The 230,686-nt window shown below is 56.8% G+C and carries 205 protein-coding genes, 1 tRNA gene, 2 other RNA genes, 1 pseudogene and 3 other annotated features (2 of these 212 running past the window's edge); of the genes and pseudogenes, 71 read left to right on the forward strand and 138 right to left on the reverse strand.

Annotated elements, in window-relative coordinates; all coding sequences use genetic code 11:
* The 14 genes from P0G09_RS04395 to P0G09_RS04460 form a co-directional block, all read left to right on the forward strand.
* Positions 1-883: the 3' portion of a glycoside hydrolase family 2 TIM barrel-domain containing protein gene (locus P0G09_RS04395; RefSeq protein ID WP_275252037.1), read on the forward strand. It extends 2,201 nt beyond the left edge of the window; only the last 883 of its 3,084 coding nucleotides appear in the window; its start codon lies beyond the left edge, outside the window; the stop codon is at positions 881-883.
* A gap of 27 nt (positions 884-910) precedes the next feature.
* Positions 911-1,039, forward strand: a complete 129-nt coding sequence (locus P0G09_RS04400) for a hypothetical protein (RefSeq protein ID WP_275252038.1) — start codon at positions 911-913, stop codon at positions 1,037-1,039.
* A 117-nt stretch (positions 1,040-1,156) separates the two neighbouring features.
* A complete protein-coding gene (locus P0G09_RS04405) occupies positions 1,157-2,059 on the forward strand; it encodes a LysR family transcriptional regulator (RefSeq protein ID WP_097801426.1) in 903 nt (300 codons plus the stop codon).
* A gap of 229 nt (positions 2,060-2,288) precedes the next feature.
* On the forward strand, positions 2,289-2,825 hold the full coding sequence (locus tag P0G09_RS04410) for a flavodoxin family protein (RefSeq protein WP_015538303.1): 537 nt from the start codon (positions 2,289-2,291) through the stop codon (positions 2,823-2,825).
* A 33-nt stretch (positions 2,826-2,858) separates the two neighbouring features.
* Complete coding sequence (locus P0G09_RS04415) at positions 2,859-4,019, forward strand: iron-containing alcohol dehydrogenase (protein ID WP_275252039.1); 1,161 nt, start codon at positions 2,859-2,861, stop codon at positions 4,017-4,019.
* A 2-nt stretch (positions 4,020-4,021) separates the two neighbouring features.
* Positions 4,022-4,762 (forward strand): carboxymuconolactone decarboxylase family protein, encoded by a 741-nt coding sequence (locus tag P0G09_RS04420; protein WP_275252040.1) that lies wholly within the window; start codon positions 4,022-4,024, stop codon positions 4,760-4,762.
* Between the two features lie 86 nt (positions 4,763-4,848).
* On the forward strand, positions 4,849-5,694 hold the full coding sequence (locus P0G09_RS04425; protein ID WP_207686352.1) for an aldo/keto reductase: 846 nt from the start codon (positions 4,849-4,851) through the stop codon (positions 5,692-5,694).
* An 81-nt stretch (positions 5,695-5,775) separates the two neighbouring features.
* Positions 5,776-6,468 (forward strand): flavodoxin, encoded by a 693-nt coding sequence (locus P0G09_RS04430; protein ID WP_275252041.1) that lies wholly within the window; start codon positions 5,776-5,778, stop codon positions 6,466-6,468.
* Positions 6,469-6,535: 67 nt separating this feature from the next.
* Positions 6,536-7,162 carry a flavodoxin family protein gene (locus P0G09_RS04435; RefSeq protein WP_097801422.1) on the forward strand — a complete coding sequence of 209 codons (627 nt, stop codon included), beginning with the start codon at positions 6,536-6,538 and terminating at the stop codon, positions 7,160-7,162.
* A 152-nt stretch (positions 7,163-7,314) separates the two neighbouring features.
* Complete coding sequence (locus P0G09_RS04440) at positions 7,315-7,443, forward strand: hypothetical protein (protein ID WP_275252042.1); 129 nt, start codon at positions 7,315-7,317, stop codon at positions 7,441-7,443.
* A 13-nt stretch (positions 7,444-7,456) separates the two neighbouring features.
* The gene (locus P0G09_RS04445; protein WP_342760517.1) at positions 7,457-8,446 is read left to right on the forward strand and encodes an alpha/beta hydrolase; all 990 of its coding nucleotides are present in this window, start codon (positions 7,457-7,459) and stop codon (positions 8,444-8,446) included.
* Positions 8,447-8,475: 29 nt separating this feature from the next.
* Positions 8,476-8,829 carry a hypothetical protein gene (locus P0G09_RS04450; RefSeq protein ID WP_275252043.1) on the forward strand — a complete coding sequence of 118 codons (354 nt, stop codon included), beginning with the start codon at positions 8,476-8,478 and terminating at the stop codon, positions 8,827-8,829.
* Between the two features lies 1 nt (position 8,830).
* The gene (locus P0G09_RS04455) at positions 8,831-9,832 is read left to right on the forward strand and encodes an aldo/keto reductase (protein WP_275252044.1); all 1,002 of its coding nucleotides are present in this window, start codon (positions 8,831-8,833) and stop codon (positions 9,830-9,832) included.
* Between the two features lie 57 nt (positions 9,833-9,889).
* Positions 9,890-10,366 (forward strand): site-specific integrase, encoded by a 477-nt coding sequence (locus P0G09_RS04460; RefSeq protein ID WP_275252174.1) that lies wholly within the window; start codon positions 9,890-9,892, stop codon positions 10,364-10,366.
* Between the two features lie 134 nt (positions 10,367-10,500).
* Here P0G09_RS04460 and P0G09_RS04465 read toward each other — a convergent pair.
* From P0G09_RS04465 to P0G09_RS04480, 4 genes are all read right to left on the reverse strand, one after another.
* Positions 10,501-10,578: transfer RNA gene (locus P0G09_RS04465), tRNA-Pro, on the reverse strand.
* Positions 10,579-10,716: 138 nt separating this feature from the next.
* Positions 10,717-13,599 carry an excinuclease ABC subunit UvrA gene (gene uvrA / locus P0G09_RS04470; RefSeq protein ID WP_275252045.1) on the reverse strand — a complete coding sequence of 961 codons (2,883 nt, stop codon included), beginning with the start codon at positions 13,597-13,599 and terminating at the stop codon, positions 10,717-10,719.
* On the reverse strand, positions 13,586-15,643 hold the full coding sequence (gene uvrB / locus P0G09_RS04475) for an excinuclease ABC subunit UvrB (protein ID WP_275252046.1): 2,058 nt from the start codon (positions 15,641-15,643) through the stop codon (positions 13,586-13,588). Before uvrB ends, uvrA begins: the two co-directional genes overlap by 14 nt.
* 84 nt (positions 15,644-15,727) lie before the next feature.
* Entirely contained in the window at positions 15,728-16,453 is a 726-nt protein-coding gene (locus P0G09_RS04480; RefSeq protein ID WP_275252047.1) for a JAB domain-containing protein, read from the reverse strand.
* Positions 16,454-16,767: 314 nt separating this feature from the next.
* On the opposite strand from P0G09_RS04480, the gene P0G09_RS04485 reads away from it, so the two are divergent.
* Both P0G09_RS04485 and P0G09_RS04490 read left to right on the forward strand, forming a co-directional pair.
* Positions 16,768-17,766, forward strand: a complete 999-nt coding sequence (locus P0G09_RS04485) for an RluA family pseudouridine synthase (protein ID WP_275252048.1) — start codon at positions 16,768-16,770, stop codon at positions 17,764-17,766.
* Positions 17,759-18,685, forward strand: coding sequence for a GNAT family N-acetyltransferase (locus P0G09_RS04490; protein ID WP_275252049.1), 927 nt, complete (start codon positions 17,759-17,761; stop codon positions 18,683-18,685). Before P0G09_RS04485 ends, P0G09_RS04490 begins: the two co-directional genes overlap by 8 nt.
* Positions 18,686-18,835: 150 nt before the next feature.
* Here the strand turns inward: P0G09_RS04490 and P0G09_RS04495 are convergent, their stop codons facing one another.
* From P0G09_RS04495 to P0G09_RS04510, 4 genes are all read right to left on the reverse strand, one after another.
* Entirely contained in the window at positions 18,836-20,017 is a 1,182-nt protein-coding gene (locus P0G09_RS04495) for an MBL fold metallo-hydrolase (RefSeq protein ID WP_275252050.1), read from the reverse strand.
* 89 nt (positions 20,018-20,106) lie between these two features.
* Positions 20,107-21,438: a DNA recombination protein RmuC gene (gene rmuC / locus P0G09_RS04500; RefSeq protein ID WP_275252051.1), complete on the reverse strand. Its 1,332-nt coding sequence runs from the start codon at positions 21,436-21,438 to the stop codon at positions 20,107-20,109.
* Between the two features lie 3 nt (positions 21,439-21,441).
* A complete protein-coding gene (locus P0G09_RS04505) occupies positions 21,442-22,923 on the reverse strand; it encodes a transglutaminase-like domain-containing protein (RefSeq protein WP_275252052.1) in 1,482 nt (493 codons plus the stop codon).
* An 18-nt stretch (positions 22,924-22,941) separates the two neighbouring features.
* Complete coding sequence (locus P0G09_RS04510) at positions 22,942-24,015, reverse strand: alpha/beta hydrolase (protein WP_275252053.1); 1,074 nt, start codon at positions 24,013-24,015, stop codon at positions 22,942-22,944.
* A gap of 326 nt (positions 24,016-24,341) precedes the next feature.
* On the opposite strand from P0G09_RS04510, the gene P0G09_RS04515 reads away from it, so the two are divergent.
* The 3 genes from P0G09_RS04515 to ssrA all read left to right on the forward strand — a co-directional run bounded on the left by P0G09_RS04515 (position 24,342) and on the right by ssrA (position 25,867).
* Positions 24,342-24,860: a GNAT family N-acetyltransferase gene (locus tag P0G09_RS04515; protein WP_275252054.1), complete on the forward strand. Its 519-nt coding sequence runs from the start codon at positions 24,342-24,344 to the stop codon at positions 24,858-24,860.
* A 113-nt stretch (positions 24,861-24,973) separates the two neighbouring features.
* Complete coding sequence (smpB, locus tag P0G09_RS04520) at positions 24,974-25,456, forward strand: SsrA-binding protein SmpB (protein WP_005930963.1); 483 nt, start codon at positions 24,974-24,976, stop codon at positions 25,454-25,456.
* 62 nt (positions 25,457-25,518) lie between these two features.
* Positions 25,519-25,867, forward strand: a transfer-messenger RNA (tmRNA) gene (gene ssrA, locus P0G09_RS04525).
* 65 nt (positions 25,868-25,932) lie between these two features.
* Here the strand turns inward: ssrA and P0G09_RS04530 are convergent.
* From P0G09_RS04530 to pheS, 3 genes are read right to left on the reverse strand one after another with little or no spacing between them, the layout of a single operon-like run.
* Positions 25,933-26,433, reverse strand: coding sequence for a methylated-DNA--[protein]-cysteine S-methyltransferase (locus tag P0G09_RS04530; protein WP_249259312.1), 501 nt, complete (start codon positions 26,431-26,433; stop codon positions 25,933-25,935).
* 3 nt (positions 26,434-26,436) lie between these two features.
* Complete coding sequence (gene pheT / locus P0G09_RS04535; protein WP_117533330.1) at positions 26,437-28,848, reverse strand: phenylalanine--tRNA ligase subunit beta; 2,412 nt, start codon at positions 28,846-28,848, stop codon at positions 26,437-26,439.
* Between the two features lie 18 nt (positions 28,849-28,866).
* The gene (gene pheS / locus P0G09_RS04540) at positions 28,867-29,889 is read right to left on the reverse strand and encodes a phenylalanine--tRNA ligase subunit alpha (protein ID WP_005930972.1); all 1,023 of its coding nucleotides are present in this window, start codon (positions 29,887-29,889) and stop codon (positions 28,867-28,869) included.
* A gap of 85 nt (positions 29,890-29,974) precedes the next feature.
* Positions 29,975-30,216, reverse strand: a binding site (T-box leader).
* 521 nt (positions 30,217-30,737) lie between these two features.
* On the opposite strand from pheS, the gene P0G09_RS04545 reads away from it, so the two are divergent.
* The gene (locus tag P0G09_RS04545; protein WP_275252055.1) at positions 30,738-31,949 is read left to right on the forward strand and encodes an MFS transporter; all 1,212 of its coding nucleotides are present in this window, start codon (positions 30,738-30,740) and stop codon (positions 31,947-31,949) included.
* Positions 31,950-32,003: 54 nt separating this feature from the next.
* On the opposite strand, the gene P0G09_RS04550 is transcribed toward P0G09_RS04545, so the two are convergent.
* The 9 genes from P0G09_RS04550 to P0G09_RS04590 form a co-directional block, all read right to left on the reverse strand.
* Positions 32,004-33,446, reverse strand: coding sequence for a TrkH family potassium uptake protein (locus tag P0G09_RS04550; RefSeq protein ID WP_156060715.1), 1,443 nt, complete (start codon positions 33,444-33,446; stop codon positions 32,004-32,006).
* A gap of 12 nt (positions 33,447-33,458) precedes the next feature.
* Positions 33,459-34,817 (reverse strand): Trk system potassium transporter TrkA, encoded by a 1,359-nt coding sequence (gene trkA / locus P0G09_RS04555; RefSeq protein ID WP_207684790.1) that lies wholly within the window; start codon positions 34,815-34,817, stop codon positions 33,459-33,461.
* Positions 34,818-34,864: 47 nt separating this feature from the next.
* The gene (locus P0G09_RS04560) at positions 34,865-36,184 is read right to left on the reverse strand and encodes a thymidine phosphorylase (protein ID WP_154276649.1); all 1,320 of its coding nucleotides are present in this window, start codon (positions 36,182-36,184) and stop codon (positions 34,865-34,867) included.
* A gap of 155 nt (positions 36,185-36,339) precedes the next feature.
* Positions 36,340-37,257: an ABC transporter permease gene (locus P0G09_RS04565; RefSeq protein ID WP_005930997.1), complete on the reverse strand. Its 918-nt coding sequence runs from the start codon at positions 37,255-37,257 to the stop codon at positions 36,340-36,342.
* A 1-nt stretch (position 37,258) separates the two neighbouring features.
* Positions 37,259-38,428, reverse strand: a complete 1,170-nt coding sequence (locus tag P0G09_RS04570; protein ID WP_154276651.1) for an ABC transporter permease — start codon at positions 38,426-38,428, stop codon at positions 37,259-37,261.
* A gap of 6 nt (positions 38,429-38,434) precedes the next feature.
* A complete protein-coding gene (locus P0G09_RS04575) occupies positions 38,435-39,943 on the reverse strand; it encodes an ABC transporter ATP-binding protein (RefSeq protein WP_035393842.1) in 1,509 nt (502 codons plus the stop codon).
* Between the two features lie 261 nt (positions 39,944-40,204).
* Complete coding sequence (locus P0G09_RS04580; RefSeq protein ID WP_275252056.1) at positions 40,205-41,380, reverse strand: BMP family ABC transporter substrate-binding protein; 1,176 nt, start codon at positions 41,378-41,380, stop codon at positions 40,205-40,207.
* A gap of 202 nt (positions 41,381-41,582) precedes the next feature.
* Entirely contained in the window at positions 41,583-42,032 is a 450-nt protein-coding gene (locus P0G09_RS04585) for a cytidine deaminase (RefSeq protein ID WP_005931014.1), read from the reverse strand.
* A gap of 13 nt (positions 42,033-42,045) precedes the next feature.
* Positions 42,046-42,489 (reverse strand): GNAT family N-acetyltransferase, encoded by a 444-nt coding sequence (locus P0G09_RS04590; protein WP_275252057.1) that lies wholly within the window; start codon positions 42,487-42,489, stop codon positions 42,046-42,048.
* A 147-nt stretch (positions 42,490-42,636) separates the two neighbouring features.
* On the opposite strand from P0G09_RS04590, the gene P0G09_RS04595 reads away from it, so the two are divergent.
* Positions 42,637-42,903 (forward strand): type II toxin-antitoxin system RelB/DinJ family antitoxin, encoded by a 267-nt coding sequence (locus P0G09_RS04595; protein WP_098924751.1) that lies wholly within the window; start codon positions 42,637-42,639, stop codon positions 42,901-42,903.
* A gap of 106 nt (positions 42,904-43,009) precedes the next feature.
* Here the strand turns inward: P0G09_RS04595 and deoD are convergent, their stop codons facing one another.
* The 3 genes from deoD to P0G09_RS04610 all read right to left on the reverse strand — a co-directional run bounded on the left by deoD (position 43,010) and on the right by P0G09_RS04610 (position 46,888).
* Complete coding sequence (gene deoD / locus P0G09_RS04600; protein ID WP_035393670.1) at positions 43,010-43,729, reverse strand: purine-nucleoside phosphorylase; 720 nt, start codon at positions 43,727-43,729, stop codon at positions 43,010-43,012.
* Positions 43,730-43,953: 224 nt separating this feature from the next.
* Positions 43,954-45,840, reverse strand: a complete 1,887-nt coding sequence (locus P0G09_RS04605) for a M23 family metallopeptidase (RefSeq protein ID WP_275252058.1) — start codon at positions 45,838-45,840, stop codon at positions 43,954-43,956.
* A 130-nt stretch (positions 45,841-45,970) separates the two neighbouring features.
* Positions 45,971-46,888: an RluA family pseudouridine synthase gene (locus P0G09_RS04610; RefSeq protein ID WP_275252059.1), complete on the reverse strand. Its 918-nt coding sequence runs from the start codon at positions 46,886-46,888 to the stop codon at positions 45,971-45,973.
* Positions 46,889-46,994: 106 nt separating this feature from the next.
* Between P0G09_RS04610 and rnpB the strand changes: the two genes are divergently transcribed.
* From rnpB to P0G09_RS04630, 4 genes are all read left to right on the forward strand, one after another.
* Positions 46,995-47,332, forward strand: an RNA gene (rnpB, locus tag P0G09_RS04615) — RNase P RNA component class A.
* A 183-nt stretch (positions 47,333-47,515) separates the two neighbouring features.
* Complete coding sequence (locus tag P0G09_RS04620) at positions 47,516-49,450, forward strand: NAD(+) synthase (protein ID WP_275252060.1); 1,935 nt, start codon at positions 47,516-47,518, stop codon at positions 49,448-49,450.
* A gap of 3 nt (positions 49,451-49,453) precedes the next feature.
* The gene (locus P0G09_RS04625; protein WP_207696999.1) at positions 49,454-49,810 is read left to right on the forward strand and encodes a NusG domain II-containing protein; all 357 of its coding nucleotides are present in this window, start codon (positions 49,454-49,456) and stop codon (positions 49,808-49,810) included.
* A gap of 25 nt (positions 49,811-49,835) precedes the next feature.
* Entirely contained in the window at positions 49,836-51,542 is a 1,707-nt protein-coding gene (locus P0G09_RS04630) for an LCP family protein (protein ID WP_275252061.1), read from the forward strand.
* Positions 51,543-51,622: 80 nt separating this feature from the next.
* On the opposite strand, the gene P0G09_RS04635 is transcribed toward P0G09_RS04630, so the two are convergent.
* On the reverse strand, positions 51,623-52,132 hold the full coding sequence (locus P0G09_RS04635) for a hypothetical protein (RefSeq protein WP_275252062.1): 510 nt from the start codon (positions 52,130-52,132) through the stop codon (positions 51,623-51,625).
* Positions 52,133-52,301: 169 nt separating this feature from the next.
* Entirely contained in the window at positions 52,302-53,477 is a 1,176-nt protein-coding gene (locus tag P0G09_RS04640; RefSeq protein ID WP_275252063.1) for a phosphopentomutase, read from the reverse strand.
* A gap of 335 nt (positions 53,478-53,812) precedes the next feature.
* Between P0G09_RS04640 and pyk the strand changes: the two genes are divergently transcribed.
* Together pyk and P0G09_RS04650 are read left to right on the forward strand one after the other, a co-directional pair.
* The gene (pyk, locus tag P0G09_RS04645) at positions 53,813-55,561 is read left to right on the forward strand and encodes a pyruvate kinase (RefSeq protein WP_097773593.1); all 1,749 of its coding nucleotides are present in this window, start codon (positions 53,813-53,815) and stop codon (positions 55,559-55,561) included.
* 17 nt (positions 55,562-55,578) lie between these two features.
* Positions 55,579-56,031 carry an S-ribosylhomocysteine lyase gene (locus P0G09_RS04650; protein ID WP_097770351.1) on the forward strand — a complete coding sequence of 151 codons (453 nt, stop codon included), beginning with the start codon at positions 55,579-55,581 and terminating at the stop codon, positions 56,029-56,031.
* An 86-nt stretch (positions 56,032-56,117) separates the two neighbouring features.
* Here the strand turns inward: P0G09_RS04650 and gpmI are convergent, their stop codons facing one another.
* From gpmI to P0G09_RS04715, 13 genes are all read right to left on the reverse strand, one after another.
* Complete coding sequence (gene gpmI, locus P0G09_RS04655; protein WP_275252064.1) at positions 56,118-57,644, reverse strand: 2,3-bisphosphoglycerate-independent phosphoglycerate mutase; 1,527 nt, start codon at positions 57,642-57,644, stop codon at positions 56,118-56,120.
* A gap of 97 nt (positions 57,645-57,741) precedes the next feature.
* Entirely contained in the window at positions 57,742-58,512 is a 771-nt protein-coding gene (tpiA, locus tag P0G09_RS04660; protein ID WP_005931061.1) for a triose-phosphate isomerase, read from the reverse strand.
* Positions 58,513-58,714: 202 nt separating this feature from the next.
* Positions 58,715-59,923 (reverse strand): phosphoglycerate kinase, encoded by a 1,209-nt coding sequence (locus P0G09_RS04665; RefSeq protein WP_097773591.1) that lies wholly within the window; start codon positions 59,921-59,923, stop codon positions 58,715-58,717.
* A 267-nt stretch (positions 59,924-60,190) separates the two neighbouring features.
* Positions 60,191-61,639, reverse strand: coding sequence for a flippase (locus P0G09_RS04670; protein ID WP_275252065.1), 1,449 nt, complete (start codon positions 61,637-61,639; stop codon positions 60,191-60,193).
* Positions 61,640-62,623, reverse strand: a complete 984-nt coding sequence (locus P0G09_RS04675; protein ID WP_275252066.1) for a glycosyltransferase — start codon at positions 62,621-62,623, stop codon at positions 61,640-61,642.
* Between the two features lie 13 nt (positions 62,624-62,636).
* Complete coding sequence (locus tag P0G09_RS04680) at positions 62,637-63,593, reverse strand: glycosyltransferase (RefSeq protein ID WP_275252067.1); 957 nt, start codon at positions 63,591-63,593, stop codon at positions 62,637-62,639.
* 11 nt (positions 63,594-63,604) lie between these two features.
* Positions 63,605-64,753 carry an EpsG family protein gene (locus tag P0G09_RS04685; protein WP_275252068.1) on the reverse strand — a complete coding sequence of 383 codons (1,149 nt, stop codon included), beginning with the start codon at positions 64,751-64,753 and terminating at the stop codon, positions 63,605-63,607.
* 12 nt (positions 64,754-64,765) lie between these two features.
* Positions 64,766-65,764 carry a glycosyltransferase family 2 protein gene (locus P0G09_RS04690; protein WP_275252069.1) on the reverse strand — a complete coding sequence of 333 codons (999 nt, stop codon included), beginning with the start codon at positions 65,762-65,764 and terminating at the stop codon, positions 64,766-64,768.
* 15 nt (positions 65,765-65,779) lie between these two features.
* The gene (locus tag P0G09_RS04695) at positions 65,780-66,754 is read right to left on the reverse strand and encodes a glycosyltransferase (RefSeq protein ID WP_275252070.1); all 975 of its coding nucleotides are present in this window, start codon (positions 66,752-66,754) and stop codon (positions 65,780-65,782) included.
* Between the two features lie 9 nt (positions 66,755-66,763).
* Positions 66,764-67,867 (reverse strand): glycosyltransferase family 1 protein, encoded by a 1,104-nt coding sequence (locus P0G09_RS04700; RefSeq protein WP_275252071.1) that lies wholly within the window; start codon positions 67,865-67,867, stop codon positions 66,764-66,766.
* A 2-nt stretch (positions 67,868-67,869) separates the two neighbouring features.
* Positions 67,870-68,874, reverse strand: coding sequence for an NAD-dependent epimerase/dehydratase family protein (locus P0G09_RS04705; protein ID WP_275252072.1), 1,005 nt, complete (start codon positions 68,872-68,874; stop codon positions 67,870-67,872).
* Positions 68,871-70,322 carry a sugar transferase gene (locus P0G09_RS04710; RefSeq protein WP_275252073.1) on the reverse strand — a complete coding sequence of 484 codons (1,452 nt, stop codon included), beginning with the start codon at positions 70,320-70,322 and terminating at the stop codon, positions 68,871-68,873. The genes P0G09_RS04705 and P0G09_RS04710 overlap by 4 nt, the downstream gene beginning before the upstream one ends.
* 828 nt (positions 70,323-71,150) lie before the next feature.
* Positions 71,151-71,486 carry a hypothetical protein gene (locus tag P0G09_RS04715; protein WP_275252074.1) on the reverse strand — a complete coding sequence of 112 codons (336 nt, stop codon included), beginning with the start codon at positions 71,484-71,486 and terminating at the stop codon, positions 71,151-71,153.
* A 291-nt stretch (positions 71,487-71,777) separates the two neighbouring features.
* Here P0G09_RS04715 and istA point away from each other — a divergent pair, with 291 nt between their 5' ends.
* A complete protein-coding gene (gene istA / locus P0G09_RS04720) occupies positions 71,778-73,154 on the forward strand; it encodes an IS21 family transposase (protein WP_275252075.1) in 1,377 nt (458 codons plus the stop codon).
* Positions 73,155-73,213: 59 nt separating this feature from the next.
* Here the strand turns inward: istA and P0G09_RS04725 are convergent, their stop codons facing one another.
* The 14 genes from P0G09_RS04725 to P0G09_RS04790 all read right to left on the reverse strand — a co-directional run bounded on the left by P0G09_RS04725 (position 73,214) and on the right by P0G09_RS04790 (position 89,021).
* Positions 73,214-75,043, reverse strand: a complete 1,830-nt coding sequence (locus P0G09_RS04725) for an aminotransferase class I/II-fold pyridoxal phosphate-dependent enzyme (RefSeq protein ID WP_275252076.1) — start codon at positions 75,041-75,043, stop codon at positions 73,214-73,216.
* Positions 75,044-75,213: 170 nt separating this feature from the next.
* Positions 75,214-75,513, reverse strand: a complete 300-nt coding sequence (locus P0G09_RS04730) for a hypothetical protein (protein ID WP_275252077.1) — start codon at positions 75,511-75,513, stop codon at positions 75,214-75,216.
* Positions 75,514-75,818: 305 nt separating this feature from the next.
* Complete coding sequence (locus P0G09_RS04735) at positions 75,819-77,117, reverse strand: CDP-glycerol glycerophosphotransferase family protein (protein ID WP_275252078.1); 1,299 nt, start codon at positions 77,115-77,117, stop codon at positions 75,819-75,821.
* Positions 77,118-77,119: 2 nt separating this feature from the next.
* Positions 77,120-78,562 carry an oligosaccharide flippase family protein gene (locus tag P0G09_RS04740; RefSeq protein WP_275252079.1) on the reverse strand — a complete coding sequence of 481 codons (1,443 nt, stop codon included), beginning with the start codon at positions 78,560-78,562 and terminating at the stop codon, positions 77,120-77,122.
* A 45-nt stretch (positions 78,563-78,607) separates the two neighbouring features.
* Positions 78,608-79,111 carry a GNAT family N-acetyltransferase gene (locus P0G09_RS04745; RefSeq protein WP_275252080.1) on the reverse strand — a complete coding sequence of 168 codons (504 nt, stop codon included), beginning with the start codon at positions 79,109-79,111 and terminating at the stop codon, positions 78,608-78,610.
* 7 nt (positions 79,112-79,118) lie between these two features.
* Positions 79,119-80,216, reverse strand: coding sequence for a DegT/DnrJ/EryC1/StrS family aminotransferase (locus P0G09_RS04750; protein ID WP_275252081.1), 1,098 nt, complete (start codon positions 80,214-80,216; stop codon positions 79,119-79,121).
* Positions 80,213-80,650 (reverse strand): FdtA/QdtA family cupin domain-containing protein, encoded by a 438-nt coding sequence (locus P0G09_RS04755; RefSeq protein WP_275252175.1) that lies wholly within the window; start codon positions 80,648-80,650, stop codon positions 80,213-80,215. The genes P0G09_RS04750 and P0G09_RS04755 overlap by 4 nt, the downstream gene beginning before the upstream one ends.
* A gap of 6 nt (positions 80,651-80,656) precedes the next feature.
* Positions 80,657-81,559: a glycosyltransferase family 2 protein gene (locus tag P0G09_RS04760; protein WP_275252082.1), complete on the reverse strand. Its 903-nt coding sequence runs from the start codon at positions 81,557-81,559 to the stop codon at positions 80,657-80,659.
* Between the two features lie 128 nt (positions 81,560-81,687).
* Positions 81,688-82,737, reverse strand: a complete 1,050-nt coding sequence (locus P0G09_RS04765) for an EpsG family protein (RefSeq protein ID WP_275252083.1) — start codon at positions 82,735-82,737, stop codon at positions 81,688-81,690.
* A gap of 26 nt (positions 82,738-82,763) precedes the next feature.
* Positions 82,764-83,690 (reverse strand): glycosyltransferase family 2 protein, encoded by a 927-nt coding sequence (locus P0G09_RS04770; protein WP_275252084.1) that lies wholly within the window; start codon positions 83,688-83,690, stop codon positions 82,764-82,766.
* Positions 83,687-84,460 carry a glycosyltransferase gene (locus P0G09_RS04775; protein WP_275252085.1) on the reverse strand — a complete coding sequence of 258 codons (774 nt, stop codon included), beginning with the start codon at positions 84,458-84,460 and terminating at the stop codon, positions 83,687-83,689. The genes P0G09_RS04770 and P0G09_RS04775 overlap by 4 nt, the downstream gene beginning before the upstream one ends.
* Before the next feature lie 7 nt (positions 84,461-84,467).
* The gene (locus tag P0G09_RS04780; RefSeq protein ID WP_275252086.1) at positions 84,468-85,289 is read right to left on the reverse strand and encodes a glycosyltransferase; all 822 of its coding nucleotides are present in this window, start codon (positions 85,287-85,289) and stop codon (positions 84,468-84,470) included.
* Positions 85,286-86,647, reverse strand: coding sequence for a sugar transferase (locus tag P0G09_RS04785; protein ID WP_275252087.1), 1,362 nt, complete (start codon positions 86,645-86,647; stop codon positions 85,286-85,288). The genes P0G09_RS04780 and P0G09_RS04785 overlap by 4 nt, the downstream gene beginning before the upstream one ends.
* Positions 86,628-89,021: a Helicase associated domain protein gene (locus P0G09_RS04790; protein ID WP_275252088.1), complete on the reverse strand. Its 2,394-nt coding sequence runs from the start codon at positions 89,019-89,021 to the stop codon at positions 86,628-86,630. Before P0G09_RS04790 ends, P0G09_RS04785 begins: the two co-directional genes overlap by 20 nt.
* Before the next feature lie 201 nt (positions 89,022-89,222).
* Between P0G09_RS04790 and P0G09_RS04795 the strand changes: the two genes are divergently transcribed.
* Positions 89,223-90,377, forward strand: a complete 1,155-nt coding sequence (locus P0G09_RS04795; protein ID WP_275252089.1) for a site-specific integrase — start codon at positions 89,223-89,225, stop codon at positions 90,375-90,377.
* A gap of 71 nt (positions 90,378-90,448) precedes the next feature.
* On the opposite strand, the gene P0G09_RS04800 is transcribed toward P0G09_RS04795, so the two are convergent.
* The 4 genes from P0G09_RS04800 to P0G09_RS04815 form a co-directional block, all read right to left on the reverse strand.
* Positions 90,449-90,832 carry a hypothetical protein gene (locus P0G09_RS04800; protein WP_275252090.1) on the reverse strand — a complete coding sequence of 128 codons (384 nt, stop codon included), beginning with the start codon at positions 90,830-90,832 and terminating at the stop codon, positions 90,449-90,451.
* A gap of 1,067 nt (positions 90,833-91,899) precedes the next feature.
* Positions 91,900-92,931 carry a type I glyceraldehyde-3-phosphate dehydrogenase gene (gene gap / locus P0G09_RS04805; protein WP_156060671.1) on the reverse strand — a complete coding sequence of 344 codons (1,032 nt, stop codon included), beginning with the start codon at positions 92,929-92,931 and terminating at the stop codon, positions 91,900-91,902.
* Between the two features lie 175 nt (positions 92,932-93,106).
* Positions 93,107-93,913: a hypothetical protein gene (locus tag P0G09_RS04810; RefSeq protein ID WP_275252091.1), complete on the reverse strand. Its 807-nt coding sequence runs from the start codon at positions 93,911-93,913 to the stop codon at positions 93,107-93,109.
* Positions 93,913-95,283, reverse strand: a complete 1,371-nt coding sequence (locus tag P0G09_RS04815; protein ID WP_005931146.1) for a citrate synthase — start codon at positions 95,281-95,283, stop codon at positions 93,913-93,915. Before P0G09_RS04815 ends, P0G09_RS04810 begins: the two co-directional genes overlap by 1 nt.
* A 185-nt stretch (positions 95,284-95,468) precedes the next feature.
* Between P0G09_RS04815 and P0G09_RS04820 the strand changes: the two genes are divergently transcribed.
* A complete protein-coding gene (locus tag P0G09_RS04820; RefSeq protein WP_275252092.1) occupies positions 95,469-96,488 on the forward strand; it encodes a SpoIID/LytB domain-containing protein in 1,020 nt (339 codons plus the stop codon).
* 197 nt (positions 96,489-96,685) lie between these two features.
* Here P0G09_RS04820 and P0G09_RS04825 read toward each other — a convergent pair whose 3' ends face one another.
* On the reverse strand, positions 96,686-97,384 hold the full coding sequence (locus P0G09_RS04825; protein ID WP_275252093.1) for a hypothetical protein: 699 nt from the start codon (positions 97,382-97,384) through the stop codon (positions 96,686-96,688).
* A 289-nt stretch (positions 97,385-97,673) separates the two neighbouring features.
* Between P0G09_RS04825 and P0G09_RS04830 the strand changes: the two genes are divergently transcribed.
* Entirely contained in the window at positions 97,674-98,672 is a 999-nt protein-coding gene (locus P0G09_RS04830) for a glycosyltransferase family 2 protein (protein ID WP_117476011.1), read from the forward strand.
* A gap of 73 nt (positions 98,673-98,745) precedes the next feature.
* Here P0G09_RS04830 and P0G09_RS04835 read toward each other — a convergent pair whose 3' ends face one another.
* On the reverse strand, positions 98,746-100,089 hold the full coding sequence (locus P0G09_RS04835; protein ID WP_275252094.1) for a leucine-rich repeat protein: 1,344 nt from the start codon (positions 100,087-100,089) through the stop codon (positions 98,746-98,748).
* Positions 100,090-100,271: 182 nt separating this feature from the next.
* On the opposite strand from P0G09_RS04835, the gene P0G09_RS04840 reads away from it, so the two are divergent.
* Positions 100,272-100,592: a helix-turn-helix transcriptional regulator gene (locus P0G09_RS04840; protein WP_156064101.1), complete on the forward strand. Its 321-nt coding sequence runs from the start codon at positions 100,272-100,274 to the stop codon at positions 100,590-100,592.
* 69 nt (positions 100,593-100,661) lie between these two features.
* On the opposite strand, the gene P0G09_RS04845 is transcribed toward P0G09_RS04840, so the two are convergent.
* Both P0G09_RS04845 and P0G09_RS04850 read right to left on the reverse strand, forming a co-directional pair.
* Positions 100,662-101,558: an Ice-structuring protein gene (locus P0G09_RS04845; protein WP_275252095.1), complete on the reverse strand. Its 897-nt coding sequence runs from the start codon at positions 101,556-101,558 to the stop codon at positions 100,662-100,664.
* A 114-nt stretch (positions 101,559-101,672) separates the two neighbouring features.
* Complete coding sequence (locus P0G09_RS04850; RefSeq protein WP_005931157.1) at positions 101,673-102,014, reverse strand: arsenate reductase family protein; 342 nt, start codon at positions 102,012-102,014, stop codon at positions 101,673-101,675.
* Positions 102,015-102,170: 156 nt separating this feature from the next.
* On the opposite strand from P0G09_RS04850, the gene P0G09_RS04855 reads away from it, so the two are divergent.
* The 3 genes from P0G09_RS04855 to tsaD all read left to right on the forward strand — a co-directional run bounded on the left by P0G09_RS04855 (position 102,171) and on the right by tsaD (position 106,050).
* Positions 102,171-102,359: a ferredoxin gene (locus P0G09_RS04855; RefSeq protein WP_005931159.1), complete on the forward strand. Its 189-nt coding sequence runs from the start codon at positions 102,171-102,173 to the stop codon at positions 102,357-102,359.
* Positions 102,360-102,480: 121 nt separating this feature from the next.
* The gene (gene polA, locus P0G09_RS04860; protein WP_275252096.1) at positions 102,481-105,039 is read left to right on the forward strand and encodes a DNA polymerase I; all 2,559 of its coding nucleotides are present in this window, start codon (positions 102,481-102,483) and stop codon (positions 105,037-105,039) included.
* A gap of 3 nt (positions 105,040-105,042) precedes the next feature.
* Complete coding sequence (tsaD, locus tag P0G09_RS04865) at positions 105,043-106,050, forward strand: tRNA (adenosine(37)-N6)-threonylcarbamoyltransferase complex transferase subunit TsaD (protein ID WP_005931163.1); 1,008 nt, start codon at positions 105,043-105,045, stop codon at positions 106,048-106,050.
* Between the two features lie 169 nt (positions 106,051-106,219).
* Here tsaD and rplL read toward each other — a convergent pair whose 3' ends face one another.
* The 7 genes from rplL to rpmG form a co-directional block, all read right to left on the reverse strand.
* Positions 106,220-106,594: a 50S ribosomal protein L7/L12 gene (gene rplL, locus P0G09_RS04870; protein WP_005931165.1), complete on the reverse strand. Its 375-nt coding sequence runs from the start codon at positions 106,592-106,594 to the stop codon at positions 106,220-106,222.
* A gap of 70 nt (positions 106,595-106,664) precedes the next feature.
* Positions 106,665-107,180 (reverse strand): 50S ribosomal protein L10, encoded by a 516-nt coding sequence (rplJ, locus tag P0G09_RS04875; protein ID WP_005931168.1) that lies wholly within the window; start codon positions 107,178-107,180, stop codon positions 106,665-106,667.
* A gap of 37 nt (positions 107,181-107,217) precedes the next feature.
* Positions 107,218-107,357 (reverse strand) — a sequence feature (ribosomal protein L10 leader region).
* Between the two features lie 95 nt (positions 107,358-107,452).
* The gene (rplA, locus tag P0G09_RS04880) at positions 107,453-108,145 is read right to left on the reverse strand and encodes a 50S ribosomal protein L1 (RefSeq protein WP_005931176.1); all 693 of its coding nucleotides are present in this window, start codon (positions 108,143-108,145) and stop codon (positions 107,453-107,455) included.
* 57 nt (positions 108,146-108,202) lie between these two features.
* On the reverse strand, positions 108,203-108,628 hold the full coding sequence (gene rplK / locus P0G09_RS04885) for a 50S ribosomal protein L11 (protein WP_005931181.1): 426 nt from the start codon (positions 108,626-108,628) through the stop codon (positions 108,203-108,205).
* Positions 108,629-108,761: 133 nt separating this feature from the next.
* Positions 108,762-109,292 carry a transcription termination/antitermination protein NusG gene (gene nusG, locus P0G09_RS04890; RefSeq protein WP_005931184.1) on the reverse strand — a complete coding sequence of 177 codons (531 nt, stop codon included), beginning with the start codon at positions 109,290-109,292 and terminating at the stop codon, positions 108,762-108,764.
* Positions 109,293-109,320: 28 nt separating this feature from the next.
* Positions 109,321-109,560, reverse strand: a complete 240-nt coding sequence (gene secE / locus P0G09_RS04895) for a preprotein translocase subunit SecE (RefSeq protein WP_005931188.1) — start codon at positions 109,558-109,560, stop codon at positions 109,321-109,323.
* 16 nt (positions 109,561-109,576) lie between these two features.
* On the reverse strand, positions 109,577-109,726 hold the full coding sequence (gene rpmG / locus P0G09_RS04900) for a 50S ribosomal protein L33 (protein WP_005920501.1): 150 nt from the start codon (positions 109,724-109,726) through the stop codon (positions 109,577-109,579).
* 307 nt (positions 109,727-110,033) lie between these two features.
* On the opposite strand from rpmG, the gene P0G09_RS04905 reads away from it, so the two are divergent.
* The 5 genes from P0G09_RS04905 to P0G09_RS04925 all read left to right on the forward strand — a co-directional run bounded on the left by P0G09_RS04905 (position 110,034) and on the right by P0G09_RS04925 (position 117,428).
* Positions 110,034-111,128, forward strand: coding sequence for a D-alanine--D-alanine ligase family protein (locus P0G09_RS04905; protein WP_097773558.1), 1,095 nt, complete (start codon positions 110,034-110,036; stop codon positions 111,126-111,128).
* Entirely contained in the window at positions 111,121-111,945 is an 825-nt protein-coding gene (gene murI / locus P0G09_RS04910; protein ID WP_005931199.1) for a glutamate racemase, read from the forward strand. The genes P0G09_RS04905 and murI overlap by 8 nt, the downstream gene beginning before the upstream one ends.
* 19 nt (positions 111,946-111,964) lie before the next feature.
* The gene (locus tag P0G09_RS04915) at positions 111,965-112,438 is read left to right on the forward strand and encodes a DUF1934 domain-containing protein (RefSeq protein WP_227611447.1); all 474 of its coding nucleotides are present in this window, start codon (positions 111,965-111,967) and stop codon (positions 112,436-112,438) included.
* Positions 112,439-112,600: 162 nt separating this feature from the next.
* Entirely contained in the window at positions 112,601-114,415 is a 1,815-nt protein-coding gene (argS, locus tag P0G09_RS04920) for an arginine--tRNA ligase (RefSeq protein ID WP_117476006.1), read from the forward strand.
* Positions 114,416-114,728: 313 nt separating this feature from the next.
* Positions 114,729-117,428, forward strand: coding sequence for a leucine-rich repeat domain-containing protein (locus tag P0G09_RS04925; protein WP_275252097.1), 2,700 nt, complete (start codon positions 114,729-114,731; stop codon positions 117,426-117,428).
* Between the two features lie 148 nt (positions 117,429-117,576).
* On the opposite strand, the gene P0G09_RS04930 is transcribed toward P0G09_RS04925, so the two are convergent.
* Positions 117,577-118,260 (reverse strand): metallophosphoesterase, encoded by a 684-nt coding sequence (locus P0G09_RS04930; protein WP_275252098.1) that lies wholly within the window; start codon positions 118,258-118,260, stop codon positions 117,577-117,579.
* A gap of 160 nt (positions 118,261-118,420) precedes the next feature.
* On the opposite strand from P0G09_RS04930, the gene P0G09_RS04935 reads away from it, so the two are divergent.
* Positions 118,421-119,761, forward strand: coding sequence for a D-alanyl-D-alanine carboxypeptidase (locus P0G09_RS04935; protein ID WP_275252099.1), 1,341 nt, complete (start codon positions 118,421-118,423; stop codon positions 119,759-119,761).
* A gap of 190 nt (positions 119,762-119,951) precedes the next feature.
* Here the strand turns inward: P0G09_RS04935 and P0G09_RS04940 are convergent, their stop codons facing one another.
* The 6 genes from P0G09_RS04940 to P0G09_RS04965 form a co-directional block, all read right to left on the reverse strand.
* A complete protein-coding gene (locus P0G09_RS04940) occupies positions 119,952-120,644 on the reverse strand; it encodes a peptidoglycan-binding domain-containing protein (RefSeq protein ID WP_097786518.1) in 693 nt (230 codons plus the stop codon).
* 3 nt (positions 120,645-120,647) lie between these two features.
* Positions 120,648-123,248, reverse strand: a complete 2,601-nt coding sequence (locus P0G09_RS04945; RefSeq protein WP_275252100.1) for a peptidoglycan-binding protein — start codon at positions 123,246-123,248, stop codon at positions 120,648-120,650.
* 72 nt (positions 123,249-123,320) lie between these two features.
* A complete protein-coding gene (locus tag P0G09_RS04950; protein ID WP_005931230.1) occupies positions 123,321-123,515 on the reverse strand; it encodes a DUF3873 family protein in 195 nt (64 codons plus the stop codon).
* 198 nt (positions 123,516-123,713) lie between these two features.
* On the reverse strand, positions 123,714-124,655 hold the full coding sequence (locus P0G09_RS04955; protein ID WP_275252101.1) for an AEC family transporter: 942 nt from the start codon (positions 124,653-124,655) through the stop codon (positions 123,714-123,716).
* Between the two features lie 89 nt (positions 124,656-124,744).
* Entirely contained in the window at positions 124,745-126,109 is a 1,365-nt protein-coding gene (locus P0G09_RS04960; protein WP_275252102.1) for a HAMP domain-containing sensor histidine kinase, read from the reverse strand.
* Positions 126,106-126,825, reverse strand: coding sequence for a response regulator transcription factor (locus P0G09_RS04965; protein ID WP_097773548.1), 720 nt, complete (start codon positions 126,823-126,825; stop codon positions 126,106-126,108). The genes P0G09_RS04960 and P0G09_RS04965 overlap by 4 nt, the downstream gene beginning before the upstream one ends.
* Positions 126,826-126,990: 165 nt before the next feature.
* On the opposite strand from P0G09_RS04965, the gene P0G09_RS04970 reads away from it, so the two are divergent.
* From P0G09_RS04970 to P0G09_RS04980, 3 genes are read left to right on the forward strand one after another with little or no spacing between them, the layout of a single operon-like run.
* Positions 126,991-127,917: an ABC transporter ATP-binding protein gene (locus tag P0G09_RS04970; RefSeq protein ID WP_275252103.1), complete on the forward strand. Its 927-nt coding sequence runs from the start codon at positions 126,991-126,993 to the stop codon at positions 127,915-127,917.
* A 1-nt stretch (position 127,918) separates the two neighbouring features.
* On the forward strand, positions 127,919-128,668 hold the full coding sequence (locus tag P0G09_RS04975) for an ABC transporter permease (protein ID WP_275252104.1): 750 nt from the start codon (positions 127,919-127,921) through the stop codon (positions 128,666-128,668).
* A gap of 4 nt (positions 128,669-128,672) precedes the next feature.
* Positions 128,673-129,407, forward strand: coding sequence for an ABC transporter permease (locus P0G09_RS04980; protein WP_275252105.1), 735 nt, complete (start codon positions 128,673-128,675; stop codon positions 129,405-129,407).
* Positions 129,408-129,448: 41 nt separating this feature from the next.
* Here the strand turns inward: P0G09_RS04980 and P0G09_RS04985 are convergent, their stop codons facing one another.
* The 14 genes from P0G09_RS04985 to murC form a co-directional block, all read right to left on the reverse strand.
* Complete coding sequence (locus P0G09_RS04985; RefSeq protein ID WP_275252106.1) at positions 129,449-130,714, reverse strand: cell envelope biogenesis protein TolA; 1,266 nt, start codon at positions 130,712-130,714, stop codon at positions 129,449-129,451.
* Positions 130,711-130,914 (reverse strand): hypothetical protein, encoded by a 204-nt coding sequence (locus tag P0G09_RS04990; protein WP_005931258.1) that lies wholly within the window; start codon positions 130,912-130,914, stop codon positions 130,711-130,713. Before P0G09_RS04990 ends, P0G09_RS04985 begins: the two co-directional genes overlap by 4 nt.
* Positions 130,915-130,917: 3 nt before the next feature.
* Complete coding sequence (locus P0G09_RS04995; RefSeq protein WP_275252107.1) at positions 130,918-132,789, reverse strand: hypothetical protein; 1,872 nt, start codon at positions 132,787-132,789, stop codon at positions 130,918-130,920.
* A 15-nt stretch (positions 132,790-132,804) separates the two neighbouring features.
* Entirely contained in the window at positions 132,805-133,188 is a 384-nt protein-coding gene (locus tag P0G09_RS05000; RefSeq protein WP_117535737.1) for a hypothetical protein, read from the reverse strand.
* Positions 133,189-133,192: 4 nt separating this feature from the next.
* Complete coding sequence (locus P0G09_RS05005; protein WP_097770405.1) at positions 133,193-133,405, reverse strand: hypothetical protein; 213 nt, start codon at positions 133,403-133,405, stop codon at positions 133,193-133,195.
* 133 nt (positions 133,406-133,538) lie between these two features.
* A complete protein-coding gene (locus P0G09_RS05010) occupies positions 133,539-134,537 on the reverse strand; it encodes a N4-gp56 family major capsid protein (protein WP_082210765.1) in 999 nt (332 codons plus the stop codon).
* A 98-nt stretch (positions 134,538-134,635) separates the two neighbouring features.
* The gene (locus P0G09_RS05015; RefSeq protein ID WP_275252108.1) at positions 134,636-135,589 is read right to left on the reverse strand and encodes a ribosomal-processing cysteine protease Prp; all 954 of its coding nucleotides are present in this window, start codon (positions 135,587-135,589) and stop codon (positions 134,636-134,638) included.
* 98 nt (positions 135,590-135,687) lie between these two features.
* Entirely contained in the window at positions 135,688-137,424 is a 1,737-nt protein-coding gene (locus P0G09_RS05020; RefSeq protein WP_275252109.1) for a hypothetical protein, read from the reverse strand.
* Between the two features lie 275 nt (positions 137,425-137,699).
* Positions 137,700-139,133 carry a phage terminase large subunit gene (locus P0G09_RS05025; protein WP_275252110.1) on the reverse strand — a complete coding sequence of 478 codons (1,434 nt, stop codon included), beginning with the start codon at positions 139,131-139,133 and terminating at the stop codon, positions 137,700-137,702.
* Positions 139,130-139,414 (reverse strand): chemotaxis protein, encoded by a 285-nt coding sequence (locus tag P0G09_RS05030; RefSeq protein ID WP_117475989.1) that lies wholly within the window; start codon positions 139,412-139,414, stop codon positions 139,130-139,132. The genes P0G09_RS05025 and P0G09_RS05030 overlap by 4 nt, the downstream gene beginning before the upstream one ends.
* Positions 139,415-139,727: 313 nt before the next feature.
* Entirely contained in the window at positions 139,728-142,481 is a 2,754-nt protein-coding gene (locus tag P0G09_RS05035) for an insulinase family protein (protein ID WP_275252111.1), read from the reverse strand.
* Positions 142,482-142,789: 308 nt separating this feature from the next.
* Complete coding sequence (locus tag P0G09_RS05040) at positions 142,790-144,040, reverse strand: MFS transporter (protein ID WP_275252112.1); 1,251 nt, start codon at positions 144,038-144,040, stop codon at positions 142,790-142,792.
* 5 nt (positions 144,041-144,045) lie between these two features.
* Positions 144,046-144,843: a zinc dependent phospholipase C family protein gene (locus P0G09_RS05045; RefSeq protein WP_005931300.1), complete on the reverse strand. Its 798-nt coding sequence runs from the start codon at positions 144,841-144,843 to the stop codon at positions 144,046-144,048.
* 225 nt (positions 144,844-145,068) lie between these two features.
* On the reverse strand, positions 145,069-146,448 hold the full coding sequence (murC, locus tag P0G09_RS05050; protein WP_035393696.1) for a UDP-N-acetylmuramate--L-alanine ligase: 1,380 nt from the start codon (positions 146,446-146,448) through the stop codon (positions 145,069-145,071).
* A 326-nt stretch (positions 146,449-146,774) separates the two neighbouring features.
* On the opposite strand from murC, the gene P0G09_RS05055 reads away from it, so the two are divergent.
* On the forward strand, positions 146,775-147,620 hold the full coding sequence (locus P0G09_RS05055) for a DegV family protein (RefSeq protein ID WP_275252113.1): 846 nt from the start codon (positions 146,775-146,777) through the stop codon (positions 147,618-147,620).
* A 70-nt stretch (positions 147,621-147,690) separates the two neighbouring features.
* Here P0G09_RS05055 and P0G09_RS05060 read toward each other — a convergent pair whose 3' ends face one another.
* The 8 genes from P0G09_RS05060 to P0G09_RS05095 all read right to left on the reverse strand — a co-directional run bounded on the left by P0G09_RS05060 (position 147,691) and on the right by P0G09_RS05095 (position 155,528).
* Entirely contained in the window at positions 147,691-149,361 is a 1,671-nt protein-coding gene (locus tag P0G09_RS05060; RefSeq protein ID WP_275252114.1) for an ABC transporter ATP-binding protein, read from the reverse strand.
* Positions 149,358-151,091 carry an ATP-binding cassette domain-containing protein gene (locus P0G09_RS05065; RefSeq protein ID WP_275252115.1) on the reverse strand — a complete coding sequence of 578 codons (1,734 nt, stop codon included), beginning with the start codon at positions 151,089-151,091 and terminating at the stop codon, positions 149,358-149,360. Before P0G09_RS05065 ends, P0G09_RS05060 begins: the two co-directional genes overlap by 4 nt.
* Entirely contained in the window at positions 151,088-151,486 is a 399-nt protein-coding gene (locus P0G09_RS05070; RefSeq protein ID WP_005931315.1) for a MarR family transcriptional regulator, read from the reverse strand. The genes P0G09_RS05065 and P0G09_RS05070 overlap by 4 nt, the downstream gene beginning before the upstream one ends.
* Positions 151,487-151,609: 123 nt before the next feature.
* Positions 151,610-151,780, reverse strand: a complete 171-nt coding sequence (locus P0G09_RS05075) for a FeoB-associated Cys-rich membrane protein (protein WP_005931317.1) — start codon at positions 151,778-151,780, stop codon at positions 151,610-151,612.
* Between the two features lie 34 nt (positions 151,781-151,814).
* Complete coding sequence (gene feoB, locus P0G09_RS05080) at positions 151,815-154,004, reverse strand: ferrous iron transport protein B (protein WP_275252116.1); 2,190 nt, start codon at positions 154,002-154,004, stop codon at positions 151,815-151,817.
* A gap of 25 nt (positions 154,005-154,029) precedes the next feature.
* Positions 154,030-154,251, reverse strand: a complete 222-nt coding sequence (locus tag P0G09_RS05085) for a FeoA family protein (RefSeq protein ID WP_005931321.1) — start codon at positions 154,249-154,251, stop codon at positions 154,030-154,032.
* A gap of 79 nt (positions 154,252-154,330) precedes the next feature.
* Complete coding sequence (locus P0G09_RS05090; protein ID WP_005931323.1) at positions 154,331-154,546, reverse strand: FeoA family protein; 216 nt, start codon at positions 154,544-154,546, stop codon at positions 154,331-154,333.
* A 403-nt stretch (positions 154,547-154,949) separates the two neighbouring features.
* A complete protein-coding gene (locus P0G09_RS05095; RefSeq protein WP_275252117.1) occupies positions 154,950-155,528 on the reverse strand; it encodes a DUF3793 family protein in 579 nt (192 codons plus the stop codon).
* A gap of 725 nt (positions 155,529-156,253) precedes the next feature.
* Here P0G09_RS05095 and P0G09_RS05100 point away from each other — a divergent pair.
* The 5 genes from P0G09_RS05100 (at position 156,254) to P0G09_RS05120 (ending at position 162,038) form a co-directional block, all read left to right on the forward strand.
* Entirely contained in the window at positions 156,254-156,823 is a 570-nt protein-coding gene (locus P0G09_RS05100) for a hypothetical protein (RefSeq protein WP_275252118.1), read from the forward strand.
* Entirely contained in the window at positions 156,820-157,341 is a 522-nt protein-coding gene (locus P0G09_RS05105; RefSeq protein WP_275252119.1) for a GNAT family N-acetyltransferase, read from the forward strand. The genes P0G09_RS05100 and P0G09_RS05105 overlap by 4 nt, the downstream gene beginning before the upstream one ends.
* A 35-nt stretch (positions 157,342-157,376) precedes the next feature.
* Positions 157,377-157,961: a uridine kinase gene (locus P0G09_RS05110; protein ID WP_275252120.1), complete on the forward strand. Its 585-nt coding sequence runs from the start codon at positions 157,377-157,379 to the stop codon at positions 157,959-157,961.
* A gap of 97 nt (positions 157,962-158,058) precedes the next feature.
* Complete coding sequence (locus P0G09_RS05115; protein ID WP_005931348.1) at positions 158,059-158,763, forward strand: ABC transporter ATP-binding protein; 705 nt, start codon at positions 158,059-158,061, stop codon at positions 158,761-158,763.
* Positions 158,764-158,768: 5 nt separating this feature from the next.
* Positions 158,769-162,038, forward strand: a complete 3,270-nt coding sequence (locus P0G09_RS05120; RefSeq protein WP_275252121.1) for an FtsX-like permease family protein — start codon at positions 158,769-158,771, stop codon at positions 162,036-162,038.
* Between the two features lie 92 nt (positions 162,039-162,130).
* Here P0G09_RS05120 and P0G09_RS05125 read toward each other — a convergent pair whose 3' ends face one another.
* The 6 genes from P0G09_RS05125 to P0G09_RS05150 form a co-directional block, all read right to left on the reverse strand.
* On the reverse strand, positions 162,131-162,832 hold the full coding sequence (locus tag P0G09_RS05125) for an ABC transporter ATP-binding protein (RefSeq protein ID WP_035393866.1): 702 nt from the start codon (positions 162,830-162,832) through the stop codon (positions 162,131-162,133).
* 16 nt (positions 162,833-162,848) lie between these two features.
* The gene (locus P0G09_RS05130) at positions 162,849-163,688 is read right to left on the reverse strand and encodes an ABC transporter ATP-binding protein (protein WP_097770421.1); all 840 of its coding nucleotides are present in this window, start codon (positions 163,686-163,688) and stop codon (positions 162,849-162,851) included.
* Positions 163,681-164,694: a branched-chain amino acid ABC transporter permease gene (locus P0G09_RS05135; protein ID WP_005931359.1), complete on the reverse strand. Its 1,014-nt coding sequence runs from the start codon at positions 164,692-164,694 to the stop codon at positions 163,681-163,683. The genes P0G09_RS05130 and P0G09_RS05135 overlap by 8 nt, the downstream gene beginning before the upstream one ends.
* 13 nt (positions 164,695-164,707) lie before the next feature.
* On the reverse strand, positions 164,708-165,586 hold the full coding sequence (locus P0G09_RS05140) for a branched-chain amino acid ABC transporter permease (RefSeq protein ID WP_005931363.1): 879 nt from the start codon (positions 165,584-165,586) through the stop codon (positions 164,708-164,710).
* 128 nt (positions 165,587-165,714) lie between these two features.
* Complete coding sequence (locus P0G09_RS05145; protein ID WP_275252122.1) at positions 165,715-166,938, reverse strand: ABC transporter substrate-binding protein; 1,224 nt, start codon at positions 166,936-166,938, stop codon at positions 165,715-165,717.
* Between the two features lie 266 nt (positions 166,939-167,204).
* Positions 167,205-168,548: an MATE family efflux transporter gene (locus P0G09_RS05150; RefSeq protein WP_275252123.1), complete on the reverse strand. Its 1,344-nt coding sequence runs from the start codon at positions 168,546-168,548 to the stop codon at positions 167,205-167,207.
* A gap of 277 nt (positions 168,549-168,825) precedes the next feature.
* Here P0G09_RS05150 and eno point away from each other — a divergent pair, with 277 nt between their 5' ends.
* Positions 168,826-170,124: a phosphopyruvate hydratase gene (gene eno, locus P0G09_RS05155; RefSeq protein WP_275252124.1), complete on the forward strand. Its 1,299-nt coding sequence runs from the start codon at positions 168,826-168,828 to the stop codon at positions 170,122-170,124.
* A 91-nt stretch (positions 170,125-170,215) separates the two neighbouring features.
* On the opposite strand, the gene P0G09_RS05160 is transcribed toward eno, so the two are convergent.
* From P0G09_RS05160 to P0G09_RS05200, 9 genes are all read right to left on the reverse strand, one after another.
* The gene (locus tag P0G09_RS05160; protein ID WP_275252125.1) at positions 170,216-170,749 is read right to left on the reverse strand and encodes a hypothetical protein; all 534 of its coding nucleotides are present in this window, start codon (positions 170,747-170,749) and stop codon (positions 170,216-170,218) included.
* The gene (locus tag P0G09_RS05165; protein ID WP_154276723.1) at positions 170,727-171,203 is read right to left on the reverse strand and encodes a DUF4430 domain-containing protein; all 477 of its coding nucleotides are present in this window, start codon (positions 171,201-171,203) and stop codon (positions 170,727-170,729) included. Before P0G09_RS05165 ends, P0G09_RS05160 begins: the two co-directional genes overlap by 23 nt.
* A gap of 130 nt (positions 171,204-171,333) precedes the next feature.
* On the reverse strand, positions 171,334-171,630 hold the full coding sequence (locus P0G09_RS05170) for a DUF2442 domain-containing protein (protein ID WP_275252126.1): 297 nt from the start codon (positions 171,628-171,630) through the stop codon (positions 171,334-171,336).
* A 14-nt stretch (positions 171,631-171,644) separates the two neighbouring features.
* Positions 171,645-171,905 carry a DUF4160 domain-containing protein gene (locus P0G09_RS05175; protein WP_005931391.1) on the reverse strand — a complete coding sequence of 87 codons (261 nt, stop codon included), beginning with the start codon at positions 171,903-171,905 and terminating at the stop codon, positions 171,645-171,647.
* 53 nt (positions 171,906-171,958) lie between these two features.
* Positions 171,959-172,888, reverse strand: a complete 930-nt coding sequence (locus tag P0G09_RS05180; RefSeq protein WP_154276724.1) for an ROK family protein — start codon at positions 172,886-172,888, stop codon at positions 171,959-171,961.
* 161 nt (positions 172,889-173,049) lie between these two features.
* The gene (locus P0G09_RS05185; protein WP_275252127.1) at positions 173,050-174,636 is read right to left on the reverse strand and encodes a mannitol dehydrogenase family protein; all 1,587 of its coding nucleotides are present in this window, start codon (positions 174,634-174,636) and stop codon (positions 173,050-173,052) included.
* Positions 174,637-174,644: 8 nt separating this feature from the next.
* A complete protein-coding gene (gene uxuA / locus P0G09_RS05190; protein ID WP_005931401.1) occupies positions 174,645-175,745 on the reverse strand; it encodes a mannonate dehydratase in 1,101 nt (366 codons plus the stop codon).
* Between the two features lie 226 nt (positions 175,746-175,971).
* Positions 175,972-176,658, reverse strand: coding sequence for a GntR family transcriptional regulator (locus tag P0G09_RS05195; protein WP_097770429.1), 687 nt, complete (start codon positions 176,656-176,658; stop codon positions 175,972-175,974).
* A gap of 137 nt (positions 176,659-176,795) precedes the next feature.
* Positions 176,796-177,440, reverse strand: a complete 645-nt coding sequence (locus P0G09_RS05200; protein WP_117504570.1) for a phosphatase PAP2 family protein — start codon at positions 177,438-177,440, stop codon at positions 176,796-176,798.
* Positions 177,441-177,629: 189 nt separating this feature from the next.
* On the opposite strand from P0G09_RS05200, the gene P0G09_RS05205 reads away from it, so the two are divergent.
* From P0G09_RS05205 to P0G09_RS05240, 8 genes and pseudogenes are all read left to right on the forward strand, one after another.
* The gene (locus P0G09_RS05205; protein WP_275252128.1) at positions 177,630-178,535 is read left to right on the forward strand and encodes a Cof-type HAD-IIB family hydrolase; all 906 of its coding nucleotides are present in this window, start codon (positions 177,630-177,632) and stop codon (positions 178,533-178,535) included.
* A gap of 174 nt (positions 178,536-178,709) precedes the next feature.
* The gene (gene eda / locus P0G09_RS05210; protein ID WP_098924631.1) at positions 178,710-179,672 is read left to right on the forward strand and encodes a bifunctional 4-hydroxy-2-oxoglutarate aldolase/2-dehydro-3-deoxy-phosphogluconate aldolase; all 963 of its coding nucleotides are present in this window, start codon (positions 178,710-178,712) and stop codon (positions 179,670-179,672) included.
* A gap of 93 nt (positions 179,673-179,765) precedes the next feature.
* Positions 179,766-180,791, forward strand: a complete 1,026-nt coding sequence (locus P0G09_RS05215; protein WP_098924630.1) for a sugar kinase — start codon at positions 179,766-179,768, stop codon at positions 180,789-180,791.
* A 26-nt stretch (positions 180,792-180,817) separates the two neighbouring features.
* Complete coding sequence (gene kduI, locus P0G09_RS05220) at positions 180,818-181,666, forward strand: 5-dehydro-4-deoxy-D-glucuronate isomerase (protein WP_005931438.1); 849 nt, start codon at positions 180,818-180,820, stop codon at positions 181,664-181,666.
* Between the two features lie 62 nt (positions 181,667-181,728).
* On the forward strand, positions 181,729-182,529 hold the full coding sequence (locus tag P0G09_RS05225) for a gluconate 5-dehydrogenase (protein WP_117504564.1): 801 nt from the start codon (positions 181,729-181,731) through the stop codon (positions 182,527-182,529).
* A 245-nt stretch (positions 182,530-182,774) separates the two neighbouring features.
* A complete protein-coding gene (locus P0G09_RS05230) occupies positions 182,775-183,035 on the forward strand; it encodes a hypothetical protein (protein ID WP_275252129.1) in 261 nt (86 codons plus the stop codon).
* A gap of 67 nt (positions 183,036-183,102) precedes the next feature.
* Positions 183,103-183,417: pseudogene (locus P0G09_RS05235) on the forward strand (SDR family oxidoreductase); the annotation flags it as partial.
* Between the two features lie 245 nt (positions 183,418-183,662).
* The gene (locus tag P0G09_RS05240) at positions 183,663-184,151 is read left to right on the forward strand and encodes a cytochrome C (protein ID WP_275252130.1); all 489 of its coding nucleotides are present in this window, start codon (positions 183,663-183,665) and stop codon (positions 184,149-184,151) included.
* A 100-nt stretch (positions 184,152-184,251) separates the two neighbouring features.
* Here P0G09_RS05240 and P0G09_RS05245 read toward each other — a convergent pair whose 3' ends face one another.
* The 3 genes from P0G09_RS05245 to P0G09_RS05255 all read right to left on the reverse strand — a co-directional run bounded on the left by P0G09_RS05245 (position 184,252) and on the right by P0G09_RS05255 (position 188,301).
* Positions 184,252-185,133 (reverse strand): aldose epimerase, encoded by an 882-nt coding sequence (locus P0G09_RS05245; RefSeq protein ID WP_117475961.1) that lies wholly within the window; start codon positions 185,131-185,133, stop codon positions 184,252-184,254.
* A gap of 76 nt (positions 185,134-185,209) precedes the next feature.
* Entirely contained in the window at positions 185,210-186,700 is a 1,491-nt protein-coding gene (locus P0G09_RS05250) for an altronate dehydratase family protein (protein WP_097773515.1), read from the reverse strand.
* Positions 186,701-186,786: 86 nt separating this feature from the next.
* Positions 186,787-188,301, reverse strand: a complete 1,515-nt coding sequence (locus tag P0G09_RS05255) for a tagaturonate reductase (RefSeq protein WP_097770441.1) — start codon at positions 188,299-188,301, stop codon at positions 186,787-186,789.
* Positions 188,302-188,618: 317 nt separating this feature from the next.
* Between P0G09_RS05255 and uxaC the strand changes: the two genes are divergently transcribed.
* From uxaC to P0G09_RS05270, 3 genes are all read left to right on the forward strand, one after another.
* Entirely contained in the window at positions 188,619-190,052 is a 1,434-nt protein-coding gene (gene uxaC / locus P0G09_RS05260) for a glucuronate isomerase (protein ID WP_275252131.1), read from the forward strand.
* A gap of 228 nt (positions 190,053-190,280) precedes the next feature.
* Complete coding sequence (locus P0G09_RS05265; protein WP_275252176.1) at positions 190,281-190,943, forward strand: biosynthetic peptidoglycan transglycosylase; 663 nt, start codon at positions 190,281-190,283, stop codon at positions 190,941-190,943.
* 108 nt (positions 190,944-191,051) lie between these two features.
* Positions 191,052-192,404, forward strand: a complete 1,353-nt coding sequence (locus tag P0G09_RS05270; protein ID WP_117504556.1) for an MATE family efflux transporter — start codon at positions 191,052-191,054, stop codon at positions 192,402-192,404.
* Between the two features lie 55 nt (positions 192,405-192,459).
* Here P0G09_RS05270 and P0G09_RS05275 read toward each other — a convergent pair whose 3' ends face one another.
* From P0G09_RS05275 to P0G09_RS05290, 4 genes are all read right to left on the reverse strand, one after another.
* On the reverse strand, positions 192,460-193,167 hold the full coding sequence (locus tag P0G09_RS05275; RefSeq protein ID WP_186850867.1) for an LrgB family protein: 708 nt from the start codon (positions 193,165-193,167) through the stop codon (positions 192,460-192,462).
* Positions 193,148-193,609 carry a CidA/LrgA family protein gene (locus P0G09_RS05280; protein ID WP_342760518.1) on the reverse strand — a complete coding sequence of 154 codons (462 nt, stop codon included), beginning with the start codon at positions 193,607-193,609 and terminating at the stop codon, positions 193,148-193,150. The genes P0G09_RS05275 and P0G09_RS05280 overlap by 20 nt, the downstream gene beginning before the upstream one ends.
* Before the next feature lie 131 nt (positions 193,610-193,740).
* On the reverse strand, positions 193,741-194,676 hold the full coding sequence (locus tag P0G09_RS05285) for a GTP-binding protein (RefSeq protein ID WP_275252132.1): 936 nt from the start codon (positions 194,674-194,676) through the stop codon (positions 193,741-193,743).
* 10 nt (positions 194,677-194,686) lie between these two features.
* A complete protein-coding gene (locus P0G09_RS05290) occupies positions 194,687-195,568 on the reverse strand; it encodes a YitT family protein (RefSeq protein ID WP_275252133.1) in 882 nt (293 codons plus the stop codon).
* Positions 195,569-195,893: 325 nt separating this feature from the next.
* On the opposite strand from P0G09_RS05290, the gene P0G09_RS05295 reads away from it, so the two are divergent.
* The gene (locus P0G09_RS05295) at positions 195,894-197,009 is read left to right on the forward strand and encodes a leucine-rich repeat domain-containing protein (protein WP_275252134.1); all 1,116 of its coding nucleotides are present in this window, start codon (positions 195,894-195,896) and stop codon (positions 197,007-197,009) included.
* Positions 197,010-197,067: 58 nt separating this feature from the next.
* On the opposite strand, the gene P0G09_RS05300 is transcribed toward P0G09_RS05295, so the two are convergent.
* Positions 197,068-198,285, reverse strand: coding sequence for an FtsW/RodA/SpoVE family cell cycle protein (locus tag P0G09_RS05300; RefSeq protein WP_275252135.1), 1,218 nt, complete (start codon positions 198,283-198,285; stop codon positions 197,068-197,070).
* Between the two features lie 275 nt (positions 198,286-198,560).
* On the opposite strand from P0G09_RS05300, the gene P0G09_RS05305 reads away from it, so the two are divergent.
* From P0G09_RS05305 to upp, 5 genes are all read left to right on the forward strand, one after another.
* The gene (locus tag P0G09_RS05305; RefSeq protein WP_275252136.1) at positions 198,561-199,763 is read left to right on the forward strand and encodes a hypothetical protein; all 1,203 of its coding nucleotides are present in this window, start codon (positions 198,561-198,563) and stop codon (positions 199,761-199,763) included.
* Between the two features lie 139 nt (positions 199,764-199,902).
* Positions 199,903-200,328, forward strand: a complete 426-nt coding sequence (gene tsaE / locus P0G09_RS05310; protein ID WP_275252137.1) for a tRNA (adenosine(37)-N6)-threonylcarbamoyltransferase complex ATPase subunit type 1 TsaE — start codon at positions 199,903-199,905, stop codon at positions 200,326-200,328.
* Positions 200,325-201,056, forward strand: a complete 732-nt coding sequence (tsaB, locus tag P0G09_RS05315) for a tRNA (adenosine(37)-N6)-threonylcarbamoyltransferase complex dimerization subunit type 1 TsaB (RefSeq protein ID WP_275252138.1) — start codon at positions 200,325-200,327, stop codon at positions 201,054-201,056. Before tsaE ends, tsaB begins: the two co-directional genes overlap by 4 nt.
* A gap of 8 nt (positions 201,057-201,064) precedes the next feature.
* Positions 201,065-201,511, forward strand: coding sequence for a ribose 5-phosphate isomerase B (gene rpiB, locus P0G09_RS05320; RefSeq protein ID WP_005931511.1), 447 nt, complete (start codon positions 201,065-201,067; stop codon positions 201,509-201,511).
* 22 nt (positions 201,512-201,533) lie between these two features.
* Entirely contained in the window at positions 201,534-202,160 is a 627-nt protein-coding gene (upp, locus tag P0G09_RS05325; RefSeq protein ID WP_035393712.1) for a uracil phosphoribosyltransferase, read from the forward strand.
* Between the two features lie 61 nt (positions 202,161-202,221).
* On the opposite strand, the gene P0G09_RS05330 is transcribed toward upp, so the two are convergent.
* From P0G09_RS05330 to P0G09_RS05380, 11 genes are all read right to left on the reverse strand, one after another.
* A complete protein-coding gene (locus P0G09_RS05330; protein ID WP_275252139.1) occupies positions 202,222-203,241 on the reverse strand; it encodes a TPM domain-containing protein in 1,020 nt (339 codons plus the stop codon).
* Positions 203,238-203,999, reverse strand: a complete 762-nt coding sequence (locus P0G09_RS05335) for a LemA (protein ID WP_275252140.1) — start codon at positions 203,997-203,999, stop codon at positions 203,238-203,240. The genes P0G09_RS05330 and P0G09_RS05335 overlap by 4 nt, the downstream gene beginning before the upstream one ends.
* Before the next feature lies 1 nt (position 204,000).
* Positions 204,001-205,155, reverse strand: a complete 1,155-nt coding sequence (locus P0G09_RS05340; RefSeq protein ID WP_005931526.1) for a toxic anion resistance protein — start codon at positions 205,153-205,155, stop codon at positions 204,001-204,003.
* A gap of 131 nt (positions 205,156-205,286) precedes the next feature.
* Positions 205,287-205,910 carry a 5-bromo-4-chloroindolyl phosphate hydrolysis family protein gene (locus tag P0G09_RS05345; RefSeq protein ID WP_275252141.1) on the reverse strand — a complete coding sequence of 208 codons (624 nt, stop codon included), beginning with the start codon at positions 205,908-205,910 and terminating at the stop codon, positions 205,287-205,289.
* Between the two features lie 185 nt (positions 205,911-206,095).
* Positions 206,096-206,584, reverse strand: coding sequence for a DNA-deoxyinosine glycosylase (locus P0G09_RS05350; RefSeq protein ID WP_098924614.1), 489 nt, complete (start codon positions 206,582-206,584; stop codon positions 206,096-206,098).
* Positions 206,581-207,471 carry a Cof-type HAD-IIB family hydrolase gene (locus tag P0G09_RS05355; RefSeq protein ID WP_275252142.1) on the reverse strand — a complete coding sequence of 297 codons (891 nt, stop codon included), beginning with the start codon at positions 207,469-207,471 and terminating at the stop codon, positions 206,581-206,583. Before P0G09_RS05355 ends, P0G09_RS05350 begins: the two co-directional genes overlap by 4 nt.
* Before the next feature lie 245 nt (positions 207,472-207,716).
* The gene (locus P0G09_RS05360) at positions 207,717-208,604 is read right to left on the reverse strand and encodes a putative manganese transporter (protein ID WP_097773501.1); all 888 of its coding nucleotides are present in this window, start codon (positions 208,602-208,604) and stop codon (positions 207,717-207,719) included.
* A gap of 245 nt (positions 208,605-208,849) precedes the next feature.
* A complete protein-coding gene (leuB, locus tag P0G09_RS05365; protein WP_097770460.1) occupies positions 208,850-209,923 on the reverse strand; it encodes a 3-isopropylmalate dehydrogenase in 1,074 nt (357 codons plus the stop codon).
* Positions 209,924-210,094: 171 nt separating this feature from the next.
* Entirely contained in the window at positions 210,095-210,580 is a 486-nt protein-coding gene (gene leuD / locus P0G09_RS05370; RefSeq protein ID WP_156058482.1) for a 3-isopropylmalate dehydratase small subunit, read from the reverse strand.
* A gap of 19 nt (positions 210,581-210,599) precedes the next feature.
* Entirely contained in the window at positions 210,600-211,859 is a 1,260-nt protein-coding gene (leuC, locus tag P0G09_RS05375) for a 3-isopropylmalate dehydratase large subunit (protein WP_156065633.1), read from the reverse strand.
* A 196-nt stretch (positions 211,860-212,055) separates the two neighbouring features.
* Entirely contained in the window at positions 212,056-213,708 is a 1,653-nt protein-coding gene (locus tag P0G09_RS05380) for a 2-isopropylmalate synthase (protein WP_275252143.1), read from the reverse strand.
* A gap of 129 nt (positions 213,709-213,837) precedes the next feature.
* Positions 213,838-214,094, reverse strand: a binding site (T-box leader).
* A 575-nt stretch (positions 214,095-214,669) separates the two neighbouring features.
* Between P0G09_RS05380 and ftsH the strand changes: the two genes are divergently transcribed.
* Both ftsH and P0G09_RS05390 read left to right on the forward strand, forming a co-directional pair.
* Positions 214,670-216,496 carry an ATP-dependent zinc metalloprotease FtsH gene (gene ftsH / locus P0G09_RS05385; RefSeq protein ID WP_275252144.1) on the forward strand — a complete coding sequence of 609 codons (1,827 nt, stop codon included), beginning with the start codon at positions 214,670-214,672 and terminating at the stop codon, positions 216,494-216,496.
* Between the two features lie 359 nt (positions 216,497-216,855).
* Positions 216,856-217,485, forward strand: coding sequence for a transcriptional regulator, IclR family protein (locus P0G09_RS05390; protein ID WP_275252145.1), 630 nt, complete (start codon positions 216,856-216,858; stop codon positions 217,483-217,485).
* Between the two features lie 114 nt (positions 217,486-217,599).
* On the opposite strand, the gene P0G09_RS05395 is transcribed toward P0G09_RS05390, so the two are convergent.
* The 6 genes from P0G09_RS05395 to P0G09_RS05420 form a co-directional block, all read right to left on the reverse strand.
* Complete coding sequence (locus tag P0G09_RS05395) at positions 217,600-218,529, reverse strand: TIM barrel protein (protein WP_275252146.1); 930 nt, start codon at positions 218,527-218,529, stop codon at positions 217,600-217,602.
* A gap of 378 nt (positions 218,530-218,907) precedes the next feature.
* Positions 218,908-219,906: a beta-methylgalactoside transporter gene (locus tag P0G09_RS05400; RefSeq protein ID WP_005931572.1), complete on the reverse strand. Its 999-nt coding sequence runs from the start codon at positions 219,904-219,906 to the stop codon at positions 218,908-218,910.
* Positions 219,907-219,924: 18 nt separating this feature from the next.
* Positions 219,925-221,466 carry a sugar ABC transporter ATP-binding protein gene (locus P0G09_RS05405; protein ID WP_005931574.1) on the reverse strand — a complete coding sequence of 514 codons (1,542 nt, stop codon included), beginning with the start codon at positions 221,464-221,466 and terminating at the stop codon, positions 219,925-219,927.
* A 165-nt stretch (positions 221,467-221,631) separates the two neighbouring features.
* A complete protein-coding gene (locus tag P0G09_RS05410) occupies positions 221,632-222,675 on the reverse strand; it encodes a substrate-binding domain-containing protein (RefSeq protein WP_243136771.1) in 1,044 nt (347 codons plus the stop codon).
* A 382-nt stretch (positions 222,676-223,057) separates the two neighbouring features.
* Positions 223,058-224,260, reverse strand: a complete 1,203-nt coding sequence (locus P0G09_RS05415; RefSeq protein WP_156058488.1) for an AraC family transcriptional regulator — start codon at positions 224,258-224,260, stop codon at positions 223,058-223,060.
* A gap of 131 nt (positions 224,261-224,391) precedes the next feature.
* Positions 224,392-225,780, reverse strand: a complete 1,389-nt coding sequence (locus P0G09_RS05420; protein WP_156070457.1) for a glycoside-pentoside-hexuronide (GPH):cation symporter — start codon at positions 225,778-225,780, stop codon at positions 224,392-224,394.
* A 415-nt stretch (positions 225,781-226,195) separates the two neighbouring features.
* Here P0G09_RS05420 and uidA point away from each other — a divergent pair, with 415 nt between their 5' ends.
* Positions 226,196-228,022, forward strand: a complete 1,827-nt coding sequence (gene uidA, locus P0G09_RS05425) for a beta-glucuronidase (RefSeq protein ID WP_275252147.1) — start codon at positions 226,196-226,198, stop codon at positions 228,020-228,022.
* 63 nt (positions 228,023-228,085) lie between these two features.
* Here uidA and P0G09_RS05430 read toward each other — a convergent pair whose 3' ends face one another.
* A complete protein-coding gene (locus P0G09_RS05430; RefSeq protein ID WP_275252148.1) occupies positions 228,086-229,207 on the reverse strand; it encodes an MBL fold metallo-hydrolase in 1,122 nt (373 codons plus the stop codon).
* Positions 229,180-230,686 carry the 3' portion of a YgiQ family radical SAM protein gene (locus P0G09_RS05435; RefSeq protein ID WP_275252149.1) on the reverse strand. Its footprint extends 557 nt past the window's final position, so only the last 1,507 of its 2,064 coding nucleotides appear in the window; its start codon lies beyond the right edge, outside the window — the gene reads right to left on this strand; it ends in the stop codon at positions 229,180-229,182. The genes P0G09_RS05430 and P0G09_RS05435 overlap by 28 nt, the downstream gene beginning before the upstream one ends.

The raw sequence follows: 230,686 nt of genomic DNA on the forward strand, positions 1-230,686 counted from the left end.
CAACATCGGTGTCCGGGGTGAGAATTTCGATGTTTTGTTCTCCGATCTGAACGGCGGCCTGACTTCCTACCGCTATGCCGGCAAGGAGATGATTCAGGAGATCCCCCGGCCCAACTTCTGGCGCGCTCCCACCGACAACGACTGCGGCAACAACATGGGCGGCGTTCGCGGTCAGTGGAAGCTGGCAAGCCTGTACGCTACCGCCAAGGGCATCGGCAAGGAGATTCCGTCTGTTCATGGCGGCACCATCCTCCAGAACCCCACCTGCGAGGTGGAAGCCGACAGCGTAGTCGTGACCTATCTCTATAACCTCCAGACCAGCCCCGCAGCAGAGTGCAGCCTGCAGTACCGTGTGTTCGGTGATGGCCGCATCCAGACCACCCTGCACTATGACCCGGTGGAAGGACTTGCAGCAATGCCGGAGTTCGGCGTACTGTTCAAGATCGACGCTGACTACGACACGGTGGAGTGGTACGGAAACGGCCCTGCGGAGACCTACTGGGATCGCCAGCATGGTGCCAAGCTGGGCATTTACCAGAACAAGGTCGCAGACAACATGGCGCAGTACCTTGTGCCGCAGGAGTGCGGTGCAAAGACCGCTGTGCGCTGGGCAAAGGTAGTGGACCGCAAGGGTCGCGGGCTGCTGTTTACCGCAGATGCCGCAAAGCCCATGTTCTTCTCTGCGCTGCCCTACACTCCCCATGAAATAGAGAGTGCCAAGCATCCCTACGAGCTGCCCCCGGTCCATTACACGGTGATTCGTGCTATGGGCGAGCAGATGGGCGTTGGCGGCGATGACAGCTGGGGTGCCAATGTCCACCCGGAGTATATTCCTGATGTAACCAAGCCTGTGGAGTTCACCTTTACGTTCCGTGGCATCTGATGATTGCCCGCAAATGAGGTGTTCTCTGTGAAAAAAGCGAAAGATCAGCCTGAATCTGAACCAGCCGAACTAGCATCCCTTGTTGGAGAACGGATCAGAAAGATCCGCAAAGAAGAGGGGGTCAAGCCTAAAGCTTTTTGCTTTATTGTCGCATAGACGAATGCCCTGCTTGCTACAATCGCATACCGCTTATCTCGCTGGAACACTTCTTGATTTTAACACAATCGGATGTTATCCTATTCTTATAGAAATCTCCGAAGGGCAGGTGTTTTCATGTACAATCATCAGCTGGAAACCTTCATCCGTGTGGCGGATGCAGGCAGCTTCAACAAGGCGGCAGAGGAAAGCTACATCACGCCAACGGCCATCATCAAGCAGATCAACCTATTGGAAGATTCCCTTGGTGTCAAGCTGTTCAAGCGTACTCGCCGGGGACTAACACTGACCAAAGCAGGCCGTTCCATGTATCAGGATGCCAAGTACATCATTCAATACTGCCATGATTCTGTCATTCGTGCCCGGAACGCAATGCAGGAGGATTCCAACGTCATCCGCATTGGTTCCTCTCCCATGACACCTGCCCAGCTGCTCATGGAACTGTGGTCGAAAGTGCAGACCATCTGCCCGGACATCAAATTCCAGATTGTGCCTTTTGAAAACACCCCGGAAAATGCACGGGAAATTCTGGCGAACCTCGGCACGAACATTGATGTAGTAGGCGGCATCTTTGATGAAACGATGCTGCATCTGCGCAAATGTGCCGGTCTGGAACTGGTTCGCAGGCCGTTTTACTGCGCGGTTTCCATCCATCATAAACTTGCGGCAAAAGACCGCTTGCAGATCACAGACCTGTACGGCGAAAATCTACTGCTGATGCACCGTGGATGGAGCCACTATGTAGATGAACTGCGGGATGATTTATGGCAGCACCATCCACAAGTAAACATCGTGGATTTTGAATTTTACAGCATGGACATCTTCAACCGCTGCGAAAACACCAACGATGTGCTGCTGGCAATTCCGGGCTGGGCCAATGTCCACCCATTGCTGAAAGTGATTCCAGTAGATTGGGATTACGGTATCCCCTATGGTATCCTGCACTCCCCGAATCCAACACCTGCCGTTCAGCGTTTTCTGGATGCGGCTAAAATAGCCAGCAAGGAATTGTATCGCTGATACGCCACTGCAACGAGAAGCTGCTGCATGAGAAATCATGCAGTGGCTTTTTCTTTTTACAAAAGATGCACTTGACCTAAAGCTGACTCTAAGTGTTACAATCAGGGGGTCAAGCGGGTTGTTTGAACCTTTGAGTTCAAACAAGTGAACAAAGTGGAGATTCCGGGAAATGCAGACTTGCGCTATACTGGAACCAGAAAAAGAGAGTACCTCAAAGGAGGAACGACCAATGAAGAAAGTCTTGATTTTGTCCGGCAGTCCCCGCAAGGACGGCAACTCCGACCTGCTGTGCAGTGAGTTTATGCGTGGTGCGCAGGAGAGCGGCAACGAAGTGCAAAAGATCTTCGTGCGCAGCAAGAAGATTGTGCCCTGCAATGCCTGCTATTACTGCCGCGACCACGGCGGCAAGTGTGCCCTGAACGATGACATGAGCGAAATTCTGGACGCAATGCAGGCGGCAGATGTTATCGTGATGGCAAGCCCAGTGTACTTCTACTCCATTGATGCACAGATGAAGATCATCATCGACCGCAGCCTTGCCCGGTGGACGAACATTCCGAACAAGGAGTTCTATTTCATCATGACCTGCGCGGACGATAACCGTGCTGCCATGGCCTGCACCTTGGAGTGTTTCCGGGGCTTTACCGCCTGCCTGAATGGTGCCAAGGAAAAGGGGGTCATCTACGGCACCGGCGTATATCGGCCTGGCGAGGTGATGTCCTCCCCGGCCATGAAGGAAGCCTACGAGATGGGCAAAAACGTCTGATTTCCCAATTTTATATAAAGGAGTGTAACGGCTATGAACAATTTTCTATTTGAAAACAAGACCAAGGTTTATTTCGGCAAGGGTGGCGTGAAGGAATATCTGGGCTGTCTGCTGGAGCACTACGGCGATACCGTGATGCTGGCCTACGGCGGCGGTTCTATCAAGCACAATGGTGTCTATGATGAAATCGTCGGTATTCTGAACGCCGAGGGTAAGCACATCGTGGAGTTTCCCGGCATCATGCCCAATCCCACCTACGCCAAGGTGCAGGAGGGTGCAAAGCTGGCCCGTGAGAACCATGTGGATTTGATCCTTGCCGTGGGCGGCGGTTCCGTGTCCGACTGCTGCAAGGTGGTGTCCGCACAGGCCAAGGTGGACGAAGATTTGTGGGAGCTGGAAAACACCAAGCATACTCGTCCCACTGCGTTCATCCCGCTGGGCACCATCGTCACGGTGTTCGGTACCGGCTCCGAGATGAACAACGGCGCGGTCATCACCCATGAGGAAAAGAAGATTAAGGGGGCTCTGTGGGGTGCACAGGCCGACTTTGCTTTCCTCGACCCCACCTACACGTTGTCCGTTCCCATGAAGCAGGTCATTTCCGGTGCGTTCGACACCCTGAGCCACGCGATGGAAACTTACTTCGGCAAGCCGGACGAGAACAACCTCTCCGATGACATCAACGAAGCCGTCATGCGCAGCGTCATCCGCAACATCCGCGTCCTGTTGACCGACAAGGACAGCTACGAGGCCCGCAGCGAGCTGGCATGGGCTTCGGCTATGGCCGAAAACGGCATCCTGAAAATCGGCAAGGTCACCGACTTCCAGTGTCACATGATCGAGCATCAGCTGGGTGCCTACACCAACTGCAACCACGGTGCTGGTCTGGCTGTCATTCACCCGGTGCTGTACCGTCACCTGCTCCCGGCCAACACCGCACGTTTCGCCCGCTTTGCACAGAACGTCTGGGGCATCGACCCGGCGGGCAAATCCGAGCTGAAACTGGCACAGGCTGGCGTGGAGGCTCTGGCGGCCTTCATCAAGGAGATCGGGATGCCCACCACCTTTGCAGAACTGGGCATCCCTGCCGACACCGACCTCAAGGCTGTGGCCGATTCCACCGTGCTGACCGGCGGCTGCTGCAAAAAGCTGAGCCATGACGAGATTTACGAAATTTTGAAGGAGTGCAAGTGACCATGAAGAAAATTACAGCAGGCAGAGATGTGCTTGGTGAATTTGCGCCGAAGTTCGCACAGCTCAATGATGATGTTCTTTTCGGTGAGGTTTGGAGCCGGGAAAGCGAGCTTTCTGCACGCGACCGTTCCCTCATCACCGTGACAGCACTGATGGCGCAGGGGCTGACGGATACCTCTTTCGGACATCATCTGCAAATGGCCAAGGAAAACGGAATAACCCGCAGTGAAATTGCGGAAATCCTGACGCACGCTGCGTTTTATGCGGGTTGGCCCAAGGCTTGGGCGGCATTCCGAATGGCAAAGGACATCTGGGCAGATGCGGAAAACACTGATGAAAAGCAGCTGCACCAGAACAGTATGGTCTTCCCCATCGGCGCGCCCAATGACGGCTTTGCACAGTATTTCAGCGGGCAGAGCTATCTTGCGCCAGTCTCCACGGAGCAGGTCAAAATCTTCAATGTGACCTTTGAACCCGGCTGCCGCAACAACTGGCATATCCACAAGGGCGGCGGGCAGATCCTCGTCTGCGTGGCAGGCCGGGGCTACTATCAGGAATGGGGCAAAGAGCCGCAGGAGCTGCACCCCGGCGATGTGATCAACATTATGCCCGGTGTAAAGCACTGGCACGGCGCTGCGCCGGACAGCTGGTTCTCCCATCTGGCTGTGGAAGTACCTGGAGAAAACTGTCGCAGTCAGTGGTGTGAACCAGTGAGTGAAGAAGAATATCAAAAACTGAAATAAGGAGCATGGCATGACCTACGGCGGCATGGCGACCAATAAAAACGAAGCCACGAAACTTGGAAAGAACATTTAAGGAGGAATCTTTTATGGAATACGCAACTCTCAATAACGGCGTGAAAATGCCCATGGCCGGTATTGGCACATTTCTTTTGACCCCGGACGAGGCAGAGGCCTCCTGCGTCAGCGCCTTGCAGAACGGATACCGCTTGATCGACACCGCCAACGCCTACTGCAACGAAAAAGCCGTGGGCCGCGCCATGAAGAAGTCCGGCTTGCAGCGGGAGGAAATTTTCCTCGAAACCAAGCTGTGGCCCAGCTTCTACACCGATGCCGATGCTGTGGACAAGACGCTGGCACGTCTGGACACCGACTACATCGACCTGCTGCTCATTCACCAGCCTGCCGGTGATTACGTTGCCGGTTATCGCCTGATGGAAAAGGCTTACAAGGAGGGCAAAGTCCGTGCCATCGGTCTGTCCAACTTCAACGAGGAGCAGATCAAAGAAATTCTGAGCATCTGCGAAGTCAAGCCCACCATCCTCCAGACCGAAGTTCACCCCTACGCCCAGCAGAAAGAACTGAAAGCCTTCCTCGCCGAGAATGGTATGGTGATTCAGGCATGGTATCCGCTGGGCCACGCTGACAAGGGCCTGCTGGAAGAGCCGTTGTTCACCCGCCTTGCAGCAAAGTACGGCAAGAGCAACGTGCAAATTATTCTGCGCTGGCACATTCAGGCAGGCAATGTGGTCATTCCCGGCTCCAAGAACCCGGCCCACATCCACGACAACTTCGATGTGTTCGATTTTGCGTTGACCGATGCAGAAATGCAGGAGATCACCACGCTGAACAAGGATAAACGGTATTATGAGGTCACGGAGGATAAGCTGGCGGCATTCGCCACCATGTTTCCTCCCGTGGACGATCAGAAGTAAATTTCAAGCAGTTTGTAGCTGGGTGCGGAGAGTTTTTTGCGGAAAATGAACCAGATGAAAGGGTAAATGCAGATGAATAAGATGAAGAATAAAATTTTCCGCCGCCAGTTTTTGCAGGTTGCCGGCGCATCTGCTGCCGCCCTGCTGCTGGCTTCCTGCTCCGGCAATTCCGCTAGCAGTGTGAGCAGTTCTTCTGTGGCTTCCTCGGCGGCATCGTCTGTTGCCGCTTCCAGTGAAGCCGCATCCAGCGCGGCTGCTTCTTCGGAAGCTACCAGCACGGTAACGACTATGGGCAAAACGCTGGTGGTGTATTTCTCCGCCACCGGCACGACGGAAGGTGTGGCGCAGGCCATCGCCGACACCGTGGGTGCTGACCTGTTTGAAGTCGTTCCGTCTGACCCTTACACCTCCGATGATTTGAACTGGACGAACAATGACAGCCGCGTTTCCCGTGAACACAACGACGAGGGCCTTCGTGCTGTGGCTTTGGAAAGCACCAATGTGGACGGCTGGGACGATTACGACACCGTGTTCATCGGCTACCCCATCTGGTGGGGCATTGCCGCATGGCCCATGAGCAGCTTTGTTGCCGTCAATGACTTCACCGGCAAAACGGTCATTCCGTTCTGCACTTCGACTTCCTCCGGCATCGGTCAGAGCGGTGAGCTGCTGGCAGAATTAGCGGACGCCGGCACTTGGCTGGACGGCCAGCGGTTCAGCCGCGGCAGCAGTGAAGCTGACATTACAAGCTGGGTAAATGGCCTGAACCTGTAAGTAGAGCTTTTGTGTGAGGAGAATTTTCTCTTGCGGTAATTTTTGAAATCAAAAGGAGAATGTTTGTATGAAAGCATTGCTCATCAACGGCAGTCCGCGGCCCAACGGCTGCACCTTTACGGCCCTGACCGAACTGGCAAATACGCTGGAAGCCGAGGGCATTGAAACCGAGATCGTCCATGTGGGCAACAAGGACATCCGGGGCTGCATCGCCTGCCGCCGCTGCCACAGCACCGGCTCCAACAAGTGCGTCTTTGATGATATTGTCAACGAAGTAGCCCCCAAGTTGGCTGAAGCCGATGCCTTTGTCATTGGCGCACCGGTGTACTTTGGTTCCCCGGCAGGCGGCGCGATCTCCTTTATGGACCGCCTGTTCTTCAGTACCCTGAACATCGACAAGACCATGAAAGTGGGTGCTTCGGTCGTGACCTGTCGGCGCGGCGGCAACACTGCTTCCTACGATGTGCTGAACAAATATTTTACCATGTGTGGGATGCCAGTGGCCAGCAGCCAGTATTGGAACATGGTCTACGGCGGCTCTGCCGAGGAGGTCAAGAAAGATGCCGAGGGCTTGCAGACCATGCGCACCCTTGGCCGCAACATGGCCTTTTTGATGAAGAGTATCCAGATAGGCAAGCAACAGATCGGCCTGCCCGAAAAAGAACCTGCTATCTTCACAAATTTCCATCATTGAGGAAGTGTTCCATATTTCTCCTTCTTTGTTGCAGGGAAAGCCGGGACGGAAACGTCCCGGCTTTCCCATTCATATAGAAAACCACAAGCTATGCTTGTGGAAGAATAGAGCCGTACGCCGCCGCAGGCTGGACGGATGAACAAATCGACACCGTGCTGCAAATGCAGACCCCGGATAACGCCTTTTTCGATGCGAAGGGGCTTCACGTCTACCATGCTGCCGCAAATGTTGTCTTTGATGATGCCGATATTCTGAACTGGATCGTTTCCAAACACAAGTGATAGGAGAGAAATTTTGAACCGACGGCAATTCACAAAACTTCTGGCGGGTGCAGGGCTGCTTCTGGCAGGCTGCCGGGCAGGTGCTGCACCCAGTTCCTCCACCCCGGAAAGAAAGGATTCTATGCAAACGACCACCCAAACTTATACCCGCACCACGCCCATCGAAACCGTACGGAATGACCCGGTTTTCGGTGATTATGGGCGGCTGATCTTCCCTGTGGAACGCTCTTATTACAGCGGCGACACGCTGGAGCAGCTGCATCTTACCTACTATAACAACATCGACCCGGACGAAACAGTGGACATCTGCAACACCCTGCGCCAGCGTGCAGCGGACGGGCAGACCATCTTTTACGATATTTACACCGAGGACGAAAAAGCCGCTGACCCGGACAAAGCTGACACCGGCTTATTCTACTTCAAGGGTAATCCCGGCGCAAAATTTGCCATCTGCAACGCAGGCGGTGCGTTTGCGTATGTGGGGGCCATGCAGGACAGCTTTCCTCATGCACTGGAACTTTCCCGCAAGGAGTACAACGCTTTTGCGCTCATCTACCGCCCCGGCGCACAGACCGCCTGCGAAGATCTGGCACGGGCCATTGCATTTGTCTTTACCCATGCGGAGGAACTGGAAGTAGACACCAGCGGCTACTCCCTCTGGGGCGGTTCTGCCGGGGCACGGATGGCGGCGTGGCTGGGCAGCTACGGCACGGCATCCTTCGGTGAACAGGCGTATCCGCAGCCGGGAGCCGTCATCATGCAGTACACCGGGCTTGGGGAAGTCTACGGCAACGAGCCGCCCACTTATGCCTGTGTGGGTGACCGGGACTACATCGCAGACGAACGCGTGATGCGCTGGCGCATTGAAACCATCCGCTCTCAGGGCACCCCTGCCAAGATCGAAGTCTTTCCGGGCCTTGCCCACGGTTTTGGCTTGGGCACCGGCACCTCTGCCGAAGGCTGGCTCGATCATGCCGTAGCGTTCTGGGAAGAAAACACCTGAAACCGTGAGGAAACTGTTATGACGAAAAAATGGACTGCACTGCTCTGGATGAAAGCTATGTACCCGATGCGCTGGATGCTGTTCCGGCTCACGCTTCGGCGGCGGGCATGATCTATTCGTTCTATGGGCGGCTCAGCGTGGGCAACATGGACCCGGACTGGCTGGCCGAGGGTGATCTGCCGCCAACATTCTACGTTTACGGCACGGAGGACCCCTTCTACCGCCAATTCCAGCAGCAGTATGATGTGATTCGGAATATGGGCATTTCCACCGGACGCATCGTGCTGAATGGCTGGCCCCACGGCTTTGGCTCGGATGGCGGCTGGGTGAACGATTACGCCGCATGGCTGGAAAGTGTTTTTGCAAATAAGGAGGAATCTTAACATGGAATATCGTACTTTGGGCAATGACCTAACCGTTTCTGCTGTTGGTCTGGGCTGTATGGGCATGAGCCATGCCTACGGCGCACCTGCCAACAAGAAGGAAATGACCGAACTGCTGGCGCAGGCCGTGGGTATGGGCTATACGTTCTTTGACACCGCCGAAGTCTACGGCACACCGGATAATCCCCACGACAACGAGGAACTGGTGGGTGCTGCCCTGAAACCCTACCGAGATAAAATCGTTCTGGCGACCAAGTTCGGCATCCATTTTGACATGACCAGTACGGCAGTCAACAAGCCGCTGGTGCCGGATTCCCGCCCGGAAGTTATCCGTGCATCGGTAGATGCCTCCCTCAAGCGGCTGGACACCGACCATATTGACCTGTATTATCAGCATCGGCTTGACCCCAAGGTGCCCATTGAGGAAGTGGCCGGTGTAATGGCTGACCTGATTCGGGAGGGCAAGATCACTCACTGGGGCCTTTCGGAAGCCACCGAGGAGACCATCCGCCGAGCACACGCAGTCTGCCCGGTAACGGCCATCCAGAACCGTTACTCCATGATGGCCCGCTGGTACGAAAGCCTGTTCCCGGTTCTGGAAGAACTGCACATTGGTTATGTGGCATTCTCGCCGCTTGCAAACGGTTTTCTCTCCGGCAAATACGATAAGACTTCCAAGTTTGAAGCAGGCACGGACTACCGCAGCGTCATGCCGCAGTTCCAGCCAGACAGCATTGACCAGAACCGCGCCCTGCTGGAACTGTTACACCGTCTTGCCGCCGAGAAAAATGCAACACCTGCCCAGATCTCACTGGCGTGGATGCTGTGCAAAAAGCCTTATATCGTACCAATCCCCGGCACCCGGAAACTTAACCGTTTACAGGAAAACGCCGGTGCAGCAGATATTGTGCTGTCTGCCGCAGAAGTGGCTCTCATTGACGAAGCACTGGCGCACATGGAAATGTCGCATGTGTTTGGCGGGAGCCGCATTGTGAAAGAGTAAGAGAGCAGCTTTGACGATGAGCTTCAATAGATCATGCGGAGGTAATTGTTTTTGATAATGCAGGAACTTCTGGCTTTGGAGCCGCAGTTTATTGAAGAAGATGGCTCTGTCATTCACATCCGGCAGGCAGTAAAGGTCGTAAAAGGTACAGTCAGCATCGGCAGTCCGAAATCCAAAGACAGTATCCGGGATATTCCGGTGCCGCTGAATGTCCGCCCGTGTGCCATCAAGCTGCGGGATACCACCGATCAGTTCATCTGGGAAAGCCCCAAGACCGGCTTGCCCTGCAATCCCACCCATTTCCGGGATGTGTTCCGCAAATCTCTGGAAGAAGCGGGCGATGTCCGCTTGCTCACGCCGCACAGCTGCCGCCACACCTATGTGTCGCAGATGCAGGCGTTGGGCGTGGATATCCAGACCATCCAGAGCATCGTAGGCCATGCCGATACCGAAATGACTGAGCATTATCTCCATGTTCAGGAATCCATTCGGCAGAGTGCGATCCAGTTGTTCAGCGAGGCATTTTCGGCCTAAAAATTGGACGGAACGGCACTAATTAGACCAGATAAAATCGTTGGCATTGTGGTCAAAATTGTGGTCAAAACCAAATGAGGTCAGCCCACAAACAAAAAAATCCAACGATTTCTAACGTGAAATCGTTGGATTTATGGTCCGAGTGGCGAGAATCGAACTCACGGCCTCTTGAACCCCATTCAAGCGCGCTACCAAAACTGCGCTACACCCGGATATCGTCCTCTGCCTCCCTACCGAAGCATTGGCGACAAAAGATATTATACGCATCTTTCCGGGTTTTGTCAACACTTTTCTGCATCTTTTTCTGATTTTTTCAAGAAAAGTATGATTTTCGTCGTATGAGCGCCGCTTTACTTTTTTGCTTTTGCAGCAGTTTCCGCTTCCGCGGCCCGCAGCTGCCTGTCCTTTTCCAGCAGGGGCTTGAGGTACTGGCCGGTAAAGCTGCCGGGCACCTCGGCCACCTGCTCGGGCGTACCCTCGGCAATCACCAGGCCGCCGGCGCTGCCGCCTTCAGGGCCAAGGTCAATGATGTGATCGGCACACTTGATGAGATCCAGGTTGTGCTCGATGACAATGACCGTGTTGCCCGCATCCACCAGCTTCTGCAGCACCTCGATCAGGCGATGCACGTCCGCAATGTGCAGGCCTGTGGTAGGCTCATCGAGGATATACACCGTCTTGCCGGTGCCGCGGCGGGCTAGCTCATTGGCCAGTTTGACACGCTGGGCTTCGCCGCCGGACAGGGTGGTGGCGCTCTGACCCAGGGTCACATAGCCAAGGCCCACATCCAGCAGGGTCTGCAGCTTACGGGCGATCTTGGGCTGGTTGGCAAAGAACACCACCGCCTCCTCCACGGTCATGTTCAGCACATCGGAGATGGTCTTTTCCTTATACTTTACCTCCAGCGTCTCGCGGTTATAGCGCGCGCCCTTGCACACCTCGCAGGGGACATAGACGTCCGGCAAAAAGTGCATCTCGATCTGCAGGATGCCGTTGCCCTCACAAGCCTCACAGCGGCCGCCCTTGACGTTGAAGCTGAACCGGCCCGGGCCATAGCCGCGCATCTTTGCATCCTGGGTCTCGGCAAAGACGGCGCGGATATCGTTGAACACGCCGGTATAGGTGGCCGGGTTTGAGCGGGGCGTGCGGCCGATGGGCTGCTGGTCGATGCCAATGACCTTATCCACGAACTCAAGGCCCTCCACCCCGTCGCACTTGCCCGCACGGCTGCGGGCACCGTTCAGCTCACAGGCCAGCGTCTTGTACAGGATCTCATTGATCAGGCTGGACTTGCCGGAACCGGAAATGCCGGTCACACAAACGAACTCACCCAGCGGGAACCGGACATCAATGTTGCGCAGGTTGTTTTCCCGGGCACCTTTCACGGTCAGGAAGTTTCCATTGCCGGTGCGGCGGGTCTGGGGCACAGCAATGCGCTTGCGGCCGGAAAGATAATCGCCGGTGATGCTCCGCTTGGCCTTACAGATATCCTTCACGGAGCCCGCCGCCACGATCTCGCCGCCATGAACGCCCGCGCCGGGGCCCACATCCACGATATAGTCCGCGCTGCGCATGGTATCCTCGTCGTGCTCGACCACGATGACGGTATTGCCGAGGTCCCGCAGGTTCTTCAGGGTCGCAATGAGCTTGTCGTTGTCACGCTGGTGCAGGCCGATGCTGGGCTCGTCCAGCACATAGAGCACGCCGGACAGCGCACTGCCGATCTGGGTGGTGAGGCGGATGCGCTGGCTTTCGCCGCCGGACAGGGTGCCAGCCGCACGGGCCAGGGTCAGGTAATCCAGACCCACGCTCTGCAAAAACTGCAGGCGGTTCCGGATTTCCTTCATGATCTGACCGCCGATCTGTCTCTGCTTCTCGGTCAGGTGCGGCTCATTTTCGGCAATAAATTTCAGCTCATCCCGGATGGACATTTCGCAGAACTCGCTGATGTTCCTATCCCCAACGGTCACTGCCAGCACCACCGGCTTCAGGCGCTTGCCGTGGCAGTCCGGGCACTCCACGCCGGACATGAAGCTGCCGATCTCTTCCTTCATCCACTCGCTGTTGGTCTCCCGGAAGCGGCGCTCCAGGTTCTCCACGATGCCCTCAAACGTATTATAGTAGACACCGCTGCCGAACTCGTTGGTTCGGTGCATCTCGATCTTTTCGCCGTTGGTGCCGTAGAGCAGGGCGTTCACTGCCTCGGTGCTCATATCCTTGATGGGCGTGTCCAGCGTAAAGCCGTATTTTTTACCCAGACCAAGGTAGTACATTTCACTGACAGAGCCCTCGGCGTAGTACCAGCCGCTGGCCTTGATGGCCCCCTGCCGGATGGACAGGTTCTTATTGGGCAGGATGCGCTCCTCGTCCACCCGCATGAACGTACCAAGGCCCGTGCACTTCTCACAGGCACCCTGGGGGTTGTTGAAGGAGAAGAGCCGGGGCGACAGATCCCCGATGGAGATGCCGTGCTCCGGGCAGGCAAAGTTCTGGCTGAAGGTCATGCACTCCCCACCGATGACATCGATCTCAGCGATGCCTCCGGTCAGGGCCAGCGCAGTTTCCAGCGAATCCGCCAGACGGCCCCGGATGCCCTTGCGCATGGCAAGGCGGTCCACCACGATCTCCACTGTGTGCTTGATGTTCTTTTCCAGCGTGATTTCTTCGTCCAGGTCGTACAGATTACCGTCGATTCTCACACGGGAGTAGCCGCCCCGCCGGGCGGCATCCAGCTCCTTCTGCTGCGTGCCCTTGCGCTGGCGCACCACAGGAGCCAGCACCTGGAATTTGGTGCCGTCCTCCAGCTTGAGCACGGCATCCACCATCTCATCCACGGTCTGCTGGCTGATGACACGGCCGCACACCGGGCAGTGGGGCACGCCCACCCGGGCATACAGCAGGCGCAGGTAATCATAGATCTCGGTCACGGTGCCCACGGTAGAGCGGGGGTTGTGGCTGGTGGTCTTCTGGTCAATGGAAATGGCCGGCGACAGGCCGGTGATCTCATCCACATCGGGCTTATCCATCCGGCCCAGGAACATCCGGGCGTAGCTGGAAAGGCTCTCCACATAGCGGCGCTGGCCATCGGCATAAATGGTATCGAAGGCAAGGCTCGACTTGCCGGAACCGGACAGGCCGGTCATAACAATGAATTTTTCGCGCGGGAGGGTCAGATCAATATTCTTCAGGTTGTGCTCCCGTGCGCCTTTGATGACGATCTTATCGTTTGCCAAGGTACTTTCTCCCTCTTCTCTGTGTCTGTGCATGGTTCCGCCTGCGCTCGGTCTCGGCATCCGAGTCCACGGTGGGGTTCTCGCCCCGGCGCAGGCGGTCGATCTGGTCACGCAGGAAGGCCGCATGCTCAAATTCCAGCAGCTTGGCAGCCTCCTTCATCTCCCGGGTCAGGCGCTCAATGGCAGCTTCCCGCTCCAGTTTGCCCATGCGGCGGGTATTCCGCTTTGCGTTCTCCGCCTTATCGCTGATCTCAATGCTGTCCGCAATGGCCTTGACAATGGTCTTAGGCACGATGCCGTGTTCTTCATTGTAGGCCATCTGGATGGCACGGCGGCGCTCGGTCTCGGTGATGGCGCGTTCCATGCTGTCCGTCACCTCATCGGCGTACATAATGACCAGACCCTCGGCGTTGCGGGCCGCGCGGCCAATGGTCTGGATGAGGCTGGTCTCACTGCGCAGGAAGCCTTCCTTGTCGGCATCCAGGATCGCCACAAGGCTGACCTCGGGCAGATCCAGGCCCTCGCGCAGAAGGTTGATGCCCACCACCACATCGATGGAGCCCAGGCGCAGATCTTTGATGATCTCCATCCGTTCAAAGGTATCCACCTCGTGGTGCATATATTTGACCTTGATGCCCTGCTCAGTCAAAAAGTCGGTCAGGTCCTCAGCCATCTTCTTGGTCAGGGTGGTCACAAGAACACGCTCGTTCTTCGCCGTGCGGGCGTTGATCTCGCCCAACAGGTCAGTCACCTGCCCCTCCACAGGCCGCACCGAGATCAGCGGGTCCAGCAGGCCGGTGGGCCGGATGACCTGCTGTGCGATCCGGGTGCTGTTCCGGCGCTCGTACTCGCCCGGCGTGGCCGAGACGAACACCATCTGGTTCAGTTTGCTTTCCACCTCCTCAAACTTGAGGGGGCGGTTGTCAAAGGCCGACGGCAGACGGAAGCCGTACTCCACCAGCGTCTTTTTGCGGGCGTAGTCGCCGCCGTACATAGCACGCACCTGCGGCAGGGTCACATGACTCTCATCCACAAAAAGCAGAAAATCCTCCGGGAAATAATCCAGCAGGGTGGTGGGCATGCTGCCCGGCGCACGGCCCGACAGCACCGCCGAATAGTTCTCGATGCCCTTGCAGATTCCCACCTCGGTCAGCATCTCGATGTCGTAGTTCGTTCGCTGCTGGATGCGCTGGGCTTCAATGAGCTTGCCCTCTGCGGTAAACTTCTTCACCTGCTCGTCGCACTCGGCGCGGATCTTTTCAATGGCCGCCGCCTTTTTATCGGCACTGACGATGTAGTGGCTGGCCGGGAAGATGGCCACATGCTTCACCACGTTCTGCCGGGTGCCGGTAACGGGGTTGAACTCCGTGATGCGGTCGATCTCATCCCCGAAGAACTCCACCCGGATGGCAAGGTCACTCATGTAGGCCAGATAGATATCCACCGTGTCGCCGTGAACGCGGAACTTATTGCGGATAAAATTGATGTCGTTCCGCTCATATTGCAGGGTGACCAGCTTTTTGCACAGGTCATCCCGCTCCATCTGCATCCCGGGCCGCAGGCTGATGACCATGCTGCGGTAATCGATGGGGTCGCCCAGAGAGTAGATACAGGACACCGATGCCACAATGATGACATCCCGCCGCTCCGAAAGCGCCGCCGTGGCCGAGTGGCGCAGACGGTCGATCTCATCGTTGATGGCGCTGTCCTTTTCAATGTAGGTATCGGTGCTGGGGATGTAGGCTTCGGGCTGGTAGTAATCGTAGTAGGAAACAAAATACTCCACCGCATTGTCCGGGAAGAACGAGCGGAACTCGGTGCAGAGCTGGGCCGCCAGCGTCTTATTATGGGCCAGCACCAGCGTGGGGCGGTTGCACCGGGCGATCACGTTGGCCATGGTAAAGGTCTTGCCGCTGCCGGTCACACCCAGCAGGGTCTGGCAGCGGTCGCCCCGCTCAACGCCCTCTACCAGCTGCTCAATGGCCTGGGGCTGGTCACCCGTGGGGGCATAGTTGGAGACGAGATGGAACTGTTCATCGGCCATGTCTCGGTTCTCCTTTCTGTTCTCAGATAGAACTACAAATAGTTGTGCTTTTCATGTTAATTATAACACAATTATTTTATAATATCAATACGGCCTGAGCATCTCCCCGGTCTGGAAATCGTAAAACGGCAGGCGGTTGGCCTCCCGCATGGAGAAATATTCGCTCTCGGTCAGGATGATGTGATCCCGCAGATGCACCTTGACCAGCCCCAGTGCCCGGACGATATTCTCGGTGGCCATCAGATCCTCCCGCGAGGGCAGGGCCACGCCGTTGGGGTGGTTATGGCAGAGCACCACACTGTCGGTACCGCCCTTGAGGGCTGCCGCCACCACATCCTTGATCTCCAGGCTCACCCGGTCGCTGGTGCCGTCCCGCAGCCAGAACAGCCCCTTGATGCGGCTGCGGCCATCCAGCGCAGCCAGCAGGGCGCGTTCCTGCACAGTCCCGGCAAACTGTGCCATCAGGTATTCGACCAGCTGGTCGGTGGTCTTCATGCACTTTTTGCCGTTGACCACACATTGGGTATAGTATCTGCCGATCTGCGGCAAAAGATGCAGCATCCGGGCGGTGGAGGGGCCTACGCCCTCCACTGTCAGCAGATCCTCCTCGGAAGCATCCAGCACCCCGGCAAAGTCTCCGAACCGATTTATGAGGACATGGGCAAGGCCGTTGGTGTCCTTGCGGGTGTTGGTGATGTAAAGGACATATTCCAGCGCTTCGTGGGGTTCCAGACTTTCCAGTCCGTACTGCTCTACCCGGGCGCGCATCCGCTGGCGGTGCCCCTTATGCTGGCTGCTTTCCTTCGCCATGGTCGTTCTCCTTTTGCGTTATTACTTTAATAGTACCGTTTTTTCAGCAAAACACAAGGGGGCACAGGAAATATTCTGCGTTGACTTCAAAGAAAGGGTGGTTTATTATAGAGAAAAGGCTTTTTTATGAATCAATATGCCCTCTCAGTCAAAGCCTGCGGCTTTGCCAGCTCTCCCAAAGGGAGAGCCCCTTGTGGCTCTCGGTCAGCATGTACTGAACCCGGGAGATGCATTGCCTCTCCCTTTGGGAGAGGTGGATTTGCGAAGCAAAGACGGAGAGGGCTTGTCTTTCATCCAACAAAAGGAACAATTTTATGAAACAATTTACTGCCACCGCAAACGACGAAGGCGTGCGGCTTTCCCGCTTTGTCCAGAGCGTGACGCGCGATTTCCCCACCAGCCTGCTGTACAAGAGCTTCCGCAACAAGCGGGTCAAGGTCAACGGCAAAAAGGGAGCCCCCGAGGATCGGCTCAAGGCGGGCGATCTCATTGAGCTGTACATCAACGATGAATTCTTCCCGCCCGAGGGCGCAAAGCCTGCAGCCCGCAAGTCTGCCCCCAAAAAGCAGCAGAACCAGCCCAAGGTGACCGTCATCTATGAGGACGAGAACATTGCCGTGCTGTACAAGCCCACCCACCTGCTCTGCCACAGCGACCGCACCGGCGATGCCAACCTCGTGGACGCATTCACCCAGTATCTGGCCCAGAAGGGCGAGTATGACGCAGGCGGTGAGAACCGCTTCAAGCCCGGCATCTGCAACCGGCTGGACCGTGGCACCGAGGGCCTTGTCATCGCTGCCAAGAGCTACGCCGCCCTGCGGGACATGAACGAGATCATCCGCACCGACCTGCTCAAAAAGGAATACTACACCATCACCGTGGGCATCCCGCAGTCGGGCCGCTTCACCGCCTGGTGGGAGCACGACGAGAAGAACAACAAGGTCAGCATCCACGCCCACCAATCTCAGGATGAGCGCCGTAAGCAGATCATCACCGATGTGGATGTTCTGCGCACCGCCGGGCCTTTTGCCCTGTGCAAGATCGGCCTGGTCACGGGCCGCACCCACCAGATCCGCGCGCATCTGGCCTACCTGGGCAAGCCGGTGCTGGGCGACATCAAATACGGCAACCGCAAGATGAACGAGCGCACCGGCACCCGGACGCAGGCTCTCTGCGCCGTCCGCATCAGCTTCCTGGATATCCCGGAGGAAAACAGCCTGCGCTATCTCTCCGGCAAGGTCATCAAGCTGAAAGACCCCCAGATCCTCAAACAGTTCGACGCGCTGGACAAGAGCAAAGAACCCCATGAATAATATTTTTCTGGAAACTGACCGGTTGATTTTGCGCAGGTTGGAAGAATCTGATTTTCCCGATTATGCCGCCTATGCTGTGGATAATGAAATGTCCCGGATGATGGGACGGCCCATCCTGAAAACAGAAGCGGATATCCGCACCAATTTCGGCTGGCTCAAGGACAAGGAACCTCGTTGTTACGGCATTGTAGAAAAAACCGGCGGTCATCTGATCGGCAACCTGAGCATCTGCGCTGTGCCTGCACTGCTCACCAGATTGGAGCAATTGCAGGGCAGGCAGGGCCGCACCCTCTCCTACTGCATCTGCCGCACTGCCCAGCGCAGGGGCTACGCAGCCGAAGCAGTCCGTGCTGTCATTGCGGAGCTGTTCAACACTGAGCAGATAGATTTCGTCCAGTGCGGCTGCTTTGCCTTCAACATACCATCCCAGCAGCTGCTGAGTAAGCTGGGCTTTACGGAGCTGGCGCACCTGCATATCCCCATGCCGGAAGGTGAAGTGGAAACGATCGAATCAATTTTATGGAATCCCGGGAGGACACCTAAAATGAACCTGAATCCTTATTTCAAGAGCATCATCGACCAGGACCGTGAATCGGTGGTCATCTGCGATCTGAACCACATCATCATTTACATGAACCCTGCCGCTGTGGTGGATTACGGCAAATACGGCGGAGCCGCCCTGCTGGGCAAAAGCCTTCTGGCCTGCCACAACCCCCATTCGGTGGAAGCCATCCGCAAGGTGGTGGACTGGTTTGCCGCTGATGCAGGCCATAACATCGTCTATACCTACTACAATCCAAAGCATGTCCGTGATGTCTACATGGTTGCCCTGCGGGACGAGGACGGTACCCTGATCGGCTACTACGAGAAGCATGATTCCCGAAAAGCTGAAACTATGAAGCAGTACGATTTGTTCTGACAAAGAAAGGCGAACTCCACACAAAAAAGACTTTGCCGCCGACCCCCGTGCGAAGATGCTACTCTGCTATACCTCCCGCATAGACAAAACGAACGCCTGCCGGGCTTTTCTCACTCGGCAGGCGTTCGTTTTGCTTATGGGGTCGATTCGTTACTTTGCCAGCAGCTCGTCAGCCAGCACATCCATCTGTGCCTCAGCGGCGGCATTGGCGGCAGAGCGGATGGTCACAACGGCATCACAGACGGTGATGTTCTTCATGCCGTCCAGCTCAGCACGCATCAGCTTTGCAGCCATGGGGGCCCAGGTGCCGTTCTCCATCAGGCCAACGGTGCGGCCCTGGAAGTTCTTGGTCTTGAGGTGGGTCAGCAGATTCTCCATCGGCGGGAAGAGGAAGCCATCGTAGGTGGCGCAGGCCAGCACGATCCGGCCGCAGCGGAAGGCCTCAGTGACGGCATAGGAGACATCGGTGCGGGTCAGATCCATCTCCACCACCTTGGCACCCTTGGCGCGCATCTTCTCAGCCATGGTGTGGGCGGCGGCTCTGGTGTGGCCGTGGATGGAAGCGCTGGCCACCAGGATCTTCTCCGGCTCCTCGGCCTTGTAGCTGGACCACAGGTCATAGTAGTTCAGGTACTTGCTCAGATCGCCGGTCAGCACAGGGCCGTGCAGGGGGCAGATGGTGGCAATATCCAGCGCGGCGGCCTTTTTCAGCAGAGCCTGCACCTGCGGGCCGTACTTGCCCACGATGTTCAGGTAGTAGCGGCGGGCCTCGCTGGCCCAGTCGGCGTTTTCGTCAAACCTGGCCACTGCACCAAACCGGCCAAAGCCGTCTGCAGAGAAGAGCACCTTTTCACTGCTCTCATAGCTCACCATGACCTCGGGCCAGTGCACCATGGGGGCAAGCACAAAGGTCAGGGTGTGGGTGCCCAGGCTCAGGCTCTCGCCGTCCTTCACCACCACGCGGCGCTCCTTGGCAACGGCATCCGCCCCAAAGAACTGATCCATATACAGGAAAGTCTTGGCGTTGCCCACCACCTGCATTTCCGGGTAAAGGGCGGCCAGTCTGGCGATATTAGCACCGTGGTCAGGCTCCATGTGGCTGACCACCAGGTAATCCGGCTTGCGTCCGGCCAGTGCCTCGGTCAGGTTGGCAAGCCAGGGCTCCGTGGCACGGTTGTCCACCGTATCCAGAATGGCGGTCTTTTCGTCCAGAATGACATAGGAATTGTAGCTCACACCGGTGGGCACCGGGTACTGGCTCTCGAACAGGTCAATGGTGGTATCGTCCACACCCACGCCCAGAATGGCTTCGCTGATCTTTTTCACGCTCATAGCAGACATCCTCTCTATCCATATTGCTGTGCCGAAAAAGCGGCAATATAATACTAATAACGGTTCCTAGTATAGCACATTGTTAAAGATTATTCAAGCTCCTCCGGCAGTCTTGCTGCCACCGGCCGGCCGGGCTCGGTGGCCAGCTCCAGCAGGGCTGCCGCGCTGGCATCATCCAGGCTCTGGACACTGCGGAGCTTGCGGCTGATGGCCCGGCTGCGGACACCAATGAGGTTGTCCAGCTCTTCATCGGTCTGGCGCAGGCGCTGCTGCATCTTGGAGAGCCCCTGCCCGAACTTGTCGAACTCCGTCTTAACGGCACCCAGCAGCTGCCAGACCTCGCCGGAGCGCTTCTGGATGGCAAGGGTCTTGAAGCCCATCTGCAGGCTGTTGAGCAGAGCCGCCATGGTGCTGGGACCTGCAATGTTCACCTGATAATCCCGCTGCAGCACCTCCAGCAGACCGGCGTTCACCACCTCGGCGTACAGCCCCTCAAAAGGCAGGAAGAGGATGCCAAAGGTCGTGGTGTAGGGCGGTTCCACATACTTTTCCCGGATATCCTTTGCCTCGCTCCGCAGCACCAGTTCCAGCGCATGGCGGGCATTCTCCACCGCCTGCGCATCGCCGGAGGCCTGGGCATCCTGCAAGTGCGCGTAGGTGTCGCCGGGGAATTTGGAGTCGATGGGCAGCCAGACCGTGCCGCCATCCGTGCCCGGCATCTTGATGGCATATTCCACCCGCTGAGTGCTGCCCGGGATGGTGGCCACATTGGTCTCGTACTGCTCCGGGGCCAGGATCTCTTCCAGAATGGCCCCCAGCTGGATCTCTCCCAGAATGCCGCGGGTCTTAACGCCCGAGAGCACCTGCTTCAGCCCGCCCACATCAGCGGCAAGGTTCTGCATCTCGCCCAGCCCCTTGTACACCTGTTCCAGCTGGTCGTTCACGGCCTTGAAGCTCTCGGTCACCCGCTTCTGCAGGGCATCCTGCAGTTGCTCATCCACGGTGTGGCGGATCTCATCCAGCTTTTTGGCGTTCTCGGCCTGCAGGGCGGTCATGTTTTCCGCAAGGGTCTTGCGCAGCTCTTCCAGCTTCTGGGTGTTGGCGGCCTCCAGACTCTGGAGCCGCTGGGTCAGGATCTGCTGCTGGCCGCTCTGGCCCTGTGCCAGCGTGGTGCTCATGCTCTGCACTGAGGTCTGCAATGTCTCACTGACGCTGCGGATGGCGGTATAGTTCTGCTCCGCCATTGCCGCCTGTCTGGCCGCAAAGTCTTTTGCCTGTGCATCGAGCTGCTGCTGCATCCAGCGCTTGAGCTCCTCGTAGTCTCCCCCGTTCCGGAGCTTGTTCAGTTTCCAGAGCACCACTGCCAGCAGCAGGCAGATGGTGACCAGCAGCAGGGTGTACAATCCAGCTAAAAATTCCATTGATTATAAGTCCTCGAAATCGACCAATTCTTTCCGGGTATCCAGCGCATCGCCATAAAGGCCCACGCCGTCCACCTCGCACTCGCCCGACTGGTTATCATAGGGGTCGGAGCGGAACCCGTACATCGGCGGGTCAAAGGGTGCCTCAAAGGCGCGGTTTGCCACCATGCGCCCGGTGTCCAGACTGCCGAAGTAGTGGCGGCGCAGCTCTTCCTCGCCCTGCCGTGCCATGGAGGCACCAAACGAGCAGTCGGCATACATCCAGCCCTTGGGGGCAATGTAGAACATGGCCCAGTCGTGGCAGCCCACGCCGGTGGGCGACACCGACAAGCCGCTCTGCCAGCGGGCCGGAATGCCCACCAGACGGCAGAGTGTGATGAAGGTCAGGGCCATAATGCCGCAGTCACCGCGCCGGTCCCGCGCGCAGCGGTCGGGCAGGCAGTCCTGCACAAAGTAGGCGGGCTGATAGTGATACCGCACGTTCAGGGTAACGTAATCATAGATGCGCTTTGCCTTTTCCGCCGGGTCGGTGATCCCTTCGGTCAGCTGTGCGGCCAGCGCCCGCAGGTAGGGCGTGAACACGATATGCGGGGCCTGCTCCTCGGTATCAAAGGTCGGCTGTTCCGGTGCAGGCACAAAGTCCAGCGGGTCAGCATAAACTGCCGTTGTCTTGTAACGGTACTGCACCCCGAAGCGGCGGTTTTCGGTCAGATCAGCCTCCCAGCAAACCGTGCGCTGGGGGGCGTTTGCATCAGCGATGCGGCCCGGCTGCTCGGTAAAGCTCTGCAGCTCGATCTCGCTCTGGGCCAAGCATTCCGCCGGGATGGGCAGCCAAGCGCGGACGTGTACGCTCTCCCGGCCCTCTGCCTTTGCCTTGGCCAGAGCAGCGGCAAAGGCCTCATCCGACATTCCCACGCTGGTCTTCAGCGTGATGCGGGCACTGGCCTGCCCTTCCCGCTCCATCTGGTCATGGATGCGGCGGCGGCGCTCCCGGGCCAGCGTAGCCGGGGCGGGCGGGTCGAGCTGACGGGCGGCAAGATCGGCGTGGGTGGCGATCAGCGTTTCGGCAAAGCGGTCAAGGTAGTGCTTTTCCCCTTCCACGAACCGCCAGTCCACCCGGCCCTCATGCACCAGCTGGCGGAACTCCTCCACCGTGAAATCCCGCACAAGGCCCTGCATCCGGGCCACGGCCTGTGCCTCGTTCCAGCAGTATTCCTGCGGCAGACGGCACATGATCTCCTTCTGCACCAACAGGGCATCCCGCAGCGCGTCCACACCGTGGGGCACAGGGTTGGCGGGTTGCTCGTACTCCGGCATTTCCAACCCCTGACTGCGGGGGCTGTTCTGGGTCTCCGTCCAGTCCTCGGCCAGATATTCATCGATCCGCGCCACGGCTTCTTTGTAATAGCCCGCGGCCTTCAGCCGCTCCACATCATCGGGCAGACCGACGTTCAGATGCACAAATGCTTCGTTCAGATCTTTCATCCTGTTTCATCCTTTCTCTCAGGCGCACTGCTCCTCCCAGAAAGCAGTGGCTTCCACCAGCCAGTTCTCGGCATCTGTTCCGGTGCCGATGCCGCAGACGTGAGGTGCATTGTTGAATACCCGGTAAACATGCTTGACGTGATTGGCCTGCAGGGCAGCTTCCAGCTGCGGTCCCTGCCGCCAGTAGACCAGCTCCTTCAGCAGCGTGTCGTTCACACCGTGCCAGTGATAGGTAGCGGGGTAGTCCGGCGTGATCTCATCCGAAAGATTCCGGGTATAGTATTTGGGGCCGTATGCACCGATATCCTGAATGACATGGTAGATGGGCTTGATGTAGGTCATATCGTTGATGGGGTAGCCCAGCAGCAGGGCGGCAGGCTTGGGCACATTGTAATGCTGATACCCCACCGATTCCGTGCCGAACAGACCCGTCAGGTGGCCGCCCATGGAATATCCCACGATGGCGTACTGCTCCGGCTGGATGCCAAACTCCGCAGCGTGTTCCTCAATGTACTGCATGGCCCGGCCGATGTCCTCCAGCGGAGCATCATCGGAAGCATCCGTCCAGACGCGATACCGCAGAATAAAGGCGGCATAGCCCAGCTCATGCAGCTGCCAGGCCGTGCAGGCCCCCTCCTCCAGCTCGGCGCTCTCATTGGCACCGCTGCCAGCCAGGATCAGCGCAAACTTGGCATTTTCGGCCTTGGCCGGGAAATAGAACAGGCCGGTGTTGTTTTTGGTGCGGTCCGCCGCCTTTTCCGCATCCGTGTAGAACGAGTGGGTGACCTGAACGCCATTGTTGTAGTTCTCAATGACCAGATTCAGCCCCTTGGCACAGCCTTCGGCCACATACTCGTTGGTGTAGCCCTCCACAGTGGTCATTTCCCACAGGGCCTGACCCGGCGGGCAGTCCTTATCCTGCGAGTAGGTGTAGAAGCCGGAGTTCTTGATGCCCGGGTTGTTGCGCACTTCCTTCATGGTGGTCTGGGCCGTGATGTTGGGCTCTCCCTTTTCCATTACGGCACCGGCGGGCAGGGCCAGCAGAGCCAGCAGACACAGCATCACCGCGACGATTCGTTTTGCCTGTTTCATGTTCCGTTCCTTTCCCCCGGCACCGCCCTGATTGCATTTTCCCGTACAGAGGACTATAATATGAGACTGCACAGGCGACACCGGTTGGTTTTTGTTCTATTGTATCACACCCGCCGGTATTGTCAAAACAAATCTGTCCGCAAAATCCATGCGTTGTGATCTCCACGCTTCCGAGGGGCCGGGTATTCAGATTTCGGACACTCTGCCCGGCCTGAGGTGAACAGGTTTCCATTGTGATTTGCGGCAGATTCTGCTATACTGAAAAGAGATATTGCACACGCAATGAGGGGAAACCGGAGCATTGCGGCTCCGGTCAGGATAGGAATATGAGTGAGATCACAGTCCGGCCCATGATGCCGGAGGATTGGATTGCTGTGTCCAAAATATATCTGGAGGGCATTGCCACCGAGCACGCCACTTTCCAGACCAACTGCCCGCCCTACACCGCCTGGGACGCATCCCATACCCGGGAATGCCGCCTGGTGGTGCTGGACGATGGGGTCGTGGCCGGCTGGGCAGCCCTGCATCGGGTAGATCCCCGCTGGTGCTACCGCGGCGTGGCCGAGGTGAGCATCTATGTCGGGGAGAAATTCCGGGGCAAGGGGCTGGGCTATCACCTGCTCACGGCGCTCTGCCGCGAGGCCGAACAGGCCGGGTACTGGACGCTGCAGTCCACGGTGCTGCAGGACAACGCCCCCTCCCGGGGCCTGCACCTGAAATGCGGCTTCCGCGTGGTGGGCCGCCGGGAGCGCATTGCCCGGGACTGCCACGGCCGCTGGCTGGACACTTACCTGATGGAGCGGCGGTGTGCAGCGGACGAACCGGCGGGCTATAAAAAGCTGTAAGGCGCTTTTTGCGGGAAAGATTTACAGTTTCTTCAAAAAGCGGCCTTGAAAATCCACAAAAATATGATATACTAACGTAACGATACCAAAGCGATAGAAAGGAGACGCGCGGAATGGCACCGACCAAAGAGCGTCCGGCAACCAAGACGATTGCCACAAACCGGGAAGCGCGCCACGAGTATTTCGTTCTGGAAGCGCTGGAGACCGGCGTTGAGCTGAAAGGCACCGAGGTCAAGAGCCTGCGTGCCGGCGGCGTGAACCTGAAAGACAGCTGGGTCGATATTGAGGACGGCGAGCTGCTGGTCAAGGGAATGCACATCACCCCCTACGACCACGGCAACATCTTCAATCAGGACCCCATGCGGGTGCGGCGGCTGCTGGCCCACAAGAACGAGATCCGGCGGCTGCACCAGCAGTGCAAGCTGCAGGGCTACACTCTTGTGCCGCTTTCGCTCTACTTCAAGCATGGCCGCGTCAAAATGGAGCTGGGCCTGTGCAAGGGCAAAAAGCTCTACGACAAGCGTGCAGATGCCGCCAAGCGTGATGCCAAGCGCTCCATCGACCGGGCCGTTAAATCCAACGGCGTTTACTATTGATTTCAGGCAGCATTCCTGCCCGGAAACTTCAAAGCTTACCCACACCGCAAGGTGTGTTTTATGGGGGCGTAAAGGTTTCGACGGGGGGAGCGAGGCCTGGGCAGCGGGTAGCAGTGGGGGACCTGCTCTAAACTCCTCCAAAAAATTAACTGACAACAATAATTATCAGTTGCTCGCAGCCTGAGTGCTGCGCGTTCCGCCCACTCTTGTGTCGTGTGGGGCCGGGGCGTCCTTTAGACACAGCACCTGAACGGACCTAAGCTTTGCGGACCGGCAGGAACTCATGAAGCTACCAATGCGTTAGCCTGGCGACCGGCGTGACGCGGAGGGAATGTTGTTGATCGCCTGCACCCGGAGACACCTACGCTGAACTCTTTTCGGACATGGGTTCGACTCCCATCGCCTCCACCACACAAGAAAAATCCGAACCTCTTCCCATCGGGAAAAGGTTCGGATTTTTTCATTTGCCGTATTTCTTACCGCGTCATTTTCATTTCCAGTCTCAGCAGCGCGGCTTTTTTATCGATGCCGCCTGCATATCCGGTCAGGCTGCCGTTTGTTCCGACAACGCGGTGGCAGGGAATGATGATGGAGATCACATTGTGTCCGACAGCCCCGCCCACAGCCTGCGCAGACATCCGGGAAAGGCCGCGCTCCGCGGCCAGCTGTCTTGCCAGTGCCCCATAGGTCGTGGTCTGGCCGCAGGGGATGCGGCGCAGCAGCGCCCACACCTCCTGCTGAAAGGCAGAGCCAGCGGGATGGAGCGGCGGGGTAAAGTCCGGCTCCTGCCCGCCGAAATAAACATCCAGCCAGCGTCTGGCCTCGGAGAGCACAGCGGTCTCCTGCTCCTGATGCACCGCATCCAGGGTGCGGGCAAAGTACTTCTGCCCCTCGAACCAGAGGCCGGTCAGGCCGATGTCATCAGCGGCCAGCAGGATGCCGCCCAGAGGGGACTCATAGTGCTGTGTAAAGATCACCGTTTACCGGATCTCAATGCCCAGCTTGAACTTCAGGTTGCCCAGCACCTTCTTGACGGTACGCTCGACCTGCTCAGCGGAGATCTCCGCGCTGGGGTCAGACAGGGTCAGGGAGAAGGCCATGCTCTTCTTGCCCTCGCCCAGGTTTGCGCCGCGGTAGATATCGAACAGCTTGACCTCGGTGATGAGGGAGCTTGCCTTCTTAATGGTGTCCTCGATCTCGCCGCAGGTGACCTTTTCCTCGCAGACAAGGGCCAGGTCACGCTTGACGGCAGCGTAGGGGCTCAGCGGCTTATAGCGCAGCTCACCGTCCACACAGGACATCAGAGCCTCATAGTCCAGCTCACCCAGATAGATGTTCTGGCTGTCCTTCTGGTCCTTGGCGATCTCCAGCTCGCCGTTGATCTCATTGGAGAGCTTACCGAACACGCCCAGACGCTTGCCGTTGCAGTAGACAGCGGCGCTGATGCCCGGGTGGAGCCACGGGGTGGTCTCGCGCTCATAGGTAAAGGTCAGGTCAAAGCCTGCGGCCAGTGCCTCCATTGCACCCTTGACGGTGAAGAAGTCCTCCTCGGGGCCAAAGGCACCAATGCAGAGGGTCTGACGCTCATGGGGATGCTCGCTGATGGGCAGCTCCTTGGCCAGATAGACGGGAGCCATCTCGAACAGGCGGCCCTCGGCATTGCCCTTCTTGAGGTTGTCCACGATGACATTCAGCATGGACGGGGTCAGCAGGGTGCGCATGATGGACAGGTTCTCGCTGATGGGATTCAGGATGCGGATAGCCTTGCGGGCGGCATCCTCAGCGGGGATGTGCAGCATATCCAGCTCCGCGTTGGAGTAGAAGGCCAGGGTGGAGGCCTCATAGAAGCCCTGTGCAGCCAGCAGGCGCTTGGTCTTGAGCTGCTGCTTCTGTGCATAGTTCAGGCCGCCGTTGGTGACAGAGGCGGTGTTCAGGAAGGTGGGGTTGATGTGGTCATAGCCGTACTCACGGATGACCTCCTCCGCCAGATCGGGGAAACTCTCCACATCCTCACGGTAGAGAGGAGCAGACACATCCCAGCTGCCATCGGCCTGCACATCCACAGTGAACTCCAGGCGCTGCAGGATATCGATCATGGTCTGCTCGGGCACAGTGATGCCCAGCACGCCGCAGATCTTGGCAGGGGTGGTCACGATGTGCTTGCGCTCCAGCGGGCGGCCATCGGTCAGGTCATACTCGAGGGTGGTGATATCGCCGCAGTCCAGCTCCTGGATCAGGTGCAGGGCACGAGCCAGGCCCAGCTCGGGAGAGTTGCGGTCCACACCCTTTTCATAGCGGGCAGAGGAATCACTGTTCTGGCCCAGGGCACGGCTGGTCTTGCGGACGCAGTCACGGGCAAAGGTAGCGCACTCGAACAGCAGGCTGGTGGTGTTCTCATCCATGCCGGAGTTGGCACCACCCATGATGCCGGCCAGAGCCACAGGCTTCTCGGCATCGCAGATGACCAGATTGTTGGGGTTCAGGGTGAACTCCTTTTCATCGAGGGTCACGATCTTCTCGCCCTCGTGGGCACGGCGCACATCAATGGTGCGGCCGGCGACCTTGTTCAGGTCAAAGGCGTGCATGGGCTGGCCCATTTCCAGCAGGGTGTGGTTGGTGATATCCACCACGTTGCTGATGGAGCGCAGGCCGCACAGGGCCAGATGGCGCTTCATCCAGCGGGGAGATTCGCCCATGCGGATGTTGCGGACGTAGTGCGCCATATAACGGGGGCACAGGTCAGGGGCCTCCACCTGGACGGTGATGGGAGCATCCGGCTCGCAGACAGCCTTGTAATCCATGGCGGGCATGTGCAGGGGCTTGCCCAGAATGGCAGCGACCTCGCGGGCAATGCCCAGCACGGACTGGCAGTCGGGGCGGTTTGCGGTGATGGAGATATCGAAGATATAGTCATCCAGACCGACAACGGGTGCGATGTCGGTGCCGGGAACAGAATCCTCGGGCAGGATGAGCAGACCATAGACCTCAGAGCCCGGGAACAGGTCATCGTTCAGGCCCAGCTCCTCGCCGGAGCAGAGCATACCGTTGGACTCCACGCCCTGCATCTTGCGGGCCTTGATCTTGATACCGCCGGGCAGGGTGGAGCCATCCAGAGCGGCGGGCACACAGTCGCCCAGCTTCATATTGGCAGCACCGGTGCTGATGCGGATGTCGTGGCCGTAGTCACCGCAGTCCACCACACACTTGGTCAGGTGGGTGCCCTCCTGCTTTTCCATCTCCACGATCTTGCCAACGACCACCTTGCTGATGCCTGCATCCAGCGGGATCAGCTCTTCCACCTCAAAGCCGCAGGAGAACAGCTTCTCCTCCAGCTCCTGAGCGGTAACGTCGATATCAACGAATTCTTTTAACCAACTGAAAGGTACTTTCATTGTCTGTTCTCTCCCCTCTTATTCATGGAACTGCTTGAGGAACTGCAGGTTGTTCTCGAACATCAGGCCGATGTTGTTGATGCCGTACTTCAGCATGGCGATGCGCTCGATGCCAATGCCGAAGGCGAAGCCGGAATACTCATCCGGGTCAATGTTGCAGTTCTCCAGCACCTTGCGGTTGACAACACCGCCGCCCAGAACTTCGATCCAGCCGGTGTGCTTGCACAGAGGGCAGCCCTTGCCGCCGCACTCAAAGCAGCTGACATCGACCTCCACACTGGGCTCGGTGAAGGGGAAGTAAGAGGGACGCAGGCGGGTGCGGGTGTCCTTGCCGAACAGCTTCTGCACAAAGGTGTTCAGCGCGCCCTGCAGGTCGCCCAGGGTGATGCCCTTATCCACGACCAGGCCTTCCATCTGGTGGAACATGGGGCTGTGGGTGGCATCGGAATCGGAACGGAACACACGGCCGGGGATCAGCACCTTGATGGGCGGCTTCTGGCTGTCCATGGTGCGGATCTGGCCGCCGGAGGTCTGGGTGCGGAGCAGGAACTCGTCGGACAGGTAGAAGGTATCCTGCATGTCGCGGGCGGGGTGATCCTTGGGCACGTTCAGGCGGGTGAAGTTGTGGTCGTCGTCCTCGATCTCAGGTGCGTCAGCCACGGCAAAGCCCATGCCGGAGAACACGTCGATGATCTGGTTGGTGACCAGCGTCAGGGGGTGCAGACCACCCACCGTGCGGGTCTTGGCGGGCAGGGTGATGTCCACGGTCTCAGCGGCGTTGCGGGCGGCCAGCTCGGCCTCCTTTACCTTGGCAGCGGCGGCATCGTAGTCTGCCTGCACCTTCTGCTTGAGCTCATTGATGATCTTGCCCATGGCGGGGCGCTCTTCGGGCGCGACAGAGCGCAGATTCTTCATCAGCGCGGGGATCTTGCCGTTTTTGCTCAGATATTCCTGCCAGAACGAGGCCAGCGTCTCCTTGGAAGAGACCTGACCGAGGCTCTCTGCGGCCTGTTTGGCCAGCTCGTCGATCATTGCTTGCATGGAAATTCTCTCCTTCTCAATTCGTGTTTTCAAAGCGGGGCAGCAAAAAAGGCCCCGTCCCCTGCCGGGCCATTTCTGGCCGGACAAAAGGGACGAAGCCTTTGCAAATCCAATGCTCCGCGGTACCACCCGGTTTCCGCCCTGCACAAAGAAGGGCGGCTCTCAAACGCCGTAACGGGGCGCGCCGTCCTGCCCTAATAGAAGCCGTTCGGGCAGGCCGCTCAGGAGCGAACTTCGGCACACACCCACGCGGAAGCCCTTTCAGCCGGTGAAGCTTCTCTCTTTGCTGTGGAACTGCATGCGTACTCTCTCCGTCGCTGCGTTTTCAAGATATTCAGGTTTCATAACCGGATATCATCTTACCACACTTTGGGCCTGTTTGCAAGCCGGGGCGGCACTTTTTCCCTGAATTTCACGGTTTTGCTTGTGTTTTGGCCGAAAGTATGGTATTGTAAGCGTAACGTTTTACTGAAAGGAGGGTACACCCAGATGGGTTGGAATGGCTGCATCTTTTTCAAAAAAGGTCAGATTTAATACGTTACGGCTCGAAGTGTACCCTTTTGTCTCTTTCAGCAAAGCGTGGAGCATGATTTTCAGCGCCGCGCAGCTTTGCTGTGGGGCGCTTTTGTTTTGCCTGAACCCCTCAGACTCGCTTCGCTCGTCAGCTCCCCTAGTAGGGGAGCCTCTGGCGAAACCGGAAATTCTGCACGGATTGCCAAGGCCTCCACTATTAGGGGAGGTGGCAATGCGTCAGCATTGACGGAGGGGTTTGGTCACAGCAAACTTCCGTTTGCAAGGGTACACTTTCTATTTTGAATTATTCACTATAAATAGAAAGGGTGTTCCCCATGAACCATAAACGTAAGCTCAATTTGAAAAAGCAGCTTGCCTGCATTTACACTGCCGATCTCTTCTCCGGCCTGCGCATCACGGATGCGGTATGGGTGGCGCTGCTGGCGGCCCGGGGCTTCTCCCTGTGGGAGATTGGTCTGGCCGAGAGCGTGTTCCATGTTGTCAGCCTGCTGTGTGAGGTGCCCAGCGGCATGGCGGCAGACCTGCTGGGCCGGAAAAAGACCCTCGTGTCCGGCGGCGTGTGCATGGTCCTGCAAAGCCTGCTGATGGCCTTTGCGTCAGACCTGTTCACCATCTGCTTTGCCATGGGGTTGAACGCGCTGGCCATGACCATGTTCTCCGGCACCTCCACGGCGCTGCTCTACGACAGCCTGAAGCAGGAGGGCTGCGAAGAGGAATACATTCAGGTCTCCGCCAACGGCTCTCAGATTTCCATGCTGGCCAACGCCGTGGGCTCCATGGCCAGCATTCTGAACCAGTTTCTCGGCTACGCAGGCTTTTATCTGCTGAACGCCGCTTTTGAGGGCATTTCCGCCCTTGCCAATATGCTGCTTGCGGAGCCCATCGTCACTGAGTCGCAGGCCAGCCGGGAAAAGCACGCGCTGCGCGCTCTGCCCGAACAGTTCCGCCAGCTGGTGCGGGACAGCCTGCATGTCCTGCACACCTGCCCAATGGCGGTGAAGCTGATCGCATCCAGCGCCCTCATCAGCGTGCCCAGCTACCTGACCAAAATGTTTTTGCAGCAGCGGCTCATTGAGCTGGGCTGGCCCACGGAGCTGCTCTTCCTTCCCCTGCTGCTGGGCGGTCTGGCCTGCGTGGCGGGTACCGAGATCGGCCGCCGGGTGAGATGCCGCTCCATGCGGCGGCTCTACACGGCCTGTGCCCTGCTCTGCGGTGTGGGCACTCTGCTGGTGGGTACTGCGCCCGCCTGGGGCGGCATCCTGGGCATGATGCTGGTGCAGGGTGTGCTGGAGGTCTATCTGCTCCACGAGAGCCAGAAGCTGAACGATGCCATCCCCAGTGACCAGCGGGCCACCCTCATCAGCGTGGACGGCATGGCCTACAGCCTGCTGATGATCCCCGCAAGTCCTCTGGTGGGTGCCGTCGGCGATGCCTTCGGGCAGGCCGGTGCGGGCCTTGCCCTGCTGGGCGGAGTCATCGTGCTGAGCGGCGCGGCGCTCTTGGGGAAAAAGCCGCAGGAATCCTGATACAGCAAAAAGCGGATGCGTTCCGGTGGGAGCGCATCCGCTTTGTTATTTTGCTCAGAACCGCCGCCAGGTGTCCGGCATAAAGAACACCAGCATGGGGAAGATCTCCAGACGGCCCGCCAGCATGTCAAAGATCATAACCAGCTTGGCGGGATTGGAGTAGCTGCCAAAGTTCATCATGGGGCCCACCTGGGCAAGGCCGGGGCCGATGTTGTTCAACGTGGCGGCAATGGCGGTGAAGTTGGTCACCATGTCAAAGCCATCCAGACTGATGAGGAAGAAGGATGCCGCAAAGATGAAGATGTAGGCTGCCACATAGACATTGGTGGCGCGGATGGTCTCATGGTTAACCACCTTGCCGTCCATCCGGACGGGGGCCACCACCTGCGGGTGAAGGGCCTGCTTGAGCTCCTTGCCCACAGTCTTGCCCATCAGCAGGAGGCGGCTGACCTTCATGCCGCCGCCGGTGCTGCCCGCACAGGCACCCACAAACATCAGCATGACAAGGATCTCCTTGGAAAGGGTGGGCCACAGGTCAAAATCACAGCTGGAAAATCCTGTGGTGGTAATGATGGAACCCACCTGGAAGGCGGCGTGGCGCAGAGCCTCGCCCAAGCCGTTGTACATGCTGTAAATGTTGGCCGTGATGATGACCACAGCCACACCGATGATCACAAAGTAGGCGCGCACCTCCTCGCTGGCGGCAGCGCGGCGGAAGCGGCGCATCAGCAGCAGGAAATAGGCGTTGAAGTTCACGCCAAACAGGATCATAAAAATGGTCACGACCCACTGGACATAGGGCGACATGCTGGCAAAGCTGTCATTGCGGAAGCCGAAGCCGCCGGTGCCCGCTGTACCAAAGGAGGTCAGCAGAGACTCAAACACCGGCATCCCGCCGAACAACAGGAACACAAACTCGATGACCGTCAGGCCAAAATAAATGCCATAGAGGATCTTTGCCGTGGACTGCACCTTCGGCACCAGCTTATCCACCTGGGGGCCGGGGCTTTCGGCTTTCATCAGGTTGACATGGGAGCCGCCGGTCAGGGGCAGCAGGGAGAGCAGGAACACCAGAACGCCCATGCCGCCGATCCAGTGGGTGAAGCTGCGCCAGAACAGGATGCCCCTGGGCAGGTCCTCCACGGCGGGCAGGATGCTGGCACCGGTGGTGGTGAAGCCGGAAACGGTCTCAAACATGGCATCCACCGGGTTGGGGATGCTGCCCGTGAGCACAAAGGGCACCGCGCCCACCACACTGATGAGCAGCCAGCAGAGCGCCGTGGTGGCAAAGCCCTCCCGCATATAGAAGATCTGGCTCTTGGGCTTGATGCGGTGGAGCAGAGCGCCCGCCACAGCAGAAAGCGCTGCCGTGAGCAGGAACACGCCCAGCACCATCCATTCACCATAGATCAGGCTGGCCATGGCAGGCAGCAGGAGCAGCGCGGCTTCGCAATAGAGGATGTAGCTCAGCAGCCGCAGAACGATCGCATAATTCATGCCGCGCCTCCGTTAATCTTCCACGATGTCCCGCAGGTCATGCAGGCCGTGCTCCAGCGTGACTACGATGACGTTGTCGCCCACCTGGATCTCATCGCCGCCGCGCGGGATCTTGATCTCGTTGCCGCGGGTGATGCAGCAGAGCAGCAGGTTCTTTTTCAGGTGGAGCTGGCTCAGGGGCACACCGGTGGCGCGGCTCTTCTCATGGACCGTGAATTCCAGCGCCTCCACACGGTCGTCCAGAATGCGGTACAGGGTCTTGATGTTGCTGCCTGCCTCGTTCTGCAAAGCGCGCACATACTGCACGATGTAATCGCAGGTCATGTACTTGGGGTAGACGATGCTGCCCAGATCAAGCCCGGCCAGGATATCGTCAAATTCCAGGCGGTTGATCTTGGTGACCAGCTTGCCATTGGAATGCTTCTTGGCAAACAGGGTCAGCAGAACATTTTCCTCGTCGATGTTGGTCAGGGCCACAAAGGCCTCGGTGGAGGTCAGGCCCTCGGAGAGCAGGAACTCGCGGTTGGAGCCGTCCTCACACAGGATCTGTGCCTCGGGCAGGGCCTGGGCCAGCACATCGCAGCGGGCGGGGTCCCGCTCCACGATCCGCACCCGGACATGGTTTTCCAGCAGCTCCTGGCTCAGGTAGAAGGCAATGGCACCGCCGCCCACGATGAGGGCATTGCGCACCGGGCGCACGGCCAGATGGATGCGCTGGAAGAACTCGTGGGCCTTTTCCTGCGTTGCAAGGAAGGTGACCTGATCGCCGGTCTGGAGCACAAAATTACCGTTGGGGATGATGACCCCGCCGTCGCGCTCCACGGCGCAGACCAGGATATCGCTCTTGAGCCGGGTGGGGATCTCCCGGATGGCCACGCCGTCCAGTGCCTGTGCCTCGGTCAGGGTGAACTTGATCAGCCGCACCCGGCCTTCCGCAAAGGTATCGATCTTGCTGGCACCGGGGAAGCGCAGCAGGTGGGAGATCTCCCGCGCCGCCGCCATCTCCGGGTTGATGATGGCCGAAATGCCGATCTGCTTTTTGATGAAGTCCAGCTCATGGCTGTAGGAGGGGTTGCGCACACGGGCAATGGCGTGGCAGTGGCCCGCCTTTTTGGCAAACATGCAGCAGAGCAGGTTCAGCTCGTCCGAGCCGGTGACTGCAATGAACACGTCCGCCTCCTCGATCCCTGCCTCGGACAGCGTTGTGATGGAGGAGCCGTTGCCGGTAATGCCCATCACGTCATAGGATTCGCTGATATGCTCCACACGGGCCTTGTTGGTATCGATGACCGTGACATTGTGGCCTTCCTCGCTGAGCTGACGTGCCAGCGCTGTGCCGACCTTGCCGCAGCCCACCAGAATGATCTTCATAGAAAATGTCCTTTCCGTTCCTCCCTCCTTGCGGGAAGGATGCTTTCTCAGTAGCGCTCCACGCCGTCCTTGGTGACAAGGGCGTAGACCAGCGGGGCCTCCTCGGGCTTTTCCGCACCATAGACCAGACCGCTGCGGTACTCCGCAGCAGCGGCTTCAAACTTATCTGCCGCACCGTAGAAGGTGGCCAGGCTTTCGCCCTTGTGCACATAGTCGCCGCGCTTTTTGTGCAGGGTGATGCCGGCCGCAAAGTCCAGCGGGTCTCCCTTCTTCTGGCGGCCAGCGCCCAGCAGCACACTGGCAGAGCCGATCTTCTCGGCATCGTTGGCCACGATGTAGCCATCCTGCTCGGCCAGCAGCTCAAAGCTGGCTGCAGGCTGTTCAAACAGGCTGTAATCGTCCAGCACACGGGTGTCGCCGCCCTGGGCCGCAAACATCTCCTTGCACTTGGCAAAGGCAGAGCCGTCCGCGATCACAGCCTGTGCCATGGCACGGCACTCCGCTGGGGTACCCTTGCCTGCCAGCACCAGCATATTGGCGGCCAGCTGCAGGCAGACCTCGGTCAGGTCGGCAGGGCCCTTGCCCTTGAGCACGTCCATGCTCTCCATGACCTCAAGGCTGTTGCCGATGTTGTGGCCCAGCGGGGTGTCCATATCCGTGATCATGGCGGCCACCCGGCGGCCATGGTGGGTGCCGATGGCGACCATCAGCTCAGCCAGCTCAATGCTCTGGTCCACGGTCTTCATAAAGGCACCGGTGCCGGTGGTCACATCCAGCAGGATGGCATCAGAGCCGGAAGCCAGCTTCTTGGACATGATGGAAGAGGCAATCAGCGGGATGCAGCTGACCGTGGCGGTCACATCCCGCAGGGCGTACATCTTCTTATCCGCCACGGCAATGCCCTCGCTCTGGCCAATGACCGACAGCCCGATCTTGTTCACCTGGGCAAAGAACTCCTCCTGCGAAAGGGCAGTTCTGGTGCCGGGCACGCTCTCCATCTTGTCAATGGTGCCGCCGGTATGGCCCAAGCCGCGGCCGCTCATCTTGGCGATCTTCACACCGCAGGCCGCCACCACAGGGGCGATCACAAGGGTGGTCTTATCGCCCACGCCGCCGGTGGAGTGCTTATCCACCTTGATGCCGGGGATGGGGGAAAGATCGACCATCACGCCGCTGTGAGCCATCACGTCCGTCAGCTCGGCTGTTTCCTCGTTGGTCATGCCGCGCAGGTAGACCGCCATCATCCAGGCAGCCATCTGGTAATCGGCCACTTCCCCACTGACAAAGCCGTTGACAATGGCCTCCAGCTCTTCCCGGGTGTGGGTACCGCCATCGCGCTTTTTCGCAATCAGATCATAAATACGCATCGCAATTCTCCTGTCTGACAGTATGACTTTCAGTAAATTCCATTATAACAGACTTTTTGACAAAGGCAATCCACATTCCGTCTCCTTTGTCGGGTTTTGAACACCAAGGGCGCAGCTGCCCGGAAAAGCAGCTGCGCCCTTGGAACAAACCTCGCTCAGCGGGAACCCTTGTCGTAAGGGATACCCTCAGCCTTGGGGGCCATGCTGTTTTTGGAGGTAAAGGCCAGAATGATCATGGATGCGATGAACGGCATCATGTTATAGATGTTGCTGGACCAGTGGAGCTGTGCCAGGAAGGTGGAGTCCGCAATGTTTGCCAGACTCTTGAACACGGCAAAGAACATGGCGGCGGCACAGATGTTGAAGGGCTTCCACTGACCAAAGATCATAACAGCCAGTGCAAGGAAGCCCGCGCCAGCCACGCCGACCTCAAAGTTCCAGGTCTGCACCGGGGGCACGATATATGCCAGACCGCCGATAGCGCCCAGCGCACCGGAAAGCAGCACACCCGCGTAGCGCATCTTGTAGACGTTGATGCCCACAGAATCGGCTGCCTGAGGATGTTCGCCGCAGGCGCGCAGGCGCAGGCCGAAGCGGGTCTTGTACAGCACCACATAGCTGATGACGAGCAGCACGATGCCCAGCGGCACAAAGATGCTCAGCTCCAGGCCGCCGATGCTGAACAGGAACGGCTTGTTGGAATAGTTCAGCTTGGCGCTGCCGCTGTCGCTGAAATACTTGGCAATGACCACGGCTATGGCGGTGGCCAGCAGGTTCAGGGCCGTACCGCCGATGGTCTGGTCCGCTTTCAGGTTGATGGAGGCAAAGGCCAGCAGCAGGCTGTACACCATGCCGGCAAGAGCGGCCACCAGAACCGAGATCAGCACCACCAGGAACGGCGACATGTCGGCCGGAAGCATGGTCAGGGTCAGAACACCCGCCACACCGCCGATGACCATGATGCCTTCCAGCGCGATGTTGATGATGCCGGAGTGCTCACTGAACATACCGCCCAGTGCCACCAGCATCAGGACGATGCCATACAGCAGGGTATATTTGATCAAAAGCAGCATCTTACTTGCCCTCCTTCTTCGCGTTGGCCTTTTCCGCCGGGGCAGGCTCTGCGTTCACATTGGTCTTGTCCGCATTCTTGAACAGCAGCTTCTGGATCTTGCCGCGGAACAGCATGGAGAATGCACACAGGTAGATGATGATGCCGCTGATCAGGTCGGCGATCTCCGTGGGGTAATACTTGGTGGAAAGGAAGGTGCCGCCCACCGAGATGTGGGAGATGAACAGGGCCGAGAAGATGGTGCCAATGGGGTTGGAGCTTGCCAGCAGGGCAACGGAAATGCCGTTGAAGCCCATGGCGGGCAGGCTGGTGGAGTTCAGGGGGTTCCACTGGCCCACGTTGGACAGGTAGAACAGGCCCGCGCCAAAGCCTGCCAGCGCACCGGCAATGGCCATGGAGAGGATGATGTTCTTCTTTTCGTTGATACCGGCGTAGCGGGCAGCGCTCTTGTTCAGGCCGACCGCCTTCAGCTCATAGCCAAAGGTGGTCTTGTTCAGCACCACCCAGATCAGGATGGCCACCGCAGCGGCCAGGAAGATGGCAATGGTGGTGCTGTTGGTCTGGAACAGCTTGTTCAGGCCGAAGTCCGGGATGACGGACTGGGCGAGATCCGCGTTCTTGCCCAGGTTCAGGGTGCGGGTGTTGCGCACATCGTACATGGGGCCGGTGCCGTTCTGGTAGACCAGCTCATTGACGAGGTACAGGCCGATCCAGTTGAACATGATGGAGGTAATGACCTCGTTGATGTTGAAGTAGGCCTTGAAGAAACCGGGGATGGCACCCCACAGACCGCCCAGAATGGCCGCAGCCAGCAGGCAGACGAACCAGGGCAGCTTGAGCATGATGGCACAGTAGAGGGCACCGTAAGCGCCCAGCGTGTACTGACCGGCGGCACCGATGTTGAACAGGCCGGTCTTGAAGGCAAAGCCCACGGAAAGGCCGGTCATGATCAGGGGCGCGGCGTTGGCCAGCTCCTTGCCGACACCATAGGGGGCATCATGGAAGCCTCCCTTGAGGATGCGGACAAAGCCGTCTGCCCATGCGTGGGCCGGGTTGATGGCCAGCAGCACAAGGAAGCCCACAAACAGACCGATCAGGATACACAGCAGGGCAGCCATCACGCTGGTGACAGAACCCTGCAGCCCGTTGTGGGAAAGTTTTTTGTTTTTCATTTCTGCTTACTCCTTTCCCTGCTTGCGGGCACCGGCCATGTACAGGCCCAGCTCCTGGACCGTGGTGGTCTTGGGGTCAAACTCGCCCACGATCTCACCCTCGTACATCACAAGGATCCGGTCAGAGAGGTTCATCACCTCGTCCAGCTCCAGACTGACCAGCAGCACGGCCTTGCCTCTGTCGCGCTCATCCACGATCTGCTTGTGGATATACTCAATGGCACCGACATCCAGGCCGCGGGTGGGCTGCACTGCCACCAGCAGCTTGGGGTCTTTGTCAATCTCACGGGCAATGATCGCCTTCTGCTGGTTGCCGCCGGACATGCTGCGCACGATGGTGGCGCTGCCCTGGCCGCTGCGCACGTCATACTGGGCGATCAGCTTATCGGAGTACTCCCGCACCTTTTCACTGCGGATAAAGCCGTTGTGCTGGAACTCGGGCTGCCAGTAGCGCTGGAGCACCATGTTGTTTTCCAGGCTGTAATCCAGCACCAGACCATGCTTGTGGCGGTCCTCAGGGATATGGCTCATGCCGTCCTTGGAACGCTGACGGATGCTCTCGTTGGTGATCTCCTTGCCGTCCAGCAGCACCTTGCCGCTGTTGAACTTTTCCAGACCAGTCAGGCCGTAGACAAACTCGGTCTGGCCGTTGCCCTCGATGCCTGCCAGACAGACGATCTCACCGCCACGCACCTGGAAAGAGACGTTCTTGACGGCATCCTTCTTGTGCTGGGCGTTGTGCATGGTAACGTTCTGCACGTCCAGCACCACCTCGCCGGGGGCGGCGGGCTTTTTGTCCACCTGCAGCTGAACATCGCGGCCGACCATCATGCGGGAAAGCTCTTCCTTGGTGGTGTCCTTGATGTCCACAGTGCCCATATACTTGCCCTTGCGCAGAACCGTGCAGCGGTCTGCCACTGCCATGATCTCGTTGAGCTTGTGGGTGATGAAGAGGATGGACTTGCCCTCCTTCTTGAACCCGCGCATGATCTCCATCAGCTCGTCGATCTCCTGCGGGGTCAGAACAGCGGTGGGCTCATCAAAGATCAGGATCTCGTTGTCGCGGTAGAGCATCTTCAGGATCTCAACACGCTGCTGCATACCAACAGAGATATCACTGATGAGTGCATCGGGGTCCACACGCAGGCCGTACTTCTCGCTCAGGGCCATGACCTTCTTGCGGGCTTCAGCCTTCTGCAAAAAGCCCAGCTTATTGGGCTCCACGCCCAGAATGATGTTATCCAGCACGCTGAAGCATTCCACCAGCTTGAAGTGCTGGTGCACCATGCCGATACCCAGCGCGTTTGCATCGTTGGGGTTGCGGACAGCGACCTCCTTGCCGTTCTTGAGGATCTTACCGGCTTCCGGCTGGTACAAGCCGAACAGCACGCTCATCAGCGTACTTTTGCCAGCGCCGTTTTCGCCCAGCAGGGCATGTACCTCGCCCTTACGCAGCTGCAGGGTGATATCATCGTTTGCCTTGATTCCAGGGAACTCCTTGGTAATGTGGAGCATCTCGATCACAAAATCCTCTGCCAATCTGCTCACTCTCCTTTCGTGTCAAATCGACACCTATACTATTCTGTGTACCATTATACCGTATTTTTGCGGTTTTGCACACTTCTTTTTGATTTTTTGGCGGGATGTACTCTTATAAGTATTACTTTTGTGCAAGCTGCACGATTTTTCGCGAGACAAAAACGACCCTCTCTGTCAAAGCCTGGCGGCAATGACGGAGAGGGTCGTTCCCTGCAGCCCTTGCGGACTGTTCAAATTTTACTGGATGTAGGTGACGTTGGTGAACTCGCTGACGGTAGGCTTGGTAGCGTCGTCAGAGCTGTTGTCAACAACGATCTCGCCGGAAGCGATCTTCTGCTTCAGCTCCTCGTACTCCTCAACCGTGAAGGTCTCGAAGTTCCAGCTGTCCTCATCGGTGGGCAGGCCGATGTAATCGCCGTCCTCCAGACCAAAGTTGCCGTTGGTTGCTGCGATGGTGCTCCACTCGCCTGCCTCGATGTCGGACAGAGAAGTAGAAACAGCCTCAGACAGGCCCTTCATAGCGGAGGTGATGAACGGGTTGTAAGCATAGGTGCCATCAGCAACGCCGTTTGCGCCGATGTAGTTCTGGTCAACATCAACGCCGATGACATAGCCGTTGTTCTTCAGGGCAGCCTCAACAGCGGAGGTGTAGATACCGCCGCCGCAGGCAAAGACGACCTGAGTGCCGTTGGAGTACCAGCCCTCCATACGGGAGGTGATGTTGGCATCGCCGTAGAACTGGCCACCGTAGAAGTAGTTGATGTCGATGTTCTGGCCCAGCTCCTGAGCAGCAGCATCAGCGCCCTGCACAAAGCCGTAGCCGTAACGGATGACAGCGGGAACAGCCATGCCGCCCAGGAAGCCCAGCTTGGTCTTGCCGTCCTTGGCAATGGCGTAACCTGCCAGATAGCCTGCCTGCTCCTCCTTGAAGGTGATGCAGTAGCAGTTGGAGGGGATCTCATCGGTGCCGATATCGCCCTGGGTGACATCGACAGCGACGAACTTGACATCGGGGTACTGCTCAGCAGCCCATGCCAGAGAAGCACCATACAGGTAGCCGACGCAGACAATGACCTCAGCGCCATCGTTGACAGCCTGACGGATCTTGGTCTCACGATCCTCATCGGAAGCGTCAGCCTCGGGGATGTAGTACTGGCAGTCATCGCCCATGTAGCTGGAAACAGCGCTCCAGCAAGCCTGGTTGAAGCTCTCGTCATCGATCGTGCCGGTATCGCAGGTCAGAGCGACCTTTGTGATCTTGCTGGCAGCCTCAGAGCCAGCCTCAGAAGCTGCAGAAGAAGCAGTGGAAGAAGCGGTGCTGGTGGAAGAGGAAGAACCACCGCAGGCGGTCAGAGCGGCAGCAGCAGCTGCAGCGCCAGCCACAGCCAGGAAGTTACGACGAGAAATCATCATAAGAAAACTCTCCTTTTTATACATTAAAAATTGCGCTTTACAAAGGGAATGCGCACACTTGCACATTTACTGACCCAAGTATAGCCGGGTCATGTGAGGAAAGCAAGGCATTTCCGATTACAAAATCTTTACAGATTTTTTGTAAAATTCGCGTAAAAGTCGTACTATTTCGCCAATTTTGGCAAAATATCCGCTTCCCGCCTCACTCTTCCACGGCTTTGTTGCCCGCCACGTTGGAGGGGCCAAAGCCGAAGGGCAGCAGCTCGTCCATGCTGCGCTCGATGAAATCATCGGGGGTCTTTGCCATGATGACATTCAGCTCCGGTCCGCCGAACTCAAACAGCGCCTGACGGCAGACCCCGCAGGGCGAGGTGATCTGCTTGTTCACCTCGCCGCGGCGGGAACCCACCACGGCAATGTCGGTGAAGCGGGTCACGCCCTCGCTCACCGCCTTGAACAGGGCCGTGCGCTCGGCACAGCTGGTGGGGGTGAAAGCGGCGTTTTCCACATTGCAGCCGGTGAAGATGCGGCCATCTTCGGCCCGCAGGGCAGCGCCCACCATAAAGTCGGAGTAAGGCACATAGGCCTGCTCCCGGGCTTCCAGTGCCATCCGGATCAGGGCTTTCTTTTCGTCTAAAGTCAGATTGGTCATAGGGGCCTCCTTTTCATTCTAAAGTATAAACAAACGTTTCTGCGTCTTTCTGAACAAATCCTATACTTTCAAACATTTTGCGGGACTGCTTGTTGAAGGAATAAATTTCTGCATAGCATTGCGGATATTTCTTCTCTTTTGCCAGTGCAAGAATCTTCCCAATCACTGTTCTCCCAATGTGCCGATTCTGATACTCTTTGCAGACCACAATCGAAATTTCTCCGCTTGTCTGCAAGCATACATCTCCGCACAAAATGCCCTTATATCCAATGTAGAACAAATCACCATGACTATCCAGATACTGGTACATATTTTTCAGGATAGACAGGTCATAAATGCGATTCTGATTATCTACATGATGGCACAGTTCTGCGTCCTGATACCACGGAAGGGCAATTTCATAGGCCGGGTAATAAGGTACAAGGCGGATATCCTGATTTGGTTGAAAGTCATTCATCTTTCATCCCCTCTTTTGCACTTCAATTATACGGCGTGTTCTCAAATTCTTCAAGAGATTTCTCGTTATTCATTTATTATGTAACGAAAGTTCTTGCATTTTTCATTACAGACGCATATAATAGAATCAAGAAGGAGGTGTATTAGAATGGCAAATGCAGTCAATGTGAACTTCCGGATGGACCCAGACCTGAAACGCAACATGGAAGAGGTTTGCGCCGAGATGGGACTTTCTATGACAACGGCATTCACGATTTTCGCCAAAAAAGTTTCCCGGGAGCACCGCATTCCCTTTGAGGTTTCCGCCGACCCGTTCTACTCGGAAAGCAACATCAATCATCTCCGCCAGATCGTCCATGACATCGATACCGGAAAAGCCAAGCTCACTGAGCACGATTTGATCGAGGTAGATTAAATGAGTTGGCAATATCATTATCGCATCCTGTTTCGGTCATTATAGTGACACTTAAAACATAAAAGGGTTGTTGTCGTGTGACAACAACCCTTTTTGTGAATGCAAATCAGTACTCCGCGCCCAGTGCGACCTTCATCATGTTGGTGAAGCTGGTCTGACGCTGCTCGGCGGTGGTGATCTCCGGGGAGACAAAGCTGTCGGAGATGGTCAGCAGGCAGGCGGCGTTCTTGCCCAGGACCTGAGCGTTGGCGAAGAGGGCAAAGCTCTCCATCTCCACACACAGGCAGCCGCGCTCATCCCGCAGCTTTTCCCAGTAGGTGGGCTTTTCATCGGAGGGCTGGCGATAGAACACATCGGAGGAATGGATGTTGCCCTCGATCAGGGGGATGCCCTGCTTTGCGGCGGAAGCGCGCAGCTTGTCGTTCAGGGTCTGGCTGGGCAGGGTGAGGTCCCCCTCAAAGCCGCTCTGGACCCGGGCATAATTGCTCTCGCTCACGGCACCGGCGGCCAGCACCACATCGAACAGCTTGGCCTTGTCGGTGTAGCTGCCGGCAGAGCCGATGCGGATGATGTTGTCCACATCGTAGAACTTGTACAGCTCGTAAGAGTAGATGCCGATGGAGGGCATTCCCATGCCGCTGCCCATCACACTGATGGGGCGGCCCTCATAGGTGCCGGTAAAGCCCAGCATTCCACGGACACCGGTGACCTGGCGGACATCCTTGAGGAAGGTATCCGCGATGAACTTTGCCCGCAGCGGATCGCCGGGCATCAGGACGGTCTTTGCGAAATCGCCTTTTTCAGCGCTGATGTGGGGTGTTGCCATAATCATTCTCCTTTTTGTTTGTAAAATAAACCTCTCAGGCGCTTCACGCCAGCATACGAGTTGCGGCTCCCAGCGTCCACTTCGTGCAAAGTATTGCACTCGTGTCCTGCTGGCCGCTGCCCCAACAACGCCTCCCTTCATCCGCCAATGGCGGCGGTCGTCGTTGTTGCCTGATAGGGGAGCCAAGTTTATGCTTCGCATTGCCGGAGAGGTTCTGTTCTGATTTATCGCTTTCCGGGGAACACGCTCTGCGGTGCGATGTACGAGCCATTGCGGCGGATCTCGAAGTGGCAGTGGTTGCCGGAAGAGCGGCCCGTGCTGCCCACATAGCCGATGAGCTGGCCCTGCCGCACGGTCTGGCCCGCACTGACCGCCAGAGACAGGCAGTGGGCATAGACCGTGGTATAGCCGCCGGAGTGACTGATGATCACAGAATAGCCATAGCCCGTACCGGCACCGGCCTTGTTATAACCCGCCTTAGTCACGGTGCCGCCCGCCGATGCATAGATGGGCGTACCGGCAGAGGCACAGATATCCACGCCCTTATGGCCGCTGCCATACCAACGCGAGCAGTAGCGGTAGCCCGGCACAGGCCAGATGAACTGACCGCTGCCGCCGATGTATGCCGCCGCACCGTTCTTCGTGACCTTCTTGGTGCCAACGACCACCTTTTTGTTCACCGGCTCACGGATGGTCTCGGTGGAAAGGATGGTCTGCTCCAGCAGCACGCCATTGGTATCGTAGACGTTCTGCATGGTGACGCGGCGCAGGCCGTTCTGGCCCTCCTGCAGGGTCTTGGTGGTACCCTTGGTGTACTCGTTGGACTGGGTGGTCTCGGTGCCGAAGGGGATCTCCTCCTCCCGCGTCTCCACCTTGGTGATGCGGACTTCCAGCAGAGCCTCCTGCTTGGTCACGATCAGCTGGTCGCCCTCCTGGATATTGGAGTTCTCGGTCAGGGGAGCACCCTTGAAATTCGTATTCAGGGCACACAGCTCCCGGAAGGTCAGGTCGTTCTTCTGGGCAATGTCCCACAGGGTATCGCCCGCCTTGACCGTATAGATCTTCTCCTGCTGCTGCACGCCGGTCAGCATATTCTCAATGGAATTGTCATCCTCAAAGCTGTCGTTGAAGTAGATTCCATCTTCCAGCGTCACATTTTTGTTAAAGCCCACGCTGATATTCTCGTCCGTCTGATCCTCGTAGGGGGCCAGCAGGCTTTCCAGATAGCTGCGCAGGGTGTCGCCATCGGAGCAGACTGCCGTCAGCTCCCCATCCAGATACAGGGCGGTGCCCTCACTGATCTGGTCACTGGCGCTCTGCAGAATGGCGTTTGCCGTCTCGCTCTCATCCATGGTCTTGTGGGTCACGGAGATGGTATAGGTCGGCTCGATGGTCAGCTCGGTCTTGTCCGAACCGGCGTAGTTGATGCGCTGCATCACATCCTCTTTTGCGAGGTTGAACACTTCCTCATTGGCCACATAGCCAACAGTCTGGCCGTTCACCTGCACAGCCAGCGCATAGGGCTGGGCCATCGTCCTGTTCCAGACCGTGACGAACACGGCCAGCATACACAGGGGCAGGATGTACATTGCTGTCCGGGGCAGCAGGCTCAGGTTGCGCTTGAGCCCGCCCACAAAATAGCGCCCAGCCGCTTTTACGGAAGCACCAAAGCCCCGCTCCCGGCGCACATCGTTGGCGTGGGCCGCCACAGCGCCGAGACCCTTGAAAAACAGGTAAAGCGGTGCCAGCAGATCCTTGAACATCTGCGCCGCACCGGGAAAGGCTGTTGCAATGATGGTATGCAGGGCATTCCTGCACCAGCGGGCCAGTCTGTGGGCCACGGCAGCAATGCCGCGCCCTGTGCGCACCACCATGTACTCTGCCGCAAAGCCCAGTGCATAAAATGCCTCGCCAACTGCCAGCACCACGGCACTGGCCCGCAGCTTTTTGGCCACATCATTCATGTGCCGCTGCGTTTTGCGGCGGAAACGGTGCCGCCGCAGCAGGCCGGAGATCTGGACCTTTGCCCAGAAGCTTCGCAGTTTTTCTCTGCCCTTCACCGGCGCTGCAGGAGCCTGGCTCTGCGGCTCCTTTGTTTTTTCTTCGATCAAAAGGGGTTGCTCCTTCCTGACGTTTTGGGTCGAAAGTTACAAATTCATATCAATTATACACTCTGCCCGGGCCGATACAAGGCTTGTCACAAAATTTGGGCAGAGCTTTCACAGAGGTTTCACCGTATTTTCATATTTCAGCATCCAGCAATGCCCGCATATCCTCAGGCAGGGGGCTCTCCACTGCAATGGTGCGGGCGTGTTCCTCCACCGGCGTTTCCAGCCGGATGCCGCCGGGCACCTCGGTGTAAGCCGGCACCCGGAAACTCTGCCGGGCACAATGGAGCGCCTGCCGGGCAATGCGGTCACGGTGCCCGCCGTAAAGGTCGTCCCCGGCCAGCGGGTGGCCGATGGATGCAAAGTGCACCCGGATCTGATGGGTACGGCCCGTCACGGGAACACAGGCGGCAAGGCTCAGGCCCTGCGCTGCCCTTAATATGGTATACTCGGTGCGGCTGGGCTTGCCCTCGGGGGTCACACACCGCCCGATGATGCTGTCCCCTCTTCGGCCAATGGGGGCATCGATGACTCCGGGGCCAAGGGGCAGTTCACCCTCCACGATGGCGTAATAGAGTTTCTCTACGCCCTCGGCCAGCAGGGGCGCGGCATAGCCGTTCTTTGCGGCCAGCACCAGCCCGCTGGTGTCTTTATCGATCCGGTTCACCGGGCGGAATACCGGGCTTTCGCCGTGGGCAGCCGCCCAAGCGGCATAGCCGTTGGCCAGGGTGTCCCGAGGGTAGTTCAGTGTGGGGTGGACCGCCAGATGGGGCGGTTTTTCCAGCACCACGGCAAAAGCATCCTCGTAAACGACCCTGACCGGGATCTCAGGCTGCGGCTCCACGCCGGGGCCGTCGGCGGGCAGCGCAAAGCGGATGGTCTGCCCCGCCTGCACGCGGCGGTTGGCCAGAATGGGCACATCGTCTGCAAAAAAGCCGCTGCCATGGAATTTGACCGCCCGGGCCAGCTCCGTGGAGACGGCACACCGGCGCAGAAAGCCGCGCAGCAGCACGCCATCGGCTTCGGGTGGGACATTGAAAAGCAGCTGCATCCTTTGTCCCTCCCCAAAAATTTCACGCCATATTTAAATTTATTATACCAAATTTTATCGTCACTTGCAAATCTTGTTTTTTTATGGTATTATGGGGAACAGAAAACGAGTGGAACATACGGCGGCGGGGCGGCTTTGACCGCTCTGAGGAAAGTCCGGGCCTCACAGAGCACGGTAACTGCTAACGGCAGCCGAGGGTGACCTCAGGGAAAGTGCAACAGAAAGGAAACCGCCGCAGCAATGCGGTAAGGATGAAAGGGCGAGGTAAGAGCTCACCAGCGCATGGGTGACTATGCGGCTTTGTAAACCCTACCGGAAGCAACGCCTATATGGGACGTACAGCGCTGCTCGCGTGTCCCGAAGGCGGCACGAGCCTGTCAGCAATGGCAGGCCTAGACAGATCGTCGTTTAATACAGAACCCGGCTTACGGTCCATCTCGTTTTCCATTTGGTGTATCTGCAGGGGGTTGTTAGAACCCTTCTTTGCCCCGCCGTCAGGCGCAGAGGCAGAGAGGGTTGATAACAGCCCTCTTTTCGTTTTGGCCAGAGTGTGGTATACTATCCTCACCACGGGAGCACAGTTGTTCGCCGTGGGGAAACAAGAGAGACAGGATGTGAAATCCTCCGATGAAAGATGGTTTTTTGAAAGCAGCAGCCCTCTCGCCCGCGCTTCGGGTGGCGGACTGCGCCTACAACACCCGGCAGATCCTCACGGAGCTGCGTGCCGCCGCCGCCCGCGGCGTAAAGCTGGCCGTGTTTCCTGAGTTCTGCCTGACCGGCTATACCTGCGGCGACCTGTTTTTGCAGCGCACCCTGCAGCAGGGAGCCCTGACCGGCCTGCAGGAGCTGCTGGATGCCAGCCGGGAGCTGGACACCGTGGCCCTTGTGGGCCTGCCCCTGATGGTGCGGGGCAAGCTGTACAACTGCGCTGCCGTGTTCTGCCGCGGGCAGCTGCTGGGTCTGGTTCCCAAAACGTATCTGCCCAACTACGGCGAGTTCTATGAAAAGAGGCAGTTCACCCCCGGTTCCACCGAGGTGGAGTGGGTGAATGTCTGCGGGCAGGATGTTCCCTTTGGCACCTCCCTGCTCTTCCGCTGCCGCCAGATGCCCAGCTTTGTGCTGGGCGTGGAGCTCTGCGAGGACCTGTGGAGCGCGCTGCCGCCTTCCACCTTCCACGCACTGGCAGGCGCTACCGTCATCGCCAACCTTTCGGCCAGCGATGAAACGGTAGGCAAGGCCGAGTACCGCCGGGCACTGGTAGAAAACCAGTCTGCCCGCCTGCTCTGCGGCTACCTGTACGCCTCGGCAGGCCACGGCGAAAGCACCCAGGACATGGTGTTCGCAGGCCACGACCTGATCGCCGAGAACGGCACCCTGCTGGCCGAGGTGAAGCCCTTTGCAGGCGGCCCTGCCGAGACGGAGCTGGACTGTCAGCGGATGGAATCGGAGCGGGCACGCAACACCAGCTTTGAGCCCAGCACCGAGGGCTACCAGACCGTGGAATTCGACCTGGCCCTGACCGACACCGTGCTGACCCGCTGGGTAGACCCCACCCCCTTTATCCCCCACAACGAGCAGCTGCGTGCCGAGCGCTGTGAGCTGATTTTGAAGATGCAGGCCGACGGCCTGGCCAAGCGTCTTGAGCACGCCCGCGCCAAAACAGCCGTCATCGGCATTTCGGGCGGTCTGGACAGCTGCCTTGCCCTGCTGGTGGCTGTCCGCGCCATGAAGCAGCTGGGCCGCCCCACCACCGATGTGCTGGCCGTGACCATGCCCTGCTTTGGCACCACCAAGCGCACCCGCAGCAATGCAGAGATCCTCTGTGACGAGCTGCATGTCAGCTTTACCGAGATCGACATTGCCGCCACGGTGCACAGCCACTTCCGGGACATCGGCCAGGACGAGAGCGTGCTGGATGTGACCTACGAGAACGGTCAGGCCCGCGTGCGCACCCTGGAGCTGATGGACACTGCCAACCGCACCGGCGGCCTAGTGGTGGGCACCGGCGACCTTTCCGAGCTGGCCCTGGGCTGGGCCACCTACAACGGCGACCACATGAGCATGTACGGCGTGAACGCAGGCGTACCCAAAACGCTGGTGCGCCACCTTGTCCGGTACGAAGCCGACATTGCCGCCACCCCGGCCCTGAAAGAGGTGCTGCTGGACATCCTCGACACCCCGGTGTCCCCCGAGCTGCTGCCCGCCAAGGACAACGGCGAGATCGCACAGCGCACCGAGGATCTGGTGGGCCCCTATGAACTGCACGACTTCTACCTTTATTATGTACTCCGCTTCGGCTTTGGCCCGGCAAAGATCTTCCGGCTGGCCAGGGCAGCCTTTGCAGGCCGGGAGGAATACCCGGACGCGGTGCTTTACAAGTGGCTGCGCAACTTCTACTGGCGGTTCTTTGCCCAACAGTTCAAGCGCAGCTGCCTGCCCGACGGCCCCAAGATCGGCAGCGTGACCCTCTCGCCGCGCGGGGACTGGCGGATGCCCAGCGATGCATGCGCCGCCCTGTGGCTGGCCGAGCTGGAACAGCTGTTCCCCCAGAAGGATGCCTGAGCCATGAAGCAGAAAAAAAATCTCTGGGTCAATTTACTGTTCGCCGCTGTTGTTCTGGTGATCGCGGGGGTGCTTTTTTACCTCCGCAGTGCCGGGCAGAGCGGCAGCACCCTGGGCGCGGAGCTGATCTACGGCGATGCGAACACGGTGCAGAAGATCTCTCTGGACAGGGATGCCGTCTATGACATCGACACCGGCTATCTGACGGTGCACATCGAGGTCAAAGACGGCGCGGCACGGTTCATTGATTCCCCCTGCCCTGACCACATCTGCGAAAGCTTTGGCTGGATCTCGCAGGAGGATCAGACGGCCACCTGCCTGCCGGCACGGGCCGTTCTGACCATCGTGCCCCTTGCCTGAGGACATGTCAAAAAGGAGAACTCCTATGTTTGATGAAACTTCCCGTTCCCACACGGACGATGACAGCACCCGGCACATCCACCGGGGCCACCGCCCACCGGAAGAAAAAACTGTGGAGGTGGACAGTGCGGCCTTTTTTGCGCCGGAAACTGCCGCTCCCACCCCGCCGCCTGCACCGCCCAAGCCGCCGAAGCATACCGGCGGGCCTGCCCCGGAGCCAAAGCCGCCCCGCCGCAGGCCGGATGCCAATACCGGCGCGGCCAACCCGAAACGAGGTACTGTTTTGCTGATCGTACAAGCCATCCTGAGCATTGCGGCCTTCTTCCAGCTCTGGCGCACCCAGATGCTGCCCGCACTGTATCTGGTCATCATTGCGGCGCTGCTGGTGCTGTTCTGGCTGCTGGTCAAGCGCTGCCAGGAGTACAGCGCCCCCCGCAAGGTATCCCGGGTGTTCTCGGTGTTCCTGTGTGCCTTTCTGGCGCTGGGCTGTGTCTGGGCGCAGCAGGGCCTGAGCGCACTGAACAACGTGACCTCCGGCCTTGTCACCGGCACCGAGGCCAACAAGATCACCAAGGAGCCCTTTGTGGTCTACCTGAGCGGCGTGGACAACCGCGGCGAACTGACTGAAAAGGCCCGCAGCGATGTGAACATCCTTGCCGTGGTCAACCCCTCCACCAAACGGGTGGCGCTCATCAACACTCCCCGCGATTACTACGTTGATCTGGCGGGTACCAACAGCAAGGACAAGCTGACCCATGCCGGTCTGTACGGCGTGGAGACCAGCATGGCAACCCTGGGCAACCTGTACGGGGTCAATGTGGACCAATACCTCCGCATCAACTTTGCGGGCTTCATCAGCATCATCGATGCCGTGGGCGGCGTGGATGTCTACTCCGATCAGGCGTTCACCTCGGTGGGCAGCCCCGGCTATTATGATCCCACCACCTTTGCCGAGGGCTGGAACCATCTGGACGGCAAGAGCGCTCTGGCCTTTGCCAGGGAGCGTCACGCCTTTGCCTCCGGCGATATCCAGCGCGGCATCAACCAGATGAAAGTCATCGATGCCATGATGAACAAGATCAAATCCCCCACCGTGCTGATGAGCTTTTCCAAGCTGATGGATGCTGTGTCCGACTGCTTTGTGACCAGCCTTTCTCAGGAGCAGATCTCCGCACTGGTGCGGATGCAGCTGGCAAGCCTGTCTGACTGGGACATCCAGAGCTATGCCGTGACCGGCACCAGCGGCAAGAGCTCCCAGTGCTACTCCGCAAAGGGTCAGAGCCTCTATGTGATGAAGCCGGATGAGAACTCGGTCAACCAGGCCAAGGAGCTGATTGCATCCGTTCTGGGCGGCGAGGGCACCGTGAGCGATACCCAGCAGACCCCCGAAAAGACCGAGGTATTCACCCCCACGGCTGACCCCAACGCGGGCACCTCTGTGGAGGAATCGCCCGACAGCATCATTGTGGAGGAACCTGCCGAGAGCGTGCCTGCGGAACAGCCTGCCGATGAGCAGCCCGCAGAACCCACCCCCGAAGCGCCTGCCGAGAGCGAGGCTTCCACCGAAGCACCTGCTGAGAGTGAATCCAGCAGTGAATCCACCGGCGGAGCAGAAACACCTTCTATCTCTCTGCCCACGCAGGAGCAGGTGGAATCTGCTGCCAACTCCCTGCATCAGGCCGCTTCCACCGTGCTGGATGCCCTGTTCGGTTCCAGCAGCAGCGGAGAATAAAACAGGATAAAACAGCACAAGCCCCGGGCCTTGCAAAAGGTCCGGGGCTTGTTGTCTTCTGATCTTACAGGGAAGCGCGATTACTCAGCGTCGCCCAGCTCAAAGGTCTTGACAGAAACAGTGCCGTTGCGGCCAGCCTTGTCGGTGCGCAGATACTGGCGGGTGGTCTCGCCGTTGCTGGTCACGTCAGCAACATAGATCTGCTCGGCCTCGGCCTCGATGGGGAACTCCTCGGCCATGCCCTTCATGGGCAGAGCGCTCAGGTCTGCGTAAGCGCCGTTCACCTTCCACAGCTTCATGGTGTCGCCGTTGGACAGGGTGAACTCGCCGTAGCAGTCAGCGGAGTAGGTGGTGCCGTTCACATCCAGATCCTCGGTGCTGACAACGCTGGCGGCAGCGGCCTCGCTCTCGGCAGCTTCGCTGGAAGCGGCCACAGAGGAAGCGGCCACAGAGGAAGCGGCCACAGAGGAAGCAGCCTCGCTGGAAGCAGCGGAGGATGCGGTGGAAGATGCACTATTGGAGCAGCCAGTCATGGCAACAGCCAGCACAGCAGCGGTCAGTGCCAGACCCAGAGTACGATTGATTCTCATGTGATAGTCTCCTTCTATTCTGAAACCATATCAATTCCTGCGCCCGGCGTAAACTTTGTACGCACCGGGCGTGCATGTGCTAGTCTACCACAACTGACTATATTGTTCAAGACTTTACACAAAAAATAGCCCTCTCAGTCGCGCTATCGCATGACTGAGAGGGCCGATATTACTTCAGGATCTCCTGCAGCACGCTGTGGCCGTCCAGGCTGGAAGCATCCACACCCAGATATTCACACACGGTCTGTGCAATGGTGCCAAAGCAGAGCCGGGTGCCCAGGTCCACACCGGGCTTCACGCCCTTGCCGCAGACCAGATACGGCACATACTCGCGGGTATGGTCGGTGGTCTTGGTGTAGGAGGGGTCGCAGCCGTGGTCGGCGGTGATCATCAGCAGGTCGCCCTCCCGCATCCCGGGGATGAAGTCGGCCAGGAAGCGGTCAAATTCGGTGGCGGCGGCATAGCCGGGCACGTCGCGGCGGTGGCCGTAGAGCATATCAAAATCCACCAGATTCACAAAGGCCAGACCCTCGAAATCCCGGGTCTGCAATGCCTTGGTGAAGGCGATGCCATTGGTGTTGCCGGTGGTCTTGATCTTTTCGGTCACGCCCTGCCCGTCAAAGATATCAAAGATCTTGCCCACGGCGATGACATCCCTGCCGGCCTCCTTCAGCAGGTCGAGCATGGTGGCACGGGGCGGCTTCAGGCTCAGGTCGTGGCGGTTGGTGGTGCGGTAGAAGCTCTCGGCGCTGCTGCCCAGGAAGGGCCGGGCAATGACACGGCCCACGCCGTACGCGCCCTTCAGCATCTCGCGGGCGATCTCGCAGTAGCGGTAAAGCTCGTGCACGGGCACCAGCTCCTCGTGGGCGGCCACCTGGAACACGCTGTCGGCGCTGGTGTAGACGATGAGGGCATTTTCCTTCATGGCCTGCTCGCCGTAGTCCTTCAGCACCTCGGTGCCGGAATAAGGCAGGTTGCAGAGGACTTTGTGGCCGGTTTTGGCCTCAAACTCCTGAATGAGCTCCTCCGGGAAGCCGTTGGGGAAGGTGGGCAGCGGGTTCGGGCTGACCACACCGGCGATTTCCCAGTGGCCGATGGTGGTATCCTTGCCCATGCTCTGCTCCTGCAGGCGGGCAAAGGCACCGGCGGGCGCGTCGGTCTTTTCGCCCGCGGTCACACCGTCAATGTTGAACAGGCCCAGCTTTTTCAGGTTGGGGCAGTTGAAATTGGGATGCCCTGCAATGGCCCCCAGCGTGTTGGTGCCCTCGTCGCCAAAGGCGGCTGCATCCGGCTCCGCACCGATGCCAAAGCTGTCTAGTACGATCAAAAATACACGCTTTTCCATATGTTTTCACTCCATTTTCCTCCGGGGCTGCCCCGGAACAGTCGCACTTTTGCTTACCTTCATTATAAGCAAATCCCGCCGGTTATGCAAGCGCTTTGTGGTGGAAAGTTTTTTGTTCAAACCTGATGAAATCTTAGCAGTTTCTTTGCAAAGATTTTTCTTGCGCTATTGTATCCAAGAGCTTATAATGTATAGTGGTATGGTTTGTTGAAACAGCCATATTGGCGTATACTGCCGCCGCGGGCGCAAAGCAATCACTGCCCGCCAGAGAGCAGCCAGCTTGGGCTGCTGCGTCAAGATAGAGAGCATTATAGCGTGAACGTTGGAGGTATTTTATGAGAAAAACGAAGATCATCTGCACCCTGGGCCCTTCTACCGATAAGGGCGATGTCCTGCGCGACCTGATCGCAAACGGCATGAACGTGGCCCGTTTCAACTTCTCCCACGGTTCCTACGAGGAGCACGGCGGCCGTCTGGCAAAGCTGAAAGCTCTGCGTGAGGAGCTGGGCAAGCCCGTTGCCGCCCTGCTGGACACCAAGGGCCCCGAGATCCGTCTGAAGGAGTTCAAGAACGGTGTGGAGATGCTGGAAGCCGGCCAGACCTTTACCCTGACCACCCGCGAGGTGGAGGGCACCAAGGAGATCTGCTCCGTCACTTACAAGGATCTGCCCCAGGACGTGCAGCCCGGCGGCACCATCATGCTGGACGACGGCCTGATCATGCTGCACATTGAGCAGGTCACCGACACGGACATCATCTGCACCGTGCTGAACAGCGGCAAGATCAAGACCAAAAAGGGTGTCAATGTGCCCGGCGTGCATCTGTCCATGCCCTACCTGAGCCAGAAGGACCGCGAGGACATCATCTTTGGCGTGCAGAACGGCTTTGACTTCATCGCTGCTTCCTTTGTGCGCACCGCGCAGGATGTGTACGACATCCGCAACCTGCTCAATGAGTACGATTCCAACATCCGTATCATTGCCAAAATCGAGAACCGCGAGGGCGTGAACAACATCGACAGCATCCTCTCCGCAGCCGATGCCGTCATGGTGGCCCGTGGTGACCTGGGCGTTGAGATCGACTTCACCGAGCTGCCCGGCATCCAGAAGGACATCATCGACCGCTCCTTCTCCTTCGGCAAGCCCATCGTCACTGCCACCCAGATGCTGGACAGCATGATGGTCAACCCCCGCCCCACCCGTGCCGAGATCTCCGACGTGGCAAATGCCATCTACGATGGCACCTCCGCCATCATGCTGTCTGGTGAGACCGCTGCCGGTGACTACCCCGTGGAGGCCCTCAAGACCATGTCCGCCATTGCAGAGCGCACCGAGAACGAGGAGCACTACCGCGCCCAGCGCCACGCCGAGATCCAGATCAGCGTCAGCGATGCAACCGCTCATGCGGCCTGCCTGACCGCCAAGGACGTGAACGCTGCCGCCATCGTCACCGTGTCCGAATCCGGCAACACTGCCCGCCTGCTGAGCAAGTACCGCCCCAAGCAGCCCATCATTGCCTGCGTTATGGACGAGCAGGTGCAGCGTCAGCTCTCCCTGAGCTGGGGCATCACTTCCCTGCTGATGGGCCCCGCCCACAGCACCGATGAGCTGATCGAGATGTCCACCGCTCTGGCCGAGAAGAACGGCTACCTGCACAACGGCGAGCTGGCTGTTGTGACCGCAGGCGTGCCCGTGGGCGTTTCCGGCACCACCAACATGATCAAGATCCACATGGTGGGCAACTGCCTGGCCACCGGTGTGGGCGTGGGCCGCGGCAAGACCGATCTGGTCTCCGCCAGCGGCAAGGCCTGCGTCTGCCGCACTCTGGAGGAGGTCAAGGCAAAGTTCCGCCCCGGCATGGTGCTGGTCGTTCCCTCCACCACCAACGAGATGCTGGGCTATGTCCGCGATGCCGCCGCTCTGGTGGTCGAGGAGCCCGGCCTGAACAGCCACGCTGCCATCGTGGGCAACTCCCTGCTCAAACCCACCATCGTGGGTGCTGCAGGTGCCTGCAGCCACATCCGCGACGGCCTGGATATCGCTGTGGATTGTGCCCACGGCAGTGTCCAGCGCCTGCAGGCCTGATCCTGAAGGAGAACATCATGGAACGCATTGCAAGCTTCTGTGTCGACCACACCAAACTGGACCGGGGCATGTACCTGAGCCGCCAGGATGGTGATGTGCTGACCTGGGACATCCGGATGAAGAAGCCCAATCAGGGCGATTACCTGACCACCGGTGCCGCCCACACGCTGGAGCACCTGTTTGCCACCTACGCCCGCAACAGCGCGGTGAAGGACGGCGTGATCTACGTTGGCCCCATGGGCTGCCGCACCGGCTTCTACCTGCTCACCCGCGGGCTGACCCCGGCGCAGGCACTGGAGTTGACCGTGGATTCCTTCCGCTTCATGGCCGCCTTTGAGGGGGATATCCCCGGTGCCAGCGAGGTGGAATGCGGCAACTACCGCGATATGGATCTGCCCGCCGCCAAGGCCGAGGCAGCCGCCATGCTGCCGGTGCTGGAAGCACTGACCGCTGACCAGCTGCACTACTAAGCGATACAGCAAAAGACCTCCCCATGCAGGCAGCACCTGCACGGGGAGGTCTTTTTACGTTTCAGGAAAGCTCTTTTGCAGAGTGCTTACTCCACGATGATGCTCTTGCCGGTCATCTCAGCGGGGACAGGCAGGCCGATATAGGGCAGCATGGTGGGGGCGATATCTGCCAGGCAGCCGCCCTCGCGCAGCTTCACATCGCCGCAGCCAACGGCCACAAAGGGCACCACATTGGTGGTGTGGGCGGTGAAGGGAGTGCCGTCCGGGTTCATCATCTTCTCGGCGTTGCCGTGGTCAGCCGTGATAAAGGCGCAGCCGCCTGCATTCAGCACAGCGGTGACCACCTGATCCACAGCGGTATCCACAGCCTCAACGGCCTTGACAGCGGCATCGAACACGCCGGTGTGGCCGACCATGTCGCAGTTGGCAAAGTTCAGGATGACCACATCATACTTGCCGCTCTCGATGCGCTTGACGCACTCAGCAGCCACCTCAGGGGCGCTCATCTCAGGCTGCAGGTCGTAGGTGGCAACCTTCGGGCTGGGGATGACGCAGCGGTCCTCACCCTCGTAGGGAGCCTCCACACCGCCGTTGAAGAAGAAGGTGACGTGTGCATACTTCTCGGTCTCGGCAATGCGCAGCTGGGTCTTGCCGTTCTCGGACAGGTACTGGCCCAGAACATTCTTCAGCTCCACGGGAGGATAGGCGACCTCGCAGTTGGGCATGGTGGCATCGTACTCGGCCATGCAGACATAGTTGACCTGCTTGCGGCCGCCGCGGCGCTCAAAGCCCTTGAAGTCGTCATCGCAGAAGATGCGGGTCATCTGGCGGGCACGGTCGGGACGGAAGTTCATAAAGATGACGGTATCGCCATCCTGCACGCGGCCGCCCTCACAGGTGACGCAGGGCAGAACGAACTCGTCGGTCTTATCGGCAGCATAGGATGCCTCAATGGCCTCGGCAGCGTTGGCAGCGTGGTTGCCCTCACCGTAAACGAATGCGGCGTAAGCCTTCTCCTCGCGGTCCCAGTTGTTGTCGCGGTCCATGGCGTAGTAACGGCCGGAAACGCTGGCGATCTTGCCAACGCCCAGCTCATCCAGCTTGGCCTGCAGGTCAGCCAGGAAGCCCTTGCCGGCGTGGGGGTCGGTATCACGACCATCGGTGATGCAGTGCAGGTAGACTTCCTTTGCGCCCATGTGCTTTGCCATTTCCAGCACGCCGAACCAGTGGTCAGCGTGGCTGTGGACACCGCCGGTGCCCACCAGGCCCATCAGGTGGATGGCCTTGCCTGCCTCAATGGCAGCCTTCATGTTCTTGACCAGCACGGGGTTCTTGAGCATCTCACCGTCCCGGATGGACTTGGTGATGAGGGTCAGCTGCTGGTAAACGATGCGGCCAGCGCCCATGTTGGTGTGGCCCACCTCAGAGTTGCCCATCTGGCCTTCGGGCAGGCCGACAGCCATGCCGGAGGCATCGATGGTGGTCATGGGATATTTTGCCATCAGGGCATCCAGATGGGGGGTCTTTGCGGCGACCACGGCATTGCCGTAGGTCTCGTTGGGCACCCAGCCAAAACCATCCATGATGCACAGAAGTACAGGTTTCTTGGACATAACGTTGAATCTCCTTTGATTTAGAACAAATAGCGCCCGGCACAGCGCTGGAAAAACGGCGCAGCCGGGCGCTGGGAAAACAGGTCAGAGGGCCTTCTCAGCCGTTGGAAGCGGCATTGACGATAACAGCAAAATCAGGAGCCTTCAGAGATGCGCCGCCGATCAGGCCGCCGTCCACATCCTTCTTGCTCAGCAGCTCCTCGCAGTTCTTGGCGTTCATGCTGCCGCCGTACTGGACCGTGACAGCCTCGGCCACAGCCTCGCCGTACACTTCGCCGATGACCTTGCGGATCTGAGCGCAGACCTCCTCGGCCTGGTCAGCGGTCGCGGTCTTGCCGGTGCCGATGGCCCAGATGGGCTCGTAGGCAATGACCACGTTTGCCATCTGCTCGGCGGTCACGTCGCGCAGGGCGATCTTGGTCTGCATTCGCACCAGCTCCTCGGTCACGCCCTCCTCGCGCTGCTGCAGGCTCTCGCCCACGCAGATGATGACCTTCAGGCCTGCATTCAGGGCAGCCAGAGCGCGCTTGTTCACGGTCTGGTCGGTCTCTGCAAAGTACTGGCGACGCTCGGAGTGGCCGACGATGACGTACTCCACGCCCAGATCCACCAGCATATCGGCGCTTATCTCGCCGGTGAACGCACCGGACTTCTCAAAGTGGACATTCTCAGCACCCACATGGATGTTGGTGCCCTTGGTCTTTTCCACAGCGGTGACCAGATCGGTGTAGGGGGTGCAGATAACGACCTCACAGGAAGCATCCTTGACGGCGGGGATCAGCTCGTCCACCAGCTTGGCTGCCTCAGTGGCGGTCTTGTTCATCTTCCAGTTGCCTGCAATGATTGCCTTACGCTTTGCCTTATCCATTCTAACGATCTCCTTATCACAAAATATCTCCCCGCCGCCTTCGGTGCCACCTCTCCCGGCAGGAGAGGCAGGATAAACGACATCTCCTGCCTCCCGGATGGAGAGCTGGCGAACGTCGGCAAGGCTGAGAGATCTTATTACCCAAAATAAAAAGTGCGGCGGCGTATATGCCGCCGCACCTCAGTGATGCTGGTTCAGATGCTTATGCGTTCTGGATCACAGCGATACCAGGCAGCTCCTTGCCCTCCAGATACTCCAGAGAAGCGCCGCCGCCGGTAGAGATGTGGGTCATCTTGTCGCCCAGGCCCATCTGCTGCACAGCTGCTGCGCTGTCGCCGCCGCCGATCACGGTGGTAGCATCGCTCTCAGCCATAGCCTTGGCAACAGCCAGAGTACCAGCTGCCAGGGTGGGGTTCTCGAACACGCCCATGGGGCCGTTCCACACCACGGTCTTGGATGCCTTGACAGCATCGGCAAACAGCTTCATGGTCTCGGGGCCGATGTCGCAGCCCTCCATGTCAGCAGGGATGGCGGTGACGGGCACCACAGTGACATCCACGGGAGCATCGATGGGATCGGGGAAGTCCTTGATGCAGGCTGCGTCCACAGGCAGCAGCAGCTTCACGCCCTTCTCCTTGGCCTTGGCCATCATTTCCTTGCAGTAATCCAGCTTGGTATCGTCGCACAGGCTCTTGCCGACTTCGTAGCCCTGAGCCTTGACGAAGGTGTAAGCCATGCCGCCGCCAATGATCAGGGTATCGACCTTCTCCAGCAGATTGGAGATGACGTTCAGCTTATCGGCGACCTTAGCGCCGCCCAGGATGGCGGTGAAGGGACGAACGGGATCGTTGACTGCGTTGCCCAGGTACTTGATCTCCTTCTCCATCAGGTAACCGACAGCGGTATCCTTGATGTAGTCGGTGACACCTGCGGTGGAGCAGTGTGCACGGTGGCAGCTGCCGAATGCATCGTCAACGTATGCATCTGCCAGAGAAGCCAGCTCCTGGCTGAACTCAGGCATGTTCTTGGTCTCTTCCTTGCGGAAACGGGTGTTCTGCAGCAGAACGACATCGCCGTTGTTCATTGCGGCAACAGCAGCCTTTGCGTTCTCGCCCACAACGTTGTCGTCATCAGCGAACACAACGGTCTTGCCCAGCTTTGCGCTCAGAGCCACAGCAACGGGTGCCAGGCTGAACTTTGCCTCGGGGCCGTTCTTGGGTTTGCCCAGGTGGCTGCACAGGATGACCTTAGCACCATCGTTGACCAGCTTCTGGATGGTGGGCAGAGCCGCATTGATGCGGTTCTCGTTGGTGATCACGCCGTCCTTCATCGGGACATTGAAATCGCAGCGGACAAGGACCTTCTTGCCGCAGTAATTCTGATCGTCGATCGTTTTCTTACCTAAACCCATGGTAACAAACTCCTCTCAAATTCTTTTCGTTCGGAATCGAATTTTGCTCTTCATCGGGGGCCGCGCACTGCGAACTTCCCCGTACATCCTTATTATAAACAAAAAGCGTGTGTATTGCAAGGACGGGGGATGGATAATTTATTAACAAACATTTGTTGCAGAAGCAAAGAAATGTGGTGATTTTGCCGGAACGCACCAAAAAACGCCGTTTTTTCTGAAAAAGACCCGCCGCAGGGAGTGTTCGCCCCCACAGCGGGTCCTGTCCATTCAGGATATTTTCCGGAACTTCTGCTTCGCTTTTTCCAGATATTCCAGCACCAGCGGATTTTTCATGCCCAGCAGGATGGCTGCGTATGCAGCCACTGAGCCCAGCACTGCCGCCAGAATGCAGATGAGATTGGGCAGAGCCAGTGCCTTGACCCCGGTACAGACAAGAACGATGCCCACACAACCGCAGAGCACCGAGCCAACGGTGCGCCGGTCAGCTGAGACCGCGACCAGACCCCTGGAGCAACGGATACAGAGCATCATGGAGCACAGCTCTGCCAGCAGGGTGGTAAAGGCTGCCGCATTCTCCCGGAACCGCGGGATGAGCAGGATGTTCAGCCCCACGTTCAGCAGACCGCTGACCAGCGTGATCCAGAACAGTTCCTTTTCTCTTCCGCAGGGCAGAAGCGCGCAGGAATTGTACAGCCAGCCAAACAGGCAGACGATCAGGGCAAGGCTCAGGATCTGCAGGGGCATCACCGCATCCAGATAGCTTTCCCCGGAAATAAAGAGGACGACCTCCCGGCTGAGGGCAAACAGTCCCACCACAGCCGGAGCCACCACCACGATGAGCGCGTTGAAGATATTGTTGAACAGCTTGTTGAAGTTTGCCTTGTCCCCCACGCCCGCATAATGGGACAGCCGCGGAATAGACACCACCAGCACCGCCGAAAGCAGATTCTTTACAATGCCGTAGATCTTACCCGCCACCGAGTAAATGCCCACATTGTAATCTGTTCCCAGAATGCCCAGAATCGTGGTATCCGAGCTGACGTAAAGGGTCGTTGCCAGCGTGGATGCAAAGATGATGAGGATGGGCTTGAGGTGCTTTTTCCAGTCGATCTTTCTTGTCAGCCGGATGGTGCAGTACCGCCGGGCCCGGAAAAAGTTGAGCACATTGGCACCTACCGCCGCAAACACCGTGATGCCTGCATAGATGCAGTAGTCATCCCGGGTCTTGACGAAGGCAAACAGCATGAAAATGGACAGGACCTGAAATAGCATACCTCGGATGGTGATATAGGTATACTCCTCAAAGATCGTGAACACCCATTCGGTGCCGATGGTCGTAAAGAAGATTTGTAAACTCAGCACCAGCATCAGGTCGGTATAGGCATGGAGCTTTGTCCAGAAAAGCATCGTCACCGCCAATGCCGCATAGGTCAGGGCCGTGGAGATCATATTAATGGAGAACATCTCCGATGCAAAAGCCGACAGCTTTTCCCGATCGTTTACATAGCGGGAACCCTCACGCACCGCATAGGAGGAGATGCCAAGGCCTGCAAACAGCAGGAAATACCCGCAGACGGAGCTTGCAAAGTTCACTTTGCCCAGGTTTTCCACCTGAAGAACATTGGAAGCGTAAGGGAATGTGATGAGCGGGAAGATAATATTCATCAGTGTCTTGAACGCGCTCATTGCTGCATTCAGACTGAGGGATTTTTTCATTCAGATCTCCACTTCGTAAGTTTTTCTGGCCTGTTTCTTTTTCAGCCAGCTATTCCAGAGCAGATACGAATACAACGTTTTTATAAAATACCGATACTGCCCTGCACGAAGCCTGCCTGCCAAAAGGGGGCCGGCATTTCTCTTAAACTCCCGTTCCGCTTCAGCACACGCCTGCTCCATAAAAGCATCATCCTTGCAGTATTTCACCACAATTTCTCTGCACCGGAGCGCATATCCGGCCCGTGCAGACCGATACACGAACGGTTCATCTGCAAACACTTCACAGATACGCCGCCATGCCTTCAGCTCTGTCAGTTTTCCTGCCGAATAATGCCCGCTCGTCACCGAGTCATCGTTGACATAGTAATAGTAAAGTGCCTTGTCGATGCAGGCAATTTTTTCTGCCTGTCGGATACATTTTGCAAGAAACAGCGTATCCTCACCAATTTTTAAATCAGTATCGAACACAACGTCTTGTGTAACCGCACGGCGGTAGAGCGCACCCCAGCACACTGTATGTGCCTTCCGGTTGTTCCAGTCATATCGTCTGACCGGCATAACACTGACTTTCTCCGTCTCATCGCTCTTCGTCTGCGTTCGTCCGGTCGTGCCCAGAAGATCCAGACCGTAGCAATAAGCAATCTCCGCACCGGTCTCATCCAGCACTCTTTTAAGCCGTTCTATGCACTCGGCGTGGAGTGAATCATCCGGATCAGCAAAAGAAATCAGCGTGCCTGTACTTTTTTCCAATCCCAAGTTTCGCGCAGAAGAAACACCACCGTTTGGCTTGTGGTATATCTTGATCCGCAGATCTTTTTCCGCGTAGCGCTGACAGATGGAAAGAGAGTTGTCTGTTGACCCATCATCCACCAGAATGATCTCCAGATCCCGATAGGTCTGACCAAGGATGCTGTCCAGACATTTTTCCAGATACTTTTCTTTGTTATAGATCGGCACAATGATACTGACGGTATCGTTCAGCACAAATTATCCTCCCTTATTTTGCCGCCGGGCCGTTTTTCAGCAGGAACAGTTTTGCATACAGCCTCCGGCTGCATCTGAGCAGCTGATACTTCCGCTGGCTGCTGGTGCAGAGCAGCTTTGCCGCCGCCGGGTCACACTCCTGCAGAAAGGCCTCCATCTTTGCGCGGCGCTCCGTGTCCTGCATCAGATACGGATAGCAGTGCTCCACCACGCTCAGCATGGCGGCATCATTTTCTGACATTCCCGGGTATGCTTCCCGGATGGCCTGATATTTCTGATAGCCCATATCCAGCTTATCCTCGTAGAACTTCATGTTCCTGCGGTGAAGGATGCTGTCCGGGCGCTGATAGTAATAATACAGCGGCACCGGGCGGTATACGACCTTGCTGCACTGCTGAAAAATGCGGTATGTCGTGCCCTGATCCTCCATCATCCGCCCCAGCGGATAGCGGATATCCCGGAACAGCTCCCGCTTGTAGAGCTTGTTCCAGGCAAAATCCCCCAGCTCATCCGAGACAAGGGTGCTACGGATGGCCTCCCGGCCTGTCATACACTGCACCGGTACAGTGAGTTCAGCCGGGGCAAGCGCTTCCTCCCGTTCAAACATCCGGAAGCCCACCACAGCCACGTCCGCATCCTGTTCCTGCAGGTCACGACAAAGCGTTTCCAGCATCCGGCTGTCCAGAAAATCATCACTGTCCACAAAGCAGAGATACGTTCCCTGTGCCCGTTCGAGTCCCGCGTTGCGCGCTGCAGAGAGTCCCCCGTTTTTCTGGTGGACTGCTGTTACACGTTCTTCCTGTGCGGCATATTTGTCGCAGATGGCTCCGCTGGCATCGGTGGAACCATCGTCCACCAGCAGGACCTCAAGATTCCGATAGGTTTGGTGCAGGATGCTGTCCACGCAGCGGCGAAGATATCGCTCCACATTGTAGACCGGGACAATGACACTGATCAACTCTGTCTCCATGTTCAGTTCCCTCAGAAGAATGTTTCTCTGCCGATGTGGAGGATCTCCGAGGTGTACGGACAAATGGCATTGTTGCCCTGAATATACGCCTGATAGATCCAGATGATGACCAGCATTCCCCACATGGCAGCCTTCAGCAGCTTGCGCAGACGCTCATCCTCCACGCACTTAACCACACGGCCAATGGCGAGATAACGGAAGAACGCAAAATACAGGCAAATGCGGTAGAGCGGCACATTGATGTTGCGCAGCTGGGCCGTTGCCATTTCGATCAGGATCATCACGATCCAGAAATCGGCATCCGAGCGGGTAAAGTGGCGATGGCCCGCCCCTTCCTCTTTTGCGTACCAGCGGTACAGCACAATGGGCAGGATCAGGAACGGCAGACGCACAATGATGGGATTCAGCGTGAAGCCGCCCGCATTGGCATCATAATAATATCCGTAAAGCCGATCAATGAAGTCCACATTCAGGGCCAGCCTGACCACAGCCTTGCTGAAGAAGGCAAGGTAGACCGAAAATGCCGCCAGGCCACCCTTGACCCACCAGTTGTCGAAATGCTGAAGCAGGATATAGATCAGCAGCGCACCAAACGAGATAAAGGTGGCATTGTGGAACAGGCAGGAGACCGCCAGCAGTAAGACCGCCCAGTGATACTTTTTCTTCCACGCAAAGCTGAACGCCAGAAATGCCACACCCAGCGCCACAGACTGCCGCTCGGCATTATAAGTATCGCCATAATACAGGCAGAGGTAAGCCAGCCAGCCATAGGGTACAGAGACATACTCCTTATACTGCACCAGCCCGATCATAAACAGGCCGCAGGCCAGCAGGTCCACCATAAAGTAGAGCCAGTGGACATCACCAAAAACATGGGCCGCCAGATAGACCAGCGTCATAAACAGCGGCTCTGTTTTGTGCCGCTGCCGGATGCAGGCCAGCAGACCATCCTGCAGCTTTGCATCCGCCACCCATCCCTCATACACCACGCTGTCCGTGCCAATGGACGGGTCCCGCAAGCCTGCCAATACCGCCATCACCAGCACCGCCAGCGCCAAGCAGAGATAAAAGCCCTTCTCGTTGTTTTTCTTCGTCCGCAGGTGCTCGCCATAGGCGGCAATGCCCACAGAAACCGCAAAAGCCCCCAGATAAATCAGCATAACTTCTCCATTTTATTTTTCGACTGTGTGTTTATTTTTCCATTCTCCCAGCCCATAAACGGCATAAAACAGCCGCTTGCTGATCAGAAGTGTTTCCACCTTGATCCGGTCTGCTCTTTTGGCCCAGGGCCGCCGGGCAAGCGCCCGGTGTTCCTGCACAAAGCGGCAGATCCGTGCCTGAGCCTCCGGATAGCTGCCAAAGCCGCCATCCAGAATGCCTTTCAGTGTCTTCAGGTATGTAACCAGCTGCAGGTATTCCGCTTCTGCTTTCAGCACAGGGACCGTTTCCGCAATAAAGCGGGTCACGTCTTCGCCCACATCCAGAATGACCAGATTCTTCTCGGCAATGCCGCTCTTCATGGTCGAACCGGTATGGATGCGGTAATCGTACATCGGTTCCGGAAACACTTCCACTTTTGCACAGCGGGCAATGGCCCGGTACATCACCGCATAGTCCTCGTACAGGATGCCAACGGGGAACTGCAGATCTCCCCAAACCTCCCTCCGGAAGAAAACGCCGCCTGCCCCATGCCCGATGCCCTGATGCAGCAGCATCCGGCGCATGGTCTCTTCCCGGTTCAGCAGCTCTGGGATCTGGTGCGGATTTTCCGTCCGTCCCTCCGGCTGCTCTGTCGAGAACATCTCCAGCGGGGTCAGGGCTGCATCAGCACCATCTGCCTCACAGCGCTCCACAAATTGGTCAAACGCTGTGGAGCGGATCAGGTCATCGCTGTCCAGCAGGTAAAAATATTTTCCCTGCGTCTGTTGCAACCCAACGTTCCGGGCATCAGACTGCCCCCCATTGGGCTTATGGAACACCCGGATGCGGCCATCCTCCACAGCCAGTTCATCACAAAGTTCCCCGCTGCCATCGGTGGAGCCGTCATCTACCAAAAGCAACTCCCAGTTCTGGTAACTCTGCGCCTGCACGCTCTGCACACAGTCCCGCAGATACGGGTAAACATTATAGACCGGCACAATGACCGATACAAGCGGTTTTCTTTCCTCCAACCGGATCCCTCCACTTTACTTTTTTCCACGCCACTGCGTTTTTTCATAGACCCGTCGGGTCATGGCATAGCCGCTGTAGGAAAGTGCCGCCGCCAGCCTGGCCTTTTTGCGGGCCTGCGGATCCAGCAGAACGTTCCGGCGGTATTTTTTCACTTCCTGCCAGAGGGCCTTTTCAATCTTTTCATGCTGCCTGTCCTGAATCTGGAACAGGATATTGCAGACATTGCTCAGATAGCGGCATTCTGCCGCACGGCTCAACTGGGGGAAATCACGCTTCACATTTTCCATCAGCGCGTGGCAGTGCCGCACACTATCCAGCTTTCTGGGGTTGAAGGCCATATTCTGGATGCTGCTGCCCCGCTGGAAATAATAGTAATCCCGGTTTGCGATATGTGCCGCCTTATGGGCACGCTTTGTCACCTCGTAGGCGACCGGGATATCCTCATAGAGCTTGCCCACCGGGTAGCGCACGCCCTCAAACAGTGCACGCTTATAGAGCTTGGTGGGGGTGGTCACCTCCATGCCCTCCTGATACAGGATGCGGCGCAGGCATTCCTCCCGGCTCAGGATCTCGAATGCTTCCAGACGCTCTGTGGGCACGGACTGCATCGGCTGGCCCTCGAACACCTCTTCAAAACAGCTGGTTGAAAAATCCGCTCCCGCCTGCTCCAGTGCCCGGTACAGGTTCTCGATGTAATAAGGTGACACCCAGTCATCGCCATCCACAAAAGAGAGGTATTCCCCCTTTGCTGCGTCCACACCAGCGTTGCGGGCATCGGACAGACCACCATTTTTCTTGTGGAGCACCCGCACCCGGGCATCCTGCGCAGCATATTCATCACAGAGGGCCTCGCTGCCATCGGTGGAGCCGTCGTCCACCAGCAGCAGCTCCATGTTCTGATAACTCTGCCCCAGTAGACTGTCCACACAGCGGCTCAGATATGGCTTTACATTATAAACAGGAACGATGATGCTTACCAAAGGGTCCATCTTATCTCCTCATTTCAGCAGGTCGAAGTAAAACTCTTCCAGCTTCTTCGCCTCGGTGACGATATCAAAGCCGCCTGTCCGCATCTCAGCAGAGGTATCCCGCCGCCGGGCATTTTCTGCAGCCCGGATCGCCGCATCCGCCCAGACTGCCGGGCTTTCCTGCAAGCTCAGGTACTGCATCTCGGGCAGGACCTGAGCCTCCTGCGGCACCTCTGTGGAACAGATGACCGGCAATGCCGCCGCTTGTGCCTCGATCAGCACGATTCCAAGCCCCTCATACCGCGAGGGCAAAACAAAGGCATCCATGGCCTGATAGAACTTTGCGGGATCGCTCTGTCGGCCCAGAAAGCGGACATTCCTTTGCAGCCCCAGCGCCTCCGCTTTCCGACGGGCAGCGGCCTCGTTTTCCCCTTCTCCGATCAGCAATAAAACGGCATCCGGCCGCTGCTTGCAGACCTCCGCCATTACATCCAGCAGAAATTCGTGATTTTTGGCATAGCAGAACCGTCCGACATGGCCCAGCACCAGTTCATCCCCCAGGCCAAGCTCCTGCCGGACGGCTTTCCGTTTGGCGGCATCATAAGTAAAGCGGTCGAGCTCAATGGCATTGTTGAACACCCGGAAAGGCTTTTCACCATAAAGCCAGCTGCCTGCCGTTCTGGAGCAGGCACAGAGCCGGGTGGGATACACTGCGGCAAAGGGACGGAGCAGGTACTTCATCACATTTTTTGCTCCTTCTCCCCTGCCCACCGTAGAATGGTTATGCGCGATCCGGTTGGGCACCCCTGCACGCTTTGCCCCCCAGAGGGAAAGCACGCTCAGGGTGTTCATGTGGGAGTGAACGATCTGGTATCCGTTCTGACGGAACAGCCGCCCGATCTCCCGTTCATACTGCGTCAGGTGGGTATATTTTGGCACCACATACACCCGGCCGCCCAGCCGTTCGATTTCTTCCCGCTGGGGCAGGGTCGAACCTTCCAGCGCGAAAAAATCAAACTGAACTCTGGAACGGTCCATGTGGCGGTAGTAGTTCATCACCACCATCTCCACACCGCCGTAGTTCATATCCGTCATCATCTGAGCCACACGGATGGGCTGTGCATTCTGCTCCATGGTCATACCAGCTCCTTGCGGTCACAATCCTCGAACCAGTCCCGGAAGCTCTCCTCCAGCGTATAGTGGAACTTGTAATCAGTGGCGGCCAGCTTTCTGCCGCAGACATTGGTGGATACCATCAGTTTCCGGACACGGGCGGGATGGATGCCCACCTTTTTGCCCCCGATGGGTCCCAGAATGCCCGCCGCAAACAGCAGCAGTCCGGCAGGCACCAACGGCACATGGCGGTGCAGGCCGGTCGCCTTCTGCATTGTATCGCAGATCTCTTCAATGGTATAGGCCGGCTCGTAGGTACAGTTATAGATCTCTGCTCCGGGGAAAGAATGATCCAGCATCCGGTACTTGAAGAAGCGCACCAGCTCCTTGACATAGATGCACGCCTTGATGGTGTCCTTCCGGCCGGCATAAAAGAAGTAGCCCTTCTTCTGCCCCCTGTACAGGCGGGTCATGTTGCCGTGCTCCCCTTTGCCATAAACGATGCCTGGCCGCACGATGGTCAACTCCCGGGCCAGATCACGGGCCTGCCAGATCTGGTGGATCTTTTCTGCCACCAGCTTGCTGATCCCATACGGCGTGTTGGGAGTTGGCAGAGTCTCCTCCGTCTTAAGGTCCTCAGACGCACCATAGGGTGCAATGGAGCTGGTGAATAGGATCTTCCGGATGCCGTATTTTTCCGCAAATGCGGTCACATTTTCCGCGCCCCGGATATTTGTTTCAAAATAGGCTTCTTCCGGGTGGCCGGGGGTGCGGTGGACCGCTGCCAGATCAAAGATCACATCCTCCGGAGTCGGAGCGAACTCAAAATCGATGGGCTTGCGCACATCCAGCCGGATATACTGCACCCCATCGTTCTTTTCCACAATGCCCGGCACCACGCCCTCTTCCCCGGGCATCACAAGATCCAGGTCGTAGATCACGTCGCCGGGTCTGACGCACTCCTTCAGCAGCAAATGAATGAGATGGGTGCCGATAAAACCAGATCCACCAAAAAGAATATAATTCATTTTGCCCCTTTCCGGTCAAACACAACGCCCACCGTCCTGAACAGCAGGTAGATATCCATCCAGATGGACCAGTTGTCGATGTACTGGACATCCAGCTTGACCACTTCTTCAAAATCATCAATATCGCTGCGGCCGCTTACCTGCCACAGGCCGGTAATTCCCGGCTTCATGGAAAGGCGGCGTTTGTGATGGCTCTCGTACTGCCGGTACTCATCCAGCGTGGGCGGGCGGGTACCCACCAGGCTCATGGAGCCCCGCACAACGTCAAAAAACTGCGGCAGCTCATCGATGCTGGTGCGCCGGATGAAGCGGCCCACCCGGGTGATCCGGGGGTCATCTTCCATCTTGAACATCAAGCCGTTCATTTCGTTCTGGGCCATCAGCTCCTTTTTGCGTGCCTCCGCGTCCGCATACATGCTGCGCAGCTTGTGGATGTAGAACACACGTCCATTCCGGCCCACCCGGCGCTGCTTGAAGATCAGCGGGCCGGGGCTTTCCAGCTTGAGCGGGATGGCCACCAACGCAATGATGGGGATGCTGATGATGCACCCCATGATGCCGCCTACGATATCCATGGTCCGTTTCAGCACCTGATCCCGCAGCTTGAGTTCCACCGTGCCCATCGTCACAACATTGCCGCCCGCACAGCGGCTCAGTTCCCGGCTGATGCGCACCGCACTGGTCTCATCGCAGCAGGCTTTTTCGATCCGGTCCAGCACCGGCAGGCGGAAATGGACCGTCAGACCCATGCTCTCCATCTCCTCGAGATAGGGCAGCATGTTCTCCTCACTCTCCTGCGCCACATCCAGATACACTTCATCCAGCGCTGCCTGCCGCAGCCAGTCCATGAAATTATCGAAGTTCGCCTCGATCTTCACCCCATCGATCTCAGTGTGAAGCTGCTCCGGGGCAGCTTCCAGAATGGCAAGGCCGGTCACACGCTTGGACCAGTCTTTTTTCAGCTCTTCCAGAATGGGGCTTGCGTTCTCCTGCGTAGTCACCACTCCCACAAGGCTCTGAATCCCCTTGGTATAGCGGGAGCGTACCAGCATCTTTTTGAGGACAGCATGAGCGCCCGTCATCACAAAGACATCGATGACGGGCACAAACACCAGAAAATAGCGGGAGTGCAGCATGGAAGCCTTGGTCAGCGCCAGACAGGCCGCATCAATGAGAGTCAGCAAAAAATTGAACCGCACCGCAATTTCAACTTCACGAATCGGAGTGCGGTTCACGATATTTTCGCTCTGATCAAATGTAAAAAAGGTCAGGATATAGGCCAGCAGCAATAAAAAACAGGCTTCTACCAGATCGTCCAGCTGGAAGTCCCCCATCTTGTGCAGAACACCTGCGGTCAGCCCCCACGCCAGCCCGATACTGAGAGCCAGAGAGAGCAGATCAATCAGAAACAGGTATCCATACTGCAGTTTTTCACGTTTCGTAATCATACTGTTTCATTGTCTCCATTTATTTTTACCATTTTATCATATCGGGAGAAGGGTTGCAATAGATGGAGATCGAATACGTGCTGCTTTTGTCGGCACACTGCAAATGTGTTGTGCCATTTTACGAAAGCACCTTATCGTGCTCAAAATGGTCAGCAAAAAGCGCCCTTTCTCTCGCATCACACAAGAGAAAGGGCGCAGTCAAACTTTATTCAGCTCAGGAGAAACTCCGATCAGCAGTTCTCAGCGAAGTACTTAATGGTACGAACCATCTGAGAGGTGTAGGAGTTCTCGTTGTCGTACCAGGACACGACCTGAACCTGATAGGTGTCGTCGCAGCTACGCTGAATTTTTGCACTTTTCCAAGTAGTTCTTCACAGTTTCGTAACAACAGTTACAGTACCAGAACATACCGTTGTCGTACCAAAACCGGTTTGTTCGTACCACGATTATATCACGTTTCAGCGTCATTTGCAAGGATTTGATCCGTTTCGCCTCTGACCTGCATTTTTCAGATTTCAGCGTATATTTTTACGACATTCCACGGTTCAAGCGCCTTGGGTCTAGGGCTTTCGCCGGGGCAGCAGCTCTCCCAGACACTCTCCTCAGAAGCTCTATGACAGCTAGATTGCCAACATGTTCCTGCTGATTAACTGAAATTTCTCCGGACGTGATTTTGAGCCATGGTGTGGGAAATGTAGCCATTTATGTTTGATATGGAACAATTCTATTCGTTCCGAATCATATCCATTACCATTTATATAAGAAAACCGTGTGAACTGCCAGAGCTATAACTCTACGCTCCGACTGATCCACACGGCTCTAAAATATTTATTTCAGCTTTGCGAGGATCTCATCTGCCGTCATACCGGATGCCAGCAGCTTCTTCAGCACATCCTCAGCTTCGGCTTTCTTTGCGGATTCCGCTGCTTTGGTTTCAGCGTCCTTTTTCTTACTCTCCAGCTTCACCAGTTCTTTGTCCAGTTTTTTGAGCGAGGCCTTCTTGGTTTTCAGGTCTGCTTTCAGAGCATCAATGTTCGCAGTGATAGATGCAATTTCAGCGGCAGCGGCTTCCTTTGCAGCCTGCTTTTCAGCAATCTGCGCAGCAAAGTCAACGGTTGCTTTTACGGTCTTGGGCCTGTTCTTGCTTCCTTTTGGACGGGGCATAAGGGACACCTCCAATGTTTTTTGATGGCTTCAGTATAACACTCGTCTTTTATGTTCGCAAGAGGTGCATTTGGTGGAATAAAAATATATCTTGGTCGAAACAATAAATTGATTTGAGAATATGAATATTTGAGCTGTGCTTATAGCCAGAAGGCTTCGCTTAGCTCCTTGTGAATGCTAATATATACTTGAGCCACCTACCTGCAAAATGACAGCGAATATTTGAGCCACCTAATAGCTTCCCGAGACGCAGACTACTATACGGGAGGCGATAGAAAGGTGGTCACATCGGTGGATGTCTACAAATCAATCCGTGCGCTACAACTCGAAGGCGTAACCAGTCAGCGAGCAGCAGCTAAAATTCTGGGTATTTCCAGAAACACTGTCAAGAAATATTGGATGGGCGATGCGGTTCCATGGGATCGGAAAACCTACCAGCGAGAAGCCTCTGTTGTAACGCCAGAAGTGAGGCAGTTCATTGAGCACTGCCTCGATACAGACACTGCGGAGGGTGTAAAGAAGCAGCGTCACACAGCGCGGCGGATTTACAATCGGCTCGTAGAAGAATTTGGTTACACGGGCAGCGAGTCTGCTATCCGAGCGGCAGTTCATGAAGCCAAGGCAAAGCGCAAAGAGAATGAAGTTTTTATTCCATTGAGGTTTGCTCCTGGTCAGGCACTACAGATTGACTGGGGAGAAGCTACAGTAAGATTGGCCGGCGAGAAAGTAATGGTAAACCTGTTTTGTGCGCGTATGAGTTATAGCTGCGCGCCCTATGTTATTGCTTACTGGCGGCAAAACTTGGAAAGCTTTCTCGATGCCATTATTCATACGCTCAACTATTTGGGCGGTATTCCGCGTTCTATTATCTTTGACAACGCCCGTGTAGCGGTAAAGAGTGGTTTCGGTACTCACGCAGCAGCACAGGATAATTATTCCCAACTGGCCGCACACTACGGATTCCAGCCTGTATTTTGCAATCCAGCTTCCGGGAATGAAAAAGGCCTTGTAGAGAATCTGGTAGGATATATCCGGCGCAATGTATGTGTGCCGCTGCCTCAAGTAGATTCTTTGGAAGATTTCAACACGAAATTGTTAGAACAGTGTGCCAAATACCTTAACCACAAAATCGACGGACGCTCTCAGGAAGTAGGAAAGATGCTGGCCGAAGAACAAGCTTATCTCCATCCGCTTCCCCAATATGTTCTCGATATTTCAAAGAAAGCCTACCCGAAAGTCAATCGCTATTCAACGGTGCTCTTTGATACCAATTACTATTCCATCCCTTGTAAATACAAGGGAAAGGACACCACTGTAAAGGCCTATCCCAATAGAGTTGAGATTTGGATTAACGGTCTTCTGGTGGCAACCCGCGACCGTTGCATGGGGCGAAAGCAGGAATCCTTGGATCTACGGCACTATTTGCCAATCCTAGAGAGGAAAGGACGTGCTATTCGTTACGCTCGTCCGGTTTTGAATGCAGTGCCTACTGAATTCCTGAAGTGGATGGAAAAGCAGCATTTGAACTCCGTGCAGATGGCAAACTCGCTCCGATTTATGCACCCATCAAAATTTCACCGGAGTGAATTTGGAGGTGGGTGTGGGGAGAGACCCTTATTGTTCGATATGGAACTTTCCGTAAATTCAAAAAGCTGCACCACTCGGTGAATAGTACAGCCTTTATACGACACTACCTCAATTTTGAAGATTTTCTGTTGACCGTCACGTCAGACACCTTCATATTCTTGTAGAGCACGAACCAATATATCATTATCATCCCGATTCCTTACTGCAATACGAATATATTGGTTTCCATTCTTGATTTTTTCCGTCAGATCCTTCACCAGAATATTTTTTTTAAGTAAAGCACAGCACAAATCATGGCTGTTTCCTTTTTTCAGTCGGCACATCAAATAATTCGCCTGTGACGGATAAACAGTAAGAAATAGATTTTTTTCAAGTTCTTCGGCAAAACGTTTCCGTTCTGTTTTAATTTTTTGTAAAGCTTTCACATAGTCCTTATCGTACTTTTCTTTGATCTGAAGGAAAAATTCTCCGAACGAGTTAATATTCCAAATGGAAACATCCTTCTTTAAATACGAAATCATCTCTTCATTACCACTTGCAAGGATTCCAAGCCTTGCTCCTGGAACTCCGTAAGACTTTGAAATGCTCTTGATAACATACAGTTCCTGATAACGCTTTAATACGTCCTCATTCAAGAGAGTAATATCATCCAATGATTTCTCATCTGCAAAGTCCACAAAGCTTTCATCAATAATCAAACGAATATTTCGTTCCTTGCACCAATCAATCAGCTTCAGCAAATGGTCGTAAGGAATATAGTTTCCACTTGGATTATCTGGATTAATTAAAACAAGTGTTCTAATCTCCTTATCAGCATAGAAATCCATTAGGTCACTTGCCGTATAACGGAAATCTTCTGTTTGAACAATATATGGGACAATTTGGGCTTTATCATATCGGTTAGGATATTCTTCAAATGTCGGGTAGATGCAGCCAATTTTTTCATCACCTTCCAACTGAATCTTATCCATTAACGATTTAATCAGTTCTGCAGCACCATTTCCAACAATAATGTGCTTTTGTTCAATTCCAAATGCTCCTGCTGCCAACAGCGAATTCACCTGCATTCCAGAAGGATATTCTGTCAGAAGGGTTTCGAAGTTCGACTTGATTTCTTCCTTCATTTTTTCAGGTGGATAATACGGATTCACAAGATAGCAGAAATCTAAAAGTTTCGGATAGCGCCAATAACCACCGTAGCGACTTGTAATTTTCCGGTAATGTTCACTTTCATTTTCTGCAAATAGCGACTCTGCAATATTCAAGTCCTGAATATTATCAATTTCATACCAAATCTGACCATTAAGTCGTTTCGCACGAATTTCCTTGGTCTCCAAAAGCGCAATCAACTTAATGACCGATTCATAGTATTCATTTTCACCCATCGCCTTTTCATAGGCAGACAAAAACGGAACATATGTATTCTTTGAAAACCCTGCACTGAACTTGTAAATATTTACTGTTTTGTAATAATTTTCTTTTTCAGAAAATTTCAAATATTTTCCCGGAATGAAGTCTGCAATACAATCATTTTCATCCAACTTCATACATGTTCCGTCCATCCAGCTTTCAAACTTGTCCACCAATGCCAATGTTTCTCTTTTGTCGTCCAAAAGCGCATCGATGACGGACTCTTCAAACACAAGATCTGATTCTAGCAGAAGTGTATCCTCATTGCAAAGATACTCTTTTGCCAGTGCTAAAGAGTAGATATTATTCGTTTTATTATAAATCGGATTATTTATATAACAGATTGGAGTTGCAATATTAAGGGTCTTGATATATTGAATCAAGTTATCTCCCTTATATCCAACAACGATAATAATCTTCGAAAGATGTTTCTTATCCAAAATACGAAGTGTACGCTCAATCATGGTAACTCCATTGACTTTTACCATGCACTTTGTATTATTGTTTGTCAGTTCTTTCAGGCGTTTTCCCATGCCTGCAGCCAAAATCAATCCTTGCATCTCTTATTAACCTTTCTTTTTGTAAAGTACAACTGTTTTTTATTTACCATCAATAAAATTTTGTGGAGTGCCTCTTAAGCATTTACATTTTCCATTAATTCAAAAAATCTTTTATTCCGTCTCCGTTGAGGAACATTAAAAATTTTTGTATATAAATACAGACTTACTTTTTAACATATCCTCTGTATTAAAATCATTTGGATTATATAACGAATTGCTTCTGCCGAACCATTTGTAATACAAATATCAGAGATATCTGTTCCAATATAATCTGCCAACACTTGCGTGAAGTGAAGCGTTTCTGGATATTGTGCCACCATCTGTGGGGTAACCTCCGCTAAAACCGATTCAACAAACTTCTGAGGCAAACCACCAGGATTTTCATTCAGATCTAGCCTAAGGAATTCTTTTCTTTCATTTTGATCAAAGACTCGAACCAGATTTTCTATATTATGGTCTAACCAGTACACTTTATAATCCTCCAATCCGGGAATACTCATCTTATTGTATATGTATTCAAAAACGCCTAACACTTATTTATCTAGTATTGATATATAAGATCCTCTTAAAAAATTACCTAAAAATATGCTCGTGCTCAGTATCCACCTGTGGTGTACTAAATACGAACGCCTTATGCCTCATTTAGTAATCCTCCAAGGAAAGCATTTCTAACTACAATATCAAATCAACCGTGAAATATAAGATTCTGTAAAGGAATTCATCTCAGGAAGCTTTGGAATTAGATAAATGCAAATACTATAGAGATGATATATGTTTATCTATTTTCTCCTTTTAAGACTTTTAAAATATTCCTGCTATTGCTTTGAACATCTCCATACCTTTCTCGTATCAGGGCTTTACGGTCATTTTGTTTTTCATCATATCCTGCGATTATTCTATAAAAATTATGTAAAAGGTCTTCTTTTGATCTAACTTGATAGCAAGTATTAATTATGTCTAGGGTGTATTCATTATATATGAAATTTGCAGAGGAATGACAATACAAAATAGGTCTGCCAGTAACAAAATACTCCGGAACAATTCCAGATGCATCCGTAATCAATAAGTCACTATTCCAGAACTGATTAAAGTATTCTTTTGACTCATCTAAAATAATGTTATTTTCGTTTTGGCAATAATCTTTAAATTGCTTTACATCCTGTTCAGTCATTTCACCTGTTTTAATAAAATTTCCAAACATAAGTGGATGCGGTCGCAAAACAAATAATATGTTAGGATTTTTTCTTGCTAATGAAAAAATCAGATTGTTATATTCAAAGAAATTACTACCTCCAATATATGGATCCGTTGACCACCGTGGAGTCCATAAAACAGTTTTTTCAAAGCAAGTGTCATCTGTTTTATCTATTTTACAACAGAGAATCTGCTCTAGGCCGACAGCACCGTATGGAAAGCAATTCTGGACACCTCGTTTGCACCCAAGCATAAATCTGTTTTCGTAGAATAACTGCTCATTCGCATCGAATGAAAAATAGATTGCAACATCTCTATAGTAATTTTTGTTTAGGGTGACATCTTCACCATTTTTTGTTAAACTTGCACCATATAGTACATTGCAAATCAAAGCATACTTTGCAATTTGTCCACTTGTATAACATTTAGGCATAAAATGATTATATGGCCGTGAATGAAACAAATAATCCGGTTGCAGTCTCTTTAAATCGAACCAGCTTCCATCCTCCTGCAACGCGTCGATTGCGTCATAGCCATGTTCAATAAAATATTGGTATGTGTCATTTCCCTTGCAATCCATTAGCTTGTGATTTTGGATATTTAGAGGCACACATACAATCACAGGATGAAAATGAGCATCTTGTTTCATTTTTGTGTAAACAGGTTCCAATTTATTCCATCCAGGAATATACTGCACAACAAAAACCACGTTCAACGCTTCACTGTTTTCAATCTTCTTCCTTACACGGTTCTTATTTTTTTCAATATAGTGGAGTGAAAAGCGATAATGTACCTCATTCAGTATATCCATTCCACCCTGCTTAAGTGTTTTATATGGATAATAAAGCACTTTTATTTTCTTGAGCTTCTCTTTATTCATTTTTATTTACCCCTAATTTGCTTCAATGCACCTAGAAATTTGTTTCGGTTCACAATTAGCAACCCCAGAACAGCTAAAGTTATTGCCATTCTGAAAACTAAATTTTCATATAGTGCCACGCCTAAAAAACCGCTTACTATAAAGCCTACAAAAATCAAAAACAACCCTTTATAATTGTAAAGATTATCAATCAACTGCCTCTTCTTCAAACACAGCTGCATAGTATAGTAATTCGAAAGAGCAAATACGATATAACTCATTAATGTCGTATATCCAGCAGCTACAAAACCATAGGCCGGAATAAAAATATAATTCATTATAATGTTTAAAATTGCTGCTCCGATTGATCCATATATAAGCATCTTTTTTTCTTCATAATAGAATTCCACATTGATGAAGAATTGGCAATAGAGCAGAAGAAATAAACTCATAGCCACCGGTGCAACAACATAAATAGCTGCCTTATATTGTTCCCCGGCCATGATCACGATAATTTCCGGTGCATACCAAATCACACACAAAATCATTAGGCCCATCAATATTGCTAGCATCAGAGAAATCGTTTGATTTTCACTGCTTTTATTATCTTTTATTTTTTCATATATCCAAGGAACATAAGAAGCGTTAATTGCATTTAAAACAAATGTCAAAAACATTGCCAGATTATACGCAACACCATACATTGCTGCATCACTTGTTCCTGCTATGTGACTAATCATAATACGGTCACTCTGGTTAAAAACAACCTGCGAAAGGTAGTATACCAGCAGCGGTATGTTGAATCCGGCCGCGTATTTCCAGAATTCTTTATTGTAGAAATGTTTTCCTTTCTGACTGTTGTATATAAAAAGAATAAAACCTATCAAAATGTTGACAATGGCATAACCAAAAATTCGTGCATATCCTTTTTCGCTTACAAGACTGACAAGGATGAATGCGATAACAGGGGATAAAATACTTGTCAATAATGTAACCACCACAACGCTTTTATATTTAAATTCAAAACGATTTTTTTCCATCCATAACTGTGTTGCCGTTGAAAAAATAATCTCAGCTACCATCAAAAGGACAAAAGGTGTTGGAAGTTCAAATAAACGGTTCCAAACATTTCGCAGTGGTAAATATACGGCCAAAAAAACACAGCAAAGAACAACGCTGATTCCCTGGATTGACGTAATATATTCGTCCCTTCGGCCTTCAAATTTTACCATTGCAGTTTGAAAAGAACCGTATGCAAGATTTAATGTAAGAAAAATAATTAAAATGCCCGACCAAGAAGAGTAAATAGTATACTGACCATACTGCTCTGTTGTAAGCAATCTTGTAAACAGCGGAAGTGTGATAAAAGATAAACATTTTTGAAGAATACTGCACACTGCGTATGCTGTAGAAACCTTTACAGTCAACGGTACCAGGCTGTATTTTTCTTTCCATCTTTTTATCATTCACATTTCCTCATTTATTTTAATATAATCCATACTGCAAATTTCTCATTTTGCCGGATTCTTTTGTACTTCATACCACAGCAAATCATCCATATCTTTGTATCGTGCCTGAACCTTCTCTGAAATATCAGATATTCTTTCAAAGCCATGCTTATTGTAAAATTTTACGGCACGTACATTTTGTGCGGAAACACACCAATATACGCGATTAAGGCCATATTCTTCGAATGCCTTCTGAATAATCTCACGCATTCCATACCACGAATACCCTTTGCCCATAGCACTTTTTCGGACTGTGATTGCAAATTCTGCACTTTGTTCTTTTCGATCAATATCTTTCAAGCTGACTGTTCCCATATACTCATCTGCATCTGTAGCAATTGCAAGATGAATATTTTCTTCTGTCATGTGAGCATTGTTTATAAACGCAATGCAATCGTCCAATGTTTTTTCTTTAAAACTTCCACGTAACCCACATACAACACTTTCATCATGCATCCATTCCAACATTAATGGAGCATCTTTTAGTTCAAGTTTTCTAATCCGCATAGCCTTTTCACCTAAAATTATTAATAGTATCAATTACATATTGCACCTGCTCGTCTGTTATGCCATAGAACATCGGCAGGCTCAACTCGGTAGCACTGATTTCCTCTGCAATTGGCAGTTCGCCCTGCTGGATACCAAGGTCTGCATAACACTTCTGCATGTGCATCGGGATAGGGTAATGTTTGTTCGTTCCAATGCCCTTCTCATTCAAATACTTTTCAAGTTCATCTCGGCGCTTGCAGCGAACAGCAAAAATGTGCCAGACCGGTTCAGCTTCCGGGATAACATATGGCAGAATCACTTCTTTATTGTGGATGCCATTCAGATACAATTGAGCAATACGGCGGCGCTCTGCATTCATTTTATCCAGGTGCGGCAGCTTTGCAGCAAGGAATGCTGCCTGCATCTCATCCAAACGAGAGTTATTACCCTGATAAATATGATGATACTTGTAATCCGAGCCATAATTGCCCAATGCACGAACTTTCTGTGCAAGTGCCTCGTTGTTTGTCACAGTTGCACCTGCATCGCCCAGTGCACCGAGATTCTTGCCGGGATAAAAGCTGAAGCCAGCTGCGTCACCAAAAGAGCCAATTCGCTGGCCTTTGTATGTGGATCCATGTGCCTGTGCACAATCCTCCACAATATACAAGCGATGCTTTTTTGCAATTTCCATAATAGGAGTCATATCGCAGGGCTGGCCGTACAGATGGACTGGCATAATGGCTTTTGTCTTTTCGGTAATCTTATCCTCAATTCTGGCTGGATCAATATTAAAGGTACGGATATCGGGCTCCACAAAAACAGGCGTTGCTCCGGTATAGGTAACCGCCAGTGCAGTTGCAATAAAGGTATTGGACGGCACGATCACCTCATCGCCTGCATGAATATCCAACGCCTTCAGTGCAAGCATCAACGCATCCAAGCCGTTTCCTGTGCCGACACAATAATTCACATGGCAGAAGTCTGCAAAAGCCTTTTCAAATGCTTCGTCTTCCTTTCCCTCGATATACCAGCTGCGCTCATAAACGCGCTCAAACGCTGCGCGCAGCTCAGTATCCAGCTCATGTTCCATAGGCAGAAAACTTACAAAAGGTACATTCATGATTCTTTTTCTCCTTCAATCCCAGTCGTGTCGCCACAATTTTTTACGAATTCCAAGAACTCATCGTAGTTTCTTATGTAGTCCGATTCGTCATACAATTCCGATGCTAGTACTAGCAATACTGCATCCGGCGAAAAGTCAAACATCTCTCGCCACATATTGTTAGAGACATAAAGGCCTTCATAAGGCTTTTCCAGCGGAACAACCTTCTTTTCGTGGCCGTTATCCAAACGAATCTTACAGCTGCCGTGAATACAAACCAGAATTTGCTGAAGGCTCTTATGCGCATGGTATCCACGCGTCACCCCATCAGCAGTATCATACATATAATAAACACGCTTGATACGGAAAGGGATGTCTTTGAACTCTTCTAATGCAACCAATTGTCCACGCTCATCGCCGTGGGGCTGGAATACATATTTTATTACTTGCATTTTCACTCACTTCCGTCTAATTTTATATATAACTTTTTCAATCATAACATCCGGATAAATCAAATATAGATAAAGTTTTGGAATCCATAAAGAAACCATCTCCCTTTTACATAGATATTCGATTTTCCTTTTTTGTAATTCTTTTAATTTTGCTATTTCTGCAACGCGGTCAACGTTATTATAAAGGTCTATATCCTTTTGTATAAGTGGGTTGGGCTTTCCATTAGATACTCCACCCAATCGATATTTTATGCTTATAATTTCGTATGCAGTTGACAGCACATTATCCCTTGTATACTGTGTAAGAAACGGACCATCCTCCCATAAAACATACTTTTCATCAAAATAGCCCCATATTTCCAAAAAACTTTTTTTAATATATAGTGCACTACCAGAAGCCATATCGTAAAATTCACCTGTTATAAATGCCAAATGTTGCTTTTCAGGTGTGTCGAGTTTTGCAATATATTTCTCGCTTTTTAAAGATGGCAACCTTTTTATTTCTTTTCCCGTTTCTGTGCAAACCATTCGGCTTGTAACCAAAACATCACACCTATTTTTGAGAAAAGCATCTACAATTTTGCTAATAACATCGTTTGAGTAAAACTCATCATCAGCAGACAACGGAATAAGTATTTCACCTGTAGCTGAACGATATGCATTGTTGATATTTTTTACGGTTCCTCTATTATATTTAGATGTTATGACATGAAATTCAATAATGTTTTCTTTTTTATTTTCTCTAACATATTCTTCGATTTCATCCATGGGAAAATTAGGTGAACCATCATCTGCAATTATATACTCAATATAGGGATATGTCTGGCTCAAAACAGAATCAATAGCATGAAATATATAATCAAATTTTTTGTAGCTCAACGTTACCACTGTAACTACTGGATTACCCATTTCAATCTCCCTTATTCATAAAATTACTGTTACGCATCTATCGAAAAGCATTGCACTGCTTTCTAGCTTGTTTAGTCAAAACAAGACTAAACAAAAGACACACATAAATCGAAATCATCCCGAACTCTCTACAGCAATATATTGTTCGTATAGACGTCTACATATATGGACGGATTTGTCATAAATAGCACTTTCCAAATCATTCCCATTAATAAAATCTTCCCGATTTCATAATAATATCTTTTCGTTAACTTTTTACTACGTCCTAGTGCGGCAGAAATAAAAATGAAGTTCATCAGGTTAAGATTTCGATATAAACGATAGACATTGGTGTTTACAATTAAAAATGGCAGAACAACTGCTGAATATAAGTTAATTTTTAAGACCACATCTCCAATAGCGTCATCTGTATTTTTCCAGAAATTCTCTTTCACCGAATTTATACAATAAAGATTTATTAGATATAGAAAAAAAAATGCAACCGATCCATACCGTGTTCCTGTAATATAATAGCTATAACGTTCTGGAACATTCAACGCACTTAGCAATACACTAAACACATTTATTTTAGCAATTGCATTTAACGGATATAATATGCAAAAGGTCAGAATTAAAACACTCGCTATATGATTAAATTGCACCTTTATTCTTCTGTTATTATATAATAGAACAAATGGAATATACAAAGCAAAAGATTTATGAAATCCGACTGCTCCAATCAGTATCAAAAAGGACATCCATCTTTTTCCGTTTTTCAGTAGAAATAAAGAACCCATCAAAAATACTGTAGCAATGTAATTCCGAAACTGAATCACATCGATAAATTGTTGCGCGAAGAAATACAACGCCCAAAAAACATTATAATTATTGGTTACGCTCCGTATGCATAGCCATAAAACAATCAACATCATACTTTGAAGTACCATAAGCATTGCTTGATAGTCGAGTCCTATCTTAATAAAAATTCGACATAAAAGCTGATACCCTTTATCTAGAGTATCAAAATCCTGATGTGTATAGCTCCAGTAGTATGTCATATAATCTAGATTGTATGTGTTTCCAGCAAGCACAACAAATGACAACACGAACGATAAAGCTGAAAGAAATTTTGATTTTCGTTTTAAAACTACTAATATAATATTGGCAACCCAGATAATATAGAAAATAAGCTTAAGCATCTCTGCTCCTTATTCGTTTTTGATTTTTATCCTTCCACATTTTTTAAAATATTATATGCCTCTTCTGTTTTCGACAGATGTATGCTACGGTCTTTTTTCCAATACGCAGCCGTAAGTAAAAGTTTTCTTAGTAAATACGCTTTCATCGCCTTTTGTTTTGTTCTTTTCGCTTCACTTTCTCCATAAAATTTTCTAACAAAAATCATATCATTCTGAAATAGCTTTTTTTGCTTGTTGTAGTTTACATTCTGCGCCTCACTTGCTCCGCCTAAATGAATCAGTGAAACACCAGAAATGAAATATATTTGTTTTTTCAAAATTACAGATATTTTTTTACATAAATCCATATCTTCTGTGTACATAAAATATTCTGTTGAAAAACCTCCAATAGCACGCGCATCTTTTGTTCGCATAACCATTTCGGCTCCAATAACCCAGTCAGGCTTAAAATCATCATTGGTTTTATAATAATTCAAAAAATATTTTTTTCTCAGCGATCTTGGCATAACTGCCCCGATGTGGAGAATTTCGCACGGAAGGCTCCAGCTATTTGCAAAATTAAAACAAGACGGTTGATTACTTCCATCTTTATTTTTCAAACGACATGCAACTAACCCAACTTCGCTTTGGTCTTCAAGTATTTCAATTGACGGAGTAAGAATATCTTCTGTTAAAATTACATCTGGATTCAAATAGCAAATGTATTCGCTTGAAACATTTTCCAGAGCAAGATTATTCGCTGCTGCAAATCCAAGGTTTTCCTTACTTTCTATTAATTCAGTCTCCGGAAATTTTTCTTTTATGATCTGTACTGTTCTATCATTTGAATTATTGTCAACTACAATCACTTTGCTATTCTTAGGAGAGTATCTAGAAACCGTAGACAAACAATCTTCAATTTCCTTCTCATTGTTCCACGTTACAATAATATATGTTCCGCTATTTTCATTCATATATTTTCTACTCCGCAAATCTCATTTTCGATTTTTCTCAGGTGTTTTTGGGCTACCTTTTCTGTTCGCCAACGCAAAAAAGCATTTGGAAGCAACTGCTTTATCTTTTTTCGAATACTATAATCCTTTCCAAGCCACGTTGCTGCATATTGATGGATGGAATAAGTGTGTTCATTTATATTCAATTTCTGCGTATCATTATCAAGTGGGTTGAAATATTCTTCCGGATAAACACACATGCCTTGTAAATGCTGAACTTGATTACACCATGGTTTTCCCACTTTCAATCCGCAACGGATCAGGCCGATTGTATTTGCCGCTGGGCAGGGAATATCATTATACGTTCCATCGGCATTTACAAAACTGCGGTTTTCGTAAATATCAAGCATTGCCTTTACAACCGGGTTGTGTGGTGCTGCTGCAAATCCGAGACCAGTGTTGGCTTCAATCGGATTCTGAAATCCGATGAAGCCAACACCGTCAGCGACCAGTGGTGTTACATCTTTTATCAGTTCAACATCTGTATCCAAATAGATACCGCCACTTTCATAAATTATTTTAAGACGTGCGTAGTCAGATACAAACGCCCATTTTGAAGCCTGGTAAGCTTCATAGCAGTATTGATTCTTAGTTACATCGAAATTATTTTCATTCCACTCTACAATTTCATAATCGGGACAGTATTCTTTCCATGATTCCATATATTTTTTGTATTGTTCCGGAAGTGGATTACCACCAAACCAACAATAATGAATTATTTTGGGAATCATATTATTCTCACTTTCTCAGTACTTTCTCAAACATAAACTTCCGCAGCCAGTTCGGAGCTAACGCTGACCCGCTACGAATCACACAGCTTTTTATGTACTGCCCTTTTCTTATAAAGCCTTGCTGCTTCATGAACTTGAACAGCTTTGCCTGCGACTTAGCATACTTCCAACCGGCACGCCGCAGGTACATATCCGAGCCGGCCCTCATATGGAGTAGCGGCTCTTGAATGTTGTAGCCTTGATACCCCGCCATCAGCATCCGGAGCCAAAGGTAATAGTCCTCCAACAAGTAGAAGTCCTGATAAGAACCAACAGCTTCAACTGCGGATTTCTTATACATCACGCAGGGATGATTAAACGGATTGCGCTTCTTTGCAAATTCTACAATTTCCGCATTCGTCTCCGGTGGCACACGCTTCGCATCGACGGTATTCGGATCAAGAGTAAACTCTTCCACAATGCCAGAGCAGATACTTACTTCTGGATGTGCGTTGAATACCGCCATCTGTTTTTCACAGCGATCCGGATACGCAATATCATCACTGTCCATTCTGGCAACTAGTTCATTTTTGCAATGTTTGATGCCCTCATTCAGTGCATTGCCAAGTCCACCGTTCTTAGCAAGGCGAACCACATTTAAAGTTATCCCCATCTCTCGCTGCTTTTTGGCAATCACCTTGTCCAGCGCATCATTCAGTGGTCCGTCACATACCAGTATGAAATCATCAGTTGGGAACGTCTGTGATTGAACACTTTCAATTGCTTGCTCGAGGTATTCTGGCTTTTCCTTATAATAAACGGACATCAAGACACTGTAATTCTGCATCATTCTTCTGTCTCCTGTCCCATCGCCGTAGTAGCACCCTCTGCCACACCTTCCGTGCTCTCCGGCATAAACAGGATCTTCACGGTCGCCAGCATGATTTTCAGATCCTCGATCAGGCTGGGATGTGCAATGTACATCAGATCCATCTGCAGCTTATCGTAGGGGGTGGTGTTGTACTTACCGTACACTTGTGCATAACCGGTCAAGCCAGCCTTTGCTTGAAGCCGCAACGCAAACTCTGGCATCTCTTCGCAATACTGGGCGGCAATCTCAGGGCGTTCCGGGCGTGGGCCTACAATGGACAAGTCTCCCTTCAAGATATTGAGAAGCTGGGGCAGCTCGTCCAGACGGCAGGCTCGGATGATATGGCCGACCTTCGTGATACGATCATCTTTGTCACCAGTGGAAAGACGCGCCACACCGTCTTTTTCTGCATCCACACGCATAGAACGGAACTTCAAAATCTCAAACTGCTTGCCGTCTTTGGTCAGGCGCACCTGCTTGTAAAAAGCAGGACCACCATCGGATTTGACTGCAATAGCCGTAATCAGAAACACCGGACTCAGGATAACCAGTGCCACCAGCGAGATCACAATATCCATGACACGCTTGACAAACAAGAACTCCGGGCTTGCCATGTAGCGGCCCACACGCAGCATGGGCAGATGGAACATGTGCATCGGCTGTGAACCGCTCATGATCACATCGCCCACACGAGGAATCACGAACACATTGATGCCCTGTCCCACACAGTATTTCAGGATGATGTTGCGCTCATGGCTGTGGACACCGCTGATGAACACGCTCTGCATTCCATCCAGCAGGCTCAGGTCGTTCAGACATTCCTCAACGTTCAAGGTCATCTTGACATCGTATTTTTTCGAGAGGCCATATTCATTGATGAGCTTTTCCAGTCCATGCCGGACATCGTAGACCACTGCGGTGGGCTGAGGCGGAAAAGTCCGGAAATACCAGGTATGGGCGCATCTTGCCCACAGGGTTGCCATCATGATCTGTCCGACAATCGCCGCAATACCCGGCAGAAGATTGCAGAGCCGCCGGGCCATCAGGCAGATGACAATGTACAGAATGCCATCGGTTGCCATGGCTGCCAGTACCTGTCCGTAGATCAACTCTGAAATGCGCTGCAAAGACATCCAGAACGCATCGTAGACTTTACCTAACAGAAAGAACAACACCGCAAACAGACCGATCATGGTCCAGTTGCCCCTCCAGCCAAACTTTGCATAGACCTGATACGAATAATACAGCTCCCAACAAAGTGCAAATGGAATTGTAATCATTATTAGATCAATGATTTTTACGACCTTCAACATCACATCATGCTGAAATTTTGACATAATACCCCAATAACTCCTTTAGCTTTTTCTTTTGTTCTTCGCTCAACTTGTCCGGCTCGCCTTGCAGCAACCGCTTCTGGTTGTATATCCACCGGCCAAGCCAGATGCCATCCGCAGTCTTGTATTTTGCCGGAATATCCAGATTTCCATGGCATCTTTTATATTCCTGCGCCAGCTCGTACCGGTGCTGCCACGGGTCAGGTTTCTCCCACTGTATTCCGATGGCATCCAGCAACTCAATGCGCTCTTGTGATAAAATTGCATTGCTTTTCTCCGGATTCCGATACGCATACTGCTGTCGCCGCACCCACTTTCCAAGAGCATAGCCCTCCGGTGAAACATAGGCCACCGGGACATCAAGGTTTCCATTTGCCTCAAAATAACGCTTGGCGGCACCATAGACCTCGTTCCACTGGCGATCATTACGGTTTCCCCAATAGATTCCTATTTCTTCCAGACGGCCGAGTTGGTCTTGGGAAAGCATTTCTTTTGCATATGCCGTCCTCTGATTCAAAATCCACGCACCCAGCTTTTCGCCCTCTTCAGTCGTGTAATTGACAGGAACATTCAAGTCGCCGTGCTTGGCGGCATAATTCATAGCAAGTGCATATCCCTGTTCCCATTTGGCATCAAATACGCTCCATATCATTCCCATCTGATCCAGTTGTCGAATGCGCTCTTCCGTCAGCTTTCCATCGTTTCGGCGTTTCCGCGCATTGTTGATCCACTTTCCCAGAGGATAGTCATCTTTCGTTTTGTATTTCACCGGGACCTGCAAATTCCCAAAATGTTCCCGAAATTTTCTCGCTTCTTCCAGACCACGTTCCCATGCGGCATCGTTGCGGTTGCCCCATTCCATCCCGATGCTGTCCAGCCGTGCGATTTGCTGTTCGGTCAAGTTCCCCGGAATCTGTCCCGCACGAACACGGCGCTGGGTCGTCAGCCATTCGCCAAGGCTCAATCCCGCCGGTGTGGTATAACGCTTTGGAATATTCAGGCTGTCATGCTCCGCATAGTAAATGCTTGCTTCCGAAAAATAATGGTCCCAACTAGAGGACAAGCTTGCCTGCAGCTGCTCGAACAGCACCCGGCAGTCATGCACCTGCTCGATGACCTCGAACCGCTCAGTGACGATTTTGTCACCCTCGCCGTTGGCATAGAGCCGATGAATAGCCTCCTGCATCTCGCCTTGCAGACCCGCAATGCTGCATAGTCCTTCGAAGTTGTTGACAACATCGAGGATAAGTGGAGCGGAATTATCCCCCGCAGTTAGTGCACGGCCAATCTGCTGTTTGTAGATAATAGGTGAGATAGTAGGCCGGAACAGGATGACACCTGAAATGCCTTCTACATGAACGCCCTCGTTCAGCATGTCGATGCAAAACAGCAGCTTCAGGCGGTCACTTTCATCGGCCTTGAAGTCGGCAAAAGCCTTGTCTGTACCGGGGTCATCCGAGTAGGCTTCGTACACCGCCACTTCCGCATTCACCTTTGCAAACCACTCCGGCACATGAGAGATCATTTCGTCCATGTGCTCCTTGTTGGCGCAGAACACGATGTACTTTCCGGACTTGTTCGTGATATGATGTTCAAAAACCTTGTCTAATCCATCTGCTTGTTCCAAGGCGCGACGCAGGGCATCCAGATATTTTTGATTCACATCCTGAATGCCGGGAGAACGCAAATTACCCACTCTTGTCTGATAGCGTGCCAAGTCTTTCTGGTACTGATAGACGGTGGTCACATAGTTCGGAGTAGGCAAAATACCCCTGACGATTGCTTCGCCAAGGGTCATGTCGCTCGCAACACGGCCATCAAAAAGCTCTTCGACCATATCGCGGTTATTATCCAGATAGCGGATGTTTGTTGCTGTCAACCCCAGCAGTTTCGCGTCCGGGCATAACTTCAGTAAAGCCACCGTGCTCTCGCCCCAACATTCCGCACCGGCACGGTGGAATTCGTCCAATATAATATAAGATGGCTGAAGTCCTGCGATTTCTGCAAGCTGGCCTTTGGTACAGCACATCAGCTTCGCATAGGTGTAAAAATGGACGTTCGCCAGCGGAAAGTCCGGGTCGTTCCTTTTCAGACTCTCCAGCTGTGTCTTAAAGATATATTCACTGGGAGAAAGCCAGATCACGACCTTCTCCGGGTTGTCCTCGATCAGCTTGAACGCAATGTAGCTCTTTCCGGTGCCGGTGGGGTGGACAATAGCAGCCTTGCCGTACTGCTCCATCATCCGGACTGCCGCATGATATGCTTTCTCGTTGTGCTCAAACAGACGTAATGCCACCTTGTTCACCCCTTTCCGCAGTAAAGGGGTATCCTTCACATGGAAAATGGAGGATACCGTTCCTTTGACATCGTTGTCCATAATCTCATCTTATTTTATCATGGTTATATCTGGGATTCAATAGAAAACATCATAAATGTATCACATTTGACCCTGAAAAAGCATCGCGAAGGCCGGATCATTTTTTTATTATGCCCAGTTCTGTATAATAATTCCAGCTGTAAACGAAGATGGAGAAAATAAGGGGTCAGATGGGGGTCTAAACAGCAGGAGGAAACAGCGATGGCGCGACGGGGAGAAAACATTCGCAAGCGTAAGGACGGTCGGTGGGAAGGCAGGTACATCAAGGCGCGCACACCGGAGGGGAAGATCCAGTGGGGTTACGTTTACGGAACGGCCTATGCGGAGGTCAAACGGGTACTAATCCAGAGAAAAGCGGAGGCGGGGTTCTACAACCTGAATCAAACCGACCTGACCTTTGAAGTACTGGCCGAGGTGTGGCTGTACTCCCTGAAAAACGCTATAAAAGAATCCACCTATGCGCATTATTCGTACACACTGCACAAATATCTTCTTCCGGTTTTGAGCAAGGTGCCCGTTGCATCCCTTGAGGAAAGCTTTCTGGAACAGGCCATGCAGCAAATCATCACGCCCACAGATGCGGCACACAAGCCACTGGGAAACTCCTCTGCCCGGGAATGCCTCTCGATGTTGCGTCGCATCTGCAAATATGCCGCTCATTTACGTCTGATTCGTCCAATGGAGCTGGAAGTTGCGTTGCCAAAAGCCGGCGACAAAATTTCTGCGCCTCTCTCCCCGGCGGAACAGCAGCGACTTCATCAATATGTACAGGCGAACCCTACGCCTCGCAAAATTGGCTTACTACTGGGGCTGGAATTGGGGCTTCGAATTGGTGAGATTTGCGGCCTGCAATGGGGCGATTTTGACCTGAAACTTGGCACGCTGAAGATCAACCGGACGGTCTGCCGAATTTCCTGCGGAAACGGTCATACAAAGGTGGTCATCCAAACGCCCAAAACCCGCACCTCCCGCCGGGAAATTCCAATCCCGAATCAGCTGCTTATTATGCTGAAAAAGCTGCGCGGAAAAGCCAGCAATGCTGCATGGTTCCTGTCCGGCAGCGAGTCCAAGCCAACCGAACCCCGCTGCTATCGGAAAAGCATCAAAGCGTATCTGAAGCAGGCGACTGTCCGTCAAGTGCGCCCGCACGCACTGCGCCACACCTTTGCAACGACCTGCCTGCAGGCTGGGTGCGATGTAAAGACCCTCAGCGAATTGTTGGGACACGCCAACGCCAACATCACCTTGCAGCGCTATGTGCACTCTGACCTGACCCGAAAGCGCAGGGAGATGAACCGGATATTCTCCTATCAGGTGTCTATGAGGGGTAGAAAAGCACTGAATCTGTTGGAATAACGCCAGATTTTTCCCACGGTCCTCCATTTTCCATGTGGAGGATACCTTTTTGTTAAATATATTCTTTGTCGTTACGCAGCCACGTATTCTCTATAGCATAAAATACTTTCATGATATACGCAGCTGCGTACGCAAAACTGCACGAACTTCTGTACCATCACATTGAGGTGAATTTCATCATGACAGTAAAAGATGCCGTTGCCAAACGCTTTGAACAGCTCTGCGACCAGCGGGAAATGCGTCCAAACGAGTTGGCGATCCGCGCGGGTGTGACACCATCTACGGTGTATAGCATGCTTAATCCATCCCGGTAACGTGTATCCATCGCTACCATTAAAAAGCTTCGTGATGGGCTTGATATCACGCTTGGTCAGTTCTTTTCCTGTGCGCTGTTCGATGAACTGGAGCAAGAGAACCAATAGCTCACCGAACGATCTGCTCGGCTTTCCCTGCAACGCGTACTCTCTTTTCTAAGTGAATTTTAGAATTTTATATCCATTATCAGCCTGATTTGTGCTCTTTTGCATGGGTCAGGCTTTTTTTTACGCTAAAAGACCCCTGCCCATCACATTTCTGTGAAAGGCAGAGGCCTTTTGCTGCTAGATTCTAATTCGGTCTGGGGAGATGGAACAACTATCTCATTCTACCGGGTCAGTGTCCCTTACCAGATTTTTAACTACCCCCCCCCCCCGGATGCTGGTGATCCGCACCACCGGGGTTTTGCTTCATGAATCATGTGGTTCATACGGTTGTGGTCGCAGGAATCTCACGTTGTCAGTAAAAAATCAACCAGAGGAACGACCAAGATTGCAACACCGTCTACCTCAATGTCAGAATCTTCCTCGTAGGTCACGATGATATGGTGGTGCGGTTCGGTCACGGTTGCAGCAATTTTCTTCAGCAGATCGTTGTTTGTAGTAGTTTCTCCCACTGCTCATTTTGTCTATCATATAAGACATTATAGCATATTCTATGTTCTATATATAAGACAAGCAAAATAATTTCTTGCATCATTTTTTGTCATGTATTATATTATTTATACTACAAATTCTGACGCAACTCAATCAATTTCCAATACATTTTCTGATAATTTTCGCCGTGCTTTCTATCTCTGTCACTTACAATCTTGACACCATACCCTTGAAGCCAGTCATTCAATTTCACTTGTCCCGTCATTCTATCGTAATAGCGTTCAATATATCCAAACTCCATGATTTCTGTTGTCATCTTCTCTGGATTCATCGGCTGATTCAGGTGCGCATAGAGTCACTCCTCCAAATCCTTAAACCGATACGCTTTGATTGGCTGGCGCAGGTCGAACAGTAACATAATACAGAAATTCATCGCGGAGATCCTTCAAACACATAAAAAACACCCTTCCTCTCACGGAAACCCGCAAAAGGAAGGGTGTTGAACTCATTATCCTGTTGTCGTACCAATCACAGCATGTTCGTACCAGCAAAGCCAATACTAGTTGTCATTCAGCACGACACCTCAAGCACTTTTGAGCGTAGAGCTGTGATTAGCAGTTCTCAGCAAAGTACTTAATGGTACGGACCATCTGAGAGGTGTAGGAGTTCTCGTTGTCGTACCAGGACACGACCTGAACCTGATAGGTGTCGTCGTCGATCTTAGCGACCATGGTCTGGGTAGCGTCGAACAGAGAGCCGTAACGCATGCCGATGACATCGGAAGAAACGATCAGATCCTCGTTGTAGCCGAAGGACTCAGAAGTAGCAGCCTTCATAGCAGCATTGATGGACTCCTTGGTGACATCCTTGCCCTTGACAACGGCAACCAGGATGGTGGTAGAACCGGTGGGAACGGGCACACGCTGAGCAGAGCCGATCAGCTTGCCGTTCAGCTCGGGGATGACCAGGCCGATAGCCTTAGCAGCGCCGGTGCTGTTGGGAACGATGTTCTGTGCGCCAGCACGAGCACGGCGCAGGTCGCCCTTGCGCTGAGGACCATCCAGGATCATCTGGTCGCCGGTGTAAGCATGAACAGTGGTCATGATGCCGGAAACGATGGGGTAGGTCTTGTTCAGGGTGTCAGCCATGGGTGCCAGGCAGTTGGTGGTGCAGGAAGCAGCAGAGATGACCTGATCCTCAGCGGTCAGGGTCTTCTCGTTGACGGAGAAGACGATGGTCTTCAGGTCGTTGCCTGCGGGAGCAGAGATAACGACCTTCTTTGCGCCAGCCTGGATGTGAGCCATGCTCTTCTCCTTGCTGGTGTAGAAGCCGGTGCACTCCAGAACGACATCAACGTTCAGCTCGCCCCAAGGAGCATCCTTTGCGTCCTTAACAGCGTAGATCTTGATCTCCTTGCCGTCGACGATGATGGAATCCTCGGTAGCCTCGACAGTGTGCTTGGCTTCGCCGATCTTGCCGCAGAAGGAACCCTGAGCGGTATCGTACTTCAGCAGGTGAGCCAGCATCTTGGGGCTGGTCAGATCGTTGATTGCAACGACCTCGTAACCCTCAGCATCAAACATCTGACGGAAAGCCAGACGGCCAATACGACCAAAACCATTGATAGCAACTCTAACAGCCATGTTAATAGTACCTCCTAAATGTTCTTACCCTTTTATCGGATAATAATCACGGTAGCTTTATTATAGACCAAATCGCGGAAACCTTCAAGTGCCCGCCAAAAAATTAACAAGGTAATTTCACACTTTTTTGTTTTTGAACGATTTTCACAGCTTTTATGGGAATCTTTTCAGCAATTCAACCAACGGCGTGTCGGGGTATTGCAGGCCTTCCGTCACTTCCTGCCACCCGCGCCACAGTGAAAAGCCCCAGCGCGCCGATGCAGCACATGCCAAGGCCAAACAGCACCTCGGGCAGGTCGGCTGCCGTGATGCCGTGGAACAGCAGCACCAGCACCCGGGGCAGTTCCCAGCAGAAGCAGAGCAGGAACGTGCAGATCCCGGCCTCGCACAGCTGGCAGCCGTTGGACGTTTCCGGCAGCCAAAGGGCGCGGATCATCGCCGAAAGGAACACCAGCGCGGCCAGCATCTGCCAGACCATGGCAGTCGGCTCCACCCGGTGCCAGCTGGAGCTGTTCTCCATAAAGCGGCTCAGCACCCCCCAGTAGAACACCGCCGTGCCAAGCACTGCCGGGGTCATGCTCCGGCCGGGCAGACGATATTCTCCCTTATGCGTCCAGCTGCGGCCCAGTCGGATCAGCCAGACAGCGCACACCAGCTCCAACACAGCACGCACCAGCGCGCCAACGCCGGTCATGCCCACTGCCAGACGCACCGCACCGGCCAGGCCGACACACACGCCGCCCAGCACCGATGTAACTCCCACCGGTTTGCACGCACTGCGCAGAACAAGGGGCTGGCGGGCCAGCTTCCGGGCGGCAATGATACCAACGACCAGCGCCGCCCACAGGCTGCCGTACCGCAGCCAGACAGAGCCCGCTGTGCACAGGCCGGTATTCCAGTCCGTCCACAGGGCAAGATCAAGCCCGCGCCCAATGGCAAGGGCACCACCACAGGTGAAAATCAGCACAAATAAAGCGTTCATCAGCGTTCCTCGATCGGTTTATATTTCTGGCGCACGCCCAGATACTTATAGGCGGGCCGGATGATCCGGTTGGCAAAAATGACTTCCTCCACCCGGTGTGCGCACCAACCCGGCACACGGGCAATGGCGAACAGCGGGGTGTAGATATCCTCAGAGATGCCCAGCATGTTGTAGATCAGGCCGCTGAACAGGTCCACATTGGCGCACACCGGCTTGCTGCTGCCCTTCTCCTCGGCAAAGATATCGGGAGCCAGCCGCTCGATGCTGCACAGCATGTTGTACTCTTCCTCAAAGCCCTTCTCGTAGGCCAGGTGCTTGGCGCGCTCCTTCAGGATGACCTCACGGGGGTCGCTCATGGTATAGACCGCATGGCCCATGCCGTAGATCAGGCCGGAGCCGTCGCCCGCCTGCTTGCGCAGGATGCGGCGCAGATACTCGCGCACCTCGTCGTCATCCTCCGGGTGCTCCACATGCTTGAGAATATCCTGCAGCTGACGGTTGACCATCAGGTTGGCACCGCCGTGCTTGGGGCCCTTCAGCGCGCCAATGGCGGCTGCAATGGCCGAGTAGGTGTCGGTGCCCGAGGAGGACAGCACACGGGCGGTAAAGGTGGAGCAGTTGCCGCCGCCGTGGTCTGCGTGAACCAGCAGGCACATATCCAGCAGCTTGGCTTCCTCGTGGGTAAACTTCTGGTCCGGGCGGTAGGTGCTCAGGATGTGCTCCGCGGTGCTCTGGCCGGGCTTGGGCATGTGGAAGAACATGCTCTGCTTGTCATAATAGCGGCGCTTCATCTGGTAAGCGTTCACCATCATGGTGGGCATACTGGCGATCAGATTGATGCTCTGGTTCAGGATATTCTCCAGCGTCAGGTCCTCGGCGTGCTCGTCGTAGGAATACAGGCCCAGCACGCACCGCTGCATCTTGTTCATAATATTGGGCGAAGGAGCATTCATGGTATCCATAAAGCCATCGGGCAGGGCGCGGTGCTCTGCCAGCAGCTCACAGAAATCGTCCAGCTGCTCCTGGGTGGGCAGGCTGCCGAACAGCAGCAGCCAGATGACCTCTTCAAACACAAAGCGGTCGTTGCGGTAGGCCTCGTTCACGATCTCGTTGATGTCCACACCGCGGTAGATCAGACGACCCGGAATGGGAATGACATGCCCCTCCTGATCCTTTTTGTAGCCCACAACGTCACAGACATTGGTCAGGCCTGCCAGCACACCGGTGCCATCCGGGTTGCGCAGGCCGCGCTTGACACCGAGACGCTCACTCGTCTCCGGATCGATGTAGTTGTTTGCCAGATACTCTTCACACAGCGTCCGCATGGTCTGCGGGTCCAGCGACGCTACTTCTGCATGGGTATAGTTCATGCGCGAATTTCCCCTTTCTCTTATTTCTCTCTTATATACTTTCCGGCCATCCACCATGATGGCACACCCTTATGATAGCGCTTTTGTGAAGTAAATTCAAGTCTTGGATGAAATGTGCGCTTTTTCACCCCGCCGTACTGGTACACTATGCCCAGAAAAATGCCTGTCCGGGAGGGAAAAATACGATGAAAAAGACATTCTTTCTCCTCTGCGCCCTGCTGCTGGTGCTGGGCACACTTCTGCCGATCGCCGGTTACCGGCTGACACTGGCGGTGTTCGGCCCGGCACAGGGGGCTTCTTCCGCTCCCCTGCCGGACACTGCGGCTTCGGAAGCCGCCCCGGACAGCGCCGTCGTGCCGCCCTCCGATCAGGACAGCGAGAGCTTTCTGCTGGCCGACCAGAGCGCCGGGGCCGTGGTCTCGGTACCCCGACGGGAATATCTGATCGGTGCCGTGGCGGCGGAAATGCCCATCAGCTGGCCGGACGAGGCGCTCAAGGCGCAGGCCATCGCGGCCCACAGCTATGCCCTCTACTGCCGCGACCATGCCGCCGAACCAGCTTCCGGCTGGCTGAGCGTGGACCCCGTCCGGCGGCAGGGATACTTAACAGATGCAGTCCTCCGCAGCTACTGGGGCACCGCCTATGAGGAAAACTATGCCCACCTCTCGGCGCTGGTGGACAGTGTGCTGACCGATGTGCTCTACTATGGCAGCGCCCCCGCCGGGACAAGCTACTTTTCCATCTCCAACGGCATGACTGAAGCCAGCGAAAACGTCTGGGGCACCGCCCTTCCCTATCTTGTGGCCGTGGACAGCTCCACCGACCTCAATGCGGACAACTACCTTTATACCGTCCAATTCACCGCCGAGCAGATGCAGCAGGCTCTCGCCGGGCTGGGCCTTCTCCCTGACCCTGCCGCACCTACCAGCTGGTTCGGAGAGGCCGTGCTCACCCCTTCGGGCTATGTAGCCTCCCTGCCCGTCTGTGGGCAGAGCGTCACCGGCCCGGCCCTGCGCAAAGCGCTGGGCCTGCGGAGCGCCTGCTTCACGGTGCAGTATCAGGAGGGCAGCTTTCTCCTCACCACCAAGGGCTATGGCCACGGTGTGGGGCTGAGCCAGTGGGGTGCCAAGGCGCTGGCCGAACAGGGACAGAGTGCGGAAGAAATTCTGGCGCACTATTTCCCGGGGACAGAGCTGCGGAGGTGAACGGGCTCACCCTCTCCGTCATCGCTTACGCGATGCCACCTCCCCCAAAGTGGGAGGCCTTGGCAGTAAATGCAAGGTTTGCGGTTTTGTCAAGAGCTCTCCCTTTGGGAGAGCTGGACGCGAAGCGGCCTGAGAGGGTGAGGATGCTAACAAAAAAGGCAGCTGACCCAACGGCCAGCCGCCCAGAAGATCAATATTCAGCCAAACAGGCTCGTCCACCAATCCTGACTGCTGCTTTCCTCGCCAGCAGCGACTTCAGTCTCTGCCGCAGTCTCAGTTTCCGCGGCGGCTTCCTCCGCCTGCACAGCCTCTTCCAGAAGCTCCAGACCATCGTCATTGCCATCCTCGGTGATGTACCAATAGCAGGACGCGCCGCCAATGGAGATGCTGGCGGCAGACAGCGGCACACGGCCGGAGGCAACCCCGTTGGAAGGATCGGAACAGTAGAACACGCCGTTGGTGTAGTCCGTCAGGAGCACGGCATGGGGTCTGGTGCGGTCGTACAGCACAATGCCCTCCGGATGCTCTGCCAGAATGGAGACCAGCGCTCCCGTCTTGGCCGCCTTGCCCGAGGGCAGGGTCGCATAACCCACATGCATATCGTTGTATGTAAAGCTGTGGGAGAGCCCGCCTGACCAGGCCGTGCTCTTGATGCCGTTTTCGGTCACATCCACCCAGCTGTCCATCCCGTCCAGATAGGCCCGGCGGCGAAGCATCATTGCGGCAGAGGCCAGGGTGCAGGTGCCGCCCCGGCTCTGTTTGAAGTAGAACCCAACATCAACGTTCAGGTCCACGGCCAGTGCCCCAGGGAGCAGCACGGCCATCAGGGCCATCGTTGCAAGCAGGGCAGCGAGAGTTTTCCGAAGTTTGCTTCCAAAGTGCTTGGCTGTTTCCACGTCAGTATCCTTTCTTCACAAAAGAGCGTTTCATTCACTGGTGTAAAGTATATCATCCTGTTACTCTTTTGTAAACAGTTTTGCAGCCATTTTCTCAATATTTACACGCTTTGGTCACAATTCAAGGGCAGATTGCACAACCGTGCAGTGAAGTGGTTGGTTATTTGCTACAAAAGTCCGGAAAAGTTTTTCATCGTGCTTCCCACGCCTTCTCTCAACTGCCGGTTTCTTTTTCAACGCAATTATGGTATAATCTGCCCTGAAGTTGAATTTTCAGGAGCATTTATATATGAAAGCAACCATCGTCATCCCCAACATCAACGGCAAAGGCTGGCTCAAGGACTCCATCGAGTCGGTCTATGCCCAGACAGAGCAGGATTTTGAGCTCATCATCGTGGACAACGGTTCCACCGATGAAAGTCTGGAGCAGGCCCGCAGCTACTGCGGCCGCCCCAACTTCACCCTGATCGAAAACGGCACCAACACCGGCTTCTCCCACGCCGTGAATCAGGGCATTGCCCGGGCCAGGGGCGAGTATGTGGTCATGTTCAACAACGATGCCTTTGCCGAACCCGACTGGCTGGCCGAGCTCATCCGCACCGCCGAGACCGATCCCAAAATTTTTGCCGTGCAGAGCCTGATGCTCCGCCACTTTGAACGGGAGCTGGCCGACGATGCCGGTGATTACGTCACCTGGATGGGCTTTGCCTGCAAGACCGGCGACGGCCGCCGGGCCAGCCGCTACACCAAACAGAAGCGCATCTTCTCGGCCTGCGGCGGCGCGGCGCTCTACCGCAAGAGCATTCTGGAGGAGATCGGCACCTTTGACGAAAACTTCTTCGCCTACTTTGAGGATGTGGACCTGAGCTGGCGTGCCAACAACGCAGGTTACAAGTGTGTCCTCTGCCCCACCGCAAAATGCTACCACATCTGCGGTGCCAGCACCGGCGCGGTGAAGTACAACGCCTTCAAGAGCCAGCAGAGCGGCCGGAACAGCATCCTGCTCCCCCTCAAGAACGAGCCGCTGCTCATGCTCATCCTGAACTTTCTCCCGCTGGCGCTGGGCTATCTGCTCAAGTGCTACAAGTTCCACAAGCAGGGCTTTGGCGAAGCCTGGGACAAGGGAATGCACGAAGCCTTTGCCCTACTCAAAGAGGGGCGGCTCGGCAAGCGCCCCTTCCGCCTGAAGGACCTGCCCAACTATATCCTCATGGAGCTGTGGATGATCTGGAACATGGTGCCCTACCTGTGGTATCGGCTGGTCGTGGTCAGGTTTGATCTGAAGTAACGTAAAAATCCCACCTTCTGTTCATCGGGCACATAAATGCCCGGAACAGAAGGTGGGATTTTTGTAATTCGATTCAGTAGCCTATTGATGCCGCAGTCTGGTTCCAGTAACGGTTCATAATAGAATTTGTTAGGTTATGATTTCCCGGCGATGCACTTGTTTCAGCAATAACAATTTGCTTCCAGAGTTCTTCGCTTCCTCCAAAATATACATTGCTCAGACTCTTGCAACGGTTAAAAGCATCAGATTTTACTTTTATTACCGATGCTGGGATGTAAATATCTGTTAACGATACGCAACCTTCAAACGCCTGTGTTTCAATTACAGTAATTCCCTCGGGTAATGCAATTTTCCTTAATGCACTACAATTCCAAAATGCTACGTTTTTGATTTGACTCATTCTTTTTGGAAGAGAAATTTTTACAAATGCACAATCGGAAAAGGCACCTTCTCCTATTATTTTAACAGTTTCTGGAATAGTTACATTGTTCAAATTTTTGCATTCACAGAATACCCAATTGCCAATTTCAGTCATGCCATTAGGGATTTTAACTGTTTGCAGTGCTGTGTATGCAAATCCATAATCGCCAATTTCTGTTACAGTTTCAGGAATTACAATTTCACTCAGAAGGTTACATCTGTAGAAGATATAGCCTCCCAGTTTCTTTACTTCAGTCGGAAATACGATATTTTGAAGCTTTACGCATTCACGGAACATCTCGTTCGGCAGTATGCGAATGCTATTCTTGAAGCCAACTGCAACAAGATTCTTGCATCCCTTAAAAGTACCCGAATCAAACTCCGTTTTGCCCAAGATTACGGCATCAGTCAAGGATATATTCTCCGCAAAAGCATTTGCTCCAACTTTCGTCAGGCTCGCCGGAAGTGTTAGACCATCCAGATTACAGCCAGAAAACGCACTTGTTTCAATCTTCTTCAATCCATCTGTCAATGATACACTTGTCAGATTCTTACATTGGCAAAAGGCCTGTTGTCCAATTGTCTGAATACAATTGGGAACAACCACACTTTCGATATCATTGTTTTTGTACAAACATTGATACCCCACCGCACTGACCGTGTACCCATCATACTTTTCCGGAATAATCAATTCTCCGGAGGGCACCTTTTCGGCATTCTTATCATAGCCCTTCAGTGTAATCGTACCATCAGAGTTTTTGCTGTATGTCCATTTGATTCCATTCGTTTTCTCCGGCTTACTGGAAGAAGTACTCTCCGATTCAGAAGAACTGGAAGAGTTGCTGTTCGATTCCGCGGGCTTTTCCGAGGTGCCGGGCTGCTCCGAATCGTCGGGAGCTGCCGGCCCCTCTCCACCGCTGCAGCCTGCCAACAAGCCAGATGCCGCAACGATCGCCGCTCCTTTCATAAAATCCCGGCGTGTAACTTTCCGTCTCATGGTTTTCTCCTCCTTTTTACGTCCCCAATTCATTCAGTGCCTAAAAATCCACAAAATATCCTGAGGATTCTGATTTCATTATAGTATTATTGCCCTAATAAGTCAAGTTAATCTATTAGATTATTATTCTTTCAGTTTAATCCTGTATTGTCAGTATAAGACATCTACAGGAGGCCCATGACATGATCGACTATACTCTCATCGGAAAACGCATCCAAACACAGCGGTTGGAAAAAGGCATCACACAGGAAAAGCTGGCGGAGCAGGTTGGCATCTCGGTGGTATATCTCTCCAAAATCGAGAATGGGCGGGTCTATCCAACCCTGGAAACCCTCTCTAACATCTGCACCGAGCTGGATACTGAGCTTGCAGCGATTCTGACCAACACGGAAGTGGCCCGCAAGGACTATGCGAACGATCGAGTAGTGGAATTATTCAACGCCTGTTCTCTGCGTGTCAAGCCCATCGCTCTGGCCCTGCTGGAAGATCTCTCGAAGCTGTAACAGATGAAAAAAACTCCCCGCCGTGAGATTCACTCACAGTGGGGAGTCTGTTTTGATAGTTTTTTCGCTTTATGCCGCCGGGCTCTCAGAGGAAGCCTCGGTACTCTCCGCCGGGGTGCTCTCCGCCGCCTCTTCCACCGGGGCAGCCTCGTCAGCAACGGCGCTGGCGGCGGCAGAATCGCCTGCGGTTGCAAGGATGGCATCGTTGACCTCGCTCTCAGCCAGCGGGGCAGGCTCCGCGGCAGAGGCTGCACTGTCGGCAGATTCAGGCTTGGTCTCGCTGTCGGTCAGGCCGGTCAGGTACCAGCTGCCGCTCTGGCGGCTGAACAGGTAATCCATATACTTGGTGGGCGTGTCGGACGAGGTGTTCAGGATGCTGTCATCACTGCTCTGGGTGGGGATATAGCCCACGGTAACGTGGAGCAGGCCGTCCTTCTTGAACAGTCTGGTGACGGTAGCGCGGAAGGTGCCCACGCTGCCGGTGACGGGGATCTTATAGCACTGGGTCGTCTCATCGAACTCGACAGTCATGTCGTCCATCTCAAAGCTCTTGTGGGTCAGCTTGAAGCTGGGGCCCACCAGCTTTGCCAGATAGGCATCCACATCCACCGAGGGCAGCAGCAGCTGTTCGGTGTCGGGGTCCGTGTTGTAGTTATCAAAGCTTCCCTGGGTCTCCTGGATGCTGTACACGCAGCCCCAGACGGCGGCTTCGCGCAGGGTCAGATCATCGATGTTCTCGATGCCGTCAAAGGGCAGCGGGTCGAACAGGACCAGACCTTCCAGCCGGTCCTCATATTCCGCTTTCTGTTGGGTGTCGTCAAACAGGGTGGCCACACCCTTCACACCGGCCCGCACAACCGTTACAATGCCCACCAGCGCCAGCACGGCGATCAGCAGGCCAAGGGTCTGCCGGGCGCGGCGGCGGTGGAGCCGGGCGTGTTCTTCCGGGGTCATATAGGTCTTCATATCGTTATCGTCTCCTAAATCAGGTCATCTTTTGGGGAAATACCAGCTTTCAGTATACCACAAACTGCCCGCCGGTGCAAAACCCGGGGCGTGGATTTTTTGTGAAAGCGCGATTTATTCCCACGTTTTCCAGATCTCGGGCTGGTAGCCCACAGTGGCCTTTTTGCCGTTACGCACGATGGGCGTTTTGAAGAGCTGCTGATTCTCGAACAGCTTGTCCTCCTTCTGCCAATCCACCAGTGCATCCAGCAGGGCCAGCGTCTGCTTATCCTTTGCCGCCGGGTTCACCAGCTGCTCCCAGCCGCCCAGCGCACGGGCCACGTTCTCAAACTCGCCCCGGCTCATCTCTTTTTCCTTCAGGTCGATCATCTGGAACTTGATGCCCCGCTCCTTGAAATAGCGCTGGGCCTTTTTGGTATCAAAGCACTTGCTGGTGCCAAAGATCTGAATGTTCATCGTTTTTCCTCCTGGATCCTGTGTGCTCTATTGTATCATATCTGCCGGAAAAAACCTAGGGATAATTCATCTTCTTTCCGTCCATACTTGCTTTATCACAAGCCGACCCTGAGATTGAACGAAGGGCGGGCCATTTCAGAAAGAGAGGAACTTCCCATGAAAGCATTCGTTGACCCCGATCTCTGCATCGGCTGCACCCAGTGCACCGGGATCTGCCCCGAGGTATTCCAGATGACAGGCATCCTGGCCGTCGCTGTGCCGGGCGAGCTGCCGCCCGACACCGTACCCACCGCCGTGGAAGCCGCACAGGCCTGCCCGGTGAGTGCCATCACCATCTCGGAGTAACACCTTCACCTGCCTTCCCAACACGGGAGGGCATTTTTGTTTTTTCTGCAAAAATCCCCCGCTGGCCCCCATTTTGTGTTATACTATAAATTGAGTTATAATGCAATGGAGGAGACTGACTATGCGTTTACTGGTCATTGACGGCAACAGCATTGCCAACCGTGCCTTTTACGGCATCAAGCTGCTGACCACCAAGGACGGCCGCTATACCAATGCCATCTTCGGCTTTTTGAATATTATGAATTCCCTGCTCCGGGAGTGTGAGCCAGACGAGGTGGCCGTGGCCTTCGATCTGAAGCACCCCACCTTCCGCCACGAAATGTATGACGGCTACAAGGGTACCCGCCACGCCATGCCGGACGAGCTGGCCCAGCAGATGCCCATCCTGAAAGAACTGCTCACCGACCTGGGCTACCGTCAGGTATCAGCAAAGGGCTGGGAGGCCGACGACATTCTGGGCACGCTGGCCGCTGCCTGCGAGGCCCGCAGGGACGACTGCTTTCTGGCCACGGGAGACCGCGACAGCCTGCAGTTGGTGAGCGAGACCACCACCGTGCTGCTGGCCACCAGCGCCATGGGACGCAGCAAAACGGAGACCATGGATCTGGATGCCATCCACGAAAAGTACGGCATCGAGCCCAAGCAGCTCATCGAGGTGAAGAGCCTGATGGGCGACACCTCTGACAACATTCCGGGCGTGAAGGGCATCGGCGAAAAGACCGCCATGACCCTGGTCAAGAACTTCGGCACCCTGGACAGCGTGTACGACCATCTGGACAGCCCGATCATCAAGCCCCGGCAGCGGGAAAACCTGCTGGCCTGCCGGGAGGATGCCTACCTCAGCCACACGCTGGGCACCATCCGCACCGATGCTCCCATCGACACAGCGGAAGGGGCCTACAAGGTGACCGAGGGCAACAAGCCCGCCGCTGTCCGTCTGATGCAGGAGCTGGAGATTCAGACCCTCATCACCCGGTTCGGGCTGGACGGCATCGTTCCGGAACAGGACCCCGACACCCTGCCGGAGGTGGACGCAGCCATTGCGTCCCTGCCCGCAGAGCCCTCCGGCCACTATCTGGTGGCCGCGCGCCCTGCTGTTCTGGGCAAAAAGAGCGCGGTCGTGCAGCCGGAGGCCTGGTACGCCGTGCAGGACACCACCGTGTATCCCCTCTCCGAGGAGGAGCTGGTCTCCCTGCTGGACGATCCCAAGGTAACGCTGGATGTGTTCGATTCTGCCCCCCTCTACGCCAGAGCCATGGCCGCAGGCAGCTGGGGCAGCAGCATCGTCTGGGACGGCAAGCTGGCCGCCTACCTGCTGGACGCTTCCGCTTCCCACTATCTGCTCACCACCCTTGCCACCAGCTACCATGCAAGATCAGCGTTCTCCTGTGAGGAGTACCCCGATGCCGGTTTCCTGGCAGACCTGTTCGCCAAAATGAAGGCGGAGATCACCGAAAACGGCGAGGACGACCTCTACAACAACATTGAATTCCCGCTGGCACAGGTGCTGGCCGATATGACCCGCACCGGCATCCTTGTAGACCGTGAGGGCATCGAGGCCTTCGGCGTGCAGCTGCGGCAGGAGCTGGACCAGGTGCTGACCCGCATCGAGATGGAGGCAGGTACCTCCGATTTCAACCCCAACAGCCCCAAACAGCTGGGCACCCTGCTCTTTGATACCATGGGCCTGCGCCACGGCAAAAAGACGAAGAACGGCTGGTCCACCGATGCCGAGACACTGGAAAAGCTGCGGGACATCCCGCTGGTGGAGGACATTCTCCAGTACCGTGCCTGTCAGAAGCTGAACTCCACCTATGTGGAGGGTCTGCTCAAGGTCATTGGCGAGGATGGCCGCATCCACACCCGTTTCAATCAGACCGAGGCCCGTACCGGGCGGCTCTCCTCTGACAATCCCAACCTGCAGAACATCCCCATCCGCACCGAGATGGGCAGCAAGCTCCGCGCCTACTTTGTGGCAAAGTCCGGCTGCGTGCTGGTGGATGCTGATTACAGCCAGATCGAACTGCGCATCCTGGCCCATGTCACCGGCGATGCACACATGCAGGAGGCGTTCCTCTCCGGTGCCGACATCCACCGCAGCACCGCAGCCAAGATCTACAACATCCGGCCTGAGGATGTCACGCCCCGTCTGCGCTCCAGCGCCAAGGCCATCAACTTTGGCATCATGTACGGCAAGGGTGCTTACAGCCTTTCCAAGGACATCGGCGTGAGCGTCAAGGAGGCAGAGGCCTTCCTGCAGACCTATCTGGCCACCTTCCCCAATATCGACGGTTATATGGAAAAGACCATTGCGGATGCCCGCCAGTGCGGCTACGTTTCCACCCTGTTCGGCCGCCGCCGCGCCCTGCCGGAGCTGAACAGCAATAACCACAACATCCGGGCCAGCGGCGAACGGATGGCCCGCAACACCCCCATTCAGGGCACGGCCGCTGATGTGATCAAGCTGGCCATGGTGCGTGTCTGGCGGCGGCTGCGGAACGAGAAGATGGAAAGCCGCCTGATCCTGACGGTCCACGATGAGCTGATCGTGGAAGCCCCGGAAGCTGAGGCCGAAAAGGCCGCGCAGATCCTGCGGGAGGAAATGGAAGGCTGCGTGCACTACGCGGTGCCCCTGAGCACCGATGTGCATACTGGCAAAAACTGGCTGGAGGCCCACTGAATTATGATCGTTTTAGGAATCGAATCCACCTGCGACGAGACCGCCGCATCCCTTGTGGAGGATGGCCGCCGCCTGTTGAGCAACGTCATCTCCACCAGCGTCAAGGAGCAGGCTCTTTATGGCGGCGTGGTCCCTGAGATCGCCAGCCGCCGCCACTGCGAGTTCATCAGCGCCACGGTCAAAAAGGCTCTGCTGGACGCAGGCAAGACCATGGACGATGTGGACGCGGTGGCCGTCACCTTTGCGCCGGGCCTGATCGGCGCGGTGCTGGTGGGTGTGAACTTTGCCAAAGGGCTGGCCTATTCTGCCAACAAGCCGCTGGTTCCGGTGCATCACCTGCGGGGCCACATTGCGGCCCTCTATCTGACCCACCCGGAGCTCAAACCGCCCTTCCTCTGTCTGGTGGCATCCGGCGGCCACAGCCATATCGTGGAGGTGCAGGACTATACCCACTACCACATTCTGGGCCACACCGTGGACGATGCCGCCGGTGAAGCCTTTGACAAGGTTGCCCGCACGCTAGGTCTGCCCTATCCCGGCGGCCCCAGCGTGGCAAATGCCGCCAAAACAGGCGACCCCAAGGCCTACCGCCTGCCAGTTCCCCATGTGGACGGCAAGTACAACGTCAGCTTCTCCGGCCTGAAAACCGCCGTGCTGAACGAGGTAAACAAGGCCCAGATGAAGAACGAGGAGATCAACGTGCCTGATCTGGCGGCAAGCTTTCAGGAACGCATTGCGGGTATTCTGGCCGAAAAGCTGCTGCTGGCCGCTGCCGACACCGGGGCCAAGCAGGTCTGTCTGGCGGGCGGCGTGGCCGCCAACGGCCGCCTGCGCCAGCTGGTGAACGATGGTGCCCAGAAGCTGGGGGCCAAGGTCTATCTGCCTGAGCTGAAATTCTGCGGCGACAACGGCGCAATGATCGCGGCGCAGGGCTACTACCAGTACATGGCGGGCCACACGGCAGGCCTTGATCTGAACGGTCTGCCCACCCTGCCCATCGACTACGAATAAACGAAGCAAAACCAAAGCTCCCGGAGCGGTGCGGCATTCAGTGCCACCGCTCCGGGAGCTTTTTGCCCTGCTGCGGGCGCACAACCAAAAAGGCACCCTCGCCTTTCAGCGAGAGTGCCTTTTGTTTCAAGAATAAGAATTCAAGAAAGAACGTTCAGAAGGGATCAAATTACTTGATCTCGACCTTAGCGCCAGCCTCTTCCAGCTTCTTCTTGATGTCCTCAGCCTCAGCCTTGGAAGCCTTCTCCTTGACAGCCTTGGGAGCGCCGTCAACGATAGCCTTTGCTTCCTTCAGGCCCAGACCAGTGATCTCCTTGACCAGCTTGATGACCTGCATCTTGGTAGCGCCAGCCTCAGCCAGGATAACGTCGAACTCGGTCTTCTCTTCCTCAGCGGCAGCAGCAGCGCCAGCAGCAGCGGGAGCAGCAGCAGCAACAGCAGAAACGCCGAACTCCTCGCAGTAAGCGTCGATCAGCTCTTTCAGCTCCAGAACGGTCAGGCCCTTAACGGACTCGATGATGGCGGTAATCTTCTCAGAAGCCATGGTAATAACCCTCCAATATCAATGGTTTTTGTTTGTTTCAGTTTTGTGTTAAGCAGCGGTCACGCAGCCATTAGGCAGCGGGCTCCTCCTGCTTGTCGGCGTAGGCCTGCATAGCAACAGCCAGACCGGACAGAGTGCTGGTAAGAGCACCTGCGAACATGGACAGCATACCCTCGCGGTTGGGCAGCTTTGCGATGGCGTTGGTCTCGGCAGCGTCCATGACCTTGCCTTCCATGAAGCCAGCCTTCACGACGAACTTCTTGGACTTATCGCCATCCTGATACTTGCACAGGATGCGGGCAGCGGACATGGGGTCTTCTTCGTGAGCAAAAGCAACAGCAGTGTCACCCTTGAAGTTCTCAGCCAGGCCCTCCAGGGAGGTACCCTTGACAGCCAGACGCAGCATGGTGTTCTTCACGACCATGTAATCAACGCCTGCCTCACGCAGCTCCTTACGGAGCTTGGTGTCGTTCTCGACGTTGATACCGCCGTAAGCGACGACGCAGCCGGAAACCGCACTCTCAAACTTTGCCTTCAGATCAGCGACATAAGCCTGCTTTTCAGAAAGAATCTTTGCACTGGGCATTCGGTTTCACCTCATTTCAAAAACTTGTATCGAAAGCCGGAGCAACGAAAAAGCCTCTTTCCCGCACTGTGTCGAGAAAGAGGCATAAAACAACTTTACGCACGTTTCTCGGCAGGCGGTTTGCACCTTACGCTGGACTCCAGCACCTGCTGTCTCAAAAACAGCATCATTATTTTACCGCAAACGCGCGGTGTTGTCAAGCGCTTTTTTGAATTTTTAAAGATTTTTTCTGTCATCCGTCAGGATGATAGAAAAAACTTCAAAGCTTCAAATTAGACACCGTACTTCAGGGTGTTCAGACGGATGCCAGGGCCCATGGTGGTGGCGATGGTAGCGCTCTTGAAGTAGGTACCCTTTGCAGCAGCGGGCTTTGCTTTTGCAATAGCGCTCATCACGGTATCCAGGTTGGTGTACAGCTTCTCAGCGCCAAAGGATGCCTTGCCCACGGGAACGTGGATGATGTTCTGCTTGTCCAGACGGTACTCGATCTTACCAGCCTTAGCCTCGGTAACAGCCTTGCCCAGGTCGGGAGCAACGGTACCGGCCTTGGGGTTGGGCATCAGGCCGCGGGGGCCCAGAACCTTACCAAGACGGCCAACGCGGCCCATCATGTCGGGGGTGGTGACAACAACGTCGAAGTCCATGAAACCGCCGGCGATGCGTGCGATCAGCTCGTCATCACCCACGATGTCAGCGCCGGCTGCCTCAGCAGCAGCGGCAGCAGCGCCCTTAGCAATGGCGCAGACGCGGACAGTCTTGCCGGTGCCGTTGGGCAGAACAACAGCGCCGCGGACCTGCTGGTCAGCGTGGCGGCCGTCAACGCCCAGGCGGACGTGCAGCTCAACGGTCTCGTCGAACTTGGCGGAAGCGGTCTTGCAAGCCAGCTCCAGAGCCTCGTTCATATCATACAGCTTAGAAAAATCGACCTGCTTAGCAGCATCGACATAGTGCTTGCCATGTTTCATTGTATATCCTCCTATGTGGTCATGCGGGCAGTGTTATGCCCTCCCACTGTTTGTGTCTCAGCCCTCGACGGTAACGCCCATGGAGCGGCAGGTGCCACGGACCATGCTGCATGCAGCTTCCAGAGAAGCGGCGTTCAGGTCGGGCATCTTGGTCTTGGCGATCTCTTCCACCTGAGCGGCGGTCAGAGTAGCAACCTTTTCCTTGTTGGGCTTGCCGGAAGCGGTGTTGATGCCAGCAGCCTTCTTGATCAGAACGGCAGCCGGAGGAGTCTTGGTAATGAAGCTGAAGGAGCGGTCAGCGTAAACGGTGATGACGACGGGGATAACATAACCCATCTGGTTCTTGGTACGCTCGTTGAACTCCTTGGTGAAGGCCATGATGTTAACGCCCTTCTGACCCAGAGCAGGGCCAACAGGGGGAGCCGGAGTCGCCTTGCCGGCCTCGATCTGCAGCTTAATGTAGCCAGTAACTTTCTGTGCCATAGTAAATGCACCTCCAAAAATCTGTGGTGAGTTGCGGCGTGGTCTCCCCACGCCTCCCACGAGCGCGCACACGATGCACACGCTCTATAAGAACCGCACTGCGGTCTTACCTTGGTAAACGGATGCCGGTTGGTTACGGCAGCTCGACCTGCGCGATATCCACTTCTGCGGGTGTCTCGCGGCCAAACATGTTGACCTTGAGCTTGACTTTGAAGCTCTCGGTATCGATGCCCTCCACAAGGCCCATAAAGCCTTCCAGCGGGCCGGCGGTGATCTGCACGGTATCGCCGACATTGAAATCGACGGTCAGCGGAGCCGCCTTTTCAACGCCCATCTTCTCCACTTCCTCAGCAGAGAGGGGAACGGGCTTGGATGCGGGACCGACGAAACCGGTGCAGCCGCGCGTGTTGCGCACCACATACCAGGTATCGTCGTTCATGACCATCTTGACCAGAACGTAGCCGGGGAACAGCTTATGCTCCACCATACGCTCCTTGCCGTCCTTGATCTCAGGCACCATCTCGGTAGGAACCTTGATGTCACAGATCAGGTCCTGCAGATGGCGGTTTTCCACCATGGTCTGTAGGTCGTTCGCAACCTTGTTCTCGTAACCGGAATAGGTGTGGACTACATACCAAAGGGCCTCATTGGTCTGTTCTTCCATTTTGGTTAAGCCTCCGTTTCAAGATGAATCATGCGCCGATGATCAGGCCCAGGATGCCGCCGAAAATGGCATCCAGCGCGATCATCACAACGGCTGCGATCGCCACGGTCACGAGCACGACGATGGTGTTGGTCTTAACGTCCGCCTTAGACGGCCACACGACCTTCTTCAGTTCGCTCTTCGTGTCGCGGAAGAACTTGGCGATGTTTGCGCCAAAGCCCTTCATTCTGGCTACAAAGCCCGGCTTTTTCTCGGTTTTGTCTGCCATGATGCGTCCGCCTTTCTTACTTCGTCTCGCGGTGAACCGTGTGCTTCTTGCAGAAACGGCAGTACTTCTTCATCTCAAGACGATCGGGGTTGTTCTTCTTGTTCTTCGTGGTGTTGTAGTTGCGCTGCTTGCACTCGGTGCAGGCCAGAGTGATTTTAACGGTCATTTGTTGACACCTCCATTATAACGGTTGTTTTGAACCTCCCTCGGCTTGCGGTGCACGCCCTAAAAACAGGGCGCACTTAATAACCCCGCAAAAGAGGTGATATCATTGTATCACGCGTTTTGCCATCCGTCAAGCGGATTTTTTGCGTTTTTTGAGACTTTTTTGAATTTTTTCTCTCCTGCCTGTTTTGGCCTACGCCTTGAATCCGCCGCATAGATATAGTATAATAAAGTGTCTATAACTGCTTATAGAAAATCCGGCCCCGGGCAAAGCGCCCTTTCCGGCCATAAGATCAGGAGAGATCATGATGCAATCTGAAGATAAACTCTGTGTCGTCGTGCTGTTTGGCGGCATGTCCAGTGAGCACGAGGTCAGCCGCGTGTCCGCCGGTACCTTTGTGGATAACCTGGACCGCGCCCGCTACGAGGTGCTGACCGTAGGCATCACCCGGGAGGGCCGCTGGCTGTGCACCGAGGCCACCAGCGCCCAGATGGCCGACGGCAGCTGGGAAGAGCTGCCCGGCAACATGCCCTGCGTCATCAGCCCCGACCGCGCCGACCACGGCATGATCCTGTTCACCCCGTCCGGTCAGGTGGAAAAGCTGCACGTGGATGTGGTCATCCCCGCGCTCCACGGCCTGTGGGGCGAGGACGGCACCGTGCAGGGCCTGCTGGAGCTGGCCGGCATCCCCTACGTGGGCTGCGGCGTGCTGGCAAGCGCTGTCTGCATGGACAAGGCCGTGGCCAACGCCCTGTTTGATGCAGCCGGTATTCCCCACACCAAGTGGCTGAGCGCCTGCCGCTGGGAGATCGAAAGCGACCTGGACGGTGTGTGTGACGGAGCCATTGCCAAGCTGGGCTGGCCCATCTTCGTCAAGCCTGCCAACGCCGGTTCCAGCGTGGGCATCACCAAGGCCCACGACCGGGATGAGCTCAAGCAGGCCATTGCACTGGCCCTTGAGAACGACCACAAGGTGGTGTTCGAGGCCTTTGTGGACGGCCACGAGGTCGAGTGCGCCGTCATCGGCTCTGACCCTGCCGTGGCCACCCGCCCGGGTGAGATCCTGGCCGGTGCCGAGTTTTACACCTACGACGACAAGTACAAGAACGGGGTCAGCCAGGTGGTCATCCCGGCCAGACTCAGCGAGGAAAAGCTGGACGAGGTCAAGACCTACGCCGCCATGGCCTACACCGCCCTGAACTGCGAGGGCCTGGCCCGCTGCGATTTCTTTGTGGAGCATGGTACCAACCGGGTGATGATCAACGAGATCAACACCTTCCCCGGCTTCACCCCCATCAGCATGTACCCCAAGCTCATGGAACATGAGGGCACTCCCGTGCCCGCCCTGATCGATCACCTGATCGAACTTGCGCTGGAAAGGACGGAAAAGCAGCATGGATAACCGCCCCATCGGCGTATTTGACAGCGGCCTGGGCGGCCTGACCGGCGTGCGGGAGCTGCGCAGGCGGCTGCCCCACGAAAACATCGTCTACTTTGGCGATACCGGCCGGGTGCCCTACGGCAGCCGCAGCCCGGAGACCATCCTGCAATATGCCCGGCAGGACATCGCGTTCCTGCTCTCCAAGGATGTCAAGTGCATCATGGCGGCCTGCGGCACGGTGTCCAGCACCTACCCCGCCGCTGAGGCCGAAAAGCTCCCGGTGCCCTATCTGGGCGTGGTGGATGCCGCCGCCCGGGAGGCCGCCTTTTCCACCCGGAACCGGCGCATCGGTGTCATCGGTACTGCAGCCACCATCCGCTCCCGCAGCTATGAGGCACTCCTGCGCAGGCTGGTACCCGGTGTGGAGATCACCGCCCGTCCCTGCCCGCTCTTTGTGCCGCTGGTGGAAGCGGGCTATGTGGATCACAGCGCCCCGGACAAGCAGGAGATCACCAAGCTGGTCATTGCCCAGTACCTGACGGAGATCCGGGATGCCGGGGTGGACACCCTGATCCTGGGCTGCACCCACTACCCCCTGATCAAGACCATGATCGGTGAGTTCATGGGCCGGAACGTGGTGCTGGTGGACCCGGCCAAGACTGCCGCCCACCATCTGGAGCGCATCCTGAGCGAGCGGGGGCTCAAGGCCGACCACCCCGCCGGGCAGGCCCATTTCTATGTCAGTGACGCGCCGGACGGGTTCGTGCAGACAGCCGACCTGTTCCTGGGCGAGTACAAGGGCGGCGAGGTGGAGCAGATCGCCATTGACAAATATTAAAGTGAAGGAACACAAAACTGTGAGCACTGCACACAACGAAGATTACCGCATCCTGATTCGAAGCGTCTCGGAGCAGTTCGAGCACACGGAGCCCCTCCCCGCCGAGGAGACAGACAAGATCGAGCTGATGACCTATGGCAGCTTCCTGAAAAAAGCCGGTTCCTATTATATTAGCTATAAGGAGACGGAGACCATTGGCTTTGCGGGCTGCACCACCACCATCAAGATCGCCGAGGACGGCAGCCGGGTGGCCCTGCTCCGCTTTGGCAAGGTCAACACCCAGCTGGTCATCCAGCGGGATTACCGGAACATCTGCTACTACGAGACCGAGGTCGGCCCCATTACGCTGGGCGTGACCGGCGACGGCATCGCGTGCGACCTCTCGGAGCCTGCGGGCGGCACGGCAAAGTTCAGCTATCTGCTGGATGCCGATGACCCCACAGCGCTCATCAATCGGACAACGCTTGAGATCCAGGTCGAGCACATCAACTGAACATCCTCACCCTCTCCGTCATCGCTTGCGCGATGCCACCTCCCCCAAAGTGGGAGGTCTTGACAGAAATTATAGAGTTTGTGGTTTTGTCAAAAGCTCGCCCTTTGGGAGAGCTGGACGCGAAGCGGCCTGAGAGGGTGAGCCCGTGAAAGGATAAAAATTATGACAGACTTTGAAAAGACCTATCAGAACTACAACCCCCGGGCAGCGGCACTGGCCGAGGCCCGCGCTCTGCTGACTGAGGCTGCCAAGGCCGCCATGGCCGACGGCACTCTGGCCGAGGCCGAGCTGCCCGCTTTTATCGTGGAGATCCCTGCCGACACCAAGAACGGTGACATCGCTTCCAATCTGGCCATGGCCGGTGCCCGCACCTGGCGCAAGGCCCCCAAGATGATCGCCGATGCCCTTCTGGCCCACCTGCCGTCCATCGAGCACAGCGTGTTTGCCAAGGTGGAAGTGGCCGGCCCCGGCTTCATCAACCTGTTCCTCGCCCCCTCCTTCTGGGCCAGCGTGGTGCTGGGTGCCTGCTCCAACAAGGAGTACGGCCGCACCGACCACGGCAAGGGTGCCAAGTACAACGTGGAGTTCGTTTCTGCCAACCCCACCGGCCCCATGCACATGGGCAACGCCCGCGGCGGCGCTCTGGGCGACTGCCTGGCCGCTGTGCTGGACTGGTCCGGCTATGATGTGACCCGTGAGTTCTACATCAACGATGCAGGCAACCAGATTCAGAAGTTTGGCAAGAGTCTGGCCGTCCGCTATCTGCAGCAGTTCTGCGGCGAGGAAGCCTATCCCCTGCCCGCTGAGTGCTATCAGGGCGGCGACATCAAGGTGCTGGCCGGTGAGTTTGCAGAGATCAACGGCGACAAGTACGTTGCAGCCTGCTCTGGGCTGGACGAAGAGGCCCTCTTTGCCAGCGAAGCCTTTGAGACCCTGAAGAACGCTCTGGTGGATTACGCCCTGCCCAAGAACATTGCTGCCCTCAAGCGCGACCTGGGCAAGTACCGCATCGATTACGATGTCTGGTTCCACGAGAGCACCCTGCACGAATCCGGCGCTGTCCTGGATGTTGTGAACAAGCTGCTGGAGCTGGGTGCCTGCTACAAGGCCGAGGATGGTGCCATCATGTACCGCAGCGCCCAGTATGCTGCCAAGTACGGCACCGTGAACAAGAAAAAGACCGAGGACGGCACCGAGGAGGAAGCCAAGGACGAAGTCCTCGTCCGCGCAAACGGCATCCCCACCTACTTCGCCGCCGACATTGCCTACCACTACAACAAGCTGGCCACCCGCGGCTTTGCCAAGGCCATTGATGTCTGGGGTGCCGACCACCACGGCCACGTTGCCCGCATGAAGGGTGCCATGGATGCCATCGGCCTGAACGGCAACGATCTGGATGTTGTGCTGATGCAGATGGTCAACCTGATGCGTGACGGCCAGCCTGTCCGGATGTCCAAGCGCACCGGCAATGCCATCACCCTGACCGACCTGCTGGAGGAAGTGCCCATCGACAGCGCACGCTTCCTGTTCAACATGCACGACGCAGGCAGCGGCATCGACTTTGACCTGGATCAGGCCGTCAAGACCGACAACGACAACCCCGTGTACTATGTCCAGTACGCACACGCCCGCATCTGCTCCATCCTCAAGAAGATGGAGAGCGAGGGTGTAGCCTTTGCTGGTGCCGAGCAGGTGGATGCCACCCTGCTGACCGACCCCAGCGAGATGGACCTGATCCGGATGCTGGCCGCCTTCCCGCAGGAGATCGTTATGGCTGCTGAGAAGTACGACCCCAGCCGCATCAACCGCTTTGTCATTGATTTGGCAAGCGCCTTCCACCGCTTCTACGGCAACTGCCGCATCCAGGGTGCAGATCCCGCCGTGCAGCAGGCCCGCCTGGCTCTGTGCATCGGTGTGAAGAACGTTATCTTCAATGTGCTGACTATGTTCAAGATCAACGTCCCTGAGAAGATGTAAAAGAGAATGAGAAGGGGCTGTTGCAAAACAGTGCCAATAAAAAGATGAGATAGACTTCCCCGAAAGGGGGTGCCTATCTCATTTTTTTATTGTATGCTGAGCCTTCCGCCCATATATATCACAGGACTCGGTTCTTTTTGTATCTTCCGTATAAAAAAATTCTCAGTTTTTGTGTTCTCTCACAAAGCATGTCCCATTATATTGACTTTATATTTTCATCTACTGAAAAATATTTTGTGTAAAGCGTCATATTCATTCGCATTATGACGCACATCGGACAAGTCTTTTACGAAATGCAAAGGAGGATTTTCTTATGAAAAAGCGTCTACTCAGCTTATTTCTGACATTCAGTATGCTGCTGACCTTTTTCCCTGTGGGCACTGTCACTGTTTTTGCAAGCGATTCCCCTATGGCATATACAGATGGTTCTTATCAGTTTATCCTCAATGCTGACAATACTGCAACAATAACAAAGTATACGGGCAATGAACATAGGATCACGATCCCTGCTCAGGTAACACATGGTGCTTACATATATCCTGTATCAAAAATCGGAGACCAGGTGTTCTGCAATTACAAGTACGTCCTGACAAGTGTCCAGATCCCCGACACTGTAACAGAAATTGGCAGCAATGCTTTTTATAATTGCACCTCACTGAAAAGCGTTACTATTCATGACAATAAACCATCCTGCGTGAAAAAGATTGGCCGCCAGGCCTTTATGTTTTGCAGCGAATTGACAGATATTCCCATTCTTGATTCTGTAACAGAGATCGGTTCAGAATCTTTTCATCACTGCGAAAAATTAGATACTGTCACCATTCCAGAGGGTGTAACATCCGTTGCAGACGGCATGTTCCGTTATTGTTACAGCTTGCACACCGTTACTCTTCCAGACAGCGTAACTGCCATTGAAGAGCGGGCTTTTACCGGAACTGCATTGACTCAAATTCATATTCCTGCCAATGTGGCACAGATCGGAACCGATGCATTTTCTGAATGTTTCGCTCTCTCAGCAATCACATCAGACAGCGAAAGCTATCCGGCAATAGACAATGTGTTGTACGAAAAATCAGCAAATGGCGATTACGCCTTAATCCGTTATCCTTCTCGAAGAGCGGATCCTGCTTTCAAAATACCCAATGGTGTGGCAAGAATTGAAACTCATGCTTTTGACTGTTGTTTGTATCTGGCCTCTGTGAAGATGCCAGACTCCATGGTCTCTATTGGAACCGGTGCCTTTATGAATTGTCAAAAGCTACAAGACATTGAATTTTCATGCAGGATAACGGAACTTCCGGAATCAGTTTTTGCAGGTTGTATCAGTTTAAAGAGCATCGATATCCCGGAGGGTATCACACAGATTCTCGATGATGCTTTTGCTGGCTGCGAGCAGCTCGAACGGATCGCGATTCCCAGCAGTGTAACCAAAATTCCCGAGTCGGCATTTTCCAATTGCACAGCATTGAATAACATAGAGTATTCAGGCTCTCGTTCTCAATGGAACGCTATTTTCACGGATTCTGGCCTACAAAATGTCCCTGTAGCACCTGGTTCTATTGATGTTACGGTAACCAGCGACATCCGTACCGTTACCGCCAAAGTTGATGGCAGCAGCGTTCCCATCAACGATGGCAAATTCATTGTCACGATTGGTAAAACAGTGGAATTGACCGTCAGCGATCCTCAATACAGAGATCGTTATACCTGGGCAGGGGGCAGCGGCACTGTGAGTGCAGACAATACCACCTATACTTTTGTTGCAGGTCAGGATGATACAGCCGTAACTCTGACCACTGTCGAACACACAAATTATGACACCGGTGATTTCACCATCAGCGGTCTAGCGGACTATTCCTATGGGGACAATATCGATATCAGGATCGAACCCAAGGATACACGCATCACAGATTACATTGTAAGATATGTCAGGAACGCAGGCACCTCAAACGAAGAAGAATTCAATGAGCTTCCAAAAGATGCCGGAACATACACCCTGCGAATCATTCAGGGGGATATCGTCCGAATCGACATTCCGGAAAAGATCACGATCCACCCCGTTACCATCACCAATGATACTTTCCAGAACGAACTCGCTGTCACCCTGCCAGAGGATGCTGTGGAAGAGGAAGGCAATGATCATACGGCCACAGTGACTGTCCGGGCGGACAGCAGGCTGAATGCTCTTTTGCAATCTGACGAGATCAAACTTGAGATTGTCTATCTCAACGATATGGGAGAAGAAGTCGTTGCCCCCACAAAAGCAGGCAGGTATACCGTAAAGGTAAAGATCCATTCCAATAATTCCAATCTACTCTCTGCCATCGTGGACGGAGGCACGTTTGAAATTCGCCAAAAAGCTGCTCCCATTGTTCCCACTGCAGATCTTTATCCCCTGACCATTAAGAATGCTACCGTTCTCATTGAGCATGATGGCGAAGAGATTCATGCTGGGAGAAACGAGATTGGTGATCTGGTTGCAAAGGTGCCTGAAAACGCCAGTGTAACTGTCACCTACATCAGCCAGAGCGATGCCATTGCGTTCGATCAGTGGTTGGTCAGCGGTTTGGACGATTCGACCGATGTCAAACAAAATCCATTGCGCTTTCAAATGCCCGCAGGTGAAAAGGGTGTAACAATGGAAGCCATGACAAAAGATGCTTCCATCGAAGATGGTGGTTCTGGCATTCTGGGCACCGTTATGGTCATTGGTGCTGCCGCCATGCTGACATGGCAGGGCTGCCGAATCGGCACGGAGCTTTATCTGAAACGTATTCTCCCTGATGGCGCAGCGATCCCCGCCAATGCCACCGAACTTGCCGAACTAGTGTGGGATGATGCCGGCAAACCTGCTCCCGCTGCTGCGTTGGACAACGATGCCACCAATGCACAGAAGGCTCTCACCTGGGCCTCTGAGAACCAGCTGCTTCCTTCCAATAAAACTGCAGCTGCTTCTGTAAGTTACTGGGAAGTGATCCAGATCTGGCGCAAGGCGCAGGCACTCAAGAACTAACCCCTGGCAGGCAGAAAGCCCCCTGACGATTACACTGTCAAGGGGCTTCCTGCTGTTTATTGGTGAACCCAATAGAGTGTTCACGATCTTCTTCGTCTTTTTATGATGTACACCACCGGCCTGAAAGTCATGGGCACCTTCTCTCTTTTTACCGCTTCGCGTGGCGTTCGCCCATGGGGATGATATCACAAAAGACGCAACGGCTCTTGGTGGAAAGGGCCACATCCTTGTGGTAGCAGCCAAAGAACCACTTTTCGTAGGTCAGCTTCAGCAGAACCTTATCAAGAAACAGGTGCAGGCGGTTGGATTCGCCCACCGCGAGGGAAGTAAAATCAAGGAATCTGCTTGGGGCATCGTGGGTCAGCACATAATCTACCTGCCAGCCGTTTGCTTCGAGATTGGTCTCACAGGCGGCGTATTCCTCATCGCTGGGCATCTCCTGCGGCCACCAGTTGTATCCGGCCTCCCGCTCTTCCTTGTCGGGGCTCTCGGTGCCGCCAAAACAGAGATATTTCTTTTCCTCCAGCTCCAGCACGCTACCACGGCAGACATGGTACACATTGCCGCCCAAAGCCTGGACCCTGCCGCCAAACCGCTCCTCGACGGGGTACTGGGCCAGCAGGTCGTAATTCTCGTGGGCACCATCAAGGAAAAGTAGGGTGTAGGAGCGCTTGCGCAGCCAGTCAAGCTTTTTCTGTTCCTCCTTGCTGCCATCCCACACAAAGCCGAAATCGCCCAGCACCACCACAATGTCCCGTTTGCCCAGCCAGCGGAGCCTGCCGTGCTTGAAACGGTCAAGCTCGCCGTGGGTGTCGCCTGTCAGATATACCATAGTCCCCTCCTGCCGCTTTGTGAAACCGTGGCAAAACCCTTGTCTCTGCGCGGCAAACCTGTTATTATTAAAGGAGCGAATCTTTGTTCGCCATTCTTTGTCATTTCCGGGCGCAGCGCCCGTATTTTATATATTATCGCTTTTTGAAGGAATTGTCCACATGAAACGTATTTTTGCACTGCTTTTGTCCCTTGCCGTCCTGTTCAGCTGCCTTGCCGTGACGGCCGGAGCCATGTTTGACCCCAGCACGGTCTACGATGTCAAGGCCCAGAGCGCCTATATCGTGAACACCGACACCAACATCATCGTCTATGAAAAAGACAGCGAGAAGCAGGTGTCCGCCGGGGGCCTGACGAAATATATGACCATTGCGCTGGTGCTGACCAACTATGCCGACCAGCTGGACAGCACGTTCACGATGCCCTTTGCCATCTCGGACTATGTCCACAGCACCGACAATGCCGACATGCGCTCGGGCGAGACCTTTACCTACCGGGAAGCCCTTTACGCCATGGTGACGCGCAACGCCAATGAGGCCGCCATGGGTCTGGCCTACGAGCTCTCGGGCGGCGACCTGGCGGGCTGGGTGAGCCAGATGAACACCCTCTCCCAGCGCATTGGTACCACCAACAGCACCTGGACAGATGCCTGCGGGCTGGACAGCGGCAACACCACCACCGCCGTGGACATGTACCTGATCCTGCGCTACCTGATGAGCTTTGATGCCTTCAAGGAGATCTCCGCCGCCCCCACCTTCACGATGCCGGCCAAGGAAAAGCATGCCAAGAGCTTTGTGCTGCTGAGCCAGAACGTGGCCCTGAACAAGACCAGCGGCGGCAGGTTCTACCGCAGCGCCATGCAGGGCGGCATGTGCGACGTGATGGCCTACAAGAACGACAGCGGCAATCAGAGCTATGTCTCGTGGGCCAACAAGGACGGGGCCACCTACATCTTCTGCATCATGCAAAGCCCCGACACCTGCGATGATTACGGCTATTCCAACCGCCGCCCGGCGCTGTACGAGACCACCAAGCTCATCGACTGGGTGTTCGAGAGCTTTTCCATCCAGGCCGCGCTGGACACCGACCAGGCGCTGGCGGAGATCCCGGTCAAATACTCCTCCGATACCGACACCCTGCAGCTCTACCCCGCCGACAGCATGATGACCCTGCTGCCCTCCACGGGGGATGGCTCGGTGACGCAGAAATATTTCCACCTGCCCGATTACGCCACAGCCCCCATCCAGCAGGGCGACGTGGTGGGCACTGTGGAGCTCAAGCTGGCAGGCGAGACCATTGGCGTGGTGAACCTCATTGCCGGGCAGGATGTCCACCAGAACGCATTGCTTTTCACGGTCTCCAAGGTACAGGCCTTCTTCCACAGCCTGTATCTCAAGGTGGTCATCGTCCTCTCCCTGCTCACTCTGGCGGTCTACGGCCTGTGGGTGTTCATCAACCTGTGGAACGGGCGCAGACCGAACCGAAAGATCCATAGAAGATAAACCCCACCGTCATCCCTACGGGATGCCACCGCCCCTGGTAGGGGCGGCCTTGGCAAAACTGGACAGCTTTACGCCATGCCAAGGGCCCCACTATTAGGGGGGGGGGGGCTGTCACGCGAAGCGTGACTGAGGGGTTTCGCCACCGATTGCAAAGAAGCTCCACCTTCACGGCGGAGCTTCTTTCTATTTCTTAGTCGATCGTCGTTTTTGTTCTGCCAATGCCGATCACTGCTGTTGTGATCTTTTTCCAGCTGTTGCAGCCGCACACGCCGTCCACCGTCAGGCTGGTGCGGCGCTGGTAGCCCCTCAGGGCTTCCTCGGTGCGGGTGCCGAACAGGCCGTCGATGCGGCTGCCGGTCTGGTAGCCCAGTGTGGAAAGCGCGTCCTGCAGGATCATCACATAGCAGCCCCGGCTCCCCCGCCGCAGGGTGGGGTAGCCCGCTGTGGTGCCGCTGCAGGCCGGGGTGCCGTAGCGGCGGTCAAAGTGCACCCATGTGGGGGTCTGGCTCAGGGGCTCCACATAGCCCCAGGCTCCGGTGGACCGGGCGGCCCTATAGATGGCTGTGCGCTGGCTCTGGGTCAGGCGCTGGCCCACATCAAAGGCCACGCCGGCGTAATGCTGGCTGCGGGTGCCGTGACCGCCCTCCCAGATGCGGCGGAAGGCATATCCCACCGGGATGCCCTTGCCGTACTTGCGGCGGGTCAGGTTCCAGGCCTCCATGGCGGCGATGGTCGTCCAGAGCACCGGGCTCCCCGATTTGCCCCGGAACTCCCGCAATGTCAGGGTGCGCTCGGTGCTGTAAGGCATCGGGTCGTTTTCGTTCAGGCTGTTGTAGGTGTACACCTTGTTCTCATAGGCATCATAGATCAGCAGCCGTGCCATCCGTCATCCCTCCTCGCATTCGCAGCTCTGGGCACGGAGCGCGGCCCAGGTCTCCTCGTTTACCGTGCCCGTTACCAGCAGGTCCGCCCGCTCCTGTGCAGCCCGGACCCCTTCTGTTTCCTTCGGGCCGAAGCGGAAGTTCTCGGCCACATAGCCCTCGCCGCAGTTCCGCATACAGCGTCCATTGAGCCACTGTTCGATCTGCCCCACATCCGGGCCAACGCTCCCCTCTTTCATGGCGCGGCCCGGGTAAACATCGGCCTGCCCGGCATCCCGGTCAGGGTTGGGGGAAACGGCGGCCAGCTGCAGGCTCAGGGCCTCCACCGCCGTCCAGGTCTCTGCATCTGCGACTCCGGTTTCGGGCAGATCCAGCAGGGCCTGTGCACTGCGAGTAGAGACCGCCGTCTCGTCGGTATACCGGTCAGACAGGGGCGGGCTTTCCACGCTGTCGAAATAGTAGGCAATGCGCTGCAAAAGGAGGTTGTAGTAGAGCACCGCGTCCCCTGTGGCCCCCACTGCCAGCGGTGTGCCCGGGTAAGGCAGGCGCTTCAGCGTGACCACCGGGCCGGACACCCGCAGGATGCTGGCTTTACCGTAGAGAGAATTCCAGGTCGTGCGCCCTACTACACCGTCCACCGTCAGCTTTGCAAAGCGCTGGTAGGCCCGCACGGCATTCTCGGTCGCCGCACCGAAACTGCCGTCGATGGAAACAGCGGGGATGCTGCTCTCGTAAGCGCTCATCAGGTAGAGGTAGAACTGCAGCTCCCGCACTGCCGTTCCGGTGCTGCCCCGGCGCAGAATGCCCGGATACTCGCCGGGGCGCAGGCTGGCTGTGAGCAGCCGGTTGGCGATATCGTTGTAGACCTCATACAGCTTGTTCCAGGTCGTGCGGCCCACCACGCCGTCGCTGGTCAGGCCGAAGTAGCTCTGGAATCTCCGCACTGCCGCCGCCGTGCCTGCGCCGAATTTCCCATCTACGGTCAGGGTGTTCAGGCTGGGATACACCGTGCGGGCGATCTTGAGCCAGAACTGCACCAGCCGGACGTTCTGCCCGCTGCTGCCCTGCCGCAGGGCTGTGCCCGGGTAAGCGTTGGGCCTGCCATTGTCGGACTGGATGCTGCGGAACTGATTGTAGAGTTCTGTCCAGGTGGCGCGGCCCACCACACCGTCCACAGACAGGCCGTATCTTCGCTGGAAGGCCCGGACCGCACCGGCGGTGCCGCTGCCATACACGCCATCCACTGTCACGGAGGGGATGCTGCTCTCGTACTGGGCCAGAGTGTTCAACCAGAACTGCAGCTGCTCCACAGCGCTGCCGGAAGAGCCGACGCGCAGGACGGTGTCGCCCCAGGTGCCGTCCGAGAGGGTGCCTGCGGCCGTTTCTCCCTCGCTGGTCAGCTCTGCAAGGTCTTTCACCGAGACATAGATATAGCTGATCTTATACCAGGTCTGCCGCCCCACCACGCCGTCAGCGGTCAGGTTGAACTGCTTCTGGAATCTCTTCACGGTCTCGGTCATCCTGCTGCCAAAGATCCCGTCCACGGTCAGCAGGCCAAGGAAGGGGTAATCCTTGGTGATGCGGTTCAGCTGCCGCTGCAGGGTGAACACCGCCGTGCCCCGGTCTCCCTGCCGGAGGGGGGAACCCGGATAGCTTCTGGGGATGGACTGGATGTTGCTGGTGCGGACGATCTCGATATCGCTGCCGTAATAGTACTTGAGGATGCTCAGGGCATTGCGGCCCTGATTTGCCAGCGTGACCGTGCCCCACTGCTTGAGCCCCGGGCAGGTGACGGACTTTCCGTCACAGTATTCGGAGTAGTAGGGATTCACGGTGCCGGTCTTGCGGATGTAGGTGTTGAAGATATCATCCGTCAGCTTTACCATCACATCGAACACCGTGCGGCCATGGACGTAATACTGATCGTAGCTGGTGGAGTTGGTGATATTGAAGGTGTAGCCCTTGCTGGGATACCACTCGGTGTAAATGCGGTTGAGCGCCAGCGAGATCTGGCAGTGGATGTTCGCTTTCAACGCTTCAATGGGCCAAGTGGGGTAGACCTCGCTGGAAGCCACATTGGCGATATAATCCCGGAAGGACACCGTCACGTTCCGGGCCGAGGCGGCGGGCCTGCCCAGATGGACCGTAATATTTTTGGGTACGATGACACGGTCCAGCACCCGGCTGCCGGTGCATGGATTGGTGGGAGCCGGGCCGCTGCCGCCGTTCCCCGCAAACAGAGCGTGGGTGGGGATGATCACAGGCGGGTCGACAATGTCTTTTCCCTCCTCGGTGTCCGGGATCATCTCAGGCCGGGCCAGCGTGACCTGCCCGGCAAAGATCTGGATGCCCTGGATGCGGACGGTGCGGTAGCCCGGCTTTCTGGCCGTCAGGCTGCACACGGCATAGGGCAGGGTCGTGGTGTTGTTCTCGTCCAGCGAGAGGGCGCAGGCCGGGGCACAGATGGCCACATCCTCGGCATTGCCCTCGGCATCGGTGATGCGGTGAGCCGTGAAGCCGCTGCCGGTGATCACAACAGTCACTCCCTCCACCGGAGCCGACTGCCGGGGCCGATAGGTCTGGATACGCAGGATGCCATTCATCATATAAAAAAACTCCTTTGCCGATCAGCTGATTCTCTTACAGCTTATTCCGCAAAGGAGCAGAGGGTGCATTTTTCAGTTGATGTAGCAGCGGTCCTGACCCACCAGCCAGTCCTCGCACAGGCGCTCGGCTTCTTCCACGCTGCGGCTCACACAGCGGAACAGCGCCCCGTTCAGCGAACAATAGGAGTAGCGGACTTTGGGCACACCATTCGCATCCTTAAACTGTTCACAGCGTTCCTGCCCGGGCATCAGATAAAATGGTTCCATTTTCCACGCGCTCTCCTTATTTTTGTCATGTTATGGCATTCTGCGGCACCGCCGCGCAACACCTTGCCTATTGTATCACCATCCGGCGGCAAAGGCTATTCGCCGATTGGACAAAAAGAACCGTGATTCTTCGGCCATGATTGCCATTGACAAGGTGTTTTTCACATTCCGCTGCGGGCGCAGCGGTCGGCCCCACCCTTACACGACCATGCACCACAGCGGTGTGGTGATGAGGGAGAGCACCGTGGAGACCGCCACGCACTTGCTGGCAAAGGCGGAATCCCCGCCGTACTTTTCCGCCAGAACGGCGGTCACGCCGCCCATGGGCATGGCGGCCAATACCACGGAAACACCGGTCACAAGGCTCTCCGCGCCGCAGAGCCTGCATCCCAGCAGCACCGCCGCCGGGATGAGCCCCAGCCGGATGAGGCAGTAGAGGAAGCAGTCTTTATCCCAGAGTTTGCCCATCCGGCTGCTGCCGATGATGGCACCGATCAGGATCATGGAAACACCCATGTTGCAATTGCTCAGGCTCTTGACGGTGCGGCCCAAAAAGCCGGGCAGCGGCAGCTGAGAGGCCATCAGCACCATGCCCACCACGACCGCCAGGATGCAGGGGTGGGTGAATGTTTTCCGCAGCACGGCCCTGCGGTCTGCCCGCATCTCCTCTTTGGAAGCGGGCTTTTCGTCCTGCAGAAAGTAGCTCACGCCTACCGACCACATTGCCACACGCTGGGGGATGAGGTAGATGGAGCTGAGCAGCAGGCCGCTGCTGCCCCAGATGCCGTCCACCAGTGCGCTGCCCAGAAACGCACCGTTGGAGCAGACCGTTCCATACTGGTAAACGCTCCGCTTTGCAAAGGGCAGCCAGTTGTAGCCCAGGGCACACAGCACCACACAGCCGATCTGCAGCGCCAGCGAGATCCCAAAGATCGACGCACTTCTCTTCAGCACATCCCAGCTGAACTCCACCAGAAACGACTGGATGATGTTCGCGGGCAGGATGACATTGATGAGCAGGTCGGTCAGGCACTTGCGTCCCTGCGCATTGATGATGCCCTTGCGGGCCAGAAAAAAGCCAATGAGGGTCAGCAGCGCAAGCTGGCCCTGCAATGTCAGCAGACTTGAAATTTCAGCCATGATTCCTCCTGTGTTTTGCACCAAAAAAAGACTTCTTTGTTCAAAGTATAAGAAATCCGGCCGGGAAAAGCAAGGATTCCGATCAATTTTCAGCCCAGCGGCAGGTACACCACCGCTTTGGCACCGTGGGGGGTGTTCTGCCCAAACACTGCCCTGCCGCCATGGGCGGCGGCGATCTGCTGCACTACATACAGGCCAAGGATATGGGGTGCGTTTTCGGCAGGCTCCGCAGCGTTCAGCGCCGCCAGAACGGCAGGGGGATATCCGATGCCGTCATCTGCCACGGTCAGGCAGAAGCGCTGCCCTGCCCGCCGGGTGTACACGGTAATGTTCACCGGCTTTGGGTTATGCCGGACGCTGTTGTTCAGCAGGTTTTCCAGCAGCCGCGCCATCAGCGCCTCATCCACCGAAAGCACTGTCTGCTCTGCCGGTTCTTCCTGTTCCAGCGTGATCCCGCAGTGCTCTGCCAGCGGGCTTTCGCAAAACTGCGCCACCAGCTGCCGGAACAGCGGCCCTGCCCGGAGTTCTTTCCGGCGCAGGGGTTGGGCACCGTATTCCAGCTTACTGGTCAGGTTCAGGTCATCAATGAGGGTGCGCAGCTTTTCGCACTGGGTGCGGATGCCGGTCGCTTTCTGCCGGGAGCTGTCCGGCAAAAGTGCATCCTGTTCCAGCTGCTCCGCCCAGCCTAAGATCAGCGCCAGCGGGGTGCGCACGTCATGGCTGACCCCTGCGATCCACTGGGTGCGGGCGTTGTCCCGCCGGGAAAGCATCTCGTTTTTGGCTTGCAGCTGTGCCCCGGTTTGGTTCAGCTTTTCTGCCAGTTCCCCGGCAAAACCATCCGTAGGCAGCCGGACAGTCTGCCCCTGCGCCAGTGCATCCAGACCGTTTGCCACGGTCTCCAGCCGCTTTGCCCCCCGCCAGCTCAACCAGAAGCAGAGCGCCAGACCCAGCATCAGCATTCCCAGCGCTGCCGCCGGGAGCACCCGCACCATGCTCAGAGCAAAGTCCGGTGAGCTGTAAACGCTGTACTTCCACAGGCTCCCCTTTGGCAGCCCGATGACGAACAGCCCGTAGGGTTCCGTCCAGCAGAACACCGGGTAATCCGCCAGATACCAGCGGGAAAATTTGGCGATATCGCCGGGAGTGTAGGCATGGTTCAGTTCCTGCGGCAGGCCGTAGCTCCAGCGGATGTTTCCCACATCGTCCAGCACCATCGCCCACTCGTAGCCATTCATCCACTCCTGCGGGGTGCGTTCTGCCCCAAAGGCAAGCCCTTCGGCGGTCTCCACCATAGAATCCGCGATCTCGCTGGATGAATACTCCCGCTGCGGCAGGCGGCAGCCCTCCTGCCAGCCCAGCCAGCCCAGCACCGCAACACCGGAAAACAACAGCAGCAGAACAATGCCCACTGCCGCCAGCACATACCGCCGGATCAGGCGCACAAAGGTTTTCATGCTTCTTCCCCCTTTGTCAGCTTATAGCCAATGCCCCGCACCGTCCGCAGAAACTGCGGCGCACCGGGTTCGGCTTCCAGCTTCTCCCGCAGATGCCGGATATGTACCCCCAGACTGTTCTCGTAGCCATAATAATCTGCGCCCCAGACCGCCGCACAAAGGGCATCGTAGGTAACGATGTGTCCCCGGTTCTCTGCCAATTTCCGCAGCAGCGCCAGCTCGGTAGCGGTCAGCGCCAGTGTTTTGCCCTCTGGCAGGGTAACAATGGCATCATTCAGGTCTACGCACCGCTCCCCCAGCTGCAAAGGTGCCGGTTTTGTACGGGACAGCTCTGCCCGGTACGCCCGCTGCAAAATATGCTGCACCCGCAGCAGCAGTTCCTGCATCAGAAAGGGCTTGGTCAGGTAGTCGTCTGCGCCAAGACCCAGCCCGAACAGACGGTCGGCATCCGCGTCCCGTGCAGAGAGGAACAGCGCCGGAACGTCCGCTTTTGCCCGCAGCGCCCGGAACAGCGAAAATCCGTCCCCATCCGGCAGGTTGATATCCAGGATCATCAGCTCCGGCTGCTCTGCCGCAAAACAGGCGCGGGCAGCGGCGCAGCTTTGGGCGGTTCTGATATGGCCATATCCTGCGCCCCGCAGCTGCTCACACAGCAGTGCCAGCAGTTCGGCGTTGTCATCCACAATGAGAATCTTTGCATCATAAATGGTATCCATAAGTGCAGTTCTCCTTTCCCGCCTTTACTATACCACACTTTTTGCGCCGCAGCGGAAAACGCCTGCAAATTTAAGGGGAATTTAAGCTGCGCTTCCGGTCAGTTTAAGGCAGCGGGTGTATTCTGGCATCGTTCCGAAATCCATGAATGCGAAAGGAGACCATTTATGAAACCTGTGATCGAGACCCATGCCCTTTGCAAAAGCTACCATGGCCGTCCGGTGGTGGATCATTTGAACCTGACTGTCCCGGAGGGCTGTGTTTACGGCTTTTTAGGCCCCAACGGTGCGGGCAAATCCACCACCATGAAGATGCTGCTGGGGCTTGTACGCCCCACCGGCGGCAGTGTGGAACTGCTGGGGCACACCCTGAACGAAGCAAACCGCATTGCCCTGCTGCGGCAGACCGGCAGCCTGATCGAATCCCCCTCCGGTTACCTGCACCTGACTGCCCGGGAAAACCTTTCCATCGTGGCTGACCTGAAAGACGTGGACCGGAAGGACATCAGCCGGGTGCTGGAGATCGTGCACCTGACCAAAGACGCTGACCGGAAGGTGGGGCAGTATTCCCTTGGCATGAAGCAGCGGCTGGGCATTGCCATGGCGCTGCTGGGCAGCCCCAAACTGCTGATTTTAGACGAACCCACCAACGGTCTGGACCCGGCAGGCATTCAGGAGATGCGCAGTCTGATTGCTTCCATGCCCCAGACCACCGGAGCCACCGTGCTGATCTCCAGCCACCTGCTGGGCGAGATCGAGCAGATGGTGGATCAGGTGGGCATTCTGAACCACGGCAAACTGCTGTTCGAGGGCTCCTTGCAGCAGCTGCAAAAGCACAGCCGGGGCGGCATTCTGCTGCGGGTGCTGGACGCACCCAAAGCCGCAGCCGTCCTGCAGCAGCAGGGAGTAAAAGCCGCTGCACCGGCAGACCAGCCGGACACTCTGCAGCTGCCCCCGCTGCCGGACGAAGCGCTGGCGGCACTGGTCTGCACCCTTGCCGAAAGCGGCGTGGGTGTGGTTGGCCTGACGGCCCAGACAAAGAGCCTTGAGGACATCTTCCTCAGCCTGACCCAGACCAGCGGGGAGGTGGCGTAAGATGGCAGCTTTCCGTGCAGAACTGCAAAAAGCCCACCGTAGGCACGACCTTGCTCTCTGCCTGCTCATCCCCGGCATTGTCGTGCTGTGGGTGGGCGGCCTTGCCCCGGCAGACCCGGAGGAGCTTGCCAACGGTTACAGCGCCCTGCTTTACAGCCTGCCCGTCATTGAAGCCATTCTGATGCCGGTGATGATGGCAGTGCTGGCCTCCCGGTTGTGGGATATGGAGATCAAAGGCAACACCGCAAAGCTGCTCTACACCCTGCAGAGCCGCCGCAGCCTGTTTGCAGGCAAAGCTGTCTTTGGGGTGCTGGAAGTTCTTCTGGTCACGGTGCTGGAGCTGGCCTGCGTTCCGGTGCTGGGGCGTGTCCATGGTTATACCGAAGCATTTCCCACTGGGCAGCTATGCTATCTGTTCATCTGCACGCTGGCTGTGAACACAATGCTCTTCTTTGGAGAATTTCTGCTGATGCTGTGGATGGGCAATCCTCTGCCGGCGCTCTGCGTGGGCATCGTAGGGGCACTGGTGGGGCTGTTTTCTGCTTTTATGCCGCCGCTTGCCAGTTACTTTGTGCCTTTTGGGTACTACATTCCTCTGAGCGCCTACGAAGTGGCGAACTGGGACAAGGCTACCCACACCGTCACCTACGGCACCCGCCCCTTCAACTGGGTGCTGCTGGCCTTCACTCTTGCGCTGGGCGCTGTGCTGTTTGCCCTTGCGTGGCGCAAGGTACAGGACGAGGAGGTATAAAACCATGCTGAAACGCTGTATTCTTGCGGAGAACCGCAAACTCCACGCATCTCCCATCTGGGCAATGTTCTTTGTGCTGCCCATTCTTTCAGCCACCTACGGCACCTTCAATTATTTACAAAATCTTGAGATCCTCACCGACGGCTGGTATAGCCTGTGGACCCAGCACACCCTGTTTTATTCCATGCTCTTCTTCCCTGCCATGGTAGCCACCTATGCTGCCTACTTGTGGCGGCTGGAACATCTGGGGCACAACTGGAACCTGATCATGGCAAGCCCCGTACCGCCGCTGGACCTGTTTGCAGCAAAGTTTGCGGTGGTGACAAAGCTGGCGCTGCTGACCCACGGTTTTGTGTTCGCGCTGTTCGTGTTCTGCGGCAAGGTATTTGCCCATCTGCCCGGGCTGCCGCCGGTCACCTTACCGCTGTTTTTACTGCGGGGACTGCTGGGTGCATTGGCTGTCATTGCCGCACAGCTGGTGCTGGCCATGGTCATCCGCAGCTTTGCCGTGCCCATTTTTCTGGGGCTGCTGGGCGGCATTACCGGCATCTTTATCAGCTCCAAAGGCTTTGGAATCCTGTGGCCCTATTCTCTGATGCAGCTGGGCATGAACTCCAACAAAAGTGCGGATGCTCTGGCGGGCAGCTACGGGCTGTTTGCCTTCAGCTGCATCTTCTGGCTGGGGACGATGTTCCTTCTGGCATGGCTGCTTTTACGCCGGGAGGATGTGCGGGCATAGCACAAAGGGGAGAGCACCTTCACGGTTGCCCTCCCCTTTTTTCAGCTGTTCAGCTGCTGCATAATCTTCCTGACCTCGCTGCTGGAGTATCCCTCCTTGAGCAGCTGGGTGCGGATGGCCGTATCACTGCGGCCCTGACTGCGCATCCTCGCCGCGCTGTACGGCACGGTGCCGCCGCTGGAAACGCCGCTTTTGCCCACCTTCAGGCCGGTGTCACCCGTCAGGCTGCCGCGCTTCGCCGCTGCATCGGCGCTGGCTTTTTCGGCAGTCCGGCTGGCCTTTTCCTGCTTGGCTGCCCACTGGCTCTTGCTCAGGTCCAGCCGCTCTGCCGCAAGGGCATTGCTGACCTGCTGCTGGCGGAGTTTGTCCTGATATTCCTGCTGGGCCTGCTCGTTTTTGTACTGCTGCTGTGCCAGCTCATCCTGCCGCAGCTGCTCCTGCATTTTCTGCTTCCATGCCGTGTCGGCCCGTTCGGCTTCATAGGCGCGGTTGCCTGCATAGATGTTGTACCCGGTGTTCAGCAGGCTGCCTGCCATGCTGCCCAGACCCGTGGTGCCGGTAATGGCCAGCTGGGCCGCGTCACCCAGAAGGCCCAGCACGGTCATCACATTGTTGAAGCCCTGCTGGCGGCGGGCCGCCTCCTGCTGTTCCTGTGCCGCGTAGTAACCGTACAGGCTGTCCAACTGGCCCAGATAATCCTGATAGCGCCCGTAATCCTGGGTGTAAGCCGTGTTGTAGGCATTGCCCTTTTGTTCCAGCTGGGTGTAGTAATCCGCCAGCTCCCGCTCATACTTCTGCTGGGCATTCTGCTCCTGCCCGTTCAGCTGGTCGATCTGCTCCACCAGGGCATCGCCGCCGCTCTGGTAGGTATCCAGCGCCAGCCGGTACAGCGTGGGGATGGCCTCGCTCAGTGCACCGATCTGCTGCTGGTATGCCTGCCGGGCCGCACTGGCCGCGTAGCTGGAACCATAGCCGCCGGTCAGGGCAGCGGCCTGCGCCGCCGCGTCGGCACTGGCGTTCTGGGCATTCTGGGTGTACAGCTGGGCGTACTGGTGGTACAGTGGGTCGGCACCATAGCTGTAACTGAATTCCTTCCGGTCCAGCAGATCCTCCATCAGGCCGTCAATGCGGCCCTGATAGGCGCTCTCGTAATCGCCGGGGCGGTTGGCCTGCCACTGCTTCAGGTCGCTGGCTGCGTCCGTCACCTCCTGCGAGGGCCGGTACTCTGCCGAAGCCAGCGCGTTTTCCACATCCTGCCGGTTTTTCAGCCCGCCTGTGGTGTACTCCTGCTTCTTTTTCTCGCTCATGTCTCCTCCTTTCCCAAACTGCCGGAAAGCCTGCCCCGCAGCTCCTCCGAGAAATTCTCGGTGTCCAGATTGCAGAGCACATACTGCAATTGCTCCTGCATCTGGTACAGATAATTCCGCAGGGCCCGGGCATCCTCCGGGTCCATATTCTCACTCAGCCTGGGCAGGCCGATCTTGCCCAGGCCTGCAATGCTTGCCATGGTTTATCCCTCCAGTTCCATCCAGTTTCCCTTTGCCCCGCTGAAGGTCTTGGCCAGGCTCCGCAGGGTGATCTGCCCATAGCCCCACAGCCGCAGCCGGAGCGAGGCGCACCGCCGGGGCACAAGGTGCAAATCACAATTGCGGCGCGGCCCCTCCACTGTCAGGGCAGCGGCGTTCTCCCAGGGGCCGCCGTCATAGCTCACTTCCACAGTCACCCGGCTCCTGCAGGCGGCATCCAGCCGCAGCGTCAGCCGGGAGAGGTACCGCTCCTCGGGGCTGTCCAGCCCCAGATCTCCGGTGGTCAGGGCAAACTCCACGCCCTGTTCCGTTCCCTCGCTTCTCTGCCCTGCTGCTTCCCGGCTGGGGTCAGCGGCCCAGAGCGCCCGGCCATCCCAGAGATAGAGCTGCCCGCCGGTGCTGGCCATCTCAAAGGAGCAGACATCCTCCTCGTGCCAGAGGCCCCGCTCGGTATCATAGACCAGCAGACGCACCTCGTTTTCCCGGCTGACATGCAGATAATACCGGCCATCCAGCGCACCGCCCACAGCCTGCTTCACATTGGCAAGCCGCCCGGCATCCAGCGCCGCCGACACCTTGGCCGGGATGCTGCCGTCCCACGCCATCACGCCGTCGGGCGAGAGATAGTACAGCGTCTCGTTCAGCACGCAGAGACTGTGGGCCGCGTTTCTGGCCACGCCCCGGCAGCGCAGGGAGCTGAGCTGGAAATCCGAGGGCTTGGAGCCGTAGAGCTTGTGCAGGGTGTTTTCCTTGAAGAACAGCGCATAGCCCATGCAGGTGGCCGCGCCGGTAAAGGGGCCGTCGCTGCCCACGGTCACGGCATAGCTGTCTGCCGCGATGCCCCGGTAGGAGAACCAGTTGGTGGGGTCGCCCAGCTTGCAGGCGTAGATGACATTCTCGCTGCTGGAACAGCCCCACACCCGGTTGTCGCACTCGGTCAGGTACTCAAGGTCGGGCACCCGGCGCTCCACCTTCACACCCTCCGCCGGGAAATACTCTTCCCGCTGTGTGCCGTCCATGCTCACCCAGACAGCACTGCTGCCATTGTGGACAAGCCTGCCGTAAAAGTGTTCGCCGCCCGGGTCAGCCCGCAGGCGCAGGGTAGTCTCGGTCACACCGTACACGATGCGGTCGCCGTCCAGCCCGGCCCACTGGCCTGCCTGTTCAGCCCCCGTACCGGTCAAGGTCACAGTGTCCCACACCCGGAATTCCGCCCCGATGCCCTCAGCGTTCACAAGGCAGTAGTCCAGCGGGATCACCGTCCAGTTGCCCGAAGCCTCGCTGTACACCTCCAGCGTATTCTCTGCGGAATAGGGCTTGTCCGGCTCGTTCAACTTCAGAAACAGCTGGCCGTCCTGCGGGTGTTCCGGCTCCTTCGTGCCCTTATCCTTCACCTCGTAGGTATTCCCCGAAGCATCACAGGGCGCAAAGCTCACGCTCAGGCTTCCCGCCTCCCAAGCAGCACCCAGCGGGGCCGCACTGCCGTCAGCCGTATCGAACGCCACCTTGTCCGGAAAGATCAGGATCTTTGTTCCGATGCCCACCATCGTCTTGCGGCCGTCTGCCACGGCATTTTTCACGGTGACGGGCTGGGCCGGGGCCTCGTCCGGGGTATAAACCAGGTCCTGCCCGCAGACGGTCAGCAGACCGTTCAGGTGATACATCCCGTTCAGCCCGGCCAGCTCCTGCAGCCTGCGGCGGGGCAGCCGGGTGCTCAGGGCCGGGAAATCCCGGGCCGAAAAATTCATTCCCCCGCTGTACTCAGCCTCGGTGCAGCCGTAGGTCTCGTTCAGGCCGCCAAAGGCCCGCAGCAGATCCCGGGTATTCTTCACACCGGTCCGATTTGTCAGAAGCATCCACTTTCCTCCCTTTCACCATCGCCACTGCGCTCCGCGCTTCGGCTTTGCCCGCCGCCGCAGCCAGGCGCTCAGCTCGGCCAGAATGCTGTTATACCGGGCCTGCTCCCCGGCGTAACGTTCCGTCTCGCCCAGGGCAGCATCCAGCTTTGCGCAGAGGTAATGCGGGTAGAGCGCATCAAAGGGCACGGGTACCAGCAGCTCTACGGCATCGTCCAGACCGCCCTCCGCAGGCCAGGCAAGGTCTGCCCCCACTCCGGCCCGCAGCCCGCAGCCGGAGAACAGCAGGGCCCGCAGCATTCCATCCTCCTCACAGAGCCAGCGCTGTCGGGTGCAGCTGTCCACCTTGCAGCCCGGCCGCAGTTCCTCGGCCCGTTCCAGAGCCTGTCCCACTGTCATGCGCTCACCCCGCGATCTTCTCGGCGGCGGCAATGCGGGCGGCGGTGCGCTCATCCTGCACCTGGCTGTGCTCCAGCACCTCTGCCACCTCGGGCGGCACTTCCACCTCCACGCCTCGGCGGATCTTATAGCTCACGCCGTTCACGCTCACAAACAGGTCGCCCTTGTACCGGCTGTTGTCCTTGAACAGCCGGATTCTTACGTTTTTCTTGTCCATTTTTCATCCTTTCTGCCCTCTGTCGCAGGGGCACTGCCTTTTACGCCTCGCCTGGTTTCGTCATCCAGCAGAGCTTGCCCGGTTTGCCAAGGGCTCCCCTACTAGGGGAGCTGGCACGAAGCGCCTGAGAGGTTCAGTTGGCACTCGCATTCTCCGAATAACTGGATACGCTCTCAATGCGCACCATGTACTGCTCCACCAGACGCTCGGCGGCGCGCATCCCCTTCCAGCCCACGGAAGCGCGCTGGTTCAGCGGGTCGTCGCCATAACCCAGCTGCTTGACGATGTGTTCCAGGCCGCCGCCCTCCAGCTCGGTCACACCGTAGGCATGGGCACCCAGCACCAGCGTGCCGAACACGGCCAGACCGCTGGGGCAGGTGGTGTCCTTCCAGATCTTGGCCTCGCTGGTCTCCACAAAGCGGATGTTGCCCAGCTTGCCGATCTCGCCGCGGTACATAGTCTCAGGGTCGGCATACTTGTGCGCCTCAATGAATTCCCTGCAGGTCTTCAGGTCGTAGGCGGCATAGGGGTGGATGATGGCAATGTAGCTGTCGCCGATGGGGTCTGCGTTCATGGCACCCAGCTGCGCCGCCGCCCGGAAGAACAGCTTCGGGGTCAGGGTGCAGGTCTTGTCCAGCTCCTTGCGGCTCTTCACCTCCGTTTCGGTGCCGTCCGCATTCTGCTTGGGGGCATACAGCACATTGGTGCCGCCCGCCAGCACATCACGGGTGATGCTGTCCATGGTGCGGCCCGCCTGGCTTGCCAGCACACGGGTGGCCTGCACCACGTTGTTGTCAATGGCGGTCATCTGCAGCACGTCAGTCAGCGGGGTCCAGCCGCCATACTGGTGCAGGTCGCTGGTGATGGTGGTCACGTTCAGAGCCTGACCGTCCGGGGTCACGCCCTCGGTCAGCGGAGTGGAAGCCTTGGGCAGGCTGTCGTACTTGCGGAACTCGATGGTCTTGCCGCCGTTCTGGGGCACAGGATAGTAATCCGCAAACTGGTCATGCACCAGCCGGGGCTCTGCCTGGTCGATGAGGCGCTTCTCGTAGAAGGTCTTCATCTCCGGGGTCATGGTGGTGGTGGAGTTCAGGGGAGTTTCGGCAAACAGCTGAATGTTGAAGTTGTTCATAGTCATTATCCTTTCTTTCATTGATTTCAAGCTCCCCCTTCGGGGGAGCTCCGCAAGGCGCTGGCAAAGCCAGACCGAAGCGGTGAGAGGGTTTTCCCTCAAAAGCTGATCTTTGCACCATGGAGCGCCTGACGTTCCAGTGCTTCCCGCTGGCTGCGGGTCATCCGGTTCACATCCGCACCGGTCACGGCGGCGCTGCCGGGGTGGGTGCCGTTTTCAGCAGGGCGTGCCCCGCGCTGGCGGATGCGCTCCACCACGCCCTGCTCCACGGTGCGGGCAGTCTGGCGCATGGCATCTCCGTAGTGGGCCAGCCGGTAGGCATCCAGCATCCGCATCCCGGGCAGCTGCATCAGACGGCGCATCTCGGGGTCTGCCAGCTCCTTTTGCAGGGAAAACTCCGGCACTGCCCGGCGCATCATGGCCTCCTCGGCAGCCCAGCGCCGGTGCAGGGCATCCACAGCCTGGCTTCCCGGAAAACGTTTTGGCAGCGCAGGGCGGGGCGGTTCCTGTTCCTGCCCTTCTTCCGCCTTGACCGGTTCGGTTTCTTTCACCTCCTTCTCCCCCTCCGGGGCGGTCGTATCCTGCTTTGCGTCCGCTTTCTCACCGGGCTTCAGGGTACCCGATGCCACAGCCTGCTGCTCCTGGGCCGCGCTCAGGGCAGGGGCAGCCGCTTCGCCGCCGTCAGCAAACAGCTGCAGGTCCATCATCTCCTGCTTGCCCCGGGCACTCCGGTCGGCAAAGCAGACATTGTCCGGGTAGCGCTCGGCCAGCAGGGCAAAGCCCGCCTTGGCCAGCTCAAAGGCTCCCTCGACCCATGCGGTACAGGGCCGGGCGGCAGTCACCGTCAGGCGGGGGCCATTGGGCTCGTCAAAAGCATCGCTGTGGGCGTTCTCCTCGCCCGCCAGCAGGCTGACCAGTGCCTGCATCAGGGTGCTGACACCGGCACACACGATATCCTGCCCTGCCGGGGCATAGCCTGCATGGCCCGCTGCCTCCAGACGCATGGCCGGGCCGTAAGGTCCATCCAATTCCGTATAATTCACTTTGATCATTTCTGCCTCCTTCTCATGTAAAACCTCTCCGTCACCTGCGGTGCCACCTCCCCTCATAGGGGAGGCAAGCCAGCAGCAGCGTAAACCTGGCTCTCCCGTTAGGAGAGCTGGCGCAAAGCGCCGGAGAGGTTCTTCGCCAATGCTCTTGTGCTCAGATTTTCCTCCGCGCCGCTCAATTTCTCGTTGAACCGCGCAATCTGCATCTGGGCCGCCGTCAGCTTCTGTGCCAGCGTACCGTTCTGCCGCACCCTCTGGCGCACTTTTTCGATGCCCTCAAAGTCCATCATCTCCAGTGCCGCCAGGGCCGCGTCGGCATTCTGGGGTGCAAAGAAACCCAGCTGGTAGCACTCCTTCGCCGTTTCATTCTGGGAAAGGCGGCTGAAGGTGGATTTCTTCTCGGCGCTCACCACGATATCAAACACCGGTTCCCGGCTTCCCAGCTTCACGCCGCCCATCAGCCCCATGGGGCGGGCACGCAGCGCTGCCCCGGAAAAGGGCACGAACTCTCTGCCTCCGGCAGGCCCGATGACACGGAACACCCGCTCCTCATCATAAAACTGCCGCATCAGGTCAATGATGAGGTAGCACTCCCTTGCAAAGGCCCGGTAGGCACTTTTGAGCATATCGCGGGAGAGCTTGCTGCCCGCCTCCTGCAGGGCCGCAATGGCACTTGCCGCCGTCACGCCGCCTGCGGTGCCGCCCTGGGTCATATCCCGGTTTCCGCTGATTTCCTTCAGCTCCTCAATGCGGCTGTTGCGGTAGCTCAGGCTGTTTCCCTGCAAACCGGCGGTCTGCAATGGACGGAAACTCTCGTCTCCCAGCCGCCCGGCCACATGGACGATGTCCCGGCTGAGATCCGCCAGTTCCTCCTCGTTCACGCCCGCCGTGTCGCTGAGCACATACCGCTGCTTGGATGCCAGCAGGACATTTTCATCCATGGCATGGTTCATCCTGTCGATGGCGGTCTGGCATTCCTTCATCACATCGATATAGCCAAAGCCCGCCGGGCTGTCCTCTTCCATAAACAGCGGGTCGAACACGAAGGGATATTTTCCGTGGTCGTAGAAGCCCCGCCCGGCAAGGGCCGGGTCATTCTCGCTGGCATAGAGCACCACACCGTTGCAGAACTTGCAGTAGTGGAGCAGGGTGCGTCCGGCCTTGTCCGGCTTTTTGTAGTACCAGTCCACCACCACGCTTTTTTCGGTGGTGTCCAGCCCGCCGTCGTGGAGAAAACGGGGTACATCCAGCACACTGGCGCTGTGGCCCTTCAGCTGGGGCCAGCGGCTTTCCAGCTGTTTGGTGTTCTCCATGCTCAGGGAGAAAAAGTGGGGCGAGGCCTGGATATCCGCCACGCCCGGCTCCCAGTAGAGCATGAGCAGATTCATGGGCCGGATGGCGATCTCTCCCACGCCGCCCCGGGCCTCCGGGTCCCAGAACACGCCCTTGACCCCGGTGCCCTGCTTGAGCTTGCGCCACCAGGTGTCGCTGTACACCTGTTCATAGTCTGCCTGCTCCAGCACCACCGGCAGGATGCTGGAAAGCACCTGTGCGGTCTGCGCATCGTCTGCCGCCCGGGGCAGAACGTTGGGGGCCGGGTAATTGTCCATGGCATCGGCGTGCTTGTTGGCAATGCTGTTGAACAGCCACCCACTGGCAGGCTGGGGCTTGCCCTCCATCATGGGGTTCTGGTAGTTCTTCCAGTGTCCCATCCGGAACCACAGCTCGTTGTCCACAATGCGTTTGTCCAGCGCGGCTTTTCCGGCCTTGTATTTCTGTAAAATGGCAGTGGCTTCGGCCACTTCTTCTGCCCCGATGGGGGGCTTTTCATCGATCATTTCTTACTCCTTTCTTGTTAGCTTCCTCACCCTCTCAGTCTCGCTCCGCTCGCCAGCAGCCGAGTTGCGGCTCCCAGCGTCTGCTTCACTCTGTTCGCATCCTTGCTGGCCGCTGCCCCAACAACTCCTCCCTCAATCCGCCGCTGGCGGCGGTCGTCGTCGTTGCTCCCAAAGTGGGAGCTTCTGACGAAACTGCAAACTTTGCAATAACTGCCAAGGCCTCGCCCTTCGGGAGAGGTGGCAGCGCGCCAGCGCTGACGGAGAGGGTGAGCCGCCTATACCCTGTAAAATCTCGCCCTCCGGTGCAGCTCCAGCGGGTCGTCCCCCACCGGAGGCTGCACAGTCTGCCGGGGCGGGGAGATGGGATTTTCCATCAGCACATAGCGGCACTCGTCATAGATATGGTCCTCCTGCCGGGTGTCGATGTCCTCCACATTGCTCTCGTCATAGACCAGGTTCGGGAGGGTGCGTATAAAGTGCCTGCAGGTGTTGAACACCTGAAACATGGGCCGCCCCTCCCCATCGAACGCCAGCCGGTAGTGGAACTGCATCTTCCCCGCCAGCCGGGTGTGGTCACCGGGGACCCAGTGGAGAAAATGGGGGCCCCGCTCCATCATGGCGGCAATGCTCTCGCCCCGGCTCTCATCAAAGATAGCGGGGTCGGCCACCCCCAAAATGGTGCGGCCCTTGAGCATCGGGTCGTTCTGCTCTGCCTCCCGGATCCGCCTTGCCTGCTCCACCGGATCGATGCGCAGGCCCTCGTTGGGGCGGCCCGTGCAGCCGTACAGCTCCTTGATGCGGTAAAGCCTGCCCTCCTCATCCGCCGCGTACCACCCCACCGAGAACGGCTTCGAGAAACCGAAATCGTACCCTCGGTAGATCTTCCAGTGTCTGGGGATGGCAAAGGGCGCAATGACATGGGTCCAGCGCTGGTCCTGATAATGCCCCGGGTCGTTCCTCCACTCGGTGAACACCTGTCCCGAAAAGCTGTCCCAGCTGCCATAGAGCAGGGCCTGCTTTTCCGCTTCGGGCAGGCTTGCCAGACTGGCAAGGTAGTCCGGGTCATTTTCCAGCAGGGCGGGGTTGTCGAACACGCTGGACGGGATAAACACCCTTGCCCGCTCCAGCACCTTCTCGGTTCCGTCCGGCATCCGCACCGGGAACTGTTCCACAATGGGGGTGCCGGGCGGGGCAGGCGTGATGAACCGTGCTTTCACCCAGCCGTGCCCCACACCGCCGGGATTGGTGGTGGCCCGCAGGTAGACCCGGGTGCCCGGGCCGGTAGGGCGGTTGCGGCTCATCATATAGCTGTACTCTTCCCACTCGAAATGGGTCAGCTCATCGAACCCGATGAAGTCGAAGGCCTTGCCCTGATAATTTGTGCGGTCCTTGGTGTACTGCATGGAACCAAAGTAGATCTTGGCCCCGCTGGGGAACACCCACACATGGCTGGTGGCGTTGTACTGTGCCGTAGGAAAAGCCCGCTTGTAGTAGGCCATGCTCTTGTCCACCAGATCACTGAGCTGGGGGTAGGTCTTGCGCAGGATGAGCCCCCGATAGTGGGGGATGTCCACCTGCCGCAGGGCCTCGATCACCAGCGCGTCACTCTTGCCGCCGCCTGCCGCGCCCCCGTACAGGGCTTCTGGTTCCGGGCGGCGCATGAACTCCGCCTGCCGGGGCTGGGGCCGCCATACGATCTCTGCATTCATACGTCCTCCACGGCTGGCAGAAGCACCACGCCGCACGCCCGGGCCTCGGCATCCGCGCCCTGATCGTTCAGGGTCTTGGCCACCGCGGCCAGATCCTTCAGCACCGCCGTGGCCTCCTTGAGCCCCTTCATCAGGGCGGGGTCAGAGCCATCGGCTCGCTGGGCCTTCTGCCGGGCGTTCAGCTCCTTGACCTCCTGCGCCAGCATGGTGCTCAGGGTGTCGGTGGCCTTGTGCAGGCTGGCAAGGCTCTTGTCCCTGCCCGGCTGTTTCGCTTGCGCCATCCTGTGTTCTCACATCCTTTCTGTTTGGCTTGGCACAAGGATACCAGCTTTTCGTCCCCTGCAACAGCGCGCACTTTTGCAGGGCCGTTTTGTACTTTTAGTGTCATAGAATCCAATCCGTATAAAATAATCTTTCATTTTTCATCGCTGTATCGCACCGTGCAGAAATCTCCGTTTTTCTCCCGGATTTTTCACGCGCAGACACATCAGGTGCGTGAAGCGCCTTTTGCGCAAAAAAGCAGGCACTCCGCCCGCCCCGTCCGGGGCAAAGGCAGAGTGCCTGCTTTCGTTACAGATTCAGTTTCAGTTCTGCTTACAGGGTCTCGATGCGGTCAAACAGCTGCTTGCCTGCTTCCACAGCGTCCTTGCTGCCAAAGGCCACACGGGTAGCGTTTGCCATCCGGTCTGCAAGGTCTGCGGCCTGTGCCCGGATCGTTTCAGCTGTCACGCTGCACATGGCCTTGCGGTCCGCGGCCAGCATGGCATCGGTGATGCCGCAGAAGTACCGGCGGTCCAGCTCCTTGGCCTCAGCGTTGGGCTTTTTGGGCGAGTCCATCTCGGACACCGCGCCCACGATGAACTCGTTCAGGTCTTTTTCGGTGTACTCCCGGCCTGCCAGCACCTCGGGGGCCTTGGCAAAGGTCTCGTAGCTCTCGGTCAGGTGGGGGTCACGATAGGTGTACAGTCCCTCGGTCTGGGCACGGGTCAGCATTCCGGTGCCGTAAGCGCCGCCCACCTCACGGATGTTGTGCCACAGGTATTCGTAACTCATAATGCGGGCCAGCACCCGGCGGTCGGCCTGCCGCTCCATGGGCCAGGTCAGGATATCATAGTTCACGCCGCCGTCAATGATAAAGGCCTCGTTCACGGGGGCCGTCAGCACCTCTGTGTAGGGCTTGGCAGCGGTGCGGCCCTGGGCAGCAAAGGCACTGCCGGGCAGCAGGGCACGCAGCTTTGCCAGCGCTTCCTCGCTGCCATGCAGGCTGACGGTCAGGGCTGCATGGTTCAGCACCTTTTCCCGCACCGCCTCCAGCTTTTTGCCCATGGCGGCCCAGTCGGCCTGTTCCAGTAGGCCGCACAGGAAGTGGTACCCGGTCACGCCGCTGCACCGCTCGCTCAGGGCATACTCCACTGAATAGTGGGCGGCGGCACGCACGGCAGCGTACTGGTTGCCCTGCCGGATGAACTGCTGCTCCATGTTCAGCTTCTGCTGGCTCAGCACCCGGGCAAAGGCTTCCTCGGCCTTGGGGCCGGTCAGGCAGGTCTTGTAGAGGTACTCACTGCCCAGCGCAATGGCCTTGTCCAGATCCCGCTCCAGCAGGCTCATGTTCCAGGTGAGCTTTGCGTGGCAGGGGCTGCCCTCCTGCCGCCCGGTCCAGAAGCTGATGCAGGCCATGCTGTTGCCCAGCCAGGTGGCGCGCTGGGTCTGCAGCTCCCGGGCAGTGTGCTCCGGGGTATCCAGCTCGTCCAGAATATCGGTCAGCAGGTCAAGATACTGCACCTCTTCCGGGGTGCACTCGCCCAGGTCGTAGTAGAAATTCAGATACAGGCTGCCCTTGGAGGGGTGGTGCAGCAGCTCCGCACCGGCCAGCGGTTCCACCGTACCGGCAGCGCTCCTGTCACCGTCGCCCAGGTCGGCCACGGTCAGCGGATGGTCCAGCACCAGCTTGCCGTCGTTGCGGGCAGGGGCAGCATCCTCTTCGTCCTTCTTGGGCAGGGCCGGGGTCTGGATCACCTGCACCGGCTCTGCCAGCAGCAGATCCTTCAGCAGGTCGTTGAACCAGCCGGTGGAGAGCTTCTCCCGCAGGGAAGCAAACAGCTTGTCGGTGTGGAGCAGCAGGGCCGGGTCGCCGGTATGGAGCCAGCCGGTGGCGGCATAGATGGCATCCAGCACGCCGTCGGGCAGGTTGCCCGGGCGCTCCAGGGAGGCAAACTCCATGGCGTTCAGGCTGGCCAGCAGCAGTTCCTCGGGGATGCCCCCTGCCAGCAGGTCGGTCACAGCCTGTTTCACGCCAGCTGCAAATTTGGGGGCAGTCTCTGCAGTGGCCCCCCGCAGCACCAGCTCCAGCGTGGGCTGCAGGGTGCTGTCGTCAAAGCCAAGGTCAATATCCGCACCCAGCTTCTGCTCCAGCAGAGCTGCCTTCAGCGGGGACTGGTTGGTGCCCAGCAGGGCATCCAGCAGGATCTCCACGCCCAGCTGGCGCTCCCGGTCAGCAAACGCGCCGGTGTACCAGGCCAGCGCACACTGCACCTGATTCGGCTCGGGGTTTTCGGTGTAGTACGGGATGTGCACACGCACACCGTTCTGCTGGTCCTGCACCGTCAGCCGGGGGCGGCTGGTGCCCTTGGGCATCCTGCTCAGATAGTGCTCATCCAGAAACGCCAGCTTCTCGGCCATATCCATCTTGCCGTACAGGGTAATGCAGCAGTTGTCGGCACTGTAATGGCGGCGGTACACCCGCTGGTATTTTTCATAGGTCAGGGCCGGGATGGAGGCCGGGTCGCCGCCGGACACAAAGCCGTAGGCCGTATCCGGGAACATGGCCCGCTCCAGCGCGTTCTGCAGCTGCGCGTCCGGGGAGGCCAGCGCACCCTGCATCTCATTGTAGACCACACCGCTCACTGTGCCGTCCGCGTCCCGGTGCCAGCCCTCCTGCTCGAACACGGCCTTGTCCACCATGGCCAGCGGGCAGAACACGGCGTTCAGGTACACGTCCATCAGGTTCCTGAAGTCGGTCTCGTTGGGGGTGGCAAAGGGATACACGGTCTTGTCCGGGAAGGTCATGGCGTTCAGGAAGGAGGCCATACTGCTCTTGAGCAGCTGCAAAAAAGGCGAGGTCACGGGGTACTTCTCGCTGCCCGCCAGCACCGAGTGCTCCAGAATGTGGAACACACCGGTGTCGTCGGAGGGGAAGGTGCCGAAGCCGATGCCGAACGCCTTGTTGGTGTCCTCGTTCTCCACCAGCAGGACAGTGGCCCCGCTCACATCGTGGTTCAGAACCGTCAGCACACCGTGCTGCTCCGGGCAGTCCTCGCGGCGCACCAGCGTATAACCGGGATAGTTCATGTTGTTTCTCCTTTGGGTCATATTTTTTCAAAGTGTTTGGCCCTATTGTACCACGCCTTCCGGTAAGACGCAACGAACAAAAAAGGTGAGCGTCCTCACCCTCTCAGGCGCTTCGCGCCAGCTCCCCCAAAGGGGGAGCTTCTGACGAAACCACAGACTTTGCAATCACTGCCAAGGCCTCGCCCTTCGGGAGAGGTGGCAGCGCGCCAGCGCTGACGGAGAGGGTGAGCCAGCTTCCGGGGACATGAAAAAGGCTCCCCCTTCGGGGGAGCTGGCAAAGCCGAAGGCTTTGACTGAGAGGGTTGTTTTTACTTTTGATCCGACACCCGGAACAGCACGAATCCCACAATGAACAGCACGATCAGGCTGCCCACGCCCACATTGGCGCTGCCGGTCAGCTGGCTGCCCACACTGACGATCATGGTGCCCAGAAAGGACGCGCCCTTGCCGCAGATATCGAACAGACCGAAGTACTCGCCCGATTTTTCCGGCGGGATGATCTTGGCAAAATGGCTCCGGCTCAGCGCCTGGATGCCGCCCTGGAACATGCCCACCACAACGGCCAGCACCCAGAACTGCCACTGGTGCTTCAGGAAAAAGGCAAACAGCGCAATGCCCGCGTAGGCTGCGATGCAGACCGGGATGAGGGTGCCCGAGGGGTATTGCCCGCTCAGCCGCCCGAACACCAGTGCCGAGGGGAAGGCCACGATCTGGGTGACCAGCAGCGCCAGCAGCAGGCCGGTGGTGTCCAGCCCCAGGGCCGTGCCGTAGGCCGTGGCCATATCGATGATGGTGTATACGCCATCGATGTAGCAGAAAAAGGCCAGCAGGAACCAGAACACCTGCCTGTCCTCTTTCAGGTGGCGGAGGGTGTGGCCGATGCGGGCAAAGCTCTGCCGGATGGCATGTTCCTGCACCTCCACAAAGTGCACCTGCTTATACTGGCGCAGCAGGGGCAGGGTGGTCACCAGCCACCAGGCAGCGGTGATAAAGAGAGTAAGGTTCAGCGCCGTCATCTGGGAGATGCCGATGCTCCCAGCCCCCAGCACCAGCGCCAGACAGACCACAAAGGGCACACAGCTGCCAATGTAACCCCAGGCATAGCCTTTGGAGGAAACCTCATCCATCCGGTCCGGCACAGTCACATCGCTGAGCATGGAGTCATAGAACACCAGACTACCCGAAAAGCCCACCTTGGCAAAGATGAAGATGAGCAGGAACGGCAGCCAGGTGCTTGCCATCCCCATGGCGCAGCAGCCGATCACACCCACTGCCACGCAGAAGGTGAAGATGGGCTTTTTGAAGTTGCGGGTATCGGCCAGTGTGCCAAGGATCGGGCTGAGCACCGCCGTAATGACTGTGACCGCCGAGGCTGCATAGCCCCAGTAGGCCAGATACTCCACCGAGCTCAGGCCGCCCCCCTCAGCCAGTGCGTTGAAGAAGATGGGGATCAGCGTTGCCACCAGCAGCACAAACGCCGAGTTGCCCACATCGTATAAGATCCACGCCCGTTCCAGGCTGGTCAGGCGAAATTTTTGCTTTGCTTCGTTCATTTGCATTCCTCTCAAAATTCTCCGAAGGTGTGGTCATAGGCCTTGTCCAGCGGTGCGCCGTTGGAGAGCCCTTCCACATATTCCGTGATGAGCCGCACTGCCAGCGGGAGAGCCTGCTGATACAGCGCTTCCAGCTCTTTGTCGCTGGCCTCGCACCGGGGATTGGGCTGGAGGTTCGCCACCAGCCCGTGCATGACATCATAGGTACCTGCCGCTTTCAGTGCCGTCAACACCACCCAGCGCTTGACCGGGCTGGTAGCCTGCAGCAGATGGTGCACCCGCACCATGCCCCGCATGGCTCCGTAGGTCTCGTCTGCCGTGACATTTTCGTAGAACGGCGCAATGATCTTTGCAAACTCCCGGTTGGGGCGGATATGCCCCGCCGTGAAAAAGTGCATCGGGTCAAGCCCGTCCTCCCGCATCAGCTGGTTGTCAAACTCCGTCTCGATCTCGCAGTGGCTCACACCGCTTTCCCGGGTGTAGCGCTCCACATAGGGGTGGCAGGTGCTGTCCAGTGCAAAGTGGCAGACGAACCCCAGCGCATAGGCCAACGCAGCATTCTTGTTGCGGGCCGTGTTCACCACGCCCCGGGCCCGGGTAAAGAACACCCGGCCCGGCTGCTCATGCATGGCGTTGCCCAGCCGGTTCACGGGGTTGGACTGCAATGCCCGGTAGTAGAACATCAGGTCAGGCCCGTGCAGGCCCATATCATACAGCGGCCGGTATGGGGTGATCTTTTCCCGCAGCTCCCTGGGCAGCTGCACCAGAACATCCGCACCAAAGCGGCGGTGTGCATATGTAGATGGCATATCCTCTCTCCTCCTTTTCGTACCAGAATCAGTATAGCAGAATCCCACCCCCGCCGCCACCCTTCCGGGTCTGATTTGTGTAAAATTTTTGAGATATTTTTCATCACGCCCACCCCATAGCGTAAAAACGCCCCGCCGGTCTCCCGGCAGGGCGCTTTCGCAGGGTGGTGTTGCAGACCGGTTCGGTCTGTGAAACACCCGGCAGCTTTCAGCTATTCCAAACGATCAGTCTTTTTTCACCATCATCTTGCTGGCCTTATAGATATCGCCGCAGCCCAGAGTGATGACCAGATCGCCCTCCCGGGCGTTCTGTTTGACCCAGTCAGCGGCAGCCTCCAGGCTGTCCACCAGCACAGAGTTGGGGATCTGCGCCGCCAGCTTTGCGCTGGTAATGGTGGGGTCGTTGGGCTCGCGGCTGCCCATGATGGGGGTGATCACCGTGATATCAGGGATCTTGAACACATCCACAAAGTCGTTGAACAGCATCTTGGTCCGGCTGTATGTAAACGGCTGATGGACTGCGATGACACGATTATAGCCCAGCTCCTTGGCGGTGTTCAGGGTCGCGCGGATCTCGGTGGGATGGTGGGCGTAGTCGTCCACGACCACCGCGCCGTTGCACTCGCCGTAGACCTCAAAACGGCGGCCTGCCCCCTTGAAATTCAGGGCAGCGTTGGCGCACTCCTCCACGGTCAGGCCCACAGAGCGGCAGACAGCACACATGGCCAGTGCATTGTAAATGTTGTGGCGGCCCGGCACTGCCAGACGGATGTGGCCCAGCTCATTGGTATCCCACTCCTTCAGATCAAATTCAAAGAAGCCGGGCTTGTACTCCTGCACGTTGACAGCACGGTAATCGGCCGCATTGTCAATGGCAAAGGTGCGCACGCGGCGGTCCAGGGTGTACATGACATCCATGGTGTTCTTGTCGTCCGCATTGGCAAAGATCATAAAATGGGTCATCAGGGCAAAGCGCTTGAAGGCAAACTTCAGCTCGCCCATGCTGCCGTAATAGTCCAGATGGTCGTTATCGATGTTCAGCACCACGGACATATAGGGGGTCAGCTTGAGGAAGGTCTCGGAGAACTCGCAGGCCTCGATGACGATATCATCACCCTTGCCGGCCTTGCCGTAGCCGCCGATGAGGGGCAGCTTGCCGCCGATGACTGCAGAGGGATCACGGCCTGCCAGCTCCAGTGCGGTGGTGATCATGGAAGTTGTGGTGGTCTTGCCGTGGGTGCCGGAAACGCAGATGCTGTCCTTGTACAGGCGGCTCACATAGCCCAGCAGAACACTGCGCTCCACAGTGGGGATGCCATAGGAAGCGGCAGCGTTCAGCTCCACGTTGTCCTTGGCAATGGCGGCAGAGTAGACCACCAGGTCAGAGCCGATCACGTTGTCCGCAGCATGACCCAGGCTGACCTTCACGCCCATCTCCCGCTCCGAGCGGATGATGCTGCCGTCCAGCACATCGCTGCCGGAGATATCATATCCCTTGGCAGTGAGGATCTGGATCAGCGGATACATACCGCTGCCGCCGCAGCCGATGAAATGGATCTTTTTTACATGATCCAGCAGATGCATGGTATAATCAGTAACGAACATAAGCAGGCAAACCTCCAATAAACAAACGGCCGCAAGGCAGACCGAATCCATCTTAATTCTTGGGTACTACTTATTATATAATTTTTGGCCGACAAAATAAACAGTTCCGAGCGAATTTTCGGAAAGAACCAGAAACTCCGGCACATTTTTGTTACAACTGTACAGATATCCCATGGATTTTCGCCCCTTTTGCACACTTCATAAAAGATTTACATTTTTTATCGGCTTGATAGCTAACAATTTTGAAGTATTTGTGGTATGATAGTTGCGAATTTTGAACTATCACGCTGCCGCCGGACGCGCGGCTGGAAAAGAGGAATCTCATTTTGAACATCAAGATCACTGCGGACAGCACCTGCGATCTGTCCGAAGCGCTGCTCCGGCAGTGGAACATCAGCCTGATCCCCATGCACATCCTCATGGGGGAGGAAAGCTATCTGGACGGCGTTACCATCCACCCCGCCGATGTATTCGCCCATGCCCAGAACGGCGGCAAAATGCCCAAATCCGCCGCCCCCAATCTGGTGGAGTACACCGACTTCCTCGCCCCCTTTGCCAGAGACTACGATGCCGTCATCCACATCAATGTCGGCTCCAAATTCTCCTCCTGCTTCCAGAACGCCCGGCTGGCGGCGCAGGAGTTCGGCAACGTCTATGTTGTGGACAGCGAGAATATCTGCACCGGGCAGGGCTATCTCGTCCTGCAGGCAGCCAAGTGGGCCGCTGACGACCTGCCGCCCAAGAACATTTCCATGCGCTTACAGGGCCTTGCCAAGCGGGTCGAGTTGAGCTTTGTGCTCAACCAGCTGGACTACATGGCCAAAAGCGGCCGCTGCTCCGGCGTGCTGGCCTTCGGGGCCAACATTCTGGGCATCAAGCCCAGCCTGGCCGTCATCGATGGTGAACTGAAAGTCGTGCGGAAGTACCGGGGCAGTCTGCCCATCTGCGTGGGCAAGTACATCACCGACCAGCTGGCGAACCGGGAGGACATCGACCGCAGCATGGTGTTCATCTCTTCCACTCAGGCAAAGCCCGGCTGCATGGAGGCCATCAAGGCCGGACTGCGGCAGTACGGCAATTTTGAGAATGTCTACGAGACCGACATCGGCACCACCATCGGCGGCTATTCCGGCCCCGGTACCATCGGCATCGTGTTTGCACGCAAGCAGTAAATTTCTCCCTGCACACAAAAAAGACGCGCTCATCACAGAGCGCGTCTTTTTTGCATGATATCCGGTTTTCTCAGCTCAGCCGTCCGCTCTCTACCGAGAAGCTCAGGTCGGCCACGGCCATGGTGGATCTGCGATGGGAGACCAGCAGGACAGTCTTTTCCCTGCACTCATCCCGCACGGCCTTGAGGATGATCCCTTCGTTCAGGCTGTCCAGATTGGAGGTAGGCTCGTCCAGCAGGAGGAAAGGCGCATCGTGCAGGAAGGCACGGGCCACACCGATGCGCTGGCGCTCACCACCAGAGAGTGCACCGCCCAGCTCGCCCACAGTGGTATCATATCCCTTGGGCAGGCTGTTGATAAAGCCATCCAGCGCGGCCTTTCTGCAGGCAGCCTCCACCTCGGCACGGGTGGCATCGCGCCGGGCGATCCGGATGTTGTTTTCAATGGTATCGTCAAACAGCTCCGTTTCCTGGGTCACAAGACTTTCCTGGGCGCGCAGAGCGGCAGTGTTCACGGTGCGGATGTCACGTTCACCAAACCGGATGGTGCCGCTGCTCACATCCCAGAAGCGCATGAGCAGCCGCAGAAAGGTGGATTTGCCGCTGCCGGAGCGGCCCGTGATACCCACGATCTTCTTTTCCGGGATGGTCAGGCTCAGGTCGTGGAGTACCTCTTCCTTGGCGTAGGCAAAGCTGACATGCTCAGCCTGTGCACCGGTAAAGACGGTATCCGCGCCGTCGGTCACATCGGCAGTCACGGGGTCCTCGTCCAGCAGGTCAAGGACACGGTCGGCACTGGCGAACACCTGGGTCAGGCTGGCACCGAGGTTGGCCAGCGCCACCACCGGGCCAAAGGAGCTCAGGGCCGACAGGGTGCAGATCAGCACCCCCTCCGCACCCAGCTGGCCATTCTGATACAGCCGGATGCTCACCCCCAGCACAGCCAGTGCCGTCAGCACGATGAGGGTGTTGGCGGCACCCACGGTCACGCCCTCGCGGTACTTCATGGCCTTCTGCTTCTCCCCCAGCGTCTCGCTGTGGGCCGTGATGCCCTCGGCACGCGCGGCGGTGTTCTGGTACTGCAGGATATCCCGCAGACCGCGCAGGCTTTCCAGCAGATAGCTGTTGGTGTCGGCCAGGGCCTGCCGGTACTCGCGGGCGGCTTTGTCGCCCCGTCTGGCAGACCACACCGGCAGAGCAATGCCCACCAGCAGATAGCCTGCCAGCAGCACCAGTGTGGGCAGAATATGATAACTGGCCGTAAAGCAGGTCATGCCGGTCACACAGAGGATCGCGATGCAGACCGGCGAAATGGTGTGGGCATAGAACACCTCCAGCTGCTCGATGTCGGCGGTGATCAGGGAGATCAGGTCGCCCCGGTCACGGCCCTCCAGTTTGGCGGGGGTCAGGCGGCGGAGCGCGCTGAACACCTTATCCCGGATGAGGGCCAGCAGCTTGAAGGCGATATAGTGGTTGGAGGCCTGCTCTGCGTAGCGCAGCACGCCGCGCAGCAGGGCAAAGACAAGGATGCAGACAAAGGCCGTGCCCACGCCTGCCAGCGGGCTGGGCAGGCCTGCCGCCGTGAGCAGGGCAAAGCCGCCGAAGACCGTGATAAAGGTGGCGCAGAAGTGGCCGATGACACCCATGGCAATGGCTGCCAGCATGATGGGCAGCATGGGCCGGACCAGCACGATCAGCCGTGCGGCAATGGCAAACGGACTGCGGTGTTTTGTGTTGTTCATGCGCTCACCTCCCCAAGGTCTTCCAGCTGTTTCTGGGCGTTGTACAGGCGGCTGTACACCCCCTGTGCCGCCAGCAGGTCGTTGTGCGTTCCCTGCTCGGCGATGCGGCCTGCCTCCAGCACATAGATGCAGTCGCTGTCCACCACATTGGCCAGACGGTGGGAGATCAGGATCACTGTTTTCTTTCCCGCCAGGCTGTGGATGGCTTTCATGATATCGTTCTCGCTCTCGGCATCCACATTGGAGGTCGCCTCGTCGAACACATAGATGGGCGAATCATGCAGCAGGGCACGGGCCATGGCAAGGCGCTGGCGCTGCCCGCCTGACAGGTTGGAGCCGCCCTCGTGGAGCGCCGTTGCAAGGCCGCTCTGGCTGCGGCAGAAGTCTGCAAGGTTCACCTGCTCCAGCGCCGCCCAGAGTTCGGCTTCGGCTGCATCGGGCCGGGCCATCCGGAGATTGGCTTCCACCGTGCCCTTGAAGATGGCCGCATTGTGGGGCACCAGTGTCAGCAGGCGCAGGCGGTCGGCCTGCTTCCATTCGCTGACCGGGATGCCGCCCAGCGTGACCTCTCCCTCGGTCGCGGTGCGGGCACCGGACAGGATGGCCGCTATGGTGCTCTTGCCGCAGCCGCTTTCGCCCACCAGCGAGACAAAACTGCCCTGCGGGATGGTCAGGGACACATCGTGCAGGATGGTGCGCTCCTTCTCGTAACCAAAAGTGACATGCTCCAGCGCAAGGGTGCTGTCGGCCGGGTCGGCAGTCTTTTCGCCATCTTCAGGCTCCTGGGCAGAGAGCAGCCTGAAGATCTTCTCAGCCGAAGCCGCGCCATTCATGGCAATGTGGAAGTAGCTGCCCAGCAGGCGCAGGGGCAGGAAGAAATCCGCCGCCAGCAGGAGGATGGTCAGGGCGCTGGTCAGGCTGAGCTGGCCCTTGGCAAAGGCCGATGCCGCGCTGATGATGCCAAGACCCGCACCGCCGTAGGCCATCAGGTCCATCAGGGTCACGCTGTTCAGCTGCATGGTCAGCACCTTCATCGTGATCTTGCGGAACCGCTCGGCCTGGGCATTCATCTCCTCGTGCTTCCAGCCGTCCGCCTGATAGATCTTCAGGGTGGTCAGGCCCTGGATATTCTCCAGAAAGCTGTCGCCCAGGGTGGTGTACTCGCCCCAGTAGTTCGCCAGCAGCTTCTTGGCAAACTTCTGCACCGCCACAATGGACAGGGGGATGAGCGGCACACAGCACAGCAGAAGGATGGCCGAGCGCGCGTGCACGCCCACCAGCAGCACAAACAGGGTCACCGGGGCCAGCAGGCTGTAAAACAGCTGGGGCAGATACTTTGCAAAGTAGGTGTCGATCTGCTCCACACCCTCGCTGGCCAGCATCACGGCTTCACTGGTGGCCACCGTCTCGCTGTAACCGGCCCCCAGCCGGGTGAGCTTTGCATAGATGCTGCTGCGCAGGGTGCGCTTGACATCCTTGGAAGCCCGGTCGCTCATATCGGAGGCGCAGAGGGTAAGGCCATAGCGCACCGGCACAGTCAGCAGGCAGAGCAGCATCCCCTGCCAGAGGGCATTGCCGGTCAGGCTGCCCGCAAACACGCCGCCGATGAGGCGGGATACCGTCATCACCAGCACCACATTGCACAGCATCCCCAGCCACTGGAACAGCACGTTCAGCCCCACATAGCGCAGAGCCTTCCGATCGAAGGAAAGCAGTTTTTTGTTGATCACGAAGCGTTCTCCTTTTCAGATTCATCCGGGCCGAACAGACGGTCATATTCGCCGGTAAAAGCCCGTTCGGGCAGGGCCGAAGTCAGGGCCAAAGCGGCATTATAGCGTTCCTCCTCGGTCATGTCGATGCGCACGGGCGGAAAATGCGTCAGCACCGTTTCCAGTTGAGCCCTGACCGCCTTTGCCACAAAGATGCCCCGATCGGTCAGATAGATCTTGCCATAGTGTTCCTTCACGATCATTCCCCGATCCATCAGCAGGTTCATAATGCGCACCACGCTGGGCTTAGTCACGTTCAGCTTTTCGGCAATGCTGCGGGAGCAGATATCCAGATGCGTCTGGGAGACCTCATAGATGGCCAGGAGATACCGCAGATGGGCTGCTGTCAGTTCCATAGTATCACTCTCTTCTATAATAATGTAAGCTGCTTCCAGTGTTATCCAAAGCTAACTTTTTTCATTCTAAAAAAGGGCGCGGGCCGATTGGATGTTCGACCCGCGCCCAGCGGTTTTTACCGATCAGTGGCAGCCGCTGCAGCCGCCGCAATTGCCATTGCAGCCGCCTTCGCCGCAGCCCCCACAGCCGCCATGCTTGTGGGAGTGCCATGTGGCCCAGCCCACACCGCCAAACACGATAGCACCTACAATAATGGTAGGCAGATTAAAGTTCGTGGCCAGGAATTCCATCATACAGAACACACCCTTTCAAACTGGACAGATGATTTTACTTGATCTTGGAAACGTCGATCTTGACCTCGTTGTCGCCAACGTACTTGTTGGGGCGGAACATCAGGTACAGGAATGCGGCAAAAATCACGATTGCCACGATGGTGAAGAAGTTGAAGCCAACCTCACCGGTGATCAGACCACCGATCTGGTACACGACCAGAGCCGCGCAGTAAGCCAGAGCGCACATATAACCGATGGCGATGGCAGTCCACTTGCCGTTGTTCATCTCACGCTTGATCGCGCCCATAGCAGCGAAGCAGGGAGCGCACAGCAGGTTGAAGATCATAAATGCGTAAGCGGACAGAGCGGTGTAATCCTGCGCAACTGCTGCCCAGATCTCATCACCGTTCTCAGACAGCTCGCCGCCGAAGTGATACAGAACACCGAAGGTACCAACCACGTTCTCCTTTGCGATCAGGCCGGAGACGGAAGCGACAGTTGCACGCCAGTTGCCGAAGCCCAGAGGAGCGAAGATCCAGGCGATCTTGGTAGCGATAGCGGCCAGGACGGAGTTGTCCTGATCCTCGACCATGCCGAAGGCACCATTCTCGAAACCGAAGCCCTGCAGGAACCACAGCACAACGGTAGCTGCCAGAATGACGGAACCGGCGCGCTTGATAAAGGACCAGCCGCGCTCCCAGGTGGCACGGAAAACGTTGCCCCATGCAGGCACATGGTAAGCGGGCAGCTCCATAACGAAGGGTGCGGGGTCGCCAGCGAAGAGCTTGGTCTTCTTCAGAATAACACCGGAGCAAATGATGGCAGCCATGCCGATGAAGTAAGCGGAAACAGCAACCAGAGAGGAACCACCGAACATTGCACCTGCGATCAGGCCGATGATGGGCATCTTAGCGCCGCAGGGGATGAAGCAGGTGGTCATAATGGTCATACGGCGGTCACGCTCGTTCTCGATGGTACGGGAAGCCATAACACCGGGCACGCCGCAGCCGGTACCGACCAGCACGGGGATGAAGCTCTTACCAGACAGGCCGAAACGGCGGAAGATACGGTCCATGATGAAGGCGACACGGGACATATAGCCCACATCCTCCAGGATGGACAGCAGGAAGAACAGAACCAGCATCTGGGGAACGAAGCCCAGCACCGCGCCGACACCGGCCACGATACCGTCCATGATCAGGCCGTACAGCCAGCCTGCCACACCGATGCTCTCCAGGAAGCCGCCCAGCGCGCCCGGCACGATCTCACCAAACAGGACATCGTTGGTCCAGTCGGTCGCAAAGGTGCCGATAGCCCAGCCGCCATCTGCAATGGAGGTGCCCATGGACAGGGAGTACATCAGGAACATGACCAGCGCGAAGATGGGCAGAGCCAGGATACGGTTGGTCACGATCTGGTCGATCTTGTCAGAAGCAGTCAGGTGCTCCACACGGGCCTTTTTCTTGACGGCCTTGTCAACGACACCGTTGATGTAGGAGTAGCGCTGGTTGGTGATGATGCTCTCCGCATCATCGTCCATCTCCTTCTCGCAGTCTTTGATGTGCTCATCAATGTGGTCAGCCAGAGCCTTGTCGAGCTTCAGCTCTTCCACGACCTTCTCATCCCGCTCGAACAGCTTGACCGCATACCAGCGCAGGAAGCGGTCATCGACCTTGCCCTGGATGGACTCCTCGATGTGTGCGATGGCGTGCTCCACACTGCCGGTAAAGACGTGGGGCAGCTCACCGGCCTTCTGCTTCTGGGCAGCGGCAACCGCAGCCTTGGCAGCAGCCTCGGTGCCCTCGCCCTTCAGTGCGCTGATCTCAACTGCCTGGCAGCCCAGCTCGCTGCTCAGCTTCTTCAGGTCGATCTTATCGCCGTTCTTGCGGACCAGATCGATCATGTTGACCGCCATAACAACGGGGATGCCCAGCTCGATCAGCTGAGTGGTCAGGTAGAGGTTGCGCTCAATGTTGGTGCCATCGATGATGTTCAGGATGGCATCGGGCTTCTCCTTGACCAGGTAAGTACGGGAGACGACCTCCTCCAGCGTGTAGGGAGACAGGGAGTAGATACCGGGCAGGTCCTGGATGATGACATCCTTATCGCCCTTCAGCTTGCCTTCCTTCTTTTCCACGGTAACGCCGGGCCAGTTGCCAACGTACTGGTTGGAGCCGGTCAGGTTATTGAACAGGGTAGTCTTGCCGCAGTTCGGGTTACCGGCCAGTGCAATTTTAATACTCATTGCGTGTCCTTTCCTCTCTTTGGAATCAAACCACTTCGATCATTTCAGCGTCGGCCTTGCGCACACTCAGTTCGTAGTTGCGCACGGTCAGCTCCATAGGGTCGCCCAGAGGTGCCACCTTACGGACATAGATCTCAACACCCTTGGTGATGCCCATGTCCATGATGCGGCGCTTGACCGGGCCTTCGCCATGCAGGCGTGCCACGGTGCAGGTCTCGCCGACCTTCACGTCCTTCAGAGTTTTCATGCAAATTTCCTCCTCTACTTGTCTTTATTCAGAGACCATTCCAGTGTCGGAGCAGGTCCCAAACAGCGTGCTGCGCTGTTCAGCCGATCATAATGCGATTTGCCATCGTCCTGTCGAGTGCCAGGCGGCTTTCCTTGACCTGTACGATCAGGTTGCCTGCGATCTCGTTGACCACGGTCACTTCGCTGTCCACCACAAAACCAAGCTCTGCCAGATGCAGGCGGACTTCATCTTTGCCGGTGATCTTCTTGATGGTGACGGTCTCGCCCGCCTTCGCCATTGTCAGAGGCATCATAACATTCCACTCCCTTTTTCATACTGTTTGTGGGCTGCTGATGCACCGGAGGGGTTAGTCAGTCGGAACTATCAGCATAGATAGTTTACGCTTACTAACCTTTGTTGTCAACAGTTTTTTCATCATTAAAAGTTAGTTTATATGAACAAACAGTTTTTCTGCCCAAATATCCCAGTTTTTTTATCACAATCAACAACAACTAACTCAAATTCCTGAGTAAAAGTTAGCCATTGTTTACATTTTACCGTCATTTTTCTATCCATGAAATGACACAGCCGCCCGATGCAGTAGTCAAGGCTGCAACGGACGGCCGCGTGTCAAAAGGAGGATTTCTTCCCGCCGGAGCGTGGTTTGTTCCGGTGGGTGCCAGGATAAAAAGAGAGTATTGGTAGAGAATGACTTGTCAAGCCGCCACAGCAAGGCGGAAAATGGGGGTACCCTCATGGAACAGGCGCAGATACACTCTGGTGCACTTGTTCAACTGGGCAAAATGACGTGCGGCGGCATCAGGGTCGCCGTAAGCCTTCCAGCAGCCGCAGCAGGTGAAGTTGCGGCCCTGATTTTCGATAAAGCCCACCACATCGGTGAGCGGATAACCAAGAAACACGCCGATTTCATGGGGGAAATCGGCCTCGCAGCACAGCCGCCGGGACAGCTGCCGCAGCATACCGTCACAATCGGAAGCATCTTCCGGCAGGGCATAGCCCTCGCGCTGCAGGAACTCCCGCACCGCCTCATCGGCCAACACCTGACGCAGGCGGCTCTCGCGGTAAACATAAATGAGATACCGGTGGGTTTGAGCACAGCCCTTGAGGACCCGGACCTTCAGCCCCTTCTCCCCCAGCTGGTCATTCCAGCGGTGCACCCGGGCAGCTAAGTCGGCACAGTCCCGGGTCTCATAGCGGAACAGCCCGGCAGGCTTCAGTCTTGCCAGCACAGGTGCGCACTGTTCGATCATCACGGTCTCAAAATTACGCTCCATGGCTGCTTTCCTCCGCTCTCGTTTTCTTCAGGAACAGCGTTCCCCGCCGCGCCGCATTCTATGCAGGCGTTGCAGTTAGATATTTCTAACCTCAAACTCTAAAAGAATGCGGCTCAGACCATTTGTTTGCTGACCGCTTTGTGGTTAGTTGTTTCTAACGTGGCATTATCTTACCACAGCTCTGGGGTGGTGTCAAGTGGTTTTGACAAGTTTTCTGCATCAAACTTTTTGCGCGTGTTGCGGCGTGTCGAAATTCATGGTATAGTATAGTCAGCCGCCCGCAAAGGCGGCGAAGGCGCTGTGTCCAAAACGCAGGCGGCAACCCACTTGCCGGTACCTAGGTGCCGGGAATGGCTGGTTTCTTGAAGAGTTGCCCGCTCCCCGGATGCCTAAGGGCGGAAAGGGGCTTTTCTTTATGGAACCCGGGTTGCGGCTCCCAGCGTTCGCTTCGTGCAAATGCACTCGCGTCCTGCTGGCCGCTGCCCCAACAACTTCTCCCTCGATCCGCCGCTGGCGGCGGTCGTCGTTGTTGCAAATCACATGGAAAATCGCCACAAGCGATAAAAAACGCAAGAAAAAATGACCGCCTCGAAGTTCCCCAACCCAGAGCGGTCATTTTTCTTGACTAATATGGCAAGGGGCTAGTCGTTTGCGGCCAGCGCCTTTTCTATTTGTAGTATAGTCAATTTCCTTTATTTTGTCAAGGAAAGGCTGGATATAAACCTATGCCATCAATCTTTGATTACAAGCACTTCTTTGATAATTATTGTAAAGAACGCTTCCTTGATCTGCACTTATCCTTTGATATGCCCTCTGATTATGAGACCGCTTGCGGAACATTTGACCCTGCAAGCAAAACTGTGTTCATCAATGCAGAGCATCTGAACGCCAAACCTGACTATGAGAAAGCATTTTTTCTGTTTCACGAACTGCGTCACGCATCGCAGTATCTCTGTCCGGAACACTTCGGTTCCGAAATACACCGAAGCCTTCAATATGTCATTGGCTATGATGGTACATGCTATAAGCTTGTAAATGGCCATTACATCTCCTGCAAATTGGATGGCAATGAAGATTATTTTACCAACCTATATCTTGGTCAGCCGCACGAAGTCGATGCCAATACATTTGCTTACGAACAAGTCAAACAGCTCTATGGAGATTCTAAAGAGTTAAAAGCACTGTTTGATTTTTGGATGCCTCGCCATCCTCTCCCTGCCCACGCATACGATCTCATATTTTCGCAAATCGACAAAAGTATTTCTTGTATATCACCTTTGGAGGAAACACTATGACTTTCACACCTTTTGAAACCGCCCGGCTTCGCCTGCGCCCGCAGGAAGCTCGGGATGCCGGGTTTGCACTCTGCATCTGGGGTGACCCCATCACCGGAAAATATTTGTCCGACCCGGTGCTGGACGATATCGATGACCTGAACGAATATATGGAATTGCTCCGCAACCTGAGCGACAGCACCGACTGCTATTATGTCATTGCAGAGGACAAAGTCACCCACCAGCCCATTGGTACCTGCTGTGCTGTGGTCAAGGATGGCGGCAACTGCTGGGATATCGGTTACTGCATCCACCCTACCTGCTGGCACAAGGGTTATGCCAAAGAAATGGTAAACGCTCTGGTGCAGTTCGGTGCACGGAACGGTATAAAAACCGTTCTGGCCGATGTTGCCGCCGAAAATGCCGGTTCCTGCGGCGTGATGCGTGCACTAGGTTTCACGCCCACTGAGAATGGAACCTTCCGCCGAAGCGGCTCTCAGACCGAATACAAAAGTCTGACATTCAAAAAGCAGTTATAGTCAATTTTTAACGATTTGTCAAGGATGTGTTCCCTATGCTTTCAACCACCCTTTCCCCTCTCGTGGAAAAACTCTCCACTTTGCTCTCTGCCCATCCCGATCACCCGGTGCTGGTGGCGCTGGACGGCCGGTGCGGCAGCGGCAAAACCACGCTGGCGGCACAGCTGGCACAGCAGTTCCCCCAGAGCATCACGGTGCATACCGATGACTTCTATCTTCCCCCAGCCAGCCGTGTGGCAAACTGGGAGCAGATCCCTTGCGCCAACATGGACTTGGAGCGTCTGCGTACCCAGGTGCTCACCCCCGCCCGGGCCGGGCAGGCAATCCCCTACCGTGCCTACTCCTGCCGGGCGGGTGCCTACCTGCCGGAACAATGCTTTGTGCCCCAACCACTGGTCATCGTGGAGGGCAGTTACAGCTGCCACCCCACCCTTGCGGACTGTTATGATCTGAAGGTTTTCGTCACCTGCTCCAAGGAAGAGCAGGCCCGCCGCCTGCTGGCGCGGGAGGGAGAACGCTATTCCGGCTTCACCGCCCGGTGGATCCCGCTGGAAGAGGGGTATTTCGCAAAATTCCAGATCGAGCAGACCGTTGACTTTATCCTTGATACGACCTGTTAACTTTTTGCAAATTCCAGCGCTCTGCCCCTGCAAACCTGGTGCAAAATATGTTATAGTTAGGATGGAACAATAATTTTTTCAAGGCAAGGAGCAGCATATGGAACATTTTGTGCAGTTTGAGGATGTTTCCAAATATTATCAGACCGGCAGTGTCCGCATTGCGGCGGCCGATCACCTGAATTTTTATGTAGACAAAGGCGAGTTTTGCATCATTGTGGGTCCCTCTGGTGCAGGCAAGACCACCCTGTTGAACATTCTGGGCGGCATGGACACCTGCGACGAGGGCCATGTCTGGCTGGATGGGCAGGATGTGAGCCACTTTTCCGAAAAAGAGCTCACCACCTACCGCCGGTACGACGTAGGCTTCGTGTTCCAGTTCTACAATCTGGTGCAGAATCTGACTGCACTGGAAAATGTGGAGCTGGCCAGCGAGATCTGCCGTGATCCGCTGGACCCAGCCGCCACGCTGGAAAGCGTGGGTCTGGGCGAGCGGCTCAACAACTTCCCTGCCCAGCTTTCGGGCGGCGAGCAGCAGCGTGTCTCCATTGCCCGGGCGCTGGCCAAGAACCCCAAGCTCCTGCTCTGCGATGAGCCCACCGGTGCGCTGGACTACAAGACCGGCAAGCAGGTGCTGGCCCTGCTCCAGCGCACCTGCCGCGAAACAGGGCGCACCGTCATCGTCATTACCCACAACACGGCCCTGACGGCCATGGCGGACCGGATCATCCAGGTCAAGAGCGGACAGATCCTGTCCAACAAGGTCAACGAACACCCGGTGCCGGTGGAACAGATCGAGTGGTGACCGCTATGCAGAAAAGCTATCGTAAAAATATCCGGCGTGACTTCCGGAGCAACCTGAACCGGTTCCTTTCCCTGTTTGGCATCGTGGCGCTGGGCGTGATGATGCTGACGGGTCTGGTCAGCTTTGCCCCCAGTATGCGCACCGCCGGGCAGAAGTACTATGTCCAGCAAAATGTGTTCGATTTGCGGGTGCTCTCCACGCTGGGCCTTTCGGAATCAGATCTCTCCGCCATTGCCGCCACGGAGGGCGTGAGCGCCGTGATGCCCGTGAAGTATCTGGACACCGAGGGCCGCTGGTCAAGCTCTACCGACGGAGCCGTGCTGCGGGTGCAGCAGCTTCCCGCCGACCCGGCTGCGGATACCGAGGCCAATATGAACCGCCTGACCCTGCTGGAGGGCCGGATGCCCGAAACCGCCAACGAGTGTGTGGTGCAGGTGCTGGGCCACGCTGACCCTGTCCCGCTGGGCACCGTGGTCACCCTGCCCGAGGATACCGATGACATCCGCCGCACCGAATATACCGTGGTGGGCCAGGTGCAGGACCCCCAATATTTTTCTGCCACCCAGGAGACCAGCACCGTCGGCGACGGCATCCTGGATGCTCTTGTGTTCGTGCAGGACGGTGAATTGACCGCAGATTATTATACCGTCTGTTATCTCAAAGTAGCAGATGCCGCACAGTATGATAATTACAGTGATGCATACCAGACCGCTGTGGATACTGTGGCTGACCGGCTGGATGCCATCAGCAAGGAGCACTGTGTGGCCCGCCGGGCCCAGCTTATCGAGGATGCCACCACCCAGCTGGACGATGCCAAACAGACCTACAGCGAGCAGAAGGCCGAAGCCGAGCGCCAGTTTGCACAAGCCGAGCAGAAGCTGACCGACGCGCAGCGGGAGCTGGATGCCGCCAAGACCCAGCTGGACGCAGGCGAAGCCGAGCTTGCCGCCCAGAAGGCCGCCCTGCCCGATACCATGCAGAGCGGTGCCGCCACACTGGTGAGCAGCGAAGATCAGGTATTGGAATTTGAGGATCAGCTTCAGCAGATCCAGCTGCTGGTCAACCTGAAACAGGTGGCTGATCCCCTGCTGGGCTATGCCGAGACCGCTCTGAACAATGCCCAAAAGGCGCTGGATGAGGCCGAGCCCGAGGACGAGGAATACACCGAGCTGCGGGACGCGCTTGCCAAGGCACAGGCAGCCTACGATAACATCAAGGGCCAGCTGGACGGTTATCAGGCCCAGCTGGATGCCGGCAAGCAGCAGATGTATGCCAAAGGGCTCATCTCCTCGCCCAACCTCTCCAACACGGACCTTGTCACCGAAGCCAAAGCCGCCCTGCGCAAAATGAAGGTACAGCTGCTGCAGGGCCAGCTCCAGCTGAGCACCGGTACTGCCACCGCCTACACCCAGTTTGAGGCCGCCCGCGCCCAGCTGGACGAGGGCTGGGCACAGTACCAGTCCGGGCAGGAGCAGCTGGACGCTTCCCGCACCGAATACGAGACTCAGAAGGCCGATGCGGAGCAGAAGCTCACCGAAGGCCAGCAGCAGATCAACGATGCGGAAGAGAAGATCGCGGACATCCAGAACGGCGAGTGGTATGTATTGGACCGCGGCAGCACCCTGAGCCCTGTCACGCTGGAACAGTACGCTGACCGGATGGCTGCCATTGCCCGGGTGTTCCCGGTGTTCTTCTTCCTGGTGGCGGCGCTGGTGGCTTCCACCACCATGACCCGCATGGTAGACGAGAACCGCCTGCAGATGGGCACCCTCAAGGCGCTGGGCTACTCCAACACCAGTATTGCAGGCAAGTACTTACTCTATGGCATTGCCGCCAGCGTTCTGGGCAGCATTGTGGGCATTGCCGTGGGCTTTGTGGTGTTCCCCACCATCTTCTGGTACGCCTACCGCACCATGATGTTCTCCCTCCCCACCTTTACCCTGCACTTCTACCCGGGTCTGGCACTGGGCAGCATGGCCCTCAGCGCGGCGGTCATCGGCCTTGCCACCCTGCAGGCCTGCCGCGCCAGCCTCAAGGAAAAATCCGCCGCCCTGCTGCTGCCCCGTGCGCCTGCAGCGGGCAAGCGCATCCTCCTTGAATATCTCACCCCGTTGTGGAAGCGGATGAGCTTCTCCCAGAAAACCACCGCCCGCAATCTGTTCCGCTATAAAAAGCGCTTCTTTATGACCGTTCTGGGCGTGGCGGGCTGCACAGCCCTGCTCCTCATCGGCTTCGGCATCCAGGATTCCCTGCTGCCCATGCTGACCAAGCAGACCACCGAACTGACCCACGCCGACCTGACCATCTCCCTGAGCGACGAAAAGGCGCTGACCATGGAGAACGGTCTGGCCGACCTGCTGGATTCCAGCAGCGGGATCACCAGCTGGGGCCGCTATTACACCAAGAGCGTCACCCTTTACAACGCCGAGGGTGAAAAGGAGACCGTCAGTCTGGTTGCCGCCGCAGACGAAAGCCAGATGACCGAATACTTCACCTTCCGCACCCGGCAGGGCCACAAGGCTATTGCCTTTGACGATTCCAGCGTCATCCTGACCGAAAAGACCGCCGAAAAGCTGGGGCTTTCGGTGGGCGACAGCTTTGAGGTGGAGACCACCGACGGCGGGCGCAGGTCCCTGACCCTGACCGGCATCACCGAGAACTATGTCTTTACCCGGCTGTACCTCTCGCAGGCGCAGCTCAAAACGCTGAACGGCGGTGCTCTGCCCGCCTGGAACGCCGTTTACGGCCAGACCGACTGCCCCACCGATGCAGCCCGCGCCTCCCTCTCCTCCGCCATTCTGGCCTGCAACTATGTCAGCTCCGTCTCCTTCATCGAGGACACCACCCAGATGTTCGATGGCCTGATCGGCTGCCTGAACTATGTGGTCATGCTGGTCATCGTCTGCGCTGCCGCATTGGCCGCCGTGGTGCTCTACAACCTCATCAGCGTCAACCTGGGCGAGCGCAAAAAGGAGCTTGCCACCATCAAAGTGCTGGGCTTCTATGACAAGGAGGTCTACCGCTACATCTTCCGGGAGATCGACCTGCTCTCTCTCATCGGCTCCCTGGTGGGTCTGGTGGTGGGCATTCCCCTGCACCAGTTCATCATCCGCACTGTGGAAATGGACCAGATGATGTTCATCCGTTCCATTGCCCCCCGCAGCTTTGTGTTCAGCGTGGCGCTCACCATGCTCTTCAACTTTGCCGTCTGCCTGCTCATGCGCCGCCATGTCCGCCAGATCAGCATGGTGGAAAGCATGAAAGCGCCGGAATAATTCCCTTACAGACAGAACAACGCCCGCCGGGTGTGGTACTTCTCGTACCGCCCGGCGGGCGTATTGTTTTTGCGTTCTATCCAGCTGCAGTCTCAGCCGCCCAGATAAGCGTTGCGGACGCGCTCATTGGTCAGCAGCTCTGCACCGGTGCCATCCATGACCACGTGGCCTGTCTCAAGGACATAGGCGCGGTCGGCCACGGAAAGGGCCATCTGTGCGTTCTGCTCCACCAGCAGGATGGTCATACCTTCCTTGTGGATATCGCGGATGATATCAAAGATCTCCTGCACCAGCAGCGGAGAAAGGCCCATGGAGGGCTCGTCCAGCATCAGCATGGAGGCGTTGCTCATCAGGGCACGGCCCATGGCCAGCATCTGCTGCTCGCCGCCGGACATGGTACCGGCCAGCTGCCTGCGGCGCTCCTTCAGGCGGGGGAAGAGGGTGAACACCTTTTCCTTGTTGGCCGCAATGGTGGAAGCGGGCTGGGTGTAGGCACCCATATCCAGGTTTTCCTCCACGGTCATGTGCAGGAACACATGGCGGCCCTCCGGCACCTGTGCCAGACCGGCCTCCACGATCTTATGGGCGCGCACACCCTTGATGCTCTTGCCCTTGTACAGGATATCGCCTGTTTTGGGGTGGAGCAGGCCGGAGATGGTTTTCAGGGTGGTGGACTTACCGGCACCGTTGGCACCGATCAGGGTCACGATCTCGCCCTCGTTCACCTCAAACGAAACATCCTTGACAGCGTGGATGTTGCCGTAATAAACGTTGATGTTATCAACTTTCAGCATCGTTTCTGCCATCGGTTCAGCCCTCCTTCTTGCCCAGGTAGGCCTCGATGACCTGGGGATTGTTGCGGATCTCATCCGGGGTGCCCTTGGCGATGATGCGGCCGAAATTCAGCACCGCGATGCCCTCGCAGATGCCCATGACCAAGCTCATGTCATGCTCGATCAGCAGCACGGCGATGTTGAACTCATCGCGGATGCGGCGGATGGTCTCGGTCAGCTCAGCGGTTTCCGAGGGGTTCATACCAGCGGCAGGCTCATCCAGCAGCAGCAGCTTGGGGCTGGTGGCCAGCGCGCGCATGATCTCCAAACGGCGCTGTGCGCCATAGGGCAGGCTGCCGGCCTGCGTATAGGCCATATCTGCCATGTGGAAAATGTCCAGCAGCTCAAAGGCACGCTCGGTGCAGTGCTTTTCCTCTTTCCAGTAGTTGGGCAGGCGGATCAGCGAAGAAGCAAGATCGTACTTCATGGACTCATGCAGGCCTACCTTGATGTTGTCGATGACGCTCATCTCCTTGAACAGACGGATGTTCTGGAAGGTACGGGCCACGCCCATCCGGTTGACCTGATAGGTCTTTTTGCCCGCCGTGGGCATTCCATCGATCAGGATGGAGCCGCGGGTGGGCTGGTAAACATTGGTCAGCAGGTTGAACACCGTGGTCTTACCGGCACCGTTGGGGCCGATCAGGCCGGTGATCTCGTTGCGGCCGATCATCAGGTTAAAGCCATCCACGGCGGTCAGGCCGCCAAAATCGATGCCCAGCTCACGGACATCCAGAATGGGCTTTTTGTCCTTATCGCGGTCCGTCAGGAAGCCGCCGGAGGGGACACTGTTCAGTCTGGTCTGGAACTCACTCATGGTCTGCACCCTCCTTCTTTTTCTTGCCAAACAGGACACGCTCCACAAGGCGGCTCATGGAGAAATCGTAGCTGCCCAGCAGTCCGCCCGGGCGGAAGATCATCATCAGGATCAGCACCAGCGAGTAGATGACCATGCGGTAGCTGTCGAAGCTGCGGGTCGCCTCAGGCAGGATGGTCAGGACCGTTGCAGAGAGGATGGAGCCCAGCATAGAGCCCATGCCGCCCAGAACCACCATGACCAAGATCTCAATGGACTTCATAAAGCCGAAGGTGGAGGGGTTCAGCACGCCGATATAGCAGGCATACAGGCCGCCTGCCAGACCCGCAAAGGCAGCGGAGAAGGCAAAGGCCATGACCTTGTAGTAGGTGGTCTGGATGCCGCAGCTCTCGGCGGCGATCTCATTGTCGCGGATGGCCAGCACAGCACGGCCGTGGCGGCTCTTCATCATAGCGTGGATCAGGAAGCAGGTGATGACCACGCAGAGGAACACGTTGGTGAAGTTGGAGTACTTGGGGATGTTCTTCAGGCCCTTGGAGCCATAGAACAGCTTAAAGCCCAGCACATCATCGATGTTGTTCAGGGTGATGCGGATGATCTCACCAAAGCCCAGCGTCAAGATGGCCAGATAGTCGCCGGTCAGACGCAGGGCCGGGATGCCGATGAGCACACCGAACAGACCAGCCACGATGCAGGCCAGCACCAGACCGATGGCAAAGGAGACACCGTCCGGCAGCGGGCAGAACTTGGTGAACAGGGCGCAGGTGTAGGCACCCACAGCCATGAAACCGGCATGACCCAGCGGCAGCTGCCCCAGATAGCCGGTGGCAACGTTCAGGGAGACCGCCAGGATGATATTGATGCCCACCGTCATCAGCACCTTGTTCTGGTAGGTAGACAGGATATTCCGGGTCAGGTAGGAAAGCGCCACGAACAGCAGAGCCACCAGCACCGCGTTCATCAGGTAGCGCACGGGCATTTTGATCGTTTTACGGTTCTTATTCATCTTCCTGCCCTCCTTACACCTTTTCCTGCACCTTGCGGCCGAGGAAGCCGGTGGGCTTGAACAGCAGCACGATGATCAGGATGGCAAACGTAACGGCATCCTTCCAGGCGGAAAGACCGATGGCGGAGACAAAGCACTCGCACAGTCCGATGGCAATGCCGCCGATCATTGCGCCCGGAATGGAGCCGATGCCGCCCAGAACGGCGGCAACAAAGGCTTTCAGGCCCAGCATGGAGCCCATGGTGGGGGTAGCCTGCGGGTAGGAGCAGCAGTACAGCACCGAGCCGATACCGGCCAGCGCGGAGCCCACCGCAAAGGTAAAGGAGATGGTGCTGTTGACATTGATGCCCATCAGGCGGGCAGCGTCCATATCCTCAGAGACAGCGCGCATGGCCTTGCCCAGCTTGGTCTTCTGCACCAGAAAGGTCAGCACCAGCATGGACAGCACGGTGACCACCAGCGTGATCACGGAGGTCAGGCCCAGGGGCACACTGCCGATCATAAAGGTCTTGTTGCCGTAGTAGGAAGGGATGACCTTTGCGCCGGAACCCATCACCAGCTCAGCGGTGTACTCCAGGAAGAAGGAGACACCAATGGCTGTGATCAGCAGGGAGATGCGGGGCGCGTTGCGCAACGGGGTGTAGGCGACCTTTTCGATCACCACGCCCAGCAGAGTGCAGGTAATAATGGTGGCGCACACAGCCGTCACCGGGCCAAGGCCCAGCTGGTTCATAACGAACCAGGACATGTATGCACCCACCATGATGACATCGCCGTGGGCAAAGTTCAGCAGCAGGATGATGCCGTACACCATGCTGTAACCCAGTGCGATCAGTGCATAGATGCTGCCAAGGGACAAGCCGTTGATCAGCTGACTAAAGAACACTGTCATTGGATGGACACTTCCTTTCTTTCTACCAAAAAAGCGGAGACAACCTGTTCCGGCGGCCTCCGCAAGGGTACATCATTCTCTGGTTCCGACATTCAGGCCGCACACCGGTGTGCAGCGCAGAAGCGGGATCAGAACATTTCCTTCAGTTCGGGCTTGCCGTCCACGTAGGTCAGGATCGCAGTCTTCTTGACGGGATCGTGGTGCTCATCAAAGGTAAAGGTTCCGGTGATGCCCTCGATGGTGCCGGAGGCAATGGCATCGTTGACAGCCTGCTTGTACTCATCGGTACCGGCCTCCAGGCCGGCATCCTCAGCAGCCTGCACGCCGTAGACCACGGTCTTGGCGGCATCGTAGCCCAGAGGAGCAAAGCCGTTGGGGTAATCCTCGCCGTACTCGGCCTTATAGGCATCCTCGAACTCGGGGCTGGAGCCCTTTGCGTAGTTTGCGCAGAAGTAGCTGTCCTTCAGCTGATCGGCAGTGGCATAGCCCTCCAGGCCATCCCAGCCGTCGCCGCCCAGGAAGGGAACATTCAGGCCGACGCTCTCAGCCTGAGACAGGATCTGGCCCACCTCCTCGTAGTAGTTGGGGCAGAACACAGTCTCGGGGCCCTTGCCCATGATGCTGGTCAGCTGGGTCTTGAAGTCCACGTCGCCATCGGAGTAGCTCTCCTGATCGACAATGGTGCCGCCCAGGCTCTCGAACTCGTTGACAAAGTTCTCAGCCAGACCCTCGTTGTAGTCAGCGCCCTTCTTGAAGATGACAGCTGCCTTGGTGTAGCCCAGCTTCTGGTAAGCGTAATCAGCCATCTTGATGCCCTGGAACGGGTCGGTGAAGGTGGCACGGAAGACATTCTCGTTCACGGTGTCGGTCTCGGCATCGTAAGTAACGGCCTCAGCGGTAGCGGAAGCAGTGACCATGGGCATGTTGTAATCTGCGCTCTCAGCAGCAACTGCCAGAGTGGGGGTGGTGGTGACATCGCCCACCAGAGCGGTGATGCCCTCGTCCACCATCTTGGTGAAGCAGTTGACAGCCTGCGTAGCATCACCCTGCTCATCCTCGGTCAGGATCTCGATCTGCTTGCCATTGATTCCGCCGTTGGCGTTGACCTGCTTCAGGTACAGGGAAGCGCCGTTGACAACGGCCTGGCCGTAAACGGAAACGTTGCCGGTCAGGGGGCCCATCACGCCGATCTTGATGGTGTCACCGGAAGCAGCGGCAGAACCTGCAGCGGATGCGGCAGTGGAAGAAGCGGCAGTGCTGGAAGAGGAGCCGCCGCAGGCGGTCAGGACACCGGTAGCAGCCACGACACCGGCAGCGGTCAGAAAGTTGCGGCGAGAGATCATCTTTTTCATAATACAATATCCTCCTGTTGGAAGTTTTTCGTATGATAGATGCACAAAGCAGGGCGCTTCCCTCAAAGCCGCCCTGCTTTGTGTGTGTATTCATTATAGTCTCGCCGGGCGGGTTGTGCAATTCACAAACCGTCCATACTTTTCCGGGCATTTTCCGGCATTTTATGTGAAAGCCACCAAAAAATCCATGTTGTTTTTGGTTATTTTTTCATTTTGTTCACTTTGTTTCATCGTGAAATGAAGGGCTTTCACCCATGTCAAAAAAGTTACAGCGTCGTTTTTTCTTCTGCCTGCCGGTAAATAGAGGTACGATAAAACACCATGGAGAGCACGGTGCCCACAAACCAGCCCACAGGCCAGGACAGCCAGATGCCGTTCACGCCCAGCCAGCGGGAAAACAGCATGGCCAGCACCACGCGCAGGAACAGGTCGGAAAGGGTGGTCGCCATAAAGCGGCCCATCATGCCGCAGCCGCGCATCAGGCCGTCTGAGGTCAGCTTGAAGGCCAGCAGCAGGTAGAAGGGAGCGATCGTCTGCAGGAAGGTCAGGCCGGTGTTGATGGCCTCACCCGTGGGGCTGTTCATAAAGAGCATGAGCAGCTGGCGGCCTGCCAGCAGATACAGGGCCGTGAAGCAGAGGCAGATGCTGCCCAGCAGTCTGACACCGGCCCCAAAACCCGCTTTGACACGCTCGTTCTTTCCGGCACCCAGATTCTGGGAGGCATAGTTGGAAATGCCGCTGCCCAGCGTGGTCAGGGAGGAGATGAGCACATTGTTCAGCTTGGTGGCCGCGGCAAAGCCCGCGATCACGCTGGCACCGAAGGAGTTGACAACGCTCTGGATGATGATATTGCCCACTGAGACAAAGCTCTGCTGCAAAATGCTGGGGATGGCCACCACTGCGATCTGGCCCAGCATCTTCCAGGAGAACCAGACCCGCTCCTCCTCACTCGGGACAGCACGCACCCGCCGGGCCACCACCCACAGGGAGAGCACACAGCTCACCCCCTGGCACAGAAAGGTCGCCCAGGCCACACCGGCAACCCCCAGATCAAAGGCAGCCACGAACAGCACATCCACCGCGATGTTTGCGGTAGAGGAACCCGCCAGAAACAGGAACGGGGTACGGCTGTCGCCCAGCGCCGTAAAAATGCCCGTTGCCACATTGTAAAGGAACAGGAAGGGCAGGCCCAGGGTGTAGATGTCCAGATACTCTGCCGAGTCGGCCATCAGCTCCGCCGGGGTGCGGATGAGCACCAGCAGGCTCCGGCAGCCCAGCAGGCCCACCGCCATCAGGGCACCGCAGAGCACCACCGTGCCGATGAGCGCCGTGGAGACGGCGGTTTTCATGGTGTTGTAGTCCTTTGCGCCGAAATACCGGGAAACGATGACAGAGCCGCCGATGTTGCAGCCGAATGAGAACGCCAGAAAGATCAGGGTGATTTCGTAGCTGTTGCCCACAGCGGCCAGAGCGTTTTCACCGATCAGCTTGCCCGCCACAAGGCTGTCGGCAATGTTGTAGAGCTGCTGGAACAGGATGCTGCCGAACATGGGCAGGCAGAACTGCCACAGCACCTTGGACGGGGAGCCCACGGTCAGGTCTTTGTTCATGTAAAAAAATCCTCCTCAATCTTTGGTTCTCTCTTGTCTATCTATCATTTTACCGTCCCCTCTTCGGAATGTAAACTCACAAATCCACACACTCCCCCATCCTTTTCCCGCTTTCTGCCGGATACGCACCCGCCCCGGCGGGCATCCTATCAATGTTTACAGCGGCAAACATCCGCAGACCCTCTTGCGCAAGGGTGCGGGACGTGGTAGGATAAAGGCAGTTAGTTAGTTTTGACTATCTATATAATTTCTCATCGAAGATCGGGAGGTTACTGTGATGAACTATCTGGAAATTGAATCTGTGATCGGCCGCGAGATCCTGGACTCCCGCGGAAATCCTACCGTTGAGGCCGAGATCACTCTGGCCGACGGCACGGTTGCCCGCGGCTGTGCCCCCTCCGGCGCTTCCACCGGCGAGTTCGAGGCTCTGGAGCTGCGCGACGGCGACAAGGACCGCTATCTGGGCAAAGGCGTGACCAAGGCTGTGGAGAACATCAACACTGTCATCGCTGACGCGGTGGTGGGCATGGATGCCTCCGACATCTATGCCATTGATGCCGCCATGCTCCGGGCCGACGGCACCAAGGACAAATCCAATCTGGGCGCAAACGCCATTCTGGCGGTCTCCATTGCCGCCTGCCGCGCTGCCGCCGCTTCTCTGGAGATGCCCCTGTACCGCTTTCTGGGCGGCGTGAACGGCAACCGCCTGCCCGTGCCCATGATGAACATCCTGAACGGCGGCGCACACGCTGCCAACACCGTGGACACGCAGGAGTTTATGATCATGCCTGTGGGCGCGCCCAGCTTCAAAGAGGCCCTGCGCTGGTGCGCCGAGGTGTTCCACGCTCTGGCTTCCATCCTGAAGTCCAGAGGCCTGGCCACCTCCGTGGGCGACGAGGGCGGCTTTGCCCCCAACCTGTCCAGCGACGAGGAGACCATCGAGACCATTCTGGCCGCCATCGAAAAGGCCGGTTATCAGCCCGGCAGGGACTTCATGCTGGCCATGGATGCCGCTTCCTCCGAGTGGAAGAGCCCCAAGGGAAAGGGCTTCTACAAGCTGCCCAAGGCCGGCACCGAGTACACTTCCAGCGAGCTGATCGCACACTGGAAGAGCCTGGTGGAAAAGTATCCCATCATCTCCATTGAAGATGGCTTGGATGAAGAGGACTGGGAAGGCTGGCAGGAGATGACCCGGGAATTGGGCGGTAAGGTCCAGCTGGTGGGCGACGACCTGTTCGTTACCAACACCGAGCGTCTGGCCAAGGGCATCCAGCTGGGTGCAGGCAACGCCATCCTGATCAAGCTGAACCAGATCGGTTCTGTTTCCGAGACGCTGGAGGCCATCAAAATGGCCCACAAGGCCGGCTACACCGCCATCAGCTCTCACCGCTCCGGCGAGACCGAGGACACCACCATTGCTGATCTGGCCGTTGCCCTGAACACCTGCCAGATCAAGACCGGTGCCCCCAGCCGCACCGAGCGCGTTGCCAAGTACAACCAGCTGCTCCGCATTGAGGAGGATCTGGGTGCAAGTGCCGTTTACCCCGGCATGGCCGCCTTCAACGGAAAGCGCTGATCTCCGCAGCTGCAACCTGCTTTCTTTCCTGTTTCCGCGCAGAACAAAAGGGAGCGTCCCATGGTTTTCCACCGTGGGGCGCTCCCTTTGTTCAATCCAGATGGATCTGCCGTTTGGCTGTCTGCAGCGCTCTGCGCAGGGGGCGGTAGAGCAGCAGCATGATGACAAAATTTCCCACGCCGTGCATGGCATCGTAGGAAAGGCCGCTGAGCCACCAGCTCAGGGCAAAGGCCGGAGTTTTTGCCACCAGATACACCGCCGCACACAGGCCGCCGAAGCACAGGCCGTAGATGCCGCTGAACACCGCCCAGCCAAGGGCATTGTCCATCCGGCGCAGCAGCCATGCCAGCAGGGCCAGCAGATACCAGACATACAGGTACATGGCCCACCACAGCCCAAAGCCGTACAGCACGCCCTGCAGCAGGATGAACACCGTAACAGCCCCCGGCGTTTCCCGGGGCAACTCCAGTGCAAACAGGATGACGAGCAGCGTCACCGGTTCAATGTTGGGCAGGCCGCTCATGGCCTGCTTGCTCACCACCAGCAGCGCACCCATCAGGCCGTTGAGCACCAGCCGCAGCACCCGGATGTGCACAGGCTCCTTACTTCGTGTAGATAAAAGCATAGCTGTCGCCATCGTGCAGCGCAATGTCTGCCACACCCACGGTGGTCATCTCGCCGGTGGCATCGGTCAGGCACCACCATGCCTGATCCTTATCCCAGTCGGCAGTCTCGCCGTTGACGGTGGTCACAAAGCCTGCCGCAGCCTCCTCTTCGCTGATGAGACCAGCTTCCACCAGAGCATCGCTCAGCTTCTCGCCATCGGTCACTTCCAGCGTAAAGGTCTGGCTCTCGCCATCCGCGCCGGTCACGGTAAATTCTGCCTTGACCTTGGCATCCTCAGCCTGCCCGGAAGCAGCCTCAGAGGAAGCGGCTTCACTGGAAGCTGCCACAGAGGACACGGCCTCAGAAGAGGCGGCACTGGATGCCGTGCTGGAAGCTGCACCGCAGCCTGCCAGCAGCCCGGCAGCCAGAGCGGCACTGATCACAACGGCCAGAAATTTATGCATGGTTTTCATAGAAAAAGAACTCCTTTGTTTGTTTTCCGCGCGCCCTGCGCGCAGGGTCTATCATATCATGGGTGCGCCCAAAAATCAAGGCACAGCGCAGATACGATGATGCACCAGCGCTGTGCCGTTGTGTTTTATTTCAGGATGCCTTTTCCAGCGGATCAACGACCACCGGACAGGTCTCATACAGCTCTATCGGGTCAAGGTCGATACAATTGCAAGGGTCCATGTCACCGCTCACATCCCATGCCGCCGTGTCATTCAGCACCGTCAGCCGGTCACGGAAATAATCCGGGTCGCGCATAGGCTCAAACACTCCCCCCTGTTGCAACAGGGGCTTTGCATCATACAGGCGGACAGAGCCATCACTGAAATACAGGTAGATGGTAAAATTTTCTCCTGCAACAGCCTGCAATACTTTTGGAATATATTCCATACTGTACTCCCCTTTCAAATCAATGGTGCCACATGATTCAAGGGCTTTGCATCCCTGGCAAGTTCCCAGTTCTGCATCAGCTCATCTTTATGCAGCTCACACCATGCCAGAATCAATTTCAACTGGCGGCTGGGCAATGCACCACGGATAACACAGGAGTGCTGAATATCCACCAGTGCTTTATAGCCACCATATTCCGCATGGAAATGCGGTGGGTTATGGTCACTGTAAAACATTGTGATCCGAATCCCGCAAAACAAACTGATTTCCGGCATAGTTCCGCCCTCCTGTCACGCCCAGTATAACACAGCTTCGTGCGTTTTGTCCATCAATTTTCCAAAAACGCCTTCTGGTAGCTTGCAAAGGCACCGATCTGGTTGGCCTCGCTCAGGAACCGGCAGGGCACGATCTCCGGGCGGGGCAGGCAGCGGGCCTGCGCTTCGCTGAAAGGATGGCCCCGCAGGATGTACTCCTCATACACCTCGTTCAGGGTCTCCACAAGGATGGGCTGCTTGCTGATGCCGCCGCCGATGGCCACCTTTTCCAGATCCAGCAAAACGTTCAGGTTGTAGATCTGCACGGCAACGGCCCGGCAGAAGCTGCGCAGGGTCTCGTTGGCCTCGGTCTCCCCAGCGTGGACCGCCTCAAAGAAGATGCGTCCATCCATGGGTGCATCGGCGGGCAGGCCCTTGCGGGCGCGGTAGCCGCTCAACAGGCCGCTGGTACTGCACTGGCAGGCAACGCTCTTTGTGGGGTCGCTCCAGGCATCGGCGTTGGTGTTCATAAAGCTGTACTCGCCTGCCGTGCAGTCCCGGCCGCGCACCAGCTTCCCATCAATGATCAGGCCGCCGCCCACACCGGTGCCGATGATGAACACTGCTGCGTTCCTGCAGCCCTTCAGTACACCCCGCTCCAGCTCTGCAATGGCGGCCGCTTTGCCGTCATTCTCGATCCAGACACGGCAGCCGCAGGCCTCGGCCAGCCGGGGGCCGACAGGCGTGCCCACATTGTAGGCCAGCGAGGGTGCCCCGCCGCCCCTGACCACGCCCTGCTCGGCATCGATGAAGCCTGGCAGGCTCAGGGCAATGCCGTCCACCTCGTCCTTGTGGGGCAGGTAGATCTCCCGCAGGGTGTTCAGGAAGTGTTCCTGCGAATCCGCCGGGGTGGGCGTGCTGCCCGTATCGGTCCGGTTCAGCTGCTCATCCATCACGGAATACTTGATCCCGGTTCCGCCCACATCAAAAACCATTACTTTCATGTACAGACCCTCCTGCGCTTTTTTTCTATTATTGCAAATCGCTCTCCAAATGTAAAGAGCCATGCGCTCCGCCATGCCGGAAAACAAAAAAATCCCGCGCTGCGGCAAAGCAAAACGCAGCGCGGGAACGAAGATAGCTTAATTCGGGATCGTGTCAGTGCTCAGCGGGCGACAACATACTTGTGCAGGGTCTTGCGGACTGCGCCGTTGCCAGCGTACAGCTCCTTGACCATGCCCTCGATCTTCTCGCCCAAACCAACGGCGTACAGGTCCACACCGAACACATCGGCACGGCTGTACAGTTTCTTCAGGCAGCTGAAGTCCTGCTCGCCTTCCTTGACTTCCAGAGGAGCCACGATGGCCTGCAGCTCAGCCAGCATCGGATCGGGAGAGATCTCGAAAGCCTTGCCGTTGTCATCAATGCCCTTCAGGTAGCGGGCATAACCTGCCAGCACCAGGGGGATCAGCACCAGGTTGGACTTATCCAGACCGCGTGCCTGATATGCCTTGATGGTCTCGCCGAAGCGGATGGCCAGCTTCTGAGAGGTATCGGTAGCGATACGCTGAGGAGCATCGGGCATGAAGGGGTTGGGCAGGCGGCGGTTGATGACAGCGCCGATGAACTCGTAGGGGTTCAGGACACCGGGATCAACGACCACGGGCATTGCCTCGATATAACCGATCTTCTGGATGAAGGAACGCAGATCCTCGTCGGCCATCTCGGCGCTGATGAGGGTGTAACCCAGCATGCAGCCGTAGATGGACATTGCGGTGTGCAGGGGGTTCAGGCAGGTGCACACCTTCATCTTCTCGATCTTGTCAACAGTCTCGCGGTCGCAGTACAGCACACCGCCCAGCTCCAGCGGAGGACGGCCGTTGGTGTAGTGATCCTCGATGCACAGGTACTGGGTCTCCTCTGCGTTGACAAAGGGAGCAGTAAAGGTGTGCTTCTCGGTCACGATGGTGTAGTTGTCCTCAAAGCCGTCCTTGGCCAGCATATCCTGGACCTTTGCGTCGGGACGGGGGGTGATCTTGTCGATCATGCTCCAGGGGAAGGTGATCTTGGTCTCGTCCTGAACGTATGCCAGGAACTCAGCGGGAACCAGACCCTGCTCGACCCACTTGGAAGCATAGGCGTGGACAGCGCTCTTGACCTTGTCGCCGTTGTGAGAGCAGTTATCCATGCTCTGAACGGTCAGGGGCAGCTTGCCGGCCTTGAAGCGCTCGTACAGCAGAGCGGTGACCTTGCCCATTGCCAGAACGGGGGTCAGGCCGCGTTCCAGGTCAGCAGGAGCAACGCCGTAGCCCTTCTCGGTGATGGTGAAGGAGATCATCTGCAGGCTGGGGTTCTGGAAGATCTCGACCAGACGAGCCCAATCCTTGCCGAAGGAGTAATCAGCCTTCAGGCTCTCAGTCACGGAAGCAATGACCTTCTTCTCGATGTCGCCGGTGGACTTCAGGCAGACCAGCAGGCTCAGGTTGTCGTAGGGCTGGTAAGCCTTGTCGATGATCTCGTAGTCAAAGCTCTCAGCAACAATGACACCGCGGTCATACTTGCCGCTGTTCAGGGCCTCGTTCAGGATGGCAGCGGGGAAGGCACGGAAGATATTGCCTGCGCCAAAGTGCACCCAGGTGGGCTCTGCGTGGGTCTTGGCCTTGACAGCCTCCACGTCAAACTTGGGCAGCTCGTAGCCCTTTTCTGCCCACTCGGCGGACAGATTGCCGTTCTTGATATCAGACAGCTTCATAATAGTACTCAGCCTTTCTTTTTCTCTTCATCCAGACGGTCCAGCAGGTCCCAGACACCCAGCATGTACTGGATACCCAGAGCACGGTCATACTTGCCGTAACCGGGGCGGCAGTTGCCGGGGCCTTCCTCCCACAGCTGACGGCCGTGGTCGGGGCGGATATAGCCCTCGTAGCCGCAGTCATGGTAGGCGCGCAGGATCTCGATGATGCCGGTCTCGCCGCAGCAGTCGCGGTGAGCAGCCTCGGAGAAGTCGCCATTGGGGAAGTGGTGGATGTTGCGGATGTGAGCAAATGCAATGCGGTCGCAGTGCTTGCGGACGATCTCGGCAACATTGTTGTTGGGGTTTGCGTTCAGGCTGCCGGAGCACAGGGTCAGGCAGTTGTACTCATCGTCCACCATGCTCAGGAAGCGGTCGATGCTCTCAGCATCCACCAGCAGGCGGGGCAGGCCGAAGATATCCCAAGGGGGATCGTCCATGTGGATAGCCATCTTGATGTCGCACTCGCGGCAGGTGGGCATCAGAGCTTCCAGGAAGTACTTCAGGTTCTCCCACAGCTTTTCCTTGGTGACAGGAGCATAGGCCTTGAACAGCTCGTCCAGCTTTGCCATACGCTCGGGCTCCCAGCCGGGGAAGGTCATGTTGTACTTCTCGGTAAAGCCCAGGATGTAGTCGGCCATGGCCTTGTAATCGTCCTGGATCATGTCCTTCTGGTAGAACAGAGCGGTGGAGCCGTCGCCGACGGGGTGGAACAGGTCGGTACGGGTCCAGTCAAAGATGGGCATGAAGTTGTAGCAGATGACCTTGACACCGAACTTGGACAGGTTACGGATGCACTGCTTATAGTTCTCGATGTACTTGTCGCGGGTGGGCAGGCCGATCTTGATGTCATCGTGGACATTGACAGACTCGACCACGTCCATGTCGAAGCCGTAGGCGTGGATCTGATCGGCGACCTTCTGGATCTCGTCGATCTCCCAGATCTCACCGGGCATCTTGTTGTGCAGTGCCCAGACGATGCTGGTCACGCCGGGAATCTGCTTGATGTCGTTGAGGGTGATGGGATCGTTGCCCTCACCGTACCAACGCCAACCCATTTTCATAGGCATAGTGGGTTCCTCCTTGTTTGTTGCTTTGCTTCTTAAATGCCGCGGCGGGTGCCGTGGCACATTCTTGCTTATATTCTAATATATCAGTTTCAAATTGGCAATTGACGTTTTGACAAGTTTTGATGTTTTTTCTTGTATACTTTACACAAAGAAACGGCCACACATGGGATTTTGCCCCCATCCGGCCGCAAAATACACGCATTGGGCAGTTTGACGAAAGAAATTTTTACCAGGTATCACCGTTGCCGATAAAATAATCCGGGTGGGCGGCACGGGCCTGATCCACACTGAGCTTATACCGGTGCAGATGTTCGCTCAGTGCCCGGCTCACATCCTCCTCCGTGCCGTGGAGCACAGCCTCCAGGATGCGGGTGTGGGCACCACAGACCGATTTGTTCTCATCTGTCTGCAGGCTGAACTTGCGCAGCCGCTCGATGTGCTGAAAGGTGGAAAGCATGTGGTCAAAGTGTCCTTCCATGCCGCAGAGCTCAAAGGCGCGGCGGTGAAAGGCGTTGTCCAGATCCAGCATCCGGGTCTCGCGGTTCTCGGCCTCCGGGTGGCTTTCCAGCACACGGTACTGCTCGATCAGCAGCCGGTAGGCTCTCTCCTGCTCACCGGTCAGGCGGCCCCGGATCCGGTTCAGGAGCTCTTTTTCCAGCGTGAAGCGCGCAAACTGCTCCATCTCCATCAGCTCCAGATCAATGGGGGCCACATAGGTGCCGCTCTGGGGCTTGATGGTCACCATGTGGGCAATGTTGAGCATGATCAGCGCTTCCCGCATGGGGGTGCGGCTGATGCCCAGTTCCTGGGCCAGCTCGTGGTCGTTCAGTTCATCCCCGGGTTTGAGCTCCATGGTGATGATCCTGCTGCGGATGGTTTCGTAGGCTGCCTCGCGGGCGCTCCGAACTGCCATACTGTCTTCGCTCCTTTTGTGCTTCTGCACGCCTGTTATCTTTGTGTTTTACTAATATATCAGTCTTATTTTTATTGTACCCCACACGCTTTGTCCGCGTCAATTGGGAAACTGCCAAAATTAGGAACTTTTTCTTGTCAATCCTGCCGCTTTTTCCACGGGCCATAAAGGATCACGCCCCACACAGCCGCCAGCGCCAGACCGCAGACCACATCAATGATGGAATGCTGCTTGGTGAACACGGTGGAGGCGCAGATGAGCGCTGCCCACACCCAGGCCGCTGCTTTGAGCCAGGGGCGCTGCTTTGTCAGCGTGCTGCCCGAAAAGGCAATGGCCATGCAGGCCGTGCTCTGACAGTGGATAGAGGGGCAGACATTGACCGAGGCATCTGCTTTCCAAATGAGCTGCATCAAAGTCATGGCAAAATTCTCCCGGCCGATGGCTTCCGCCGTGGGTCGGATGTCAAGGCCGTTGGGCAGCACCATATAAATAATGAGGCAGAGCGTCATACCCGAAAACATCATCAGGCAGAGCTTGTCATAACTGGCGGTGTCGAACCACCACAGCAGGGCCGTGACCGCCGCCAACAGCACGAACCAGCTGCAGTACGGGAAAATGAACCACTCGTTGAAAGGGATGAGGTCATCCACCGGGGAGTGGATGATGTATTTGGGGTCCGTGATGGTCAGATCCAGCCAGAAGAACCAGATGAGATAGACCACCCAGTAAGCCTGATACCACAGGTGGGGCTTGAGCCGCGTGCGCAGAGTCTTTGCGTTCATATTCTTTTCTCCTATAAAATCACTCGCCGCATAGCGAATATTTTAACACAGAACCGGCGCTTGCGCAAATATTATTTATAGGATAAAATAAGGGTATCAGTCTCTCCGTCACCTATCGCGGCAGCTCCCCTGGCAGGGGAGCCATGTTTACGCTTCTGCCGGAGAGGTTCTTAAATCAAAGGAGAAACTATGTCACCTTCTACCCCCATCCGTCTTGTCGCCCTTGATCTGGACGGCACCCTGCTCGATTCCAAGAGCCAGATCTCCCCCCGCACCCGGCAGGCCATCGCCGATGCCGTCGGGCGCGGGGTCATCGTGCTGCCCTGCACCGGGCGGCCCCTTGCCAGCCTGCCGCCGTTGGTGGCGCAGCTGCCTGGCATCCGGTACGCCATCACCACCAACGGTGCCGCTGTCTGGGATATGGGCACAGACCCGCTGGGTGCCGTGTACAGCCGCTATGCCGATGCGGCCCGGCGGCAGACCCACCAGCCGGTCCGGCTCCTCCACCGCCCCATGCCGCCGGAGACCGCCCGGGAAGCCTTTGCGCTCTATCAGGAGTACCACGGCCCGCTGAGCATCTTTTCGGACGGGTGCGCCTATCTGGACGCGCCGGGTATGGAGCTGTTTCAAGCCCGGAAAAACCGGCACCTTTCCACCGAGGCCCGCCAGCCGGACGATGGCCGCTATCACGTTGTGCGTGACCAGCCCGAGTGGCTGAGCCGCCATGCCCACGAAGTGGAAAAGTTCTGCATGTTCTTCGACAGCACGGAGATCGCGCAGGCAGCTCTCCCCCGCTTCCGGGCCCTGCCGGGCGTGGAAGCCGTGCAGGGGTCGCCGGACAACGTGGAGGTCACCGCCCAGGGCGTGGACAAAGGCACGGCCCTGCTGGCATTGGCAGACATGCTGGGCATCCCGCGGGAAGCCACCGCCGCCATCGGCGACAGTGAAAACGACCGCGCCATGCTGGCCCGGGCCGGTGTGGCCGCCGTGATGGCCAACGCCCTGCCCGAGATCCGGGCACTGGGGGATATCGTCAGCACCCGCGACAACGACCACGACGGCGTTGCAGAGCTGTTTGAGCGGCTCGGGCTGTGACCGTTGGGCATTTTTGTGCAATGTATACAAGCTCTTATGCAAAACATTGTGCTTGTTGAGCATTACCAAAAGCGGCCGGGTCGTTTATACTAATACTGTGAACGTATGGTGGGGAGAGTGTGCCCATCCGGCCCTGCCCCGCCCTGAGTGTCAAATAAAAAGGAGAAATGCGTTATGAATCCCATCGTTGAAAAGGTCTATCAGATCGGCATTATCCCTGTTATCGCCTTCAACAGCGTAGACGAGGCCCTGCCCCTGTGCAAGGCTCTGGCCGAGGGCGGTCTGCCCGCAGCCGAGGTCACCTTCCGCACTGCATGTGCTGAGGAGTGCATCCGCAAGATCCACGAAGAGATGCCCGAGATGCTGCTGGGTGCAGGCACTGTCCTGACCTGCGAGCAGGCTGACCGTGCAATGGCAGCTGGTGCTTCCTTCATCGTTGCTCCCGGCTTTGACCCCGAGGTCTGCAAGCACGTGATCGACAAGGGCGGCATTATGATGCCCGGTACCGCTTCTGCCGGCGAGATGCAGCAGGCTATGAATATGGGCTGCGAGGCCCTGAAGTTCTTCCCCGCTGAGGCAAACGGCGGTGTCGGCATGCTGAAGAACATCGGCGCTGCCCTGAAGGGCGCACGCTGGATGTGCACCGGCGGTGTCAACGCAAAGAACGTCAACGATTACCTGGGCTACGACCAGATCTTCGCTGTCGGCGGCACCTGGATGTGCAAGAGCGATGTCATCAAGGCTGGCGACTGGGCAAAGATCACTGCTCAGAGCAAGGAAGCCGTTGACACCATGCTGGGCCTGCGCCTGCACCATGTCGGCATCAACACCGGCAATGAGGAAGAGGCCATGAAGATCGCCACCCTGCTGGGCGGTCTGCTGAACATGAAGGTTGCTCCCGGCAACTCCAGCATCTTTGTGGGCAACAAGGAATTCGAGATCATGAAGAAGCCCGGCCGCGGCACCAATGGCCACATTGCCATCGCCTGCAACAACGTTGACCGTGCCATCTATCACCTGTCTCAGCGCGGCGTGAAGTTCGATCTGGACAGCAAGAATGTCAAGAACGGCAAGACCATTGCCTGCTACTTTGCTGACGAGATCGCCGGCTTTGCAATGCACCTGGTCCAGGCCTGAGTTCCTGAGCATTTCCACGGCGTTTCCCGCCGCACCGGTCTACCCTGCGGCGGGTGATATAAAACACATCTGATTATAAAGGAGTACACCACAATGAAAGTCGTTACTTTTGGCGAACTGATGGTCCGTCTGCAGCCGTTCAACTATGAGCGCTTTGTCCAGGCTAACAGCCTGGAGTTCAGCTTCGGCGGCGGCGAGGCCAACGTTGCTGTTTCTCTGGCCAACTACGGCCTGGACGCAGCTTTCGTCACTAAGCTGCCCGCACACGCCATCGGTCAGGCCGCTGTCAACAGCCTGCGCCGCTATGGCGTTGACACCAGCATGATCACCCGTGGCGGTGACCGCGTTGGTATCTACTACAACGAGAAGGGCGCTTCTCAGCGTGGTTCTGTCTGCATCTACGACCGTGCCAACAGCGCTATCCAGCTGGCACAGCCTTCCGATTTCGATTGGGAGAAGATCTTCGAGGGCGTGGATTGGTTCCACTTCACCGGCATCACCCCGGCTCTGGGCGAGAACGTTGTCGAGATCTGCCGCGAGGCCTGCAAGGCTGCTAAGGCTCACGGCGTGAAGATCAGCTGCGACCTGAACTACCGCGGCAAGCTGTGGACCCGTGAGCAGGCTCGTGCTGCCATGACCGATCTGTGCCAGTACGTTGATGTCTGCATCTCCAACGAGGAGGATGCAAAGGACGTGTTCGGCATCGAGGCCGAGGCTACCGATATCTACGGCGGCAAGCTGAATGCTGAGGGCTACAAGAGCGTTGCCAAGCAGCTGGCTGATAAGTTCCACTTCGAGAAGGTCGCTATCACCCTGCGTGAGAGCCACAGCGCATTCGACAACGGCTGGAGCGCTATGCTGTACGACGTTGCTTCCAACGAGTACTGCTTCTCCAAGAAGTACGACCTGCACATCATCGACCGCGTTGGCGGCGGTGACTCCTTCGGCGGCGGCCTGATCTACAGCCTGCTGACCGGCAAGAGCACTCAGGAAGCTGTTGAGTTCGCTGTTGCTGCTTCTGCTCTGAAGCACTCCATCGAGGGCGACTACAACATGATGACCGTGTCCGAGGTCGAGAAGCTGGCTGGCGGCGACGGTTCCGGCCGTATCCAGCGCTAAGCAAGCGTTACAGGAGGTCGTCCGCAATGGATATCCGTTATTCCTGCAACCAGAAGGATTTCAAGCGCTACACCACCGAGGAAATGCGGGACGAGATGCTCATCACCGGCCTGTACAAGGCAGATGAGGTTGTTGCCGTTTACAGCCATGTGGACCGCATGGTCACGCTGGGCTGTATGCCGGTGCACGAGACCGTGTCCATCGACAAGGGCATCGACATCTGGGCAAACTTCGGCACCCACTATTTCCTGGAGCGCCGCGAGATCGGTATGTTCAACATCGGCAAGGATTCCACCGGCATCGTGGTGGCTGACGGCGTGAAGTACGAGCTGGGCTACAAGGACTGCCTGTACATCACCCAGGGCACCAAGGAAGTGACCTTTGCTTCCGCCGATCCTGAGCATCCTGCCAAGTTCTATATGGTGTCTGCTCCGGCACACTGCGCTTACGAGACCCGCCTGATCAAGATGGCCGATGCAAACCATCGTCCTCTGGGCAGCGTGGAGACTTGCAACAAGCGCACCATCAATCAGTTCATCCACCCGGACGTGCTGAAGACCTGCCAGCTGAGCATGGGCATGACCGAGCTGGACCCCGGTTCCAACTGGAACACGATGCCCAGCCACACCCATGAGCGGCGGATGGAGATCTACACCTACTTTGAATTGCCCGAGGGGCAGGTGGTGTTCCACATGTGCGGTGAGCCTACCCAGACCCGCCATATCGTGATGCACAACGAGGATGCTGTCATCAGCCCCTCCTGGAGCATCCACAGTGGTGTCGGCACCTCGAACTATACGTTTATCTGGGCTATGGGCGGCGAGAACATGGAGTTTGACGACATGGACAACATCGCTACCACCGACCTGCGCTAAACACAAACCAGACCCCGCACCGGCGAACCGGCGCGGGGTCTTTCAGTAAAGGAGTTCTACTTATGGATCTTACTGCATTTGATCTGAAGGGCAAGGTTGCCCTGGTCACCGGCGGCGCACACGGCATCGGCTTCTCCATTGCCGAGGGCATGGCAAAGTGCGGCGCTACCGTCTGCTTCAACTGCTCCAACGAGGGCAGCCTGGAAAAGGGCCTGGCCGCCTACAAGGCTGCCGGCATCGACGCACACGGCTATGTGGCCGATGTCACCGATGAGGCTGCCGTGAACGCCATGATCGCCCAGATCAAGGCTGATGTGGGCCCCGTGGACATTCTGGTGAACAACGCCGGTCTGATGAAGCGCGTGCCCATGATCGAGATGAGCCACACCGATTTCCTGCGCGTCATCGACGTGCACGTTGGCGGTGCCTTCAACTGCTCCAAGGCTGTTCTGCCCGATATGATTGCCAAGCGCGAGGGCAAGATCATCAACATCTGCTCCATGATGAGCGAGCTGGGCCGCGAGACTGTCTCCGCCTACGCTGCCGCCAAGGGCGCACTGAAGATGCTGACCCGCAACATCGCCTCCGAGTACGGCGAGTACAACATCCAGTGCAACGGCATGGGCCCTGGCTACATTGCCACCGCTCAGACCGCTCCCCTGCGCGAGATCCAGCCCGATGGCAGCCGCCATCCCTTCGATACCTTCATCTGCGCCAAGACCCCCGCAGGCCGCTGGGGCACCCCCGAGGACATGGTGGGCCCCTGCGTGTTCCTGGCCTCCCATGCTTCCGACTTTGTCAACGGCCAGATCCTGTACGCTGATGGCGGCATCCTGGCTTACATCGGCAAGCAGCCCAAGTAAGTAAAGCACCTCGAAATAGAAAAGACCCTCTCCGTCATTGCTGCGCAATGCCGTCCCTCCCTTTTGGAGGTGCTGGCGGGCATCAGCAGGACGGAGAGGGTCTTTGTCACACTTTTCACACTTTTGTAAAGGATTTGTTATTGTATTCTTCGACACATCCTTGTATAATAGTTGTTTGTGGGCAGCCTTTCACGAGAGCTGCCCACGAGAAAAGATTTTCGTCACGAACAAGGAGAGATTACACAATGAAACTCAAGAATGTTGCTGTTGTTGCCGCTGCTCTGGCACTGGCTGTTGGTATGACCGCTTGCGGCGGTTCTGCTTCTTCCACCACCGCTTCTTCCGTTGCTTCTTCCGCTGCCGCTTCCTCTGAGGTTGCAAGCTCTGAGGCAGCAAGCTCTGAGGCCGCAAGCTCTGAGGCTGCAAGCTCTGAGGCTGCAAGCTCTGAGGCCGCAAGCTCTGAGGCAGCAAGCTCTGAGGCAGCAAGCTCTGAGGCTGCCGAGTAACACTGTCTACAACACCACCGGCGAGAACGTCACCGATCTGTACCTGTACGTTGCCGGCTCTGAGGACAAGGGCGCACTGAAGATGCTGACCCGCAACATCGCCTCCGAGTACGGCGAGTACAACATCCAGTGCAACGGCATGGGCCCTGGCTACATTGCCACCGCCCAGACCGCTCCCCTGCGCGAGATCCAGCCCGATGGCAGCCGCCATCCCTTCGATACCTTCATCTGCGCCAAGACCCCCGCAGGCCGCTGGGGCACTCCCGAGGACATGGTCGGCCCCTGCGTGTTCCTGGCCTCCCATGCTTCCGACTTTGTCAATGGCCAGATCCTGTACGCTGATGGCGGCATCTTGGCTTACATCGGCAAGCAGCCCAAGTAAGTAAAGCACCTCGAAATAGAAAAGACCCTCTCCGTCATTGCTTCGCAATGCCGCCCCTCCCTTTTGGGGGTGCTGGCGGGCATCAGCAGGACGGAGAGGGTCTTTGTCATACTTTTCACACTTTTGTAAAGGATTTGTTATTGTATTCTTCGACACATCCTTGTATAATAGTTGCTTGTGGGCAACTTTTCACGAGAGCTGCCCACGATAAAAGATTTTCGTCACGAACAAGGAGAAATTACACAATGAAACTCAAGAATGTTGCTGTTGTTGCCGCTGCTCTGGCACTGGCTGTTGGTATGACCGCTTGCGGCGGTTCTGCTTCTTCCACCACCGCTTCTTCCGCTGCTTCTTCCGTTGCTTCTTCCGCTGCCGCTTCCTCTGAGGCTGCAAGCTCTGAGGCAGCTTCCAGCGAGGCCGAGGTCGAGCCCGCCGAGTACACTGTCTACAACACCACCGGCGAGAACGTCACCGATCTGTACCTGTACGTTGCCGGCTCTGAGGACAAGGGCGAGAACCTGGCTGTTGACGGCCTGGCTGACGGCGACAGCGTTGTGCTGACCCTGCCCGAGGACGCTGACAAGAGCGCTGAGTATGTCCTGGAGTTCACCACCGAGAGCGGCGACACCCAGAGCTTCGACACCCTGAGCTACGAGGTTGCTCCCATCTCCCTGCTGAGCGTTGATGCTGCTGCAGGTGCTACCCCCATCAGCTTCACCGCTCCGGAGCAGTAAAAAACGCAGGCCTGAGCCTGTAACATAAAAACTCCCCTGCACTCCATTTTACCGGAATGCAGGGGAGTTTTTTGCGTATCAAAGGTTTCGCAGCGGGGTCTTAGACCTTCTCAATGGTGATGGTCCACTCGCTGGTCATGGCCTCATCGGGCTCCAGCACCTCGTGCTTGCCCTCTTCGTTCACGCTGTTGGCCCAGCCGTTCCAGGGCTCCATGCAGACGAAGTTTTCGGCATCCTGCTGCCACAGCACACCGTTGGTAAAGCTCTCATCGGCATCCACGGTGACCTTGTGGCCGTTGCCCTTATCCGTAAAGGTCATGGGGAACTCCACGCCGGTCATCAGGCGGATGGAGTTGTCAGAACCTTCCTTGCGGGTCAGGGTGATCTTCTCAGGTGCGGCAGGCTGCTCGCCCTTGGCATCCTCGGAGCAGGTGGCGCACTTGATGTCAAAGTCCACATTCTCCAGAGCAGAGGCCACAAAATAGGGATGATAGCCAAAGCTGAAGGGCATCGGAACATCGCCCTCATTGATCACAGTCATGCTCAGGGAAGCGGTGTTGCCCTGCAGGTTGTAGTTCATCAGGACAGTGAAATCGAAGGGGTAGAGGAACTTGGTCAGGGGGCTGGACTCCAGGATCAGGGTCACGCCGTCGGGACCGACGCTCTCCACTTCCCAGGGGCACAGATCAGCCATGCCGTGGATCTCCATGGGATAGGCCTGGCCGTTGAAGATGTGCACGCCGTTGTCGGGCTTGCCGCAGTTGGGGAACAGCACAGGGATGCCGAAGCGGGGGCGGTTGCACTCGCTGAAGTTGGGGCGGCGGGTCCAGATGTACTCGTCGCCGTCCAGGGTAAAGCCGGTGACCATGCCGCCGCGCTCGGGGGTGATGGTCAGGGCAGTTTTTGCCACGGGGTCGGTGATGACATACTGCTCAAAGCATGCGCCGCCCTCAGTGACGTACTGGGTAGTGATCTGGTTCATAAGTTGTACCTCCATATCATTTGATACAAAAAGGCCGCCGTACGCGCAAAAAGCACGCACAGCAGCCATTTTTTAATTAAAGAACAACGCCATCCTTGAAGATGGAGATCTCGCGGAAGCCGTGCTTCTCGGCCTTGGTCTGCTCACCGCCTGCAACGCGGATGACCAGATCCAGCAGGTCGCGGGCGGCCTCGTCGATGGTCTTTTCACCGTCCGCGATGACACCGGTGTTGAAGTCAATCCAGCCGGACTTCTTCTCGGCCAGCGGGGTGTTGGTAGAGATCTTCAGGGTGGGAGCCGGGGCAGAGAACGGGGTGCCGCGGCCGGTGGAGAAGAGGATCAGGTGAGCGCCTGCGGCGGTCATGGCCGTTGCGGACACCAGATCGTTGCCGGGGCCGTAGAGCATGTTCAGGCCCTTGGTCACCACGGGGTCACCGTAGCCGATGACATCCATGATGGGGGCGGTGCCGCCCTTCTGGACACAGCCGCAGCTCTTGTCCTCCAGGGTGGTGATGCCGCCCTGCTTGTTGCCCGGAGAGGGGTTGTCGTAAACCACCTCGTTGTGGCTGATGAAGTATTCCTTGAAGCCGTTGATCATGTGCTCGGCCTTAACGAATACCTCCTTGTTGATGCAGCGGTCCATCAGGAAGCCCTCGGCACCGAACATCTCGGGCACCTCGGTCAGGACGGTGGAGCCGCCGCGCTGGCCCATCATGTCGGAGAAGCGGCCGATGGTGGGGTTAGCGGTGATACCGGACAGGCCGTCCGAGCCGCCGCACTTCATGCCGACCACCAGCTCGCTCACAGGGATAGGCTCACGCTTGAACTGACCGGCGTAAGCAGCCAGCTCCTTCAGGATCTCACGGGCGGCGGTGAACTCGTCGTCCACATCCTGGCAGGTCAGGAACTTGACCCGGTCGTGATCATATTCGCCCAGCTCTTCCACGAACTGATCGTGCTGCAGGTTTTCGCAGCCCAGATGCAGCACCAGAACAGCGGCGGCATTGGGGTGGCGGACCAGCGCGGCCAGCAGCTTGCGGGTCTGGGCATGGTCGTGGCCGGTCTGGCTGCAGCCAAACGGATGGGTAAAGGTGTACAGTCCCTCAATGGAGCCGGTGACCAGATCCTGGTTGTCGTTCACCATCTTCTTGGCGATGTCGTTGACACAGCCGACCGTGGGAATGATCCAGATCTCGTTGCGGATGGCAGCACGGCCATCCTTGCGGCGGAAGCCCATAAAGGTCTCAGGCTCCACCTTGGGCAGGGGGGCCAGGTCGGGGGCGGGGTTATAGCTGTACTCCACCTCACCGGACAGGTTGGTGTGGACATTGTGGGTGTGCATCCAGGTGCCCGGCTCGGCATCGGCGGTCGCGTGGCCGATGGGGAAACCGTACTTGATGACATTTTCACCGTTCTTGATGGGCTTTACTGCCATCTTGTGGCCCTGAGGGATATCCTCCAGCGCGGTCACGGCAAGGCCGTCCACCTCCACCAGAGTGCCCTTGGCAATGGGGTGCAGTGCAACCACCACGTTGTCAATGGGGCTGATATGAATCGCCTGCGGCATAGTTATTCTCCTTAATGACATTTACAAAGCACAAGGAGGCCGCTGCCCAAAGCAGCAGCCCCTTGTTGTGCAGGTGATCTTCCAGCTTACAGGCAGCTCTTGTAGGCAGCTTCGGCACCCTGGGTGCGGATCAGCTCCAGATCAGCCAGAACAGCGGCCTCCAGGCCCTCGATCTTGGTCAGATCCTGATCCCACATCTGGGTGTTGGTCAGAACGGCGTGCACCAGCTGAGCGTCGGTGTCGTCCTTGTGTGCATAGTAGAAGTCCAGTGCCCATGCGTCATCCTGGATCTTGTAGGTGTTGCCTGCGGGGCGCTTGCAGATCAGGCCGTCGGCAGTGCGCTCCTGAATATCATTGGAGTAGAAGGCAATGTAAGCGGCCAAAGACATGGTCAGGCACTTGGGCAGCTGCTTCTGCTCCTCAATGTAAGCCAGGAAGGAAGGCATGTTGCGGGCCTTCCACTTGGAGGTGGAGTTCAGGGAGATGCTCATCAGCTCGTGGTTGACGAAGGGGTTGTTGAAGCGGTCCTCAACGGCGGAAGCAAACTCTTCCAGATCCTTCTTGTCCAGAGGCAGGGTGGGGATGATCTCCTCATGCAGCATCTTGTTCATAAAGCCGCGGACGGTATCGTTGTGCATGCAGTCACGCACGATGTCGAAGCCAGCCAGATATGCGCCCAGAACGAAGCCGGTGTGTGCACCATTCAGGATGCGGACCTTGCGCTTCTTGTAGGGGGTAACATCAGGCACGACCATGACATTGACACCGGCCTTCTTGAACGGCAGCTTGTCCTCCAGACCTGCAGGGCCCTCGATGACCCACACGCCGAAGACTTCGCCGACATCCAGCACCTGATCATGGTAGCCGTTGGCCTCTTCCATGGCAGCCAGCTCCTTGGGGTCGCGGATGCGGCCCGGAACGATGCGGTCCACCAGAGTGGAGCAGAAGGTATTGGCGTTGTTCATCCAGTCGATGAACTCAGCTTCCAGATTCCAGTCCTTGGCGTAGTTGTTGCAGCACTTCTTCAGCTCTTTGCCGTTGTTGTCGATCAGCTCGCAGCTCAGGATGACCAGACCCTTGTCCGCGGCACCGTTGAATGCCTTGTAGCGCTCGTACAGCACACGGGTCAGCTTTGCGGGGAAGCTGTTGGGAGGAACCTGATCAAACGCGCTGTCGCCCTGGGTGTAAGCGATGCCGGCCTCGGTGGTGTTGGATACAACCGTTTCCAGATCCTCAGAGCGGGCCAGAGCCAGCACTTCATCCCACTTGCCATCGATGTAGGGGCAGACACAGTCAGACACGCAGGAGATCACGCGCTTTGCATCCACCTTCTGGCCCTTCTCGCTGCCGCGCAGATACAGGGTGTACAGGCCCTCCTGCTCGTTGATCCAGTCAGCCATCTGGGGGAAGTTGCCAATGGGCTGCACCAGCTTGACCTTGCCGTTGTAGCCGGCCTTCTCGTTGGCGATATCATAGAAATAGTCCACGAATGCGCGCAGGAAGTTACCCTCGCCAAACTGCATGACCTTGACAGGGGCATCCTTGAGGATGTAGCCGTTGTAGCCGGTCTCAGACAGAACCTTGTAATTCAGAGTTTCCATATCACGTGTTCTCCTTTTAGCTTGCTTTGCTTCTCTCCGGGGCACCCTTTTGTGCCCCGCACTCTGTCTCTATTGTATGCTGTTGTATACAAAGAAGTCAAGTGTTTTTTGCCAGATTTTTGGCCCAAAACAGGCCATTTTTATAAATTCCAGCGTTTTTTACAAGGAAAAGTCTGAAAATTTGTCAGTTTTTCAGTTGTATACATTATCGTTTTCCGCTATACTAAAGATAGACTTAACGCGCCCTGCGTGGGCGCTGTTAAAGGTACCCCATAGTGATATATTAGTACATTAGAATGAAAAGGAGTTTTCGACCCATGAAAGCATTTATGGACAAGGAATTCATGCTCCAGTCTCCTGTGGCTCAGCATCTGTATCACACCTACGCTGCTGATATGCCCATCTGCGACTATCACTGCCATATCTCCCCGAAGGAGATCTACGAGAACCGCCGCTTTGAGAACATCGCTCAGGTGTGGCTGGGCGGCCGCCAGCCCGACGGCTCTCTGGCAGGCGACCACTACAAGTGGCGCGTGATGCGTTCCAACGGCGTGCCCGAGGAGTACATCACCGGCACCAAGCCCGACCGCGAGCGTTTCCAGAAGTTTGCCGAGGCTCTGCCCATGTGCGTTGGCAACCCCATGTACCACTGGTGCCACCTGGAGCTGCGCAAGTTCTTCGGCTATCAGGGTGTGCTGAACGGCGACACCGCTGAGGAAGTCTGGAACCTGTGCAACGACAAGCTGCAGCACGACGACAGCATGACTGTCCGCGGCCTGATCGAGCAGTCCAATGTTGCTTTCATCGGCACCACCGACGACCCCATCGATGATCTGGCATGGCACAAGAAGATCAAGGAAGATCCTTCCATCAAGTTCACCGTTGCTCCCTCCTTCCGCCCCGACAAGGCCATCAACATCCAGAAGCCCGGCTTCGTGGAGTACATGGGCAAGCTGGCTCAGGTCGTTGGCAAGGAAAAGCTGGAGTGCATCAACTGCGTCACCGACGCTCTGACCCAGCGCATCGAGTTCTTTGCCGAGATGGGCTGCCGTGCATCTGACCACGGCCTGGACTACGTGCCCTACCGTGAGGCCACCAAGGAAGAGGTCAACGCCATCTACCAGAAGGCTATGACCGGTGAGGCTGTGACCGCTGAAGAGGCTGAGAAGTACCAGACCTACATCCTGATCCACCTGGGCAAGCAGTATCACCGCCTGAACATCGCCATGCAGCTGCACTACAACTGCCTGCGCGGTGTCAACCGTAAGATGAACGCCCTGCTGGGACCCGATACCGGTTTCGACATGATCAACACTGCCAAGTGCGGCGGCGAGATTGCTGCTCTGCTGAGCGCCCTGAACGACACCGATGAGTGCCCCAAGGTCATCATCTACAGCCTGAACCCCGCTGACAACGAGCAGATCGGCACCATTCTGGGCTGCTTCCAGAATGATGAGATCCCCGGCAAGATCCAGCACGGCTCCGGCTGGTGGTTCAACGACCAGAAGATCGGCATGGAGAACCAGATGAAGAGCCTGGCAAACCTGGGCCTGCTGGGCAACTTTGTCGGTATGCTGACCGACAGCCGCAGCTTCCTGAGCTACACCCGCCACGACTACTTCCGCCGCATCCTGTGCAACCTGATCGGCCAGTGGGTCGAGGATGGCGAGTATCCCAACGATGAGAAGGCTCTGGAGAAGATCGTCAAGGGCATCTGCTTCGACAACGCAAAGCGTTATTTCGCTCTGTAAGCAGCGCCTCTGCATCCCCTTTCCATAACTCGTAAAAGCGCTCTGCCAGTTTGCCCCGGCAGGGCGCTTTTTTCTTGTGCGGCCGTATTCATAAAAATGTAACTTGCATTCTGTCGTCAAATCGGGTAGGATAACGTTGAATCAAAATCGGAGGGGAACGTGAAGATGCTGAAACGTTTTGTATAGCGACTGCTCAGCTGCCTGCTGCTGGCGGCGCTGTTTGTATTGGTGGTCATTGGCGGAACACTGGGCGTGCAGGGCTGGCGGCTCTACCGCGCCACAGCGGCGCAAAAGCCCATTGCCGGCCTCTATGATGAGATCAGCTCCCGGCCCGGCTTTGCCAGCTGTGACCAGCTGCCCCAGACCTATATCGATGCGGTCATTTCCGTGGAGGACAGCCGGTTTGAAAGGCACCACGGCATCGACCCGGCGGCCATTGTCCGGGCGCTCTGGGCCGACCTGCGCACCCGCTCTCTGGCCGAGGGCGGCAGCACCCTGACCCAGCAGCTGGCCAAGAACGAGCTGTTCACCCAGGAAAAGCAGATGGCCCGCAAGGCAGCGGAGATGTTTGCCGCCAGAGACATCGAGGATTACTACTCCAAACAGCAGATCTTTGAGATGTACGCAGGCAGCTGCTACTTCGGCAATCAGTGGTCCGGCGTGGCACAGGCTGCGCAGGGCTACTTTGGCAAGCCCACCCGGGAGCTGACCCGCGCCGAGTGTGTGGTACTGGCCGGCCTGCCCAACGCGCCCTCGGTCTACGCCGCCAACGGGGATCTGGCCCGCAGGCGCGCACTTGTGGTGGTGGAGCGGATGGAGCGCGCCAAAAAGCTGACCCACACCCAGGCACTGGAGCTTCGGGATGAAGTCAGTGCCCTGCCCCTTTGGTGAGAAAAAACAGAATTTATCCGGGTTTTCCATAAAATAATGCTAACACCGGGAGCGGATGCCATGATATCCTTAGTGGCAGATCAAACCCGAAGGGAGCATGTAAAACTTATGGAAAAAACCAAAAAGGGTTCCGGCACCACCGACCTCACGGTGGGCAGGCCGCTGCCCCAGATCCTGAAATTTGCCCTGCCGCTGGTGCTGGGCACCCTGTTCCAGCAGTTGTACAGCTTTGTGGACACCGTCATTGTGGGGCGCTGTCTGGGCACCGATGCACTGGGCGCGGTGGGCACCACCTACTCTCTGAATTTTCTCATTTTAGGCTTTGTGCTGGGTTCCTGCACGGGCTTTGGCATCCCGGTGGCCCAGAGCTTTGGTGCAAGGGACAGCGAGGATATGCACAAGTATCTGTTCAACGGCGCGGTGCTCTGCGTGGTCCTGAGCGTGGTGTTCACCATCGTCACCACCCTCACTGCTGCCCCGCTGCTGCAGCTCATCCACACACCGGCCGAGCTGTTCCCGGACGCGGTGGCCTACATCCGCATCATCTTCCTCGGCATTCCGGCCACGGTGCTGTTCAACTACACCTCCACCGTCCTGAACAGTCTGGGCGATTCCCAGCACCCATTCTATTTCCTGCTAATCTCCAGTTTCCTGAACATCGGGCTGGACTGGCTGTTCATCGTACCGCTGGGTATGGGCGTGGAGGGCGCAGCCATCGCCACCGTTGTCAGCCAGCTGTTCAGCGGCCTGCTTTGCACCTGGTGGTTCTTCACCCGGGTGGAGGGCATCCATTTCACCCGGGAAAACTGTGTCCTCTCGGCGGGGCACTGCGGGCGGCTGGCCTATATCGGCCTTCCGATGGGCTTTGAGTATTCCGTTTCTGCCATCGGTGCCTTCATCATGCAGGATGCCATCAACCTGCTGGGCAGCACCGCCGTGGCCGCCCAGACCGCCGGTGAGAAGATTCGCCAGATGTTCACCGTGCCCATGGCAAGCGTGGGCACGGCTATGGCAACTTATGTCGGCCAGAACCACGGTGCCCACCGCACTGACCGCGTCAGGCAGGGCATCCGGGATGGCTGCATCCTCCAGCTGTGCTACTGCGCGGCTGCCTGGGTGGTGCTCTTCTTCGTCAAGGGCTGGGCCGTGGGCCTTGTTCTGGGCGATGCCGACCCTGCCGTGACTTCCGGTGCTGTGGAATACCTGACCGTGATCAGCGTGCTGTTCTGCATCAACGGCCTGCTGATGGTCTTCCGCAACACCCTGCAGGGTCTGGGATACAGTGTGCAGGCCGTTATCTCCGGTGTGGGCGAGCTCATCGGCCGCGCGCTCTGCGGCTGGCTGGCCGTTCATAGTCTGGGCTACTTCGGCATCTGCATTGCCAACCCCATTGCCTGGGGTCTGGCACTGCTCTACTGTGTGTTCATGGTGACCAGAGTTCTGAAAAAAGAGAACGCATAAAAATACCCCTCTCCGTCCGTGCATCAGCACAGCGGAGAGGGGTGTTTTTATGCGATCAATCGATAAGGCTTACGAACACCGGGCAGAGCACGGCGGTCAGCACACCGGCCACGGCGATGGACAGGCCGCTCATGGCACCTTCCACCTCACCCATCTGCAGGGCTTTGCTGGTGCCCACGGCATGGGCCGAGGTGCCAATGCCCACGCCCTTGGCAATGGGGTCGGTGATGTGAAACGCCTTGCAGACCGTCTCGGCCAGCAGGTTGCCCACGATGCCCGTCAGGATGACGATGGCACCGGTCAGGGCCGCAATGCCGCCCAGCTCTGCAGCCACATCCATACTGATGGCGGTGGTCACGGATTTGGGCAGCAGGGTGGCGTACTGCTCCTGGGTCAGGTGCAGCGCCAGCGCCAATGCCAGCGCGCTGCCCAGGCTGACCAGCGTCCCCACCGAGATGCCCGCAATGATGGCGGCGGCGTTTGCCTTGAGCAGGTCGAGCTTTTCATACAGCGGGATGGCCAGCGCCACGGTGGCGGGCAGCAGCAGGTAGTTCACCGGGGCGGCGCTGACCTTGTAGTCGGCATAGGGGATGCCGCATACCGACAGGAAAACGATCACAAAGATCGCACCCAGCAGCAGCGGGTTAAAAAATGCCTTTCCGGTCACTCTGTTCACAAGGGCTCCCAGTGCAAAGGCGGCCAGTGTCAGCAGCACACCCCAGGCAACAGAGCCCGAAAGGAACTCATTCAGCAATTCCATCATTGGCAGCAGTCTCCTTGTTCTTTTTGCGGCTGGTCAGAGCCTGGGTGGTCTTTCCGGCGGTCACCATGACCAGAACCGTGACCGGGATGATGGCGATGATGATGGGCAGCAGCATCTCCCCCATCTCCGCCCAAAGCTCCATCACGCCTGCGGCGGCGGGCACAAAGAGCAGCGGGAAGATACCGGTGAGAAACACGCCCACCTCTTTTACATCCTCCAGACGGATCAGCCGGAAGTTCAGGGCCAGCAGCAGCAGCACAAGCCCGTACACACTGGCCGGAACCGGCAGCGGCAGTACGGCATGACATACTTCCCCCAGAAAGCAAAACGCGAGGATACGCGCAAATTGAAACAGATAATTCGTAAAAAATCCCCCTTGTCTAACAGCTAAGTCAAAATTATAGTCCAAAATCTCCGGGGGCGCAACAGCAATATCTGACAAGGATTGTTATATTTTGCCGGAAAAACTGTGGAAAAGAAAAGGGCCCGGCAGAAAGCGCACACCCACGTGCCGCGATCTGCCGGGCCGATGCACCGCAAAGCGGCGTTTTTCTGTGTTTCCCGCACGCTCCCTCAGTTCCGCAAAACAGCTTCGATCCGTTCCTTGTCCAGCCCTTCGCCGATGACGATGAGCACCTCCTGCCCTGCCGGAATGGGGGCCGCAGTCAGGCCGTCGGCGGTAGCATTCAGCTCCACCCAACCGGCGGCATCCTGCACAAAGCCCTTGACCCGCAGCACCCGGCCGCAGGCGGCATCCGTGAACAGGCTGGGAATGCGTGCTTCCAGCTGCTGCCGGGGCAGGCCCAGCTCGAGGAAATACGCCGAACCGAATGCATCGTGCGCATCAAAGCAGAGCTTTTCGCAGTCGGCATGCTGATAGCCACAGGCATCCAGCGCCGCAAGATCCGCATCCTCCAGGTCGGCCCAGTCCTTGATCAGAAAATCTTCTTCCTTCAGGGTACGGCTGCACTTGCAGGCCGCAAGGGCACGTTTCAGGTGGTCGATGGCGCTTTCCCGCTGGGCCTGGGTGGCCAGCTGACTGCGGGAGAGCAGGATGCGTCCGGCGCTGGCGGCTTCCGATGCCAGAATGTACTCTGCCTGCGGGGAAAGCGTCTCGGGCAGCAGGGCATCCACAACGGCAAACACATTGCCCAGTGTATACCACCGATCCAGCGGCTCATCCCGCAGGACATCAAAAAACTCGTCCACATCAAAAATGCCGCTGGGCTCCACCACCACCCGGTCGAACCCACGCATGGCCATTGAGATGAGCTTGGTGCGCATCCGGCGCTGGTGGGTATCACAATCACACCCGCCGCTGATGGTCTCGATCTCGCAGCGTTCCCCCAGCAGATCCTGCACCAGCATGGCATCCACATTCACAGCGCCAAAGTCATTTTCCAGAATGCAGACATGATGCCCCTGTGCGGTCAGATACGCAACATATCTGCGCAGGAACGTTGTCTTGCCCGCACCCAGAAAACCGGTGATAAGATCGACCTGTACCATACGTTCCTCCTTATGCGTGGTTGAAGCCCTTGCCGAACACCTCAGTGGTGCTCAGCATGGACATGAAGGCGTTCAAGTGCTGTTTGTGGATAAAATCCTGCAGCTGGTCGGCCTCGCGGCGGGTCAGGGTGGTGTAGATGATGTAGTGGGGCTTGTCGGTATATGCGCCGAAGCAGGGCGTATAGGTTGCGCCGCGCACCAGCTTGCGCATGACAAAATCACAGATCGGCTTCCTGTCGTCGCAGACGATGAGGATGGCCTTGCACATCTTGATCTTTTCCAGCACGGCATCAATGACCAGCGATTTCACGGTCAGACCCACGAAGGAATAGAGGGCGGTGTACAGGTCGAACACAAAGCAGGCCGCAATGACCATGAACAGGTCAGTCAGGAACAGCGCCACTGCCACGTTGTGGATGTGGGTATACTTTTCCACAATGAGGGCAATGACATCCGTGCCGCCGGAGGAAGCGCCCACATTGAACAGCAGAGCCGACGCAATGGCCGGCAGGGCAATGGCAAACAGCAGGTCGAGCATGGGCTGGTCGCTCAAGGGGCCGCGCAGGGGGCAGATCTTTTCCAGCACCATCAGCTCCAGCGACATAACTACAGTGGCATAGCCGGTGGTCATGGCAAACTTTTTGCCCAGAAAGATCAGGCCCACCCCCAGCAGGACCATGTTGGCCGCCGAGGAAAAGGCCGAAGCCGACAGCGGGGTGAGCTTGGCCGCCAGCGCCGCCATACCGGTCACGCCGCCAAAGACAAAGTTGTTGGGGAATTTGAAAAAGTACACACCCACCGACATGATGGAAATGCTCAGCGTGATCATTGCATACTGCTTGACATATTCAATGACCTTGTTCTGCATGGGAGATTCCGCGTTCGTATCCATAAAATTTACCGTTCAATACTCCTTTTTTGTGTTCCGCAGCCCAAACAGACAGGCTGTACCGGAAATATTGTAACACGGAACGCCCCGGGGTCAAGGGCAAATTCCACACACGCCGTCTTTTACGGGTGAAAACTGTCAACTCCACCAAAATTCTCCCTCAAATTTCAGCGGTTCTCCCATCGGGAACTGTTCCTTCTTTTCTTGACGCACCTCCCACCGTCCATTACAATAAAATCAGAATGGTATGGTATTTTTCTCCAAAACCGAAAGAGCGCGCCATGGCTCTCATTCCGCATTGTTCGTTTCCATGAAAGGAGGGAACGGTATGAAAAGCTGCTCTCACATCTTTGCTCTCATCACTGCCTGTGTGTTCCTGTTTTGTGGCTGTTCCAACTACCTTTCGCTTTCCAAAGCGTCCTCTGTTCCCTACCCGCAGACAGAATACGATACTGCCTTGAAGGCATACCGTGATTCTCTGGAAATGCCCCTCTCTCCGGTAGATGCCGAGCACGGTGAGGACGCTCCCATTGTCTGGGAAGATACCGGAATGGAGGCCGCTGTCCGGCTCCTGTTGAACCGCCCGGAGGGCACCATCAACCGCAGCGATGTCTGGGATCTCAGCACACTGACCATCACCGAACGCACCATGTTTGAGGGCGATTCGGGCACGACCTCCATCGTGACCGTGACCGCCCAGCAGGGAGATGCCACGCTGGAACAGGAGATATCGGCAGTCGGAAAAGAAAGTCCGCTTCCTGCACTGGCCTCTCTGCACGATCTGCAGTATTTCGACGGCCTGCAAGCCTTTTCCTATTCTACCTCGCCGACGGCCAATCAGGCATTCACTGATTTTTCTGGGATTGAAGCCCTGTCCCATCTCGAACGCTTCAGCGTAAACGGGGCACGGCCCGAAACGTTGGAACCGCTTTCTCACCTGTCCCAGCTGAAACAACTCTCCTTGACCGAATGCGGCACCCTCGACCTTGCTCCATTGGAAGGTCTGCCCAAATTGAGGGTTCTGACGCTTTCCTCTAACGATGGCATCGTTTCGCTGGAACCGGCTGCGTCACTCCCGGCACTGCGTTATCTCTCCCTCAGTTCCGGCACAGCAGTTCCCAGTCTGGAACCGCTGGCTCAGACCCATCTTGCCGTTCTCGATCTCGGTCTCGGTGTCGGACAGAGTAAGCTCTACAAAAACATCGACTACACGCCCCTGACCCAGCTGCCTGACCTGGTCTGTCTGAACCTGACAAATCACACCAGGGTCACCACAAAGTTCTGCAAACAGATCCTTGCCCATTCTCCTGACCTGCGTTTTCTGAACATTCAGAACACCCCTGCTTCGGAGGGCAGTGCGCTGGATGTGGAATACCTGCGGGCTTACACGGAAGCAGATCTGCTGAAACGGCTTGCCAACAAGCTGCGCAACACCCTTGGCTGACACACAAACGCGGCCCCGGAGAGTTTTTCTTCTCTCCGGGGCCGCGTTCTGTTCCGGCTCAGCCGAACAGCTTTTTTGTGTTGTGGGTGTAGACCGAGAGCACCAGGCCCACACAGATGTACAGCATCAGCACCGAGCTGCCGCCCGCTGAATAGAACGGCAGGGTGACACCAATCACGGGCAGGACGCGCAGGTTCATGCCCACGTTCACGGCGATCTGGGCCAGCAGAGCGCCGCCGATGCCCGCGCAGATGAAGGTGCCCAGCAGATCCTCGCTGCGGGCACCGGTGAGGAAGGTCTTGATGACCAGTGCAAACAGCACGCCCAGCACCACACAGCAGCCCACAAAGCCCGCCGCGTTGCCGATCCAGCTCAGGATGAAATCGTTGTGGGCGTTGGGCACGCTGTAATAACTGCCGCCAAACAGCCCATTGCCAAAGATGCCGCCCGAGCCCAGCGCGATCTCGCCGCGCTGCTGCTGGTAAATGATGTTCTTCCAGATGGTCTCGCTGGGGGCCCAGCCGGTCTTGTTATCGGGATCGATGACAGCAAGGATGCGGTACCACTGGTATCCCTTGCCGATCTTATCACTGAAAAAGGTGAACGCCGTCGCCATAGCCACTGCCGCCGCCGAGACCGCCCCCAGGATATACTTCCAGCTCAGGCCCGCCGCAAACATCATGCAGCAGCCGATGATGGCATAGATGATGGCGGTGCCGTCGTCGCCCTGAACATGAATGATGAGGATGGGCACTGCCAGATGCAGCAGCAGCTTGCCCAGCTCCTTCGGCTCGTTGAGCCGGGTGCGCACATTGTTCAGGTGCATGGCAAAGGTCAGGATAAAGCTGATCTTGGCCAGCTCTGTGGGCTGCAGGGTAAAACCTCCCAGCTTGTACCAGGAATAGTTGTCGGTATCGCCTGCGTTGTAGCCGATGGTCAGCGGGCCGATGCTCACATTGCGCAGCACCAGCGTGGGCAGCACCATGCCCCAGGTCAGGGCCACATGCACCGGCCACACCTTCACCAGGCTGCGGTAATCGATATTGGACAGCAGCACCGCAATGACCAGCCCGATAAGGGCTGCACCTGCCTGCACCGCCGCCCGGCGGTAATCGCCCAGACCGGTGATCTGGCCTGTGATCTCATCCACGGCAAAGCCATTGCCCTGCTTGGCTGCCCAGCTCGAAAGCGCCGTCACAGCCATCACGCTGCTGAAGATGCACAGCAGCAGGTAAGTTTTATCGGTGCGCTTGAAGTAGCGCCGAATGTTTTCCAAACGAAAACACCTCTTTCTTTCATTGGATCGCCCGCTCAGGTCTGCTTCGCTCGTCCGCAATGCCGGAGAGGGCGTATACTGCTCCATTATGTAATATAAGTATACCGCACCACCCTTTTTTGCGCAAGATTGCGGAAGTTTTTTCCACAGATCTTTTCATCCTGTGACAACTCTGCAAAATATTTGCCGCAGCCTTGACAAAGCCCTGTCCACCTTCTAAAATGGAAGCTGGAGACCTGCTTTTTCGGCAGGATTTTTCCGGAGGAACTTCCAAGATGAAAACAAATTCTCATCGCTTTCTGTGCGCGCTCTGCGCACTGACTGTTTTTATTTCCGCGCTCTTCCCTGCTTCTGCTTTTGCCGCACAGGCAGCCGACACCGTGGCCCAGACCACGCTGACCACTGCCGATGCTCAGGAGATGCAGCAGGCCGACAGCGCCGTGACCGCCTTGACCGGCAGCGACGCTTACGCTGAGATGACCCGTGCCCAGCGGCTGGATGCCGCCGTGGCACAGCTGCAGCAGCTGGCCGAGGAAGGGCTTGTTTCGGCGCGCTCTCTCCATGTGGACGAAGAAAACGGCATGGTCAGCTTTGCGTACAGCTGCGGCGCGCTGGGCGGCGTTCTGGTGGAGGACCCGGACGAAGAGAATACTCCCTTCGCCCCTTCCGAACTGCCCGCTGTGGATCTGCACGAAATGTCCAACGCCCCGCAGGGTGATCTGGGCAGCGCCATGATCTACTACGCCTTTGACAACACCGTGAACAGCTCCCGCTACCCGTACTACTCCTATATGAAGGGCTTCTGGACCGCGATGGGCCTGCACACCCGCATCGATACCACAGTCACCGTCTCTGACCTGAAACGAATGAACGATTACGGGCTGTGCATCCTCAGCGCCCACGGCTCCTACTACACCTACACCTCCGGTTTTCTGTTCAAGCAGACCCGTACCGAGCCGGTCATCCTGCTGACGGAGGAATCGGATTTCTACAAAGACCTCTACTATGGCATCGATCTGCTGACCCACCGGGTCATCAAGATCAACGGCCTGTACTGCATCACGCCCAGCTTTTTCCAGGCGGCATACCGGGGCGGCCAGCTCAAGGACACCGTAGTGCTCTCCGAGACCTGTGAGTTCCTTGGCGTGAGCGGCAGTCTGGATACCTCCATGGCCGATGCCCTGCTGGCCGGTGGTGCCAAAGCAGTGGCAGGCTATGTGAACAACGTCTACACCGTGTATTCCCGCAGTATGTTGTGGGATACCGTCAATCACCTGATCCTGGGCCAGACCCTGCAGGAATCCGTTCAGCACTCCATGGATACCTATGGCGCGGATGATCTGGTCTGGTACAACGCGCAGGGCGGCAAGCGCCCCCATGCGGCGGCAGCTTACCCGCTGCTGTTCGGTGATGTTGGGGTCCGGCTGATCGAACCGAACGCGGCACCTGTCCCACAGGAAGTACAGCAGGCCGCTTGAGCGTTGCACTTTTGCTCGATTTATATTATACTGGGGGATGGCAGAAGTTTCTGTCATCCCTTTTGATTTACCTCTCAGTCTGCTTCGCAGACAGCTGGCAAAACGGGAAAGTTCAAGCTTCAAGATGAAGGAGCATTGTATGGCTGAATATATTACACATTCCAGAGAAGAGACCGTTGCGCTGGGCCGGAAGCTGGTGGCAGTGCTGCCGGACGGGGCCTTGATCGCCTTCACCGGCGGTCTGGGCGCGGGCAAGACCGCCTTTTGTGAGGGCCTGGCCGAGGGACTGGGCTGCACCGACCCGGTCAGCAGCCCCACCTTTGCCATCGTCAACTATTACCGCGGCCCCCGTCCGCTGGCCCACTTCGACCTCTACCGCATCTCCACCGAGAACGACCTGTGTGCCGCCGGTTTCTACGATTATCTGGATCAGGGTGCCATTGTGGCCGCTGAGTGGAGCGAAAACTTCGCCGATCTGCTGGCCCCGGAAAACCCGATCCACATCAACATTGACCGGGTGGATGACACCACCCGCCGCATCACCATCGAGGGGGTCAGCGTATGAATATCTTAGCCGTAGACACCGCCGGTAAAACACTGGGCGTGGCCCTGCTGCAGGACGACCGCCTGAAGTACGAGTGCTATCTGGACGGCGGCATGACCCACAGCGAGACCCTGATGCCGCTGGTGGATCACTGCCTGAAGCTGTGCGGCCTGACCTGTGCAGACATCGACCTGTTCGGTGTGAACGCAGGCCCCGGCAGCTTTACCGGCCTGCGCATCGGGCTGGCCGCCGTCAAGGGGATGGCTTTCCCCCGCGAGACCCTCTGTGCCCCGGTCTCCACACTGGAAGCGCTGGCCGCTGCCCACACCGGCAAGGGCACCGTGCTCTGTGCACTGGATGCCCGCCGTGCCCAGGTGTACAGCGCCGCTTTTGACCTGGCCACCCACACCCGCCTGCTGGATGACGATGCCCGTGCTGTGGCTGACCTTGCCCAATTTGTAGAAAATTGCAAAAAGCCCCTGTTTTTTGTTGGTGATGGCGCATCTCTGTGCTATAATAAATACAGCAATGTTCCGGGCGTGCTCACTGTTCCGCCGGAGCTGCGGGGCGGCCGGGCCGCTGCCGTGGCCCTGGTGGCCAAGCAGATGGCCCAGCGGGGCGAGGCCGTTCTGCCTGAGGCCCTGCTGCCGGATTATCACCGCCTGAGCCAGGCCGAGCGGGAACGCGCCGAGCGCCTTGCTGCCGAGGCCGCTGCCCGGAACAACGATACGGAAAACGGAAAGGATTGAAATTTCTCATGGCAAAACCCATTGCGCTTGCCGCCGACCATGGCGGTTTTGAACTGAAGGAAGCCGTCAAGGCTCACCTGGACGAGCTGGGGCTGGAGTATATCGACTTTGGCACCCACAGCACTGCCAGCGTGGATTACCCCGATATGGCACTGCCTGCCTGTGACGCTGTGGTCAGCGGCCAGTGCGACAAGGCCCTGCTGTTCTGCGGCACCGGTGTCGGCATCAGCATGGCCGCCAACAAGGTCAAGGGCATCCGCGCCTGCTGCTGCTCCGACAGCTTCAGCTGCGAGTACACCCGCCGCCACAACGATGCCAATGCCCTGTGCATGGGCGGCCGCGTTGTCGGCCCCGGCCTTGCCTGCCAGCTGGTGGATCTGTTCCTGAACACCCCGTTTGAGGGCGGCCGCCACGAAAAGCGCATTGCAAAACTGATGGCAATCGAAACCCGATAAACATAAAAAGGAGCGTGTATTTATGACCCCTATGATCGTTGAGCATCCCCTGCTGCAGCACAAGCTGAGCATCCTGCGCAACAAGCAGACCGGTACCAAGGAGTTCCGTGATCTGGTCGGCGAGATCGCAACCCTGCTGTGCTACGAGGCCACCCGTGACCTGCCCATGGAGGAGGTCGAGATCGAGACCCCCATCACCATGGCAAAGACCAAGGTGCTGGCAGGCCGCAAGCTGGCTCTGGTGCCCATCCTGCGTGCAGGCATGGGTATGCTGGACGGTATGCTGACCCTGCTGCCCGCTGCAAAGGTCGGCTTCATCGGCCTGTACCGCAACGAGGAGACCCTGCAGCCCGTGGAATACTTCTGCAAGCTGCCCCAGGATATCGCCGAGCGTGACGTTCTGGTTCTGGACCCCATGCTGGCAACCGGCGGCAGCGCCATTGATGCCATTACCCAGATCAAGAAGCACGGCGCAAAGCGCATCAAGTTCATCGGTCTGATCGCTGCTCCGGAAGGCATTGAGGCCCTGCACAAGGCTCACCCCGATGTTGACATCTACCTGGGCGCTAAGGACGACCACCTGAACGAGAACGGCTACATCGTTCCCGGCCTGGGCGATGCCGGCGACCGCATCTACGGCACGAAGTAAATCTGAATCAACAAAAAGTGGACGGTTCACACGAACCGCCCACTTTTTGTTTACTCAGATATTACCGCCCGCGGCCACCGCCGCCGCCATGGAAGGAGCCGCCGCCTGCGTGGAAGCTGCCGCCCCCGCCAAAGCTGCCGCCGGAGCGTCCGCCGCCCATGCCGCCGCCAAAAGAACCGCCGCCGAAGCCGCCGCCCCCACGGGGAGGACGCGGCCCACCGCCGCGGGGCGGTCTGGGCCCGCGCGGGCCACGGGGGCCACCGGGGCCCCAATCATCATACGGAGGTCTGCGCCGCCGTCTGCTGCCCAGGCCGTAGCCCAGCCCGAAACCGAAGAAGGGGCCAAACCCGCCGCCGCCAAAGCCGCGTCGGATGCCACCGAAGATGGAGGTCAGGGCAAACACCACGATCACCACTGCCAGAAGGGTGAGGAAGGGCGATTGATAGGATGCTGCCGGGGCCTCATAGTAATCATTTCCGTTGTTATAACCATCCGTATTGCCGTTGCTGACCATGCCGGTGGTCCCGCTCAGGGTCACACCGTAGAGATCGGCAATGGTGCTGGCCACATTGTTGGCACAGGTGGTCACAGCCGCGTCATAATCGCCCGCCGCGAAGGAATCCTCCATGGTCTGGGCAATGGCGCTGGCCTGCTTTTCCAGCGTGGTATTGCGGAAGCCGTCACCGGTGGCAAGGTAATAGTCGCCATCGGCGTACTGCTGGGACTGCATGACCAGCAGGATCAGCACACCGTTGTTTTTGCTGGAGCTGCCCAGCCCCCAGGTGTTGGCGGCCTGCACGGCGTAATCCTCCGTGGATAAACTTCCCGTATAATCCACTGTCAATACGCCGATCTGTGCACCCTCGCACTGCTGGGTGAGCTGTGCATTCAGGTTCTCAATGGCCGTTTTGGTGCTGCTGCTCAGGATGTTGGCATCATCCACCACGCACTGACTGCTGGGCAGATCGGGCAGCTGGGCCTTGGTGGCCGCAAAGGCGGCGGGCACCAGAGCCGTCAGGCTGACGGTCAGCACCACGAACAGGGCGCAGATGCGGGCGGCAAATCGTTTCATCGTTTTCATGCGAAGGGTTCCACCTCCTGTAGGCCGAACAGCCTGCCCAGCATACTGGCCGGGAAGCCGCCGACATCATTCTGATACTCATACACTGCATCATTGTACTGCAGGTTGCCAATGATGGTGTCTGCGCTGTTGAACTGGCCGTACTGGCCCTGCACTGCCCCCATCTTCATGGGGTCAGCGGCCTGCTCCTGCATTTTTGCATAGAGCTGGTCGATCACAGTGCCCAAAGCCTCATTGGCCTGATAGAGGGCGTGCATGGCACTGCCCTGATAATAGGGCAGCGAGGTCAGGGACTGCTTTTTGCTGCTGTTCTGCACTGCTTCCAGGCAGGCAGAAAAATCATCCAGCGCTGCCTGTGCGGCCTGCACCTCGGCGCTGTCGGCCTCCAGTGTGTTTGCGCCGGTGGTGATGATATTTGCCGCCGTGTTGGCACGGGTGGTCAGCTCCTCGCTCAGGGCATAACCGTTGTCGGCCGAAACGCCGGTGGTGAACCACTGGCGGGCCTCGTTATACTTGCCCCTGACCTTGGCACCGCCAAAGCCCACGAACGCCGCCAGCATCACCACCACGCTCAGCACAAGGGCTGTGCCCTGCTTTGCCAGTGCGGCGGGCAGCGCCTTTTCCAGCCCGGCCAGCTTCTGCTGCAAGGGGGTCAGGCGCACTGCCTCGGTGTCCGGGCGCTTTGCCTCGCGGTAGCTGCCGCTGTCAAAGCCGCCGGGCGTTTGATTCTGTTCTCTGGAAAAATCAGCGTTTGCCATTTCAGCTCCGGATCTCCATCATCTTTTGTTTCAGCTCGTCCTCGATGCGGGTCAGCTCCTGCTCGGCAGCCACACGCTTTGCGCGGCCCTCGGTCTGGATCTTGTTCAGCTCGTCCAGGGTCTCAATCAGGCTCTTGTTGGTCTGCTGCAGGGTCTCGATATCCACCACGCCGCGCTGGCTCTCCTTGGCGGTCTCGATGGTGCCCATCTTGAGGGCATCGGCATTCTTCTTGAGCAGGTCGTTGGTCATGTCAGTCACGGCACGCTCGGCCTGCATGGCCTTCTGAGTGTGGGCCAGACCCAGCGCCAGCACCATCTGGTTCTTCCACAGCGGGATGGTGTTGACGATGGTGGACTGGATCTTCTCAGCCATCATGGTGTTGTTGTTCTGCAGCAGGCGGATCTGGGGGCCCATCTGCAGGCTGATGTTCCGGGTCAGCTCCAGATCGTACAACTTTTTCTCAAAGCGCTCGCACTGGTCTGCCAGGTCGCGGGCGGCCTGAGCATCCTCGGGCAGGCCGGACTGCTTGGCCTTGTCCATAGCCTGCTGCAGCTCGTTTGCACGAACCTCGGCCAGCTTTTTCTTGCCGGCCAGGATATACATGCTCAGCTCCTTGAAGTAGGCCATGTTCAGCTCGTACATCTTATCCAGCATGGCGATGTCTTTCAGCAGCTGGACCTGATGGCCCTCCAGCATGGACTGAATGTTCTCCACGTTGGTCTCGGCCTTGTTGTACTTGGTCTTCAGGTTGTCCAGCTCATTGCCCTTCTTTTTGAAGAAGCCCAGAATGCCCTTCTGCTGCTCCTCATTGGCATCAAAGCTCTTCAGCTCCCCGATGAGGTTGGTGATCATATCACCCACCTCGCCCAGATCCTTGGTGGACACCTTGGCCAGAGCAGCCTCGGAAAAATCGCCGATCTTCTTCTGGCAGGCGGAGCCATACTGCAGCACCTGCTGGCTGTTGGTGATATCGATCTTTTCCGCAAAGGAATCCACCATTGCCTGCTCCTCAGGGGTCAGCTGCACCTCCGGCTGCTGGGCCGCAGGGGCGGGCTCGGGCTTTTTCTCCTCAGCTGCCTCCGGGGTGGGGTCCAGCGTCAGGGTGGGCACTGCAGGAGCATCGAGGTCGAAGTTCAGAGTGTTGTTGTCAGCCATTGTTGATTCCATCCTTTCCAATTACGACAGCGCCTGCCGCCTATCGGCGTGCGCTATTTTCTAACCGGTTTGCCAAGGGCTCCCCCTTCGGGGGAGCTGGCAAAGCCGTCAGGCTTTGACTGAGAGGGTTGTTACAATCCCTGCCCTTTCAGCATATTCTGCAAAACGGTCAGGTCTGCCGAGAGGTCCATGCTCTCGGCAGCATACAGGGCATCCAGCTGATTTTCAAATGCCGTGGCAATGGAGGCTGCGTTGTGCTCCACCTCCGCGCGGATGGAGGCGGCATTCTCGCCCCGCACCCCCTGCTTTGCCAGCTTGGCGTACTGCTGTAGCACGTTCACGGCATCGGGCAGATAGTAATTGGCGAACCGCCGCACCTGCTTTGCCTTGGCGGGGGTGGCTTCCACCGTTTCCACAATGGAGCGGCCTGCCTTTTCCATCCGGGCCATGGCGGCGGAGAGCTGCGGGTCCGGCAGGGCTTCGTTCAGGGCGTGGAGGGTGTCCAGCTGCTGCTGCATCTCGGTCAGCATGGCATCCACATCGTCCACGCCGGTATGGAAGGGCACTTCCTTCTCCACCACCCGGGGCGGGCAGATCTTTTTGGCCCCGGCAAAGGCCAGCACAGCCGCGCCCAGCGCCGCCAGCAGTGCCCACAGCCGATAGACCGGAAGCACGGCGCACAGCACCACAAATGCCAGCGCCGCCGCGTAGTACGGCAGGACACTGGGCTTCCGGGTGCGAATGATCTTGCTCATGGGTTCCTCCTTTTCCGGGAGCTGCGCCCCCTGTATCTTTCATAATAAATCCTTTTCCAGCGGGGCGCAAGCGTTTCACGAATTATTTACAGGTTTGAAATCGAAATGTCAAACCTCTCAGGCGCTTGCGCGCCAGCTCCCCTGATAGGGGAGCCCCTGGCATATCGGGTAAGTCCGCGCGGCATTCAAGGCAAAATCCAGTTCGACAATTCTTTCTGCCAGATCTCCCGTAATTTTTCCGGCCTGCAGGCGGCATTGGCGGGGCTGGTGCTGGGCAGCCTGACCGCCGGGATGCCGCTGACCGGCTCGAGATACTTTGTATAGATCTTATATGCCGTAGCTCCGTTGCAAAAAACAGCCTCAATGGGCGCTTTTGCCAGCAGACCGGCAATATCATTGGGCACCACGTCCCGGATGGACGCATCCGATGCGCCGGTGATGGTGCAACTTTCCAGCGTATCCCACAGGGCCAGCCCGTGGCGCAGGATGATCTGCTTTTTTGCTTCGATGTCCTCCCGGGCGGGCACAGGCTCCCCGGTCAGGGCCGCCAGCATGGGCCAGAAGCGGTTTTGCGGGTGGCCGTAGTAGAAGGACATTTCCCGGCTCTTGGGGCTGGGCCAAGTGCCCAGGATCAGCGCCCGGCTGTGCTCGTTGTAGACCGGTGCAAAGCTCACTGCTTTTCCTCCGTAGCTTCCATCTGGCCCCAGGGGGAGCCAAGTTCATGGCCCGAGGGCTCCGCACGGGGGCCGTTGAACCACAGCTCCTCAATGAGGGCGGCAAGGCCGTCCTCACGCACATCCCCGATGATGCGGTCTGCGGCTTCCTTGGCATCATCCGATCCGTTGGCCATGCAGCAGCCCAGTCCCGCCGCCTTCAGCATCCCCACATCATTGGCGGAATCGCCCGCCGAAACAGCATCGGCCAGCGTCAGGCCCACAGTTTCACACAGGTCAGCCAGACCCACCCCCTTATCAATGCCCTCCCGGACGATATCATAGCAGTGCCAGCTGCCCTCCCGCACAGCACCCACCATCATAAAACGGAGGTTCAGGTGGCCGTACTTCCGGTTGAACGCCTCCAGCGCCTCATCGGGCAGGCAGGCAAAGGCGGCATGGGGCATATCGATGAGATGGCGGTCCTGATCCTCGCCGTCCTTGCAGGTCAGGCCGCTGCCGCTCAGCTGGGCGTAGAAATCCCGTAAGCTCTCGTATTCGCAGTAGGCATAGTAGCCATCCCGGAAATTGAACTGCAGGGGGTAGTTGTAATCCTCGCAGAAATCCACCAGGGCGTACATTTCCTCATTGGTCATCGGGTGCTCGGCGATGATCGCACCGTCCCTGTCCACCACGCAGGCTCCGTTGTTGGTGATGGCGTAGTCGAACCGGATGCCGCCCAGCTGCTGCTTGTTGATCGCGCAGTAGCCGCGGCCGGTGCTCAGCACAAATTTGCCGCCTGCAGCCTGCATCTTTTTCACGGCCTTGACCACCGCCGGGTGGGGGCAGGGCTCACCAAAGGGAACAAGGGTATTATCGAAATCGCTTGCCAGAAGTTTATATTGCATAGTTGCTCCTATTTCAGCATCCTCACCCTCTCAGGCCGCTTCGCGTCCAGCTCTCCCAAAGGGAGAGCTTTTGACATAATAGGAAACTTCCCAAAGACTGTCAAGACCTCCCACTTTGGGGGAGGTGGCATCGCGCAAGCGATGACGGAGAGGGTGAGCCATTTTATCGTTTTGATACTGTCTAGTATAACACAAAACGCCGCTCCGGGATATCCCGAAACGGCGTTTTGACTGAATATTTTACTTTAACCGAAAATGGCTACCACGATCTGGATCCCAACACCCACAGCCGCACCGGCAGCCCAGGTCAGGCCGGTGATAAAGAGGTTCTGCTTCCAGGAGGGGTTTGCCCGCCAGAGAACGGCCAGGCCCACGCCCGCGCCGGTGCACAGACCTGCCACCAGACTGGAAAAGCGGAGGGCTCCCTCCACATAGAGCTGGGTCAGCAGGACGCTGGCGGCACAGTTGGGGATCAGCCCCACCAGTGCGGCCACCACCGGCTGGAAGAAGCCCATCCGGCCCAGAGCGTCGGCAAAGACATCCTCACCCACGCCCTCCACAATGAGGCCGAACACCAGACTGAACACAAAGATGAACACGAAGATCTCCAGCGTGTGGCGAAGGGCGGCTTTCCAGATGGGGGCGGGCTTACCCTCCTCATCGCTGTGCTCCTCGTGGCAGTCGATCTCATCGGCGCTGCCGGTATAGCCGCCCCGCAGGCTCCTGGGCAGAACGCCCCGCAGGACAAAATCCAGCACCAGGCCCACCGCAATGGCGTAGAGCACCTTGATGACCATGAGCAGCACCAGCTTATCCCAGTAGGCAGGCATGGAAACCAGCAGCGGAACCGCTTCATCACTGGTGGCGAGGAACACGGCCATCAGCGTGCCCAGGCTGATGACCCGGGACGCATAGAAATTGGACGCAATGGCAGAGAAACCACACTGGGGCACACAGCCCAGCAGCGCCGCCGGAACAGAGCCCCAGCGCCCGCCCCCCGCCAGGATGGCTTCGATGCGCTCGCCGTGGCGGTTCTCCACATATTCAATGAACAGATAGGCCAAAAACAGGAAGGGCAGCATCTTGGCGGTGTCCACCAGAGATTCGCCCAGAACATCCAGAAACAATTCCATTTGATACTCCAAAAACAACTGTAATGTGCTTTATTGCAGTAAATTGCAATCAATTTGCATTTTCGTGCAATGGAGATTATACACGCTTCGGATGCAAATTGCAAGAGGAATTTGCAAAAAGTTTGCATTTTTGTTTTTGGGAGAACGAAAATGCCCTCTCCGTCAAGGCCGCAGGCCTTGCCAGCTCCCCCTTCGGGAGAGGTGGCAGCGCGTTCACGCTGACAGAGAGGGCGATTCATTTCAGATCAGATCTCGGCCAAAATCGCATCGCCCATGGCGGTGCAGCCCAGGCAGGTGCAGCCTTCGCTCATGTTGTCTGCCGTGCGCAGGCCCTTGTCCAGCACCTTGTTCACGGCGTTCTCAATGGCATCGGCTTCCTCAGTCATGCCAAAGGAGTAGCGCAGCATCATGGCGGCAGAGAGGATGCAGGCGGTGGGGTTGACGATATCCCTGCCCGCAATGTCGGGGGCCGAGCCGTGAATGGGCTCGTACAGGCCCCGGGTGCCATCGCCCAGAGAGGAGGACGGGATCATGCCGATGGAGCCGGTGATCATGGAAGCCTCGTCCGACAGGATATCGCCGAACATATTCTCGGTGACGATGACATCGAACTGCGCGGGATTCTTTACGATCTGCATGGCACAGTTGTCCACGAACATCTCGCTGTACTCCACGTCCGGGTACTCGGCCTGCAGGCGGTGCATCACACTGCGCCACAGGCGGCTGGTGTCCAGCACGTTGGCCTTATCCACACAGCAGAGCTTTTTGCGGCGTTTCTGGGCAGTCTCGAAGCCGATGCGGCCAATGCGCTCGATCTCGTGCTCAGAGTAGGGCATGGAGTCGATGGCCTGCTTCTCGCCGTTCTCGAGGGTGTGGGTCTCGTGCTTGCCGAAATACACGCCGCCGATCAGCTCCCGCACGATGATGAAGTCAATGCCCTGTGCCACGATCTCAGGCTTCAGGGGGCTGGCCGGGGCCAGCTGGGGCCAGATCTTGGCGGGGCGGTTGTTGGAGTACAGGCCCATGCCCGCGCGCAGACGCAGCAGACCCTTTTCCGGGCGCTGCTCACCTGGCAGGCCCTCCCACTTGGGGCCGCCCACGGCACCCAGCAGGACACTGTCCGCAGCAAGGCACTTGTCCAGCTCGTGCTGAGGCAGCGGGTCGCCGTACTTGTCAATGGCTTCGCCGCCCATGGCGGCATCGGTATAGTGGAAGGTGTGGCCGTACTTTTCGGCCACCTTATCAAGCACCCGGATGGTCTGTTTCACGATCTCGGGGCTGGAGCAGTCGCCCCAGATGACAGCAATGTTTTTTTCCATAGTTCTAAATTCTCCTCAACAGCTTCTTACCCAAACCCCTCAGTCGCTTGCGCGACAGCTCCCCTAGTATGGGGAGCCCTTGGCATAAAGGGGAACTCGCAGAGCTTTCCGCAACGCCAGAGCCGCCCCTACTTAGGGGCGGTGGCAATGCGTCAGCATTGACGGTGGGGTTTATTTCTTGGTCAGCGACTTCATCAGGCCACCGTCGGCAATGATCTTCTGGATAAACGGCGGGAAGGGTTCCGCCTGGAAGGTCTTGCCGGTGGTCTCATCGGTGATGAGGCCGGTAGTAAAATCCACGCTGACGGTATCCCCTGCGCTGATGGAATCCACAGCCTCGGGGCACTCCATAATGGGCAGGCCGATGTTGATGCTGTTGCGGTAGAAGATGCGGGCAAAGCTCTTGGCAATGACCACCGAGATGCCCGCGGCCTTGATGGCCACGGGGGCGTGCTCACGGGAGGAGCCGCAGCCGAAGTTCCAGCCGCCCACCATGACATCGCCATCCCTGACGTTCCGGACAAAGTCCTTGTCGATATCTTCCATGCAGTGGCTGGCCAGCTCCTTGGGGTCCTGGGTGTTCAGGTGGCGGGCCGGAATGATGACATCGGTATCCACGTTATCCGGGTATTTGAAAACAGAACCTTTTGCGTTCATCGTTGTTTCTCCTTTTCGATCAGACCGTGCGGGGGTCGGTGATATAGCCGGTCAGGGCGCTGGCAGCGGCAGTGGCCGGGCTTGCCAGATAGACTTCGCTCTTGACATGGCCCATGCGGCCCACAAAGTTGCGGTTGGTGGTGGAGACACAGCGCTCCCCCTCGGCCAGGATGCCCATGTAGCCGCCCAGGCAGGGGCCGCAGGTGGGGGTGGACACGATGCAGCCCGCATCAATAAAGGCCTCGGTCCAGCCGCGCAGGATGCACTCCTTATAAACTGCCATGGTGGCCGGGATGATGATGCCCCGCACACCCTTGGCAATGTGTCTGCCCTTGAGGATGTTGTAAGCGGCCTCCATATCCTCCAGACGGCCATTGGTGCAGCTGCCGATGACCACCTGATCGATCCGGATGTCCTTTCCCTCGCTGGCGGGGTGGGTGTTCTCCGGCAGATGAGGGTAGCTGACCGTGGGCTCCAGCTTGTCCAGGTCAATCTCGATGGTCTTTTCGTATTCGGCATCCGGGTCGGCCTCGTAGTAGACCGGGGTACGCTGGCTGCGGCCGTTCAGATACGCTCTGGTGACCTCGTCCACAGGGAAGATGCCGTTCTTGGCACCGGCCTCAATGGCCATGTTGCAGACGCAGAGGCGATCCTCCATGGTCAGGGAAGCCACGCCCGGGCCAGTGAATTCCATGGACTTGTACAGTGCGCCGTCCACACCGATCATGCCGATGATGTGCAGGATCAGGTCCTTGCCGGATACGCGGGGGCTGAACTTGCCCTTGAGCACAAACTTGATGGCAGAGGGGACCTTGAACCATGCCATGCCGGTGGCCATACCGGCGGCCATATCGGTGGAGCCCACACCGGTGGAGAATGCGCCCAGTGCACCGTAGGTACAGGTGTGGCTGTCGGCACCGATGATGCAGTCACCGGCGGTCACGATGCCTTTTTCGGGCAGGAGGGCGTGCTCAACACCCATCTGACCCACATCGTAGAAGTTGAGGATATCATACTTGTTGGCAAACTCGCGGCACTGCTTGGACTGGGTTGCGCTCTTGATGTCCTTATTGGGGACGAAGTGATCCAGCACGATGGCAATGTGCTCTTTGTCGAACACGCCATCAAAGCCTGCCTTCTCAAACTCGTTGATGGCGACCGGGGTGGTGATATCGTTGCCCAGCACGATATCGAGCTTGGCATTGATGAGCTGGCCTGCCTTGACCTCCGGCAAGCCCGCATGTGCGGCCAGAATCTTCTGCGTCAGAGTCATTCCCATAATACTCTCTCCTTTTATTTTCCATGGTCACGCTGTCCTTCGTACAACCTCTCAGTCTCGCATTCGCTCGACAGCTCCCCTAGTAGGGGAGCCCTTGGCATTGCGTAAAGCCTTGCCTCTTTGCCAAGGCCTCTCCTACTAGGAGAGGTGGCAATGCGTTAGCATTGACGGAGAGGTTGAACAGAGTATCCGTTCATCATTTACTGTTAATTGCCGAAACCAGTGCCTTGATGCCGGCGACGATGATATCGGTGTCGGTGCCGGCACCCCAGGTCATGCTGCCATCGCCCCAGGCAAGGCCCACATAGGAAGCTGCACGGGAGGTGCTGCCCTCGTCCAGGCTGTGCTCCGAGTAGCTTTCCAGATGGAAATCCATCCCGGTGGCGCTCTGGATGGCGTTGGCCACAGCATCCAGACGACCATTGCCCACCGAAGTGACCACCTTACGCTGACCGTTCAGGTCCAGGGTGACCGTGGCGGTAATGCCGTTGACCTGTGCAAAGTGGGCCTCCACCACACAGAGGGGCTTTTCGCGGTTGAGGAAGCTCTCCTCGAAGATGCGGAGCACCTCGCCTGCACTCAGCTCCTTGTGGCTGTGGTCGGACACGCTCTTGACCTTGTAGCCCAGCACCTCGCGCATCTTGGGGGGCAGGTTATAGCCGTAGTTCTGTTCCAGCACAAAGCCGATACCACCCTTGCCGCTCTGGCTGTTGATGCGGATGACATCGGCATCATAGGTACGGCCGATATCGTGGGGGTCGATGGGGATGTAGGGGCAGGTCCAGCGGTGCTCGCCCCGCTCCTTGCGGTAGGCCATGCCCTTTGCAATGGCATCCTGATGGCTGCCCGAGAAGGCTGCAAACACCAGCTGACCGGCGTAGGGGGTGCGCTCGTAGATGTGCATCCGGGTCACGCGCTCGTAGGTAGCGCAGATGGCGGGCATATCGGAAAAGTCCAGTCTTGGGTCTACGCCGTGGCTGTACAGATTCATGGCCAGAGTCACGGCATCCACGTTGCCGGTGCGCTCACCGTTGCCGAACAGGCAGCACTCCACGCGCTGAGCACCGGCCAGAACGGCCATTTCGGCGCAGGCAACACCGGTGCCGCGGTCGTTGTGGGGATGGGTGGAGATAATCACGCTGTCACGGTACTTGAGGTGCTTGTCGCAGTACTCGATCTGGTTGGCGTAGACATGGGGCATACTCATTTCGACTGTAACAGGCAGGTTGATGATCATGGGGCGGTCAGGCGTGGGCTGCATGATATCCAGCACTGCGTTGCAGACCTCCACAGCATAGTCCACCTCGGTGCCGGTAAAGCTCTCGGGGCTGTACTCAAACAGGAAGTTGCCCTCGTACTCCTGGCTCAGCTGTTTGACCAGCTTTGCGCCGTCGGTGGCGATCTTCTTGATCTCTTCCCTGCTCTTGTGGAACACCTGCTCGCGCTGGGCCACAGAGGTGGAGTTGTAGAAGTGGATGACCGCGCGGGGGGCACCCTTGACAGCCTCAAAGGTCTTGCGGATGATGTGGTCGCGGCACTGGGTCAGCACCTGCACGGTCACATCCTCCGGGATCATGTTTTTCTCGATCAGGGTGCGCAGGAACTCGTACTCGGTATCGCTGGCGGCGGGGAAACCCACCTCGATCTCCTTGAAGCCGATCTTCACCAGCATCTGGAAGAACTCCAGTTTTTCCTCCAGGCTCATGGGCACGATCAGAGCCTGATTGCCGTCGCGCAGATCCACACTGCACCAGGCCGGGGCCTTTTCAATGTGATCCTTCTTCACCCAGCTGTCATAACCGGCAGGGACAGGGTAATATCCCGGTGCGTACTTGGTTGCGTCCATCATTCTCGTTTCCTCCAGATCCTACACTTACTTAAAATTAAACCTCTCAGTCTGCGCTTTGGCGCAGCCAGCTTCCCTAGTAAGGGAGCTAAATAGATGTAAAAAAGGCCCTCGTCTCCAAGGCGATAAGCCTTGAGAGACGAGGGCCTGTCATTTTTTCTAACAGAGCACCCGTGGTACCACTCTCTTTGCTGGAAAACCAGCCACTCACACGATCAGCTTTTGGCGGCGAATCGCTGCCCCGGTAACGGTGGGCATCCGTCAGAGCCTACTCTCCGTTCAGCTCTGCCGCTCAGGGGCCAGTAGCCGAAACCCTCTGCACTGCCTTGCACCACCCGGCAGCTCTCTGAAGCAGAAGAAGATCGTTTTTTCCCCGTCAACGCATTTGGTCTTTGTGTTTCAAAGTGAGCTTATTGTACCAAACGTCGGATTTGCTGTCAAGAAGTTTGGCTCATATCAAAAATGAAACAAATTCACATCAGGAACGGCACAATTTTCCAAATTTTGCGCTTTCTGCATCGAATCGCAGAGCGCTGGGGAAGCGGGGGATGCCCACGCAAGTGAAGTCGGGTTGCGGCTCCCAGCATTCGCATCGCTTACGCTTGCGTCTTGCTGGCCGCGGCCCCAACAACAGTTCCCTGCATCCGCCACTGGCGGCGGTCGCTGTCGTTGCAGGCCATTCCATCGCCCGCCCTATTGCCTGCGGCAACAGGGTCCCACCCCAGCGGACACTTGCTTAGGGCATTCCCCCGCTTTCCTCCCGCCAGGCTTCGGGGTTTGTTAAGAATCTGGGAAGTTTTTGGAAACAAGCCCTCGAAAAGCTTTTTTGTTAATTTTCGTTGTGTTAAGATAAGCTTATCGAAAGAATAAGGCCCCTGACCGATTTGTCAAAGGCTCTCCCTTTGGGAGAGCTGGCTGCGAAGCAGACTGAGAGGGCGAGGCCGTTTACCGAGGAGGAAATCCTATGAAAGAAGTCAAGACACCGCGCAAGCCGTTGGCGATCTACTACGCCATCGTGCTGCTGATGCTGCTGCTCCTCAACCTTGTGCTGCTGCCGTGGATGGAGGAGCGCCAGATCAAAGAGGTGGACTACGGCACCTTTATGACCATGACCGAGGAGAAGAACATCGGCCGTGTGGACATTGAATCCAACCAGATCATCTTTACCGATAAGGACGAGACGCAGGTCTACAAGACCGGCCTGATGAACGACACCGGCCTGACCGAGCGGCTGTACGATGCCGGAGCCACCTTCTCCAGCGAGATCGTGGAACAATCCTCGCCGGTGCTGAGCTTTTTGATCTGGTTCGTCCTGCCCATCATCCTGTTCTCGGCCATCGGCAACCAGATGAACAAAAAGCTGATGGAAAAGGCCGGCGGCGGCCCGGGCTCCATGATGTTTGGCGGCATGGGCAAATCCAACGCCAAGGTCTATGTGCAGTCCACGGCAGGCATCCGCTTTGCGGATGTAGCCGGCGAGGACGAGGCCAAGGAAAACTTACAGGAAGTCGTCAACTATCTGCACGACCCCAGCAAGTATGAGAGCATTGGTGCCAAGATGCCCAAGGGCATCCTGCTGGTGGGCCCTCCGGGCACCGGCAAGACCATGCTGGCCAAGGCTGTGGCCGGTGAGTCCAACGTGCCCTTCTTCTCCATCTCCGGCTCCGAGTTCGTGGAGATGTTCGTGGGCATGGGTGCCTCCAAGGTGCGCGACCTGTTCAAGCAGGCCAAGGAGAAAGCGCCCTGCATCGTGTTTATCGATGAGATCGATGCCATTGGCCAAAAGCGCAGCGGCGGCCAATACGGCGGCAACGATGAGCGCGAGCAGACCCTGAACCAGCTGCTGACCGAAATGGACGGTTTTGAGGGCAACACCGGTGTCATCATTCTGGCCGCCACCAACCGTCCCGAATCCCTTGACCCTGCCCTGACCCGCCCCGGCCGCTTTGACCGCCGAGTGCCCGTGGAGCTGCCCGACCTCAAGGGCCGCGAGGAGATCCTGAAGGTCCACGCTAAGAAGGTTGCGCTGGCCCCGGGCATCGACTTTACCACCGTGGCCCGGATGGCCTCCGGCGCGTCCGGTGCCGAGCTGGCCAACATCGTCAACGAAGCCGCGCTGCGGGCCGTCCGTGCAGGCCGCAAGAGCGTGACCCAGTCTGACCTGGAAGAGAGCATCGAGGTGGTCATTGCAGGCTACCAGAAGAAGAACTCCATCCTGACCGACCACGAAAAGTGCATCGTAGCCTACCATGAGATCGGCCACGCTCTGGTCGCCGCCAAGCAGACCCACTCCGCCCCCGTGCAGAAGATCACCATCATCCCCCGCACCTCGGGTGCTCTGGGTTATACCATGCAGGTGGACGAGGGCAACCACTACCTGATGAACAAGGAGGAGCTGGAAAACAAGATCGCCACTCTCACCGGCGGACGTGCCGCCGAGGAAGTGGTGTTCCACTCCATCACCACCGGCGCTTCCAATGATATCGAACAGGCCACCAAGCTGGCCCGCGCCATGCTGACCCGCTACGGCATGAGCGATGAGTTTGACATGGTGGCACTGGAGACCGTCAACAACCAGTATCTGGGCGGCGACACTTCTCTTGCCTGCTCTGCCCAGACCCAGTGTGAGATCGACCAGAAGGTGGTGGAGCTGGTCAAGGCCCAGCACGCCAAGGCTGTGCAGATCCTGACCGACAACCGCGCAAAGCTGGATGAGCTGGCCCAGTATCTGTACCAGAAAGAGACTATCACCGGCGATGAGTTCATGGAGATCCTGAACAGGGAAGGTTAAACCCCACCGTCAATGCTTCGCATTGCCACCGCCCCTAGCAGGGGCGGCTCTGGCGCTACGTAGAGCCCTGCGAGTTCCCCTTTATGCCAAGGGCCCCACTATTAGGGGCAACAGTAACAACCGCCGCCAGTGGCGGATAAAGGGCGTTGCTGTTGGGGCCGCGGCCAGCAAGACACAAGTGTTGTTTACAACACGAAGTGGATGCTGGGTGCCGCAACCCGGACCTGTCACGCGGAGCGTGACTGAGGGGTTTAACGTTCCATAAAAATTTCCTTCCCCCTGCAATAAACAAGCCGCCCGTTCCGTATTCATTACAGAACGGGCGGTTTTTCGTCCATAGTACAGGAGGTATATTTCTTATGAAGATTCTGAATACAATGCTGGGCCGTCAGGCCATTGCCGCAGCCCTGGTGCTGTCCCTTGCCATCCCCATGAGCGTCGGCGCATTTGCCGAGGAGCCTGCCGCTGCGGCTGCCGCCGATGACACCGTTGTTGCAGGCTACCTGCCCCCGCAGGACGAAAGCGTGATGCTTCAGGGCGAGATCGCGCTGCACAGCGGCGACGTTGCCGTGGGCGAGACCGACCCCGCCTACGGCGGCTACGGCGCACCGGAGGGCGACCCCATTCAGGGCGACATCATGCTGATCTCCGCTGACGAGGCAAAGACCACCGAAGCCCGGTACACCGTCAAGGGCCTGCTGGGCCGTCAGGTCCTTTACACCGCCCGGCAGGAGGGCCGTGTCCTGACGCTGGACGTTCCGGACTGCGCCGCCACCTTCCGCACCACCATTCAGGACATGAAGGCCCTGATGGAGCAGGGCGTGTCCACGCTGGTGCTCACCACGGAGAAGGGTTCCACCACCCTGAACCTTTCCCTGCTGTGCGAGGGCCAGACCGACACCCAGCGGGTGGTGCTGCGGCAGCTTGGCGGCAGCGCTTTCCTGACGGTCGGCCTGCGCTGCCGCCGCGACCTCATCGTGGGCCGCTGAGTGGGGTGTGTTCCCCTTTCCCGCTGCAATACACGCTGATAGCAGAAGCCCCCCGCCGGTTCTCTCGGCGGGGGGCTTCTGTTGTGGCAGCTTATGGTAAACGGAGAGTGGATATCAATTGAGAATGGGATTCAGGATCTCGACCAGTGCATGATACTGGGTGGCGTAAGCTTCTGCGCCGTCCTTGGGGCGGCCCGGCTCGGCCATCTCGGACTTCATCTTCTCGACGATCGGGTTATTCTCAAATTGGAGCTTCTGGCTCTTACCGCCTTTGGCTCCTGGTGCAAAGAAATCAAACATTGCCAGGTGGGGCTCCAGCGTCAGGAAGCCGTGGTAGCCCTCCTCGCAGAAAGCACGGCGAAGCAGCTCAGGAATCTTGCCAAGGCCGGTGCCTGCGGGCACATTCAGCAGGTAGCCGGGCAGAGCATCCTTGATGTGGATATAAACGATCTGGTCATGGAGCAGTTCCCAGCACTCCGCGGTGTCCTGCTCACACTGGACAAAGTTGGCAAAATCGAACGCCGCCTTGAAGTGGGGACAGGCCAGCCGGTCGAACAGCAATTTGCAGCGGGCACCGGTGTCTCCGTAGATGCCCTTCTCATTCTCATGGAGCAGGACAATGTCATGCTTTTCCGCGATCCGGATAAACTGACGCAGCTTATCCAGCACCACATCGGTATAGCTGTCTGCATCGGCATCCTTGGGGATGAGGAAGCTGAACATCCGGATGAAGGAGCAGTCCAGCAGCTTGGCCGTTTCGCAGAGTGTTTCCAGCTGCTCCAGCTGCTTGGCAAAGCCCTCTTCATCGTCCACCTCCACCTTGCCGATGGCCGTACCCAGGCTGGAAACGCCCACACCTGCGGCCCGCAGCTTTGGCAGAAGAACGGTGCGCACTTCCTCAGGGGTGTAATCGGCAATGCCCTTGTGCTCGGCGCTGCGGATGCAGATATACTTCATCCCCAGATCCGTCACAGTTTTGAGCTGCTGGTCAAAGTCCTGGCTGATCTCATCCGCAAAACCGGAAATTTTTTCGTAAACGCTCATAAGACACACCTCATTCAACGATCTTTGTTTTCCGAACTTAACAGCACTGTTTCTGGCTTGTAGTATACCACTCTTCCGGGAGCTGTGTTATAATAAATCGAAGGAAAATATCAAAATTCAAAGAACGTTCATAAATTCAACGCAACTGCCAAACAAGGAGGCAAGTTCTTGTGCAATTCAACGAGAAAGAAAAAGTTCTCCAACTTTTTTCAGAGAGCGGACGGGAAAACGCGGAGGGCTATTTGGAAGCCTGTTCAAGCAGCAGGAGGGGCTGACACCCCGCCAGTACCGCCTGCAGCAGCGGCAGCTGGGAAAATAACAGCAGAAGCCCCCCGCCGGGAGAACCGGCGGGGGGCTTCTCTGTATGCGAATGAGGAGTTACTTCTTTGCCAGGTACTTACGGATATCGATGGCCACAGCCACGATGATGACAAGGCCCTGGACGATATAGGTGTAAGAGGAGTTGACGTTCATAAACTGCAGAGCGACCTTCATCAGCTCAAAGACCAGAACGCCGACCAGAATGCCGGGCACGGTGCCGACACCGCCGGTGGTAGAAACGCCGCCGATGGTAGAAGCCGCAATGGCATCCAGCTCATAGCCCATTGCAGTGTTGACGGATGCGCCGCCGGACTTTGCAGCCAGCAGGCAGCCTGCCAGACCAAACATGCAGGAGGCCAGGATGTAGATGCGAATCTTGGTGGCGTAAACGTTGACACCGGCAACCTCAGCAGCAGCCTCGTTGCCGCCGATGGCGTACATGTACTTGCCGTGACGGGTCTTGTTGTACAGGAACCAGAAGCACACAGCTACGACCAGGGCGATCCAGATCAGCACGGGGACCTTCAGGATGGTGTTGGAGGCCAGAGAGGTAAAGTTCTTGTTCAGGGAGCCGATGGGGGTACCGCCGGTGTAGACCAGGCAGATACCGTAGACGACCTGCTGCATACCCAGAGTTGCGATAAAGGGCTGGACCTTCAGGTAAGAAACGACCAGACCGTTGCACAGACCCACGATGGCGCAGATGGCAATGACCAGAATGAACACCACAGGGGTGGGCAGAGTGGGCATGTTGGGGTAGAACTTACCGGCAGCGCCCTCGGTCTGCGCAAAGATGCAGGCCAGGCAGGCAGCAAAACCAGCCAGACGGCCTGCGGACAGGTCGTTGCCGGTGGTGATCAGACAGCCGGAGATGCCCAGCGCGATGATGTAGCGGATGGACACGTTCTTGAACAGGTTGATCAGGTTTGCAGGTGCAAAAAAGTTCGGATGGATGATGCCGACGAACAGAGAGACGAGCAGCATCAGAACGATAATGGCGTTGTTGCCCAGCCATTTCTTTACGGATTTACCCGTTAATTTCTTGGTAGCTTCCACAATAGACAGCCTCCTTGTTTACTGATTGGCCGCTGCCGTTTCGGGCGCGGTCTCAAACTGGGTAGCCAGCTCCATGATGTTCTCCTGGGTCGCGTCCTTGCCGTCGATGAAGCCGGTGACGCGGCCATCGCACATGACCATGACGCGGTTGGACATACCAATGATCTCGCTCATTTCAGAGGAGATCATAATGATGCTCTTGCCCTGCTTGGCCAGATCGGCAATGATGCAGTAGATCTCGTACTTTGCACCAACGTCGATGCCGCGGGTGGGCTCGTCCAGGATCAGGACATCGGGGTTATTTGCCAGCCAGCGGGCGATCAGCACCTTCTGCTGGTTGCCGCCGGACAGGCTCTTGATCTGGGTCTTGGGGCTGGGCACCTTGATGGCCATCTTTTCCTTATTGGTCGCCACCAGATCCAAAATCTTCTTGTCATCCAGCATGATGGGGCCCTTGCGCAGAGCGTCCAGCGATGCAATGGAGATGTTGTCGGCCACGCTCAGCACACCCATGATGCCGGTTGCGCGGCGGTCCTCGGTCAGCAGAGCCACGCTCTTCCGGATGGCATCGCGGGGCTGCTTGATGTTGACCTCTTCGCCCTTGATCCACACCCTGCCGGAGGTGTGTGCACGCAGACCAAAGATGCCTTCCATCAGCTCGGTGCGCTGTGCGCCCACCAGACCGGCCACGCCCAGGATCTCGCCCTTTTTCAGCTCAAAGCTGCAGTGGCGGAAGGAGCGCGGATGGATGGAGGTGAAGTCCTCCACCTTCATCATCACTTCCTCGGAGGGGTGGTTCTCCAGCGGCGGGAACAGATTGGACAGCTCACGGCCGACCATCTTGGCGATGATCTGCTCCTTGGTCATGTTGGCAACGTCCCACTTGCCGATGTAATGGCCGTCACGCATGATGGTCACTTCGTCAGCAATGACCTTGATCTCATCCATCTTGTGGCTGATGTAGACCAGTGCAACGCCCTGCTCCTTCAGCTCACGCATGATACGGAACAGCGATTCCACTTCGTTGGCGGTCAGGGAGGAGGTGGGCTCGTCCAGGATCAGCACCTTGCAGTTTGCGGAAACAGCCTTTGCAATTTCCACCATCTGCATCTGGGCAATGCTCAGGCTGCCCAGCTTTGCGTGGGAATTGATCTGCAGCTTCAGCTTCTTCAGCAGTGCATCGGTATCGGCATACATTTTGCTGTGGTCCACAATGGTGATGGGGCCAATCTTTTTGGTGGGGTAGCGGCCCAGCCAGATATTCTCAGCCACGGTACGGGCCGGAATGGGCTGCAGCTCCTGATGCACCATGGCAATGCCGCGGCCCAGTGCTTCCAACGGGTTCGCAATAACGACCTTTTCTCCCTCGTATTCGATCTCGCCCTCGTCCATCTTGTAAATGCCGAACATGCACTTCATCAGGGTGGACTTACCGGCACCGTTTTCGCCCATCAGGGCCATCACTTTACCGGGGCGGAGCTCCAACTGCGCGTGGTCCAGCGCTTTTACGCCGGGGAAGGTCTTGACCACGCCTTTCATTACCAGACGGTATTCTGACATTCCGCAGAGCCTCCTTATCTTGCAATTTGCAGGCCGCGCGGTGCGTCCTTTCTAAAAGAAGGCGCGTGCGCCCGAGAGAAATCTCGCACGCACGCGCTTTTAAGCTTTTACCAAGCCATAGGACTCACTGCGTACCTTGCAAACGTGAGTTTTGTGCTACAGGAATTAGAGGTACTGTGCTGCGTTCTCGGTAGTGACCTTGACGTAGTCGACCCAGTAGTACTCCTCAACGTCCTTGCCCTCAACAAACAGCTGAGTAGCCTCGGCAGCCTTGGTAGCCTGGCCCACGTCGTCGTTCAGAACGGTACCGGTCATCTTGCCGTCAACAACGTTCTGGACAGCCTCTTTCAGTGCGTCAACACCGACCAGGTAGATGTCCTTGCCAACGGTACGGCCAGCCTGCTCGATGGACTGCAGAGCGCCCAGAGCCATTGCGTCGTTGTTGCAGAACACAACTTCGATCTTCTCGCCGTACTGTGCCAAAGCGTTTGCAACGTCCTGCTGTGCGGTGGTCTGATCCCAGTTGTCCAGGTACTCGTACAGGCACTCCACTTCCTTGCCGGCATCGGTCAGAGCCTTGATGGAGTACTCAGTGCGGTACTGAGCATCGATGTTCTCGGGGTCGCCCTTGCACATGATGTAGGTGATCTTGCCGTCGCCGTTGATATCGCCCTGGGTCTCGGTCTCCAGGATCAGCTCGCCCTGGTAAGTACCGGACTGACGTGCGTCAGCGCCAACGTAGCAGCACTTGCCTGCGTAGGAATCCAGAACAGCCTTTTCGGGCTCACGGTTGATGAAGACGATGGGAGTCTCGGAGGGCTTGATGGTATCAACGATGGTCTGTGCAGAGGTGGTCTGAACAGGGTTGATGATCAGAACGTCAACGCCCTGCTGCAGGAAGGTGTTGATCTGCTCGGTCTGGGTGTTCTGGTCGTTCTTGCCGTCAACGATGGTCACGGCGTAGCCCTTGTCCTTCAGGTACTCTTCCAGGTCGGTGCGGTACAGGGTCATAAAGTTATCAGCAAACTGATAGATGCAGACACCGACGTTTGCGCTGCCGGTTGCAGCCTCAGAAGAAGCAGCTGCAGAGGAAGCGGCGGTAGAGGAAGCAGCAGTGGAGCTGGAGGAGCCGCCGCAGGCGGTCAGAACGCCGGCAGCACCCACAACAGCAGAAGCCTTCATAAAGTCACGACGGGAAATCATTTTCATAATCTTGTTCTCCTTCATTCGCATATCACAGCATCTCATGGAATATACTTACATGTATGTTCCATGGTTTCTGTTTGTATTATAACCGTCTGGAAAATCATTCGCAATGGGACAAGTTCACAAGATTCCGGTCATTTCTTTGTGCATTCTTCACAGTTGATATTGTTGTGTACAACATTCTTTTTGCTATCAAGTACAAAATCAGTCGAAAATGCAACATACATCCAAATTCCATGCCAAAAATCCATAAATCCTTTCAAAATGGTTACAACATCGTTCTGTTCATGCAACAAATTTCTCTGTACAGAAAATGCCCGTTTTTTCCCGGGAGTTTTGCACAAAACGTACATTTCCGGGAAAAACCGGGCATTTTTTTCATTTTTCACTTTTCTTTGTGTTCGCGGCGGTAGCGGGTGGGGGTGACACCCAGCGTCTTTTTGAAGATCTTTGTAAAATAATTCACGTCCAGAATGCCCACTTCCTCGGCCACGGCGGCAATGGTGTGGTTGTTCTGCACCAGCAGCTGGGCCGCGCGGTTGACGCGCTGGGTGTTGATATAATCGATCAGAGTGCTGCCGGTCTCCTGCTTGAACAATGCCGACAGGTACGATGGGCTGATGAAGCACATTGCGGCCAGACTTTTCAGTGTCAGCGGCTCGGCCACGTTCAGGTTGACGTAGTTCATCACCTTCTGCACCGCGGGCGAATACTCCTTCAGCGAGTAGCGGCGGACATAGGCACAGTAATCCCGCGTCATCTGCCACATCATCTCGTTGGGCACCTCGTTGGCTTCCTCAATGATGCGGCTGTACTTACTGGAAATGGCATCAATATAATAGGGATGCACCTTGCTGGGTTCAATGGCCTTGCGCAGCAGGGTGTTCAGCACGATCATCTTGTTCTTCTGCTGGTAGAGCGTCCCCTCGAACCGGCCGCCATAGGTAAAGCGGGAGTGCTGGTGCATGGCCTCGATGGCGGCTTCTTCATCGCCCCGGGCCACCGCGTCCAGAATGCGGTTCTCCGATTCATACCGCTGCTCCAGCATGGTGACCGGGATCTCCTTCTGGAACTCCGGCTCGTGGAAATAGCGGGTATCCGGGTGGAACTGGAAGGGCAGGAATTCCTTCAGCTCCTGCACCGGGACAGTGCAGCCGAACATCGTATCCACCACAACCCGCAAGGCTCCATAGAAATCACTGGCCTCCAGGATCTTCACGCCGTTGTAGTACTCCTGCACAGCGGCCTCTCCGGCTTCCCCCAGATAGCGCCTGACCCATTTGCGGGCGCTCGGGGTGCGGGGGCCCACCGTCCAGGGGCCAATGAGAAAGACCGTGTTTTTTTCATCGGGGATGCGGAACAGGGCAAAGTGCAGCTCAAAGGTGCCCTCCACCAGCAGCAGGGTATTTTCAGGGGTGCTGTCCAGCAGCAGCTGGCCGAACTCCTGCCAGTCGAACTGGGGGTCCAGCGATCGCCGCAGGCCGTAGTCAAACTCTTCCAACCCCTCAAAGGGCGGGGTGACCCGCCGGGTCGGGATATTCTGCACCGCTGCCAGCTTTGTAAGGATCTGCAAAGGATCCACCCGCATCGTACACCGCTCCTTTTTCCTGTTGTTCCGCTCGTGCCATTGTGTCATTCCTGATATATTAGTATACATCAATTTTGAAGCAGAAACAAGCCGCCCACAGGAATTTCCCGTGGGCGGCTTGATCCGTTTCCTTACTTATTATGGCGCTGTGCCAGTGCGGCCACGTTCTCCTCCACCTTCTGTTTGGTCAGGGGGTAGATGAAGAACAGGCTCAGGGCCACGGCCACGAAGCCGATGGCGGGGGCAATGCAGGAGATGTTGAAGATGCCCATGGTGACCTCCGGGTCAAAGGCAGTGGCAGCGCTGTAACCGATCATGGTCAGCAGGCCGCCGGTCAGGCCGGAAGAGAACGCCTGACCCAGCTTGCGGGCAAAGGAGTAGACCGCATAGATGGTGCCGTCCTCACGGATGCCGTTGCGGACCTCGGAATCATCGATGACATCGGTGATCATTGCCCAGATGATGGTGTTGAAGAAGCCCAGGCAGATGAAGGCGGCGCAGAAGAAGCCGACATAGACCCAGACATTGGCGGGCTTGAGAACAAAGCAGATGACCTCCAGCACCGTGGCCACGATGCAGGATACGGTGGCCAGCTCTTTTTTACCGAACCGGTTGGCCAGCTTGGAGGCAAAGGGTGCGCAGACGAGCAGGATCAGCACGCTGCTCAGCAGAGAAGCGGTAGACTGGGCGGCGGCGCTGCCGTAGAAGTTGGGGAACACATAGCCTGCCATGCCCTGCATGGTCAGCATGGCCAGCAGCAGGAAGAGGGCGGCAGCAATGATGCCCAGCAGGGCACGGTTGGTGAACACGCTCTTGAGCATCTTGCCAATGTCCATCTTGCTGTTGTTGGCGGGCACATCCACACGCTCACGCACCAGGTTGAAGCAGAGCAGGTAGCAGAGGATGGCGCAGACAGAGAAAACGCCTGCAATGATGGTCATGCGGCTGCCGGAGAGGATCGTCTGGCCATTGACGGTGACGTAAGCCACCATGGGGGTGCCAACGCCGATCACAAGGCTGGCCAGGGTGCTGCCGATGGTACGCCAGGTGGACAGCTCTGCGCGATCCTTGGGGTCAGCAGAGATGGCGGAGGCCATGGAGCCGTAAGGGATGTTGACGGAGGTGTAGAAGATAGAGCCCCACAGGATATAGGTCACAAAGAGCCATGCCACCTTGAAGCCGTAGGACATCCCGGCCAGACCGGACTGGAAGATGAGGAAGGATGCGATGGCCACAGGGCCGCACATCCGCTTGAGCCAGGGGCGGAACTTGCCGTCCTTGGTGGGCTTGGAGCGGTCCACGATCTGGCCCATGGTCACATCGGTAAAGGCATCCACAAAGCGGGCGATCATCATGATCATGCCCACAACACCGGCGCTCACGCCCATCACGTCGGTATAGAACTTCATCAGGAAGCTGGACGACAGGATAAAAGTAAAATCGTTGGCGAAATCGCCGAACATATAGCCGACCTTGTCCCGCATCCCAAACGGGGTGGTCTTTTGCATTTCATTTGCCATTGTATTCTCCTTCGGTGGTCAATTCAAGCGGTACAGCGTCTCTTCTGCTGTATCCAAGTTTGTACTCCAATATTATGACAAACTTTTATCAAAAAATGTTAGAATATTTTTTAGGTGAATTCGTACAATTTTAAGGTATTGTTTTTGTACATTTTCACAGTTCGTTCACATTCTGTTTTTCCCTCTTTTTCCCAGCATTCACTTTTTATGGCATCTTTTACGGAAGTTTTTAAATCAGGCCGGAGATAATAGGTATTCTGCCCAGAGCAGCGCCTGTTTTCCTGAAAAAAGTCTGGATTTATTCAAAAATCTTTCTATCTCTTTTATAAAATTTCTGTCATACTGGATATAAAGACAACAAACGCCCCTGTGGCACGCAAAATGCCGCCGGGCTGATGAATGTGAGGTCATCCTGATGAACCGCTCCCTGCTGTATCCCCGCGCTACCACCACCCGCCGTCTCATCGGCCTGGACGGGATGTGGCGTTTCAGCTTCGACCCCGAGAGCAAGGGTGTGGAGGCCGGATGGGCGCTGGACCTGCCCTCCTCTCTTTCCATGCCGGTGCCCGCCTCCTTCTGCGACCTGTTCACCGACAAGGCCTCCCGCGAATACTGCGGTGATTTCTGGTATGAGACCAGCTTTTTTGTCCCTGCGGAATGGAGCGGTTGGGACATCGTTCTCCGGTTTGGCTCGGTCACCCACCGGGCCCGGGTCTTCGTCAATGGCGTGGAGGTGGCCCAGCACGAGGGCGGCTTCCTGCCCTTTGATGCCACCGTGACCAACATCGTGCGCTACAATCAGTTCAACAAGCTCAGTGTTCTGGCGAACAACGAGCTCAGCGAGACGATGCTGCCCGCAGGCACCACACGCACCCTTGCGGACGGCAGAAAGATCGCCGCACCCTACTTTGATTTTTACAACTACGCCGGCATCCACCGGCCCGTCTGGCTGATGGCCCTGCCCAAGGAGCGGGTGCTGGACTATTCCACACGATACCGCCTGACCGAGACCGGGGCCGAGATCGACTATACCGTAACCACCAACGGCCCCCACCCCGTGACTGTGGAGCTTTACGACGGCACCACCCGGGTGGCCGAAAGCTCCGGCACCACCGGCACGCTGGTGGTCAAAAACGCCAAGCTGTGGAATGTCCACGCCGCCTATCTCTACGATCTGGTCATTCGCATCCACGAGGGCAGCGCAGTGGTGGACGAGTATCTGGATCGGATCGGCATCCGCACCTTTGAGATCCGGCACGGGCGTTTCCTGCTCAACGGCAGCCCGGTCTATCTGCGGGGCTTCGGCCGGCACGAGGATGCCGACATCCGGGGCCGTGGGCTCGACCTGCCCACCGTCAAGCGGGATTTTGAGCTGATGAAGTGGATCGGCGCAAACTGCTTCCGCACCAGCCACTACCCCTACGCTGAGGAGATCTACCAGATGGCCGATGAGGAGGGCTTCCTCATCATTGACGAAGTCCCCGCCGTGGGCTTTCTGCAGAGCACAGCCAACTTCCTGGCCGCCAATCAGGGCAACGGCAGGCAGCAGGGCTTTTTTGAGAAGGAGACCACGCCTGCGCTGCTCAAGAACCACAAGGCGGCCCTGACCGATATGATCGACCGGGACAAAAACCACCCCTCGGTCATCGCATGGAGCCTGCTCAACGAGCCTCAGTGCACCAGCGCGGGCACCGAGGAATACTTCAAGCCCCTGTTCGAGCTGGCCCGCCGCCTCGACCCCCAGAAGCGCCCCCGTACTTATACGGTCCTGATGACCAGCCTGCCCGACACCAGCAAGGGCCAGCGCTTTGCCGATTTCGTCAGCCTGAACCGCTACTACGGCTGGTATGTACTGGGCGGGGCCGGGCTGGCGGATGCCGAAGCCGCCTTCCGCCATGAGATGGACGGCTGGGCAAAGGTCCTGCATGGCCGCCCGCTCATCTTCACTGAGTACGGCACCGACAACCTGAGCGGCACGCACAAGCTCCCCAGCGTGATGTGGAGTGCCGAGTACCAGAATGAATATCTGGAGATGACCCACGCCGTGTTCGACCACTACGATTTCGTACAGGGTGAGCTGGTGTGGAATTTTGCCGATTTCCAGACCACCGAGGGCATCCTGCGGGTGGACGGCAACAAAAAAGGCATCTTTACCCGCCAGCGCCAGCCCAAGGATGCGGCGTACCTCTTCCGGGAGCGGTGGACAACGCTGCCGGTCAATTTCAAGAAGCGAAAAAAATGATCCCAGAAAACAGCAGCGCCCTGCCGGTTTACCCCGGCAGGGCGCTGCTTGTTTGATATGCGTTTACTTGATGCAGCTCGAACACGGGCTGTACCCTGCCGCAATGGCCTCCTCGTAGCTGGAGAAGAGGATCTGGTTCTTCTCCGCAGGGAGGTTGGCACAGCTGGGCAGGTGGAACTTTTTGCTGTTCACGTTGCCGATATACCCCTGCTGCGCGGTGGACGCTGCCGCCGGGTCGGTGGGGTTGAGCTCAGCATCGGTGGCCGTTTTCTCGGTGCGGATGGTATAGTTCTGTCCATCGGAACCGATCACAATGGCCCCCAGCAGGTCCGTGCGGTAAACATCCACGCCCGCATCCCGCAGGATGCTCAGGGTCTCCTCGTGGGGGTGGCCGTACTTGTTGTTCACACCACAGGAGATGATTCCCATCTCGGGCAGGACGGCGTTCAGGAAGATGTAGCTCGTGCTGGTGCTGGAACCGTGGTGACCCACCTGCAGAACATCTGCCTTCAGGTTGGCCCCGCTGTTCACGAGGTCGCGCTCCGCATCCGATTCCATATCGCCGGTGAGCAGAAAGCTGGTGGAGCCGTAGTCCACCCGCAGAACGATGGAGGTATCATTGGTGTTGTCATACTGCGCCACAGGGCCCAGCATGGTCACAGTGGCACTACCCAGCGGCCAGACCGTGCCCACGGCGGGCACCTCCACCTGCAGGCCCTGCTGCCCGGTGTACTTGACGAAATCCTGAAAGCACTTGGTGGAGGCTTCTGTCACGGGGCTGTACACATGGTCTGCCGGGAAATAGGCCAGCGCAGCGGACAGGCCGCCCACATGATCCTCGTGGGCGTGGGAGCAGAACACATACTGCAGCTCCTCCACACCGAGATTCTGCAGGTAAGAGACGACATAGCTGCCATCGTCCACGTTGCCGCCGTCGTAGAGCATATACTGGCCGTCACATTCCACCAGCACGCTCAGGGCCTGCCCCACATCCAGGAAGTGCATCTCAAAGTTGGCGGTCTGGCCGTCTCCGGCAGGCTGGGCAGTGCTGACCGTAGGGGTGCTGCTGCCCGGCACCACCGCCGAGGCATCACAGGCGGCAAGGCCAAGGGCCAGCGCCGCCGCCAGGGCCAGCGCGGCAATGCGCCGCCAGAAGCTTACTTTTTCTTTTTTGAAGTTTTCCACGCTGTATTCTCTTTCTGTTGATCATTCTTCGGCTTACGGGGTGCCGTGCCGTTGGGCGCAAAGCGTGCGCCGGGGCTGGGCTGGCGGCCGCCTGCGGTGCGGGCCGGGGCGGTTCCGCGGCTCTGATTCCTGCCTCCCCTGCCCTTGTTGGGGCGGACCGTATAGGTGCCGTCGTTGTGGATGGTCACCTCGGCAGGCTCGGCCCGGCGGGCAGAGCGCTGGATCGCGCGGCGGCCCTCGGCGGGCACCAGCAGCGGGATCAGATCTTCCCTGTGGGTCATTTTCAGCGCCTTGATGACCTTTTCGGCATTGCGGGGTTCGTAATACTGGAGCAGGGCGCGCTGGAGCGCTTTTCCCTCCGCGGTCTTTTCCACGAACACGGGCTTGAGGGTGTAGGGGTCAAGGCCGGTGTAGAACATGCAGGTGCTCACCGTGCCGGGGGTGGGATAGAAATCCTGCACCTGCTCGGGGCGCATGTGGTTTTTGTAGAGATACTCGGCCAGATAGACGGCATCGCTCAGGGTGCTGCCCGGGTGGCTGGACATCAGGTAGGGCACGAGGTACTGCTTTTTGCCCGCCTTCTTGCTCAGTTCGTAGAACTTATCCTTGAACTTGTTGAAGGTCTGGATGGGCGGCTTGCCCATGTAGGCCAGTGTATTGGGGGCGCAGTGCTCCGGGGCCACCTTCAGCTGGCCGGAGACGTGATACTCCACCAGCTCCTTGAAGAAGGTGTCGTCCGGGTCAGCCATCAGGTAATCGAACCGGATGCCGCTGCGGATGAACACCTTTTTCACGCCGGGCAGTTCCCGGACACGGCGCAGGATCTTGAGGTAATCGCTGTGATCTACGATCATGTGGGAGCAGGTGGTGGGGGCCAGGCAGTGCTTGCCGCCATTGCACATGCCCCGCAGCATCTGCTCCCGACAGGATGGGAACCGGAAGTTGGCGGTGGGGCCGCCGATATCATGGATGTAGCCCTTGAAATCAGGCTCGTGGGTCATCCGCTCGGCCTCGGCCACAATGCTGTCGGCACTGCGGCTGGTGACCCGGCGGCCCTGATGCAGCTGGATGGCGCAGAAGTTGCAGCCGCCGAAGCAGCCGCGGTTCTGGATGATGGAGAACTGCACCTCCCGGATGGCAGGCACGCCGCCCATGCTCTCGTAGATGGGGTGGTAGCGGCGGGTGTAGGGCAGCGCATACACCTTGTCCAGCTCCCAGCGCACCAGCGGCTTTGCCGGGATGTTCTGCACAAGATACTTTTCACTCTGCTTCTGGACAATGATCTGGCCGCTGACCACATCCTGATTGTCCATCTGGATGCGGCAGGCTTTGGCGTAGGCCACCTTATCGGAGGCCACTTTCCGGAAACCGGCGCACTCCACATACTTTTCAGGCAGGTGGTCAAAGTCGGTCAGGTAGCAGGTACCGTCCACATCGGTGATGGACTCCACCGGCTCCCCTGCCGCCAGCCGCCGGGCG

The sequence above is a fragment of the Faecalibacterium sp. DFI.5.82 genome (genome assembly GCF_029076575.1).
Lineage (GTDB): Bacteria > Bacillota > Clostridia > Oscillospirales > Ruminococcaceae > Faecalibacterium > Faecalibacterium duncaniae.

Coding starts and splice junctions, on each gene's coding strand:
- rpmG (WP_005920501.1), bottom strand. CDS start 109,726: ATGACCGTTAAAATCACTCTGGCCTGCACCGAGTGCAAGCAGCGCAAC.
- P0G09_RS04945 (WP_275252100.1), bottom strand. CDS start 123,248: ATGATGAATGGCATCCTGCGTATCCAGACCTATCGGCCCCGGCAGTCG.
- P0G09_RS05185 (WP_275252127.1), bottom strand. CDS start 174,636: ATGAAGCTGTCTGATATCAAGAACGGCAATCTGTCCGCCGAGTGGGCA.
- P0G09_RS04510 (WP_275252053.1), bottom strand. CDS start 24,015: ATGAAACAGGCAAAACGAATCGTCGCGGTGATGCTGTGTCTGCTGGCT.
- P0G09_RS04590 (WP_275252057.1), bottom strand. CDS start 42,489: ATGAATGACTTTCAACCAAATCAGGATATCCGCCTTGTACCTTATTAC.
- P0G09_RS04830 (WP_117476011.1), top strand. CDS start 97,674: ATGAAAGCAACCATCGTCATCCCCAACATCAACGGCAAAGGCTGGCTC.
- P0G09_RS05345 (WP_275252141.1), bottom strand. CDS start 205,910: ATGAGCAAGATCATTCGCACCCGGAAGCCCAGTGTCCTGCCGTACTAC.
- P0G09_RS04955 (WP_275252101.1), bottom strand. CDS start 124,655: ATGGCTGAAATTTCAAGTCTGCTGACATTGCAGGGCCAGCTTGCGCTG.
- P0G09_RS05390 (WP_275252145.1), top strand. CDS start 216,856: ATGAAGATTCTGAATACAATGCTGGGCCGTCAGGCCATTGCCGCAGCC.
- P0G09_RS05145 (WP_275252122.1), bottom strand. CDS start 166,938: ATGAAAAAGATGATCTCTCGCCGCAACTTTCTGACCGCTGCCGGTGTC.
- P0G09_RS04740 (WP_275252079.1), bottom strand. CDS start 78,562: ATGATAAAAAGATGGAAAGAAAAATACAGCCTGGTACCGTTGACTGTA.
- P0G09_RS04710 (WP_275252073.1), bottom strand. CDS start 70,322: ATGATTACGAAACGTGAAAAACTGCAGTATGGATACCTGTTTCTGATT.
- P0G09_RS04725 (WP_275252076.1), bottom strand. CDS start 75,043: ATGCAAGGATTGATTTTGGCTGCAGGCATGGGAAAACGCCTGAAAGAA.
- P0G09_RS05225 (WP_117504564.1), top strand. CDS start 181,729: ATGGATCTTACTGCATTTGATCTGAAGGGCAAGGTTGCCCTGGTCACC.
- P0G09_RS05005 (WP_097770405.1), bottom strand. CDS start 133,405: ATGGACAAGAAAAACGTAAGAATCCGGCTGTTCAAGGACAACAGCCGG.
- P0G09_RS05060 (WP_275252114.1), bottom strand. CDS start 149,361: ATGAACAACACAAAACACCGCAGTCCGTTTGCCATTGCCGCACGGCTG.
- P0G09_RS04585 (WP_005931014.1), bottom strand. CDS start 42,032: ATGACCAATCTGACTTTAGACGAAAAGAAAGCCCTGATCCGGATGGCA.
- P0G09_RS04620 (WP_275252060.1), top strand. CDS start 47,516: ATGAAAGATGGTTTTTTGAAAGCAGCAGCCCTCTCGCCCGCGCTTCGG.
- P0G09_RS04745 (WP_275252080.1), bottom strand. CDS start 79,111: ATGCGGATTAGAAAACTTGAACTAAAAGATGCTCCATTAATGTTGGAA.
- P0G09_RS04715 (WP_275252074.1), bottom strand. CDS start 71,486: ATGCCCCGTCCAAAAGGAAGCAAGAACAGGCCCAAGACCGTAAAAGCA.
- P0G09_RS05115 (WP_005931348.1), top strand. CDS start 158,059: ATGGAACATTTTGTGCAGTTTGAGGATGTTTCCAAATATTATCAGACC.
- P0G09_RS05415 (WP_156058488.1), bottom strand. CDS start 224,260: ATGCGGGTGGATCCTTTGCAGATCCTTACAAAGCTGGCAGCGGTGCAG.
- gpmI (WP_275252064.1), bottom strand. CDS start 57,644: ATGTCCAAGAAACCTGTACTTCTGTGCATCATGGATGGTTTTGGCTGG.
- P0G09_RS04630 (WP_275252061.1), top strand. CDS start 49,836: ATGTTTGATGAAACTTCCCGTTCCCACACGGACGATGACAGCACCCGG.
- P0G09_RS05150 (WP_275252123.1), bottom strand. CDS start 168,548: ATGAACAAAGACCTGACCGTGGGCTCCCCGTCCAAGGTGCTGTGGCAG.
- uidA (WP_275252147.1), top strand. CDS start 226,196: ATGAACCGCTCCCTGCTGTATCCCCGCGCTACCACCACCCGCCGTCTC.
- P0G09_RS04670 (WP_275252065.1), bottom strand. CDS start 61,639: ATGAAAAAATCCCTCAGTCTGAATGCAGCAATGAGCGCGTTCAAGACA.
- tsaD (WP_005931163.1), top strand. CDS start 105,043: ATGATCGTTTTAGGAATCGAATCCACCTGCGACGAGACCGCCGCATCC.
- P0G09_RS05335 (WP_275252140.1), bottom strand. CDS start 203,999: ATGGCAAACGCTGATTTTTCCAGAGAACAGAATCAAACGCCCGGCGGC.
- pheT (WP_117533330.1), bottom strand. CDS start 28,848: ATGAAAGTACCTTTCAGTTGGTTAAAAGAATTCGTTGATATCGACGTT.
- leuB (WP_097770460.1), bottom strand. CDS start 209,923: ATGGAAAAAAACATTGCTGTCATCTGGGGCGACTGCTCCAGCCCCGAG.
- P0G09_RS05205 (WP_275252128.1), top strand. CDS start 177,630: ATGTCACCTTCTACCCCCATCCGTCTTGTCGCCCTTGATCTGGACGGC.
- kduI (WP_005931438.1), top strand. CDS start 180,818: ATGGATATCCGTTATTCCTGCAACCAGAAGGATTTCAAGCGCTACACC.
- P0G09_RS04940 (WP_097786518.1), bottom strand. CDS start 120,644: ATGGCACGGCTGCTGATCTATGATGCCTATGAGAACAAGGTGTACACC.
- P0G09_RS05245 (WP_117475961.1), bottom strand. CDS start 185,133: ATGAACCAGATCACTACCCAGTACGTCACTGAGGGCGGCGCATGCTTT.
- P0G09_RS05030 (WP_117475989.1), bottom strand. CDS start 139,414: ATGGCGCAAGCGAAACAGCCGGGCAGGGACAAGAGCCTTGCCAGCCTG.
- P0G09_RS05075 (WP_005931317.1), bottom strand. CDS start 151,780: ATGATGGAATTCCTGGCCACGAACTTTAATCTGCCTACCATTATTGTA.
- uxuA (WP_005931401.1), bottom strand. CDS start 175,745: ATGCCTATGAAAATGGGTTGGCGTTGGTACGGTGAGGGCAACGATCCC.
- P0G09_RS04905 (WP_097773558.1), top strand. CDS start 110,034: ATGCAATCTGAAGATAAACTCTGTGTCGTCGTGCTGTTTGGCGGCATG.
- tsaB (WP_275252138.1), top strand. CDS start 200,325: ATGAATATCTTAGCCGTAGACACCGCCGGTAAAACACTGGGCGTGGCC.
- P0G09_RS05165 (WP_154276723.1), bottom strand. CDS start 171,203: ATGAAAACCATGCATAAATTTCTGGCCGTTGTGATCAGTGCCGCTCTG.
- rplA (WP_005931176.1), bottom strand. CDS start 108,145: ATGAAACATGGCAAGCACTATGTCGATGCTGCTAAGCAGGTCGATTTT.
- P0G09_RS04490 (WP_275252049.1), top strand. CDS start 17,759: ATGAATAATATTTTTCTGGAAACTGACCGGTTGATTTTGCGCAGGTTG.
- P0G09_RS05290 (WP_275252133.1), bottom strand. CDS start 195,568: ATGGATACGAACGCGGAATCTCCCATGCAGAACAAGGTCATTGAATAT.
- P0G09_RS05405 (WP_005931574.1), bottom strand. CDS start 221,466: ATGTCAGAATACCGTCTGGTAATGAAAGGCGTGGTCAAGACCTTCCCC.
- P0G09_RS05000 (WP_117535737.1), bottom strand. CDS start 133,188: ATGACAGTGGGACAGGCTCTGGAACGGGCCGAGGAACTGCGGCCGGGC.
- P0G09_RS04770 (WP_275252084.1), bottom strand. CDS start 83,690: ATGAATGAAAATAGCGGAACATATATTATTGTAACGTGGAACAATGAG.
- P0G09_RS05105 (WP_275252119.1), top strand. CDS start 156,820: ATGACTTTCACACCTTTTGAAACCGCCCGGCTTCGCCTGCGCCCGCAG.
- P0G09_RS05305 (WP_275252136.1), top strand. CDS start 198,561: ATGAAAACAAATTCTCATCGCTTTCTGTGCGCGCTCTGCGCACTGACT.
- P0G09_RS04780 (WP_275252086.1), bottom strand. CDS start 85,289: ATGATGCAGAATTACAGTGTCTTGATGTCCGTTTATTATAAGGAAAAG.
- P0G09_RS05195 (WP_097770429.1), bottom strand. CDS start 176,658: ATGGCAGTTCGGAGCGCCCGCGAGGCAGCCTACGAAACCATCCGCAGC.
- upp (WP_035393712.1), top strand. CDS start 201,534: ATGACCCCTATGATCGTTGAGCATCCCCTGCTGCAGCACAAGCTGAGC.
- P0G09_RS04765 (WP_275252083.1), bottom strand. CDS start 82,737: ATGCTTAAGCTTATTTTCTATATTATCTGGGTTGCCAATATTATATTA.
- P0G09_RS04570 (WP_154276651.1), bottom strand. CDS start 38,428: ATGAAAAACAAAAAACTTTCCCACAACGGGCTGCAGGGTTCTGTCACC.
- uvrB (WP_275252046.1), bottom strand. CDS start 15,643: ATGGCCGATGAACAGTTCCATCTCGTCTCCAACTATGCCCCCACGGGT.
- P0G09_RS04975 (WP_275252104.1), top strand. CDS start 127,919: ATGGCAGCTTTCCGTGCAGAACTGCAAAAAGCCCACCGTAGGCACGAC.
- P0G09_RS05360 (WP_097773501.1), bottom strand. CDS start 208,604: ATGGAATTGTTTCTGGATGTTCTGGGCGAATCTCTGGTGGACACCGCC.
- P0G09_RS05270 (WP_117504556.1), top strand. CDS start 191,052: ATGGAAAAAACCAAAAAGGGTTCCGGCACCACCGACCTCACGGTGGGC.
- P0G09_RS05250 (WP_097773515.1), bottom strand. CDS start 186,700: ATGCCGCAGGCGATTCATATCAGCCCCATTGACAACGTGGTGGTTGCA.
- trkA (WP_207684790.1), bottom strand. CDS start 34,817: ATGAAGATCATTCTGGTGGGCTGCGGCAAGGTCGGCACAGCGCTGGCA.
- P0G09_RS04760 (WP_275252082.1), bottom strand. CDS start 81,559: ATGGGTAATCCAGTAGTTACAGTGGTAACGTTGAGCTACAAAAAATTT.
- secE (WP_005931188.1), bottom strand. CDS start 109,560: ATGGCAGACAAAACCGAGAAAAAGCCGGGCTTTGTAGCCAGAATGAAG.
- P0G09_RS04735 (WP_275252078.1), bottom strand. CDS start 77,117: ATGAATAAAGAGAAGCTCAAGAAAATAAAAGTGCTTTATTATCCATAT.
- murI (WP_005931199.1), top strand. CDS start 111,121: ATGGATAACCGCCCCATCGGCGTATTTGACAGCGGCCTGGGCGGCCTG.
- P0G09_RS05110 (WP_275252120.1), top strand. CDS start 157,377: ATGCTTTCAACCACCCTTTCCCCTCTCGTGGAAAAACTCTCCACTTTG.
- rplJ (WP_005931168.1), bottom strand. CDS start 107,180: ATGCCCAGTGCAAAGATTCTTTCTGAAAAGCAGGCTTATGTCGCTGAT.
- P0G09_RS05090 (WP_005931323.1), bottom strand. CDS start 154,546: ATGATGCCTCTGACAATGGCGAAGGCGGGCGAGACCGTCACCATCAAG.
- P0G09_RS04970 (WP_275252103.1), top strand. CDS start 126,991: ATGAAACCTGTGATCGAGACCCATGCCCTTTGCAAAAGCTACCATGGC.
- nusG (WP_005931184.1), bottom strand. CDS start 109,292: ATGGAAGAACAGACCAATGAGGCCCTTTGGTATGTAGTCCACACCTAT.
- leuD (WP_156058482.1), bottom strand. CDS start 210,580: ATGAACGCAAAAGGTTCTGTTTTCAAATACCCGGATAACGTGGATACC.
- P0G09_RS05025 (WP_275252110.1), bottom strand. CDS start 139,133: ATGAATGCAGAGATCGTATGGCGGCCCCAGCCCCGGCAGGCGGAGTTC.
- P0G09_RS04560 (WP_154276649.1), bottom strand. CDS start 36,184: ATGCGTATTTATGATCTGATTGCGAAAAAGCGCGATGGCGGTACCCAC.
- P0G09_RS04815 (WP_005931146.1), bottom strand. CDS start 95,283: ATGAACTATACCCATGCAGAAGTAGCGTCGCTGGACCCGCAGACCATG.
- P0G09_RS04610 (WP_275252059.1), bottom strand. CDS start 46,888: ATGCAGCTGCTTTTCAATGTCCCACCCGAAGCCGATGGCGTGCTGCTG.
- P0G09_RS04935 (WP_275252099.1), top strand. CDS start 118,421: ATGAAACGTATTTTTGCACTGCTTTTGTCCCTTGCCGTCCTGTTCAGC.
- P0G09_RS05125 (WP_035393866.1), bottom strand. CDS start 162,832: ATGCTGAAAGTTGATAACATCAACGTTTATTACGGCAACATCCACGCT.
- P0G09_RS04960 (WP_275252102.1), bottom strand. CDS start 126,109: ATGAAAACCTTTGTGCGCCTGATCCGGCGGTATGTGCTGGCGGCAGTG.
- P0G09_RS05010 (WP_082210765.1), bottom strand. CDS start 134,537: ATGAACAACTTCAACATTCAGCTGTTTGCCGAAACTCCCCTGAACTCC.
- P0G09_RS05040 (WP_275252112.1), bottom strand. CDS start 144,040: ATGCAAATGAACGAAGCAAAGCAAAAATTTCGCCTGACCAGCCTGGAA.
- rmuC (WP_275252051.1), bottom strand. CDS start 21,438: ATGGAATTTTTAGCTGGATTGTACACCCTGCTGCTGGTCACCATCTGC.
- P0G09_RS04930 (WP_275252098.1), bottom strand. CDS start 118,260: ATGGTATATCTGACAGGCGACACCCACGGCGAGCTTGACCGTTTCAAG.
- rplL (WP_005931165.1), bottom strand. CDS start 106,594: ATGGCTTCTGAGAAGATTACCGCCATCATCGAGTCCGTTAAGGGCCTG.
- P0G09_RS04665 (WP_097773591.1), bottom strand. CDS start 59,923: ATGGGTTTAGGTAAGAAAACGATCGACGATCAGAATTACTGCGGCAAG.
- eno (WP_275252124.1), top strand. CDS start 168,826: ATGAACTATCTGGAAATTGAATCTGTGATCGGCCGCGAGATCCTGGAC.
- deoD (WP_035393670.1), bottom strand. CDS start 43,729: ATGGCAACACCCCACATCAGCGCTGAAAAAGGCGATTTCGCAAAGACC.
- uxaC (WP_275252131.1), top strand. CDS start 188,619: ATGAAAGCATTTATGGACAAGGAATTCATGCTCCAGTCTCCTGTGGCT.
- P0G09_RS04695 (WP_275252070.1), bottom strand. CDS start 66,754: ATGGACCCTTTGGTAAGCATCATCGTTCCTGTTTATAATGTAAAGCCA.
- P0G09_RS05240 (WP_275252130.1), top strand. CDS start 183,663: ATGAAACTCAAGAATGTTGCTGTTGTTGCCGCTGCTCTGGCACTGGCT.
- P0G09_RS04850 (WP_005931157.1), bottom strand. CDS start 102,014: ATGAACATTCAGATCTTTGGCACCAGCAAGTGCTTTGATACCAAAAAG.
- P0G09_RS04565 (WP_005930997.1), bottom strand. CDS start 37,257: ATGCTGCTTTTGATCAAATATACCCTGCTGTATGGCATCGTCCTGATG.
- P0G09_RS05200 (WP_117504570.1), bottom strand. CDS start 177,440: ATGAACGCAAAGACTCTGCGCACGCGGCTCAAGCCCCACCTGTGGTAT.
- P0G09_RS05020 (WP_275252109.1), bottom strand. CDS start 137,424: ATGATCGATGAAAAGCCCCCCATCGGGGCAGAAGAAGTGGCCGAAGCC.
- gap (WP_156060671.1), bottom strand. CDS start 92,931: ATGGCTGTTAGAGTTGCTATCAATGGTTTTGGTCGTATTGGCCGTCTG.
- P0G09_RS04785 (WP_275252087.1), bottom strand. CDS start 86,647: ATGTCAAAATTTCAGCATGATGTGATGTTGAAGGTCGTAAAAATCATT.
- P0G09_RS04480 (WP_275252047.1), bottom strand. CDS start 16,453: ATGGCGAAGGAAAGCAGCCAGCATAAGGGGCACCGCCAGCGGATGCGC.
- P0G09_RS05230 (WP_275252129.1), top strand. CDS start 182,775: ATGAAACTCAAGAATGTTGCTGTTGTTGCCGCTGCTCTGGCACTGGCT.
- argS (WP_117476006.1), top strand. CDS start 112,601: ATGACAGACTTTGAAAAGACCTATCAGAACTACAACCCCCGGGCAGCG.
- P0G09_RS04950 (WP_005931230.1), bottom strand. CDS start 123,515: ATGGAACCATTTTATCTGATGCCCGGGCAGGAACGCTGTGAACAGTTT.
- rplK (WP_005931181.1), bottom strand. CDS start 108,628: ATGGCACAGAAAGTTACTGGCTACATTAAGCTGCAGATCGAGGCCGGC.
- P0G09_RS04415 (WP_275252039.1), top strand. CDS start 2,859: ATGAACAATTTTCTATTTGAAAACAAGACCAAGGTTTATTTCGGCAAG.
- tsaE (WP_275252137.1), top strand. CDS start 199,903: ATGGCTGAATATATTACACATTCCAGAGAAGAGACCGTTGCGCTGGGC.
- P0G09_RS05035 (WP_275252111.1), bottom strand. CDS start 142,481: ATGAACTATCCCGGTTATACGCTGGTGCGCCGCGAGGACTGCCCGGAG.
- P0G09_RS04515 (WP_275252054.1), top strand. CDS start 24,342: ATGAGTGAGATCACAGTCCGGCCCATGATGCCGGAGGATTGGATTGCT.
- P0G09_RS04545 (WP_275252055.1), top strand. CDS start 30,738: ATGAACCATAAACGTAAGCTCAATTTGAAAAAGCAGCTTGCCTGCATT.
- P0G09_RS04650 (WP_097770351.1), top strand. CDS start 55,579: ATGGAACGCATTGCAAGCTTCTGTGTCGACCACACCAAACTGGACCGG.
- P0G09_RS05130 (WP_097770421.1), bottom strand. CDS start 163,688: ATGAGTGAGTTCCAGACCAGACTGAACAGTGTCCCCTCCGGCGGCTTC.
- P0G09_RS05015 (WP_275252108.1), bottom strand. CDS start 135,589: ATGATCAAAGTGAATTATACGGAATTGGATGGACCTTACGGCCCGGCC.
- P0G09_RS04980 (WP_275252105.1), top strand. CDS start 128,673: ATGCTGAAACGCTGTATTCTTGCGGAGAACCGCAAACTCCACGCATCT.
- feoB (WP_275252116.1), bottom strand. CDS start 154,004: ATGAGTATTAAAATTGCACTGGCCGGTAACCCGAACTGCGGCAAGACT.
- P0G09_RS04795 (WP_275252089.1), top strand. CDS start 89,223: ATGGCGCGACGGGGAGAAAACATTCGCAAGCGTAAGGACGGTCGGTGG.
- P0G09_RS05045 (WP_005931300.1), bottom strand. CDS start 144,843: ATGCCATCTACATATGCACACCGCCGCTTTGGTGCGGATGTTCTGGTG.
- P0G09_RS04685 (WP_275252068.1), bottom strand. CDS start 64,753: ATGCTGATTTATCTGGGGGCTTTTGCGGTTTCTGTGGGCATTGCCGCC.
- P0G09_RS04810 (WP_275252091.1), bottom strand. CDS start 93,913: ATGAACGCTTTATTTGTGCTGATTTTCACCTGTGGTGGTGCCCTTGCC.
- P0G09_RS04410 (WP_015538303.1), top strand. CDS start 2,289: ATGAAGAAAGTCTTGATTTTGTCCGGCAGTCCCCGCAAGGACGGCAAC.
- P0G09_RS04680 (WP_275252067.1), bottom strand. CDS start 63,593: ATGGAGACAGAGTTGATCAGTGTCATTGTCCCGGTCTACAATGTGGAG.
- P0G09_RS05285 (WP_275252132.1), bottom strand. CDS start 194,676: ATGGTACAGGTCGATCTTATCACCGGTTTTCTGGGTGCGGGCAAGACA.
- P0G09_RS05215 (WP_098924630.1), top strand. CDS start 179,766: ATGAAAGTCGTTACTTTTGGCGAACTGATGGTCCGTCTGCAGCCGTTC.
- P0G09_RS05175 (WP_005931391.1), bottom strand. CDS start 171,905: ATGCCGGAAATCAGTTTGTTTTGCGGGATTCGGATCACAATGTTTTAC.
- murC (WP_035393696.1), bottom strand. CDS start 146,448: ATGTTCGTTACTGATTATACCATGCATCTGCTGGATCATGTAAAAAAG.
- P0G09_RS04635 (WP_275252062.1), bottom strand. CDS start 52,132: ATGAGAATCAATCGTACTCTGGGTCTGGCACTGACCGCTGCTGTGCTG.
- P0G09_RS04855 (WP_005931159.1), top strand. CDS start 102,171: ATGAAAGCATTCGTTGACCCCGATCTCTGCATCGGCTGCACCCAGTGC.
- P0G09_RS05120 (WP_275252121.1), top strand. CDS start 158,769: ATGCAGAAAAGCTATCGTAAAAATATCCGGCGTGACTTCCGGAGCAAC.
- P0G09_RS05295 (WP_275252134.1), top strand. CDS start 195,894: ATGAAAAGCTGCTCTCACATCTTTGCTCTCATCACTGCCTGTGTGTTC.
- P0G09_RS04435 (WP_097801422.1), top strand. CDS start 6,536: ATGAAAGCATTGCTCATCAACGGCAGTCCGCGGCCCAACGGCTGCACC.
- pheS (WP_005930972.1), bottom strand. CDS start 29,889: ATGCAAGCAATGATCGACGAGCTGGCCAAACAGGCCGCAGAGAGCCTC.
- polA (WP_275252096.1), top strand. CDS start 102,481: ATGCGTTTACTGGTCATTGACGGCAACAGCATTGCCAACCGTGCCTTT.
- P0G09_RS04430 (WP_275252041.1), top strand. CDS start 5,776: ATGAAGAATAAAATTTTCCGCCGCCAGTTTTTGCAGGTTGCCGGCGCA.
- P0G09_RS04405 (WP_097801426.1), top strand. CDS start 1,157: ATGTACAATCATCAGCTGGAAACCTTCATCCGTGTGGCGGATGCAGGC.
- P0G09_RS04845 (WP_275252095.1), bottom strand. CDS start 101,558: ATGAAGACCTATATGACCCCGGAAGAACACGCCCGGCTCCACCGCCGC.
- P0G09_RS04595 (WP_098924751.1), top strand. CDS start 42,637: ATGGCAAATGCAGTCAATGTGAACTTCCGGATGGACCCAGACCTGAAA.
- P0G09_RS05140 (WP_005931363.1), bottom strand. CDS start 165,586: ATGACAGTGTTCTTTAGTCAGCTGATCAACGGCTTGTCCCTTGGCAGC.
- P0G09_RS04790 (WP_275252088.1), bottom strand. CDS start 89,021: ATGGACAACGATGTCAAAGGAACGGTATCCTCCATTTTCCATGTGAAG.
- smpB (WP_005930963.1), top strand. CDS start 24,974: ATGGCACCGACCAAAGAGCGTCCGGCAACCAAGACGATTGCCACAAAC.
- P0G09_RS04755 (WP_275252175.1), bottom strand. CDS start 80,650: ATGCAAGTAATAAAATATGTATTCCAGCCCCACGGCGATGAGCGTGGA.
- P0G09_RS05180 (WP_154276724.1), bottom strand. CDS start 172,888: ATGAAAGTAATGGTTTTTGATGTGGGCGGAACCGGGATCAAGTATTCC.
- leuC (WP_156065633.1), bottom strand. CDS start 211,859: ATGGGAATGACTCTGACGCAGAAGATTCTGGCCGCACATGCGGGCTTG.
- P0G09_RS04420 (WP_275252040.1), top strand. CDS start 4,022: ATGAAGAAAATTACAGCAGGCAGAGATGTGCTTGGTGAATTTGCGCCG.
- P0G09_RS04995 (WP_275252107.1), bottom strand. CDS start 132,789: ATGCTTCTGACAAATCGGACCGGTGTGAAGAATACCCGGGATCTGCTG.
- P0G09_RS05355 (WP_275252142.1), bottom strand. CDS start 207,471: ATGCAATATAAACTTCTGGCAAGCGATTTCGATAATACCCTTGTTCCC.
- P0G09_RS05410 (WP_243136771.1), bottom strand. CDS start 222,675: ATGAAAATGATTTCCCGTCGTGACTTTATGAAGGCTTCTGCTGTTGTG.
- P0G09_RS05380 (WP_275252143.1), bottom strand. CDS start 213,708: ATGATGGACGCAACCAAGTACGCACCGGGATATTACCCTGTCCCTGCC.
- P0G09_RS04925 (WP_275252097.1), top strand. CDS start 114,729: ATGAAAAAGCGTCTACTCAGCTTATTTCTGACATTCAGTATGCTGCTG.
- P0G09_RS04700 (WP_275252071.1), bottom strand. CDS start 67,867: ATGGAGCAGAATGCACAGCCCATCCGTGTGGCTCAGATGATGACGGAT.
- P0G09_RS04640 (WP_275252063.1), bottom strand. CDS start 53,477: ATGGAAAAGCGTGTATTTTTGATCGTACTAGACAGCTTTGGCATCGGT.
- P0G09_RS05420 (WP_156070457.1), bottom strand. CDS start 225,780: ATGGCAAATGAAATGCAAAAGACCACCCCGTTTGGGATGCGGGACAAG.
- P0G09_RS05085 (WP_005931321.1), bottom strand. CDS start 154,251: ATGAAAACTCTGAAGGACGTGAAGGTCGGCGAGACCTGCACCGTGGCA.
- P0G09_RS04460 (WP_275252174.1), top strand. CDS start 9,890: ATGCAGGAACTTCTGGCTTTGGAGCCGCAGTTTATTGAAGAAGATGGC.
- eda (WP_098924631.1), top strand. CDS start 178,710: ATGAATCCCATCGTTGAAAAGGTCTATCAGATCGGCATTATCCCTGTT.
- P0G09_RS04580 (WP_275252056.1), bottom strand. CDS start 41,380: ATGATGATTTCTCGTCGTAACTTCCTGGCTGTGGCTGGCGCTGCAGCT.
- tpiA (WP_005931061.1), bottom strand. CDS start 58,512: ATGGATAAGGCAAAGCGTAAGGCAATCATTGCAGGCAACTGGAAGATG.
- P0G09_RS05160 (WP_275252125.1), bottom strand. CDS start 170,749: ATGCTTTTATCTACACGAAGTAAGGAGCCTGTGCACATCCGGGTGCTG.
- P0G09_RS04705 (WP_275252072.1), bottom strand. CDS start 68,874: ATGAATTATATTCTTTTTGGTGGATCTGGTTTTATCGGCACCCATCTC.
- P0G09_RS05170 (WP_275252126.1), bottom strand. CDS start 171,630: ATGGAATATATTCCAAAAGTATTGCAGGCTGTTGCAGGAGAAAATTTT.
- P0G09_RS04835 (WP_275252094.1), bottom strand. CDS start 100,089: ATGAGACGGAAAGTTACACGCCGGGATTTTATGAAAGGAGCGGCGATC.
- P0G09_RS05275 (WP_186850867.1), bottom strand. CDS start 193,167: ATGATGGAATTGCTGAATGAGTTCCTTTCGGGCTCTGTTGCCTGGGGT.
- P0G09_RS05340 (WP_005931526.1), bottom strand. CDS start 205,155: ATGGCTGACAACAACACTCTGAACTTCGACCTCGATGCTCCTGCAGTG.
- P0G09_RS04550 (WP_156060715.1), bottom strand. CDS start 33,446: ATGAATTATGCGATCGTTCTGCGGCTGCTGAGCTACATCCTCTATTGC.
- P0G09_RS04425 (WP_207686352.1), top strand. CDS start 4,849: ATGGAATACGCAACTCTCAATAACGGCGTGAAAATGCCCATGGCCGGT.
- P0G09_RS04750 (WP_275252081.1), bottom strand. CDS start 80,216: ATGAATGTACCTTTTGTAAGTTTTCTGCCTATGGAACATGAGCTGGAT.
- P0G09_RS04820 (WP_275252092.1), top strand. CDS start 95,469: ATGAAAAAGACATTCTTTCTCCTCTGCGCCCTGCTGCTGGTGCTGGGC.
- pyk (WP_097773593.1), top strand. CDS start 53,813: ATGAGAAAAACGAAGATCATCTGCACCCTGGGCCCTTCTACCGATAAG.
- P0G09_RS05095 (WP_275252117.1), bottom strand. CDS start 155,528: ATGGAGCGTAATTTTGAGACCGTGATGATCGAACAGTGCGCACCTGTG.
- P0G09_RS05395 (WP_275252146.1), bottom strand. CDS start 218,529: ATGAGCGTTTACGAAAAAATTTCCGGTTTTGCGGATGAGATCAGCCAG.
- P0G09_RS04575 (WP_035393842.1), bottom strand. CDS start 39,943: ATGCTCCACATTACCAAGGAGTTCCCTGGAATCAAGGCAAACGATGAT.
- P0G09_RS04775 (WP_275252085.1), bottom strand. CDS start 84,460: ATGATTCCCAAAATAATTCATTATTGTTGGTTTGGTGGTAATCCACTT.
- P0G09_RS05330 (WP_275252139.1), bottom strand. CDS start 203,241: ATGAAAACGATGAAACGATTTGCCGCCCGCATCTGCGCCCTGTTCGTG.
- P0G09_RS05135 (WP_005931359.1), bottom strand. CDS start 164,694: ATGAATAAGAACCGTAAAACGATCAAAATGCCCGTGCGCTACCTGATG.
- P0G09_RS04965 (WP_097773548.1), bottom strand. CDS start 126,825: ATGGATACCATTTATGATGCAAAGATTCTCATTGTGGATGACAACGCC.
- P0G09_RS04485 (WP_275252048.1), top strand. CDS start 16,768: ATGAAACAATTTACTGCCACCGCAAACGACGAAGGCGTGCGGCTTTCC.
- P0G09_RS05255 (WP_097770441.1), bottom strand. CDS start 188,301: ATGGAAACTCTGAATTACAAGGTTCTGTCTGAGACCGGCTACAACGGC.
- rpiB (WP_005931511.1), top strand. CDS start 201,065: ATGGCAAAACCCATTGCGCTTGCCGCCGACCATGGCGGTTTTGAACTG.
- ftsH (WP_275252144.1), top strand. CDS start 214,670: ATGAAAGAAGTCAAGACACCGCGCAAGCCGTTGGCGATCTACTACGCC.
- P0G09_RS04840 (WP_156064101.1), top strand. CDS start 100,272: ATGATCGACTATACTCTCATCGGAAAACGCATCCAAACACAGCGGTTG.
- P0G09_RS04505 (WP_275252052.1), bottom strand. CDS start 22,923: ATGAAAGATCTGAACGAAGCATTTGTGCATCTGAACGTCGGTCTGCCC.
- P0G09_RS04455 (WP_275252044.1), top strand. CDS start 8,831: ATGGAATATCGTACTTTGGGCAATGACCTAACCGTTTCTGCTGTTGGT.
- P0G09_RS05100 (WP_275252118.1), top strand. CDS start 156,254: ATGCCATCAATCTTTGATTACAAGCACTTCTTTGATAATTATTGTAAA.
- P0G09_RS04985 (WP_275252106.1), bottom strand. CDS start 130,714: ATGAGCGAGAAAAAGAAGCAGGAGTACACCACAGGCGGGCTGAAAAAC.
- P0G09_RS04625 (WP_207696999.1), top strand. CDS start 49,454: ATGAAGCAGAAAAAAAATCTCTGGGTCAATTTACTGTTCGCCGCTGTT.
- P0G09_RS04990 (WP_005931258.1), bottom strand. CDS start 130,914: ATGGCAAGCATTGCAGGCCTGGGCAAGATCGGCCTGCCCAGGCTGAGT.
- P0G09_RS04495 (WP_275252050.1), bottom strand. CDS start 20,017: ATGAGCGTGAAAAAGATCAGCGAAGCCATTCTGGGCGTGGGTGTGGAC.
- P0G09_RS04450 (WP_275252043.1), top strand. CDS start 8,476: ATGGACTGCACTGCTCTGGATGAAAGCTATGTACCCGATGCGCTGGAT.
- P0G09_RS05070 (WP_005931315.1), bottom strand. CDS start 151,486: ATGGAACTGACAGCAGCCCATCTGCGGTATCTCCTGGCCATCTATGAG.